A 222,699-nucleotide genomic window follows, 5' to 3' on the forward strand; every position below is an offset into this window, starting at 1 on the left:
CCGCGGCACGCCCCTCTCGCCTTCGCCCCCAGGGTAGAGTGCGCGGGCGGGGGGGGGGGGGGGGGGGGGGGGGGGTGCACCGCGACAGCCGAGCCGGATTGTTTTCTTGACCCAAAGGGCTTGAACCAGCCGCGATGCAGGGGTGCCGTAGCGGCAGTTGGGAGCGTTACCAACCCCCCGATGCGATTTAGTTGTAAAAATCCGACGATTCGACCGTCATATGGGTCAGAATGTTGGTTAACCACCGGCGTGGAGCCTGCCTCCGGCCGATATCGGCGACGAATTCCTGACCTCTAGCAACGCTTTGCAGCAAGCCGCCATGACGCCACCTGTCGAGTCGGTCATGGTAGGACAGTCCGCCGCGCTTCAGCCAGTCGGGCCTGCGCCACAGGCTGGGCGACGCACCAGGGGCGGTCAGCCTCAACTCGTCGCTCGCATTGCGCGCCTGATGTCCACGCCCGGCGTAGATGACGTCGTTGCGTCCGTGCATGCCGATCGCATGTGGGTGATCGTGGGCGAGCAACCTTTCGCGCTCCATATCGTTACAGCTTGCAAGGTCGGTGATATGCTCGATCTCGAGGAAGCCGAAGAAGCGGTGATGCGGATCGCCGCCTCGAGAATCGCGAAACAACCCGAAGAAGAGGAAGACATCGCCCTCGCGCACGCCGCGGTTGGCCAGATGCGTCTGCGCCGCCCCGGTCTGGCCGAACAGGCATGTCCCATCGGGCAGGAACATCGGGTCGTGGTGGCAGAAGTCCTCGCCGGATAGCTTGCCCTTGCTGGCATGCGCGACATGCTCACCGAGCCCCAGATCGTCATAGCGCGTGCGCGAATGGCCGCCGCTCGGGATCGGCAAGGTCAATGGCCTGCCTTCGACGATGGGCGAAGGCCCGCCGCCCGACGCACTGTCGAACCCCTTGCGAGAAAAGATAATCCGCATCGCTCCCCCATGCCCCGTGGGCGAAACAATGACAAACCTTGCGAAAATCGCGCCGCCGACTAGTTACCGGCGCGTGAAAGCTACCGCACTCATCATGGCCGGCAAGCGTTCCGGCGAACTCGATCCCCTCGCAGCCCGCGCGGGCGTTTCGCAGAAAAGCGTCGTCCCGGTCTATGGCAAGCCGATGATCGAACACGTCGTCGAGGCCGTCGCCGCGTGCGATCGCGTCGGCGCGATCCATATCGTCGCGCACGAGCCGGACGAGATCGCCGCGATCCCGATCGTCGCGCAGCTGCAGGCGGAGGGGCGGCTGCATTTCAAGCCGGGCGCGTTCAACCTCGTCGACAGCGTTTTCGCCGGGGCCGAGGGTGCAGACTTCCCGCTGATGATCACGACGTCGGACAACTGCCTCGTCACTGCAGAAGGCTATGCCGAGTTCATCGAGAAGGCGCTCGCCGCCGAAGCCGGTGCAGCAGCAGCCCTCGCGCGCAAGGAAGACGTCATGGCCGCCGATCCGGAAGGCCAGAAGAAGTTCTACGAATTCACCGACGGCGGCTATTCCAACTGCAACACCTACTGGATCGGCAATCGCGACGCGCTGTCCGCTGCCGAAATCCTGCGCAATGGCGGCCAGTTCGTGAAATACCCGAGCCGCATCGCCAAGGCCTTCGGCGTGATGAACCTCATCCGCTTCTATTTCGGCTGGGGCGACAAGGAAAAGCTGTTCGCCAACATCTCGCGCCGCTTCGGCTACAAGCTGGTGCCCATCGTGCTGTCGAACGGCGAGTTCGCCATCGACGTCGACGAAGAACGCTCCTTCGGCGTGACCGAGAAACTGCTCGCGAAGCGGGAGGCGGCGGCGGGCTGAGCCCGGTCCGCCCGAAGGCATGAAGCGCCTCCTGCGCAATATCGCCTGGCTGCTGAGCGGCCGCGCGGTGAATGCGATCCTCAGCCTCGTCTACCTCGCGCTCGCCACGCGCACGCTGGGTATCGAGGCGTTCGGCTATTTCGCATTGATCGTCGCGCTGGGGCAGACCGTCACCGGCCTCGCCAATTTCCAGACCTGGCAATTCGTCGTGCGCTGGGGCGCGAATGGCGAAGGGCCGGGCGAAGCGACCGGCTTCGCCATCGCGCTCGACGGGGTATCGGTAATCCTGGGCGCCCTGCTCGCCGCGGGCCTCGTCTATTCGGCGCAGTTCTGGCTGCCCTTGCCGCACGACCTGCTGTGGGTCGCCTTCGGCTATTGCATCGTATCGCTGATCGCGATCCGTTCCACCCCGACGGGCCTGCTGCGCCTGCGCTTCCACTATGCCGAGGCGACTTTCGCCGAAGCGGTCCAGCCGGTCGTCCGGGCAATCGGGGCGGGGCTGGCCGTCGTGTTCATGCCGACCGTGCTCGGCTTCATCCTTGCCTGGGCTGCGGCGGAGATCGCCGTCGCCATCGCGCTGTGGATCGTCGCTGCGCGCAAGGAGCCGATCGACCTGACGCAGATCAGCCTGACCAAGCTTCCGCGCGACCATCCCGATGCGTGGCGTTTCGTCCTCTCGACCAATGCCACCGGCAGCCTCAATGTCGGCGCGAAGCAGGTGATGATCCTGCTGGTCGGCGCAATCGGCGGAGAGGCTTTCGCCGGCGGCTTCCGCGTCGCCTCGCAGCTCGGCCAGGCGCTGGTGCAGCTTGCCCAGACCATTTCCAAGGCGATCTATCCCGAACTGGTTCATGCCAAGGACGACGCGGTCGAAATCGCGCGGCGTACCGCGAACATGGCGCTCGTCGGCGGGACGCTCGCCGTGCTCGTCGCAATCTTCTTCGGGCGCTGGGGCCTCGAAGCCATCGCCGGGCCGGAATTCGGCGTCGTCTACTGGACGATGGTGATCCTCGCGATTGCCGGCGCGATCGAGCTGGTCGGGGCAAGCCTTGAATCGCTGCTGGTATCCGCCAACCGCGCAGGCACCGCATTTCTCGCCCGCGCCATCCCGATGGTCCTTGCTTTTGCGCTGCTACCGGTGGCGATGGGCTGGCAGGGCCTGAAGGGCGCAGCCTTCACCGTGCTCGGCTCGAGCGCGCTGGCCGTGCTCGCGTTCTGGGCCGCGATCCTGTCGCTTCAGCAGATCAAAATCGTGCTCGAGCCGAAGGACGGCACCCCGCCCGACCCGGCCTGACGGTGTTTGCGATCAGGCGCCCGGTACGCCGAGCGCCTGCGCTTCCTGCGTGAGGCGGGCCTCCTGCCCCGGATTGGCCGCGACCGCATCCTTGTAGGCCTGCGATGCCATGTCCTGCTGGCCGAGCGTCATGCGGCTGCGCATCAGCATGACCCAGCCGTCGGGATTGGCCGGATTGGCGCGCAGCTTGGCATCGAGGCTCGCCACCATCCCTTCGGCCATTTCGCGCTGCTCGCCCGGCGGGATACCGCCTGCCGCCTCGATCTGCTGGCGCGAGGGGCCGGGAATGGCATTGCCTGCCGTCAGCTGCGGAGGTGCAGGACGATCCTTGGTCGCCGCAGCGATCCGGTCCGCCGTCTCGACGCCGTTGATCTTGCCGACCTGCTCGATGGTCTGGCGCAGGTTCGCCTCCCACGGCGCGCCCGCCGGGGTATCCTTCAGCAGCGCGAGCCAATCCTCGATCGCGGCGTTGTAATCGCCAGCAAGGTCCTTCTGCACGGCGAGGAAATAGCGTGCCCGCGGGTCGCTCGGATCGATTTCGAGCGCGCGTGTGAAGGCGACTACCGCTTCGGCCGGCATCGGATCGTCCTCGCTCGCCAGCACACGCGCTTCGCCCAGCGCCGACCACAGCACGGCATTCTCGCCGTCGCCTTCGATCGCCTGGCGATAGGCCCGCGCGGCCTGCGCGAATTCGCCGGTCTCGTAATAGGCATAGGCAAGCTCGGTCCAGGCATCGGAGTTGAGCGGGTCCGCCTCGGCCCTCTCCTTGAGCTCGGCGATGGTCGGCAGGCTGTCGCCATCCTCGACTGCTGCCGGCTCATCCTCGCCCCCGGTCAGCGCCTGGTAGCCCACGATCCCCGCCAGCAGCAGCGCTCCGCCCGCCAGCAAGGCAAGCCCGCCACGCGACACCGTGCCGGTGCCCTCGTTCGAATCCGATTCCCCGTCGTTCATGCAGCGAGGCTATCAACCAAGGGGACTGGGAACAATTGGGTCTGGAGGTTTGGCCCCTTTTCCTTATGATACGGCACATAACTATAAAGTTCGGTCGCGGGATCTACCTCGGGGGGGAGTGATGCCGGATCCATACCAAGTAGCGATTGTCGGGTCCGGCCCAGCCGGACTAAGCGCGGCTGCGCGCGCGGCAGAGCTTGGTATGAGCCACGTCCTGCTCGAAAAGACCGACCACCTCTCCGACACGATCTACAAGTACCAGAAGGGCAAGCACGTGATGGCGACGCCCAGCAACCTGGTGCTGCGGTCGGACTGCGATTTCGAGGCGGGCAAGCGCGAGACGATCCTCGGCCGGTGGGACGAACAGGCCGCCGAATACAAGGTCAACGTCAAGTACAACGCGGAAGCCAAGGCCATCCGCGGCACCGGCTCCGCGATATCCGGCAGCGTCCATACCATCGTGATGCGCGCCCGCGACGGCAGCAAGTCGACCAAGGAAGTGCAGCGCCACGAGCCGCCCTACGAAATCGAATTGTCCAATGGCGAGAAGATCCTCGCCCAGAACATCGTCCTCGCGATCGGTACGCAGGGCAACCCGAACCTCATGCGGTGTCCGGGTGCGGACTTGCCGCATGTGCAATACCAGCTCGACGATCCGACCGAATATCATGACGAACACATCGTCATCGTCGGGACGGGCGATGCCGGGATCGAGAACGCGCGCGGCCTCGCCGAGGATCCGAAGCAGCGCAACACGGTCTCCATCCTCAACCGTGGGACCGAGTTCGCCACGGCCAAGGATGCCAACGTCAAGGCGCTGCAGGCCGACCACGATGCCGGCAAGCTGATGATCCGGCTGGAGAGCGAAACCAAGGAAATCGGCCCCGACACCATCACGCTGACCACGCGCGACGGGGAAATCGAAATTCCCTGCAACCGCGTGATCGCGCGTATCGGTTCCGCGCCGCCGCGCATGTTCGTCGAGGAATGCGGGATCGAGTTCGCGAGCGAGGATCGCAACGCCTTCCCCAAGCTCTCGCCAGTGTTCGAATCCACCACGCCCGGCATCTTCGTGATCGGCGCGCTGGCGGGCTATCCGCTGATCAAGCATTGCATGAACCAGGGCTACGACGTCATCGAGTTCATCAACGGCAATACCGAACTCAAGCCGGCCGACGAACCGATCATGGTCGAGAAGTTCAAGGACCTGCCGGGCAATCGCAGCACCGACGAATGGCTCGAGTTCCTGCGCGAGAACGTGACCATCCTCAACGGCATGAACCCGCTGCAGATGCGCGAATTCATGCTCGAATCCGAAGCGCGTTTCTTCCGCAAGGGCGAAACAATCTTCGAGCGCAACGCGCCGGGCAACTCGCTCTTCGGGATCGCCAGCGGCTCGGTGCTGGTCGAAGTCGATCCGGACAATCCCTCGATCACCATCCCGATCGAGACGGGCTCGATCTTCGGCGAGGTCGGTCTGATCTCCGGCCGCAGGCGCGGGGCGACGATCCGCGCGGCAGAAGACACGGTAGTAGTCGAAATCTCGCGTCTCGCCGCGCTCAAGCTGCAGTCGCAAGTGCCGACTGCGAAGAAGGCGATCGAGCGCATTTCGACCGAGCGCCAGCTGCTGCAGATGTTCGGTTCGGGCCTGACGCCGGACGATATCCGCGAAGTGGTCGACACCTCGGAAATCGTCCGCGTCCCTGCCGGCGAGGCGATCCTGACCGAAGGCGACGAGGGCAACGACATCTACGTCATCCGCGTCGGGTCGATGATCGTGGAGAAGGATATCGGCGGCAAGCCGGTGTTCCTCTCCTACCTCCCCGCCGGTTCCTATGTCGGGGAGATGGCGCTGATCGACGGCGGCAAGCGCACCGCGACGGTCAAGGCGGCGATCAAGTCCGAAGTGATCAAGATCAACGGCGATGCTTTCAAGCAGGTCCTCGACGCGCATCCCGACCTGCTCGAGCGGGCCAAGGCCGACATGAAGAGCCGGCGCGAGGTCAACAGCTTCATCGAGAGCCAGAAGCACAGCTTCGGCGGCGCAGTGGACCTCTATTCCAAGACCGCCCAGTTCCTGGTCGACAACGGCATCGGCGAGGCGACCGACGTGCTCCTGATCGACGAACGGCTGTGCGTCGGCTGCGACAATTGCGAAAAGGCATGCGCCGACAGCCACGAGGGGCTGAGCCGCCTCGACCGCGAGGCCGGGCGCACCTACGCGCATCTCCACGTGCCGACTTCGTGCCGCCACTGCGAGCATCCGCATTGCATGGCCGATTGCCCGCCCAATGCGATCAAGCGCGGCCCCGACGGCGAAGTCTTCATCGACGAGACCTGCATCGGTTGCGGCAACTGCCAGCGCAATTGCCCTTACGGCGTGATCCGCATGGATCCCAAGCCGCCGCCCAAACCCTCTCTCTTTAGCTGGCTGCTGTTCGGGCGCGGCCCCGGGCCGGGTGAAGCATCCTATTCCTGGCGCAAGAAGAAGGCCGAGGAAGCGGGAGTCGAGCAAGCCAAGCTCGCCATCAAGTGTGACATGTGTTCAGGCATCGAAGGCGGCCCGGCCTGCGTGCGCGCCTGCCCGACCGGCGCGGCGATCCGTGTCGGCCCGGAGAAATTCCTCACTTTCACCAAGCTCGTGCAGGAGGACGTCGACTGATGGCCACCTTGCACAAGCGCGGATACGAGACCGACGAGGTCCGGCGCGATACCGACCACGAAAGCTTCCTCGCCCACGCGAAATTCCGCTGGCTGAAAGTCGCGGTCGTCCTCAGCCTCGTCGTCATCGTCAGCTATTTCCTGATCGACGTCGAACCGCGCCACAATGGCGGCAGCTGGTATGGCTACACGCTCGGCACGATCGGCGTGCTGCTGATCCTGTGGCTTTCGCTGCTCGGCATCCGCAAGCGCAAGATGACCGAGAAGTATTTCAGCCTGAAGGCCTGGACGAGCGCGCATGTCTATCTCGGCCTCGCGCTGATCGTGATCGGGACGTGGCACACCGGCTTCCAGCTCGGATGGAACGTCCACACGCTCGCCTGGGCGCTGATGATGCTGGTGATCGTCTCGGGGATCTACGGCATTTCGGTCTATGCCGCCCTGCCCCGCGCCCTGTCGAACAACCGGCAGGAAATGACGCGCGAGCAAATGATCGAGGCACTGGGTGCGCTCGACCGCCAGCTCGAAACCGCGGCCCAGCCGCTCGATCGCGATCTGACCGACAAGGTCATCGACGCGCTCGAGCAGGACGTTTTCAAGGCCGGGTTCATCGCCCGGCTGACCGGCAAGTACCCGCGCTGCGCGACCCGCCGTGCACTCAAGGCGTTCGACGGAACCGGCGGAGACGAACATGCCGACAAGGTGCGCTCGCTGCTCGCGCGGCGCCAGGCGCAACTCGAACAGATCAGGCGGCACATGCGCTACAAGGCGCTGCTCGAGGTCTGGCTGTTCATCCACATCCCTGCAACCATACTGCTGATCGCTGCGCTCGCCGCGCATGTCATCAGCGTGTTCTACTACTGGTGAGGAGCGGAGCATGGCCTACCTGATCCGCACCATCGACTTCACCTCCGCCGGGCGCGAAATCGTCCGCGACCGGGAGGTGGACGGCGACACCCTGACCATCGGCCGCGCGTCGGAAAGCGACATCCACCTGCCCGACCTCGCCGTCGAGCAGAACCATGCACGCATCGAACCGGGCCCCGGCGGCCAGCTGAAGGCCGAGGCGGTCGGCACGCTCGGCTTCACGCATGACGGGCGAAACCGCACTTCGGCGACGTTCAATCCGCGCGAAGGGGCGGAACTCGGCTTCGGCACCTACCGCCTCGCGATCTCGCAGGACGGCGACGAGCCGGTCCTGATCGTCATCACGCAGGTCGAGGAAAAGGCCGAGGATACCGATGTGGTGAAGGGCTTCGCTCTCGCCTCCGCGCTGCCAAGCAAGCGGGCGATGGCATGGATCGGCATGATCGCCGTCCTCGTCGCCTTCCTCGCCATCCCGATCTACACCAACCTCACCCGCGAACGGGTCGAGCCGGATTACGACGCGCAGGGCGCGACCAAGATGGATGCGAGCTGGAGCACCGGTGCATTGAGCCTCGCTCATCACGGGCTCGAGGACAATTGCGAGGCGTGCCACGTCGACGCCTTCGTCTCGGTGCGCGACGAGACCTGCCTCACCTGTCACGAGGAAATCGGCGACCACGCGCCCATCCCGCGCCAGCTGACCGGGCGCGGTCCGATGTCGGCGGGTGACCAGTTCCTGTGGGCCGTGGCGGAGACTTTCGGCAAGGAAGGTCCGGGCAATTGCACCACCTGCCATACCGAGCATGAAGGCGAAGGCCGGATGGAACCGCCCGCGCAGAGATTCTGCGCCGAATGCCATGACGGAATGGACCTGCGCCTGACCGATACCGAGCTCGGCAATGCGGCCGACTTCGGCCTTGACCACCCGCAGTTCAAGGCGGTGTTCTACCCCAATCTGGGCAGCGACGAGACGCAGCGCCTCTCGCTTGACGACAATATCGTCGAACAGCACGGCCTGATCTTCCCGCACGACCTGCACATGGACCCGCGCGGCGGCGTCGCGCGGATGGCCGGCAACATCGGCGCCAAGCGTGGCTATGGCGAGGCGCTGGTCTGCGCCGATTGCCATGAACCGACAGCGGACGAGGTCGGCTTCAAGCCGGTCGAGATGGAGGAGGCTTGCGAAGCCTGCCACAGCCTCGTCTACGACAAGGTCGGCAATACTTTCCGCACGCTGCGCCATGGCGATGTCGACCAGATGCGCGCCGATCTCGCCGCGATGGACCGCGCCCCGCGCCGTCCGATCACCACCGGTCGCAGCAGGCCGGGCGAATATGCGCAGGGGCGCCGCTACTACCAGGATTTCGGGCGGCCGATGCGCAACTACATCGCGATCAACCAGGCGCTCGCTCCCAAGGGCGTGTGCGGGGAATGCCACATCCCGACGAGTACCGGCGGACGAGCGGACGTGATGCCGGTCAACCTGCGCGACAATTATTTCATGCACGGCTGGTTCGACCATGAGGCGCATAAGCAGGAAGACTGCACCTCGTGCCACGCGGCGGACACATCCAGCACTTCGCAGGACCTGCTGCTGCCGAAAATCTCCGGCTGCCGCGACTGCCACGAGGGCGAATATGCGACGAAGGCCGAAGTACCGTCGAGCTGTGCGATGTGCCACGCCTATCACCCCAGGCCTATGGGAGTGCCTCCGGGCGAAAAACCCGCTAGTGACCGACAGGTCGCGCTGATCAGCCGCAGAGCCGAATAGCGCCTTGGGGAAAGGGGACCCATGCTGATTGCGCAGATGACCGATATCCATATCGGCTTCGATCCGGACGCGAAGCCGGAGGAGCTCAATCGCATCCGCTTCCGCAAGACGCTCGACCGGCTGCTCGCACAGCCCAACACGATCGACCTGCTGGTGCTGACCGGCGACCTGACCGATCACGGCGACAAGGACAGCTTCGAAAAGACCGCGGCGCTGCTCGACCGGGTCGACTGCCCGATCCTGCCAATGGTCGGCAACCACGACAGCCGCGAAGGGCTGCTGCACGCCTTCCCCGACACGCCGACCGAGGGCGGTTTCGTGCATTACACCCACGAGCAGGACGGCCTGCTGATCGTGCTGCTCGACACGCTGGAGGACGGCCGCCACGGCGGGGCCTTCTGCAAGGAGCGGCGCGATTGGCTGCGCTCGACGCTCGAGGCGAATGCCGATACGCCGACGCTGATCTTCATGCACCACCCGCCGGTGGTCTCGGGCATCGACTGGATGGATCCGGTCGCAGACGAGGACTGGATCGAGAACTTCGCAGAGGCGATTGCCGGCCACGACCAGATACTCGCAATCCATTGCGGGCACCTGCATCGTCCGCTCCATGCGAGCTTTCGCGGCGTGCCGCTCGGCGTTACGCCCTCGGTCGCGCCACTGGTCTCGCTCGACCTGCGCCCGGTCGACCCCGAACACGCCGACAACCGCGATCTCATCACCACCGAACCGGCGACCTACGCGCTCCACCGCTGGGACGGCAGCGAGCTTGTCACCCACTACGAGAAGACCAACAGCTGGGACGTGCTGGCCTTCTATGGCGAGCACCTCAAACCGATGATGCGCGACATGTTCGCCGAGCGCGAATAGCGCCCTTCACCTGAAATTGTGCAGATTGCGAACGGGCGGGCCGCTTACTGGCCCATGCCTTCCGCCTTGCCGTTGAGGTACGGGCCGCGCCCGCCGACCCATGCGGTCATGTCCGGCTCGTCGGTGACCTTCCACGGAATGCCGCCGCGGGTCAGGAACAGGCGCTCCATCTCCGGCCGGGTGAAGGGGCGCGAGCCGAGGCGACCGAAGACCGCCATCTGCCCGCCCGTCTCGTCGACCCCGCGGTCGCGGTCGAGGCCCTTGCTGAGCGAGATCGCGGGCGACTTGGTCTTCGCCCAGGCGATCATTTCCGGCTTGGGCGCGGGGCTGAAGCCGTAGAAATTGCGCTGGCTGTCCGGGCTGGTCAGCTGCAGCACCTTCATCCCGTTCACCCCGTCCGCGACATAGGCGAACAGCGTCGCATTGGTCGATCCGACGATCACGTCTTCCGCATCGTTGAGCGTGCCGCCGAGCGTCACCTTCTGGTAGATGCGCGGCGCGAGCGGGCGGGTGACGTCGACAATGACGAGGCCTTCCTGCTTCGCCGCGACATAGGCGTAGGTGCGCGCGATATAGATGCGCTTCGCATTGGCGAGCGGGACAGTTCCCTGCGGCATCGGTACCGGGTTGCGCAGATTGGTGACGTCGAACAGCTTGAGCCCCTCGGCATCGGTCACCCACAGGTAGCGGAACTGGATCGCCGATGCGCGCGCGTCCCTCATCTCGCGCACCGCGGCAAGCTGCGGGTTCTCAGGGTCCGCGAGGTCGACCACGACAAGCCCCCGGTCGGAGGTGATATAGGCGATCTCGCCGGCAAGATGGATGTGGCTCGCCCCGGTCAGCACCCCGCCCTCGTTCCACGCATCCGAACCGTCGGCGAACTCGAGGCGGCTGAGCTTGTTGTTGCGGAATTCGCCGTCGGCCATCGTGTTGATGTTGACGAGGATCAGCCCTTCGACCGCGTCGGTCACCACCGCGTAGTTGTAGATCGGCAGGAACGGCTGCTCCTGGTTCGCCTCTCGCATCGCCTGCGTGTTGCGCAGCGGGTTGATCGGCTGGTTGGTCGGCAGCGCCATGCAAGTCGCGTTCTCGGTGTCGACATGGGTGTCGTGCCCCATCGAACTGAACGGCGCGGTGATGATGCGCTCGCTCACGCCCTTGTTGCCGATCGAGGCGACGTCATAGACGCGGAAACCGCCCTTGCCCTCGGCGACGAACATGTACTCGCCGCGCAGCTGGAGGCATCCGACGCGGTCGCTCGTGCCCTCGTGGACATTGGCGAATTCCTCGAATGGCTTGGTCTCGCCCGACAGGTCCTCGTCGAAGGCCTTGCCGCGCACCCAGTCCTTCAGCTCGCGGTCGTTGTCCTCGACGTGCTGGCGGTAGTAATCGGGGTAGGCATATTTGTGCAGGTAGGAGCCGAGCACGGCTTGCGGCTCGTCCCATTCGGTCACGCGGATCGCTTCGAACCCGCCTTCGAGGCCAGTCCAGGCGTTGAGGCCGACGAAGTTCACGAAATTGGTGCCGAGCAGCAGCACCTGCGCCATGATCGCATTGTTGTCGTCCGCTTCGGAGAGGTGGCAGTCGGAACAGGTCTTGGTCTCGGTCAGGCGGACAGTGTGCGGGAAGTGCGGCGCGAAGGCCTGGCTCGAGAACCCGCTCGCCGCGATCGGCGGCTGCTGGATGTAGATGCGCTCGCGATTGATATTGGTCGAGGACAGCACCAGTGCCGAAGTCGAGCGGATCGGCGCGACCTGGTTGCCCTTGGTCGTCTGGTGCTTGCCGAGCTGGAACATCTGGTCGCGCGCAACCTGCGGGTTGTAGGTCGCAAAGTTACGCGTGCTGCCGTTCTCGTAATGGTGGTCCTTGGTCTTCCAGTTTGCCTCGATCGGCAAGTGACAGCCGCCGCAACTCGTCGTCCACGAGAGGTGGCAGGTGAAGCACGCCATCTCCGGGTCCTTGTGCGCGCGGTTTTCGGGCGCAATACCGGTGCCGAATTCGAACGCGCCGGTTTCTGCCCCGTCCTCGCTCATCAGCTTGGCGCGGGCGGACTTGGAATTGAAATAGGGGCTTTGCGGATCGACGCTGTCCTTGGTCAGGCTGACTTTCCATTCGAGGTCCGGGTTGACGATCGAGCGCTGGACGAGCGCGCGCTGGCCGTTCTCGTCCCAGATCCATTCGAACCGGCGCTTGCCGTCCGGGTTGCGCAGCAGCGCGAGGTCGTTGCCCTTGGGCGGCGCGGCAGGCCCACTGGTGCGAAGCGTCGGATAGGCATCGGCCGTGCCGTGGCAGTCCTTGCACCCGATCTCGATCGCATTGGCGACTTCGCCGTAAATCAGGCCGTTGCCGTGGCTGTCCTGCGCGAAGTGGCAGTCGGCACATTGCATGCCCTTCTCGGCATGGATGCTCATAAGGTGGACCGCCTTGCCCGGATTGGTCCCCGGCTCGACGAACTTGCCCTCGCCTTCCTTGCGCCATTTCTCCGGATCGTCCGGATCGACGATATTGCCCTCTGCATCGAGCAGGTTGCCTTCGCGGTCGCGCTTGAAGATCGCGCGGAAGTTCCAGCCGTGGCCGTGATAGTCGGCGAACTGCGTGTCCTTCAGCTGCGGGTTCAAGTCATAGACATTGCGCAGGAAGTCGAGGTCGGCCCAGTTGCCCTTGGGCGCAGCGCCTTCCGGGTTGCGGTCGAGCACGGCGCGCACTTCCTCTGCGGTCGGATACTTCTGCTCCTTCGGCCACATGAAGGGCGCGTCGGATTCGTAATCCCACATGGTGTAGCCGAGGTAGGAATTCAGGAAGATATTCGGCTGGTGCATGTGGCAATTCATGCACTGCGCGGTCGGGATCGAACGCGTGAAGACGTGCTGGAGCGGGTGGCCCTTCTCGCGGTTGCGGGCGATCGCGCTCTTCGGATCGTCGTCGGCGTATTTCTCCGCCTCGGCGATGTCGCCGGGCGCGGCGCAGGTCTGCGTGCCTGCCGGTTGCTTCACCGCACCGTGACCGCCCGATGCAGCGTAGCCGTGATCGTCATCACCTTGGTCCGACTTGCCCTTGCCATAGCCGTCAGCGTGGCTTTCGGTCTTGTTGCAGATCGTCGGGTCGGAGGTGATCGTCTGCCCGTCTCGGCCATATTGCGCGTAGATCGAGGAATGGCGCGGCTCGCGGTCGTTGGCATAGACGACGTGGCACGCCGCACAGCCCGAATGGCGATAATCGCCCGGCTGGTCGTTCGTGCCCATGTACCACATGAAGGGGTCGTTGAGACGCGTCTTGTGGATGTTGAGCACGGGGATTGCGACGCGAAGGCCCGTGCCCATGCCGCGGTTCGACTGCTTGAGATCGGGCCGTCCGGGCTCGTCGAGGCGCTGGATGCTGCCGGTCGGGTTCGGCAGGCCGATTTCCGGGAAGACCGGGTTGATGACGCGCCCGCCGCGTTCGAACACGCGGAAGACATCGCCCGGCGGGGTCACCTGCCAGGTCGGCAGCGGATAGAGCGCCGCCAGCGCGCCGCGCGCCTTCTGGTTTTCGGTCACCGTTCCGGGCGGGTCGCCGGGGCTGAGGATCTTGGCCGGCTTGCCGTCGCGCGTATGCGATTCCCCGACGATGTAGTTTTTGAACGGCAGGATACCGTTGTTGTAGGCCGCACCGCCCCACAGCATCGCGCCGGTCGCCATGATCGAGCGCTCGCCCGCCTCGATGATCGGCATGTGGCACGCTCCGCACGCCTCACGCGCGACGCGGTAGTCGCTCGGGTTGACGAAGCGGATGAACTCGGGCGCTTCCTTGTTCAGCAGGACATAGCTGCGCTTCGGGTTGGCCGAGGACGGGAAGTGCCAGTCGTCTGGATATTTCGGCAGCACATGCGCCGCATCGCGCGCGGCGACATAGGCCGGGTCGTCATGCGCAAGCGAGCTGTCGCCCTGCACCGTCGGATCGCCGCCGTGGCAGTCGATACAGCCAAGCTGGACCGCCGGCGTCATATGCATGGTCGGCGCATCGGTCTTGACGTGGCACGAATAGCACCCGTCCGACTTCGCCATCATCTGCTCGACCGTCTGGCGCGCAGGTGCCGCCTCCGCCCGGACCTTGGAATAGTCACGCTCGACCTTGCGCGACTTGTCCGCCGCCTGGCCCTGCCCGGCGACCAGCAGGGCGGCCCCGAAAACGAGGGCGGCGATCCACAAGGTGAGTTGGCGCAAGGCTGGCATCAGTAGGTCAGGATCACGTTGGCGAGCACCGAGTAGTAATTGCTATCGTTGCCGAGGTTGTCGAACAGGTCCTGGAAACCGTCTCCGGACAGGAGCGCGGCTGCGGACAGGCGGAATACGATGTTCTGCGTCGCCTTCGGACGCCAGATGGCGGAGGCCGAGACGTCCCAGCCGATTTCCTTCGGGATCGAGCCTTCGTTGCGCAGCGCCTCGATCGTGGCGGTATCCTCGAACCACAAATGGTTGGCATTGGCCGAAACACGAAGTTCGGGAGTGAGGTCGAAATCCGCGCCCGCGCCGAGCAGGATGAGGCCCGGATTGTTGAAGTTCGACTGCCCCTGCTCCTTCGAGCTGCGCAGGTTATTGAGGATGCCGTTTCGCCCGTTCACGCTGACCGCGCGGCCACCGCCTGCAAAGGGGATCGTCTGGCGGATCCAGTAGGACGTGTCGGCCCCGGCGAAGATCGGGTTTTCGAAGACCGCGTCGAAGCCGCCTTCCTTGTCGTCATAGGGGTCGCTGTCGCCGCTCTGGTAGAGGCCCGACAGGCGGAAGCGCATCCAGTCCTTGTCGTAGCTGAGCTCGGCTGCGGCGAAATAGGCTTCGATGTCGGCCGGACGGTCGGTGAAGAAGCTGTTCCGGTCCTCGCCGAGCGCGGCATAGGCGCTGGCGGTAATGTTGATACGCCCGACGCGCCCGTCGGCATTGTAGCCGAGGTAATAGACGTCGTAATCGCGCCCGCGCAGGCTGCCGAGCAGCGCGGGGCGAACCGGGAAACCATTGTCGTCGATCTGGATGTCGTCGGCTTCGCGGTTGCGATTGTAGGCGAAGGTCACCTGGCTCGTCAGCGCCGGGATCAGGAAGTCCTGCCGGTAGGCGTTGGCGACGAACAGGAAGTCGTCCCGCGGCGTCTGCAGGATCGCGTTGAGGCCGCTGTTGGTGTCCTTCTCCAGCCGCCAGAATGCCGCGAGGTTGAATTGGAAGCGGTTGTTGTCGCGGTTACCGAACAGGCGGATGCCGAGCTGGTTGTCGTTGAACAGGAAGCCACGGAAATCGGCCTGGAACGGCTGGATGCCGGCGCGCACCGAGATGAAATCGTAGCGCGAATTGTCGTAGCGCCCGATGTGGTAGTCGACGAAGGCTTCCTGCACGCCGAGGAACTGGTCGAGACGGTCGGATCCCTTGCTCGGCTCGACGAACAAGACGCGCCGCTCGGGCACATCGACGTAGTTGATGTTGTAGGCGAGCGTGACACGGTACTCGACCGTCGGCGGCTTGTAGGCCGTGCTGCCCTTCTGCAGCGCCGCACCGACGATGAAGGTCTGCGACAGCACGGTACTGAAATCATTGCCGAAAACGTCGATCCGGTCCGGGTCCTCGGTCGTCTGCACGCCGACGGGGATCGGGAAGGTGCGCGGCTCGTAAACCGTGTCGCTGATGCCGGTCAGGATGAGAAACCAGTCGTCCTCTTTCAGGAAGCCCGGCCGCTTGCCCTTGGGCAGCGGACGGTCGCCCTTGAGCACGTTCTGGCCGTAGGGATCGAGCTTGCCCGTGCAGTTGTACTTGAGCGCGGTGAAAATGCCGTAGGCCGCCGGATCGTTGCGCTGGTCCTTGGGCGGACAGAGCGATTGCAGCAGGCGCCAGCGATCGGGGATCGGGATACCGTCCGCCTCGACGAAAGCCTCCGGCGGCGGCGCGCGGAAGGCCCCCTCGTTATTCTGGTCGATCTTGTCGGGAAGCTGGTCCTGGTAGCCTGGACGGCGACGTTCCTCGAGCTCGTTCTGGGTGTCGACCGCGGGCGGTTCGGACGGCTCGACCTCGAACGGCGGACGCTCCGGCTGCTGCTCCTCGACCGTCGCCTCAACCGCGACATCCTCCTCGCCCGGACGCTGGCGTTCCTGCATCGCGGGCTGCGCCGAAATGCTTGCCACGAGCGGGAGGATGATCGGGTGCACCATCGCTCTACAGGCCCTCGCAGACGTTCTGGTCGGCCGTGTCGAGGAACGGCGCGAAGGGACAGTTGACGTAGCGCAGGCGGACCTGGCGGCTCCCGACGCTCACGAGGATGCGATCGGCGCGAATGTCCTTCGGCGCATTGCCGATGCCGCCGACCCGCAGTCCGGCATTATGCGCACCGAGGAAGCTGACCATGTCGTCCTGATCGATCCCGTCGCCCGAAACGCCGATCCCGCCGACAAGCTGGTTGCCGCGGTATATCGGCACCGAGCCGGGGAAGATCTGGATGCCGTTGGCAACGCGCGGGCGGCCGGCAGGCGATGCCGGAAGGCCGGTGCAGCCGATGGCGGTGTCCGGATTGGCGCCGAGTACGAAGCCGACATGCTGGACGATGTTGTTAAACACGAGATCGGTCTGCAAACCGACTGCGAACGGGCTGAATTGCGAGCTCTGCTCGACCGAGAACGGACCCGGCGGTCGCCCGACCTCGCCATCGGGGAAGTAGGGCCGCGACAGGTTACCGCCCGACCGGTCGGCGAAGGCGAAATTCCCCGTCAGCGCATTCGGATCATTGAGGAAGGTCCGGGCGCGCTGGACGTAGGGCGCTGCTGCCGGTGCAGCGAGCATTTCATTGGCGGCGACCGGGTTGGAGAAGAACGCAGCCGTGCGCGCCTTTTGCAGCGATACATCCGTGCCGAACATCGGCCCGTCGGGCGAGCGTACGATGCCGAGAATCTCGCCATTGGTATCTACCAGGCTGATCGTCGCCTGCATGCGGCTGTCGAGCGGACGGCGGATCTGCGCGCGGGACCGGCTGAGGATGGTGAAGGCTTCTTCGAGCACCGCGCGTGCCTCGGCGGCCGACAGCGGTTGTCCGACGCTCGCGCCATCGGTGCCACCGCGCACCGGATAGCGGCCATTACCCGCGCCGTCGGTCAGCACATAGGCGTCCGGCAGGCTGAATTCCGCCGCCGTCGAGCGGCGTACGCCCGACGCCTCGGTTCCGTAGGCGATCCCCGAGCGGAGCGTGCCGTCGAAGTAACCCGTCACCGCGCGAAGCATGCCGAGCGGACCATTCACCGCGCCGAAGCTCGTCTGCAACGGCGAAAGGTCGCTCACCGTCATGTCGGTGAAGCGCAGCGATGTGCCATCGACGGTGATCCGGTTGGCGGTAATTTCGGGAGGCGGCGCAAATCCCTGGATGCCCGCGAGCGCGATCGCTTCCTCGTCGTCGACATCGACATCGAGGATATTTGTGTCGAGGCCGTAGTCACCGTCGCCGACCACGCCGATGCCGCCCACGACGACACCGTTCTTGTAGAGCGGGAAGCCGCCCGGGTCGGCTGCGAGCCCAAGCGGCGAGCGCTTGGGACCGATGAAGGCACCGTTGCCGACATTGCCGTTGAACCGTGCCGACAGGTCGGAGCACGGCAGCTGGCTGAACTGCACGCCGAACAGCGGCCCGCTTTCAAGACCCACCGTGCTTGGCGCGGGCGGGAAGTGTTCCTGCACGATCTGGCTTGCCGTGCGGCTGGAAAACGCATTGCCGCCGCTCGACAGATATGCGCCGGTGATCGCTTTCGCGATGGCCGCAGTGGTCGAGGGGACGTCGACGCCTTGCAGCCCTTTTTCGCCGCCTTGCGGAGCCTGTCCGCCGATGGTCGTGCGGCTGACCTGCGTCGTCGTCGGAGCGCCGGTCATCTCGAACACGGCGAGCACATTGCCCACCCGGTCGACCACCGCGATGGTCGAGGGCAGGCCGCGCGCATTCGCCTCGCCCGCCGCCTGCGCAACGACCTGCTGCACGTCGGCAACGGACAAGGATTCGAGCGCCGGATCGGCGAACAACCGGCCTTGCGGCGGTGGTGTCGGGCTCGGCGCGGGCGTGCCGCCGGTCGGCGGGGGCGCGCTGCCGCCATCCCCACCGCAACCGGCGAGCGCCAGCGCAATCGCTGCAGTCATGCAGGCGAGAGGTCCCCCACGCCGCATATTATTTCAGTCTCCCGATCGCACCGGCCGCTCGCCCGAGCGAGGCGCGGAACTGCGCCGGACGATAGGTCTCGGGGCTGCGCACGGCGGCATAGGCGGTGTTGATATCCGCCCGGATACCGGCCGCCGCGCCGACCGTGATGCGGCCCTCGCGCACCAGCGAGTTGAGCAGCGTGTCGATCGCCATGACTGCCTGCGCCGAGCCGGTGTAGTCGGTGAAGCGCGGCGAGGTCGCTTCGTTGGCAATCATCTGCACCACCGCGAAAGCATCGTTGTTCGAATAGGAACGCGCCGCCAGTGCGTCAGACAGGGCCGCGGCTTCACCGCGCAGCTTCTGCGCTGCGCGAACCGCTTCGCCGCGACCTTCGCCCATTGCGCGGTGGAATTCCTTGCTCGCGGCATCGAAAGCCGAAGCGCGGCCCGGTGCGAGCGTGCGAGACACGGCGGAGAGCATGATGATGTTCTCGTCGTTGTAGGGCGCCATGCCGAAGGGGATCGGGCGGCCCGGGTTCGTCTCGAACGTGCGGCGCGCCTGCGGCCCGTCGGTGATCGGGCGGTGGCAGCTGTGGCAGTCGTAGAAGTAGTACTGCGGGAAGACGCCCTTCATGCCGAATTGCGGCCGGGCGAAAAGATCGGTCGAGCGCGCGACCGCTTCCGCCTGGCCTACTGCCCAAAGGCGCACGCTGTCGGTGCGCGGCTTGCGCGCGAGGTAGTCGGCGTCCTCGTCGTGATGCTGCTGGAGCGCGGAGAAGAGGTCGAGCTCGAAGGAAACGCGCGGATGCCCGGCGGCCATCATGCCGTGGGTGACGAACTGGCCGGTGTCGGTGCTGCCGAAGTGGCAATCGAGACAGACATTGGCGCGCACCTGCGGGCGCTCCAGCGGGGTCAGGCCGTTAGCGACATTGGAGGCATGGGTCGCCGGTTTCGCATAGTGCAGCGCGAGCCACGTCGCGGCGGGGCCATGGCAGGTCTCGCAGCCGACGCCGTCGGAAATCTGGAAACGCGGGCCCTTGGGAATGCCCGGCTCGTAAGTCGCGTGGCAGCCGAGGCAGGCCGGCGCCTGCGTTGCCGGACCGAGGCCGAGGCTCGCGGCGATCTGCTTGCCGCGCGGGCTGGCGAGCACCGCGTAAGCCCGGCTGTGCGCGCCGCTGGCCGAGGAGGGTTCCTGCCAGGTCGCGATTTCATCCTGCCGGACGACTTCGCCATTGCCTTCCGCACGGCCGTGGCAGGTCGATCCCGCGCAGGTCGCAACCCCTTCGAGGCGCGGCCCGCTAGCCTGCGCATCGGCGCGCGAACCACCGGCGATAATGAGAGCAATGCCAGCTGCGATCGGCAGCGCGGCCGTGACAATGCGTGTTCCCCCGAACCCCATCACAGAACTGTCCCCCCGGCCGCGCAGTCTATGCGACCATGGGTCAGCTTCAAGCCCCTGGGGTCAGATTCTTTGTGCGGAGCAGGCGGGACGGCCTGCATCCCACGGCACCCGGCAAACGCATTCGCGGCATTCACGTCCATCAGCCTCCCCTCCGCCTGCATCCCACACGATGCTGGCGAAAGCCCCCTCGGGCTAGTCCCAGTTGTCCGCCTGCTGCCGCCTTCGTGGCGTGTCTCGCAGGGGTCCGCGACCCGGTTCGGCTAGTGCCTGAAATCAGACACTATCATATCATTTTCTCCGCGAGGAGGTCCAATTGCGCCATGCAGCCTTTCTCGATCAGCTGCTCGGCAAGACCCTCCGGCGTATCGGCCGGTTCGGCCAGCGTCCTGAAAGTGATCGTCTGCGCCTCGCCGGTCGGACCGGTGATGACGTATTCGGCATCTTCGGAGAACGGCATGCGCTCGGCATCCCACCCGGCGAGCGACTGGTCCTTGGCGAAGGTCACATGCAGGTGCTCGGGCGTGGTGGTGCTCGAGATCATATAGGTCGAGGCCTGGTCGCCGCCCGGACGGAACAGCTGGACGTCGGACAGGCTCGGCACGCACATCGTTCCCGATTTCGAAACGTCGACATACCACAGATTGCTGCTCGTCGGGCTGGCGGTTCCAGTCGGAGCGCGCGTCGCCCCGGTGCGCACGCGGCTGCGCGAGCGCTGGCTGGTCAGCCGTGCGAAGGTCGAGCGGCGGCTGGTACCGCGCGCCGCGACACGGTGCGTACCGGGTCCGCGAATGACCCGCGTGCCGCCATCGGCGAGGATCGTCAGCGTGTCGCCCTCTTCCAGCGTAACCGTGCCTGCATCGTCGAGCTTCTTGCCGACGGGGTATTTCGAAGCCGACGGGCCGCTCGACTTGACGACGACGCCTGCCTGCGCGCCGCCTGCCAGCGACAGCGCGAGCGCGCCGCCCGCCAATGCGATCGCCTTGCGAAGTGATTTAGCCGAGAACATAGGCATTTCCCTCACCCAAGTTGCGCATCCGGTGCAGCAGGTTGTGCAAGGCCGTATCGGCCGGATGCCGTGCTGCGACCTGTTCTACCAATGTGACCGCTTCGGTATTGTTCTTTTCCGACAATATCATGGCCTCGGCCAATATCTTGCGGTCCTCCTCCGGGAAATCCGGGGCCGGCTCCATGATATCGACCGGGCGCGCCCGTCCGCGCAGCACTACTCTGCCCATCGGTCGCCACCAGTCGATGCCGGACAGTTCGGCAAACTCTCGGCTCGCCATGACGCTGGATTCGAGCGCCTTGTTGGCCGCTTCGAGCCGAGCCGCGGTATTCATGCTGTCGCCGAGCGCAGTGTACTGGATGCGCGTGTCGCCGCCGAAATTGCCGACGACCGCATCGCCGTAGTGAAGCCCGACGCGGGTCTTGCCGATCTTCGGCAGGTTCGGGTCCATCCTCGCGACCTCGCGCCGGAAAGCCTCGCCCGCCTGCCACAGCGCGTATCCTGCCTTGGCCGCGCGCTCCGCATCGTCCTCGCGCGCGATCGGTGCGCCCCAGAAAGCGACAACCGCATCGCCGACGAACTTGTCGATCACCCCGCCGTGGTCGAGCACGACCTGGCTGAGCATTTCGAGATACCGGTTGAGCAGCTTGGCGACCATCTCCGGCTCGAGCGCGTGGCTCATCTTGGTGAAGCCTTCGAGGTCGGAGAAGAGGACGTAGATCGCTTTCTTCTCCCCGTGCAGCGAGAGCAGCTTGGGATTGTCGATGATCTCCTTCGCCATCTCGCGCGGCAGGTATTTGCCGAGCGCGCCTTGCGCGAAATTGCGCTGCACCGCGCCTGCCGCGCGCGCGGTCGAAGTGATCGCGGTGAAGGCGACGATCCACCCGGCAAGCCAGCCTGCGGCCGGAAGCTCGTAAGTATCGACGCCGCGCGCATGCATCACGAAGGGCACGCCGAGCATCACGGCAAACTGCACTGCGAGGATCACGTAAATGCGCCAGTTACCCCATTCGAGCAGCCCGGTCAGTACCGCCATGGTCACGAACAGGATGGCGAAGGCCCACAGCGTGATCGACAACGGTTTTTCCAGCGCCTCGCCGTCGAGCATCTGGGCGAGCATTTCCGCATGCACCTGCAATCCGGGCGGCTGGATGCCCGTGCCTTCCGTCATGGTCGTCGTCACCCGGTCGACGTCGACGAGATTGCCGCCGATGAGGACGTATTTGCCTTCGAACAACGGTCGCAGCTCATCCTGCACTTCCGGGATCGCGAAGATTTCCTCGTCTGCCAGCGTATCGATCGGGATCATCGGGAAGAGCGTTTCGGACACATTGCCTTGCCCATCGTCGGCAAAGTCGTCCTGCCCGCTGCGCGCAGAGAGGCGATAGCGGATCGCGCCCGCATAGCCGGGTAGCGTCGCATCCCCCTCGCCCGCACCGGCCAGCATGGCGCGGGTCAGGGTCGGGGGCAGGCGCTCGTCGGGCTGCGGGAACAGGCGCGTCACGCCGAGTTCGTTGTCGAGCTGGATGCTAGCCGCGACCGCGTCGCTCCCTTCGAGACGCGACATGAACTCTTCGAGATACTGCTGCTGCTCCCAGACGATATCGCCCTCGTTCGCTTCCTGCAGGACATAGGCGACCGAAACCGGCGTCTCCATCGAGCGCAGGGTTTCGACAAGCTCGTCGTCCTCTGCCTGGGGCTGGTCGAACAGGATATCGATGCCGACCGCCTTTGCGCCCAGCTGGTCGAGATTGCGCAGGGCTGCAGCCAGGATCCCGCGGTCGAGCGGCTGGCGTTTCTGCGCCTGGATCAGCGTCTGTTCGTCATAGACCAGCAGGACGATCCGGTCGTCCGGCTCGACTTCCTTGGCATCGGCAACGAGATAGGCGCGCAGGTCGTAGAAGCCGGCTTCGGCGTCCTGCAGGATCGGTACGAACCAGCTGAAGCGCGCGAGCAGGAGGGCGATACCGACGAGCAGCACGGCAAGGCCTAGGCGGTTCGGCCCCGCCTCGCGCACGTTGCGCCAGCCGCGCTTGATGAAGCTCTCGCGTGTTTCCTCGCTCAAATCCGCCCTCCCCGCGGAATTGCGCGCCCCGTTTTTTGCTTTGCTTATGCGGCGTTGTGGGCAAGCGGGCTTGTCATTGCAAGCCTGCTTGCCCGATCACCGGGCTGTCAGGCCATGTTCGGATCGCTCCACGCGAGCACCGGCTTGCGCGCGGCCTGCGTCTCGTCGAGACGGCGGCGCGGCGCGTAGTAGGGCGCCTGCTTGAGCGCTTCGTCACCGCCCTTCGCGCGTTCCGCAACATTGCGGAAGGCCGCGATGAACTCGTCGAGCGCCGCCTTGCTTTCGGTCTCGGTCGGTTCGACCAGCATTGCGCCGTGGACCACCAGCGGGAAATAGACCGTCATCGGGTGGTAGCCTTCGTCGATCATCCCCTTGGCGAGGTCGAGTGTCGAAAGCCCGTTCTCGAAACCTTTGTCGCCGAACAGCGCCTCGTGCATGCAGGGCCCGCTCGCCGCGTAGGGCGCGTGGAGGATATCCTCGAGACTGCGCAGCACGTAGTTCGCATTGAGCACTGCATCCTCGGCGACCTGCTTGAGGCCGTCCGCGCCGTGGCTGAGGATATAGGTCAGCGCGCGAGTGAACATGCCCATCTGCCCGTGGAACGCGGTCATACGGCCGAAGGCATCGGTATGGCCGAATTCTGCGGCATTCTCTTCCTCGACCAGCTGGACGCTGCCGTCCTTCATCCGCGCAGTGAAAGGCAGCGGGCCGTAGGGACACAGCGCTTCCGACAGCACCACCGGGCCCGAGCCTGGGCCGCCGCCGCCATGCGGGGTCGAGAAGGTCTTGTGCAGGTTGATGTGCATCGCATCGACGCCGAGGTCGCCCGGGCGCACCTTGCCGACGATCGCGTTGAAGTTCGCACCGTCGCAATAGACGAAGCCGCCGGCCTCGTGGACTGCATCGGAAATCGCCTTCATGTCGCGCTCGAACAGCCCGCAGGTGTTCGGATTGGTGATCATCACCGCCGCTACGTCCGGGCCAAGCCGCTCTTTGAGCGCCGCGAGATCGACCCTGCCGTCCTCGGTCGCGGGAATATCCTCGACCTCGTAGCCGGCGAAGGCCGCGGTGGCGGGGTTGGTGCCATGCGCGCTTTCGGGAACGAGCACGACCTTGCGCGCATCGCCGCGCGCTTCGAGCGCTGCACGGATGCACAGGATACCGCACAGCTCGCCATGCGCACCCGCCTTCGGGCTCATCGCGACGCCTTCCATGCCGGTCAGCTCGATCAGCCAGTGCGCGAGTTCGTTGATCACTTCGAGCGCGCCGCGAATGGTCGACTGCGGCTGCAGCGGGTGCACGTCGGCAAAGCCCGGCATGCGCGCGACCTTCTCGTTGAGGCGCGGGTTGTGCTTCATCGTGCAGCTTCCCAGCGGGAAAAGGCCGAGGTCGATGGCGTAGTTCTGGCGCGACAGGCGCGTGTAGTGGCGCACCGTTTCCGGTTCGGTCAGGCCGACGAGGCCGATCGGTTCTGCGCGGTCGAACCCGCCTAGCCGGTTCGGCGCATCGGCGGGAGGTTCGGGCAGGTCGACGCCGGTGGTTTCGGCATGGCCGATCTCGAACAGCAGCGGTTCTTCGAGCATCAGCGCACGGTTGCCGGTGACGGTCGCCGGGCCATTGTGCATGCCGTCTTCCGCCGGGTTCATCTCGGGCTTCCAGCCGGACTTGTTGGGCGCGTTCATGCCAGCTTCTCCTCAAGCGCCGAGGCAAGCGTTTCGATGTCTTCCTCGCTCGTCGTCTCGGTCACCGCGACGAGCAGGCTGTCGGCGAATTCCTCGACCTGCGGATAGAGGCGGCCGAGCGATACGCCTGCGAGCACGCCATTGTCGGCAAGGTCGCGCACGACCTGCCGCGCATCGGTGCCGAGGCGAATGGTGAATTCGTTGAAGAATGTGTCGTTGAGGATCGTCACCCCCGGCACCTTCGCCAGCCGGTCGGCAGTGAGGCAGGCAAGGCGGTGGTTTTCCGCCGCGAGCCTGCGCAGGCCCTTCTCGCCGAGCAGCGTCATGTGGACGTTGAAGGCGAGCGCGCACAGCCCGGAATTGGTACAGATGTTCGACGTCGCCTTCTCGCGGCGGATGTGCTGTTCACGGGTCGAAAGCGTCAGGACGAAACCGCGCTTGCCCTCCGCATCGACCGTCTCGCCGCACAGGCGGCCCGGCATCTGGCGTACGTGCTTTTCGTCGCGCACGGCGAACAGGCCGAGGTGCGGGCCGCCGAACTGGAGACCGACGCCGAGCGCCTGGCCTTCGCCGACGACGATATCCGCGCCCAGCTCGCCCGGCGACTTGATTGCACCGAGGGCTACCGGCTCGGTGTTGACCGCGATCAGCAGCGCGCCCTTCTCATGCGCGGCCTCGGCGATTTCGGCGAGGTCGGGGATGCGCCCGAGGATATCGGGATACTGCACCACAACGCAGCTCGTGTTCTCGTCGATCCGCGCGATCAGCCCGGCATTGTCGGGCTTGGCCTGGATCGCCGGTTTCGCGCTGGCGATTTCGTCGTCGGTGAACTTCGCCATGGTCTTCACGACCTCGGCGTAATGCGGGTGCAGCGCACCGGAGAGGACGACCTTCTTGCGTTTTCCGCGGGCAATGCGGCTCGCCATCGCGACCGCTTCCCAGCACGCGGTGGAGCCGTCGTACATCGACGCATTGGCGACCGCGCAGCCATAGAGCCTTGCGACCTGCGTCTGGAACTCGAACAGCATCTGCAGCGTGCCCTGCGCGATTTCCGGCTGGTAGGGCGTGTAGGCGGTCAGGAACTCGCCGCGCTGGATGATGTGATCGACGCTCGCCGGGACATGATGGCGATAGGCCCCCGCCCCGAGGAAGAATGCCGCGTCCGCCGCCGCGAGGTTCTTTTTCGACAGGCGGCGCATGTGCTTCTCGACCGCCATTTCGCTCGCATGGAGCGGCAGGCCCTCGATCGGCCCTTTGAGCCGCGCTTCTTCGGGAACGTCGACGAACAGGTCGTCTATATTTGCGGCGCCGACCTTGGCCAGCATTTCGCCGCGGTCGGTATCGGTCAGGGGTAGGTAGCGCATGTTCTATCCTCGATGCGCCGAGCGGGATCAGAGCCCGTCGACGAACGCCTTGTAAGCCTTGTCGTCCATCAGCCCTTCGAGCTCGGATTTGTCGGCGATGGTCAGCTTGAAGAACCAGCCGTCTTCCTCGGGCGAGGAATTCACGAGGGCGGGATCTTCTTCGAGCGAGTCGTTCACTTCCATCACCTCGCCGCCGATCGGGGCGTAGACGTCGCTGGCTGCCTTGACGCTCTCCACCACGGCAGCATCCTTGCCCGCTTCGAGCACGGTGCCGACTTCGGGCAGTTCGACGAAGACGATGTCGCCCAGCTGTTCCTGCGCGTAGTCGGTGATGCCGACCGTCGCGAGGTCGCCCTCGACATCGATCCATTCATGTTCGTCGGTGAAGTAACGGGCCATCGATCAACTCCCTCGGTAATAGCGATGCGGGACAAAAGGCATTGGTGCAACGCGCGCAGGCAGGCGTTTGTTGCGAACTTCGATTTCGAGCTCGGTACCCTCGGCCACGTAGTCGCTGCCGACATAGGCCATGGCGATCGGGTGGCCGAGCGTGGGCGAGAAACCGCCGCTGGTGACGCGGCCAACTTCGGTATCGCCGGAGAAGACCAGCGCGCCTTCGCGTGCCGGAAGGCGCCCATCGAGGACGAGGCCGACGCGGCGCGAGGCGCAACCTTCGCTCAGTTTCGCAGCACAGGCCGCGTGGCCCATCCAGCCGCCGGTTTCGCGGCGCTTCTTGGTGAGGGCGAAGGTCAGGTCAGCGCTCACCGGATCGGTCTCGGTATCGAGGTCGTGGCCGTAGAGCGGCAGGCCCGCTTCGAGCCGCAGGCTGTCGCGCGCGCCGAGGCCCGCCGGGCGGATTTCGATTTCCGCCATCAGGCGGTCGGCCAGCGATTGGGCGAATTCGGCAGGGACCGAAATTTCGAACCCGTCCTCGCCGGTATAGCCTGCGCGGGTGATGCGCAGCGGCCATTCGCCGAAATCGTAGGTCATCGACTGCATGAAAACGAGGCTGTCGGGCACGCCGCGCATGACGCGGGCCAGCGCCTGCGCCGCCTTCGGACCCTGCAGCGCGATGAGCGCCTGCTCGTCGAGATGCGTCATGGTGATTTCGTCGGGCAGATGCTCGCGCAAATGGCCGATGTCGTCCCACTTGGTCGCGCCGTTGACGACGAGATAATAGGCCGGCTCGCCCCAGTGGCCTTCGGTCCCGGCCTCTTCGTCGCCTTCGATCCACTCGGTCGCATTGGTGACCATCAGGTCGTCGATCACCCCGCCATCCTCGTTGAGCAGCAGCGTATAACGCACGCGCCCCGGCTTCAGGCTGGAGATCGCGCCCGGCACCAGGGCTTCGAGCGCTTCGGCAGCACCCTCGCCGGTGATCATGAGCTGGCCCATGTGGCTGACGTCGAACAGCGAGGCGGAATTGCGGGTCCACTCGTGCTCGGCTACGATGCCTCCGCCCGCTTCCTTGGCATACTGGATCGGCATCATGTAGCCGGCGAAGGGAACCATCCGCGCACCCTGCGCGCGGTGCCAGTCGCCCAAAGGCAGTTCGCCCGGCGTTTCGTTCTCTACTTCGGAATTATCGATCGCTTCGTCGCTCATGCACGGTCCCTGACAGGTGGCCGCACGCTTCCCGGCGAAGCTGCGTGCCATGCCCCCTCTGTCAGGAAACCTGAGAGCTTGGCCCGCGAATGGGCAGGCTTACCCCTTCGGTGGCCACGACCAGGCGCGGCGCTTTCCAGAGTGTCCAAGGTACGAGCGGTCCCGTGTGCCTGAGAGTTTCCGGGGCGGTTGCTCCTTCGGCGCCGCATCGCTGCCCGCGATTGCGAACTCTCCCGCTCGTCCGCCTGCAGAATCGCTCCTGCAGAAGACGCCTGATGCCCTGCGCGATTGCGTGCGGCCCGTCAATCGCCAAGCAAGCGCTAGCCGCGATTCAGCCACAGGAGATAGAGCGCCGAGAGCATGATCCACGCGCCGCCCGCAGTCTTGAGCTTGCGCGCGCCCAGCCACAGCGCGATCGGGCGGGCGAGGAAGGCCCCCAGCATCGCGCCGGGGGCAGCGAGCAGCACCACTTCCCATTGCACCGTCCCTTGCCCGATATGCCAGGCGAGTCCCGCAATGACGCTCGCGGCCGAGATCACGCAGGCCGTGCCGACGCACAGCACCACCGGATAGTGACGCAGGAACAGGTAGAAGGCGACGAGTTCGCCTATGCCGACCGAGAACAGCGCAGTGAGCGCTCCGCCCGGGATGGCGATGAGCGCGAGCATCGCAAGGTCGACCGGGGCGAGGCGCTCGCGTTCGGGGATCGCGCGATTGAACGTCCAGGTCGCGACGATCAGCGCCAGGCCCAGCAGGATCGAGAAGGTCTTGTATCCAAGCAGTACCGCCTGCCCGTCGAATGGAACCAGCCGCTGCGTCGTAAGGAGCGCCGGAAGCGAGAGTGCCAGCACCAGGGCACACACCAGCCAATAGTCACGCGGGACGGCGCGCGCCTCCAGCCTGCCCGGATCATGCTGGTGATAGAGCCGGTCGGTCCAGCGAAGCGCGCCGAGGCTCATCCCGAAAGACTGGATACCCATCGACACGGCGACCACCTGCAACGGGTCGAGCGACATGACGCCGAGATCGCGCAGCGCGTTGAAGACAGGAACGAACACCACGCCGCCGCCCGTTCCGCTCGCATTGGCGATGATTGCGCCGATCACTCCGACACCGGGCAGGAACCACAAGGCCTCGAGCAGCGATGCATCGGTATCGACCAGCCACCAGCAGGCGGCATAAACAGCCGCGAGCACCACGCCGCCAATGATGCTCAGCCGCGAGCTATGCCGCAGCGTCGGCTGGACGGAGTTCAGTCGAGATTGGGCCTGAGCCATCGCTCCGCCGTAGCAAGATCGACCCCGCAGCGCGCGGCATAATCCTCAAGCTGGTCGCGGCCGATGCGAGCGACGCCGAAATACTGGCTCTCCGGATGGCCGAAATAGAACCCGCTTACCGCCGCGGTCGGCAGCATGGCGAAGTTCTCGGTCAGTTCGAGCCCGGCATTGGCGGGCGCGTCGAGCAGGTCGAACAGGATCGGCTTGAGCGAGTGATCGGGGCATGCCGGATAGCCAGGCGCCGGGCGGATACCGCGATACTGTTCCTTGATCAGCGCCTCGTTGGTCAGCTGTTCGGCCGGGGCATAGCCCCACAAATCGGTGCGGACATGCTGGTGCAGCCGCTCGGCAAAGGCTTCGGCGAAGCGGTCGGCGAGCGATTTGAGGAGGATGTCCGAATAATCGTCCTTATCGGCGAGGAAGCGCTTCGAATGCTCCTCGATCCCGTGGATGCCAACCGCGAAACCGCCGATCCAGTCGCCTGCCGGATCGATGAAATCGGCAAGGCACATGTTCGCCCTGTCGCGCGACTTCTTGATCTGCTGGCGCAGGAAGGGAAGGACGACATGGTCCTCCTTGTCGTCGAGATGGATGGTGACATCGTCGCCGTCGCGCGCGCAGGGCCAGAAGCCTGCAACCCCGCGCGCCGTAAGCCATTTCTCGCCGATGATGCGGTCGAGCATCGCATCGGCATCGTCCTTGAGCGTGCGCGCCGTGTCGCCGACCACCTCGTCGTCGAGGATCGCGGGATAATTGCCGTGCAGTTCCCAGGCGCGGAAGAACGGCGTCCAGTCGATGTATTCGCGCAAGTCGGCAAGCGACCAGTCGTCGAACACGTGGAGGCCGGGCTTGAGCGGGGGCGCGGGCTTGTCGCTCAGATAGGCATCGTAATAGTTCGCACGCGCTTCCTCTAGCGTCAGCAGGACGCTCTGCGCCTTGCCTTCGCGCGCCTCGCGCACCTTCTCGTATTCCGCGGCGGTGGTGGTGACGAACTCGTCCTTCTGCGTATCCGACAGCAGCCTGCTCGCGACGCCGACCGCTCGGCTCGCATCGAGCACGTGGATGACCGGACCCTCGTAAGCAGGATCGATCTTGAGCGCGGTGTGCACCTTGCTCGTGGTCGCCCCGCCGATCAGCAGCGGCAGGTCGAGCCCCGCGCGCTGCATTTCCTCGGCGACCGTGACCATCTCGTCGAGCGAGGGGGTGATCAGGCCAGACAGGCCGATGATGTCGGCGTTCTCGTCCTTGGCTGTCTGCAAGATTGTCGACCACGGCACCATCACGCCGAGGTCGATCACCTCGTAGCCGTTGCACTGCAGGACCACGCCGACGATGTTCTTGCCGATATCGTGCACGTCGCCCTTCACGGTCGCCATGACGATCCGGCCCTTGGCCTTCGCGCCCTCCTCCTTCTCCGCCTCGATGAAGGGGATGAGGTGGGCGACGGCCTTCTTCATGACGCGGGCGGATTTCACCACCTGCGGGAGGAACATCTTGCCGCTGCCGAACAGGTCGCCGACCACGTTCATGCCGTCCATCAGCGGGCCTTCGATCACCTCGATGGGGCGACCTCCGCTGTCGGCAAGCGCCTGGCGCGCCTCCTCGGTGTCCTCGACGACATGCGCGTCGATACCCTTCACCAGCGCGTGCTCGAGCCGCTTGGCGACCGGCCAGCCGCGCCATTCGGCGGCTTCCTTTTCCGCCTTGGGATCGCGGCCCTTGTAGCTCTCGGCAAGCGCGATCAAGCGCTCGGTCGCATCAGCGCGACGCATCAGGATCACGTCCTCGCACGCCTCGCGCAGGGCCGGGTCGATCTGGTCGTAAACGTCGAGCTGGCCCGCGTTGACGATCGCCATGTCGAGCCCGGCGGGGATCGCGTGGTAGAGGAAGACGGAGTGCATCGCGCGGCGCACCGTCTCGATGCCGCGGAAGCTGAAGGACAGGTTCGACAGGCCGCCGCTGGTCTTCGCATGCGGGCAGGCCGCCTTGATCTCGCGCACCGCCTCGATGAAATCGAGACCGTAGCGATCATGCTCCTCGATCCCCGTCGCCACGGCGAAGATGTTGGGGTCGAAGATGATGTCTTCCGGCGGGAAGCCGATGCCGGTCAGCAGATTGTAGGCACGGGTGCAGATTTCGACCTTGCGGTCCTTCGTGTCCGCCTGCCCCGTTTCGTCGAACGCCATCACGACCACGGCAGCGCCATAGTCCATGCATTTGCGCGCCTGTTCGAGGAACGGCTCTTCGCCTTCCTTCATGCTGATCGAATTGACGATCGGCTTGCCCGACACGCATTTGAGCCCCGCCTCGATCACCTCCCACTTAGAACTGTCGATCATCACCGGAACGCGCGCGATGTCCGGCTCGGCAGCGATCAGCTTGAGGAAGGTCGTCATCGCCTTCTCGGCGTCGAGCAGGCCTTCGTCCATGTTGACGTCGATCACCTGCGCGCCGTTCTCGACCTGCTGGCGCGCGACCTCGACGGCGGTGGCATAGTCGTCCGCCATGATGAGCTTCTTGAACCGGGCCGAGCCGGTCACATTGGTTCGCTCGCCGATATTGACGAAACGGGCTGTTGTGAGGTCAGGCATCAGGCTGCAATCGTGAAGGGTTCGAGGCCGGCGAGGCGCATGTTTTCATCGAGCGTCGGGATCTTGCGCGGGGGCAGTCCCTCGACCGCTGTCGCCATGGCGGCGATGTGGTCGGGGGTCGAGCCGCAGCATCCGCCGAGGATGTTGGCGCGCCCATTTTCCGCCCAGACACGCACCAGCGTCGCGGTGGTTTCGGGAAGCTCGTCATATTCGCCGAGCTCGTTCGGCAGACCCGCGTTGGGATAGGCCATCAGCAGAGTGTCGGCGATGTCGGAGAGCAATTGCACATGCGGGCGCAGCTGGTCCGCGCCGAAGCTGCAATTGAGCCCGATCGTCACCGGCTTGGCGTGGCGCACGGTGTACCAGAATGCTTCGACCGTATGGCCCGACAGGTTGCGGCCCGACAGGTCGGTGAGAGTGAGCGAGATCATCAACGGGATGTCCTGCCCCAGCTCGCGCTCGAGCTGCTTGACCGCCATGATCGCCGCCTTGCAATTGAGCGTGTCGAACACCGTCTCGATCAGGATCGTGTCGCAGCCGCCTTCGATCAGCGCTGCGGCCTGTTCGCGGTAAACGTCGACGATCTCGTCGAAGCTGACTTCGCGATAGCCCGGGTCCTCGACATTGGGGCTGAGCGACAGGGTCTTGTTGGTCGGCCCCATCGCGCCGCACACGAAGCGGGGCACGCCGTCCGCGGCCGTAGCCTCGTCGCAGGCTTGGCGTATGACCTTGGCCGCGGCGACGTTCATCGCGCGCACGAGGGCTTCGGCACCGTAATCCGCCTGGCTGATGCGATTGGCATTGAAGGTATTGGTCGCAAGAACGGTGGCGCCGGCCGCGATGTAGCTGTCGCAGATGCGGCGGATGACCTGCGGCTGGGTCAGGTTGACGAGGTCGTTGTTGCCCTTCTGGTCGGCTTCCAGCCCCGTGTCCCCGGCATAGTCCTCCGCCGCGAGTTTCGCGCGCTGGATTTCGGTACCGTAGGGGCCGTCCTTGATCAGGATGCGCCTGGCAGCTTCGGCCTGGAGTTTCTCGCGAACGCTCATGCCGCCTGCTCCTTCGCGCGCATGCCGAGCATGTGGCAGATCGCGTAGCTCAGCTCCGCGCGGTTCAGCGTGTAGAAGTGGAACTGGCGCACCCCGCCTGCATAAAGCCGGCGGCACAGCTCGGCGGCGATGGTCGCGCTTACCAGCTGGCGCGCGGCGGGCCGCTCGTCGAGCCCGTCGAACAGGCCTTCCATCCAGTGCGGGATCGCCGTGCCGCACAGCCCGGCCATGCGCTGGACTGCTGCGAAGCTCATCACCGGCATGATTCCCGGCACGATCTCGCCCTCGATTCCGGCCTTCGCCGCCTTGTCGCGGAACTCGAAGAAGCACTGCGGATCGAAGAAGAACTGCGTGATCGCTCGCGTCGCACCGGCATCGAACTTGCGTTTCAGATTGTCGAGATCGGCCTGCGCATCGGGCGAATCCGGGTGGACTTCGGGATAGGCGGCGACCGAGATTTCGAACGGGGCGACTTCCTTCAGGCCCGCGATCAGCTCGACCGCATTGGCATAACCGCCCGGATGCGGCGTGTAGTGCCCGCCGCCATCGGGCGGATCGCCGCGCAGGGCGACGATGTGGCGGATACCCTCATCCCAGTAATGGCGCGCGACCTCGTTCACCTCTTCCTTCGTCGCGGCGACGCAGGTGAGGTGGGCGGCGGCTGGAATGCCCGCTTCCTGCTGGATGCGCACGACCTGTTCATGGGTGCGCTCGCGGGTCGAACCGCCTGCGCCATAGGTTACCGAAACGAAGCGCGGCCCCAGCGGCGCAAGCGTATCGACGCTTTCCCACAGGGTCTGCGCCATCTTCTCGGTCTTGGGCGGGAAGAATTCGAACGACACGTCGATATCGCCGCGCAGTCCTTCGAACAGCGGACTGTCGAGCGCGGTACGTGCCTCGTGCATCTGGTCGAGCGTCGGGTTCATCCCGCGATTGTCCTTCCTGCCTGATTTTCGACAGCGCCCTTTCGCGTGCCGAGCCAGATCTTCACAACAAGTTCTCCGTCATCGAGGGCAATCGGAGCTTTCGGCTCGTAGCCGGCTTCGCTCAGCAGGGTTTCCATCGCACCATCGGTGAAACCGAGCCGGGCATGGGCGAAACGCTCGCGCAGTTCCTCGCGCTCGTGGGCGGCGAAATCGACGATGGCGATGCGCCCGCCCGGCCGGGTGACACGCGCCGCTTCAGTCAGCGCGACCGAGGGGTCCTGCGCGAAATGCAGCACCTGGTGGAGCAGCACGGTGTCGAAGCTCTGCGCTGCAAAAGGCAGCGAGGCGAAATCGCCCTGCACCAGTTCGACCACGTCGGACGGCAGGTTCTGCAACTTGGCGCGCGCGACGCGCAGCATGTCGAGACTCTTGTCGAGCGCCACGATCCGCTCGGTCCGGTCGGCGAAGAGTTCCGCCATGCGGCCCGTACCGGTGCCGATATCGAGCAATTGACCGAGGTCGGCCTTGCCCAGCGCTTCGGACAAGCGCTCCTCCACCTTGCCATCGGGACTGTGGAGCTTGCGCAGCTCGTCCCAGTCCTCGGCATGGCGGGCGAAATAGGCCTCCGCACTGGTTTCGCGTGCCGCCCGGATGGTCGCGAGATTGCGGCGGTCTTCCTCGCAGGCGGTGGCGAATTCGGGGTCTTCGCGCTCGGCTATGGCAAGCAGGCGCTCGACCGCTTCGCCGACCGGGCTGTCGTCGCCGCGAGCGGTCGCCGCGCGCAGGAAGACCCAGCTACCTTCACGGTGCCGCTCGGCAAGTCCGGCATCGCACAGGATGCCGATGTGGCGGGAAACGCGCGGCTGGCTCTGCCCCAGCACCTGCGCGAGTTCGCCCACCGCCAGTTCCATGGCGGAGAGCAGCCGCATGATCCGCAGCCGCGTCGGGTCGGCGAGCGCCCTCATGGTTGCCTCGATGCGCATGGGCAGGAGACATATAAAGGTATCGTTATATGTGCAAGCGCGAAACGGACTTGCCCGAAGCGACCCCGCGACTATGCGGTAGGCAAGAGAGGAGCCCTACCCATGAAATATGTCCAGTTCGGCCGCACCGGCCTGACCGTCTCGAAACTTTGCCTCGGCTGCATGAGCTTCGGCGATGCATCGAAGGAGGGGCACGACTGGACCATGAGCGAGGATGCCTCGCGTCCCTTTTTCCGTCAGGCGCTCGAAGCCGGGATCAATTTCTTCGACACGGCCAACGCCTATTCCGGCGGCACGAGCGAGGAGATCACCGGCAAGCTGCTGAAGGAGATGGCGCGCCGCGACGAAGTGGTCATCGCGACCAAGGGCTTCTTTCGCTGGCGGCAAGCGCCCAATACCGGCGGGCTGTCCGCCAAGGCGCTGATGCATGCGGTCGACGACAGCCTGAAGCGCCTCGGCACCGATTACATCGACCTCTACCAGATCCACCGGCTCGATCCGAACACGCCGATGGAGGAAATCGTCGAGACGCTCGATGCGATCGTGCGCGCGGGCAAGGTGCGCTATGTCGGCGCATCGTCCATGTATGCCTGGCAGTTCCAGAAGATGCTGCACCTCGCCGAGAGCGCCGGGCTCAAGCAGTTCATCTCGATGCAGAACTACGTCAACCTGCTCTACCGCGAGGAAGAGCGCGAGATGCTGCCGCTATGCGCCGATCGGGGGATAGCGGTCATGCCGTGGAGCCCGCTGGCGCGCGGGAAGCTCACCCGCCCATGGGACGAGACAACCGAGCGCAGCGAGACCGACATGGTCGGCAAGGCGCTCTACGCCCGCACGCAGGAGAACGACCGCCAGATCGTCGAAGCGGTGCAGGCGGTCGCGGAGGAGCGCGGGATCCCGATGGCGCAGGTCGCGCTCGCATGGGTGCTGCAGAAGCCGGAAGTGACCAGTCCGATCGTCGGGGCGACCAAGCAGAAGCATATCGAGGATGCTGTCGCAGCGCTCGACGTCGAATTGACGGCGGAGGAGATCAAGCGGCTCGAGGAGCCTTACCAGCCGCATCCGGTGATGGGCATCTTCGCCATGCCGCAGGCCGACCTTAAGGTGAGCGTCAGATCCTGACGCTTGCGCGGCGCAGCAGGTGCACCGGCACGCGCCGCTCGCCTGCCTGCTCTTCCGTCCCGAGCACCCGGCGCACGAGCATGCTGCCGGCGGTCTCGAAATCGGGCTCGACGCTGGTGAGCGGCGGATTGCTGTAGGTGCCGGCCCGGATACCGTCGAAGCCGACCAGCCCGCACTCTTCCGGCACCTTGATGCCGCGCCGGTTAAGCTCGTCGAGCGCGCCGAGCGCGATGCTGTCGCAGGCGATGAACAGCCCGTCGAAATCGATCCCCGCCTCGATGAGCGAAGCAACCGCCTTGCGACCCTGCGATTCCCGGTCGGCTGTCTCGTCGATCACTTCGAGCTGCGGTTCGAGGCCTGCCTGCTCCATCGCCGCGAGATAGCCTTCGTAGCGCTCGCCGAACTGGCGCTGCGGCGATTGCGTGGTGCCGATGTGGACGATCCTGCGGCAGCCGCTCTCGACCAGCGCATGGGTGGCGATCTGGCCGCCTTCGAAATTGTCCGACCGGACCCACTCGAGACTGTTGTAGGGCGAGCCCCAGAAGGCGAGGTTCGCGCCCGCCTTGTCGAGCTCGCGGAAATATTCCCACGCGGCATTGTTGGTCGTCGTTCCGATGACGATCACGCCATCGGCCTGGCCGCGTTCCTCATACCGGCCGAACAGCTTGTCGGCTTCCGCCTGAAAGGACACGAGCGTTTCGTATCCGGCTTCCGCAGCCGCCGCGCTGACGGCACCGAGCAGCGAGAAGTAGAACGGGTTGATGTCGCTCACCGCCTCGTCCGGGCGGCAGATGACGACCACGGCGATGGTGCCGGTCGTGCCCTTGCGCAGCATGGCCGCGCGCGCATCGACGACATAGCCGAGCTTTTCCGCCGCCGCGACGACCTTGGCGCGCGTTTCCTCGGTGATCGCACTCGACCCGGCTAGCGCGCGCGAGACGGTCGACTGGCTGACGCCCGCCTCGGCAGCGACATCGAAGGATGTGACGCGGTATCGGGTCGCGCTGCGTGTCATGTCCCCTCCCGGAATGCTCGCGCCCACTTCTCCCGCTTCGCTGCCAAAGGCAAGACCCTTAGGCCGCTGCCGGACAGTAGCGGGCGAGGTAGTCGGGGTGCGTCGGCATGTGCTGGACGAGGTAGCGGATCGAGCGCTCGATCTCGTCGAACTCGCGCTTGAGGTTCGGGTCCTTCAGCGTGTCCGCCATCGGGTTGTGCCCGCCCATGTTGATGCGCTGCCCCATCATCACCGCAGCCCAGCTGGTCTCGGTGAACAGCTCGTCCTCCTCGCGGAAGATCTGGCCGTTGGTCTGGAACAGGTCGACCTTCTCGGTCAGGCTTTCCGGCACCTCCATCGTACGGCAGTGGTTCCAGAACGGCGTGTCGTCCCGCTCGGTCGCGTTGTAATGCAGGATCAGGAAGTCGCGGATGCGGGTGTATTCCTTCCCCGTCAGGCGGTTGAACGCATCCTCCTGCGCCTGCGTCACCCCATCGAGCGAGAGCAATGCAATCAGCTTGTTGATGCCCGTGTTCACGAGGTGGATCGAGGTCGATTCCAGCGGCTCCATGAAGCCCGCTGCAAGGCCGAGTGCGACGACGTTCTTGTTCCAGAACTTCTTGCGGCGTCCGGTGACGAAACGCAGGAAGTTCGGGTCGGCGGCAGGCTTGCCGGCGATGTTCTTGACGAGGATCTCGTGCGCTTCCTCGTCCGACATGAACTCGCTGCAATAGACATGGCCGTTGCCGTTGCGGTGCTGCAGCGGGACGGTCCATTGCCAGCCGGCCGAATGCGCGGTTGCGCGGGTGTAGGGCGCAGCCGGGCTGCCATCCTCGCGGTCGCAGGGCAGCGCGACAGCCCGGTCGCACGGCAGGTAATGGCGCCAATCCTCGTAGCCGGTCTTCAGCGCCTGCTCGATCAGCAGTCCGCGGAAGCCCGAGCAGTCGACGAAGAAGTCGCCCGCGATGGTTTCCCCGTCGTCCATCTTGACCGAGGTGACGAATCCGGTCTCGCCGTCGAGGTTCACGTCGTCGATCTTGCCTTCGCGCCGGACGACGCCGCGCTTCTCGGCATAACCGCGCAGGAACTTGGCATAGCGCGTCGCATCGATGTGATAGGCGTAGTTCATCGGCGGCAGGTCGTCGCGCTGGTAGTCCTGCGTGCGGGCGAACTTGCCGAAGTAGGCCGCCATGGTCTCGAGGTTGAAGACCTGGATTGGGCGGTTGTCGCCTTCCTGGCGGAAGCGGTGCCACACGTGGTGGAAGGACACGCCGTCGATTTCGTAGCCGTAATTGCCGAAGGGGTGGATATAGCTGTCGCCCTGCTGGCCCCAGTTGACGAACTGGATCCCCAGCTTGAACGTCCCGCCGACCGAAGCGAGCATCTGCTGCTCGTCGATTTCGAGCAGGCGGTTGAAGTCGACGAAGGGCGGGATGGTCGCCTCGCCGACGCCGACCGTGCCGATCTGCTCGGATTCGATCAGGAGTATCTCGACCTTGTGCCCGGCCTTGAGCCGCGACAGCGCCGCCGCCGCCATCCAGCCCGCCGTGCCGCCACCCACGATTACGATACGTTCGATTGCCATCTTGTCAGTCGACCTGCCTCTCGAAGGGACCGCCGGTCATTGGCGCCGGCCGTTCTCCTGCATTATCTTGCCCAGCAACCGCGTTCGCGCAACCGCTCTGACGGGCGAAAGTGTTGCAGCGATCTAACACCTGCGGGCAAAATTGTGAACGTTCATTTTTCCCTTGTGAACGCTCCCAACAACCGATAGCCACGATGTCATAAAGGTGAAATCTAATACCATGGAGGGGTATGTGTCTCGCAAATTTATGCCTTTAGCGGCCGAATCGACCAAGCGCGGATGGGCGCTCGGTACGGCTTCTACTCTTGCAATGTGTCTTGCCCTGCCTTCGGTCGCGATGGCTCAGGAAGCTCCCGCCGATGCCCCGGCGGTCGAGGAAGACGAAGCCGATGACGTCATCGTCGTCAGCGGTTTCCGCGCCTCGCTCGACGCGGCGCAGGACATCAAACGCAACGCCGACACCGTAGTCGACGTCATCACCGCAGAAGACATCGGCGCGCTGCCCGACCGTTCGGTCGCGGAAGCGCTGCAGCGTGTCCCGGGCGTCAACATCGGCCGTTTCGAGAAGACTTCGGACCCCGACCGTTTCTCGGTCGAAGGTACCGGCGTCATCATTCGCGGCCTGCCCTATGTCCGTTCCGAACTGAACGGCCGCGACATCTTCTCGGCTACCGGCGGTACGGTCCTCTCGTTCAACGACGTCTCGCCCGAGCTTCTCGGCCGCGTCGAAGTCTACAAGAACGCGACTGCCGACATGATCGACGGCGGCATCGCCGGTACGGTCAACCTCGTCACCCGCAAGCCGCTCGACAATCCGGGGCTCAACGTCTCGGGCACGCTCGAGATGAACTGGGGCGACCTGGCTGAAGAATGGTCGCCGGGCGGCTCCGTTCTGATCTCGAACACCTGGGAAACCCCGGGTGGCAGCATGTTCGGCCTCCAGCTGGGCTATGCCCGTTCGGAACTCGTCAGCCGCACCGACGCTTCGGGCCTGCAGGATCCCTGCTACCGCGACGCGGCGCTGGATTCGACCTGTATCCGTGCACGTGACGTGGGCTCGGGCGGCTTCGGCGACGTCAATTTCGACGCGACCGGCTTCCCGCCGGCCAACACCGTGATCGTGCCGAAGGGTGCCGGCGTCCGCACGACCACCCTCGAGCGTGACCGCGAGGCCTTCTCGGTCGTCGGCCAGTTCGAAAGCGGCGACGGTCGCCTGCTCGCAACCTTCGAATGGCTGCGTGCCGACACGCAGTTCTTCACCGACGAGTACTTCATCCAGGCGCTGGTCAACAACGACGCCGGCTTCCCGGTCGAACGTGCCGGTACCAACTGGACCTTCGACGGCAATGGCCTCTTCCAGACCGGCATCCTGACGCAGACCACCGGCGACTCGTTCTTCTCGCCTTGGGGCGGCCTGCCGACCGAGCTGGTCCACTTCCAGCGCGACACGGACGCTTCGACCGAGGACTTCTCGTTCGACGCAACGTTCCAGGCGAACGATCGCCTCGCGTTCAACTTCGAAATCCAGCACATCGGTTCGGAGCTGCGCCAGGACTCGATCATCGGCGCGATGAACACCTTCTCGGACCTCGTGATCGACAACACCGGCAAGACGCCGTCGATCCAGTTCATCACCCCGATCGGTGCGCCGGAAGGCATCTACAACGATCCGGACTACACCTATTACTGGTTCCTGCTCGACAGTAAGGCGCGCAACGAGGGCGACCTCAACAGCGTCCGCCTCGATGCAAGCTACGAAGTGGGTGACGGCTTCCTGCGCAACGTGCGCTTCGGCAGCCGCTGGGCGGAACGTGCGCGCGTCACGCGTGACACGAACTTCAACAACTGGGGTACGCTGGGTGCTCCGTGGACCGGTGCCAACGGGCAGTGGGGCGGCGGCTATGCCCTCCCCAACACTCGCCCCTACGGCCTGTGCTGCGGTAACGGCGGCGCCTATGTCCGCGACTTCCCGGATGCGTCGAACTACGTCACGCCGTTCGCGAACAACTTCCAGCGCGGCAATGCAGCCAACCCGATCCAGAACGGTGGCGGCTTCTTCTTCGGTGGCGACGATTTCATCGGCGACTATCTGAACGGAACCGTGACGCAGCAGGGCCAGGCCATTACTGCCTGGAGCTTCCCCGACTTCGTCGGCGAGCAGTGGACCGTGCTGCCGGACGGCTTCAGCGAAGGCCAGATTTCCGACGTCGAGGAAATCACCGGTGCCTTCTACGCCCGTGCGGACTGGGGCCTCGACTTCGACAACGGCTGGTCGCTCGATGGCAACATCGGCCTCCGCTACGTCCACACGACCGTCAAGAGCGGCGGCCGCATCACGCTGCCGAGCCCGAGCTTCTTCGACGATCCGACGCAGAGTGCCGGCGGCAACGGCGATGGCCGCGTTCAAATCTCGGAAGTCCAGTATGTCTGCGACAACACGCCGAACCCGACCGCCAACCTCGGCTATTGCGCACTGACCGCCGACAGGCTGGCCCAGTTTGCAGCTGCCTACACCGGCGACGTGATCATCGACGATCGTGACATCACGTTCGATCACTGGCTGCCGAGCTTCAACGCGAAGCTCGACTTCGGTGGCGGCCTCCTGCTGCGCGGTGCGGTGTCGAAGGGCATCTCCCGCCCCGACCTCGCGCTCTTCCGCGCTGGCGGCGAAGTGGTCGACAACACGGGTGACCTCCTGGCTGCGGGCCCCGACGCCCTCGCCAATGGCCCGCTGTTCCAGCTCTTCACCGGCAACCGCAACGTGCAGGCGACCGAGTCCTGGAACTACGACCTGTCGATCGAATACTACTTCGACGATGTCGGCTCGATCACCCTGGCCGGCTTCATCAAGGACCTTTCGGGCATCGTCAGCAGCGGCGTGAACATCGTCGACTACCCGACGTCGAACGGCTCGCTGGATGTCGAAGTGAACGGTCCGAGCAACGAGCTCGGCGGCCAGCTCAAGGGTTTCGAGATCGCCTATCAGGACGTCTTCGAATTCCTGCCCGGACCGCTCGACGGTCTCGGCACGCAGCTGACCTACACCTACATCGATGCCGGCGACTTCACGAACCCGGACCTCATCGGCAACCGTGGCACCTTCGCCTCGCAGCAGCCGCTGCAGGGTGTGTCGGAGCACACGATCAACGCGACGGTGTTCTACGAAAAGGGACCGATCTCGGCCCGTGCCGCCTACAACTGGCGCTCGGAGTTCCTGATCACCCCGCGTGACGACATCTTCCCGTTCTCGCCGATCTGGCAGGAAAGCACGGGCCAGCTCGACGCGTCGATCTTCTTCACGGTGAACGACAAACTCAAGCTGGGTGTGCAGGGCGTGAACCTCCTCGACGAGGTGACCCGCACCAGCCAGGTGATCGACTTCGACGGTACGCGTCTCAGCCGTAACGCGTTCCGCAACGACCGTCGCCTCACCTTCCTCGCCCGCTTCGACTTCTGACGGGGGGTCCGGCCTTAGGGACGGACACATATGGGCCCTTGCCGCTTGCGGCAGGGGCCCATTTTGTTTTCCTTGACGAAACAGGCGACAATGATCCTGCAATCAGCTGCCGGATCGCATTGGCGAGAGGATAATCCCATGTCTCCAGCTCTCACTTCCGCGCTGGCGGAGCCGCGCCAACGGAGCATTTGCACGCGGCTGGCTCCCGTTATCGGGCTCGCGATGCTGGCGGCATCGTGCGCGCAGCCAAGCAATGGCAAGCGCGAGATCATCGAGACTGTCACCATGCCCCAGCCGGGCACATCGCGCACGCCGGGCACTGAAAGCGGCTGGACGCTGGTGTGGTCCGACGAGTTCGACGGCGAAGCAATCGACCGCACCAAGTGGTCGTTCGACGTCGATTGCTGGGGCGGCGGCAATGAAGAGCGGCAGTGCTACCGCGACGATCCGTCGAATGCCGCAATCGAGGATGGCAAGCTCGTCATCACCGCGCGGCGCGAAGAGCATACCGGCGCCGCATGGCCGCCGCATCTTCGCGCATCGATGCCCGATCCCGATCGCCAGGCGACCAAGCCCTTCACGTCCGCGCGGCTCGTCACGAAGGGCAACGCCGCCTGGAAATACGGCCGCATCGAGGTTCGCGCCAAGCTGCCGCAAGGCCAGGGCGTCTGGCCGGCGATCTGGATGCTTCCGGAGGACAATACGTACGGCGGCTGGGCCTCTTCGGGCGAAATCGACATTCTCGAGGCGGTGAACCTCGGCGTTCCCTGCGCGAAATGCCCTACGGGACGCGAGGACACGATCCTCGGCACGCTGCACTTCGGCGGCCAATGGCCCGACAACGCGCTTCACAGCAGCGAAGTCCATGCGACCGACGTGCTCGATGGCTTCCATACCTTTGGCATTGTGTGGGACGAAGGTGTGATCGAATGGACCTTCGACGGGCGGGTCTTCGCCCGCAAGACGTCGGACAACTGGTGGTCGGCGGGGTCCGACGCACCCAATGCTCCGTTCGATCAAGCGTTTCACCTGCTTCTCAACCTTGCGATTGGTGGCGGATTGCCCGAAGGTCGCGGCCTGGGGGGCGTATCCGAAGAAGGTTTTCCCAAGAGGATGGAAGTGGATTGGGTCCGGGTGTGGCGATGCGATGCCCGGGCAGGGGAAGATGGCAGCTGTGCTGCCGGACGGGAGGAATAGGAAATGGCACGGCGGCGCCAGGCCGTAACGATCAAGCACGTGGCAGCCGATGCAGGGGTTTCCCTGCAGACGGTCAGCCGCGTCATCAACGACGGGCCCAATGTCCGGCCCGAAATGCGCGAGCGCGTGCAGGCCTCGATCGAGAAGCTGGGCTACGTCCCCTCGATCGCAGCGCAGCGCATGAGCGGCGCGAAATCCTATCTCATCCTCGCGCTGAACGATCGCGAGCGCACGATCGAGGACTGGCGCAAGCGCGAGGGTAGCGACTGGGTCGACCAGATGCTGCTCGGCGGGATGCTGAAATGTGCAGAGCACGGTTATCGCATGATGATCGAACTGGTCGACACGCATAGCGACCATGTCGAGCGCGAACTCGGCGCAGCGCTGACCGCCTTGCAGCCCGACGGCGTGATCCTGACGCCGCCGCACTCGGAAAACCCGCTGATCACCGGCCTGCTCGCCGAACGCCAGATACCCTTCGCCCGGATCGGCACGAGGGTCGAAGGGCCGGGCATGCGCATCACCATGAATGACGAAGGATCGGCCCGGAAGGCGACCGAATTCCTCCTCGGCCTCGGCCATCGCCGGGTCGGCTTCATCTCCGGCTCGCGCGAATATTCGCTGAGCGGGCGTCGCGAAGCAGGCTGGCGCACGGCGATGGCGGATGCAGGGCTCGACGTAGAAGACCTCTATGCGGTCGGCGATTTCAGCTACGAATCGGGCGTGCGTGCATCGGAGAAACTGCTCGGCCAGTCGAACCGCCCGACGGCTATCCTGGCGAGCAACGACCAGATGGCACTCGGCGCGCTCGATGTCGCCAAGCGGATGGGGATCGAAGTGCCCGAGGACTTGTCGCTCATCAGCTTCGACAACACGCCGCTTGCCCGGTTCACGCGGCCGGCCTTGACCGCGATCGACCAGCCGATTGCCGAGACGGCTTCGCGCGCAGTCGAGGCGATCATCGAATCGGACGGCCGCTCGGTCGACAGCGACGAAGTGCTCGTCGTCCCCGGCTCGCTCATCGAGCGGGAATCGACGGCACCGCCGCGCAATGGCTGACGCAGACGCGCGGCAATCGACGCGCTTCCTGCTGCTCTACGGTCTCGCATTCGCCGGGGGCGCGGTGGCCTATGTGCCGTTCCTGACGATCCTCCTGCCGCTGCGGATCAAGGAAATCTCCGGGATCGCCGATGTCGAATGGCTCGCACTCGTGACCTTCGGCGGAGCGGTGGCGGCGAGCCTCGCCAATATCGGCTTCGGCTGGGCGAGCGACCGCACCAGGGACCGCCGTATCTGGGTCTGGGCGGGCATGATCCTGTCCTCGCTCCTGTTGGTCGGCGTATCGCAAGCGCAGTCGCTGGAGCTTCTGATCGGCGCGGTCTTCCTGTGGCAGCTGGCGCTCAACATGATGCTCGCGCCGCTTGCCGCATGGGCGGGCGATTGTGTGCCCGACGAGCAGAAGGGCATGCTCGGCGGGCTGCTGGCCTTCGCCCCGGCATTCGGCGCGATGACCGGTGCGATAATAACCATACCCGGGCTTGCCGGACCCGATGCGCGCCTCGTCATCATCGCCATCGCCGTAGTTGCACTGGTCACTCCTGCGCTCGTCTTCGGACGTCCCAAGCCCATGCCGCACCTGACCGAGCCGACCCTTGCTGATCAAGCTGGCGAGGATTCGAGCGACAAGGTGCAGACGATCCTGCGGATGTGGGTCGCACGCCTGCTCGTACAGATCGCCGAGGCAGCGCTGTTCGCCTATTTGCTGTTCTGGCTGCTCTCGCTCTCGCCGCAGGTGACCGACAACGACACGGCGCGCCTGTTCGGCTTCGTGCTGCTCGCCGCCATTCCGCTCGCCTTCCTCGCCGGTGTCTATGCCGACCGGACGGGCCATCCGATCCGCCCGCTCGCGATTGCATCCTTCGTTGCCGCGACAGGGCTTGGCGTGATGCTGCTCGCACCCGGCATCACCGTCGGCATCGCCGGCTATGTCATCTTCAGCGTCGCGGCGAGCGTCTTCCTCGCCCAGCATTCGAGCCAGGTTTTGCGCGTCCTGCCGAAGCCGCAAAGCAGGGGGCGCGACCTCGGCCTGTTCAACCTTACGAACACGGTGCCATCGCTCATCATGCCGTGGCTCGCGCTCGGGATAATCCCGCGATTCGGCTATTCCGGCCTGTTCGCGGTGCTTGCCGTTTTCGCTCTCATCGCGGGAATCCTGCTCGCAACCGCCCGCCGCCCTGCATAGCCGCTTGATTTAGTCCGCGGCCCGTGCTCTTGTCGGATTGAGAACGTTCCCAAGAGTACGGAGGGGTGTGGGATGTATCGCTCGTTTGCAACTATGGCTGCCTGTGTGGCGCTGGTCGGCTGTGCCGGCTCGCCGACCGTCCAGTCTGCTGCATCGACACAAGGCACCGAGGCCGCTGCCGCAGTCTCGCCTGAAGAGGCGGTCATTGCCGACCTGCTGTCGCGCATGACGCTCGAGCGCAAGATCGCCCAGCTTATCCAGCCGCAGATCAATTCGGTCACGCCCGAGGAAATGCGCAAGTACCGCTGGGGCAGCTACCTCAACGGGGGCAACGGCGGCCCATATGGCGACGAGTTCGCCCCGGCCTCCGAATGGCTGCGCCTCGCCGACGAGATGTGGGACGCAAGCACCGCACCGCTTCCGGGCGACGAGCCTGCCATCCCGACCATGTGGGGCACCGACGCGGTGCACGGCCACACCAACGTCATCCAGGCGACCATCTTCCCGCACAACATCGGCCTCGGCGCGACTGGCGATCCCGACCTGATCCGCCAGATCGGCGCGGCGACCGCGACCGAGATCGAGGTGACCGGTATCGACTGGAACTTCTCGCCGACCGTCGCCGTCGCGCGCGACGACCGTTGGGGGCGGACCTACGAAAGCTATTCCGAAGACCCGCAGATCGTCGCCGAAATGGGCGCGGCGCTGGTCGAAGGACTGCAGGGCAAGAAGGGTGCCGACGATTTCCTCGGCACCGGCCGCGTCATTGCGACAGCCAAGCATTTCTTCGCCGACGGCGGCACCGACCAGGGCGTCGACCAAGGCGATGTGAACGGCGATCTCGAAGCGCTCAAGGCGATCCACGCCGTGCCCTACCCCGCCGCGATCGATGTCGGCGTCGAGGCAATCATGGCGAGCTTCAACTCGATCAACGGGAAGAAGATGCATGGCCGCAAGGACCTGCTGACCGATGTGCTGCGCGGCGAAATGGGCTTCGAAGGCCTCGTTGTCGGCGACTGGAACGCGCACGGCCAGATCGAGGGCTGCACCGTCAGCGACTGTCCGCAATCGCTTCTCGCCGGGCTCGACATCTACATGGTGCCTGACGACGCGGTGGCTCTCTACGAGAACCTCCTCGCACAGGTAAACGACGGGACGATCCCGCTCGAACGCGTGGACGAAGCGGTGACCCGTATCCTGCGCGTCAAATACCGCGCCGGCCTGCTCGGCCCCAACGCGGTGAAGCCTTCGGCGCGCCCGAATGCAGGCGAATACGACAAGCTCGGCATGGCCCCGCACCGCGCCGTAGCGCGCGAAGCGGTCGCCAAGTCGCAGGTCGTGCTCAAGAACGACGGCGTCCTCCCGCTCGCGGGCGGATCGAAGGTCCTTGTGGCAGGCGTCGCGGCGGATTCGATCGCCCAGGCGGCTGGCGGCTGGACGCTCACCTGGCAGGGCGGGCGCGAGCTGACCAACGACTATTTCCCGGGTGCGACCTCGATCTTCGCCGGCATCAAGCAGGCGGCCGAGGAAGCCGGCGGAAGCGCGACGCTGTCGGAGGACGGCAGCTATAGCGCCAAGCCGGACGTCGCCGTGGTGGTCTTCGGCGAGGAGCCCTATGCCGAGTTCGCCGGCGACCGGAAGAACCTCCTCTTCTCCGACGAGGAAGGCCTCGCGCTCCTGAAGAAGTTCGACGCGGAAGGCATTCCCGCCGTCGCGGTTTTCCTTTCCGGGCGTCCGCTGTGGGTCAACCGCGAGCTCAACGCATCCGACGCATTCGTCGCATCCTGGCTGCCCGGCAGCGAAGGCGCGGGCGTTGCCGACATCCTGTTCGGCAAGCGCGCCGCGACCGGCCGCCTGTCCTTCAGCTGGCCCGCAGGCTGCGAAGGCGCGCCGCTCAACGGCCCTGAAGGCGCTCTCTTCGCGCTCGGCTATGGCCGCGACCTGTCCGACACCTCGCCGCTCGGCGAGCTCGATGAAAGCTGCGGCTATATCGACGGCGATGCTCCGTCCGACTGGTATTCGATGGGGCGTCTCGCTGCAGGTGTCACTGCCATGGCCGGCACGATCGACCTGCCGAACCTGCGCGGTGAAGGTGGCGGCATCGTTGCCCGCGGTATCGACCGCAACCGGCAGGAAGACGCGCGGCAGGTCACATTCGGCCCGAACAGCACGCTGACGCTGACCGGCAGCGGTTCGGGGGCATTCCTCGTGACCTACGACCTCGCATCGGCTCCTGCCGGCACCTTCACCATCTCGAGCGGCGGCAACAGCTTCGATGCGACGCGGCAGCTGACGGTGGCCGCAGGCAAGGGCTGGCGCGAAATGGTTTTGACGCCCGATTGCCTCGGCACGCTGGGCGACAGCCTGACGATTTCGACCGACGCGCCGCTCGTTCTCGGTATCGCGGAAGTCTCGCGCCGCGAGCTGCCCGAGGGGACGCGCTGCTCGTTCTGAGTGTGAATTCGAATTCGCGTGGACGGCTTGGAAGTCCGCGCTAGTAAGTGACTGGGATACGACAAGGGCGTGCGCCACGAAGCGCATCGCCCACCGGGAGGGTTAAGACATGAATCTCGAGACGATCGACGTAGTCATCATCGTGCTCTACGCGCTCGCGCTGCTCGGCATAGCCTGGGCCGTTTCGCGCGAACCGAAGGGCCATGACAAGGATACCGAGGACTACTTCCTCGCCGGCCGCGCCCTGCCCTGGTGGGCAATCGGCGCCTCGCTGATCGCCTCGAACATCTCGGCCGAGCAGATCATCGGCCAGTCGGGACAAGGCTATGCCGTCGGCATCGCGATTGCCGCCTACGAATGGCAGGCCGCGATCGTCCTGATCATCGTCGCGAAATACTTCCTGCCGATCTTCCTCAAGCGCAAGATCTACACCATGCCGCAGTTCCTCGACCAGCGGTACGGACACGGCGTGAAGACGCTGATGAGCGTGTTCTGGGTCGCTCTCTACACGGCGGTGAACCTGACCACCGTCCTGTGGCTCGGCGGCCTTGCGGTCACTTCGCTGACGGGCTGGAGCGTCATGGGTGCGATGGCCGCGCTGGCCGGTTTCGCCGCGCTCTATTCGCTCTACGGCGGCCTCAAGGCGGTCGCCCTGACCGACATCATCCAGGTCGTTATCCTGATCCTCGGCGGCCTCGCCATCACCTACATCGCGCTCGACGCGCTTCCGGCTGACGGTGCCCTCGGCGGCTTCGGCATGCTGATGCAGGAGATGCCGGGCCACTTCGAGATGATCCTCGACGAGAGCAATCCGGCCTACAAGGACCTGCCGGGCATCTGGACGCTGCTGGGCGGCCTGTGGGTGCTGCACTTCAGCTACTGGGGCTTCAACCAGTACATTATCCAGCGCGCGCTGGGTGCAGAAAGCCTCGGTGAAGCGCAGAAGGGCCTCGCCTTCGCTGCCTTCCTGAAGATCCTCGTGCCCTTCATCGTCGTGATCCCGGGCATCGCCGCGGTCATCCTTGCGCAGCAGGGCCTGCTCAACGGCGACGCGCTCGCGGAGAAGTCGGACCGCACCTATGGCGAGCTCATGAGCTTCGCACCGGCGGGCCTGCGCGGCCTCGTCTTCGCGGCGCTGATCGCAGCGGTGGTGAGCTCGCTCGCATCGATGATGAACTCGATCTCGACCATCTTCACGATGGACCTCTATCGCAGCTGGAAGCCCGACCAGGGCGAGACCCACTATGTGACCGTCGGCCGCGTCGCGGCTTTCTCGGCCATGGTCATCGCGCTGTTCCTCGCCCAGCCGTTCATCGGCGGCTTCGAAAGCGGCTTCCAGACAGTGCAGGAATACACCGGCTTCATCGCGCCGGGCATCGTGGTCGTCTTCCTGCTCGGCTTCTTCGACAAGAAGATGAACGCAGCCGGCGCCTACACCGCGCTGCTCGGCTCGCTGGCGCTGAACGTCATCATGAAGTTCGCGACGCCCGACCTCGAATTCATCATCCGCATCTGGATCGTGTTCGTCGTCTCGATCGTCGCAGCAGCAATCGTCTCGAGGCTGACGGGCGAGCCGGACGAGGAACAGACGGTCAAGCTGGGCGACATCGCCTTCGCCACGACCATGCTGTTCAACACGCTCGCCATGCTGACCATCGCGGTCCTCATCGGGCTGTATATCTGGCTCTGGTAAGAACCACGCCAAGCGGCATCACCGACTGACGAGGCCGGCAGAAGAATGCGGTCTTGAGGAAGGTGGTGCCGCTTACGTGACTCGAACACGTGACCCCATCATTACGAATGATGTGCTCTACCAACTGAGCTAAAGCGGCACATTCTCATCTGGGTGAGAAGTGGAGGCCCGAGCCGGAATCGAACCGGCGTACAAGGATTTGCAGTCCTCTGCGTCACCACTCCGCCATCGGGCCTCGCCCGCCTTTTTCGCGGGAAGCGGCGCATTAGCGAGTCGCAGCCGCCAGTGCAACGCAAACTGTGCCCCTTACGTAACGGAAATCTGGCCAAGCGCTCACAGCACTGTATGTCAGCCGCATGAGTGCAAGCGAACTTATCGAACCGATCGACGCCAAGCTGGGCGCGATCAGGCTGGCAAATGCGCAGGACTGGATGCAGGGGCGCACGCTTTACGGCGGCGCATCGGCTCTCGTCGCCTATACTGCAGCTATCCGCGCCTTCCCCGACCTGCCGCCCTTCCGCGCTGCGCAGGTAGGCTTCGTCGCCCCGGTGGGAGAGGACGTGGAACTGTCGGCCGAGATCGTGCGGCAGGGGCGCAATGTCGCGCAGGTTCGCAGCGAAATCCGCTCGGGCGGTTCAGTTGCGCTGACGGCCATGTGGCTCTTCGGAACCGACCGCGAGCCCAACGCCGTGCACCCGGCAGCACCGTGCGAGGACTGGCCGGGTCCGCCGCAGGAGGCGGAGACGGTCATGACCGGCAAGGGCCCTTCCTTCATTACCGAGAACTTCGAGCTTCGCCGCGCGCAGGACCATCGCGGTCCCGGAGCGCCGATCGTGCGGCGCTGGCTCCGGCTCAAGGAACCGTCGGGACTGGACCCGGTATCCGAGCTGGTCCTGCTGGGGGACACGCTTCCGCCCGGCTCGATGCGCGCGATGCAGCGCCGCGGGCCGATCAGCTCGATCAACTGGTCGTTCAACCTGCTCGAACCCGTACCGGAGACGAGCGAGCGCTGGTGGCTCGCGGAAACGGCGAGCGAATGGGCCGACCATGGCTACTCGAGCGAGCGGCTGCGGATGTGGAACGCCGAGGGCAAGCAGGTACTCGCCGGACTGCAATCGGTCGCGGTGTTCGGCTAGGCCCCAAGCGGGGCGACAAGCTCAGACGTCGACGAACTTGGCCGCGCGCTTGGCCATGCCGGCCATCACCGCCTCGATCTGGTTGGGCGTGCGCATGATCGCGTGCTGCTCGAGGCTTTCTTCCATCAGCAGTTCGTCGGTCGTGCCGTCGGCCATGTGGTTCGACAGGCGCTTGGCCCCGCGGATCGCGTGCGGATTGCGATTGGCGATCTCGGTCGCGATCGCAGTCGCCTTCGCATGGGGATCGTCGTCGACATGGGTCGCGAGGCCGAATTCCTTCGCTTCCGCCCCGCTGAATTCGCGGTTGGTGTAGACCAGTTCGCGCAGCACGTCGTCGCGCACCAGGCCGCGCCACAGCGCATAGCCGCCCATGTCGGGAACGAGGCCCCATTTGAGCTCCATGATCGCCATGCGCGTATCGGGGTGAGCGACGCGGATGTCCGCCCCGCTCGCAATCTGCAGGCCGCCGCCGAAGCACACGCCGTGCAGCGCCGCGACGACCGGAACGGGCAGCTTGCGCCACTGGGTCGCGACCTGCTGGAACTTGTTCGAATTGCCGAAGGTGCGCTCGGTCAGGGCCGGCTCGTCGTCTTTCGGCTGGCGCCCGAAGCTCGCGGTATCGAGACCGGCGCAGAAGGCCCTGCCCTCGCCAGACAGGACGACGGCACGCAGGCCCTTCATGTCGTGCAGCACTTGGCCCGCCCGGATGATCCAGTCGAACATTTCCGGGTCGAGGGCATTCATCTTGTCGCCGCGCACGAGGCGCACCTGCGCTACGCCGTCCTCGCCCAGTTCGATCGATACGCGGTCGTTTTTCGGAAATTCCATGTCACTCACCCGGTGCTTGATTCAGTTGCCCGCACAGTTGCGCAAGCACGGGCGGCTGTCCAGCCCGCCGAGCGTCTCAGGATTGCGCGAGAAGCGATGGAGGGGCGAGGTAATATGCGCCCAGGTCCATATCGGTCGCGACGAGGTGCGACAGGCCGAACCGGGCGAGCTTGCTGCGGACGCGGGCGACGGTGACTGCAACGCGATTGGTCTCCGGGTCGTGATCGAGCCGCCAGACTTCGCGCAGCAGGTCCATGCGCAACCAGCGCCGGTCCGGCTCGAGCGCCAATTGCCAGAGCAGGGCGAATTCCTTCGGATGCAGTCCGAGCCACCTGCCCGCCACTTCGCCGTCGCGATGAAACAGGTCGAGCCGCAGCGGCCCGATGAGGAGCGCGCGCGGCAGGGTGTCGCTGTCGGCGGTTTGGATCGTCACTGAACCGGTTTCAGGCTGGCTTCTAGATCGGTCGCAGCGACGTCAGGGATCAGAAATGGCCGCCGGCCTGCATCGAGTAGGCGCGGTCGTGGGTCACGATGACATGGTCGTGGAATTCCAGCTCAAGCCGCGAGGCGAGTGCGGCCAGTTCGCGGGTCGACTGGCGGTCTTCCTCGCTCGGACGGCAAATGCCCGACGGATGGTTGTGTGCCAGCAGGAAGCCCTGTGCGCCGATCGCAAGCGCGCGGCGGAAGAGCTTGGCGACGCTCAGCCTGATCGTGTTCTGGCCGCCGATCCCGGCCTCCTCGTCGAGCAGGTAGCTGCGCTCCGGCCCGGTGAAGAAGACCAGCATCCGCTCGTCGGTGCGGTAACCGATCCGGTCGCGGATGAATTGCATGAAGGAGAGGTCGCTGCTGTCGACGCGGGTGCTGACCAGTTCCTCGCGGTCGGCGGTATCGACGAGGCGGCGGGCGGCATGGAGCAGCTCGCAAACCTTTGCGTGCGGGCCGGCCGCTTCGATCAGCTGGTCGTGCGGTGCATTGAGCGCGCGGCGGAGCGAACCGAATTCGCCGCGCAGCCGCTCGGCTAGTTCGTAGGCACGCTCGCCTGCGAAGGGGGCGAGGACGCTCGCCATGACCTGTAGTTGCCGTGGCGGAGAACCCGCTTGCGATGCAGCCAGATCCCCAAAGCCAGCGTGATGATCTGCAAATAGGAGGGGCCGACGTACATGATCACATACGCGATCGGCGAAATCGCATCCGCCATGCCCCTCGCGAAGTGGGCCATCAGTGCGATCAGTTGGAAGCCTGCCATCCATAAACTGTACATCCGGTTTGCTCGGAGGGCGATCGCGACCATGCCCGCCAGAACCAGCATTTCGATGAGAACCAGGCCCGGATCCATGTCGAGGAAGATTTGCGAACCCGGGAAGAGTGCGCGGTAGATCTTGCTCGATACAGACATCCCGAGAAGGATGAGCGCCAGGGCTTTTTCCGGGCCGGCTCCATAACGAAACGCAGCAAAACACAGAACGAGGATCGATCCGAAATAGGCAAGGGCACGATACTCGTTCCAGAACTCGAGAAAGGTCAGCTTACAGCCTCCTCCACGATGCGCGCGCTGCCTGCAGCCTGTTCGTGGCCGAGCGCAGCGGACGGGATGACGGTTTCGACACCCGGGTCGTCGCCGGCGTGTACGCGGGCCACCTTGCTCAGCTCGTCATGGACGCGCAAGAGGCTCGTCGACATTGCCAGTGCATCGCCTTCGGCCTGGTTGAGGCGCATCAGTGCAGCCTGGCCGGTGTGGACCGGAACTTCCGGGTTCTGGCGTGCTGCGATCATCGCCTGCTTGAGGCGCGCGCAAGTGAGGAGGAGTTCGTCCGACAGGCCTTCGGCCTCGCGGATCAGCTTCCTGATGTTGAGGGCATCTGCGTGCTTGCGGTTCGACATTGCGGCAATCCTTCTGCCATGCGGCAGTCCGATCGCTCAGGCAGACTGCTCTATATTTTCCGCGCGGATTTCGGCCTTGCCGTCCATCACCGTACTGAGGCTCAAAGAGGCCGTGACGATCAGGATGACCAGGGCAATGGTGCCAAAGGCAATCCCGATCATCACGGCAAGCCGGTACAGGACGGCATTATCGCCATCGAGCGCCGCGGGGACGACCACCGGCTCCCGGGATCTTGACCAAGGCACGTCGATGAGGACGTGACGCGCATCGGAAAAGACGATCTCGCCGGGGTCGACCCGAGAACCGTGATCATCGTTTTCCGATTCGTTTGGCAGGTGAGAATTTGTGCATGCAGGTTTTCTTAAGGGGTCTTCAGAGATCCCTTCCTGCGCCCTGTAGGTCTGCACCAGCTCAGTTAGGCTGGCGACATTGTACTTGTCTTTCAGGGCTTTGATATGCTGGTTGATGCGGGTTTCGGACACGCCCATGTCCGCGGCAATCGCCTTGATCGGCTGCCGCTTGTCGATCGCCTCGAGCACCGCTCGCTGCTTTTCGGTAAGCTTCGGTGAAGCTCCCGTGGACATCCTACCCTCCTTTGCGCGGGTGCATTTAGATAAACCAGCGCTTCGCGTTAATCAAACGCGCCAAACGCGCGTTGGTTCAGGCTGCACTCGTGTTGATGCCGAGCGATGCGAAATAGCGCTTCACGTTGCGTGCCGCCTGGCGCAGGCGCTGCTCGTTCTCGACCATCGCGATACGCACGAAGCTTTCGCCCTGCTCGCCATATCCGACGCCCGGTGCGACCGCGACTTCGGCATGGGTAAGGAGCTGCTTGGAAAACTCGAGGCTACCCATGTCCTTGAGCGCCGGAGGTAGCGGTGCCCAGGCGAACATGCTCGCCGGCGGCGGCGGGATGTCCCAGCCGGCACGCGAGAATGCCTCGACCATCACGTCGCGGCGACGCTGGTAGCGCTGCCGGTTTTCCTCGACCACGTCCTGCGGCCCGTTGAGCGCAGCGCAGGCAGCGGCCTGGATCGGGGTGAAGGCCCCGTAATCGAGATAGGATTTCACGCGGGTCAAAGCCGCGATCAAATCCTTGTTGCCGACCGCGAAGCCCATGCGCCAGCCGGCCATGGAATAGGTCTTTGACATGGAGGTGAACTCGATCGCGACATCCTTCGCGCCCTTCACCTGCATGATCGAGGGCGTCGGCTTCCCGTCGTAGTAGAGCTCGGAATAGGCGAGGTCGGACAGGATCCAGACCTCGTTCTCGCGCGCCCAGTCGACCAGCCGTTCATAAAAGGCGAGGTCGACCACCTCTGCCGTCGGGTTCGAGGGGTAGTTCACCACCAGCACGCTCGGCCGCGGGGCGGTGAAGGCCATCGCCGCATCGAGGCTCTTCCAGTAATTCTCGTCAGGCGTCGTCGGGACCGAGCGGATGGTCGCCCCGGCAATGGTGAAACCGAAAGTGTGGATCGGATAGGACGGATTGGGTGCGAGGATCACGTCGCCGGGTGCGGTGATCGCGGTGGCAAGGCTGGCGAGCCCTTCCTTCGAGCCCATCGTCACGACCACTTCGCGCTCCGGATCGATATCGACCCCGAAACGGCGACCGTAATAGTTCGCCTGCGCGCGCCGCAGCCCGGGAATGCCCTTCGACTGCGAATAGCCATGCGCATCGGGCTTTGACGCGACTTCGCACAGCTTGTCGATCACATGCTGCGGTGGCGGCTGGTCGGGATTGCCCATGCCGAGATCGATGATGTCCTTGCCCGCCTGGCGCGCCGCGTGCCGCATCGCATTCACTTCTGCGATGACATAAGGCGGCAGGCGCTTCATGCGGTAAAAGTCGGTATTCATCGTTCCTCCAAGCGCAGGCGTCTTTCTCTGCGCATACGAATCCTAGGCGATTCATCCTCGCGGGGGAATGCGCTTTTCGCTATTGCGGAATGAAATCCATGTTGGGGAACAGCGAGATGAGTGACAAGCAGGACCCGTTCGGCACTTTCTTCGACCTTCAGGGCGAGGCGATGCGGGAAATGTTCGCGCAGTTCACCCCCGGTCTCGCGGCGGCCGCGCCGGGTAGCGAGGCCGCGCAATGGGCCGCCACCGCGCAGCAGCTGCAGGGCATGTGGATGCAGTTCCTCAGCGAAAAGGCAAGCCAGCAGGGCAGCGCCAATCCGCTCGATCCGATGCAGTGGATGACGATGACGCAAGGCTGGGCGCCGAAGACGGCTGCCGCCCCGCAGGCGTTCCAGAAGCTGATGCAGGAAAGCATGGACCTGTGGCAGGGCGTCTTCGGGACTATGCTCGGCCAGGCGAGCGGCGAGGCGAAGGAAGCGCCCGAGCTGCCGCGCAAGGACCGCCGCTTCTCCGACCCGGCATGGCAGGAACACCCCGCCTATGCGCTGCTCCACCAGACCTACCTGATGCTCGCCGACTATTTCATGCACGCCGCCAAAGAGGTAGAGGGCGTGCCGGAAGACAAGCGCGCGCAGCTGAAGTTCGCGACGCAGGCGCTGCTCGAGGCGATGAGCCCGGACAATTTCCTCGCGACCAACCCGGTAGTGCTCAAGCGCACGATCGAAACGGGCGGGCAGAACCTCGTGAAGGGGATGCAGCACCTCATCAACGATCTGAAGCGCGGCCAGCTCACCCACACCGATGCGGACGCCTTCACGCTGGGTGAGAACCTCGCCGCGACGCCGGGCAAGGTCGTGCACGAAACGCCGATCTACCAGCTGATCCAGTACAGCCCCTCGACCGAGGAAGTGCTGGAAGTCCCGCTGGTCATCTTCCCGCCGTGGATCAACCGTTTCTACATCCTCGACCTGACGCCGAAGAAGAGCTTCATCAAATGGGCGGTCGACCAGGGTATCACGGTCTTCGTCGTCAGCTGGAAATCCGCCGACGAGAGCATGCGCGACGTCGTGTGGGACGATTATATCCGGGCCCAGATCGACGCGATCGACCATGTGCGCGAGCGGCTCGACGTTCCGTCGGTCCACACCATCGGCTATTGTGTTGCCGGGACGACGCTCGCCGCGACCCTGGCGATCCTCGCCCGGCGCGACGAGGCGGAGAAGGTCAAGTCGGCCACCTTCTTCACCGCGCAGGTCGATTTCGAGCGCGCGGGCGAACTGCTCAATTTCATCGACAACAAGCAGCTCGAGATGATCGGCAAGCTTTCGCCCGACGGCTATCTCGACGGGCGCTATCTCGCCGCCACCTTCAATGCGCTGCGCGGCAAGGACCTGATCTGGAACTACGTCGTCAACAATTACATGCTGGGCGAAGACTATCCGGCCTTCGACCTGCTGCACTGGAACGGCGACGTCACCAACCTGCCCGCCAAGTGGCACGGAGCCTATCTGCGCGACCTCTACCGCGACAACAAGCTGGTGCAGAGCGACGCCCTGTCGGCCGACGGCACGCCGATCGACCTGACACGGGTCGAGACACCGACCTATGTCCAGGCAGGCAAGGAAGACCATATCGCGCCGGCAGAAAGCGTCTGGCGGATTACCGACCACTTCAAGGGTGACGTGACCTTCCTGCTTGCAGGCTCGGGCCATATTGCCGGGGTGGTCAATCCTCCCTCTGCCAACAAGTACCAGTACTGGACCGGGGACAGCGACGCGTCCTCGCTCGGCGAATTCGTCGAAGGCGCGACAGAGCATCCGGGCAGCTGGTGGCCGCATTGGCTCGAATGGCTGCACAAGCAGGACGACGCGAAGGTCCAGGCGAAGGGCAAGCGCAAGCCCGGAGGCAAGGGTGACACGGTCATCGAGGATGCACCCGGGCGCTATGTGAAGACTCGCTAGGCGGATATTTTCCAGCGATAACAACGTGGAAGCATCTTTTTGTGCACTGCACAAAAATCCCTTGACTTCGCGGCCGCAATATCTATTTTGTGCACTGCAACAAGCGGGCATCCCCCGCGCAACGCACAGGATAGAGCATCATGGCTACCAAGCCGGAAAGCAAGATCGACGCAGCAGCGGAAAAGGCATACGCCGAAGCCGCAGCGAAAAAGGCATCTGCCGAAAAGGCCGAGGCGAAGAGCGATGAAGTAAGCATCGCGAAGGTCGCCGAGGCTGTCGAGGCCGACAAGCCGGTCGCCAAGAAGGCAGCACCGAAGAAGGCCGCTGCGAAGAAGGCAGCGCCGAAGAAGGCTGCTCCTGCCAAGAAAAAGACTTCCACCAAGACCGTGGCGAAGAAGGCTGCGCCCAAGCGCAAGCCGGCTGCAAAGAAAGCCGCCACCGCCGCCAAGACTCCCACGAAGGAAACCATCATGACCAAAGCAAAGACCAAGACCGAAGACATGACCGCACAGCTCAAGGCTGGCGTCGCGACCGCTCAGGAACGCGCCAAGGCTGCCTACGACAAGGGTAGCGAACTCGCTGCCGAAATGGGTGAATTCACCAAGGGCAACGCCGAAGCAGTCGTCGAATCGGCCAAGATCTACGCCGCCGGCGTCCAGGAAATCGCCAAGGCCCAGATCGCCGACGCGAAGACCGCTGCCGAAACCGTGACCGCCGACGTCAAGGAAATGGCTGCCGTCAAGTCGCCGACCGAATTCGTCCAGCTGCAGGGCAAGCTCGCCAGCCGCAATTTCGACGCTGCTGTCGCTCAGGTCTCGAAGACCACCGAAGCATGGGTCAAGCTGGCCAACGACAGCTTCGCACCGCTTTCGAGCCGCTTCTCGCTGGCTATGGAAAAGGTTCGCAAGGCCGCCTGAGCCGAGCGAACGGGTTTCTGAGCCGGGTCTCTCCTCTCCCTTTCCCGGCCAGAATTCCACTGGGCTGGACGGTTCGCCGTCCAGCCCATTTTCTTTTCGTGAACCAATTTGCCGCAAAGGCATTGGTGCAAGACGAATGGCGCGCGCATACCCTTGCGCCAGAGCAAAACCATACGATATTGACGCGACCATGCAGCATGTCCCGCCCCATCTGATCCTCGACGACGCCCTGCCGCTCGCGGCCGGCGAAGGCGAGGGTGCGGGCGACGACGAGGGCGAAGGCCAGGTCGGTATCGCGACCAAGACGCGGACCAAGCCCAAGAAGCCGAGCCAGTACAAGGTGCTGATGCTGAACGACGACTACACGCCGATGGAATTCGTCGTGATGGTCCTGAAGCGTTTCTTCCGCATGGATCTCGAGCAGGCGACCCGCGTCATGCTGCACGTCCACCAGAAGGGCGTCGGCGTCTGCGGCATTTTCCCCTACGAAGTTGCCGAGACCAAGGTGAACCAAGTGATGGACTTCGCCCGGCAGAACCAGCACCCGCTGCAGTGCACGCTCGAAAAGGCGTGAGGCGACAGGCTTGATCGGCCATCCCGAACCCGATCCCGTCGGTCCCGGGCAGGAAAGCGTCTGGGACTATCCCCGCCCCGCCATTTGCGAGCCGACCGATCGGCACATCCAGATCATCCATCGCGGCGTGACGCTGGTCGATACGCGCAAGGCATGGCGCACGCTCGAGACGAGTCACCCGCCGACCTATTACATCCCGCCCGAAGATATCGCGGCCGAGCATCTCGAACCCAACGCGCGGCGCAGCCTGTGCGAATGGAAGGGGCAGGCGCGCTACTGGGACGTCGCGATCGGCGACGACCGTATCGAGGCGGCGGCATGGAGCTATCCCGATCCCACGCCCGCATTCCGCCCGATCCGCGATTACCTCGCCTTCTATCCGGAACCGTTCGAGCAGTGCCTCGTCGACGGCGAACAGGTCACGCCGCAGCCCGGCGGCTTCTACGGCGGATGGATTTCCCGCTACGAGGCGGGACCGTTCAAGGGCATCCCCGGCAGCCGCTTCTGGTAGCTTTCCCGTCACGCGACGGCTTAGGGCATGACCCGCGCGGATTTTCGCGCTAGGGGGCCTCAGGCAACCAGAAGAAGCGCAAGGCCCTTGTTCAAGTTTCTCCCAGCGATCGACCGGTACATCCTGCGGCTCGTCATCCTGCCGATGACCGCCGTATTCGCGATTGCCGCCTCGCTGCTGCTGCTCGACAAGATGCTGCGCCTGTTCGATTTCGTGGCCGTAGAAGGCGGACCGATCGGCGTCGTGTTCAAGATGCTCGGTGCGCTGATCCCGGAATATGCGAGCCTCGCCATCCCGCTCGGCTTGCTGCTCGGCATCCTGCTCGCCTTCCGCAAGCTCGCTACCACCAGCGAACTCGACGTGTTTCGCGCGGTCGGCCTCGGATACGGGCGGCTGCTGCGCGTGCCCTACATCATCACCCTCATCCTCATGGCGGTGAATGTCGCGCTGGTGTTCTACATCCAGCCGGTCAGCCGCTACTATTACGAGCAGCTGGAATACGAGCTGCGCTCCGGTGCGCTCGGCGCGTCGATCAAGGTCGGCGAATTCACCACGCTGGCCGACCGCATGGCGCTGCGTATCGAGGAGAGCGAGGACGATGGCCGCCGCCTCAAGGGCATTTTCGCGCGCGTTGCCAATTCCAAGGGACAGGTCCTGTCGATCTCGGCCCGCGAAGGGGCTTTCCTCGCGACGAGCGACAGCCCGGACACGATCATCCTGCGCCTGACCGACGGAACCATCGTGCAAGACACCGGAGGCACGGACGAGACGCCGCGTGTCCTCACCTTCACCCGCCACGACCTGCCGATCGACCTTCCGGCGATCGAGGAATTCCGCGCGCGCGGCGATGCCGAGCGCGAATACATCCTGCCCGAGCTCTTGCGCATCGGCTGGTCGGACAACACGACCGAAGAGAAGCGCGACGCGAGCCAGGCGAGTTTCAACTTCCGCCTCGTCGAAGTGGTGATGATGCTGCTGATGCCGCTCCTGGCAGTTGCCCTAGCCATACCGCCCAAGCGATCTACCAGCGCACTCGGCGTGTTCGTCTCGGTCGTGATGGTCGTCGCCTATCACAAGGTGAACCAGTACGGGGAGGACATCGCCGCGCTCGGCAGGGTCGATCCGATCATTGCCCTGTGGGGGCCGTTCTTCCTCTTCGCCGCGCTGATCCTGTGGATGTACTACCGGGTCGCGTTCGTGCCCGGCGGGCAGGCGATCGGCGCGCTCGAGACGTGGTTCGCCAAGCTATCGAAGAAGATCCGCGCACTGTTCCGCCCAAGGCGGCGCGAGGCAAGGGTGGCTCCGGCTGAATAGGGTTCCATGCAGCTAGACTTTTTCCCCTCCCGCACGCTCACCTTCTACATGGCGAAGATGTTCATTGTGCGCATCGTCGCGATGCTCGCGGTGCTCGTCCTCGTCCTGATGGCGCTCGACCTACTCGGCACGAGCGGCGAGATCCTCGCGGTCGAAGGCAATGGCCAGGGCGAGCTGTGGACCTATGTCGCGCTGCGCATCCCGCAGCTGATATCGCGCTTCCTGCCCTATTCGGTACTGCTCGCGACGCTGATCACGCTGGTGACGCTCAACCAGAACAGCGAAGTCGTCTCGATGAAGGCAGCCGGGCTGTCCGCCCACCAGGTGCTCGCACCTCTGCTGCTGACCGCCGCGGTCGTCTCGGTCATCAGCTTCGCTTTCAACGAGCGCGTCGTGACGCGAGCCACCGCGACCCTCAAGGCATGGGAGGGCAACGAGTTCGGCCCCGTGCCGGAGGATTCCGGCGAGCAGAGCAATGTCTATTTCACCGACGGCGCGAATATCCTCATGGCCCAGCGCCTGATGGGCAGCGGCGAGGCGACGCGCATGGAAGGCGTCACCTTCTATCGCCGCGATCCGCAGGGCATGCTGTCTCAGCAAGTGCGCGCCGAACGCGCGACCTATGCGGCGCCAGGCTGGAAGCTCGAGGGTATCGAGACTTTCGACGTCAATGCCGCGACAAGCGGGACGGCTGAGGACATGGTCGTCGGCGAGACGCTGAGCCTGCAGCAGATCGAGCTCGACAAGGTCGATGCCGATGCGCAGGACTTCTTCGAACTCTCGCGCTCGATCGACGCCTACGAAGCGGTCGGTCGCCGGACGAGCGAGCTACGCGCGAAATGGTGGCACAAGATTTCCGGACCGCTTTCGGCATTCCTCATGCCGCTTCTCGGTTCCATCGCCGCTTTCGGCCTTGCGCGATCGGGCCGGCTGTTCGTGCGCGCGGTGATCGGCATGGCGCTAGGCTTTGCCTATTTCGTGGTCGATAATGCCGCGCTCGCGATGGGGAGCTTCGGCGGCTATCCGCCCTTCCTCGCCGCATGGGCGCCCTTCTTCCTGTTCCTGTTGATCGGCGAGACCGTCCTCATCCGGACCGAGGAATGAGCGGCGACTGGCACATCCGCCTTGCCCGGCCGGGTGATGCCGAAAGTTTCCATGCGGTCGAAGAGGACGCGGCGACGCTCCTGAAAGAAGAACCCTCGCTGGAGGGTGTCCCTGTCCCGCCTTCGGGAACGGCGGATCACTACCGCAAGGTCATCTCCCGCGGACATTGCCTGAGTGCGACGGTCGGCGACGAGGTGGTGGGTTTCGCTGCTGCGGGGCGCGTCGGGCGCGATCTCCACCTGCACGAGTTGAGCGTGATGCGCGCGCACCAGGGCAAGCGGATCGGATCGACCTTGCTCGAGGCGCTGGCCATCGATGCGCGCAACAGCGGGATTTCGGCCATCACGCTGAGCACCTATCGCGACATCGCGTGGAATGCGCCTTTCTACGCGCGCCATGGCTTCGTCGAGGTCGAGAATTTCGAGGGGCGGCCGCATTTGACACAATCGCTCGAAGGCGCGGTTGCGGCGGGCCTGCCGGCAGAGCGCCGCTGTGCGATGATCCGCTTCCTCGATTGACGGGCGGAACATCGCCGGTCCATCACGCGTCTAACGGGCAACCGAAGGAGATTTCCCATGCGCCGTCTAGCAACGCTGGCCCCTGTTTTCGCACTCGCGCTCGCCGCCTGTAGCCAGGAGCAGCCGGAAGCCGATACCGCTTATGAAGAAGAGCTGCCCTCGCCCGTGGCCAACAGCGCCGACGAGGACGTGCCTGCACCGGTGAACACCTCTGCCGAAGGCGGTGCTGACGAGCAGGTCGATGCGATGGCAGCCGACAAGCGGTCCGGGAAAATCCAGCCCGCCAACTAGCGGGCGCCAGGGTGTTCAGCCGCGTTTGGTCATGGTGCTGCGCGCGATGCGTGCAACAAGATGCGCCATGCCCGGGTGGTTCGCCCCGTCATAGGTCGAATTGATGCCGAGTTCGCGCTTGAGGCGGCGATGCGCCTCGGGCAGCGAGTGGTAGGGCATCGATGGCATCAGGTGGTGCAGCGCATGGTAGCGCAGTCCGACCGGCGCCCAGATTTCCGCAGCGATACCCGGCGGCGGGACGTTGACGGAATCGAGGAACTGCGCGGTGACAGTCATTGGCTCGCCTTCGTTCTCCCACAGGTGGGCGACAAGCGTGCGAAGCTGGTTGAGCACCGCGGTCAGCGAGACGATCGACAGCGCGATCAGCAGCGGGCGCCAGCCGAAGGCGAAGACACTCCCGATCAGCAACCACGACCAGACGAAGCCGCCGACTTCCTGCCAGAACACGCGGCGCTTCATTTCGCCTTCCGGCGCGCGGCGGCGGAATTCCGGATTGATCGAGAGGGCAGACGCACGCTCCCACACCAGCTTGCGAATGGGCGGGAATACCGCGCCAAGCGGAAGCAGGATCGCGCAGCGCACGATGAATGCGACCGGCGCGAGCAGCGCGACCAGCACGAAGAGCGGCAGGCTCCACGGCTTCATCAGGGCGAGCGGGAGATACTCCGGATCCTCGACCGTGCCGTATTGCGTGCGCTTGTGGTGGATCGTGTGCACGCCTTCATACATGTAGCTCGGCACCAGCATCGGGATGCCGACGAGGATGTTCCACCACAGGCGGAAACCGGGCAGCGCGTTGCGGTGGATGTGCGTCAGCTCGTGAATGAACATCAGCGCGCGGTAGAGCGCGAGCGCCGACACGATGCCGAGTGCAATGGCGAGCGGGACGCTGTCGACCAGGATCGCGCCTGCCATGGCGGCATAGCCGACGCCTGCCGACAGGAGCATGTCCGGCCAGTAGATACGACCCTTGGCCGTCGCGATGTCCTTCGTCAGGTCGCGCGCGGCGCGCAGCATCGCCTTGTCGTCAGTCGCCAGGAACTGCGCGCGGGTCGCCCGCGGCGCGTTCTCGCGCGATGAGGTGGCAGGTTCGATGGTCTGTTCCATGGCTCCAGGTCCGGTTTTCGGGGGCGCTTTACCGCAAAACGGGCAGTCAGGACAAATCAGTCCTGTTGGCAAGAGTAATCGAGTGGCTTGCTTGACACGGGCGGATAATCACACAGAGGTCGAACCTTTGCTGAACAGGATATCCCGCGTGAACGGCGACCAGATAGTGATTACCCCCGTAAGCGACAAGAAGGGGCGCGCCGCCTTCGTCGATCTCGGAAGGCAATTCGCCGCGCAAACGCCGCATAGCGTGCCGCAGATCCGCAGCGAAATGCTCGAGCTGATCGATCCGGCCAAGAACCCGTTCTTCGGGCATGCGAGGGTCCAGCTGTTCATGGCCCATCGCGGCGGCAAGCCGGTCGGGCGCATTTCGGCCCATATCGACGAACTCGCGCTCGAACTGCCGCGCGAGCAGGGCATGGGCCCGGGCACCGGCATGTTCGGCTATTTCGACGCGGAAGACGAAGCGGTGGGCGCCGCGCTGCTCGCGAAGGCCGAGGGCTGGCTGCGCGAACAGGGCATGACCCGCGTTCTCGGGCCCATTTCGCTTTCGATCTGGGAGGAGCCGGGCCTGCTGGTGCGCGGGCATGACCATTCGCCGATGATCATGATGGGGCACCATCCGGCGAGCTACCAGGCCTGGATCGAGGGACAGGGCTATTCGCTTGCCAAGACGCTGATGACCTACGACCTCGATGTCAGCCACGATTTTCCCAAGCTGATCCAGCGCATCGTTTCGTCGGGCGAGCGCAACGAGCGGATCAGCATTCGACCGGTCGACCTCAAGCGCTGGGACGAGGAGGTGCAGACCGTGCTGCACATCCTCAACGATGCGTGGTCGAACAACTGGGGCTTCGTGCCCTTCACCGAGGCGGAAATCGCCTACGCCGGCAAGAAGCTGAAGCCGATCATCAAGCCGCAGATCAACCGCATTGCCGAACTCGACGGCAAGCCCGTCGCCTTCATGCTGACCTTCCCGGACGTGAACGACGTGCTCAAGCGGATCGACGGCAAGCTCTTCCCCTTCGGCTGGTTCCACCTGCTGCGCTGGCTGCGCAAGCCGACCAGGGCGGGGATGCGCGTGCCTTTGATGGGCGTCCTCAAGGAACTGCACAATTCGCGCCTCGCCAGCCAGCTCGCTTTCATGATGATCAGCGACATCCGCAACCATGCCGCGCGCGAATATGGCAGCGAGCGGGCGGAGATCGGCTGGATCCTCGACGACAACCAGGGAATGATGGCAATCGCCGACGCGATCGAGAGCAAGGTCAATCGCGAATACGCGATCTACGAAAAAGCGCTCTGATCCCTCGCTGGCGAGGAACGCACTCGGCCAACCCGCGTTGCTAGGCAACCACGCCCGTATTCGACGGGCTTCACTCGGGATCCTGGTCCACACATGCCTCGCAACCGCAAAATCGGTTCGGTCCTTATCGTCGAAGACGACACCGTTCTCGCGCTCGATGCGCAGGACGCGCTGACCGGCGCGGGCGCGAAGCAGGTCGATATCGTCACCACGACCGAGGATGCGCTGGTCCACCTGCGTTCGGCCAAGCCCGATGCGATCTTGCTCGACGTTTACCTCGCCGATCGCGACGATGGCTGGGCGATTGCAGAGCTGGTCCACGAAGTCGGCCCGCGGCCGCCCAAGATCGTGTTCTCGACTGGCGCCCCGGCAGATATTCCGCCGGAGATCGCCAAGCTCGGCACCCTGCTCGAAAAGCCCTATTCGCACGAGCAGCTGATCAATGCCGTCTGCGGCAGCGCGCCCAAGGGCCTGCTTGCCTCGCTGAGGCGCTGACTTCCAATTCAGCTGATTTGTATAAGGGGGAACGACGCGGTTCAGCGCGGTTTTTGGCGATTTCCGACCCTAGAAAAAGAAGGCCTCCAACCCTCTTGTGGGGGTTGGAGGCCTTTCGGGATCGTATCACCAGCCGCTTGGACGGGAGGGGGGTCTCGGCGGTGACATGAAAGAAAATGGCCGACCGAACAGTCAGTTCCCACCACCGTGAGAAAATTTTCGCACTACTTCTATATGCTTGAAAAACAGGGATTCTTTTTTCTTGGCTGGCGGCACTCCCCTCCTACCAGCCGTCCTTGCAAGCGTTTGAAAACGCGAAGGACAATTGCCGCCGACAAAATTGCGCCGTCCCGAGGAACTTAACCTGCGCGCAGGCGTTCGACCTGCGCACCAATTGGAAGGGATTCTATGTCGCTTGGGGAACAAGTCGCGGCAAACCTGCCGTATCTTCGCCGATATGCCCGCGCCCTCACGGGGTCGCAATCAACCGGAGACGCATTCGTCCGCGCTACGCTCGAAGCGGCGCTCGCTGACGATGAGCTCAAGCAGTCGCTTTCTGCCGGCCGCGTCCCGCTGTACCGCGCGTTCAACAAGGTCTGGTCTTCGGCCTATCTCGACGTCGAGGCCGAGGAAGCCGGGATGGGACATGAAGTCGCCGTTCAGGACCGCCTCAAGCGCGTGACGCCGCTCAACCGGCAGGCGCTCCTGCTTACCACGCTCGAAGATTTCTCCGCTGCCGAGGCTGCCGACATCATGGAACTGTCCCAGCAGGATGTCGAAGGGATGGTTGCCGAGGCGATCGAGGAGATCGACCGCGAATCCAGCACCAGCGTTCTGATCATCGAGGACGAACCGCTGATTTCGATGCAGCTCGAAGATCTCGTCAAATCGCTCGGCCACGAAGTGTGCGGCACGGCTGCCACGCGTACGCAGGCGCAGGAAGTCGTTGCGGACAAGACGCCGGGCCTCGTGCTCGCCGATATCCAGCTGGCCGACGGTTCCTCGGGCCTCGATGCGGTGGACGACATCCTCGCGATCGACAGTGTGCCGGTGATCTTCATTACAGCCTATCCGGAGCGCCTGCTGACCGGCGACCGGCCCGAGCCGACCTACCTCGTCACCAAGCCTTTCCAGGAAGCCACGGTGCGCACCGCGATCAGCCAGGCACTGTTCTTCGGATCGAGCCGGCCGGTCGGCTGAGCCGCCAAGTTTTCGACAATTCGAGAAACGATCAGTCCGGCCTAGTTGCCGGACTTTTCGTGTTTGCGGGCGCGCAATGCGAATTCGCTCGGGCGCCTGATCGGGACCAGCAGGCGGCAACGCACACCGTCTTCGTTGAAGTCGAGCTGGACCGGGTGACGCAATTCATGGGCGACGATCTTCTCGATGAGATCGGTGCCGAAGCCCCTCGAGCGCTCTGCTTCCGGCGGCACCGGCGGGCCGCCCGCCTCCTGCCAGTCGACACGCGCGGTATCGGTATCGACGAGGCTCCATTTGACCGACACCGTGCCGCCCGGCTTGCTGAGCGAGCCGTATTTGGCGGCATTGGTTGCCAGCTCGTGCAGGGCGAGACCGAAGGACAGCGCATCGTTGGGCGCCAGTTCGACTTCCGGACCTTCGAGCTGCAGCACATTCTCGCCGTCCTGCGCATAGGGAGCGAGTTCGGCGGTAATCACCTGCCTGATCGGCGTCGTGCCCCATTCGGATTGGGTCAGCAGGTCGTGGGTCGCCGAAAGCGCCCTGATGCGCCCGTCGAGGCTGTCGGCAAATTCATCGAGCGAGTTCGCCCGTCGGCGGGTCAGGGCGACGATCGACAAGACATTCGCCAGCGTATTCTTGACGCGGTGATTGAGCTCGCGCGTGAGCGAATTGCGGATCGAGTTCTGCTCGGCCAGCCAGTCGAGCGATGCGCGGTCCTCGCGGGCCTGATGGGTCAGCAGCCGTGCAACGACCATCAGCAGCGTCGCGACGAGCAGGCCGAACAGCAGGGTCAGCATCGACAATGTCGAAAGCGATCCGCCGCGCGTGCTCTCCACTTCTAGGATCATGTTACGCTGCGCGATACGGACAGGCTCGGTCAGCGTATTGCCGGTCTCCTGCGAGGGTGCGACTTCGGCGAGCAACCGGTCGGGCGCGATCATGCTGTCGTAAAGGCGCAGCCCCATGTCCCCGCGCCCTTCGAGCTCGAGCGCGGAAAAGAGGAATTCCTGCGCATTGAACGGGCTGTAGATGAACCCTTTCAGGCGTCGCGGCGTTCGCCCTTCCTGGAAGACCGGCATGTAGATCAGGAATCCCGGATCCGATCCGACGCCCTCCTGCACCAGCACGATCTTGCCGGAAGCCGTCGGGCGCGCGCTGCGCTCCGCATCGTCCATTGCCTCGCGCCGGGTCGGTTCGGAATACATGTCGAAGCCGCCCGCGCGCCGGTTCCGTTCGGTATCGGGTTGCAGGAAGGTGACCGGCACGAGCTGGTCCCTGCCTTCCTCGGCCGTCGGATAGACATTGTAGTCGCCGGGTGTGATCGCCGAGAGACGCGCTTCGAATTCGGGCACCTCGGAAGGGCGCAGGCGGCGCGCCCAGCCGATCCCTTCCGCGCCGCGAAAATCGCTGTCGAGCTGGAGCTGGGTCACGAAGCTCTGGAATACCAGCGGATCGACATCTTCGCCCGCGCTGAGCAAGGCGGAGCCCGCGCGCAGGTAGGCCGACGCGCTGTTACCGCGACGCTCGATGGCAGAGGCGATGGCCTGCGCCCGTTCGCGCATCTGCGCTTCTTCGCGCTCGTGCTCGCCCGTTTCGATCGCGAAAACGCTGAGCGCGGTAATCGCAGATACCAAAAGGAACAGCGCAATCGGCACTGCCCGCGGATATTCAATCAGCAGTCGCCGCGAACGGCGCTCAGGATAAGCTTCGGTTTCCAATCGCTTGGCCTATCAGTTCCCCAGACCCACTCTTCACCAAGGGCACGAACATCGTAAAGCAGGGAACCATATAATAGCGGCATCGTTCCACAATTCGGCACACGCGTCGGATATGAAGGAACCGATGCAGGGGTAAACTGGAAGGATCGTACTGGGCATGGAGCCTGAAAAAGCATCTGGCGGGACCGGCAAGAAGCAGGTCGAAGAGGGAATGAAGGAAGGCGCGGCCAAGCCCGAATGGGCCAACGGGCTGCGCAAATTCTACGATTCCGTCGTCGACGAGCCTCTGCCCGACAGCTTCAAGGATCTCCTGTCGAAGCTGGACGACGACAAGTAATGGCTGCCCAGCAACGGACGGCCTCCGAAAAGGCCGATTTCAAGAGAGAGCTGACCGAGGTCGTGCCGCATCTGCGTGCATTTGCGCGCGGCCTGTGCGGTCGCCCCGACATGGCAGACGACCTCGTGCAGGAAACCATGCTCAAGGCATGGGCCGCGCAGGACCGGTTCGAACCGGGCACCAGCATGCGCGCCTGGACCTTCGTGATCCTGCGCAATGCCTACCTTACCGACATGCGGCGCAACCGTTTTCGCGGCGAGTATGACGAGACGGTTGCCGAGCGCATCCTGACCGCTCCTGCCGACCAGGAAGAGCCGCTGCACCTCTCCGACCTGCACCGCGCGCTGCTCACCCTGCCGCCCGAACGCCGCGAGGCGCTGCTGCTCGTCGGTGCGGGTGGCTTCTCCTACGAGGAGGCGGCGGAAATCTGCGGCTGTGCGATCGGCACCATCAAGAGCCGCGTGGGCCGCGCTCGCGCCGCGCTCAACACGATGCTGTCCGAAGGCGATATCCCGCAACGCTCGCTCGAAGACGAGAGCGCGCATCGCGCAATCCTCGAAGAGCTGGACGAAGTCGCTGCCGGCAATGGCGAAGCGGCAAGAAGCTGAAAAGCTGTCCAATCCGTGGTGGGCCGCTTGCCGTAAGGCACGGCCCGCTGCACAGTAGGCTGCGATGACACCGAGCCAGGACAATCCCAGCCAGCAAAGCGGGAGCGCGCAGCCGCCGCGCACCGGCAGCCGCCGCATGGCCTTCGCCGAGCAGGAGCTGCGCCTCATCTCGGCGCTGGTGGTGCTGATCGGTATCGGGCTGTTCCTTGCCCTGCCCTTCGTCCTGTCGATCGGCTCGGTGGTTTTCCTGCCGCTGACGACGGCCATCGTCCTGACGATCCTGCTTTCGCCCCTGGCCGACAAGCTGAGCGAATGGGGCCTGCCCAATGTCCTCGCCTCGCTGCTCGCCCTGTTGACCTTCCTCATCATCCTGCTTTTCGCCTTCGCGGTCATCCTGCAGCCTGCGGGCACGCTGCTCGACGAGTTGCCGCAAATGGTCGACCGGGTCGGCCAGCGCTTTGCCGAATTGCAGCAGGAGTTCGCCTGGCTTGCGCGGATGAACGAGCGGATGATGGACGTCATGGGCAATCCCGGCGCGAACGAAGTCGTCCTTGCCGGCCCGTCCTTTTTCCAGCGCGTGGCAGTCGCCACTCCGACCGTACTGCTCGAAGTGCTGCTGACCTTCCTCATGGCCTTCTTCATGATCGAGGCCCGCGTGCGCCTGCGCCGTCACCTGCTGTTCGACCGGGCTTCATTCGGCTCGAGCATCAAGGCCGCGCGCGTCATGCGCGAGGTGCAGGACCGGGTCGCGGCCTATATCCTGACCGTTGCGTGGATCAACGCAGGCGTCGGCGTGGTCGTCGCAATCGGCGCATGGCTGCTCGGCGTCGATGCACCGATCATGTGGGGCGGGCTTGCCGCGCTGCTCAACTTCATCCCCTACATCGGGCCGCTGGCGATGACCGCCCTGCTGACTTTGTTCGGCATCGGCACTGCCGACACCGTTGTGCTGGGCCTGATCCCGGCAGCGGCCTACCTCGGCCTGCATACGGTCGAGGCGAATGTGGTGACGCCGTCCATCCTCGGTGCGCGCTTTACGATGAACCCGGTGATGATCCTCATCGCCTTCAGCTATTTCTCGTGGGTCTGGGGCGTATTCGGCGCGCTGCTTTCAGTGCCGATCCTGCTCATGCTGACAGCCTTCTTCGACCATGTCGGAAGACCCAATCTCGTCGGGTTTATCTTCGGCGAACCGCTCTTCGCGACCAATCTCATGGCGCTCGGCGACGGGCGCGAGGGCGAGCAGACCGGGTAAGAAAAAGCCCGCCGCGCTGCAGGAGCGGGCGGGCCGTTTCGTTCAATGTCGTCCAGCTTAGCCGGAGTAGCTCCAGGTCGAGCCGCGCGCGAGGTTCTCCGAAGCGAAGGCCCAGTTGAGCTTCTCTTCGGTCACGGCCTTGAGATAGGCCGGGCGCTTGTTCTGGTGATCGAGATAGTAGGCGTGTTCCCACAGGTCGATCGTCAGCAGCGGGTTGAAGTCGCTGTCGGCGAGCGTGTCGCCGTCATGCGTTTCCTCGATCGAGAGCTTGCCGCCCTTTTCCGCGAGCCAGACCCAGCCGCTTGCGAAGTGGCCGGCGCCGCGATCCTGCAGCTGCGAGATCAGCTCGTCCACCGAGCCGAATGCTTCGTCGATCATCGACTTGAGTTCGTCCGACGGGGCCGTGCTCTCGCCGGCCATCGAGTGCCAGTAGAAGCCGTGGTTCCAGCTCTGCGCGCTGTTGTTGAACAGGCCCTGGTTCGAGCCGCGCGCAGCCGCAATCACTTCCTCGAGCGACTTGTCGGCATGGTCGGTGCCTTCGATCGCCGCATTGGTCTTGTCGATATAGGCCTGGTGGTGCTTGCCATGATGAAAGCTCAGCGTCTCGGCCGAAACGGCCGGTTCGAGCGCGGTATCGTCATAGGGTAGCGGGGTGAGTTCGAAAGCCATGGTTACTCCCTTTGTGATTCGAGTGGTCTTGTTGGCCCAACGCATAGCGCCTGAAAGGGTTGCAGCAAGTTCGCTCTAGTCGGCGGCCGATCTGTCGACCGTCGATGTGACGGCGACGTTCATGGTGACATTGGCCAATGTCCGCATGATGTCGGGCAGCATTTCGACCGCGACCAGCAGGGCGAGCGGCTCGACCGGAACGCCCATCGCGAGCGCGATCGGCCCGATCGAGACGACGAAGCTGATCGAGCCGGGCAGGCTGACCGAGCCGATGCTGATGATGATTGCGACGCCGATCCCTGCCGCGAGCGCGGTCGGGGTGAGCTCGACCCCTGCGAGATGCGCGACATAGATCGCGACCGCCATGTTCATAGCCGGGCTGGTCGCGCGGAAAATCGCCACTGCGAGCGGCAGGACGAAATCCGCCGTCGCATCGCGCAGGCCCAAGCGCTTGGCGCTGTCGAGCATGGCGGGAAGGCTTGCGAGCGAACTCTGCGTCGAAACCGCGACCGCCTGGGCCGGGATCATCGACTTGGCGAACGACACGGGGTTCTTGCGTCCGCCGAATATCGCCAGCAGGTAGGCGCCCACGAGCACCAGCCCGCCCATTGCCGATACGACGAGGATGTAGTGCGCGAGCGTGGTGAAAGCTCCGCCTCCAGCGCGCGCCGCAACGCCCAGTGCGAGCGCGAAAACACCGACAGGCGCGATCCACAGGACCCAGCCGATTATTGTCAGCATCGCATTGGCGAGCGCATGGAAGAAGCCTGTCAGCGTGGCGCGCTGGCCTTCCGGCAGGCGCGCGACCGCTACTGCGAACAGCGCGAAGAAGATCGTGAGCGGTAGCATCGCGGTTTCGGTAGCGGCTGCAACGAGGTTGGGCGCGATGAGCGAAACGACGAAATCGCCGATTTCGGGCACTTGCTGAGCCTCCAGCCCCTCGGCGAGCAGCATTGCAGAGGCAGCTTCAGGGATCGGCGCGGCCCTCAGCAGCAGGGGCATGAAGATCGCGCTGATAAGGCCGCTCACGACGAGCACGCCGAGGATCAGCGCCAGCATCCGCCTTGCCACGGCACCGGCACGCGCGGCCTGCGCCATCTGCGATATGCCGAGCACCAACAGCGCGGCGACCAGCGGGATGATCGTCATCTGCAATGCACGCAGCCACAGCGTGCCGACCGGTGCCGTGAATGTCAGGATATCGGGCAACAGCGGGCTGTCCGACAGGACCAGCCCCGCCAGAAGCCCTGCGATAAGCGCGCCGAACGTCCACCAGACAGGCAGGCGGATGGTCACCAGTTCGACCGGTGCACTGATCGCAGCCGGGCCGTCTTTCGCCCCCTTGTCGGTCAAATCGCCATGCTCCTCTTTTCTTTGCCGCCTAATCGCGCCAGAAGCCCGTGGCAAATCATCCGCCATCCGGCGAGACCAAAAGGGACGAGTTTTCTTTCATGACCCGCAAGTTTTTCGGCACCGACGGCATTCGCGGCGAGACCAACAGGGGCGCCATGACCGCGGCCATGGCCATGCGCGTCGCGCAGGCTGCCGGCACCCACTTCCAGCGCGGCGACCATCGCCACCGCGTCGTGATCGGCAAGGATACGCGCCTTTCCGGCTACATGATGGAGAGCGCGCTGGTCGCCGGCTTCACCAGCGTCGGCGTCGACGTGGTCATGACCGGCCCGCTGCCGACACCCGCCATCGCCATGCTGACCCGCGAGATGCGCGCCGACCTCGGCGTGATGATCTCGGCGAGCCACAATCCCTACAAGGACAACGGCATCAAGCTGTTCGGCCCGGACGGCTTCAAGCTGTCGGACGAGGCGGAACTGGCGATCGAGGCCCTGATCGAGCAGGAGCCGACGCTCGTCCCCTATCACGAGATCGGCCGAGCCCGCCGGATCGAGGATGCGCGAGGGCGCTACATCCACGCCGTGAAGCAGTCGGTCAGCGACCAGACGCGGTTCGACGGGCTCAAGGTCGTGGTCGATTGCGCCAACGGCGCGGCATACCAGGTCGCCCCCAGCGCAATCTGGGAACTGGGCGCGGAAGTCATCACCCTCGGCGTCTCGCCCGATGGCACGAACATCAACGACAAGGTCGGCTCGACCGCGCTCGACGCGGTCAAGGCCAAGGTGATCGAGGAGGGCGCCGACATCGGCATCGCGCTCGACGGCGATGCGGACCGGCTGATCGTCATCGACGAGAAGGGCCAGACGGTCGATGGCGACCAGATCATGGGCCTTATCGCCACCCGCATGGCGGAAAAGGGCGAACTTTCGGGCGGCGGCCTTGTCGCGACGGTCATGTCCAACCTCGGGCTGGAGCGCTACATGGAAAGCCTCGGCCTGACACTGGAACGGACCAAGGTCGGCGACCGCTACGTGCTGGAGCGCATGAAAGAAGGCGGTTTCAACGTCGGCGGCGAGCAGTCGGGTCACATGATCCTGCTCGACCACGGCACGACCGGCGACGGCACGGTTGCAGCCCTGCGCGTGCTCGCGAGCCTCGTGCGTTCCGGCAAGAAGGCGAGCGAACTGCTGCATGTCTTCGACCCGGTTCCGCAGCTGCTCAAGAACGTCGAATACGAAGGCAGCTCCCCGCTCGAAGCCGAGAGCGTGAAGAAGGCGATTGCCGATGCCGAAGCCGAACTCGCAGGCACCGGTCGCCTCGTCATCCGCGCCTCGGGCACCGAGCCGAAGATCCGCGTCATGGCCGAAGGCGACGATGCCGCGCAGGTCGAGCGCGTGGTCGACACGATCTGCGACGCTGTAAGGAGCGCCGCCTGATGCTCGAAATGCGCCCCGATTGCGAACGCTGCGGCACCGACCTTCCGGCAGAAGCGCCGGGCGCCTTCATCTGCAGCTTCGAATGCACCTTCTGCGCCGAATGCGCCGAGGATCTCGACGATCGCTGCCCGAATTGCGGCGGCGAGCTGATGGACCGGCCGACGCGCGCGAAAAAGCTGCACGACAAGTTCCCCCCGTCGAGCGAGCGCAAGTTCAAGGGATGAGCGAACGCAAGCCGCCGCGTATCCTCGCCATTGCCGGGTCGGACAGTTCCGGCGGTGCGGGCATCCAGGCGGACATCAAGACCGTCACCATGCTCGGCGGCTACGCGATGAGCGCCATCACAGCCGTCACCGCGCAGAATACGCTCGGCGTGCAGGAGGTCGAAGCCCTGCCGGCAAAATTCGTCTGGAAGCAGGTCGCGTCGTGCCTCGACGACATCGGTGCGGACGCGGTGAAGATCGGCATGCTCGGCGGCGAAGATATCGCGCGCGGCGTGCTCAAAGCGCTGGACGGCTTCGAGGGGCCGGTGGTGTTCGACCCGGTCATGGTGGCAACGAGCGGCTCCGCCCTCGCCGACGAGGCGACAATCGCGATTTTCGGCGAGCTCATGGCGCGGGCAACCCTCGTCACTCCGAACCTGCCCGAACTCGAAGCGCTGCTCGCCCGGAGCATTGCGGACCGCGATGTCCTGTCACAGGCAGCGCACGACCTGTCGGAGAAGTTCGGCACCGCCGTCCTGGCGAAAGGCGGGCACCTGGAGGGCGAGCGCGTGACCGACATTCTCGTCGATCCTGCCGGGCGCACCGCGAGCTTCGAGGACGCGAAGATCGTATCCGAGCACACCCACGGGACCGGCTGCACCCTTTCGAGCGCCGTCGCGACCCTGCTCGGGCACGGTCAGTCGATGGAACATGCGGTGCGGCTCGCCCGGCAGTTCGTCCGCCGCGCGATCGAGGCCGCTCCGGGCTTCGGAGGTGGTCACGGACCGCTGGGTCACCAGTCGGTCCGTTCGCTCGACTAGGTCAGCAGGAGAGGTCGTAGAAGTCGGCGATCTCGCACCAGGCTTCCTCGGCGGTCTCGCACCAGTGGATGAGGTCGAGGTCGCGGCGGCTGATCGTGCCTTCTTCCGCGATCGCTTCGAAATCGACCACGCGGGTCCAGAAGTCCTTGCCGAACAGGATGATCGGGATCGGCTTCATCTTGCCGGTCTGGATCAGCGTCAACAGCTCGAAGAACTCGTCGAATGTGCCGAAGCCGCCCGGGAAGACCGCGACCGCGCGGGCGCGCAGCAGGAAATGCATCTTGCGCAGCGCGAAGTAGTGGAACTGGAACGAGAGGTGCGGCGTCACATAGGAATTGGGCGCCTGCTCATGCGGCAGCACGATGTTGAGTCCGATCGATTCGACGCCTGCATCGCTTGCGCCGCGGTTGCCCGCTTCCATGATCGAGGGGCCGCCGCCGGTGGTGATGACGAACTGGCGCTTGCCATCCTCGATGATCGCCTTCTGGCTGACCATCTTGGCGAGCTTGTACGCCTCGTCGTAATACTTGGCCTTCGCCGCGAGGTTGGCCGCGACTTTCTGTTCGTATTCGTCCTTGCCCTCGGCAGCCTTCACCAGCGCCTCGGCCTCTTCGGACGAGGGAATGCGGGCGGAGCCGTACATGACGAGGGTCGAGCCGACGCCCGCTTCGTCGAGCAGCATTTCCGGCTTGAGCAGTTCGAGCTGGAAGCGCACCGGGCGCAGCTCGTCGCGCAGCATGAAATCGGTGTCGCGGAAGGCCAGCTTGTATGCCGGGTGCTGTGTCTGCGGCGTTTCTTTCGCGCCGGTGTCGGAAAACTGCGCTTCCTGTTCGGCCCCGTAGAATTTGCGGCCGGTAAGTTCGTGATCTTTCTTGGTCATATGCCGCCCCTAGAAGGCAGCGGGCCGGTCGGCAAGCGCGCTTGGTCGCTGGAATTGCCGGGCCGGCCCGTGAACCTCTCGCCTGTCGTCAGAGCACGAAGGCGAGGAGAACGAAGACCGCGGTGCCGCCAGCGAGCGAGTAGCCGGTCTTCTTGCGATAGCCCGGCGCCATGAAGCCGACGACGAGCCCGCCGATCACCACCAGCAGCAGGCTGAGTGCGGCAAGGATCTGGTAGATGCGGAAGGTCGCGGGGCCGTGACCCTTGTGCAGCTCGATCATGCGGTAGACGAAGTTCGGCTGGTTGTAGGTACCGGTCCATGTCCCATCGTCGCCCTGGCTGAAGGACACGTAGTCGCGGGTCGTGGGACGCGTGGTAATCGATCCGGGCCGCGTGCGCAGCGTTTCGAAATCGATATCGAGCCCGTTGGCCTCGGCGATTGCGCGAATGTCGGCCTCTACCGTCGCAGATTCGGGATCGAGGACCGTGCCGGCAGGAACGTCGATCGGCGTTTCGACCACTTCGCCCTTCTGGCCGAGCAGGTAGGCGCCGCCAGTCGTCGCCACGAGGATGAAGAGCGGCGCGAGCAGCCCAGCGAGCCAGAGGTGGCAAAGGACGAGGAAATTGCGGGTCTTGGCTCGGCTCATGGGTCGGGCGTTCCTTGGGTCTGACGGTGTGCGGGAGGATTTGAAGCTAATGATAATCAGTCGCAGTAAGCGGGCATTAGCCGGTCCTCGCGCGATGTCAAACGCTAAGACGCGATGCTTGTGAGATTCGGGATTGGAGCGGTGGATGGCCGATCAGGAAAGCCGCGCGAAGTTCGCCACACCGGGCGAACGGGGCCGCTCCTTCGTCGCAGGACCTGCTGCCACTCCAGCCAATCCACCGACGATTTCGGCAAGCGCCGAAAGGCGTTTCGGATTGAGATTGTAATAAACGAGCTTCGCTTCCTTGCGCGTGTCGACCAGCCCCGCCTTGCGCAGCACGCCGAGCTGCTGGGATAGCGCAGGCTGGCCGATGCCGGTCGCCTGCTCGATCTCGCCGACATTGCGCTCGCGCCCCTGCAAGGACTGCAGGATCTGCAGCCGCAGCGGATGGGCGAGCGCCTTGAGCGCGTCAATCTGCTCAGCGTCGGTCATCGCCGCTTGCCCTTACCCTTCCCCGTGCCCTCGCGCAGGAACCAGCCGGTTTCCTCCTTCGCACCGAAGACTTCATCGAGATCATGCGTCGGCGGGCTGAGGAGCGCATCGCCCGAATTCCAGTTCGCCGGAGCAAGCCCGTCATTCGCATCGACCGCCTGGAGCGCATCGAGCATGCGCAGCATTTCGGGAATCGATCGGCCGACATTGGCCGGATAGCAGGTCATCGCGCGCACCACGCCTTCGGGGTCGATGAAGAACGTCGTGCGCACGGTCGCACTGTCATTGTCCTGCGGTGCGACCATGCCGAAGGCGCGGCCGATCACCAGCGTCGGATCCTCCACGATGGGGAAGCGGACTTCGACGCCGAACCTGTCGCGGATCATCCGCAGCCAAGCGAAGTGGGAAAACAGGCTGTCGACCGACAGTGCCATGAGCGCGCAGTCTCGCGCCGCAAAGGCATCGGCCTGTTTCGCCAGCTCCACGAACTCCGTCGTGCATACCGGCGTGAAATCCGCCGGATGCGAAAAGAGCACGAGCCAGCGGCCGCGATACTCCGACAGGCGAACATTGCCCACGGTGCTGCGCGCCTCGAAATCGGGCGCATGGTCGCCGATCCGCAGGCCCGAGGCCCTCTTCGTGTCATGATCCTGGGTCATCATCCCGTCCGACATAGCACTTGACACTGCAAAAGCAATACATATACACATTTTATGTAATCGTATTGGAGAAATATCATGTCCGAGTCGGATGCACCCCTCCAGGCAGCCACCGAACAGATCCGCCGCGCGCAGGAGACCAAGGCGCTACGCCCCTCGATCGCGGGCTTTTTCGATGAAGCCACCTACACCGTCAGCTACGTCGTGCACGATCCTGCGACGTGCGAGGCGGCCATTATCGATTCTGTGCTGGACTACGAAGCGGCTTCCGGCCGCACTTCCTATGGTTCGGCCGATCGCATGATCGAATATGTCACTTCTAATAATCTGAAAGTGACTTGGTTGATCGAGACGCATGCTCACGCCGATCATATCTCCGCTGCGCCTTACCTGCAGGAGAAGCTCGGCGGCAAGCTGGCGATCGGCGCGGAGATCATCCGCGTGCAGGACGTCTTCGGCAAGCTGTTCAACGCCGGCACCGATTTCGAGCGCGACGGTTCGCAGTTCGACCACCTGTTCACCGATGGCGAGACCTTCAGCCTCGGCGAGATCGAAGGCATTGCGCTGCACGTGCCCGGCCACACACCGGCCGATATGGCTTTCATCATCGGCGATGCGGCTTTCGTCGGCGATACCATCTTCATGCCCGATTTCGGGACCGCGCGGGCGGATTTCCCGGGCGGCGATGCTCGCCAGCTCTTTCATTCGATCCGCCGATTGCTGTCCCTGCCCGAAGAGACGCGCCTCTTCCTGTGCCACGACTACAAGGCGCCGGGCCGCGACGAATATGCGTGGGAGACCACTGTCGGCCAGCAGCGGCGCGAGAATGTCCACGTGAAGGACGGCGTGAGCGAAGCCGAGTTCGTCGAGATGCGCACTGCGCGTGACAAGACGCTCGCCATGCCGAACCTCATCATGCCGTCGGTCCAGGTCAACATCCGCGGCGGCCGACTGCCCGAGCCGGAAGACAACGGCGTCAGCTACATCAAGATTCCGGTGAACGCGGTATGATGCTCCCCGGCTTTCCCGACGCAGCCCCGCTGGCCGGTCTCGGCGGCGGCATCCTCATCGGCCTTGCCGCGGCGCTCATGCTGCTCGGCGCAGGCCGCATTGCCGGTGTGTCCGGCATCGCGGCGCGTGCAACCGGCATCAGCGACAGCGGCATGTCCCCGTCAAGCGCATGGATGTTCCTCCTCGGCCTCCCGCTCGGCGCGCTGGTCGTGGTGCTCGCCACGGGCGGCCTCGAAGCTCGCTTCGCCAGCCCGCTCGTGCTGGTCGTCGCCGGCTTGCTGGTCGGTATCGGCACGCGCCTCGGCAGCGGGTGCACGAGCGGCCACGGCGTATGCGGCGTCAGCCGTCTCTCGCAGCGATCGATCGTAGCGACGGTGACCTTCATGCTCGCCGGGATCGCGACCGTCGCGGTCATGAACAAACTCGGACTGGAAGTATTGCAATGACGAAGAACATGGGAACGCTCGACCGGGTCCTGCGCATCGCGGTCGCGATCGTCCTCGCGGTGCTGGCTTGGAACGGCACGCTCGAAGGGCCGCTTGCCATCGGCGCCTGGATCGTCGTCGCGATTTTTGTCGTCACGAGCCTCGTCGGTTCGTGCCCCGCCTACCGCCTGATCGGAATGAACACATGCAGCAATCGCTGATCCGCCAGTGGCTCCCGCCGCTCGTTTCGGGCACGCTGTTCGGTGCCGGTCTTGCCCTTGGCGGCATGACCAACCCGGCCCGCGTGCGCGGTTTCCTCGACATCTTCGGTGACTGGGACCCGACCCTCGCCTTCGTGATGGGCGGCGCGGTCATCGTCATGGCGATCGCCTGGCAATTCCCCCATCGCATGAAGCACCCGGTCTTCGCGGAGAAGTTCTCCATCCCGGACCGGACCGACCTGACGCCGAAGCTGATCGGCGGGGCGGCCCTGTTCGGCATCGGCTGGGGCATTGCCGGCCTGTGCCCCGGACCGGGCGTTGCCGCACTGGTGATCGAGCCGGTTTCGGCAGCGATCTTCATCGTCGCAATGCTCGCCGGCATGCTCATCGTGCGCTTCACAGAGAAGGATGCGTGATGGAGATCCGTGACGTCGATAGCGCCTTCGCCGTGGCGCCGCAGCTTGACCCTTCGGACATGGCTACTCTGGCCGAGCGCGGCTTCACCGCGGTCATCTGCAACCGTCCCGACGGAGAGGAAGAGGGCCAGCCGACCGTCCAGTCGATGCGCGAGGCCGCACAGGAGGCAGGGCTTGCCTTCCACCACATCCCGGTGAGCGGCGGTGCCTTCCCGGAAGGCGCCATCGCGGCATTCCGCGCAGTTCGGCGCGGCACCGAGGGCCCGACGCTGGCCTATTGCCGCACCGGAACCCGTTCGATCACGCTCGAGACGCTAGCCAATCCGCTCGATCACAGCGCCGACATGCGCCTGCAGCTCGCGAGGGAGGCCGGTTACGACCTGTCGGCCCTCGCGGATCGCATCGGCGAATAGACAACACCCAGCCAGGAGAGACGCCGATGGCGCACTCGAACAAACATACGGTCGTCATCATCGGCGGCGGCGCTGCGGGCATTGCGACCGCGGCATCCATGCTCAAGCGCCGGGCCGGTCTCGACATCGCGATCATCGAGCCCTCGGACATCCATGCCTACCAGCCGGGCTGGACGATGGTCGGCGGCGGGATTTTCGAACCCGAAGTCACCCGTCGCCCGATGAAGAGCGTGATGCCCAAGGGTGTCACCTGGCTCAAGACGGCGGCGAAGACCTTCCAGCCGGATGACAACGAGGTCACGCTCGAAGACGGCACCACGGTCGGCTACGACGTATTGATCGTCGCGCCGGGCATTCGCCTCGCGTGGGAGAAGATCGAGGGACTGGAAGCGACGCTGGGCAAGAACGGTGTCACCTCCAATTATCGCTACGACCTCGCGCCCTATACATGGCAGCTCGTCCAGGGCCTGAAGCGCGGGCGGGCGATCTTCACCCAGCCGCCGATGCCGATCAAATGCGCTGGTGCGCCGCAGAAGGCAATGTACCTGTCGTGCGATCACTGGCTGCGCAGCGGCGTCCTCGGCGATATCGAGGTCGAGTTCCGCAATGCGGGCGGCGTGCTGTTCGGCGTGCAGGACTACGTTCCGGCGCTGATGGAATATGTCGAGAAATACGACATCGGCCTGAAGCTCGGCAGCAACCTCGTCGCAGTCGACGGGCCGAACCAGTCGGCCACCTTCCAGACGAAAGACGGCGAAGTCACCCGCGAGTTCGACATGCTCCATGTCGTCCCCCCGCAGGTCGCGCCGCAATTCCTCGCCGACAGCCCGCTTGCCTCGGAAAGCGGCTTCACCGATGTCGACCAGCACACGCTGCGGCACAATCGCTATCCCAATGTCTTCGGCCTCGGCGACGGCGGTTCGATGCCCAATGCCAAGACCGCTGCTGCCGCGCGCAAGCAGGCGCCGGTCGTCGCGGTCAACGCGTTGCGCCAGCTCGACGGCAAGGGACCGACTGCCGGCTACGACGGTTACGGCTCGTGCCCGCTGACGGTCGAGCGCGGCAAGATCGTTCTCGCCGAATTCGGCTATGGCGGAAAGCTGATGCCGAGCTTCCCCACATGGCTGATCGACGGCACGAAGCCTGCCCGCCTGTCGTGGATGCTCAAGGCCGACGCCTTGCCTTGGATCTACTGGAACGGGATGCTCAAGGGCCGCGAATGGCTTGCCGGACCCGGCAACATGATCGCGCAATAGGCCGCGCGGAGGACCGACCGAGATGCTTGCACGCTTTTTTCCGATCCTGGAGTGGGGGCGGACCTACAACAGCTCGGTCCTGAGCAACGATCTGATGGCGGCGGTGATCGTTACCATCATGCTGATCCCGCAAAGCCTCGCCTATGCGCTGCTTGCGGGGCTACCGCCGGTCGTCGGCCTCTATGCATCGATCCTGCCGCTGGTCGCCTATGCGATCTTCGGGACGAGCCGCACGCTGGCCGTCGGCCCGGTCGCGGTCATTTCGCTCATGACGGCATCTGCTGCCGGCGCGGTCGCCGCGCAAGGGACGGCCGAATATCTCGAGGCGGCGATCACGCTCGCGGCCTTGTCGGGCATCATGCTCGCCATCCTCGGCTTCCTCAGAGCAGGCTTCCTCGCCAATCTCCTGTCGCACCCGGTCATCAGCGGTTTCATCACGGCGAGCGGCATCCTGATCGCGACCAGCCAGGTGAAGCATATCCTCGGCGTGAAGGCGGGCGGCGACAACTGGCCCGAGATGCTCGGGTCGCTGGCAAGCGCAGTCGGCGACACTAATGCCTGGACGCTCGCCATCGGCATTCCGGCGACGATCTTCCTCTTCTGGGTCCGCAAGGGAGCAAAGCCCGCGCTGCAGGCGATCGGCCTACCCCCGCGCGCCGCGGAGATGACTGCCAAGGCCGGGCCGGTCGTTGCCGTCGCGCTGACCATACTTGCGGTCATCGCGCTCGACCTCGGCACCAAGGGCGTCAATCTCGTCGGCGAAGTCCCGCAGGGCCTGCCGCCCTTCGCCTTCCCGTCGACCGACCTGACGCTGATCGAGAAGCTGTGGGTCCCTGCCCTCCTCATCTCGATCATCGGCTTCGTTGAAAGCGTTTCGGTCGCACAGACCCTTGCGGCCAAGCGCCGCCAGCGGATCGCGCCCGACCAGGAGCTGATCGGCCTTGGCGCGTCCAACATCGCGAGCGCCTTTTCGGGCGGCTACCCGGTCACCGGCGGCTTCGCCCGATCGGTCGTCAATTTCGATGCCGGCGCGGAAACGCCTGCCGCCGGAGCCTACACCGCGGTCGGCATCGCGCTCGCCTCGCTGTTTCTCACCCCGCTGCTGTTCAACCTGCCGATCGCGACCCTCGCCGCGACCATCATCGTCGCCGTGCTGAGCCTCGTCGACCTCAAGACGCCCGGGCAACTGTGGCGTTATTCCAAGGCCGACTTCGCCGCGCATATGGCGACCATCGGTATTACCCTGCTGGCGGGTGTCGAGCTGGGCGTTATCGCCGGTGTCGGGGTCGGCCTGCTGCTCTACCTGTGGCGAGCCAGCCGCCCGCACGCCGCGATCGTCGGCCGCGTTCCGGAGACCGAGCACTTCCGCAATGTCGAGCGGCACCAGGTCTTCACCGTCCCGCACGTCCTCTCGATCCGCATCGACGAGAGCCTGACTTACCTCAACGCCCGCTGGCTCGAGGAATATGTGCTCGAGGAAGTCGCCGACCGGCCCGAAGTGCGCCACGTCATCCTGATGTGCAGCGCGGTGAACGAAATCGACGCCTCCGGGCTCGAAAGCCTCGAGGCGATCAACCACCGCCTGATCGACGGCAATATCGGCCTGCACCTGTCGGAAGTGAAAGGCCCGGTGATGGACCGCCTGCAGCGCACGCAATTCGTCGAGGAGCTGAACGGCAAGGTCTTCCTCAGTCAGGCACGCGCCTTTGCAGAACTGATGCGCGACGACGGCAAGAACGAGCCGTGGCCCGACGACATGGCGCGCGGCATGATCTGACACCTACCGCGCGCACTCCCGAACGTGCGCTCGGGCGAACAACCATCGCGTTCTTTGCGTTATTCCAAGCAAGCAGAGGCACTTAGAAACCAGCCATGTTCGAACAGTTCGATGCACTGTTGCTTGCTCGCATACAGTTCGCCTTCACGGTGAGCTTCCACTTCTTCTTCCCGGCCTTTTCGATCGGGCTCGCGAGCTACCTGATGGTGCTCGAAGGGCTGTGGCTGAAGACCGGCAGGCAGCTCTATCTCGACCTGTTCAAATACTGGGTGAAGATCTTCGCCATCGCTTTTGCCATGGGCGTCGTCTCCGGCATCGTGATGAGCTACCAGTTCGGCACCAACTGGTCGGTTTTCTCGGATGTCGCCGGACCGGTCATCGGGCCGCTGATGGCCTATGAGGTACTGACCGCCTTCTTCCTCGAAGCCGGCTTCCTCGGCGTCATGCTGTTCGGCATGAACAAGGTCGGCAAGAAGCTGCATTTCGCGGCGACCTGCATGGTCGCATTGGGCACTTTCATCTCCGCTTTCTGGATCCTCTCGGTCAACAGCTGGATGCAGACGCCGACCGGCTACGAGCTGGCAGCGAACGGCCAGTACCTGCCGGGAGAAAGCTGGCTCGAGATCATCTTCAACCCCAGCTTCCCCTACCGGCTCGTGCACACCGTCATGGCCGCCTATCTCACCACCGCCTTCGTCGTCGGCGGGGTCGGCGCATGGCACCTCTTGAAGGACCGGACCAACCAGCGCGCACGCAAGATGTTCTCGATGGCGATGTGGATGGCCGCGATCGTCACGCCCGCGCAGATTTTCGCAGGCGACATGCACGGGCTCAATACGCTCGAGCACCAGCCGCAGAAAGTCATGGCGATGGAGGGGCATTACGACAGCCACCCCAATGGCGCGCCGCTGATCCTGTTCGGCATTCCCGACAGCGAGGAGAAGCGCGTCAAATACGCCATCGAGATACCCAAGGTATCCTCGCTCATCCTCAAGCACGATCCCGACGCGCCGCTTGCCGGGCTCGACACCATACCCGACGACGAGGAACCGCCGGTGGGCATGGTCTTCTGGTCGTTCCGCATCATGGTCGGGATCGGGTTTGCCATGCTCGGCATCGGGCTGTGGAGCCTGTGGGCGCGTTTCCGCAAACGCCTCTACGACACGACGTGGCTGCACCGCGCCGCGGTCCTGATGGCACCATCTGGCTTCGTCGCCGTCCTTGCCGGATGGATTACCACCGAGGTCGGCCGCCAGCCCTATGTGATTTACGGCCTGCTGCGCACGTCGGAGGCCGCAAGCCCGCTCGATGCGCCGGCTGTAGGAGCCTCGCTGCTCGCTTTCATCCTCGTCTATTTCGCGGTCTTCGGCGTCGGCGTCTGGTACATCCTGCGCCTGATGAGCCACGCCCCGCATGTCGGCGAAACCGGTGCCAAGCGCGGCGATACGGGTCCGATCAGGACCGCCGGCGTCACGCCCGGGCCGACGCAGAACCCCGGCCATGACGAACCGCTTCCGACGCAAGAGGAGGACGTGTGATGGACCTCACAACCATCTGGGCCTTCATCATCGCCTTCGCGGTTTTCGCCTATGTCGTGATGGACGGCTTCGATCTGGGCATCGGCGTCCTGTTCCCGACCTTCGATGTCGGGCCGGAGCGCGACAAGGCGATGAACTCCATCGCGCCGGTATGGGACGGGAACGAGACCTGGTTGGTGCTCGGCGGCGGCGGTTTGTTCGCCGCTTTTCCGCTCGCCTATGCGGTCATCCTGCCGGCGACCTACCCGCTCATCATCGCGATGCTGCTCGGCCTCGTCTTCCGCGGAGTGGCCTTTGAATATCGCTGGCGCGATCCGGCACACAGGCGCTTCTGGGACGCGGCATTCACCGGCGGCTCGCTGGTTGCCGCCATGGCGCAGGGCATGACGCTCGGCGCGCTGTTGCAGGGTATCGAAGTGGTCGACCGCGCCTACGCCGGCAGCTGGTTCGACTGGCTCACGCCCTACACCCTGCTGACCGGTGTCGGCGTGGTTGCGGGATACGCTCTGCTCGGAAGCACCTGGCTGATCTGGAAGCTGGAAGGCGAGGCACAGGCGCATGCACGCAAGCTCGCCTTCCGCGCGTCGATCGCGACCATCGTGCTGATGGGAGCGGTGAGCCTCTACAACGTGGCTCTCAACGCCGAATATGCCGCGCGCTGGCTGACCGCGCCGGAGATCTATTTCGCCGCCCCGGTCCCGATCGTCACCGCGATCATCGCCGTCTCGCTCGTCCGGTCGATCAGGCGGGAACGCAACAGCAAGCCTTTCTGGCTGTCCATCGCGCTGTTCTTCTTCGGGATGGCCGGGCTCGGCGTGACCATGTGGCCCTACGTCGTACCGCCGGGGCTGACCATCTGGGACGCCGCCGCGCCCGAACGCAGCCAGATATTCATGCTGGTGGGCGTTGCACTCACCATGCCGCTCATCATCGCCTACACCGCCTGGGCGTACTGGATCTTCCGCGGCAAGGTGACCGACGAAGGCTATCACTGATGCCCGGGGACGCGCCCGAAGCGCCGCTATGGAAGCGGCTCGCCTGGATGGCGGCGATCTGGCTGGCGAGCGTCGCGCTGCTGGGCGCGATAGCCTGGCTAATCCGCCTGTGGCTCGCACCGTGACCTGTCGATTTGAGGAAGAGTGGATGCCCCGTGAGGATTCGAACCTCAATTGACGGAGTCAGAGTCCGTAGTCTTACCATTAGACGACGGGGCATCATGTGCCGGATCGCTACGGCGATCGACGGCAGGGGCGCGCAAATAGGTCGCTTGGGCAGCTAGGTCAAGGGCCGAGAGCCGACTGCGCTTGCCGTTCCGCTTTCATCGCTGTAGCATCATTGCCAAGTCCCCGCGAATGGCTCGCGGGAGGATAATGAAAGCTTTGAATATGGCGGATATTTCTCCGCCGGACGGCAACAGGAGGGCTGGCAAGAGAGGGGCTGAAAAGTCCGGCAAGGTAGCCGATTTCCGCTACCGCTCCCCCTCGCAGCCCGATGGAAAGAAGCGCGGCAGGCGGTCCCGCAATCGCGGTGATTCTCGTCGCAAGGCGCCTCCCCCTTCCCAATTCCCGACGAACCAGCGCCAGGCGTACGCCGCGCTCGACCTCGGCACGAACAATTGCCGCCTGCTGATCGCCCGGCCTTCGGGCGAGAATTTCACCGTGATCGATGCCTTCAGCCGCGTCGTCCGGCTTGGCGAAGGCCTCGCGAAATCGGGTCGGCTGAGCGACGATGCGATGGAGCGCACGCTCGGCGCACTGCAGGTGTGTGCGGAGAAGTTGAAGCGCCGCAACGTCCACCTCGCGCGCTCGGTCGCGACCGAGGCCTGCCGCCGTGCTGCCAATGGCGAGGCGTTCATCGAGCGTGTCCGGCGCGAAACCGGCATCGCGCTCGACATTATTTCGGCCGAAGAGGAAGCGCGCCTTGCGGTCCTCGGCTGCCACATCCTGCTCGAGGGCGGTGACGGCCCGGCGGTCATCTTCGATATCGGCGGCGGCTCGACCGAACTGGTACTGATCGAACCGGGCGAACGGGTGCCGCGCATCCTCGACTGGCAGAGCGTGCCATGGGGCGTGGTGTCGCTGACCGACACGGTCGGCCGCTGCGAAGGCACCGAGGACGAACGCGCCGCGCGCTATGCCGAAATGCGCCGGGTCGTGCGCGACAGCTTCGCGCCCTTCGCCGAACGTATTGCTGAGCGGGCCAAGACTTCGCGCGACATCCGCCTGCTCGGCACCAGCGGCACGGTGACGACGCTCGCCAGCCTCCATCTCGAACTGCCGCATTACGACCGGCGGGCAGTCGACGGGCTGATCGTCCCGTCGAGCTCGATGCGCGACATCAGCACCCGACTGTCCGGCATGAGCTTCCAGGAACGCGGCGAGCTGCCCTGCATCGGGCAGGACCGTGCCGACCTGGTCGTCGCGGGCTGTGCGATTCTCGAATCGATCCTCGACATCTGGCCGGCCGACCGGCTGGGCGTGGCCGATCGCGGTATTCGCGAAGGCATTCTGCGCAGCCTGATGGCGGCAGAGGCCGATGCCGAACGCAGTCTCAAGGCACTCAAGAGGTTACGCAATGAGTAGGTCGGGCAAGGATCGCGACACGCGCGTGCGCACGGCGCGCAAACGCACGGCTTCCTCGACACGCTGGCTCGAGCGGCAGCTGAACGATCCCTACGTCAAGCAGGCGAAGGCCGACGGCTATCGCAGCCGGGCGGCCTACAAGCTCATCGAGCTCGACGAGAAATTCGGCCTGCTGCAGGGCGTTCGCCGCGTCGTCGACCTCGGCATTGCACCGGGCGGCTGGGCGCAGGTGGTTCGCAAGAAAGTGCCCAAGGCAGCCATCGTCGGGATCGACCTGCTGGAAACCGAGCCGCTGGAAGGCGTGACGATCCTCCAGATGGATTTCATGGACGATGCCGCCCCGGCAAAGCTCGAGGCTGCGCTCGACGGGCCGCCCGATCTCGTCATGTCGGACATGGCGGCGAACACCGTGGGCCACAAGCAGACCGACCACCTGCGCACCATGGCGCTGGTCGAAGCTGCTGCCTGGTTCGCGGTAGAGACGCTGGAAAAGGGCGGCACCTTTGTCGCCAAGGTGCTGGCAGGCGGGACCGACCGCGAATTGCTCGACCTGCTCAAGAAGCACTTCAAGACGGTCAAGCACGCCAAGCCGCCGGCCAGCCGCAAGGGTTCGTCCGAATGGTACGTCGTCGCCCAGGGCTTCAAGGGCCGCAAGGACGACTGAGCGGCACAAACAAAAACGCCGCCCCGGAACGGAGCGGCGTCATTGCGACGAAATCGTCGTGAATTATTCGCTGGGAACCGGCTGGTCCGCGCCCATCGCACCGGCTGCTTCGACCGGATCGACGTCGGCACCCTCGACCGGGCCCGGGCCTTCGCCCGCACCGTCGACTTCACCCTCGGCCGCTTCTGCTGCTGCAGCTTCCGGATCGTAAGCCGGCTTGCTCGGCGCGCCGCCGAAGGTTTCGAGATAGAGCATCAGGTTCGCGCGATCTTCCGGCTTGGAAAGGCCGGCAAAGCTCATCTTGGTGCCGTTGGCGAAACCACGCGGCGACTTGAGCCACGCATCCATGTTTTCCCACGTCCAGGTACCGCCATTGCTCGAAAGCGCTTCGCTGTAGGCGAAACCGGCAACGTGCTTGCCGATCGACTGGCCCATCACACCGTAGAGATTCGGACCGATGCCGTTGGCGCCGCCCTGCTCGATCGTGTGGCAAGCGGTGCACTTCGCGAAGACGGCTTCGCCCGATGCGGCGCTGCCGGTGGCGAGGAGTTCTGCCAGCGAGGGGCCGGATTCGCCGCCCTCGTCCTCGGCCACTTCGACCGCGTAACCCGGGTTTTCCGGCACTTCGGGGTCACCGGCGTGGAAATACATGCCGCTGACGATGGAAAGGCCGAGAGCCATGATCCCGGAGAACAGGACCCAGCCGGCAATGGTGTTGGTACGATCTTGCATGCGTCGTTTGTCCGCAGAATATTCCGTTTGGTGCGTTCGCGCGCCGCTTTAGGGACAGCTTCGGGATACTGCAATAGTGTGTCTCGCACTCGGTCTTGAGCGAATTGCACCATTGCCCGCGCGCAGCACCCCCGTTAGGCGCGAGATTGTCATGCACAGCTTTCCCGAACCCGCCCGCGAAATGGTCGACACGATGCGCGATGCCGCATCGCGCAATCCCGAGCGCGCAGTCGCCTTCCAGGGCTCGCCCGGATCCAATTCGCACCGCGCTGCCGGGGAAGCGACGCCGGACTACCTGCCGCTGCCCTGCTTCAGCTTCGAGGATGCGCTCGACGCGGTGAAGCATGGCCGCGCCGGCTGCGCGATCATCCCGATCGAGAACAGCCAGCACGGACGAGTCGCCGATATCCACTTCCTGCTTCCCGAAAGCGGGCTGTCGATCGTCGGCGAACATTTCATGCCGATTACCCATGCGCTGATGGCGGTCCCGCACGAGGACGGCTCGCTCGGCCCGTTCGAGGCGGCCTACAGCCATCCGCAGGCGCTCGGCCAATCACGCCTCTACCTGCGCGAGAAAGGCATCGTCCCGCTGAGCCATGCCGACACGGCAGGAGCTGCAGCCTATGTCGCGGAGAAGGGCGATCCGAACGTTGCCGCGATCGCGCCCGAACTCGCGGCCGAACTCTACGGCCTCACCATCGTCGAGCGCGAGGTCGAGGATGCGCATGACAACATGACGCGCTTCGTGATCCTCGCGAAGGAACCGCTCGATCCGGCAAGCCTCGAAGGCGGCCCGCAGATGACGACCTTCATCTTCGAGGTGAAGAACATCCCGGCAGCGCTCTACAAGGCGATGGGCGGCTTCGCGACCAACGGGGTCAACATGACCAAGCTGGAAAGCTACCAGCAGGGCGCGAGCTTCTCTGCGACCATGTTCTATGCCGATATCATCGGTGCCCCCGGCGACCCGGCGGTCGACCGCGCGCTGGAGGAACTGGCGTTCCACAGCAAGGAGCTTCGCGTGCTCGGAAGCTACAGGCAGGCGCGGAAACGGGGGTAGCCCGTTCATGGCGCTTGCGCGCCAGCAGCGCCTCTGTCACGTAGCCAGTCGTGACTACGGGACCGGGTCAGGGCGCAATCGGGGCTAGCGGGACAGGCGAAGACGGCTGGGATGCCGTGCGCGCCGACGATTCGATACAATTCGAACCGATCGAACGGGTCGAGGTCGAGCCCGAAGCGCCCGGTTTTATCGGCCAATTCTTCGAGTGGCTCGGCGAACTACTTGCCCCCATCGGACAAATGTTCGGCGCTGCCTGGCCCATCGTTTACTGGCTACTCATAATCATTGCAGTCGGCATGCTGCTTTTCCTGCTGTACCGCCTGCTCGAACCGGTTCTCGAATTTCGCATCCGTGACGACAAGCCGGAAGTCAGCGAATGGGTGCCCGAACGCGAAGAGGCGCTGGCCCTGCTGAGCGATGCCGACCGCCTCGCGGCGGAGGGACGCTTCGACGAGGCTACGCACCTGCTGCTCAAACGCAGCGTCGGCCAGATTTCCGCCGCGCGGCCCGATTGGGTCGAACCGTCGAGCACCGCGCGCGAACTCGCTTCGCTGACCGCATTGCCCGAACCGGCGCGCGTCGCCTTCGGGATTATTGCCGAACGGGTCGAGCGCAGCCTGTTCGCCCTGCGCTCGCTCGGCCAGGATGACTGGCAGGCAGCGCGCGCGGCCTATGCCGACTTCGCCCTCCAGAAACTGACCGGAGGCTCGGCATGAGCGAGCGCAGCCAGGGCGCATTCAATCCGAAGATCGTCTTCGCGCTGCTGCTGTTCGGCGCGCTCGCATTCTTCGCGACGCTCTATTTCATCGGTAGCGGCCAGACCGGCGGGTCCGACAACGACGGGCAGTCGCATGCCGCGAGCCGCGGGCTGACCGGCTATGCCGCGCTCGCCGAGATCCTCGAAAAGGACGGCCATGAAGTCTCTATCTCGCGCAACCAGGGGACGCTGACCGACTATAACCTGCTGGTGCTCACCCCCACCATGTATGCCGACCCGGCAGAAGTCGCGAAGACCATCGCCGACCGTCGCTACGAAGGGCCGACGATCCTCATACTTCCGAAATGGAACGTGATGTCGGCCCGCTTCGCAACCGACGCGGACGTCGATGAAGGCTGGGTCGCGCTGAACGGTGCATCGGAGCCTCGCTGGGCCGAAGTGCTGCACGAACAGGATGTGGAGGACTTCACCTATTACGGCGGCGGCCCGCCGGAATTCGACCTCGACATCTCCGAAAGCAGCGGAGACTGGTCCGGCCTCGGGCGCACCGGCAAGCTGCCGCGCCCCGATGTAACGCAGGCTATCACCAATGGCGATGTGAGCGCGCTGGTCAGCGGGCTGGGCGGTAATATCCTCGTCGGATTCGCCGATGACGGCGGCATCTACCCCACGCTCGACGAGGCTGCCGGTATCCCGGCCAGGTCCTACAATGACGACGATTACGCCTCGAGCAAATACGCCCTGGTGATCGTCGCCGAACCGGACCTGTTCAACAACTACGGCATGGCCGACGAAGGCCGCGCCGACCTTGCCCATGCGGTGTTCGATGCTGCGATGGATGGTGAGAATCTCGACATCGTGTTCGACGTGACCCTCAACGGTCTCGGGCGCTCGGAAAACCTCCTGACACTCGCCTTCACGCCGCCCTTCCTCGCCGCGACGCTTTGCCTGATCATCGCGATGATCGTGGTGGCATGGCGCGCGTTCCGACGCTTCGGACCACCGGTCGCGGAAGGCCGCGCGATTGCCTTCGGCAAGACGCGGCTCGTGCAGAACAGCGCGGGCTTCATCCAGCGCACCCGCCGCCTGCACCTGCTTTCGCTGCCCTATGCCGAGATGATGCGCGCACGCATCGGCAAGGCGCTGGGTCTCAAAAACCATGACGACGAGGCGATCGAGGCCGCCCTCGCCCGACGCCTTCCCGACGAACCGCCCTTCGGCCAGCGCATGGCCGCGCTGCGCAATGCCCAATCGCGCGCCGACGTCATCCGTGCCGCCGACGCGCTGAAATCAATCGAAAGGAAACTAGCCCGATGAGCATGACTCTCGAGGATGTGAGAACCCTTGCCGGATCGATCCGCAACGAGGTCGCCAAGGCCATCGTCGGGCAGGACGAGATGGTCGAACACCTGCTGGTCGCAATGGTCAGCCAGGGGCATGTGCTGCTCGAAGGCCCTCCGGGGACGGCGAAGACCTTCCTCGCGCAGTGTTTCTCGACCGCTCTCGGCCTTGATTTCGGGCGCATCCAGTTCACGCCCGACCTGCTGCCGGGCGACATCATCGGCTCCAACCTGTTCAACTTCCAGACGAGCCAGTTCACGCTGACGCGCGGGCCGATCTTCTGCGAAATGCTGCTCGCCGACGAGATCAACCGCACGCCTCCCAAGACGCAGGCCGCCCTGCTCGAAGCGATGCAGGAACGCCGCGTCACGCTCGATGGCGAGACCCACCAGCTGCCCGACCGCTTCATGGTCGTTGCAACGCAGAACCCGATCGAGAACCAGGGCGTCTATCCGCTGCCCGAAGCGCAGCTCGACCGCTTCCTGTTCAAGCTGCTGGTTCCCTACCCGAGCGAGGAAGAGGAAGCGCGGATCGTAACTCGCTACGGCCAGCGCCAGGGCCCGCAGCGTCCGGCCGACTTCGGCATCACGGCAGTCACTTCGGCAGAGCAGCTTGCCGCCGCCAGCAAGGCGATCGACAGTGTGACCGTTGCCGACGAGATCACGCAATATGTCGTGCGCCTCGTGCGGGCGACCCGCGAGAATGCCGAGATTTCGAGCGGCGCGAGCCCGCGCGCGGCTGTCCTGCTGGCTAATGCTGCGCGCGCCCGTGCCGCGCTGCAGGGCCGCGACTACGTGATTCCGGACGATGTGAAAGCGCTGTCGACCGCCGTGCTCCGTCACCGACTGGTGCTGAGCCCTGCTGCCGAGATCGAGGGCCGCGAAATCGAAGCGCTGGTCAGCGAACTCGTCGAATCGACCGAGGCGCCGCGCTGAGGCGATGCGCCTGCGCTTCCCCATATTGCCCACGGCCCGCGCGGCCTGGCTCGCCGCGATCGCAGCGCCGATCGCGGTGGTGATCGGGGCCGCCGCGCCCGGATCGTGGGTGCTTGCGCCCGCCGCCGGGGCGGCGTTGCTGGTCGTCGTCCTGCTCGACGGCCTGCTTGCCGGAAGGCTTGCCGACTGGCGCTTCCACGTGCCGGCCGACACCGAAGTCGGCGAACCGATGGACGTGACCGTCATTGCCGAATTCGCCGGCCGCGCCGGTTGGACCCGGCCCGAAGTCGCGCTCGAAGTCGATCCGCGCCTGTCGGAAGATGGCCGGGTCGAGCTCAAGCTCTCGCACGATAGCGGCACGGCGAGCTGGCAGGGCACCAGGCAAGTCGTGCCGAACCGCCGGGGGCCTGCCACCCTGTCGCGGCTGTGGATGCGCTGGGACGGGCCGCTCGGCCTAGGGGCGAGACAGGTCGAGCACGACCTCGATGCGACGGTTCGCGTCTGGCCCGACCTTTCGCCGGTCCGTTCGCCCGAATTGCAGAATTACCTGCGCGATTCGCAGTTCGGCCTGATTGCGCGGCGTATCCGCGGCGAAGGCACGCAGTTCGAAGCGCTGTCGGAATACGAGCCGGGCATGGACCGCCGCCGGATCGACTGGAAGGCAAGCGCGCGCCACACCAAGCTCTACGCCCGCGAAAACGAGAGCGAGCGCAACAACCAAATCGTCTTTGCCTTCGATTGCGGGCAGGCGATGTGCGAGCCGGTCGAGGGCCTGCCGCGTATCGACCGCGCGGTCAGCGCAGCGCTCACCGCCTCCTATGTCGCGCTCAAGGGCGGCGACCGCGTGGCGCTGTTCGGTTTCGCGCAGCGCCCCGAAATGATGACGCCCTTCGTCGGGGATGCGCGCCTGTTCCACCGCCTGCAATCGGCAGCGGCAGAACTCGATTACCATGCGGAGGAGCCGAACTTCACGCTCGGCCTCGCGACGCTAACCGGGCGGCTCCAGCGCCGCTCGCTCATCGTGCTGTTCACCGATTTCACCGATCCGACAGGCGCGGAAATCATGATCGAAAGCGTCGGGCGACTGGTCGAGAAACATGTCGTGCTGTTCGTCACGATGGAGGATGCTGAACTCGCGAGCCTCGCCGACAGCAATCCGCACGATCTCGAAAGCCTCGCGGTGGCGGTGACGGCCGATACGCTCGCCCGCCAGCGCGCGCTGGTGCTCGAGCGGCTGCGCCAGATGGGCGTGGACATCATCGAGGCGCCGTGGGACCAGATCGGCTATCGCCTGATCGATGCCTATCTCGACATCAAGCGATCGGGAGCGATCGGATGAGGGAGGAAACGCGATGAGCGCCGCGACTGCCAGCGCCATTCCCGCCCAGAAGGGCCCCGCGAGCATCGAGCTCGAAACCCCATCGGCGATCGAGGCTGCCGCGCTGCGCTCGGACCGTTTCCGGCTCGAGCGCGAAGACGAGTGGCGGCGGCTGGAGGATATTCTCACCCGCATCGAGAAGGGGCGCGTGCGCTCGGTCTCCGACGAGGATGTTCTCGCCCTGCCCGCGCTGTACCGCATGGCCGCCTCGAGCCTTGCGGTGGCGCGCGAAACTTCGCTCGATGCGGCGACGATCGGCTATCTCGAATCGCTGGTCCAGCGCGCATGGTTCCAGGTCTACGGCCCGCGCGAAGGGTTCTTCCGCTGGTTCCGCAATTTCCTCGGCGGCAATCTCAGCAAGTCGGTGCGCGAGATCTGGCTCGACATCTGCATCGCCGCTGCGGTCATGGTCGCCGGCACGATCGTCGGCTGGCTGCTCGTCGCGCGCGACCGCGAGTGGTTCTACACGCTTGTTCCCGCACAATTCACCGACCAGCGCCAGCCGGGCGCGAGCCGCGAGGTCTTGCTGGATTCGCTGAAGGTGGAGGAAAGCGCGGCAGGCATGTCGGCCTTTGCCGCGCAGCTGTTCACCAACAACACCGGCGTGTGCATCCTGGCCTTCGCGCTGGGCTTCGCCTTCGGTGTGCCCTCGCTCATGCTGCTGGTCCACAACATGGCTGTGCTCGGCGCCATGCTGTGGCTCTACAATTCGCAAGGCCTGACCGGTGAATTCTCCGCCTGGCTTGCAGTGCATGGAACGACCGAATTCTTCGCCATCCTGCTGTCGAGCGCGGCGGGCCTGCACATCGGCCGCAAGATGGCATTCCCGGGGCGGCGCAGCATCATGGCGGCGGTTGCCGAGAGCGGTCAGCGCGGCGCGCAGGTCATGGTCGGCGTGACCATCATGCTGGTCTTCGCAGCCCTGCTCGAAGCCTTCCCGCGCCAGCTCGCGACCTCCGAAACGCGCGCCCTGCTCGGCGGCTTCATGCTGATTTTCTGGCTGACCTATTTCTTCGCCTTCGGGCGCGGGAAGGAGGTCAAGGCAGCATGACCAGCGCAGTCGCCCCGCACCTCGCCTACAAGGTCAAGCGCCAACGCCGCATCGTGACGCCCGAAGGCATCGCGCTGCCGATCACCGTCGGCGCGCGCGGCGCGCGGGCGGGCGCGCTAATCATCGACTACATCATCCTGCTGGTGACCACGGTAGCCGTCACGCTCGGCCTGATCTTCATCGCCAACGGGCTCGGCCTCGACGGCACGATGCGCGACATGAACGGTGCCGAGGAGTTCATGATCATCGTAATCTCGGTCTTCTGGTTCCTCGCCTGGAACGGCTACTTCATGGCATTCGAGCTGGGACCGCGCGGCGCAACGCCGGGCAAGCGCGCAGTCGGCCTGCGCGTCGCCAGCCGCGACGGCGGGCGGCTCACGCCCGAAGCGGTCATCGCGCGCAACCTTTTGCGCGATATCGAGCTGTTTCTGCCGCTGTTCCTGATCTTCCTGGCACCGACAGGCGAAGGCGGAGCGGCAGGCTGGGGCGCGCTCCTGTGGTTCCTCGTCTTCATGCTCTTCCCCTTCTTCAACCGCGACGCGATGCGCGCGGGCGACCTGATCGCAGGCACCTGGGTCGTCGAAGCGCCCAAGGCGAAGCTCGCCGAGGCGCTGTCGACGTCGGGCGCGGCAGCGCAGGGCACCAGCCGCATTACCGGCGCCGAATACAAGTTCGGCGAGGAAGAGCTGTCGGTCTACGGCGAATACGAGCTCCAGACGCTCGAACGCGTGCTGCGCGACGACCGTCAGGAATCGATCGAGGCGGTGGCCGAGACTATCTGCCGCAAGATCGGCTGGAACCCTGGCTCTGGCGACGAGCGCGCTTTCCTCGAAGCTTTCTACTCGCAGCTTCGCGCGCGGCTCGAAGGCGACATGCGCTTCGGCAAGCGCAAGGCGGACAAATACTCGTGAGCAGGCACTACGCCATCCGGCAGGACGATCTGACCGGAGAGGACGTCGTCGCGCTGCTCGCCATGCACCTTGAAGAAATGCATCGCTGGTCGCCCGCCTGCAAGGTCCACGCAATGCCGGTCGAGCGGCTGCGCGAACCGGACGTGACATTCTTCTCGGCGTGGGATGGAGCAACGCTTGCCGCAGTCGGCGCCCTGAAGGAACTCGGCAACAGACGCGGCGAACTCAAGTCGATGCGCGCCGCGCCTGAATATCGCGGCAAGGGCGCGGGAAAGGCGATCCTCTTGGCGCTGCTCGATGAGGCACGGCGCAGGGAATACGACTGGATCGGTCTCGAAACGGGCCGTCCCGAACCCTTCCGCCCGGCTCACGAGCTGTATCGCAAGCACGGGTTTGCCGAATGCGAGCCGTTCGGCGATTATGTCTCCGACGAATTCAGCCTGTGCATGGAGAGGGGGCTATGAAGATCGATCGCCGGGCCTTGCTGGCCGGAGGATTGGCTGCCGGCGTCGGTGCCTGCGTGCCGGTGCGCAGCGACGTGCCGGGGCGCTTCGCCTCGCGCCTGCGGATCGTCGAGGCGACAGCCAACGGCACGCTGGGGGTCGCGATCTACGACACCGGTTCGGGCGCGCTGACCTCATACAATGGCTTCGCCCGCTTCCCGCATTGCTCTTCGTTCAAGCTGTCGCTTGCCGCCTTCGTCCTGAAGCTCGGAACCGACGGCGGCATGGACTTGAGCGAGAAGGTGGATTGGGACGCGGCGGCCTTGCTTGGCCATTCGCCCTTCACCCGCGAGCGACTGGCAACGGGCGCGACCATCCGCGAACTGGCCGAGGCAGCGCAGAAGCAGAGCGACAACACCGCGACCAATATCCTGCTCGAGCGGATCGGCGGCCCGCAGGGAATGACCGCCTTCTGGCGCGCGATCGGCGATCCGACCAGCCGCCTCGACCGCTACGAGCTCGAACTCAACAACGTCCCCGCCGGCGAGATCATGGACACCACCAGCGCCGATGCGATGGCGCTGACGGTCGGCCGGCTCACGCATGGCGACGTCCTTGCCGAGGACGATGCCGCCACTCTGCGCCAGTGGATGGTCGACACCGCTACCGGGCTAGACCGCGTCCGGGCCGGCCTGCCGCCGGAATGGCGCGCGGGCGACAAGACAGGCACGTCGCTGTGGCCGGGAATGCGCAGCGTCTATGTCGACATCGGCTTCGTCGAGCCGCCGGACCGCGCGCCGCTGACTTTCGCGGCCTACTACCGCGCCAATCGCCAGCACCTGAAGGCCGACCCGGCTTCCCTCGCGGTTCTCGCCGACGTCGGGCGCGTCATCACGCAGTTCGCGCGCACTGCCTGATTACGGGATACTGAGCGGCGGGACGACGACGCTGCGTTCCGGCTTCTCCGGAAGCTCCGCTTCGGTCTGCTCGAAAATGCCGATTTCGTTCGTGCCGTCGCTCGATGCGCGGCCGCGGTACATGCCCGGCGTGTTGAAGCTGTAGATCGCATCGCCCCAGGGGGTGACGAAGATGACCCCGCCATCGCCGCCAAGGTCCTTGACCTCGGCCATGACGCGGTCCGCGACAAGCTGCGCCTGGTAGGCGTGGAGCTTGCGTTCTTCGGCCACGCCGCCTGCCATCCAGGCACTCGCATTCGCCATCATGCGCGCCTGCGTGCAGATTTCCTGCGCGACGCCGACGCGGATGAAATACTCGCCCGCACCGGTCGCCGAGACCGCACATGAGCGGTTGTCTGCATAGGTCCCCGCGCCGATCACCGGAGCATCGCCGATGCGGCCCCAGCGCTTGCCCGTCAGCCCCCCGGTCGAGGTGCCTGCGGCGACATTTCCATGCGTATCGAGAGCGACCGCGCCGACCGTGCCGAACTTGTAGTCGACATCGAGCGAGGAAAGCTGCTCAGCCTTCAACCGCTCGAGCGCTTCCTTGCGCCGCTCGGTCCCGAACCAGCTCGGGTCGGTAATCTCGATACCCTTGCCTGCCGCGAACTCTTCCGCGCCCGGTCCGCTGAGGAAGACGTGGCGACCATCTTCCATGACCGCTTCCGCAAGCAGGATCGGGTTCTTGACCGTGCGCACGCCGGTCACTGCACCGGCTTCGCGCGTCCTGCCGTCCATGATCGCGGCGTCGAGTTCGTTCTCGCCGTCCCAGGTGTAGACCGCGCCGCGACCGGCGTTGAAATTGGGATCGTCCTCCATCGGAATGATCGCCGCCTTCACCGCATCCATCGCCGTCCCGCCATTGCGCAGCACTTCGGCCCCGGCATCGAGCGCGGCTTGCAGGGCAGCCTCGTATTCCGCCTGTTTCTCCGCCGTCATGTTTTCGCGCAGGATGATCCCCGCGCCGCCGTGGATCGCGATTGTCCACTTCGCGTCCGTCTCGGGTTTATCGCTCGAATGGTGATCGGCCAGAGCGGGGCTCGCACAGGCGAGCGAGGCGGCAAACAGGGTCAGTGCAAGGCGCAAGGGTTGGTTCTCCTCTCTTGTCGGCAAGCTCATCGCCCGCCCGGCACGCAAATGCAATCGCAGCGCTTTACGTAGGCGTCATTTGGGGCCGCGCCGGGTGTGTGGTAATCCTCTCTCCAATAACAACAAATGGGGGAGTGGACATGAGACTTGGTAATTACCGGTTCGATCCGGAACTGGCGATGGAACTGGCGGAAAAAGCATTCTTCGTCGTCGCTATTCTCGTCATCACCTGGGCACTTGCGAAGGCTGCGAAGTGGGCCTTCGCCAAGCTCGTCGACAACATCTCGTTCCTGCAGCGCGATACCAGCGGCGGCGACACCGTGGGTGAATCGCTCGGCAAGATCGTCTCGATGCTGATCTGGCTGTTCGGCCTCCTTGCAGTGCTGACCGTCCTCGGCCTCGGCGGAGTGATGGAGCCGATCGAGGTGCTGCTCAACAACATCATGGGCTTCATCCCGAACCTGATCGGAGCGGGGCTGATCTTCTTCATCGGCCTGATGGTGGCGCGGATCGTGCGCGACCTCGTCATCACCGCGCTCAAGACGGTCGACTTCGACAAATGGGCCAATCGCGGCGGGGTCGACAATGTCACCGGCAACACCACGATCAGCTCGACCATCGGGACGATCGTCTATGTGCTGATCATCATCCCGGTGGCCATCGCGGCGCTCGAACAGCTCAATATCGAGAGCATTTCGGGCCCGGCGAGCGGCATGCTGTCGATGATCTTCGCAGCCATCCCGAACATCATCGCAGCCGCGATCCTGCTCGGCATCGGCTACCTGATCAGCCGTTTCGTGGTCGATATCCTCAAGGAACTGCTGACCGGCCTCGGCGTCGACCGCTCGCTTTCGGCGACCGGCCTGCTACCTGACGGAACGGCGGCATCGACCATCATCGCGCGCATCGTGCAGGTGGCGATCATCCTGTTCTTCGCCATCGCCGCGACCCGCATCCTCGGTTTCCCGGAACTGACGAACATCCTCAACGAGGTGCTCGAACTGGGTGGTCGCGTGGTCTTCGGTGCCGTGGTGATCGGGGTCGGCTTCCTGATCGCGAACCTGCTCGCAAGGCTGGTCAGCGGCGCGGACGAAGGATCGATGGCAGGCACGATCATCCGCTGGGTGACCATCGTCCTCTTCGTCTTCATGGGCCTCAACTACACCGGCGTCGCCGAGATCATCACCGAGACCGCGTTCAGCGCGATCGTGATCGGCATCGCGGTGGCAGGTGCGCTCGCCTTCGGCCTCGGCGGCCGGGACTGGGCGGCTCGCCAGCTCGACAAGATGGAGAGCAAGGCCGACGCGGCTCCGAAAGACAACGACCCGCTACCGCCGGGCGCGTAAGTCTTTCGCAAATGCCTGAATGAAAGTAGGGGCGCAGGGTCATGATCCTGCGCCCCGCTTCTTTGGACGACGTCCCCGAACTCACCAGGCTTGGCCGCGAGAGCTTCTGCGCGGCCTTCGGGCACCTCTACAAACCGGAAGACCTCGACGCCTTCCTGGGGCAGGTCTTCACCAAGGAAGTCGTTGCACGCGAGGTCGCGGACGACACATATATCCACCAGCTCGCCTGCGATGCCGACGCGCTGATCGGTTATTGCAAGCTCATCGCCAAGAGCGACTATGCGAGCCATTCGGATGCAAAGAACCCGATGATGCTCGCCCAGCTCTATACCGACCCAGACCGCACCGGAGGCGGCATCGGGGCAGCGCTGATGGACTGGGCCATGGCGGAATCGCGCGCTCGCGGATGCGATGCTATCCAGCTTACCGTGTGGAGCGAGAATTTCGGCGCACAGCGCTTCTACGAGCGCTACGGTTTCGCCAAGATCGCGGATGTCGACTTCTACGTCGGCACTCATCGCGACGATGAATTCCTGTTCGAACTGCGACTGGATTGAGGGAGAGAAGGCATGAGCGATTTCGGTTTCGAAAGCACGGCGGACGAGGTTCTCGAAGGCAAGGACCTGTCGGGCCGCACCGCCTTCATCACCGGCGGCTATTCCGGTCTCGGCAAGGAAACGGCGCGCGCGATGGCGGCGAAGGGCGCGCATGTGATCCTGTCCGGACGCGACCAGTCGAAGCTCGACGAAGCGGCGAAGGAAATCGCCGATGAAACCGGCGCCAAGGTCGATACGCTCGCAGCCGACCTCGCCTCGCTCGACAGCGTACGCAAGGCGGGCGCCGAGGCGCGCGACCGCTTCGAGAAGATCGACCTGCTGATCAACAACGCGGGCGTCATGGCCTGCCCCTATTCCGAGACGGCGGACGGCTTCGAAATGCAGTTCGGCACCAACCACCTCGGCCATTTCCAGCTCACCAAGGAGCTGATGCCGCTGGTCGAAAAGGGCGAGCGCCAACGCATCGTCAACTTGTCTAGCCGCGGGCACCATATCGACCGCGTCCACCTCGACGATCCGAATTTCGACAACCGCGATTACGACAAGTGGCAGAGCTACGGGCAGTCGAAGACCGCCAACATCCTCTTCACGGTCGGGCTGGAAGAGCGCTTCGGCGACAAGGGCATCCACTCCTACGCGCTGCATCCGGGCGGCATCATGACCAACCTCGGCCGCCACATGACCGAAGAAGACATGGCCTGGATGCGCAAGCGGATGGAGGAAAACGCGAAGGAAAGCGGCCAGTCGCCGCAGGGCTTCAAGACCATTCCGCAAGGCGCTGCGACGACCTGCTGGGCGGCGACCGCCGACGAGCTGGAAGGCAAGGGCGGCGTCTATTGCGAGGATTGCCACGTCGCACCGCAGGACGACACTGATCCGACCGGCGGCGTGCGCTCCTACGCGCTCGACAAGGACAATGCGAACCGGCTCTGGACGCTGTCCGAACAGCTCGTGGGCGACAGCTTCACCGCCTGATTTCCCGGCTGTCGTTGGTCCGCGCCGCTTGGCCGCTTGTCGGAAGCGGACTTGCCGCGCGCGGGCGCTTGATGCACTCCCCCGCCATCTGTTTCGGGAGAGGACACCATGAAGACTTTTGCCGCCGCCATCGCGCTAGCCGTAGCGCCCGTCGCGCTCGCAGCGCCCGCCTATGCGCAGGACAATGCCGAAGAGGCCGCATCGCAGGACTGGGTCGCGACCAGCAACGCCTACACCCAGAAGGCGATCATGATGCAGGCATCGTTCTTTCCGACCGGTGCGTCCTCGGCCGGCTACGAACAGTATGACGGGCTGGTCAACGACATGTCGCTCGACCGCGACGAGCGCTATGTCGCCGCTTCCAGGGCGCTGATCGGCGAATTCGAGGCCGCGCTCGCGACCGAGACCAATCCCTACGTCAAACAGGACCTCCAGATCCTGATCGATTCCCTCAAGATGGACATCGAGGGGATCGAACTCGGCAACAAGTACATGCTCGAATACAGCGAAGTGCCGCAAAGCATGTTCGGCAGTGTCGGCCAGCTGCTATCCGACCAGACCGCCGAAAGCCGCCGCGGCAAGGCGCTCGAACTGCTGCAACGCTTCACCGGCACCTGGCCCGATACCGAGCCGATGACCGAGCTTGCCAAGCGCCGCTTCGAAGCGAGCAGGGGTGAAGGCAAGATGGGCCCGTACCGGGTCGAGGTCGAGGAATCGATCGAGAAGATCCCGACCTTCGTCGCCGGCATCCGCGAACTCTTCGGCAAGTACGAGATCGAAGGCGCCGACGAAGCGCTCGGCGCTATGGAAGCGCAGCTGACCGAATATGCAGAGTGGACCCGCGAGACGGTGCTGCCGACCACACGCGACAACCCGCGCCTCCCGCCGGAACTCTATGCGCTCAGCCTGCGGCAGGTCGGTATCGACATGGACCCGTATGAATCGATGGCGCAGGCCCGCCGCGGTTTCTACGAAATCCGCGCCCAGATGGAGGCGCTCGCTCCGCAGATCGCAGCGAAGAACGGATGGGAAGAAACCGACTACCCCTCCGTCATGCGCCGCCTCAAGCAGCAGACCATTTCGAACGACGAGATCGAGGAATTCTACCGCGGCGTGAACCGCGAGCTGGAAGGCAAGATCCGCGAGAACGACATCGTCAGCCTGCCCGATTACGAGCTCTCCATGCGCGTCGCCTCGGCCGCCGAGAGCGCCGCCCAGCCCGCGCCGCACATGCGCCCGCCGCGCCTCATCGGCAATACCGGCGAGCAGGGCACTTTCGTCCTCACCGTCGCCAATCCGACTGCCGGCGAAGGCGATGCATACGACGACTTCAACCACCCGGCGGCAAGCTGGACGCTGAGCGCGCACGAAGCGCGTCCGGGACATGAAATGCAGTTCGCCGCGCTAGTCGAACAGGGCGTGAGCCTTGCCCGCCTGCTCTATGCATTCAACAGCGTTAACGTCGAAGGCTGGGCGCTCTATGCCGAAGCCGAGATGCTGCCGCACGAACCGATCGAGGGCCAGTTCATCGCCCAGCAGTTCCGCCTTCTGCGCGCGGCACGCGCCTTCCTCGACCCGATGCTGAACCTCGGCCTGATCGAGCGCGAGGAAGCGGGGCGCATCCTGACCGAGGAAGCGCTGTTCTCGCCGGGCATGGTGAAGCAGGAGCTCGACCGCTACCAGTTCCGCATGCCGGGCCAGGCGGGCAGCTACTATTACGGCTACCGCAAGCTGATCGACCTGCGCGTCGAAGCGGAGATCGCGCTGGGCAACCGGTTCGAGGAAAAGGCGTTCAACGACTTCCTGCTGAGCCAGGGCATCATTCCGCTCGAACTGATGGCCAAGGCCGTGCGCGAGGAATTCATCCCCTCGCAGATGGCAGACTGACCGACGCAACCAGGCCGTCGTGCAGCCAGCGCCCGAACATGGCGCCGGCCTGCGCGGCGGCGTCATCGCCCGCATCCTCGAACAGCACACCGCAGGCCTCGCTGTAGGTCTCGCCGGAGAGGATTGCGCCGAGCAATTCGCCTTCCGCCGCATCGACAAGTCGGAAAACCGGCTCGTAACCCTCTCGCCACACCAGCAGGCAGGCAGGACCGGCGAGCCTCGCAGCATCGCCAGGGTGTTCGCCGCCAGACAGGCCGCGCCATAGCGTTGCAACGTCGAAGGCGACCGGTCGAATGGCGGTCCCGGGAAGCAGTTCGAGCTTCATTGCCGCCCAGTCCCCCTCGCCGAATTCCGCCGTCGCTGCGGCAAACCCGGCAGCGCCAAGCGGTTCGGCATCGGCGGCGACGAATGCGTCGGTCATGGCCGCTTCGAGCCACGCGAGTTCGGCGACGTCCGGGTCGTCGGCAAAAAGATCGGCCAGCGTTTCGGCAAAGCCCTCGCCCGCCGCATCGAGCGTCCAGCTATTCGGTGGGCGCGAGATGACGTGGTGGGCGGCTGCCTGCGAAAAAGCGTCCTCCCCGACATAGCGCTCGGTCCTCTCGTAGGATGACTTCAGCGCCTCCATCAGCGAGGAGCGGTAGTTGTTGCGATAGATATCGAGCCCGGCTGCGTGGCGCGGGGTCCAGCCCGAAGGCAGCGCGCGGTCCTCGTCGAGGACATGCACCAGGAACTCCTTCTGGACGGCAGCAAGGCTCATGCTGCCAGCTCCGTGCGCGCCTCGCTCGCGATGTCGCGGGCAATCGCCAGCTCGTCAAGCAGTTCGCCGAGCGGCGGGATGCCGTCGTCGCGCTCGATCATCGTCGCGACCGGACCGACTAGTTCGATCGCTTCGCGGTAAAGCTCCCACACGCCCTCGCAGACCGGCTGGTCGTGCGTGTCGATCTTGATCGCGCCATCGGTATGCCCGGCAAGGTGGATCTGGCGCACGCGGTCATGCGGAAGGCCGCGAAGATAGGCACGCGCATCGAAGCCGTGGTTGTGCGCGCTGACATGGATGTTGTTGACGTCGAGCAGCAGGTAGCACCCGGTACGCCGCGCCATTTCGGCGATGAATTCCCGCTCGCTCATCTCGTCCTCGGGAAAGGCGAGATAGCTCGACGGGTTCTCGAACAACATCGCGCGGCCCAGCGTTTCCTGCGCAAGATCGATATTGTCGCACACCACCTGAAGCGCCTCGCGCGTATAGGGCATCGGCAGGAGGTCGTGGCTGTTGTGCGCGCTGGTGCGGGTCCAGCACAGATGGTCCGAGACCCAGAGCGGCTCGATCCGGAAGGCCAGCGCCTTCAGCTTTGCGAGATATTCGCGGTCGAGGCCGTGGGCCGACCCGATCGACATGGACACGCCGTGCAGGATGACCGGCAGCTTTTCGCGCACCTGCGTCAGTACGCGCAGCGGATTGCCGCCATCGACCATGAAATTCTCCGAGATGACCTCGACGAAATCGACCGGGACATCGCCTTTGAGAAAATCGGCGTAGTGCGTGCGGCGCAGGCCGAGGCCGAAGCCGTCGAACGGGGCGATTGCAGTCATGGGAACATCCGGATTGGCGGGAAAGGGGAGATGCGGCCCGGCAGTGACGGGGGAGGGGTGTTGGGACGACCGGGCCGCACCGGTTGGTCCGATCAGCCCAGGTCGCCGATCGTACCGCCCTTGGTCAGGCACTCGCCCGCCTTCATCGCCTTGAAGCCGTGACCCTTGCAGGCGTTCTGGCCCTTGCAGGCATTTTCGGTGGTCTTGCAGTCTGCGTTGCCGGCGCAGTCGTGCACGCCGTAGCAATGCACCGTATCGTTCGCGCCGATCGCGCGGCCAGTGCTTCCCGCCGGCGGCTCGGCGGCGAATGCGGCGGCAGAGGTGAGGGCGAAAGCTGCTGCGGCAGCGGCGAAAGCGGTATTTCTGGTCATTGCAAGCACTCCACAAGACTTGTGAGAACGAGAGGGATGTCCGCGAAGGGACATGGGACCATTCGTCCGCGCAGTGCGGCTGGTTACAGTGCCGGATTTTTTCGCAGGCCGCGTAACCGATCGCGGGCCTGCCCCGAACTCCCCGACAGCTTCACCGCCTGGGTGCAGCCCCCTTCAATGGTCCCGTCCACGGAGTTTGGAAGAATGAACACGACCAATATCGCCCGCATCGCCGGCCTCGCCCTTGCGGCAGGCATCACTGCCGGCCTCACCGTGACCCCGGCTGCTGCCCAGAGCGGCGGCAAGGAGAAGTGCTACGGCGTCGCCAAGGCAGGCAAGAACGACTGCGCGGCAGGTCCGGGCACGAGCTGCGCCGGCACTTCCACTCGCGACTACCAGGGCAATGCCTGGAAGCTGGTCGACAAGGGCACTTGCGTGAAGATCAAGACGCCCAAGGGCAACGGCTCGCTGACGCCGATCAAGCGCTGACACGAGGCCGAACCGGAGAGCAGCCATGCAGCGCGCCATATCCCTCTACGACCGGACGACCCGTTTCCTGTCCGGCTCCCTGATCGAGAGCGGCGCGCTGCTACTCACCCGCCTTTCGCTGGCCGGCGTCTTCTGGCGCTCGGGCCGGACCAAGGTGGTCGAAGGCAGCTGGCTGCAGATCGAGGAGACGCAGTACTATTTGTTCGAGGAATTCGGCCTGCCCGTTTCTCCGCAAATCATGGTCCCGATGGCGACCTATGCGGAATTTTTCCTGCCGGTCCTCGTCGCCTTGGGCCTCGCGACGCGTCTGTCCGCCCTCGCCCTTCTTGGCATGACGATGGTCATCCAGTTCCTGGTCTTTCCGGAAGCCTGGTGGGCGACCCACAGCCTGTGGGCGGCGATGGCGCTGGTCCTCGTCAGCCGCGGCGCAGGCCTTTTTTCGCTCGACGCGCTCATTGCCAGGGTGCGAGGGTGATCCCGCTCTCGGGGGAGAGAAACGATGATTGCAGACGAGCCGACCCTCGCCAGTTTGATGGCCCGCTCGCAAAAGGGCGACCAGCAGGCCTATGCCGTGCTGCTTACCGAAGTGCAGCTGTGGCTGGAACGCTATTTCCGCCGCCGCTGCGCCCCGGCCCAGCTCGACGACCTGGTGCAGGAAGTGATGATGGCGGTGCATAACAAGCGCGCCACCTGGGACCCGACCCGCGCATTCCTGCCGTGGCTGGCGGCGATCGCGCGCTATCGCTGGGTCGATCACCTGCGCAAGGTCTATCGCAACGAGGAAGACGCGCTGGAAGATTTCGACGCGCCGGAAGACAGCGAGGAAGAAGCCGTCCTTGCCCGGCTTAGCCTCGAGCGCATGTTCGTCCACATTCCCGAAAAACAGTCCGAAGCGATCGAGCTGGTGAAGATCGAAGGCCTGTCGATCAGGGAAGCCGCCGAGCGGAGCGGGCAAAGCGAATCCGCCGTCAAAGTGAATATCCATCGCGGGCTGAAGAAGCTATCCGCGCTCGTAGAGAAGGCAGAATGACCATGAACCCCGAACGCGGCAGGGTACCCAATCCCCTGATCGACCAGCTCACGCAGGAGCTCGAACCGGTCCGTGCAATCCGCCTGCGCGACGGGCTGGCGCTCGTCGCTCTCGCGATGGTCGGCACGGTCCTCGCCGTCGAGTTCATCGACGGGCTGTGGCGCGGCGCCTTTGCCGGAGAAGCCTCCGCCTTCTTCGTCATCGGTAACGGGTTGCTGCTCGTCCTCGGGCTTGCAGCTGCGACAAGCGCCGTCGGCATGGCCAGCCCGCGCGTCGGCAATCGCCACGAAGGACCCAAATGGGCGATGGCGATGGCCGCCGTCCTCCCCGCAGGCGCGCTCCTCTCGCTGCTGGGCCACGACCATCCCGCGAGCGGTTTCGACGATCCCTATGGCCTCGAATGCATGACCAAGGGGTTGATCGCGTCGCTGCTGGTCACAGGGTCGCTGGTGGTCTGGCTGCGCCGGGGTGCACCGGTTTCGGCCAGTGCCGCTGGCCTGCTGGTAGGCACAGCAGCCGCATCGCTGGGGAGCGTCGCATACGGCCTCGCCTGTCCGATCGACACGGTTGCGCACATCGGCATCTGGCACTTCGCGCCGGTCCCGATCGGTGCGCTTATCGGACGCCTCGCCCTGCCCCCGCTACTTCGCTGGTAGCAGCTAGAGCCACTTCCATTTCCAGAAGAACACCAGCTGCGCGACCAGGATCGCGAGGCACAGCGCAACGACGATCCAGAACGCGTCCCCATCGTTCACCCCCGGTATCCCGCCCACGTTGATGCCGAGCAGGCCGGTGAGGAAGCCGAGCGGCAGGAAGATCGCGGCGACGATGGTCAGGATGTAGTTCGTCCGGTCGGAGCTTGCGACCGCGCGGGCGCGCAGCTCGTCCATCAGCACAACCGCGCTTTCCTTGCTGATGTCGATATCGTCGAGATACCGGCGCAGCCGATCGATGGTCTCGGCCATTTCGCGCCGGTCGTGATCCTCGAACCAGCCGGGAGCATCGCGGCTGATCATCTCGAAGGCGGCGTGCTGCGGACCCATGTGGCGCTTGAGCGCGAGGCAGTTGCGCCGGATCGTGGTGATCTTGTCGAGAGTTTCATCCGCTTCCTCGTCGAGATCGGCCGCCTCGCATTCGTCGATATGCGCGTTCATGTCGACGATCGACTGGTTCATCCGCGCGATCATGTGCTCGGTCAGCGAGGTGATGAGCGCGCCGGCATCGCCCGGGCCGCGCCCCCGGTCGATTTCCGCCAGCGTGTCGCGCGGGGTCTGGAGCGGCTGGCGGCGCAGGGTAATCAGGCGCTTGCCGTCCGACCACAGCTGCATCGAGACCATGTCTTCGGGCTCTGCGCCCGGATTGAAGTTGATCCCCCTCAGCGTTGCGACCAGCGTGTTGCCTTCGCGAAAGGCTCGCGGGCGGGTCTCGTTGCTGGTCAAGAGCTCGGCGGTCGGCTCCGGGATAGCCATCACCTCCTGCAGCCAGTCGTAGACACCCTCCCGGTCGCGGCACAGGTGGAGCCACAGTACCTCGTCGGTATTGGCCGGCTGCCAGTCCTGCACACCTGCCCAGTCGATCGGCCTTCCCCCGCCGGCCCCGTCCAGCACGCGGGCGAAGAGGAGCGGCGTGCCGGCTTCGGTATCGTGTCTTTCCATTCGCTCCTCATGCACGATGGGGTGCGCCCTGTCATTGCCCCTTCACATGCACGCGCGTATAGGCAGCCCCATGTCCGAGATCCGTCCCTGGCGCACCATCGAGCGCCGCAAGAGCCGCCAGATCATGGTCGGCGATACCCCCGTCGGCGGCGATGCCCCCATCACCGTCCAGACGATGACCAATACGCCGACCGAAGATGCGGTTGCGACGATCGACCAGATTCGTCGCTGCGAGGAAGCGGGCGCGGATATCATTCGCGTATCCTGCCCGACCGAAGAATCGACCGCGGCCTTCGCCAAGATCGCGAAGGCGGCCCGCGTGCCGCTCGTGGCCGACATCCACTTCCACTACAAGCGCGCGCTCGAGGCCGCCGATGCCGGGGCAGCCTGCCTGCGGATCAACCCGGGCAACATCGGCTCATCCGAACGCGTTGCCGAAGTCGTTCGTGCCGCAAAGGCGAACGGCTGCGCGATCCGCATCGGCGTGAATGCCGGCAGCCTGGAAAAGGACCTGCTCGAGAAATACGGCGAGCCCTGCCCCGAAGCGCTGGTTGAAAGCGCGCTCGACCATATCAAGCTGCTGCAGGACCACGACTTCCACGAATACAAGGTCGCGGTGAAGGCGTCGGACGTCTTCCTCGCGGTCAGCGCCTACATGGGCCTCGCCGAAGCGGTCGATTGCCCGCTGCATCTCGGCATTACCGAGGCGGGCGGCCTGATCGGCGGCACGGTCAAGAGCTCGATCGGTATCGGCAACTTGCTGTGGGCGGGCATCGGCGATACGATCCGCGTCAGCCTCTCTGCCGAGCCGGAAGACGAGGTGCGCGTCGGCTTCGAAATCCTCAAGGCGCTCGGCTTGCGCACGCGCGGAGTGCGCGTCGTGTCCTGCCCGTCGTGTGCGCGGCAGGGCTTCGACGTGATCCGCACCGTGCAGGCACTCGAAGAACGCCTCCAGCACATCAAGACGCCGCTCTCGCTCTCGGTTCTCGGCTGCGTCGTGAACGGTCCGGGCGAAGCGCGCGAGACCGACATCGGAATTACCGGCGGCGGCAAGGGCAAGCATATGGTATATCTGTCCGGCGTGACTGATCACCATGTCGAGGACGGCGACATGCTCGACCACATCGTCGAGCTGGTCGAGAAAAAGGCCGCCGAAATCGAAGCCGAGGCGGAAGCCAAGGCGATAGCAGCGGAGTAGGCCATGACGAGCGAGACGACGACCGAGAACGTGGAGATCCTTCCCCCGGTCGAAACGTCTCGCAAGCTCGGTGCCGCAGCGGTGGGCGCTACCGCTCTCGGTGCGCTTGCCTTGGGAGCGGTCGCGCTCGGCGCTTTCGCGGTCGGGCGACTGGTGGTTGGCCGGATGACCATGGGCGATGCGCACATCAGGCGCCTGCGGATCGACCGGCTCGAGATCGGCGAAATCGACTGATACTGCCGGCAGCGGCGGAAAATTGCGGGAGGGGTTAAGTGGCCGAACTCGAAACGGATTATCTCGTCATCGGCGCGGGCGCGGTCGGCCTCGCTTTCGTCGACACGCTGCTCGAGGAAGACCCGGACGCGACCTTCCTGTTCGTCGATCGCCACGCCAAGCCGGGCGGCCACTGGAACGACGCCTATTCCTTCGTGACGCTGCACCAGCCCTCCGCGATCTACGGACTTGAATCGACCCCGCTCGGCCAGGACCGGATCGACACCGCCGGGCCGAACAAGGGCTTCTACGAGCTGGCTAGCGGCGCGGAAGTGCTCGCCTATTTCGACAATGCGATGCGCGACCGGCTGCTCCCGAGTGGACGGGTGCAATATTTCCCGAATTGCAATTACCTCGGCAATCACAGCTTCGAGAACCTGTTTTCCGGCGAGCGGCAGACGGTGAAGGTGCGGCGCAAGGTCGTCGATTCCACCTATTTCGAAACCTCGGTCCCCGCGACGCACAAGCGCCAGTTCGATGTTGCCGAGGGCGTGCGCATCGCCATCCCGGGCGACCTGCAGGACCTCTGGAAACAGCCGGAGGAGATTCCCGAAAACTACGTCATCCTCGGCGGCGGCAAGACTGCGATGGATACCGGCGTGTGGCTGCTGCAGGCAGGCGTCCCGGCCGATCGCATCACCTGGGTTCGCCCGCGCGAGAGCTGGTTCCTCAACCGCGCCTTCATCCAGCCGGGCGAGCAGTTCTTCGAGAAGGTAATCGAAGGCCAGACCGCGATCTTCGAAGAGGCCGCCAAGGCGGACAACGTCGACGAGCTGTTCCTCGCGCTGGAAGAGCGCGGCTTCATGCTGCGGCTCGACAAGGACGCGCTGCCGCGCATGTTCCATTATCCGGTCATCTCCACCGGCGAGATCGAGCTGCTGCGCCAGATCGAGAATGTCGTGCGCATGGGCCGCGTGACCTCCATCGAGGCGGATCGCATGGTGCTGAAGGAGGGCGAGGTTCCGGTCGCACCGGACACCATGTTCATCGACTGCACCGCCTCTGCCGTGCGCCCCAAGCCGACCCGCCCGCAGTTCGAGCCGGGGCTCATCACCCTGCAACTCCTTCATGTGCCGCTGGTCACGCTGAACGCAGCAGTCACCGCAGTGATCGAGGCGAATTTCGACACCGACGAGGAGAAGAACGCGCTCGGCATGCCGGTGTCCTTCATCGACACGATCGGCGGCTATGCGATGACGCTGCTCGGCACGGGCATGAACCGCATGGCCTGGGCGAACAATCCGGTCCTCAGCAAGTGGCTCGCCCAATCGCGGCTCGATCCCTCGGCGAGAACCGTTGCGTGGCTGCAGGCCAATGCGCCCGAGAGGCTCGCGGTCGTCGGCAAGATGATGCAGGCCAGCATGGCTGCCGGGCCGAACCTGCAACGCCTCGCGATGCAGGCGCAGCAACAGGACAACGCCGCCGCATGACATCGCCATTCAGGTCGGCCTTCGCGCCGCTTTCCGCGCTTCTATTGCTCTCCGCCTGCGCCGCGACCGGCGGCGGTGCAGCCTATCATCCCGAAGCGACGCCCTATGTCGATGTTGAAGATGCTGCCGCCGATCTTGCGGCGGCAGAGGCGGGAGCAGCGATCGAGGGCAAGCTGCTGCTCGCCGTGTTCGGGGCCAACTGGTGTCACGACAGCCGCGCGCTTGCCGGCTGGCTTGAAAGCGAGCGCTTTCGCCCGTTGGTCGAAGCGCACTTCACCGTGGTCTATATCGATGTCGGCACCCCGCAGAACGGCGAGGGACGCAATCTCGAACTCGCCGCCATGCGCGGGGTCGAGGATATCGAGGGAACGCCCAACCTGCTCGTCATCCGCCCGGGGCAAATGCGCGCACTCAACGCGGATAGCGCGAAGACCTGGCGCAATGCCGCCAGCCGCAGTGCCGAAGAGATTTACGCCGAGCTAGAAAGCTATGTGAGCGCGCAGGAGTAGGCCGGTTCTCCACGTCGTCCACCATGCCGACTACATGGCTCCGCGCCCCGAGCGCGGGACGTTCAAGTTCGACAAGTATTTCCTCGTCATGGAGGAACTGCGCGCCAGCGGCGAAGCGCTGACCGAGCACGCACCCGACCCCTGCCCGCGCGAATGGCTCGAGGCAGTGCATTGCCCCGAATATGTCGAGCAGGTCTTCACCGCCTCGGTCCCGCGCGAGAAGGAACGGCGGATCGGCTTCCCCGTCACGCAGCACATCGCCAGCCGCGTGCGTCACACCAATGGCGGAACGTGGCTCGCCGCACAGCTCGCGATGGAGCACGGCTATGCCGCCAACAGCGCGGCCGGGAGCCACCATGCGCTGCACGATACCGGCGCGGGTTACTGCGTGTTCAACGACCTTGCCGTGTGCGCCAACCGGCTGCTGGCCGAAGGCGATGCGAAGCGCGTGCTGATCGTCGATTGCGACGTGCACCAGGGCGATGGAACCGCAAGCCTCATGGCGGGCCGCGAGGATGTCTTCACCCTCTCGCTCCATGCCGAGAAGAATTTCCCTGTCCGCAAGGCGCGGTCCAGCCGCGATATCGCGCTGCCCGACGGAATTGGCGATGACGATTACCTCGCAGCGCTCGAAGAGGCGTTGCCCGCTATCGTCGAGCAGTTCGCACCCGATATCGTGCTCTATCAGGCGGGGGTCGATCCGCATGAGCAGGACAAGCTCGGCCGGCTTGCCTTGAGCGACGAGGGGCTGGCGCGGCGCGATCGTTTCGTGGTTGCGCAGGCGCGCTCGCGCGGCCTCCCCATCGCGAGCGCGCTTGGCGGAGGATACGGCGAGGACCAGCGCGCGGTAGCGGCGCGCCATGCCCGCTCGATGCTCGAAATGGCGGCCGAAAACCGCCTCTGGGGCTGAATTTCCGGCCTTCGGACTGCATTCGGTCCCACACGGAGCACGGCGAGGCTCGCAAAAGCTAACATTCGTTTGGAGGAGCGCGCTCGAGCGATTATCTTTCCGTTCACACTTCGCGGTCGAAAATATGCTATGGTACGAGCCATGAACCGGAGAGAACTCCTCACCACTTCCCTAGCGGCAGGCGTTGCCGCCACGCTGCCCGTGCGGCTGGCCGCCCAGGTGCGCACCGGCACGGCGCGCGATGCGATCCTCGCCGACATCGCCAAGCGCGAGCAGCAGCGCGCGGGCGACCTGCTGTGGCGCCGGGATGTCGTGGGTATTGCCGATTTCGGCCTGCGCAGCAGCGAGCCGCGCTTCCACTTCGTCGATCTGGAGCGGGGCGTGGTCGATTCCTACCTCGTGAGCCACGGCGACGGTTCCGATCCGGAACATGACGGCTGGCTCAACTGGTATTCGAACGAGCACAATTCGCACTGCACCAGCAAGGGTCTCTACATGACCTACGGCTGGTACACCGGGCGCTACGGCACCTCGATCAGGCTCGAAGGGCTCGACCCGACCAATTCCAATGCGCTCGACCGCGCGATCGTCATGCACCGTGCGCAATATGCCGAGCCCGAGCATGTCGAGAAATGGGGCCGCCTCGGCCGCTCGAACGGCTGCTTCGCGATGGGCGATGCGGATTTCAAGCTGGCGCTACTGAAGCTTGGCGGTGGCCGCGTGCTGTTCGCCGACTCGCTTGGCCTCGCTGCCGATGGCACCCGCGTCGAGCGCCCGTCGCAGGAAGCCGGCGAAATCCGCCTCGTGCGCAATGAACCGCCGCGGGGCGAGGAAATCCTCACCCCCGGCGTTTACTGACACTCAAGCAAAATCAGCTGTCGCGCAGGTCGTCCTCTAGCGGAATGATCTGCTCGCCCGTCACGCGCGCACGGTTAGCCACGCGCGGCTTGTCGAGCGATTCCAGCACCGGTGCATCGCGGCCATAGATGTCGGGGAAGGTGCGAAGCTCGCCCTCGATGTCCTGCCCCATGGTGAAATAGGTGATGTAGACCGGCATGGTCTTCTCGAAGCCGACGCGGGTGTACTTGCCCGAGGTCAGCGTCGATTTCGCCTCGTCCGCCGATAGCCCGCCGCGCAGGATGGCGAGCGTTATCGCCAGTTCGGTCGCGCGTTCGGTGCGGATGCAGCCATGGCTCAGCGCGCGCCGTTCGGTGCCGAACAGGTGGCGCGAGGGCGTGTCGTGCAGGAAGATCGCGTGCTTGTTGGGCATGTCGAGCTTCATCAGGCCGAGCGAATTGCCCGGACCCGGCTGCTGCACGACGCTGACCCAGCCATTCGCGCCCTTGGTCGCGGTATAGCCGTTGCGCTTGGCCCATGCCGGATTGCCGAGCACGCGGGCACCGAGCCCTTCGCCCTTCACGATCGACTGCGGCACGGTCCAGGTCGGATTGAAGATCACGCCCTCGACGCTTTCGGCAAGCTGCGGGGTCGCGGTGCGGCCCGGCTTGCCGACGACGGTGCGATAGGTGCGCACGATCTTGTCCTTGACCGTCAGGCGAAGCTGGTACTCCGGCACATTGGTCATCAGGTACTGGCTGCCGAGATCGCGGGCGAGCCAGCGCCAGCGGTCCATGTTGGCGCGGATCAGCTTGCGCTTCTCGGTGTTGCTGGCCGGCGTTTTCGCCAGCTCGTCGCGCAGGCGGTAATAATCCGGGTGTTCCGGCATGATCGTCTTGAGCGTACCGGCAAGGTCGCCGCTCTCGAGCGCTTGCGCCATCAGCTTGCCGGTCGGGTAGCGATCCTGGTCGGGATCGAGCACGAACCACTGCTTGCGCGAATCCATCGGCGTGCGGCCGTCGCGCAGGTCTTCGACGACCCATGCGAACATCTGGCTCGCCAGCGCATCGAGTTCCTCGCCCTCGCCTGCTGCGATCGCGGCCTTGAGATCCTGCGGACGGTATTCGGTCGGGTTCAGCCCCTCTTCGCCGAGGCCTTCGATGATGCTGACGAGGAAGCGTGCATTGTCGAGCGACCACGGCTGGACGACGGGAAATTCCGGCTGCGCCATTTCGTCGATCGCCTGGACGACCTCTTCCGACACCATGACGGTTTCGTCCGCTTCGACCGGTTCGCTTTCGATTTCGGCCGGTTGCGGGAGGAGGTTTTCCGGCTGCGAACTCTGCGCAGCAATGGCCGCAGGGGCCAGCGCGCACACGGCGGCAGTCAAGGAAAGGCGAAGAAATGCTGGTTTATTCACGTCAGTCCCACCCGAGGATTTGTGCCGGGTTACCTAACCCGGAGATACGGATTTTGCCGCATCTGCGAATTGCTATCAACCATATTGGCTTTCTCGGCGCTGAATTCACGACGAGTGGTGACGGCGGGACACAGCGGGCCTATTCCCTCCCGCGATGAACCGGAATCCGCACCTTCTCCCGCTGCTGGCGGCATTGCTCGGGGTCGGGTTCCTTTCCCTCATGGATGCCTTCATGAAAGCAGCGGCGCTCGCTGCGGGAGCCTACAGCGCCTCGGTCATGCGCTCGGCTTTCGGGACGGCGATGATCGCCCCGGTCTGGCTGCTGCGCGGCGGACGGTGGCCGAAGATGCCGGTCCTGCGCATCCACCTGCTGCGCGGCACCGTCTCCGCTTTCATGGCGCTCAGCTTCTTCTACGCGCTGACCAAGCTGCCGATTGCCGAGGCGATCGCCATATCCTTCGTCGCGCCGCTCATCGCGCTCTATCTCGCCTTCGTGCTGCTGGGCGAGCAGATCAAGCGCAAGGCGGTAATCGCTTCGCTGCTCGGTTTCGCCGGCACGCTGGTGATCATCGGCGGACGCCTCGGCCGGGTGGAAAGCGATATCGAGACGCTGAAAGGTCTTGCCGCGATCCTTTTCTCCGCCACGCTCTATGCATGGAACTTCATCATCATCCGCCAGCAGGCCCAAGTCTCCAGCCCGGAGGAGGCGACCACCTTCCATAGCGGCGTCGCGCTGATCGTGCTGGGCCTCTTCGCACCTTGGTTCTTCGCCATGCCCTCGCCCGGCGCGCTGTTCGATATCGCCATGGGTGCAGCGCTGACCGTGTGCGGGGCAATGGCGATCACCTGGGCCTATGCCCGCGCGGAGGCGCAGGTGCTGGTCCCGATCGAATATTCCGGTTTCCTCTGGGCGAGCCTGTTCGGCTGGCTGTTTTTCTCCGAGATGGTCACCCCCACGACCCTGCTCGGCACCGTCCTCATCGTCGGCGGTTGCTGGATCGCGACCCGCTCCGATCCCGTCCCGCCCATGACACAGCCGGAATAAGGCCGATTCAGGGCCCGAATCGGCCCGACTCCCCTTGACGCAAAGGCCTTTAGCGCGCAGTTGCCGCGGCAGATTTCGGCGCCGGCGAAACCGCCGTCAGCGCCCGCCACTTTAGCAAAGGAAGCCATCGCGCATGACCCAGGTCGGCAAGGACACGCTCGGAACCCGTTCAACCCTCACCGTGAACGGCAAGGATTACGCCTATTACTCCTTCGCCAAGGCGGCAGAGACGATCGGCGATGTTTCCCGGCTCCCCTTCAGCCTGAAAGTCCTGCTCGAGAACATGCTGCGTTTCGAGGACGGCGGCTTCACCGTCTCGACCGATGACGCGCAGGCGATTGCCGACTGGCAGAAGAACCCGTCGACCGGCAAGGAAATCCAGTACCGCCCGGCGCGCGTGCTGCTGCAGGACTTCACCGGCGTTCCCTGCGTGGTCGACCTCGCCGCAATGCGCGATGCGATTTCGAAGCTCGGCGGCGACACCGCCAAGATCAACCCGCAGGTTCCCGTGAACCTCGTGATCGACCACTCGGTCATGGTCGACGAATTCGGTCACCCCAAGGCGTTCGAGAAGAACGTCGAACTCGAATACGCCCGCAATGCCGAGCGTTACGACTTCCTCAAATGGGGCTCGAAAAGCTTCCAGAACTTCTCCGCCGTGCCCCCGGGCACCGGCATCTGCCACCAGGTGAACCTCGAGTATATCGGCAAGGGCGTGTGGTCGACCGAAGACGCGGACGGCAACGCCGTCGCCTACCCCGACACCTGCGTCGGTACCGACAGCCACACGACCATGATCAACGGTCTCGGCGTGCTCGGCTGGGGCGTCGGCGGGATCGAGGCGGAAGCAGCCATGCTCGGCCAGCCGGTTTCCATGCTGATCCCCGAAGTCGTCGGCTTCAAGCTGACCGGCAAGATGGCCGAGGGCGTCACCGCGACCGACCTCGTCCTCACCTGCGTCCAGATGCTGCGCGAAGTCGGCGTCGTCGGCCGCTTCGTCGAGTTCTACGGTGAAGGCGTCGCTCACCTGAGTCTTGCCGACCGCGCGACCATCGCCAACATGGCACCGGAATACGGCGCGACCTGCGGCTTCTTCGGCATCGACGACAAGACGCTCGACTACATGCGCCTGACTGGCCGCAGCGAGGAAACCATCGCGCTGGTCGAAGCCTATTCGAAGGAACAGGGCATGTGGTTCACGCCGGAGAACGAGCCGGTGTTCACCAAGACGCTCGACCTCGACGTTTCCACCGTCGTCCCGAGCCTCGCCGGTCCCAAGCGTCCGCAGGACAAGGTCATCCTCCCCGAGGTGGACGAGCTGTTCAACGGCGACCTCAAGTCGATTTACAAGAAGGACGCGCCGGTTCGCGTCGGAGTCGATGGCAAGGACCACGACATCGGCGACGGCGACGTCGTGATCGCGGCCATCACCAGCTGCACCAACACCTCCAACCCCGACGTGCTGATCGCTGCCGGCCTCGTCGCCAAGAAGGCGAACGAGAAGGGCCTCAAGCCCAAGCCGTGGGTCAAGACCAGCCTCGCACCGGGCTCGCAGGTCGTCACCGACTACCTCGAGAAATCGGGCCTGCAGGACGATCTCGACGCACTCGGCTTCGACCTCGTCGGCTACGGCTGCACCACCTGCATCGGCAACTCGGGCCCGCTCGCCCCGCCAATCAGCAAGGCGATCAACGGCAACGACATCGTCGCGGCCAGCGTCCTTTCGGGCAACCGCAACTTCGAAGGCCGCGTATCGCCCGACGTGCGCGCCAACTTCCTCGCCTCGCCGCCGCTGGTAGTCGCCTATGCGCTCAAGGGCACGGTGACCGAGGACATCACGCAGACCCCAATCGGGCAGGACCAGGACGGCAACGACGTGATGCTGGCCGACATCTGGCCGACCAACGCCGAAATCGCCGAACACCGCGCGGCCAATATCGACCGCGAAATGTTCGAAAGCCGCTATGCCGACGTCTACAAGGGCGACGAGCACTGGCAGGCGATCAAAGTCGAAGCGTCGGACACCTACCAGTGGCGTCCGGGCAGCACTTATGTCGCCAACCCGCCCTATTTCGAGGGCATGGAAATGACCCCGGCACCGGTCACCGACATCACCGATGCGAAGCCGCTCGCGATCCTCGGCGACAGCGTGACGACCGACCACATTTCGCCGGCCGGTTCGATCAAGGAAGACTCGCCTGCCGGTGAATACCTGCTCTCCAATCAGGTCTCGAAGGCGGACTTCAACTCCTACGGCTCGCGCCGCGGCAACCACGAAGTCATGATGCGCGGCACCTTCGCCAACATCCGCATCAAGAACGAAATGGTCCCGGGCGTCGAGGGTGGCTACACCACCTACAATGGCGAGCAGATGGCGATCTACGACGCCGCCATGAAGCACAAGGAAGACGGTACCCCGCTCGTCGTCATCGGCGGCAAGGAATACGGCACCGGCTCCAGCCGCGACTGGGCGGCGAAGGGCACCATCCTGCTTGGCGTGCGCGCCGTCATCGTCGAAAGCTTCGAGCGCATCCACCGCTCGAACCTCGTCGGCATGGGCGTGCTTCCGCTGCAGTTCAAGGAAGGCGACACGCGCGAGACGCTCGGCCTGAAGGGCGACGACAGCTTCTCGATCAAGGGTCTTGCCGACCTCAAGCCGAGCCAGGACGTCGAAGTCGAAGTGACCCGTGCAGACGGTTCGACCTTCAGCTTCACCGCGCTGTGCCGCATCGATACCGCGAACGAGATGGAATATTACCGCAACGGCGGCATCCTCCACTACGTTCTGCGCAACCTGGCCGCCGCCTGATGCGGCTTCGGCCCGCCCTCCTCGCGATCCTCGCCCCGCTGGCGCTTGCCGGCTGCACGGGGAGCGGGGCGGGCGTGCCGACGGATAGCGGCGCAGTTGCGAGCGCACGCGTCGCCACGCTCGATGCAAACCAGCTCGCGACCCTTCTGGCGGCGGGCGAGGTCGTATTGATCGACGTTCGCACGCCCTACGAGTTTGCCGACAGCCGAATCCCGGGCGCGCTCAATGCGCCGCTCACCCATTTCGATCCGGCGGCAATCCCCGTCGATACGGCGCGCGAGGTAATCCTCTACTGCGGTTCCTCGCGCCGTTCGGCCATCGCGGCAGAGCAGCTTGCCGACCATCGCGGCGTGGTCGTGCGCCATCTCGCCGGCGGTATCCGCGCCTGGACCGATGCCGGTTACGAGACGGTCGCAAACGATCCTTCGGACGATCCGCGCTCGCGCTGACGTAACGTCCCGCTCCATGCCACAGGCATGGCAGGCAGCGCCCGGTTCATCGCATCGCAAGCATTGCAGGCCCAGCCTCGCGTGACATCACGGGAGGAAAGACATGCACCGCGCCTTATTTGCCAGGACTCTTGTCATAGCGCCGATCGCGCTCGTCGCTGCTGCCACCATGGCGCAGGACGCGCCGCCCAATCCGCAGATCGACTACGACGGCTTTGCCCAGCTGACGAACTCGCTCGGCGAAGTGCGCCAAACGCGCCTGCTCGATCGAGAAACCTTCCTCGCCCGCGCAGCCGCCGAGGGCGCATTGCTGCTAGACACGCGCTCCGCAGCGGCCTTCGAGGCGGGGCACATCGAAGGTGCGGTAAACCTGCCATTCTCGGACTTCACTTCCACGTCCCTGCGCGAAGTGATCGGGGAGAACCCGGATCGGCCTATCTACATCTATTGCAACAACAATTTCAGCGACAACGCGCCGCCGGTGCTGGCGAAGAAGGCCCCGCTCGCGCTCAATATTCCGACCTTCATCAACCTGCACGGTTATGGCTACACCAATGTCTGGGAGCTGGGCGGCGTGATGGAGACGAGCGAAGTGCCGTGGGTCGCTTCGGGCGGCTGACCGAACCCGCGTTGGCGGATTGTTCAGTTTTTCGCGCTATCGCTCGCCAGCATGGGAGCCGAGGCGCAATCCTTTGAAATCCCCGCGAGCCCGGGGTGCGATCCAGCAAAGCTGGCCGCTTTCGGCCAGGCCGTGCGGACGCGCCTGCAGGCGAATCCGGCCGTAGAGCAGGTCGTCGAAGGCGATGCCGAGGTGTTCCTCGTCGAGAACTTCCTGACCCGCCGCGACTGCAAGGACATCATGCGTTTCATCAACCAGCGCGCGGAGCCTTCGACCCTTTACCGCGGGACCGAGCGCGAAGGGTTCCGGACGAGCTTCACCCACCATTTCGCGATCGACGATCCGCTGACCCGCAGCATCGAGATGTACATCTCCGACCTGCTCGGCATCGACGATTTGCATTCCGAACCGATGCAGGGCCAGCGCTACCAGGTCGGGCAGGAATTCAAGCACCACCACGACTTCTTCCATGTCGGCGAAGGATACTGGCAGGACGAGGCGCATCGCGGCGGCCAGCGCACGTGGACGGCAATGCTCTGCCTGCACGAGGCGAAGGAAGGCGGCGAGACCGATTTTCCTCTGCTCGACCAGCGCTTCAAGCCGCCGACCGGCACCATGCTGGTGTGGAACAACATGCGCCCCGATGGCACGGCCAACATGAAGACGCTGCACGCCGGGATGCCCGTCACCAAGGGGATCAAGCACGTGATCACCAAGTGGTATCGGCAGGACCCCTGGCGGCTGCTCAACTGACAAAGAAAAAGGGCGACCCGAGGGCCGCCCTAGTCTGAAGTTCCGTCGAAGGGCCTCGTCAGGCGCCCTTCTTCGGCTTGAGCTTGCGCCGTCCGAGGATGGCCGCAGATGCCAGCCCGAACAGGATCATCATCGGCGGTGCCGGGACCTGCGTTCCGCTCGTCGTGCCGCCCGAACTCGAAGTCGACGTGCTGCTCGAGGTCGAACTCGACGTGGAACTCGAGGTCGACGAGGACGTCGAGCTCGAAGTCGAACTGCTGGTCGAAGACGACGTGCTCGACGAGGTCGAGGAGCTGGTCGAGCTGGTGATGTTGCCCGAGCTGCTGGTGCTGGTCGACACGTTGCCGGACGAACTCGTGCTGGTCGAGACATTGCCCGAAGTGGACGAACTCGCATTGTTGCCCGAGCTGCTCGAGACATTGCCCGAACTGCTGGAAACATTGCCCGAACTGCTCGACACATTGCCCGACGAACTGCTCACATTGCCGGACGTCGTCGAGGTCGAAATGCTGCCGGTGGAGGTGCTCACGCCGCCCGTGGAGGTCGACACACCGCCGGTCGAGGTCGAGCTCGAAGTGGAGGTCGATACGCCGCCGGTCGAAGTGGACACACCGCCGGTGCTCGTCGTGCTGCCACCGGTCGAGGTCGAAGTCGAGCTGCCGCCGGTCGACGTCGAGGTGGAGGAGCCACCGCTCGAATTGTCGATGTTGATGTTGATGTTGATGCCGCCCGAGCTTTCACCGCCGGTCGACGTGGTCGAAGTCGGCGGGCCGGGAGGCGGGCCCGGAGGAGGTCCGGGAGGGGGCGGCGGAGACGGCGGGGGCGAAGGATCGCCCGAGGTGCCGCCGGAACTGCCGCTGGTGCTGCCACTGGTGCTGGTGGTCGAGCTCACGACGACATTGCCGCCGCTCGAGCCGCCGCCACCGAAGAAGCCGCCGAAAAAGCCGCCGCCGAAACCGCCACCGAAGCCGCCGCTGCCGCCGATCACGGTCACGCCGCCACCGCCGCCGCCCTGGATCGGGGGCATCGGTGCGAGCGGGGCCGGGATGGCAGCCATTGCCATGCGATATGCCGGGGCGCAGCGCGGATCGCCTTCACCTGCAGCCATCGGATAGGGCATCGGGCCTTCGATCATGCCGGGGCCGAGCGGTTCGCATTCGATCGTGCGCTTCACGATACGGCGCTTGCGCTGCACGGTCTTGGGGACCTTGCGCGTCGCGGTGCGGCGTTCCTTGATGTACTTGACCGGCTGGGCCTTGACCGACTTGCTCGACTTGTACTGCGGCGTGTCCGTCACCTGCTTTTCGGCGACATGGACTGCGCCGCCAGCGAGCAGGGCGGTACCTGCTGCGGTCGCGGACAGTTTCGCCAGGGCCAGTTTTACCGACATGGGCACAATCTCTCGTTCTCTGCGGGAAGCGAAGACATGGCGGCTCCATGTCCTGCCACTCCCCTGTGCATGCAGAAAACGCCCCACTCCTTAACGCGGCAATCACGTTAACCACGATTCAGGGGCTCGAACGGCAAAAACTTCGCGAGCGATCGGCGCGATTGCGCGACTTGTCCCACTATGGAACCGAAAGCCGCCAAATCCTTGCGCGTAAATTAACTTTTTCCGTCAAACAGCCCGGTTTGCCGGCCTTGCCCGTTTTGCTCCGGCGGGGTCATTTCGAGGTGATTCCATCCCGCATCGTTGAGCTGCCGCCCACGCGCTGTGCGCGCGACGAGGCCGAGCTGGATTAGGTAGGGTTCGATAACTTCCTCGACCGTATCGCGCGGTTCGGCGAGACCTGCGGCGAGCGTTTCGACGCCCACCGGGCCGCCCTTGTAGGTGGTCGCGATCATGGTGAGGTAGCGCCGGTCCATCGCATCGAGGCCGAGGCGGTCGATCTCCAGCCGGGTGAGCGCCTGGTCGGCCAGTTCGCGCGAAACCGTGCCCTCGCCCGCGACATGGGCGAAGTCGCGCACGCGGCGCAGCAGCCGGCCCGCGACGCGCGGCGTGCCGCGGCTGCGGCGGGCGATCTCGCGTGCGCCCGCGGGATCGATATCCATGCCGAGCAGCTTCGCCCCGCGCGTCACCACGAGGTCGAGTTCCTCATGCGTATAGAAATTGAGGCGCACCGGGATGCCGAAGCGGTCGCGCAGCGGCGTCGTCAGCAGGCCCTGCCTTGTCGTCGCGCCGACCAGCGTGAAGGGCGGCAGGTCGATCCGCACGCTGCGCGCAGCCGGCCCTTCGCCGATGATGATGTCGAGCGCGCGGTCCTCCATCGCAGGATAGAGCACTTCCTCGACCACCGGATTGAGCCGGTGGATCTCGTCGATGAAGAGCACGTCGTGCGGTTCGAGATTGGTCAGCAGCGCGGCAAGGTCGCCGGCCTTGGCGATGACCGGACCGCTGGTGGCGCGGAAGCCCACGCCCAGTTCCCTGGCGACGATCTGCGCGAGCGTCGTCTTGCCGAGACCGGGAGGGCCGAAGAACAGCACATGGTCCATCGCCTCCTCGCGCGACTTCGCGCTTTCGATGAACACGCGAAGGTTATCGCGCGCTGCCTCCTGCCCGATGAACTCGCCGAGCGACTTCGGCCGCAGCGCCGCATCGGGATCGTCCGGCTGCCGATCGGGAGTATGGAGGGGGACGGGTTCGGTCAAAACGGGTTCACCGTGTAGCCGCGCTGTTGCAGCAGGGCGTGGGCGGTCATTGCGCTGAGCGCGGTTTCGACGCCGGGGATGAGGTCTTCCTGGCTGATACCGTAAGCCGCGCCGCTCTGGCCGCACAGGATGAAGCGCACGCCTTCGTCGAGCATCGCGCGGACCATTGCGCCGGAGGGATTTTCGCCTTCCTTGCCCTTCGCGGCCCATGCCTCGTCGGTCAGCAGGTCCATCGATGCCTTGCCGTGCACGACGACCGCGATGCGGATGTTGTCGGGATCCACGCCGGCCGCGGCATGCATGTTGATGAAGCGTGCCGCACTTTCGAAGCCGCGGTTGCGCTTGCCGTCTTCGGCCGGGGTAGCGACGTCGAATGCATGGGCGAATTCGGTATCGGCAGGTACTTCGCCGATACCCTCGACCGGGGCGTGCGGGCCGAAATCCTCGAACACAGGTCCGGTGCGGAAAGCCGACATGTCCTGCGCGGAAGCGGGAACGGCCAGTGCCAGCGCGCCGAGTGCCAATAGGTATCGCATGGGTCTCTCCATCATCCTGCCGCCCGTTTGAGCGCGACGCGGATCAGTTCGCTTTCGCTCGCGCCTTCGCCGAGCTCTCCCTGAGCGGCGGCGACGGCGCGCGCGGCGATTGCGGGCTTGAAACCGAGGTTTTCGAGCGCACTCACCGCATCGGCGCTCGCGCTGCCGGCGGGCGTGATATTCGCCGCCGCGACGCCGCCCGGCGCGGTCGGCAGTGCGCCTGCCTTGTCCTTCAGCTCGTTGACGATCCGCCCGGCGAGCTTCGGACCGACGCCCTGTGCGCGGGCAACCATGGCGGCATCGCCATTGGCACAGGCGCTTTGCACTTCCCCGGTCGACAGCGCGGAGAGGATCGCCAGCGCGACCTTGCTGCCCACGCCCTGCACCTGGTTCAGCAGGCGGAACCAGTCGCGCTCCGCCGCCTCGGCGAAACCGAGCAGGCGCATATCGTTCTCGCTCACCTGCATGTCGGTGTAGACGGTACACGCCTCGCCCACTTCGCCCAGCGCAGCGACCGTCTTGGTCGAGCAATGGACGAGATAGCCAACGCCGGACACGTCGATCACCGCCCAGTCGGTGCCGGTTTCGTCGAGCAGGCCTTTCAGCTTCGCGATCATGTGGCGCGCCTTGCAATCATGGTTTGTTCTTGGGGCACAAGACAAGATTGGTCCAGTCGCAATGGACTTGCGCCCACAATTGTTGGCATGAGGGTTTCATGAGCTGGAACACATTCGGGCGGGTCTTCCGCTTCACCACCTGGGGGGAAAGCCACGGGCCGGCGATCGGCGCGGTGGTCGACGGGTGCCCGCCGGGCATCGAACTGTCGGAAGAGGACATCCAGCCCTTCCTCGACGCACGCCGTCCGGGGCAGAGCAAATATACCACCCAGCGGCAGGAGCCCGACCAGGTCCGTATCCTGTCGGGCGTGTTCGAGGGCAAGACCACCGGCACGCCGATCAGCCTGCTGATCGAGAACGTCGACCAGCGCAGCAAGGATTATTCGGAAGTCGCCAAGGCCTATCGCCCGGGCCATGCCGACTACGCCTATGACGCAAAATACGGATTCCGCGACTACCGCGGCGGCGGCCGTTCGAGCGCGCGTGAAACCGCGATGCGCGTTGCGGCAGGGGCCATCGCGCGCAAGGTGTTGGAGGGCGTGCAGATTTCCGCATGGGTCGAGCAGATCGGCGACAGCGCAATCGATTACGAGCGCTTCGATGCGCACGAAATCGGTAACAACCCCTTCTTCTGTCCCGACCCGCAAGCCGCCGAAGCCTGGGCGAAGCTGGTCGATGAAACGCGCAAGGCCGGCTCCTCCATCGGGGCGAGTGTCGCCTGCAGCGCTCAAGGCGTTCCCGCCGGATGGGGCGCTCCGATCTACGCCAAGCTCGATGCCGACCTTGCCGGTGCGATGATGGGTATCAACGCGGTCAAGGGCGTGGAGATCGGCGACGGTTTCGCAGCAGCCTCCGCAACGGGCGAGGCGAATGCCGATACCATGCGGCCGGGCGAGGACGGCGGGATCGAATTTGGCGCGAACCACGCAGGCGGTATCGCGGGCGGAATCTCGACCGGCCAGCCGGTCACCTGCCGCGTCGCCTTCAAGCCGACCAGTTCGATCCTCACCCCGGTCGAAACCATCACGCGCGACGGCGAGGCGACCGAAATCCGCACGAAGGGCCGCCACGACCCTTGCGTCGGCATTCGCGGCGTCCCGGTCGTCGAAGCGATGATGGCGCTGGTGCTCGCCGACCACATGCTGCTGCAACGCGCCCAGTGCGGTTAGTGAACCGCCAGCGGGCCGGGCCGTGGGACCGGCGCAAGCAATCCCGTCGGCGGGGCGAATGGTGGTACCGGCTGATATCCGGCTGGCTTCTCGCTGCGTTGATCCTGATCGCCCCCGGTTTGTCGGCCTCGACCGACAGCGCCCGAGTAGACAGCTTTATCGAGGCCGAGCTTCCGGCGAGCGCTGCGCCGGGATTGGCCTATGCGCGAGTTCGGGGAAGCGAGGTGATTGCTCGTGGTTTTGGCGAGCGGCTGGAAGCGAGCGGCGACCCCGTCACCGCCGACACGCTTTTCCCGATCGGGTCGGTGACCAAGAGCTTTACCGCGCTCGCCATCATGCAATTGGTCGAAGCGGACCAAATCGGTCTCGACGACCCGGTATCGAAATATTTGCCCGCTTTCGACAGCGGTGCAGGCAGCAAGGTGACCCTGCGCCAGCTGCTCAATCATACCAGCGGGTATTCCACCGTTCAGGGCAATAGCCTGCACGGCAACGCAGAGGTCTCGCAGCTCGGCCTGGCCGACTATGCCGAACAGCTCGCTCTCGCAGGGCCGGCGGGCGCTCCGGGTGCGCATTGGGAATATTCCAACGCGAATTACCAGATTCTCGGCGCGGTGATCGAGCGTGCCAGCGGACAGGAATATGCCGACTACATCGATGCGCATATCTTCACGCCGCTTGGCATGACCGACAGCACGGTGGCGCTCGGGGCGTCACCTGCCAGAGCCGCCACAGGCCATCGCCCATGGTTCGGTGGCGTACGGCCCTTCGATGGAGGTGAAAACTATCGCATCCATGCGCCAGCAGGGGGAATTGTCTCGAGCGCCCGTGACATGGGGCGCTATCTCTCCATGTGGCTCAGCGGCGAAGACGACATCCTGAGCGCTGCGACGAAGGATCTCATGCTGGCACCGTCCAGTCCCTCATCGCCATTCTATGGCCTGGGCTGGTCGATCGACCCTGCCCGGGGAACGACTTACCACACCGGTCTCGTACCCGGGTTTGAAACGCTTGCTGCGTTCGACCCGGCCGAAGGGACGGGCGTCGTGATCATGGTCAATGCAAATGCCGGGCTCGGATTTGCCGACAACTGGTATTTGATCGGCGGAGCCGCGGCGCGGGCAATGGGTCAGCCTCATGACGATGCCGGATCGCGTCTGGGGCCGCAGACAGCCTACCTTTCGATAGCCCTTCTCCCGCCGCTGTTTGTCCTGCTCGCGCTCATCTCATGGAAAGGGCGGGCGAGCTTGCGCAAGAAGAGAGAGAGCCTGGCAGGAAAGCTCGGCATCTGGCTGCCGCTGCCGGCGATGACCGCCTTGGCGGTCTTCCTTCTCGAATATCTGCCACGGCTGTTCGGCGGGTCGATCGCGACGCTCCAGCTCTATCAACCCGACTTTGCCATGTGCTTGATCGCGGCGGCTATTTTGGCTCCGGCTTGGGCGCTATTGCGGGTGATATTGGCCCATTCGCCTGCTCGTGCACCGGCTGAGACTGCCTGAATCACAGCCCCCAACGCGGATAGGCTGTCGAGCAAGTTGCGTTTTTTGCACCCGAAATAGGTAGTCGTTGCGCTTTTCGAAAGTTCCCGTCGATTGAACGAAAATTTCGATGTTCGCAATCGCACAAACTCGCTTTTGTGCGCTGCATCACACCCTATCTAGCCCGTGAGTTTTCACCCCAGAACGATAAGGGAAACAGAAATCATGGGTATCATCGGAAGCACCATCAAGCCGTTCAAGGCGACCGCATTCCAGAAGGGCAAGGACTTCTTCGACGTCACCGACGAAGACGTGAAGGGCAAGTGGAGCGTCTTCTTCTTCTACCCGGCGGACTTCACCTTCGTGTGCCCGACCGAGCTCGAAGACCTCGGCGAGAAGTACGGCCTGCTGCAGGACATGGGCGTCGAAGTCTACGCCGTCAGCACCGACACGCACTTCAGCCACAAGGCCTGGAGCGACACCTCGGAGAAGATCGGCAAGCTCGAATTCCCGTTCCTCGGCGACCAGCTCCACACGCTGTCGAAGAACTTCAACGTCCTGCGTGAAGAAATGGGCCTCGCCGACCGTGCGACCTTCGTCGTCGATCCCGATGGCGTGATCCAGATCATGGAAATCACCTGCGAAGGCGTCGGCCGCAATGCCAACGAACTGGCCCGCAAGATCAAGGCTGCGCAGTACGTCCGCAACAACCCCGGCCAGGTCTGCCCGGCCGCTTGGGAAGAGGGTGAAGAAACCCTCGCCCCGTCGCTGGATCTCGTCGGCAAGATCTAAGCGGGAACCGAACCGAATATCCGCGCATTGGCGTGGGTATAAGCCCGAGCCCTAGAGTTCGGGTCGCTTGAAGGCCCGGGGCAACCCTCCCCCTCCCCCCGCCCCGGGCCTTTTCAACCCACATTTCCGGCAACACTCGATGGAGAGACGCCCCATGGCCATGCTCGACGCAACCATGCAGCAGCAGCTCAAGCAGTATCTCGCCAACCTGCGCGAACCGATCGAACTGGTCGCTTCGCTCGGCGACGATGCGAAATCGCAGCAGACGCGCGATCTCCTGACCGAGATTGCCGAGCTGCACGACATGGTCTCCGCCCAGTTCGACGGGACCGACGAGCGCAAGCCCAGCTTCATCATCCGCCGCGCGTCGGACGCGCAGAAGTGGGTGCGCTTTGCCGGCCTGCCGATGGGGCATGAATTCACTTCGCTCGTCCTCGCCCTGCTGTGGGCGGGCGGCCACCCGCCGAAGGTCGACGCGGAGCAGCTCGAAGCTATCGAGCGTCTCGAAGGCGACTTCGAGTTCGAGATGTATTTCTCTCTCAGCTGCCACAACTGCCCCGACGTGGTGCAGGCACTGACGCTGATGGCGCTGACCAACCCGCGCATCACCGCCACGCTGATCGAAGGCGGCACCTTCAAGGACGAAGTCGACGCGCGCGACATCATGGCCGTGCCTTCGACCTTCCTGAACGGCGAGCTGTTCTACAACGGCAAGATGGACCTCGCCGACATCCTCGCACAGCTCGACAGCGGTGCGAGCGAGCGCGAGGCTGCCAAGCTCAACGAAGCCGAGCCGTTCGAAGTGCTTGTCCTCGGTGGCGGCCCGGCCGGCGTTTCGGCGTCGATCTACACCGCGCGCAAGGGTTTCCGCACCGGCATCGCAGCGGAGCGTTTCGGCGGCCAGCTCAACGATACGCTCGGCATCGAGAACCTCGCCGGTACGCCTTACACCGAAGGTCCGAAGCTGACCGAACAGCTGCGCCAGCAGGTCAATGAGAACGCCATCGAGATGATGGATCGCCTGCAGGCGGAAAAGCTCGTCCCGGCAAGCGAGCCGGGCGGGATGCACGAAGTGCTCTTCACCAATGGCGCGTCGCTCAAGACCCGCAGCCTCATTCTCGCCACCGGCGCCCGCTGGCGCAATCTCGGGGTGCCGGGCGAGCAGGAATATCGCAACAAGGGCGTGGCCTACTGCCCGCACTGCGACGGCCCGCTGTTCAAGGGCAAGCGCATCGCGGTCATCGGCGGCGGCAATTCGGGCGTCGAAGCGGCGATCGACCTTGCCAAGATCGTCGGTCACGTCACGCTGATCGAATTCGACGACCGCCTGCGCGCAGACGAAGTGCTGCAGGCCAAGCTCGCCAGCTTCGACAACGTGCGCATCATCAAGTCCGCGCAGACGACCGAAGTCACCGGCGACGGCAAGCGCGTCAACGGCCTCGTCTACAAGGATCGAAAGACCGGCGAGGAACATACGGTCGAGCTCGAAGGCATCTTCGTCCAGATCGGACTCGTCCCGAATACCGAGTGGCTGAAGGGCAGCGGCATCGCGCTCAGCCAGTACGGCGAGATCGAGACCGACGTCGAAGGCGCGACCAACCTGCCGGGTATCTTCGGCGCAGGCGACTGCACCACCGTGCCCTACAAGCAGATCGTCGTCGCGATGGGTGAAGGCTCGAAGGCCGCGCTGTCCGCCTTCGACTACCTGATCCGCACCCAGCCGGCGGAAGAACGCGTCGCCGCCTAGCGGTTGCGCTTCAGCACGAGATAAAGCGCACCCTCGCCCCCGTGGCGGCGGTGCGCTTTTCGTATGGCGGCAATGTCCGCGCCGTGAGGACCGGCGGCGAGCCAGTCGAGGATCTTCGCCCTGATTGCGCCGCGCCGCGATCCGCGATCGGCGGCATCGACCGGGCGCGGCTTGCCGGTCACGACCAGCACCAGCCGTGCGCCCATCGCTTTGGCCTGGAACAGTCCGCTTTCGAGCCGGTTGTAGGCCGCGTCGAGCGAATGACCGTGCAGGTCGAGCGAGAAGTCGGGTTCCGCCTGACCGCTCTTGAGCTTGCGGTCCCAATGGGAATCGAGCCCGTGCTTGGGCAGGGGTTCCGGCCTGCGGTCAGGCAGCGGGACGGGATCGGGCTTGCGCGCATGACCGCGGTTCGCCCCGATACCACGGTCGAGCAATTCGCGAAAATGCGGTTCACGCTGCGGCATCACCGGCTTGGACGGCTGCGGCACGGGATGGGATGGCTCGCGCACTGGCTTGGCGCGTACCGGCCTGCGGCTTTCGAGCGGGGTCACGCTCGCCGCGAGCCTTTCCCACGCGGCAGCTTCCTCTTCGGTCAGGCCGCGCGGCGCACTCATCGTGTCTTGAGACGGCTGGCTGCGCTCTTGGGAAGGAGGATAACCGCCTGTCCGCGCCCGCTCATGCCGCCGGCAACTTCGCGCGCGCGCTCGCCTGCACCCCAGAACGTATCGAACCGGTTCGCGCCCTTTATCGCGCCGCCGGTGTCCTGCGCGATCCACAACCCGTTGGCTTCCGGCCGGTCGAGGCGGAGCCAGACCGGCGCGCCATAGGGCACGAAATTGGGATCGACCGCGACCGAGCTTTCGCCGCGTACCGGCACGCCCAGCGAGCCGAGCGGGCCGTCGCCGGTCAGCTCGCGGAAGAACACCCAGCTTTCGTTGAGCCGCATGAGGTCGCGGCCCTCTGCCGGGTTCTCCCGGATATATTGCATGATGCCCTGCATCGAACCGGCATATTGGCCAGGCCCGTCGCCGAGCAGTCCGCGTTCGCGCATGACGCCGCCGATACCGGTGTAGGCGTGACCGTTCTGCCCGGCATAGCCGATGCGGATGACCTCGCCCTCGGGCGTCACCAGTCGCCCGCTACCCTGGATCTGGAGGAAGAACAGCTCGACCGGATCGGCGGCCCAGGCGATCTCGAGCCCGCGCCCTTCGAGCGCGCCGTCCTCGATCTCGGCGCGGGTGAAATATTCGACGCAGCGCCCGTCGGGCAGCCTGCGGCTGAGCGGGGCACGCCCTGTGCGTTCGCTTTCGGCGATATCCTCGCGCCAGCAGCGCTCGAGGTCGGACGGCATGCCGTAGACCGGTGCATCGAAGCCGGGACGCCGGGTGCGCGAGCCGCGAATCTCGGGCTCGAAATATCCAGTCGCGAAAGCTTCGCCCGTGCCGACGCGGACCGGCTCGAAATAGGCGGCGAAGAAATTGCGCGGATCGCCGGAGAAGCTGCGCGCCGCGCCGCACACGGCCTGCCAGTCTTCCGGCGTAGTCAGGCCCGAGCGGTCCTCGCGGCTTTCGGCATAGCGGCAGGATTCGCGAAAGGAGGCGAGGCCCGTCTGCGCATCCTCTCGCTCCATGCCGAGCGCATTGATCGAACCCGCGCTCGCCACGCCGAGCAGCAGGGCGGAACTGGCCGCGACCGGCGGGGTCACCGGCGCAGTCGATTTGGGAATGACGGTGCAGGCTGCGAGCACGCTCGCCGCGCCGAGGATCGTCAGGCGCTGCGCGGCACGAAGCATTGCGGGATCAGGCCTGGTCGGTTTCGTCGAGCAGCCAGTTGGGATCGCTGGACTTCACGTCGCGCATGAAGGTCCAGATGTCGCGGCTTTCGATCGCATCGTCGAGCGAGCCGGCGATCATGTTGCCATCCTTGTCGCGCGTGACCGCAGCGATATCGGCGACGAACAGCACCGCCACGCGGGCGATCGAGCCGTCGAGTTCGGCATGGTCGATCTTCGCTTCCTCGATACGGATCAGCTTGTTCTCGAGAACCTCGCCGGCATCTTCGCGCGCGGAAATCGCGGCATCGAAGCTCTGGTAAACGTCATCGTCGCACAGTTCGCGAAGGGTTTCGCGGTCGCCCTTCCAGAAGGCTTCGAGCACCATGGAATAGGCACCCTTGGCCCCTTCGAGGAAACCGGTGATGTCGAAAGTGCGGTCGGCCGCAGCGATCGCGCGCACGCCCTGCTCGACCACCGGCATGGTGCCGGGGAAGGCGTTGGGCTGCGCCTGCGAAGCAGGCTGCGCGGCTTGCGGCGCCTTGGGCATCGGCTTGCTGCCCGTCACGGTCGGATCGAGGCGCGTCGGGATCGATTCCTCTTCATGCTCGGCACGGCGGCCAAGCACGGAATAGAGCCGAAAGCCGAGAAACGCGGCGATCATGGCGAGGATGACGATCTCGTAAATCACGTGGACTAACCTGCTTTCCTTCCAGTCTGGCCACTCACCGCAACCAGCCTTGTTCCTACCTGCCTTAAATAGGAAAGGATTACAAATGAACAACGGGTGGATCGGATGCGAAACATCGCACCTCGATTGCGCCCTGTCGCACAGGTCCTTCGCGCATTGCGAGGCGCGGCGAGCGGTGCTAGGCGCGCCGCGAACGGGCGCTGCGTGGGCGGTGCCGACCTACTCGCATTGAAACGAAAGACGCATTCCATGGCCGACGAAGGCGACATCCTCACCGACCTCAACTCCCAGGGCGCTCCGAACGGCGCGGACAACCAGCCGGTTGCCGGGGTTATCTCGCAGTATATCAAGGACATGTCGGTCGAGAACCCGCACGCGCCCGATTCCTACCAGTGGACGGACAAGCCGCAGGTCGACCTGCAGTTCAACATCGGCGCGAACCAGGTGAACGACGAGATCCACGAGGTCGAACTCAAGATCAACGTCAACGCCAAGGCCGAACAGGGCAGCATCTACCTGATCGAACTGTCCTATTGCGGCCTCGTCGGCATGCGCAACCTGCCGGAAGACCAGGCCCACGCGTTTCTCTACGCCGAAGCGCCGCGCCTGCTGTTCCCCTTCGCGCGCCGCGTCATTGCCGATGCGACTCGCGATGCCGGCTACCAGCCGCTGGTGCTTGATCCGATCGACTTCAACGGCCTTTACGTCCAGCGCCTCCAGGCCCAGCAGGCACAGGCTGCTGCCCAGGGCGCGCCCGCCGGCGACGCCTGAGCACCGGGCCGCTAGCGAGCTCGCGCGCAGCATGAACCGGCTCGCATCATGAGCCTGATCAAGAATGTCGGGACCATCGGCGGGCTGACTGCGGTCAGCCGCGTCTTCGGTTTCGTCCGCGACATCCTCATCGCCCGCGTGCTCGGCGCAACGGCGATGGGCGATGCCTGGCAGCTCGCCTTCATGCTGCCCAATATTTTTCGCCGCCTGTTCGCCGAGGGCGCTTTTGCGAGCGCCTTCGTCCCGCTGTTCAACCGGCGGATGAATGAGGACGGCGACGTCAGCGAGGCACGGCAATTCGCCGAGAGCGTGCTTGCCGTGCTGCTACCGATCCTGATCGTCTTCGGCGCGCTTGCGCTGATCGTCATGCCGTGGGTGGTCGAGTATTTCGCGCCCGAGGGCCTCGCTGAGGATGGCGACGCGCTCGAAGTCGCGATCACCATGGCGCGGATCACCTTCCCCTACCTCCTGTTCATGAGCCTCGCGACATTGATTGCGGCCGTGCTCAATTCCCTGTCGCGCTTCGCGGCAGCGGCCGCGGCACCGATCCTGCTCAACATCTGCCTCATCACCGCGCTGATCTATGGCGCGACGCTCGATCCCGGCATTGCCGCGCGGCGCGAGACGGCGCAGTGGATGGCGGTCGCGCTATCGGTTTCGGGCCTGCTGCAGGTGCTGTGGCTGGGCATCTTCATGCACCGCGCGGGCTTCCGCCTGTCGCTCGGAGCGCCGCGCATCACCAAGGGGGTGAAGGAACTGGGCGTGCTCGTCGTCCCGGCCATCTTCGGCGCGGGCGTCTACCAGATCAGCCGCTTCATCGACCTGTTCTTCCTCTCGACCCTGCCGGTCGGGAGCTACACCTATCTGCAGATGGCCGATCGCTGGAACCAGCTTCCGCTCGGCATCATCGGCATCGCTCTCGGCACCGCGATCCTGCCCGCCCTCTCGCGCTTCCTCGGGCGCGGCGAGGACGAGGAAGCGTCGCGCCTCCAGTCCAATGCGATCGAGCTTGCGATGCTGCTGACCGTCCCCTGCGCCGTGGCGCTGTTCTTCACCGGCACCGCTTTCGTACGCGTCTTCATGGCAGGGCAGGCCTTCACGCAGGAAGACGCCGCGGTCACCGGCATGGTCGTTTCGGGCCTTGTCATCGGCCTTCCCGCCTATGTGCTGGTCAAGGTTCTCACGCCCAACTTCTTCGCCCGCAAGGACACGCGCACGCCGGTCTACACGGCTGCGGCAAGCCTCGTCGTCACGGTCGCGCTCAACATCGTCCTCGTCCCGCGCTTCCAGGTACTCGGCCTCGCGATCGCCGGATCGGTCGGGGCATGGGTCAACATAATGCTGCTCGGTGCGATCCTGCACTGGAAGGGTTTCTTCCGCCTGCCGCCGCGCATCCTTGGCCGCATCGTGCGCATCGTCCTTGCCGCCACGCTGATGGGCGTCGCGCTATGGTGGCTGACAGGACGGATCGACCCGTGGTTCGTCGGCACGGTGGGCGAGAAGGCGCTCGGCCTCGCGATCCTTGTCGGTGCGGGCATCGCGATCTACGGGATTGCCGCCATGGCGCTTGGCGTCCTCGACAAAGCGACCATCCAGCGCCTAATGCGCCGCCAGGGATAAATCACAGGAATACTCATGCGCGTCGTCTCCGGCATCCAGCCAACCGGCAACCTTCATCTCGGCAACTACCTCGGTGCGATCCGCAACTGGGTGAAGATGCAGGACGAGATGGAGGAAGGCAGCGAGTGCCTGTTCTTCCTCGCCGACCTGCACGCGATCTCCATGCCGCACGAGCCGGCCGAGCTGGCGGCGAATACGCTGGAAATGACCGCAGCGCTGGTCGCTTGCGGGATCGATCCCGACCGCTCCATCCTGTTCAACCAGGCACAGGTTCCTGCGCATAGCGAGCTGCAGTGGCTGCTGATGGGCACCGCGCGGATGGGCTGGCTCAACCGCATGACGCAGTGGAAGGACAAGGCAGGCAAGAACCGCGAGGGCCAGTCGGTCGCGCTGTTCTCCTACCCCGTCCTGCAGGCCGCCGACGTGCTGCTCTACCAGGCGACCCACGTGCCGGTGGGCGAGGACCAGAAGCAGCATCTCGAGCTTGCCCGCGACATCGCGCAGAAGTTCAACAACGACTTCGCTTCGGAAGAAGCGCCGGTCTTCACCCTGCCCGAACCCTTCATCCCGCCGGAAGCCGCGCGGATCATGAGCCTGCGCGACGGCAGCGCGAAGATGAGCAAGTCCGACCCGTCGGAAATGAGCCGCATCAACCTCGCCGACGATGCCGACACGATCATGAAGAAGATCAAGAAGGCGAAGACCGATCCCGAACCGCTGCCTTCCGAGGCGAAGGGGCTCGAGGACCGGGCGGAAGCGCTCAACCTCGTCTCGATCTTCGGCGCGATTACCGGTCGCAGCGTCGACGATGTTCTGGGCGAATTCGGCGGCGAAGGTTTCGGCAAGTTCAAGCCGGCACTCGGTGAAGCCCTGGTCGAAACGCTCGCTCCGATTTCGCAGCGTTTCCGCGAGCTGAAGGAAGACCGGGAATCGCTCGACGCGATCCTCGCTCGCGGCGCTGCCAAGGCGCGCGAACTCGGCACCCCGACGCTCGATGCCGCCTACCGCGCTCTCGGGCTGGTCAGAGGTTAAGTTCGTTCGCCTAAATCGCTCACAGGCCTGACATTTATCAGTTTTGTCGTTCAAAGCCGGTTCAGCAGCCGTGCTTTACAACTGCGCGCATCAATGACAGCGTGGTGTTTCGAGGGGAGGCGCATGCTGTGTGTTTCCTTTAGGGAAAGGGCAAACCCGATGACCGATTTCACTCCCCGCAAGTGGGGACGCGCGCTCAAGCTTGCCGCCGTGCCTTTCGTGCTCGCCGGCCTCGCTGCCTGCGCCACTCCGTTCAAGGCCGACGTCTCCCGCTTCCAGAGCGAGCTTCCGGCACCCGCAGGCCAGACTTTTGCCGTCGTGGCCGACGATCCGGCCCTCGCCGGCGGCCTCGAGTTCGCGCAATATGCCGATCTCGTCGAAGCGCAGATGGAGCGTCTCGGCTACACGCAGGCCGTGTCCCCCGAGACCGCGAGCCTGCTCGTTCGTTTCGACTACGGCGTCGACAATGGCCGCGAACGCATTCGTTCGACCGGCTTCCGCGACCCGTTCTACGACAGTTGGTACGGCTATCGCCCAGTCTATTATCGGACCCGTCGCGGCTACCGCATGACCTATGTCCCGACGCGGGCCTGGGGTTACGGCTTTCGCGATCCGTGGTTCAATGACCGCGATGTCACCAGCTACACCGTCTACACGAGCGGCATCGACCTGAAGATCGACAACGCCGACGGCAAGCGCCTGTTCGAAGGCAAGGCGCAGGCCCTCTCGCTTTCGAACCGCCTCGGCTATCTCGTGCCGAACCTGGTCGACGCGATGTTCACCGACTTCCCGGGCAATTCGGGCGAGACGCTGCGCATCTCGATCAAGCCGGAAGAAAAGAAGGTCCGCCGGATCGACTGACCGGATACTCCCCTGGACGGGAACGAAGAGGGCGGCTCCATTACGGGGCCGCCCTTTTTCTTTGACGGACTGTCGAACGAGAGGCATCCCCCTGCAAATGAAGCATCTTTTGGCACTTCTCGCGCTGGTTTCGACGTCGCAGGTCGCAGCCGAAGTCCCGCAAGAGGAGCCTCCCTATGCGCAGGTGGGCGACTGGACGGTCCGGTCGTACGGCTTCGCTTGCCGGCTCGACAGCGCGGCCGATGCCGACGGAAGAGATGTCGCGATCACGCTGTACAAGTCCGGCAGGGCGGAATTCGCAATCCGCTTGGCCGAGGATGACGGCGCCCCGGTAACGAGGTCCGATTTCCGGCTCGCCTTCGATGACGAGGTGGCGGATTTCCTTCCGATGCACGCCAGCAAATACAAGCTTCTCTATACTCTCGGTGATCCACTGGCCGAGCGCTTCCGGCGCGCGCGGGCCATGGAGTTGCGGCTGGAGCAAGAGGCTGTGGCGCGCTTCTCGCTCACGGGAAGCTACGCAGCTCTCGGCAAGTTGAACGACTGTGTTTCGGACCTGAGCCCGACTGCGGCCAATTTCCAGATCCCGAGACCGATGATGCCTCCGCCTCCGTCTCTCCTACTGCAAATTGCAGAGCCGGACCTCGAAGGCCCGTTCGAGCCCAATCGTCCGCTCAAGCCGCTCACGCCGGGTCGGTGGATCGGGCCGGGCGACTACCCGGTGCAAGCCTTGCGCGAAGGCATCGAAGGCCGCGTGCGCGTGAGCCTCGAAGTCGATCCGCGCGGGCGGGTTACCGATTGCAGGATCCTCGAATCGAGTGGCTCGAATGTGCTCGACGAGCGCACCTGCCTGCTCTTGTCGAAAAAGGCCCGCTTCGATCCGCCTACGGACAGCGAGGCGCGACTGGTTGCGGGAAGTTACGCGACGGCTGTCAGGTGGGCCCTGCCCTGAACCCGTCCTAGCCCCGCCGCGAGCGGATCGCGGCGATCCCGACGCCGATCGCGACGGACCCGATCAGGAATGCACTCGGAAAGCGTAGCGGCAGCTCGCCCGATCCGCCCGACACTGCCCGATCGACGAGGTCGAGCAGGTAGTTCCCGAGGTGGATTGCCGCAGTGAGCGAAACGAAGGGAATGAGGATCGTGCGCCAGTCCAGCGCGTCCCAGCCATTGCGATGGCGCAGCCGCGCGATAATCCAGCTCGCAAGCCAGACGAGGATGACGATCCACACCGCCAGCGCGGCGAGCGCCAGCAGTGCGAAACCGGGACCGATGCCGCCGAGGCCGGGCAAGGGCTAGCGCCCCGTCGACCCGAAGCCGCCGCTGCCGCGCGCGGTATCGTCAAGCGTGTCGACTTCGGTCCATGCCGCCTGCGTCACCGGCGCGAGGACCAGCTGGGCCACGCGTTCGCCGCGCTTGATGGGGAACGGCTCTGCCCCGTGGTTGATCATGATGATCTTGAGCTCGCCGCGATAATCGCTGTCGATCGTGCCGGGCGTGTTGGGCACTGTCACCCCATGCTTGAGCGCAAGGCCCGAGCGCGGGCGGACCTGGATTTCATAACCTTCGGGAATCGCCATCGCGAGGCCGGTAGCGACCGCATGGCGCATGCCCGGTTCGAGCACGATGTCCTCGGCCGAGAGCACGTCCATGCCCGCTGCGCCTGCGGTGGCGTAGCGTGGCAGCTCCAACCCCTCCCCGTGCTCAAGCCTCTTGACCTGCACGGGTACGGATTCAGTCGTCATCCTCGATATTCTCCAGCGCTGCTGCCACGCGGTCGATCAGCTCGCGAGCGACCGCCTGCTTGGGCATTTCGTCGAGATGTTCGACGCGTTTCGCGGTGACGATCTTCACCGCGTTGTTCGCGCCGCCCATCACGTCACCCGATACGTCATTCGCGACGATCCAGTCCACACCCTTGCGCTTGAGCTTCGTCTTGGCGTTCTCGACCACATTCTCGGTCTCGGCCGCGAAGCCGATCAGCAGCGGCGGACGCTTGCCGCCGGCTGCCACGGTGGCGAGAATGTCGGGGTTCTCGGTGAGCATGAGTGCGGGCGGGGCAGCGCCGCGCTTCTTCATCTTCTCGCCCTGGTAGTCCTTGGTTCGCCAGTCGGCGACCGCCGCGGCCATGATCGCCACGTCTACCGGGAGCGCCTTCTTCACCTCGTCGGCCATCTCGCGCGCGGATTCGACGTCGATCCGGTCGACGCCCGGCGGGGTCTCGAGATGGACCGGGCCGGAGATAAGCGTCACGCGCGCGCCCTGAGCGGCGGCAGCGGCGGCGATGGCAAAACCCTGCTTGCCGCTCGACCGGTTGGCGAGATAGCGCACCGGGTCGATCGGCTCGTGCGTCGGGCCTGCGGTGACGAGCACGTGCTTGCCGTAAAGCGGGCGGTGCTCGATGTCGGTGTCGAATTCGGGTTGGCCTTCGAGCGGATCGAAATCGTCGTAGCCGACCTGGATCGGCTGGATATCACCCGCGATCGGCTGCGGCGCGGCATCGCCAGCGCCCGTGCTGACCGTGTGGTTGATCGCCTCGGGATCGGTCGGCGGCGCGCTGGCAGCCGAACCCTTGCTCGCGAGCAGGCCGCCTGCCGGTTCGGGCAGCGGCTCTTCGCCGGCATCGGGCATGTCCTCGAGCGCTTCTTCGGCTTCGGTCTCGGGCAGCTCTTCGGGCGCCTCGACCTCTTCCCACTGGGCATCGAGCTCGTCCTGCGAACGCTTGGGCGTCGTGCGTGAAATCAGCGAGGACAGGAGGCCGCCAAGCCCGCCGGTCTTCGCATTCGGCTCGAGAACTTCGCCGGCTTCGGCCTCTTCCTCGATCTCGCCAAGCTCTTCGGATTCGAGCGTTTCGACGAAGGGATTGGCCTCGACCGGTTCGCAGTCGGCAGCGATGCCGAAATGGGCGGCGATTTCCGCCCAGATGATTTCCGGATCGGGCAGGCGGCCGGGGCCGAATTCGCCGCAAGCCATCGGGCCGGTGTCGGGATCGATCACGTGAACGCCCGCCTGCTGTAGCCAGGCGACATTGCGCTGCGTCGCCTCGTGCTGCCACATGCGCACGTTCATTGCAGGCACGGCCATGACCGGCTTGTCGGTCGCGAGGATCAGCGTGGTTGCAAGATCGTCGGCGATCCCGGCGCTCATCTTGGCCATCAGGTCGGCAGTCGCGGGGCAGACGACGACGAGATCGGCTTCGCGGCTGAGCTGGATATGGCCCATCTCCGCCTCGTTCTTGAGGTCCCACAGAGTCGTGTAGACCGGGTTCTCGCTCAGCGCGGCAAGCGCCATCGGCGTGACGAACTGCTGGCCGCCTTCGGTCACCACGCAGGTCACCGAGCCGCCACCCTTGCGGATCAGCCGGACGAGCTCGCACGCCTTATAGGCCGCGATGCCGCCACCCACGACGAGCAGGATACGGGGGGATGCGTTGTCGCTCACGCGCTCACGCCTGTTCCAGCCGGGCCAACCGGCACCCGAAACTCATTGTCGACTAATCCCCTTTTGGGCCCACGCCCTGGTTAACCATGTTGCGCAGCCTAACGCGCACTTGCAATGCCCGCCAGACCTGCCGCGCCTTGGTTACGATTTCTCTGGCGCATCATGCTTACCCGGCTGTAAACCTTTGGCAGAAAACAAAGGGGGAGACGCTAACATGAGACTGGTACTGACCGCGCTGATATTCCTCGGCGGGATATTCTTCCTGGTGACGGGGCTCGGCTTCCTGTTCGATCCGGCCACCAGCGCGGAAGGCTTCGGCATTCACGCGGACAACAGCACGGGCCTCGCCGCGATCCGCGCAGACATGACCGCTTTCTTCGTCGTCTCGGCCGTGTGCATGATGCTGGGCGCCTGGTTCCGCAACGGGACCGTGCTGCTGTTCCCGGCAGCGATGTTCGGCATCGCCCTGCTCGGCCGCTTCATCAGCATCTTCGCCGACGGAACGACCGAAGGCTTCTGGCTCCCGATGGTGGTCGAGGCGCTGACGGTAATCGTGCTGCTGATCGCGAGCCGCGTACTGCCGCACCGCGACGATATGCTAGCCGATCCAGCCTGACATGAGGGCGGCGGCCACTGCGCCACCACCTGCCAGCGCCGCGACCAGATAGCCGAGCAAGCCTCGCCCGCGACGCTCGCGGCGCTGCCACATCAGCTCGACTTCGGGCAGCGGCGGCGGCTCGGGCGCGCCGCCCTTGGGCGGGTAGCGGTCCTCAATGCGGCGGATGAGGTCTGGCAGGCGCAGCAACGTCTGCGTGTCTTCGCGGATCTTCTCCGCAATCGCTGCTTCCGGGCCGAGCTCGTCGCGAATCCAGCTGCGCACATAGGGCGCGGAAACATCCCACATGTTGATCTCGGGATTGAGCTGGGTCGCGATGCCTTCGACCATCACCATGGTCTTTTGCAGCAGCAGGAGGTGCGGCTGGGTCTGCATGTCGAAGTCGCGGGTGATCGCGAACAGCCCGTCAAGCATCTGGCCGACCGACAATTCGCTGACCGGCTTGCCGCGCATCGGCTCGCCTACGGCGCGCAGTGCAGTCGCGAACTCTTCGACCGAGTGGTAGCTAGGCACATATTGCGCTTCGAAATGGATTTCGGCGACGCGGCGATAATTGCCGGTGGTCAGGCCGTAGAGGATTTCCGCCAGCCATTGGCGCGCGCGCCGGTCGATGCGGCCCATGATGCCGAAATCGATCGCGACGATCGTCCCGTCCGCGCGCACGAACAGGTTCCCCTGGTGCATGTCGGCATGGAAGAAGCCCGCACTGATCGCCTGGCGCAGGAAAGCGAGCACCAGCCGCTCGGCAAGCTCGGGCAGGTCGTGCCCGGCCGCGATCAGCGCCTCGCGATTGGAAATCTTGATCCCGTCGACCCACTCGACAGTCATCACCCGGCCATTGGTCCGGTCCCAGTCGATTGCGGGAACTTCGTATCCGTCGACCGCGGTCATCGCCTCGGCAAGCTCGGAAGCCGAGGCCGCCTCGCGCCTCAGGTCGAGCTCGCGATTGGTCCAGCGTTCGAAATTGGCGATGGTCAGGCGCGGACGCAGGCGCTGGGCTTCGCCGCCCATCGCTTCGAGGTGCGCAGCGGCCCAGTGGTAGGTCTGGATATCGCGCGCGAAACGCTCTCGAATGCCGGGGCGCAGGACTTTGACCGCTACCTGCTTGCCCTCGGTGGTCACGGCGCGGTGGACTTGCGCGATCGAGGCCGCGCCCACCGGCTCGGGGTCGAATTCGGAGAACAGGTTTTCGAGCGGCTGGTCGAAGCTCGTCTCGATCGAGGTGCGGATCTTCTCGAAATCGACCGGCGGCAAATTGTCCTGCAGGCTGAGCAGATTGCGCGCCGCTTCCTCGCCGACGAGGTCGGGCCGGGTCGCGAGCGACTGGCCGAGCTTGATCGCAGCCGGGCCGATGTCGCGGAATGCACTCGCATAGTCGGGCGTGCGCGGCTGCATCGTGCCGAAGCGTGCGATCCGCGCGAGGCGCTTGACCGGCCCCGGCGTATTGGCATCGCGCTCGATCCCGCGCAGCGCGCCGTGCCGCGCGAGCGTGCGGCCCCATTTGAGAAGCCGGAAGATATGCGTGGCAGGCTTGGTCACGCGATCAGATCTTCCATCCCGAATGGATCGCGACGGCCCCGCCCAGGATCGGCTCGACCTTGGTCCTGGTGAAACCGGCCTGGCGGATCATCGCCTCGAATTCGTGCATCTTCGGGAAGCGGCGGATCGATTCGGCGAGATAGCGATAGCTGTCCTCGTCCTGCGCGATGATCTTGCCCATCTGCGGCATCAGCTTGTGCGAATAGAGATCGTACACTTCCTTGAAGCCCGGCCAGGTCGTGGTCGAAAACTCGAGGCAGTAGAATCGCCCGCCATGCTTCAAGACGCGGTGCGCCTCGGCCAGCGCCTTGTCGATATGCGTCACGTTCCGGATGCCGAAGGCGATCGTGTAGGCATCGAAGCTGCGCGAGGAGAATGTCAGTTCCTCCGCATTCTGGCGCGACCAGACGAGGCTATCGAGGCCGCGATCCATTGCGCGTTCGATGCCGACGTCGAGCATGTCCTGGTTGATGTCCGATACGGTCACGCGCGCACCGCGCTCGGCCATGCGGAAGGCGATGTCGCCCGTGCCGCCTGCCATGTCGAGGATCGCCTCGCCCGGCTGCGGTTTGACCCGGCGCACGAAGCGGTCCTTCCACAAACGGTGCATGCCGGCCGACATCGCATCGTTCATGATGTCGTATTTTGCGGCAACGCTGGAAAAGACCGCGCCGACGCGCTGGGTCTTCTCGTCCGGGGCGACGTCTTCGTAGCCGAAGGATACCTTGTCGTTCATGGCCTGCGCCTTAGGAGGAATTGCGAGGCGGGCAAAGGGTGTTAAGGGAGCCATCCCATGCCCGAACTACCTGAAGTCGAAACAACGGTCCGCGGTCTCGCCCGGTTCCTCGATGGCGAGACCATCGTGCGTGCGCAGGTCAACCGGCCCGACATGCGTCGCCCTTTCCCGCCCGACCTCGTGCAGATGCTGACAGGGGCGCGGGTCACCGGCCTCGGGCGGCGCGCCAAGTTCGGCCTCATACACACCGACCGCGACCAGACGCTGGTCTTCCACCTCGGCATGAGCGGGCGCTGGCGAATCGATCCGGAGGAGGATGACAAGCACGACCACTTCGTCGTCGAGACGGCAGGCCACCGCTTCGCGCTATGCGATCCGCGACGCTTCGGATGGGTCGACCTGGTCGCAAGCGATTCGCTTTCCGACTGGCCGAGCTTTGCCGGCATGGGCCCCGAACCGCTCGGCACCGAACTGTCGGCCGGCTACCTCAAGGCGGTGCTCAAGGATCGCAGGCAGGCGATCAAGCTGATGCTGCTCGACCAGCGGATCGTCGCCGGGCTCGGCAATATATATGTATGCGAGGCGCTGTGGCGGGCGGGCATCCATCCGCGCAAGGCCGCCGGCAAGGTTTCGAAGCCCGCGCTCGAACGGCTCGTGCCCGCGATCCGCGAAGTGCTCACCCAGTCGATCGAGGATGGCGGCTCGAGCCTGCGCGACTATGCGAGGCCCGATGGCGAGCTCGGCTATTTCGCCACCCGATTCGATGTCTATGGCCGCGAAGGCGAAGCTTGCCACCGCGACGATGGCGGGACTATCCGCCGCATCGTGCAGGGCGGTCGCAGCACCTGGTTCTGCCCGAGGTGCCAGCGATAGGGCGTTTTGCTTGACGATTCGCGCTTGCCACCCTATGTGGCGCGCTTTCCGACGGGTATCCGTCGTTTCCGAGATAGCAGACAGATCATCCGGTCGTGCAAGGACGGCCGAGAAACAAGGACGAACATGGCCAATACGCCGCAAGCCAAGAAGCGCATCCGCCGCAACAACCGCCGCGCCGAGATCAACGGTGCGCGCATGAGCCGCATCCGCAACTTCGTGAAGAAGGTCGAGACCGCGATCGAAGGTGGCGACAAGGCCGCTGCTGCGGAAGCTCTCAAGAACGCCCAGCCGGAAATGGCTCGCGGCGTCGCTCGCGGCGTGCTGCACAAGAACACCGCAGCGCGCAAGATGAGCCGACTCAGCAAGCGAGTCGCTGCTCTCTGATTCGTCTTGCGGGGGGCTTCCTCCGTAACTTTGCATAGCCAAAAGGGCCGGCGGTTTTCCGTCGGCCCTTTTGCTGCGTGCATGCTGCAGCGCGAAGAGTCCCCGAACTGAAACAAAAACTCTAGGAAGTCCCGCGATTCGCAGGCTCGAAACCGCAATTTCGCAGAGTAAACAGCCTGTTAAACGCAAGTCTGCGGGGTTGCGGCGAGTCAATAGAATTATTTCAGATTTTTTGCGCCATCCCCACTTGCGACTCTTCGCCAGTGGTTCATAAAGGCTCTCCAAGCACTGAGCTGGACGGTCGGTGCTCTTACATAATCGCGGACGCACCCCTCCCGGATTCATCGATTCCGGGCAATGGCGAAGCTGTGTCCGCACGGGGGATAATAAGCCGGCGGCGGGTCGGATTGTTGGGGTGAGTTTACATGGCGAACAAGAGTTCGGCGTCGGGACCGGCGCGGCGCAAGGCTGGCAAGGACGAAATGGAAGATATGGAAGCCGTGAACCTGGCAGCCGACTGGGCTGATATCAGCCAGGGCCTGCGCAAGGATCTCGGTCACCAGCTTCACAGCCAGTGGATCAAGCCGATCCAGGTCGGCGGCCTGTGCCGCGAAACCGGCACGCTCGACCTTTACCTGCCGACCGAGTTCAGCGCGAACTGGGTGCAGGACCGATTCGCCGATCGCCTCTCGCTCGCATGGAAGATCGCTCGCAGCGAAGTGCGCACGGTGCGCATCTCGGTTCACCCTGGCCGTCGCAAGCTGAACGACCTCAACCTCGGCAACGGTCCGCGCGCGGCCAACGACGGCGGCGACACTTCGATGATCGCGGTGAGCGCAGCCAATCTCGGCGATGCAGGCTTCACCTCCTCGGTCGGCCTCGACCCGTCGCTGACCTTTGCGGCCTTCGTGACCGGCGAGACCAACATTCTCGGCTGCAATGCCGCACAGCGCATGGCGGCAACCGAACAGCCGCAGTTCTCGCCGCTCTATCTCAAGGCCGCGACCGGCCAGGGCAAGACGCACCTGCTGCACGCGATCGGCCACGCCTATCTCGGCGCCCATCCGCGTGCGCGCATCTTCTACTGCAGCGCCGAGCGCTTCATGGTCGAATTCGTCCAGGCGCTCAAAGCCAACCAGATGATCGAGTTCAAGGCGCGCCTGCGCAGCTTCGACCTGCTGCTGGTGGACGACATCCAGTTCATCATCGGCAAGGCGAGCGCCCAGGAAGAGCTGCTCTACACGATCGATGCGCTGCTCGCAGAGGGCAAGCGACTGGTCTTCGCTGCCGACCGCGCACCGCAGGCTCTCGACGGGGTCGAACCGCGCCTTCTCTCGCGCCTGTCGATGGGCCTCGTCGCCGACATCCAGGCAGCCGATATCGAGCTGCGCCGCAAGATTCTCGAATCGAAGCTGACCAAGTTCGCACCGCTCGAGGTTCCCGAAGACGTCATCGAATTCCTCGCCCGCACCATCACGCGCAACGTCCGCGAGCTGGTCGGCGGCCTCAACAAGCTGATCGCCTATGCCCAGCTGACCGGCCAGGAAGTTAGCCTCGGCCTCGCCGAGGACCAGCTGACCGACATCCTCTCGGCCAATCGCCGCCGCATCACGATCGACGAGATCCAGCGCACCGTGTGCCAGTTCTATCGCATCGATCGCAGCGAGATGTCGTCCAAGCGCCGCGCCCGCGCTGTCGTGCGCCCGCGCCAGGTGGCGATGTATCTCTCCAAGGTCCTGACCCCGCGCAGCTACCCGGAAATCGGGCGCAAGTTCGGCGGAAGGGATCACTCGACGGTCATCCACGCGGTGCGCCTGATCGAGGACCTGCGCCAGCGCGATGCCGATATGGACGGCGATGTGCGCAGCCTGCTGCGTCAGCTCGAAAGCTGACGGCTCTTCGGGATCGCGCCCACTCATAGAGCACAAGCAATGCACTGCTGATCGACAGCCCTGCCCACAGGGCTGTCGACAGTGCGTCTGTGTCCGGACTGCCGCCGGCAGGCCGCAAGGGCGACCGCCCGCCCGCAGCGCCTACCGAGCCGCGAGGATAGCCAAGTGAGCGAATGCGAACGCCGGCGCTTGAGGCGCGACGAAAAAACCGCCAACAGCTGCGAAATGAGCTTGTCTCCCGAGCGTCTCGACCGCTTTGCGCGCCATATCGTGCTGCCGGAAATCGGCGGTGCGGGCCAGGCCGCGCTGGTCGACAGCCACGTCGTGATCGTCGGCCTCGGCGGAATCGGTTCGCCTGTGCTGCAGTATCTCGCAGGCGCCGGCATCGGACGGCTGACGCTGGTCGACAGCGACACGGTCGATGCGAGCAACCTCCAGCGCCAGACGCTCTTTTCCGAACGAGACGTCGACCATGGCAAGGCGGTCGCGGCGCGCCGCTGGGTGCAGAATTTCGACCGCTCGCTGCGGGTGACGATCAGCGACCGGCGCATCACCGCCGATAATGCGGGCGAGTTGATGGGAAGCGCCGACCTCGTGCTCGACGGGACCGACAATTTCGCGACCCGCCTCGCGGTCTCCGATGCCTGCGTGAAGGCTGGCGTCCCGCTGCTTTCCGCTGCGGTCGGCCGCTTCCAGGGGCAGGTCGGCGCCTTTGCGGGCCATCTTGAAGAACAGGCCTGCTACCGGTGCTTCGTCGGCGACGCCTTCGATGCCGAGGACTGCGACACCTGCGCCGAAGACGGCATGCTCGGCGCGATGGCCGGATGGGCCGGCACCTTCGCCGCGATGCAGGCGGTGCGCGTATTGCTCGATGGCAAGGCAGCATTCGGCGATCCGCAATGGGGCCGGCTCCACATCCTCGACGGGATGAAGGCCACCATGCGCACGCTCACGATCCAGAAGGACCCGGACTGCAAGAGCTGCGGCAACCCGTGAGCTACCAGCCGGATGGCACGCCGAAGATCATCTTCGGGGGCATCGCCATCGTGGTCGTCGGCCTGTTCCTGTTCCTCGCGGGCAATGCAGTGCTCCCGTATTTCTACGAGGCATACCAGCGCGACCAGATCGAGGAGTGCGAAGACGATCATCCGGTTGCCACCGATGCGTGGACCACCATTTTCGGCTTCGACATGGGCGGCCGCTACATCGTGGGCGACGGCGCGGAAGATCGCGCGCTGATCGAATGCATCGTGGACAGCCTGAGCGTGCGCTACGTATCCACCCCGCTCTACGGGCAGCAACACGCCGAATACCCCGCGCTATCGATCGTCTTCGGCGCATTCGATAACGGATACGGCCTGACCTATTACTCCGGCAGCGAACCATTCGCCGAAGGGGTGATTCCGCGAAGCTCAACCGCGCCCTAGGATTTCGTCCACCCATGTCGGCACGAGCTCGCCCGCGCGCCCCTGCCGCGATTCGTGGAACCAGTGCGAGCCTTCGCTGCGTTCCAGATTGAGTTCGAGGGTCCGCACACCGAGCTCCCTCGCATCACGCACGAAGCCTGCTGCCGGATAGACCGCGCCCGAGGTGCCGATGCTGACGAACAGGTCCGCGCCGCGCAGCGCGGAATAGATGCGGTCCATCTGGTAGGGCATTTCGCCGAACCAGACGACGTCGGGCCGAAGCGAGGGCGCCTGGCACACCGGGCACGGCGGGCGGTCCGACATGGCCGCATCCCAGGGCGAGCGCATCTCGCATGCGGTGCACAGCGCGCTCTTCAGCTCGCCATGCATATGCAGCACACGGCGAGCACCGGCGCGTTCGTGCAGGTTGTCGACGTTCTGGGTCACGATCAGAAGTTCGCCGGAAAATTCGGCATCGAGCCTCGCCAGTGCCTCATGCGCCGGATTGGGCTGAACCCCGGCTAGCGCCTTGCGCCGCAAGTCGTAGAAGCCCAGCACAAGGTCGGGATCGCGCGCAAAGCCCTCTGGCGTCGCGACATCCTCCACCCTGTGCTGCTCCCACAGCCCGCCTGCGTCCCTGAAGGTATCGATGCCGCTTTCTGCGGATATCCCCGCCCCGGTGAGGATGACGATGCTGGAAATCTCTGCCATGCATGCCATCAAGCACCTGGGAATGGGGAGTGCAATGGCGCGGATCGGCATCATCGGCAGCGAGGGACGCATGGGGCATGCGCTCGCGCGGGCAATCGAGGGTGCGGGACACGAAGTCGCTGGCGGGGTCGACAAGGGCGGCGATGTCGCCCGGCTCGCCGACAAGAGCGATGCGCTGGTCGATTTTTCCGCACCGGCGGCACTCGAAGCCAATCTCCACGCAGCAATCGGCGCAGGTATTCCCATCCTGATCGGCACGACCGGTCTGGAAGAACGCCATTTTCGCGCGATCGACGATGCCGCGCGCTGCGTGCCCATCCTGCAGACCGGCAATACCTCGCTCGGCGTGAACCTGCTTTCGCACCTGGTGCGCGAGGCGGCGAGCAAGCTCGGCGACGACTGGGATATCGAAATCGTCGAGATGCATCACCGGATGAAGGTCGACGCACCCTCGGGCACTGCCAAGCTGCTCGGCGAAGCGGCCGCGGAGGGGCGCGGGATCGACCTTGCCGACAACAGCGAGAGCGGGCGCGACGGCCATACCGGTGCCCGGGCGCGCGGCGCGATCGGCTTTGCGGCGCTGCGCGGCGGGACTGTCGCGGGCGAGCATTCGGTGATCTTCGCGGGCGAGGAAGAGCGCATAACCCTTGCACACAGCGCGGAGAATCGCATGATCTTCGCTCGCGGGGCGATTACCGCCGCCGCATGGCTGATCGGCAAGCCGGGGGGACGTTACGCCATGGCCGACGTTTTGGGCCTTTGACCATCGGTCCTGTCAGACAGGACACTCTTCGCGCGAAGGTCTTCGCCCACATCGATCCGCGCGCGCGCAACATCGAAGGCCTGTCCTTCTTCAACAAGATCATCATCGTCGTGGTCGTCGTCGCTTCGGTCGGCGCGATCCTCCACACCGAACCCGGCCTGGTCGACGATTACGAGCGCGAGTTCTTCTGGTTCGAGGTCTGCGCCGGCGCGATCTTCTTGCTCGAATACGGCCTGCGCCTGTGGACTGCGCCGGAAGCCACACCCAACTTCAGCCCGACGGTCGCGCGGTTGCGGTTCGTATTCTCACCGCTCGGGCTGCTCGATCTCGTCATCATCGCGTCGATCTTCACGCCGCTCCTGTTCGAGAATTCGGCCTTCCTCAGGATGCTGCGCGTAATGCGCATCCTCGCGCTTGCCCGCCTCACCCGCTTCTCGATAGCGCTGCGCTATCTCGTGGGCTCGATCAACGAGCGCCGCTACGACCTGCTCATCACTTTGTGCATGGCAGGTTTCCTGATGCTGTTCGGGGCGAGCGCGCTTTACTGGATCGAGGGCAAGGAACAGCCGGAGGCGTTCGGTTCGATCCCGCGCGCGTTGTGGTGGTCGGTCATAACGCTGACGACGGTCGGCTATGGCGACGTCTCGCCGGTGACGGCGCAAGGCAAGATCGTCGCCTCCTTCGTCGCCCTGTCGGGTGTCGCCCTGGTCGCGCTGCCGACGGGTATCCTCGCCGCGGCATTCAGCGATTCGATGCAGCGCCGCCGCGAGGAGATCAAGGCGCTCAAGGAAGCCGACGAAATCGCCCGGCGCTCCACGCCGATCGAATGACGGCCACCGTGACTGCATCCGCATGCCGCTGGAAATCCGCAGGCGGCGGTGAAGAAGCGGGTGCGGCCTGCCTCGCATTCCTGGAGCAAGTCGGGATCGAGGTCGACTGGCTGGACGGAAAAGGCGACACTCAATTGCTCGATGGCCTCGCAATCATCGAAGGGCGGCTGTTGGTCGATCCCGAAGTCGAAATCTGGCCGGGAGATATCCTGCATGAGGGCGGCCATATCGCCGTCGCCGATCCGGAAATCCGCCCAAGCCTCGGTCCGATTGAACCCGATCCGACCGATGAAATGATGGCGATCGCCTGGTCATTCGCCGCCGCGCGGCAGTGCGGTCTGGAACTCAAGAACCTGTTCCACGAAGGCGGCTATCGCGGCGACTCGAAAAAGCTGCAGACGAGTTTTGCCACCGGCCACTATATCGGCGCGCCGATGCTCGGCTATTACGGCATGACCGCCGATTTGCAGACCGCCCTTGCACAAGGAACGGTCTCCTTTCCCAACATGATCCGCTGGATACGCTGACACTCACCCGATGACCAAGGACCAGATCTTCGAGTTTTTCCGCCGTCTCGCGGAGGACAATCCCGAGCCGGAAACCGAGCTCGAATACGGCAATTGCTACCAGCTGGTGGTCGCTGTCGCTTTGTCGGCGCAGGCGACCGACGTCGGCGTGAACAAGGCGACCCGCAAGCTCTTCGCCGAAGTAAAGACGCCGCAGCAGATGCTCGACCTAGGCCTCGAAGGGCTGACCGAGCACATCAAGACCATCGGCCTGTTCAACTCGAAGGCGAAGAACGTCATCGCGCTGAGCCAGCTGCTAATCGACGAGTATGGCGGCGAGGTCCCGGACACGCGCGACGATCTCGTCCGGCTACCGGGCGTCGGGCGAAAGACGGCGAATGTCGTGCTCAACTGCTGGTTCAAGCAGGAAACCTTCGCGGTCGACACGCACATCCTGCGCGTCGGCAATCGCACCGGCCTCGCCAAGGGCAAGACGCCGGAAGCTGTCGAGGCGAAGCTCGAAAAGCGCGTGCCGCAGCCGTTTCGCCTGCACGCACACCATTGGCTCATCCTGCACGGCCGCTACATCTGCAAGGCGCGCACGCCGGAATGCTGGCGCTGCCCGGTGGTCGACCTGTGCAGCTACCGCAAGAAAGTGCTGGAGAAGCCCAAGGGGCGGTGAAGATCGCTCTGGATCGAAGAGCGATGTTGCGCATTCCCTTGATATGAAAGCATTTCAAGCTGCAGCCATTCTAGGCGCAATGTTTCTCAGCGGATGTATGACGCCGCTGTCCGAGGCGACAAATCCGATTGATCAGTCGTCAATTCTCGGACGGTGGGAGCTTTCACGGATTGATCGAAAAACGATCGACAATGCAATCTCCCTCGATTTCAGGGCGAACGGCGAGGTCAGAGGGGCGATCGAGTGCAATTCTTTCCTGACCGATTACGAAATCAAGGGTCAGACGATTGAGCTCGGAAACGCCATTGTCACTGCCGCAGGATGCCACCCGCGCTTCGATACCGACCCGAAGTTGGTCGAGCGCGCCGAGGCGACAATGTTCGCCGAACCCCCGGCCAGCATTAGCGACGACGGGCAGACACTCGTTCTAAGCGGGGTCAGCGTCCTCGTCTTTAAGCGAATTCGCCAATAATCAGACATCGTCCGCGCTGATCATTTCCTCGCGGTCGATCTCGCCGGTCATCACCGCCACCGTCGTCGCCACCGCAGCGTCGCCGCTGACGTTGGTGGTGGTGCGCATCATGTCCATGATCCGGTCGACACCGGCGACGAAGGCGATCGTCTCGAGCGGCACGCCGACCGCGCCGAAGACCAGCGCCATCATGATGAGCCCTGCGCCCGGGATGCCCGCCGCGCCGACTGCGCCGAGCGTGCCGAGGATCGAGATCAGGAAGTACTGCCCCCAGGTGAGGTCGACGCCGAAGATCTGCGCGCCGAACAGCGTGGCAAGGCCGAGATACATCGCGGTGCCGTTCATGTTGATCGTCGCGCCGAGCGAGATGACGAAGCTCGCGACCGAGTTCGACACGCCGAGGTTGCGCTCCGCACAGCGCAGCGTCACCGGCAGCGTCGCGTTCGAGCTGGCGGTCGAATAGCTGACCGCAATCGCATCGATGATGCCGCGGAAGAAATCGATCACCGGCAGCTTGGCGAGGAATTTGATCATTGCGGCATACATGACGAAGATGATCAGCAGGCAGCCGAGGTAATTGAGCGCCACCAGCTTGGCGAGCGCGCCGAGCGCGTCGAGGCCGAGCGTGCCGGCGACCCAGGCCATCAGCGCGAAGACGCCGAAGGGCGTGAGTTCCATCACGATCATGGTGACCTTCTGCATCACCACCGCGCCGCTATCGAAGATCTTCTGGACCGGTGCGCCCTCGTCCTTGGCCATCAGGATGCCGATGCCGAGCAGCAGCGAGAAGATGATCAGCGGCAGGACGTTGACGTCGGCCATGGTCTGGACCGGGCTCTGCGGGACCATGCCGAGCAGCATTTCGCGCCAGGTCGTATCGTTCGGCGGCGGCGGATCTCCGATTTGCAGCGAGGAGGTATCGACCCCGATGCCCGGCTGGATCACCGTGCCGAGGAACAGGCCGAGCCAGACCGCGATCTGTCCGGTCACGACGAAGAGGAGCAGCGCGCGCCAGCCGACGCTGCCGAGCTTGCGCAGGTCACCGATACTCGCGACGCCTGCAACGAGGCTGAAGAAGATCAGCGGGACGACCAGCATCTTGATGAAGGCGACGAAGATGTCGCCGATGATCTTGATGCTCTCCGCACCCGGACCCCAGAACCAGCCGACCGCGATGCCGAGCACCAGCGCGGCGATCACTCTCTGCCACAGCGGAATTGCAAACCAGGCGCGCATTCAGGCGACCCCCCTCTTGTCAGTCCATTGCCAGCGCCGCTTTTGCGATACGCGTGTAGATGCGGCTTAGCGTATCCAGGTCCGCCAAGGCTACAGCTTCGTCGGTCTTGTGCATGGTTGCGTTGCACAGGCCGAATTCGATCACCGGGCAGACCGCGCGAAGGAAGCGAGCGTCGGAGGTGCCGCCGGAGGTCGAAGCTTCGGGTTCGATCCCGGTTTCCGCCTTCACCGCATCGGCGATGATCTGCGAGAACTCGCCCGGCGGTGTGAGGAACGGCTCGCCCGAAATGATCGGCAGCGCGCTGCCGCCGTGCTTTTCCGCGATCGATCCGACCCGTTCCGACAGGCTCGCACCCGAGTGCAGGTCGTTGAAGCGGATCGAGATGCGCGCCCTCGCCTTCGCGGGAATGACGTTGTGCGCCGGATTGCCGACCTCGATCTCGGTAATCTCGAGATTGGACGGCTGGAACCAGTCCGTGCCGTGGTCGAGATCGAGCGCGTCGAGTTCGGCGAGCATCGCGACCAGCTTGGGAAGCGGATTGTCGGCGAGATGCGGATAGGCGACGTGGCCCTGCGTGCCCTCGACCGTCAGCCAGATATTGACCGAGCCGCGACGGCCGATCTTCATCATGTCCCCCAGCCGGTTGACCGAGGTCGGCTCGCCGACGAGGCACAGGTCCGGCCGGATGCCCTGCTCGTTCATGTAATCGATGAGAGCGCGCGTGCCGTGCAGCGCGGGGCCTTCCTCGTCGCCGGTGATGATGAAGCTGATCGTGCCCGCGTCCTGCGGCACGTGCTTCACCGCTTTGACCATGCAGGCGATCGCGCCCTTCATGTCGACCGCGCCCCGGCCATGGAGCAGTTCTCCGCGAACTTCGGGCGCAAACGGCGCGCTGGTCCAGCCATCGCCCGGCGGGACCACGTCGAGATGGCCCGCGAAGGAGAAGTGCTTGCTGCCTTCGGGACCGCGGCGAATGGCGAAGAGGTTCTCGACCGGAGCTTCCTCGCTGCCGGGATCGCCCTCTCCGCGCGTGAAGCGGTGTATCTCGAACCCGAGCGGGGCGAGCATCGCTTCCATCACGTCGAATACAAGGCCGGTGGCCGGCGTAACGCTCGGCGCTTCGATCAGGCGATTGGCGAGGCTTGCGACTTCGGTCATGATGCAAGCGCCTAGCAGGAGAAATTGCCGATGCCCAAGCTCGATCTCGATGCGATCCCGCAAACCAATGCGACCGGCTATCCTGCCTGCTATGCCGATGTCGTGCAGGAGCGGTGGTACCGGCGGCTCGCCCCGGCGAGCGGGATCGAGGATTTCGGCGCGAGCCACGTCGTCCTCAAGCCCGGTGCGTGGTCGGCCCAGCGCCACTGGCACGAAGGCGAAGATGAGCTGCTCGTCATGATTTCGGGCGAGGCGGTCTTAGTCGACGACAATGGCGACACGCTCATGCTGCCGGGCGATATCGCGGCATTCCCGAAGAACGACGGCAACGGCCATGTCCTGCAGAACCGCAGCGATGCGCCGTGTTCCTATGTCGTGATCGGCAAGCCTGCCGCGACCGATTGCCACTATCCGGATATCGACATGCACCTTTCCGCCGAAATCGGGGAGCAGCGGCGGAAGGACGGTTCGCGCTTCGACGATGCGGGAGCTGCCTGAGCCTTGGACATTGCCGGTTTCGCCCTTGCAGTCCTGCTGATCGAGCTCACGCCCGGCCCGAACATGGCCTGGCTCGCCGCGCTGACCCTGTCGCAGGGGCGGGCTGCAGGCCTGTCGGCAATCGGCGGGGTGGCGCTGGGGCTGATGGCCAATGCCTTGATCGCCGCACTCGGGGCGAGCTTCATCCTGACGAACAGCCCGTGGCTCGCCTCGGTGATGGGCTACGCGGGCGCTGCGATGATGCTCTATCTTGCTTGGGGAGCGTGGCGCGAAAGCGGCGAGACTTCACCCGCCGCAGTGCCGACCAAGCCCAATGGCGGGCATTTCGGCGCGGGCTTTGCGATCAATCTGCTCAATCCGAAAGCCGCGCTGTTCTTCCTGACCGTCGCACCGCAATTCGTGCCCGGACGCGCGCCCACGCCGTTCCAGGCGGTCGTGCTTGCGATCGTTTCGGTCTCGATCGCGACCATGATCCACTTCTCGCTGGTCGCGGGCGCGGCGCGGGTGCGCCCGCTGCTGCTGGCCCCGCAGCGCGCGACGATCCTGCGGCGCGCGATGGCTATACTGATGGTCGGCGTCGCGGCGTGGTTCGTCGCCGGAGCGCTTCGCTAGCGCCTGTCGCGCTCGGGCAGCGGTAGCGGCCCGGGCGCAAAGGCTTCATCGAGCAGCCGCGCCATGCGCAGCCCCGCCTGCTGGATGCGCTCCTGCGAAACGGGGATCGCCGTTGCGATATCGTCCTGGCTCAGCGCGGTCTCTCCCGGCAAATCGCCTGCGCACGGATCGGTATCGAAGGCCGTCGGGTAGAGGAAGTCGCGCCCGATCTGCCAGCTTTCGCGGCCCCAGTCGGTCGCATCGCCGGTCGCGATCGCGGCCTTTTCCGAAGCCGAGTAGCGACGCACCAGCGAGGGGCGTGCCGAGGTGATCGCGCGCTCGGCCAGCGGGCCGTCCCAGATCCAGTGCAGGTTGAGATCGGGCACGATGCCGTAGTCCGTCTCGCGGTCGTTGCCGCCACGGTCGTCCTTGTCGCCCGAGTGGAGCGGCTGGTGAATATCGCCCACGAAATGCACCATGAAAGCCAGCGCCTCGAGCCTGATGTGCGGCGGCAGGCTCTCGTCGGCGAGCAGGCGCTGGCTGCGCTCGATCTGCGCGGTGACGCAGTTACCGCCGCTGCAATTGGCGCGCGGGTTGTACGCCTCGCAGATCGGCGTGGTGCGATAATGCCAGGCGGCGGTGTAGCCCCAGCGCCAGTAGTCGCGGCGCACGCAGTCGGGCCACACACTCGCATCCTCGAGCGTCTTGAGGTCGCAATCCGGCGTGCCGAGCCGCGCTTCGTAGCGCAGCAGGCGCTCGATACCGGCGCGGGTTTCCGGCTTGATATTGGCAAGCGCGATCTGCGCCGTGGTGCGATGGCCATAGCCGCCCCAAGCCGCGGCAGGCGCCGGAAGCAGCGCCGTCAGCGCCAGTGCAACTGCGCCGAGCCAGCCGGCGATCAGTCCTGCGCGATGTTCTCGTATTGCTCGATGACCCATTCTTCGTCCTCTGCGGCAGCGACCCACTGCTGCATCCAGTCATGTTCCCACACGGCTTCCATATAGGCTTCCGCGAAGCCCGGCATACGAAAGCCATAGGTACGGAATCGTGACACCACCGGCGCGTAATAGATGTCAGCCGCGCTGAAAGTGCCGAACAAATACGGCCCGCCTTGCCCGAAGCGCGCCCGCGCCTCGGCCCAGAGCTGGAGGATGCGCACCGTGTCCGCCTTGGTCGCTTCGGAGATGCGCACGCCTTCGATTGTCCGGCGGATATTCATCGGGCATTCGCTGCGCAGCGAGGCGAAGGACGAATGCATTTCCGTCACCATGGATCGCGCCATGCCGCGCGCGGTATCGTCTTTCGGCCAGAACCGGTCGCGCCCGACCTTGTCGGCGAGATATTCGAGGATCGCGAGGCTGTCCCACACGACGGTTTCGCCGTCCCACAGGATCGGCACCTTGCCGTGGCTCGGCATCAGCCCGCCGTCGTCGTGCTTTTGCGCTTCCCATTGCTCGCCGAACATCGGGACGGTGATTTCCTCGAAGGAAAGCCCCGACTGCTTGACCGCGAGCCAGCCGCGCAGCGACCAGCTCGAGTAGTTCTTGTTGCCGATAATCAGCTTCATGGGCGCTCCCACCATTGCGCGATTGGGCCGCGTTAGGCGTTCAGTCTTACGCTGTCGAGACTGAACGAATGTTACACATGTTACGCTGTTCGCTGCTGCCCGCAGCCGGCCTCAGACGCCCGCATCGCGCAGCACGGCGGCGCGCAGTTCCTCGATCCCCATGCCCTTTTCCGCGCTGGTCAGGTGCAGCTCCGGATAGGCCGCCGGGTGCTTCTTCGCTTCCTCGGCCGTTGCGGCCGCGACCTTTTCGAGGTCGCTCGCCTTGATCTTGTCGGTCTTGGTGAGGACGATGCGATAGCCCACGGCCGCCTCGTCGAGCATCTTCATCATTTCGCGGTCGACGTCCTTCAGCCCGTGGCGGCTGTCGACGAGGACCAGCGTGCGATGGAGGACCGGACGCCCGCGAAGATAGGTCTTCACGAGCTTCTTCCACTTGTCGACCACCTTCACCGGGGCCTTGGCAAAGCCGTAACCGGGCATGTCGACGAGGCGGAATAGCGTCGGCTCGCCCACTTCGAAGAAGTTCAGCTCCTGCGTGCGGCCCGGCGTCACCGATGCGCGCGCGATGCCGCGCCGTCCGGTGAGCGCGTTGAGCAGGCTCGACTTGCCGACATTGGAGCGCCCGCAGAAGGCAATCTCCGGCACCGTCGGATCCGGCAGGAACTTCAGCTGCGGGGCGGAGAGCAGGAACTCGACGCGGCCCGAGAACAGCTTGCTCGCCCGGCGGGCCAGCTCCGCGTTCTCGCGCGCTTCGTCGTCGTCCCGCTCGGTCTCGTTCACGCCTTGCCCTTCTTCGCGTCGCGCTCGGCCGCGGCGGCTTTCTCCGCCTTCTCCTTCTCGGCCGCCGCCTTCAACTGCGGATGCTTCGAATAGAGATAGGTCTGCTGGGCGAGGGTAAGCAGGTTGTTGGTTACCCAGTAGAGCAGCAGGCCGGCCGCGAACGGCGCCATGACGAACATCAGCGCCCACGGCATGATCGAGAAGATCTGCGCCTGCACCGGGTCCATCGACGTCGGGTTGAGGCGGAAGGTCGCCCACATGGTCACGCCGAGCAGCACCGCCAGCACGCCGATGCCGAGGAAGCTCGGCGGATCGAACGGCAACAGGCCGAACAGGTTGAGGATCTTCGCCGGATCGGGCGCGGACAAGTCTTCGATCCACAGCACGAAAGGCTGGTGACGCATTTCGATCGCGAGGATCAGCACCTTGTAGAGCGCGAAGAAGATCGGGATCTGGATCAGCAGCGGGAGACAGCCGGCCAGCGGATTGACCTTCTCCTCCTTGTACAGCTTCATGATTTCCTGCTGCTGCTTCTGCTTGTCGTCCTTGAAGCGTTCCTGAATCGCCTTCATCTTCGGCTGGACGGCCTTCATCTGGGCCATCGAGGCGAACTGCTTCTGCGCGATCGGGAAAAGCAGCAGGCGGATCAGCACGGTCATCAGGATGATCGCGAGACCGAAGTTCTTCACCACGTCGAACAGGTTCGTCAGCAGCAACCAGATCGGCTTGGCGATCCAGCCGAACCAGCCCCAGTCGATCGCATTGCCGAAGCCTGCAACGCCGGCCGCTTCGTAACGGTCGAGGATCGCGCTTTCCTTCGCGCCCGCAAAGAGCTGCGTCGTGCGGCTGATCTGGCGACCGGCGGGCACGGTGACCGGCTGGTAGATGACATCGGCGCGGAAAATCTCGTTACCCTGCGAGCGGAAGTCTGCCTCTGCATTGGCGCCGTCTTGCGGGATCAGCGCGGAGAGCCAGTAGATGTCGGTGAAGCCGAGCCACTCGACATTGCCGGTCGGGATGTCGCTGCCGTCTTCAGCAAGGTCGTCGTAGTCCGGGCCGAAGCTCACGCCGTCACCGAAATTGCCGATCGGGCCGGAGTGGACGTTGAACGAATCGCTGCTCGCCGTCGCGCTGGTGCGATTGATGATCGCGAAGGGCCGCGCGACGATCGAACCGGCGCCGGTGTTGGCGACGGTCTGCTTCGCGCTGATCATGTAATGTTCGTCGATCGCCAGTTCGATCGAGAAGAGCTGGCCTTCGCCATTGTTCCACTTGAGCGTGGTCGGGCTGTCCTGCGTCAGCGGGCCACCTTCGACCTGCCACACGGTGTCGAGCGTCGGCAGCGCAATGCCTTCGCCGACCCAGCCGAACTGGGCGAAGTATTGCCCGTCGGTGCCTTGCGGCGCGAACAGGCGGACCGGGCCGCTGTCGTCCTTCACCGTCTGGCGGTGCGTCTTGAGCGAGAGATCGTCGATCTTCGCGCCGACCGGATTGATCGAACCGGTGATTTCCGGCGCATCGATCGCCACGCGCTCGGTGCTCGCAAGCGAAGCCTCGAGCGTCTGCGGAGCCGCGGCGGCATCGCCCTCGGCAATCTCGGCAGTTCCGCCGGCCACTGCAGGTGCGGCGGTTTCGCCTTCGGTCACTTCTTCGGTGATGGTCTCGGGCTGCGGATAGAAATAGCGGATCGCCATGTCCCATCCGATGAGCAACAGGCCGCACAGCACCACGGCGAGCAGGAGATTGCGCTGGTTTTGCAAGATATCGATCCCGGTTACGAAAGTCTGAGCTGTGTTATATAGGTACTACGGCACGGGATCATAGCCGTGCCCGCCCCAGGGGTGGCAGCGCAATATACGCTTCATCGCCATCCATCCACCCTTGATTGCCCCATATTTGCCGAGAGCCTCGATCGCATATTGCGAGCAGGAGGGCTGGTAGCGGCAGGTCGGCGGCAGGATGCGCGAAGGGCCCCACTGCCACGCCTTGGCGATCATGATGAAAAGATACTTCACCGGCGGCTCCCCCCGGACCTGCCGGAGCGGTTACGCGGCCTGCGGCTGCGCGGGCGGCGCGGCGGATCGCCCTTGCCCTCGGCAGCGCGCTTGAGGGCGACTTCGAGCTCCTCGCCCATCGCCGCGAAATCGCGCTCGACCCCGCCGTCGCGCCCGATGAGCACGTGGTCATGATCGGGCAGGCCATGAACGGGGAGCGCGGCGCGCAGCAGCTCGCGGAAACGCCGCTTCATGCGGTTGCGCACCACCGCGTTGCCGATCTTCTTGGTGACGGTGATGCCGTAGCGCATGCCCTCGCCCTGATTCGGGCGGGTGAGCAGCACGAACCCCGGCCGCGCCACGCGCAGCCCCTTGTTGGCCGCAAGAAAATCCGCCCGGCGCGTCAGCACCGCCGGTTTCGCAGGCGTGTCGTGCGATTGAGCTGAAGTCATGTCTCGCTCTTACCGAATCAGCCCGAACGTGAAAACGCAAACGGGCTCCCGAAGGAGCCCGCAAGGCCGACTGGCCGCCCGCAGCGACGCGGCCATCAGGCCGCGTGAGCGAGGATATCGCGCGCCCGGATGGGCGTCGCGCAAATCAAGTTACGCGCAGAGCGTCTTGCGGCCGCGCTTGCGACGGGCGCGCAGGACCTTGCGGCCACCGACAGTCGCCTTGCGGGCGAAGAAGCCGTGGCGACGCTTGCGCACGAGATTGCTGGGCTGGAAAGTCCGCTTCATTTTGACCTCGAATTAGCAAATAAAAAGGGCCGCCTCACGAGGCGACCGCCTGTATGGAGCGGGCCGTTACGGCAGGACCGGCTGCGAGTCAAGATATCCGGTGGCCTGATAGGCGATCTTCGGAGCCTGAGCCAGAGCCACGCGCGCCGGGGCGATCCACTGCCGCATCTCGCCAGCGGTCAGCCAGCGCGCCGAGGCGTGCGGGACCGAATTGGTCATGTCGTAAAAGGCCTGCGCGCGCGTCTCGCTCATGCCCATTTCCCGGTAGTAGTCGATGTAGAGCCGGTTGGCGGCCGAATTGGCGGCATAGTCCGCCGCTTCATAGCCGTAGCTGTCGAGCCAGCTGTGCACCGCGAATTCGGCGCCCTCGTCGATCCGGCGCGTGGCTCCGGCAAGGAAGACTTCGACCGCGCCCGAGCGCACCGATCCGCCGGCGGGCACATGGGTCTCGAGCCCGGCCGCGCGGATCAGGCGGCCTAGCGCCAGGTTGCCGCGATCGTCATCGGTCCCCGGGCAGTCGTGCATCTCGAGCACTTCGATCCCGGGATGATCGCGCAGCATCGCCTGGAAATAGGCCGGCGAATTGCCGTTCGTCACGCCATCTAGGGCAGCACGGCGCTCGTCGAGCACGCGGAACGGGCCGTAGCTGGCGATCGCCTGTTCTGCCTTCGCGCTCGGTGCAAGGCGCGCGGCCTGCAGCCGGTCCGCACCATCCGCAACGCGCACCCACTGGCCGCTCGCCGCATCCCATTCCTCCACCCAGGTCTCGACCGAAAGCACCTGCGCGCTGGCAGGGGCGGCGATCAGCAGGATCGCCGGTGCGAGGACGGTGAGAAGGCGTGCGATAGCAGCAAGCATGCTGCCCTTTTCGCGCGCGAGCCCTTACCGCGCCGACAAGCCATGCGGTTGCCGGGATATTTCAAAGCGTAGTTAACGAAGGCGCGGAAATTCAGTGACCGGAATGATTTGCGCGTGAAGGCATCCGTTTGAACCGTGCCGCCTTGCGAACGACCGGCTCGAGTGCATCCGCCCCTTCGACCACAAGGTAAGCGGCGTCCGGCGCGGCGCCCGTGAAGGTCTGCTCCCTGCCCGAGGCAGGCCAGCGGACGGTGACACGCTCGATCCGCGCCGCATCGCCAAGGCCGATGAGCTGTTCGAGCGGGCTCGACCCGAAGCTGCCGCCGGTGCCGACAACCCGCCAGACCGATCGTTTCCTTCCATCGCTCGCGATCAGGTCGACCCGGATGACTGCGCCGAACGCGCTGCGATTGCTTCGCCGCCCTTCCAGGGAAAGCGATATCCAGCGGTTTTCGTTATCGAGGTTTTCGAACAGGGCATTCATGTAGGTATCGCCCGCCGCCGCACCGCCGAGCTGCGCGAAGATGTCCGCATCCCCGTCGCGGTCGAAGTCGGCGAAAGCGATTCCGTGACCCTTCTGGATATGCCCCAGGCCCGAGGAGGCGGTTATTTCGGTAAAGCTGCCGCCCCCGCGATTCCACATCGCGGTGTTGGGAATGATCGCCTCATAGGCCGAAGCCCCCGTCCCCCAGTACATGTCGAGCCACCCGTCGTTATCGAAGTCGCCGAAACCCGATCCCATGACGTAGCTCGGCGCGGTGAGACCGGCGGCAACGGTGACATCCTCGAAAGTCCCATCGCCCCTGTTGCGGTAAAGCGCCGGGGCGGAAAACTTCGCGTCGAATTCGGCCGCATCGCGCCCGGCAAAGCTGCGCGCCATCGTGCCGGTGATGTCGCCAGAGCCATATCCCGCCACGAAAAGATCCTGCCAGCCGTCGTTGTCGTAATCGAAGAACCAGCTGGCAAAGCTGCGCTTCGGCCCGCCGACACCTGCCGCCTCGGTGACGTCTTCGAACGTCGCCCGACCCGTATTGCGAAACAGGTAATTCGTCTGTCGCAGGCAGGAGACGTGCAAGTCGGCGAAACCGTCGCCATCGTAATCGCCCGCCGCGACCGATTTCGGATTGCAGTCGAAGTCGCCCGGCGTCCATTCGGGCAGGCGCTCGAAGCGCTCGCCGTCGCGGTTCATGAAGATGTCGATCCGCCCCGCGACGCGGCGCATCTTCTTCTCGTTGGCGACCACCAGGTCGAGCCATCCGTCATTGTCGAGGTCGACGAAGGCGGAACTCAGCGTCGGCTCGAATTGCAAAAGGCCGAGTTCGACCGTCGCATCCTCGAAATTACCGTCGCCATCGTTGCGCAGCAGCGAATTCGGCAGGAGCCCGCGGCCATGCCCCCACGCGCCGCGCATCAGGTAGATATCGGCATCCCCGTCGTTGTCGAAATCGCCGTGGACGGCATTGAGTCCTCCGGTCAGCCCGGCGAGCCCGGCCGGCTCCGTCGCATCGACAAACCCCCCTTCGCCATCGCGCAGGTAGAGCAGAACCTCGCCGTTGATGGTCCAGCTGGTCGTGAAAATATCCAACTGTCCGTCGCCGTCGAAATCGTCGACCACCGCCGCCCCGGCGTTGTTCATGCGGTCGACCCCGGCAAGGTCGGATACATTGGCGAACCGGGGGCCGGTATAGTCCCCGATCGTGCCGGGCATCGGCAGCAGGTGTTCGGGAGGGACTTCGCCGGGATAGCCGCCCAGCGTCATATGCGCGATGTTGAGCAGCCACTTCGCTTCGTAATCGTCGGGTCGCTTCGCTAGGATGCGATCTTCCAGAATGGCGATCGCCTTGGTCGAGCCTTCCTCCAGCTGATGCTGCGCGCCGCGATCGATCGGCACGATGCAGGCCCCTGCATGGGGGTTGTTGAAGCAGTTCTGCTGTTCGCCCAGCCGGAGATAGGCGATCGCGAGATTGTCCTCGATCTGCGCGGCCAGTTCGTGCGGAGCGCCGCCTTCCTGCGCCCAGCGATCGGTCTTCTCCAGGATTTCGATGGCATCCACAGTCTCGCCGTCGTTCATGAGCCGGGCCGCGATGCGCAGGTGCCGGACGGCTTCCGGCGCGCCGTCTATGCCACGCCACAAGAAGTATCGGTCCCGCACGGCCCTCGCCGATGTGCGCAGCCAGGAGGCCTCTTCGCGCTTGCGGATATCGGCCAGCATCGCCTTCATGCCCTCGGTTCCGGGCCTGATCTCGAGGCGCTCGATGAAGGCCTCCATCGGCTCGTCGCGCAGGCTGTCCTGCCGCAAGTCCCAGACGGCGAACGCGGCAAGCAGCACGCCGAGGCATGCAGTCACCAGGAATACCCGCCGCCTACCGATCTTGCCTAGCACTGCACCCTCCTTACCCGAAACAAAGGACTATGCGGCTCTGGCTATTTTGACCAGCTTCGTTATTTCCCGTGTTTCCAAGCTGTTGTGTTGAGGACCACAAGCGGCTCGGCGTGAAGTCGAAGGATCGAAACGGGGGTTGCAGTGGTCGCTCTGGTCAGGACGGTGGCCTATCTCGGGCTGGAAGCGCGCGGGGTGGAGGTCCAGTGCTCGGTTGCGCCGGGCTTGCCGAATTTCACCATCGTCGGGCTGGCCGACAAGGCGGTAGGCGAAAGCAAGGAGCGGGTGCGCGCCGCGCTTTCCTCCATGGGCCTCGCGCTTCCGCCCAAGCGGATCACCATCAACCTCTCGCCGGCCGACTTGCCGAAAGAGGGCAGCCATTACGACCTGCCGATTGCACTCGCCCTGCTCGCCGCAATGGGCGTGACCGATGCCGAGCAACTGGGCGACTGGGTCGTGGTGGGCGAGCTCGCGCTCGACGGGCGGATCGGCGCTTCGCCTGGCGTGCTGCTCGCCGCGCTCCATGCCAGCAGCGAGGAAGCCGGCCTGATCTGCCCGGCGAGCCAGGGGGCCGAAGCGCGCTGGGCGAGCGGGGTCGCCGTCTGCGCCGCGCCCGACCTGCTTTCGCTGCTCAACCATTTGAAGGGCGAGGCGCAATTGCCTGCGCCCCAGCCGGGCGAGGTCGAGGCGCAGGCGCCCGGGCCGGATCTCAAGCAGGTAAAGGGTCAGGAAACCGCCAAGCGCGCGCTCGAGATCGCAGCGGCGGGCGGACACAATTTGCTGATGGTTGGGCCGCCCGGTGCGGGAAAGAGCCTGCTCGCTTCCTGCCTGCCGGGGATCCTCCCCGAACTCTCGCCATCCGAAGCGCTCGAGGTCTCGATGGTGCAATCGGTCGCCGGAATGCTCGAAGGCGGGCGCATCAGCCGCGCACGGCCGTTCCGCGCGCCGCACCATTCGGCGAGCATGGCTGCGCTGACCGGCGGCGGGCTCAAGGTGAAGCCGGGCGAGGTGAGCCTTGCGCATCTTGGCGTCCTGTTCCTCGACGAACTTCCCGAATTCCAGCGAGCCGTGCTCGATTCGCTGCGCCAGCCGCTCGAAACCGGGACGGTCGATGTCGCGCGGGCGAATGCGCATGTGACCTTTCCGGCGAACGTCCAGCTGGTCGCGGCGATGAACCCGTGCCGCTGCGGGCACCTGGGCGATGCAGCGCTCGCCTGCAGCCGCGCGCCGCGCTGCGCGGCCGATTACCAGAGCAAGGTGTCCGGCCCGATGCTCGACCGCATCGACCTGCATGTCGAAGTCGATCCGGTCAGCGCCGCCGACCTCGCCATGCCGCCGCCCGCGGAAGGAACCACCGAAGTCGCCGCGCGCGTCGCAGCCGCCCGGCAGGTCCAACTCGCCCGCCGCGAAGCGACCGGCGCGAGGACCAATGCCGAACTGCAGGGCGATGCGCTGGAGGAATTCGCCGGCCCCGACGAGGCGGGCCGCACCCTCTTGATGCAGGCCGCCGAAGCCATGCGCCTGTCGGCCCGCAGCTACACGCGAATGCTGAGGGTAGCGCGCACCATCGCGGACCTCTCAGGTGCCGGACAGGTCGGACGTATTCACGTGGCGGAGGCGCTCAGCTACCGAAGGCAGGCGCCGCGAGCTTAGGTCAGCGTTACTTCTTCACCGGCGGCTGCTTGCGCGAGAAGACGAGCTTGCCGACCTCCGAAGCGGCGGGGTCGTATTTGTAGCCCTCGGCATCGAAGTCCTTCAGCGCTTCGGCCTTGTCGATGCGGTTTTGCATGATCCAGCGAGCCATCAGGCCGCGTGCGAACTTCACGTGGTACATCGGGCGCTTGGGTTCGCCGTCCTTGATGTTGATGAAATCCGCGGTGATCACCGGCGCATCGAGCGCAGCGGTGTCGACCGCGCCGAAATATTCGTTGGAAGCAAGGTTCACGATCGTCCGGTCGCCGTGCCCTTTGAGGTCGCCCTTGAGCGTTTCGGCAAGGCGGCTGCCCCAGAAATCGTAGAGCGATTCCCCGCGCGGGTTGGCCATCTTGGTGCCCATCTCGAGACGGTAGGGCTGGATCGCGTCCATCGGGCGCAGCAGGCCGTAGAGGCCCGAGAGGATCCGCAAGTGGTGTTGCGCATAGGCGAGCGTTTCGTCGTCGAGACTCTTCGCTTCAAGGCCCCAATAGACGTCGCCATCGAAGGTCAGCCCGGCGGGCTTGGTCGATGCCGCCTCGTTGTCGAGATCGAACGCCTTGAAGCGGTCGGCATTGAGCTCGGCGAGATTGTCCGAAATGCGCATCAGGCGCTTGAGGTCGGCCGCCGACTGCTTCTTCGCGACCGTTGCAATCGCGCGCATGTCGTCCGTCAGGCGCGGCTGCGTCGGGGCGAGGTCGGTGGTGGCGGGATCGAAGTTCAGTTTCTTGGCGGGCGAGAGAAGCGTCAGCATCGGATGCGGCGTGTCCTGTCGATTTGCGGATGAATGCAGAAGGCGGATCTGCGTTGCCTTAAGGAAGCAGCTTCGCCCCTGCCATGGCAACCCCGGTGTAACGACTTATCCAGCCGAGGCGTTCCACCAGTCGGCATAGCTCGAGTTCTTCACCAGCTTACGGTTTTCATCCAGAGCATCGTCGTCCCACCAGACCGGGCCGCGCTCGCCCAGTGCTACCTTTGCTGCGTGAACCTTGGCGCGGGCAGACTTGAGAGCGGCTTCGTCGCCCGACGCCTTGGCCGATTTCACCGCGCGGCGGGCGTCCATCAGCGCGTTCACCCAGCGCTGGCGTTCGTCTTCGGGCAAGTTCGGATTACTCGCGCGCCACAGCCTTCCGCGCACGATGATGTAGCGCCCGTCCGGGGTTCGGACAGGGCCGTCGTCGTCGCTTTGGGGCAGCGGATTACTCGGCGGCCTGGCGGCGGTTGAGATCGGCGTAGTCGCCGCGTCCGATAGCGTCGCCCGCTTCGGCACGGCTGCCGTCTTCGCGAATACCGAGTTCCTCCGGACGCGTAAGCCAGAGGTCTTCGGGTCCGAGCACGCGGCCGTCATGCGCGAGGATCGAGACCGGACCGATCGGCAGGCGGTCGCGCTCGTCGGTCAGCACCGGGTTCTCGACCATTTCGGCGCCGTATTTCTGGCCCCATTGGCGCAGGGCGAGCATGGCGGGGAGGAGGTCGAAACCCTTCTCCGTCAGGCGGTATTCGATGCGGCGGCGGTCGTCGGCGCAGGGCTGGCGATCGAGGATTCCATGCTCAACCAGCTTGGCGAGGCGATTGGACAGGATGTTCCGCGCGATGCCGAGTTCGGTCAGGAACTCCTCGAAGTGGTGCAGCCCGTTGAAGCTCGCCCGAAGGATCATGAAGGACCAGCGTTCCCCCATGACTTCAAGCGCTTCGGGCAGACCACAGCTGGTCAGTTCCTTAAGCGGTTCGCGCAGATCACCCATAAATCAGTCCTTCCCGACCCAGTGTGTAACGCGGAAAGCCCAAGTCACAAAACTGAAACTAAGTTTTCGGTTGCAACTTAATATCTATCAAGATAGGTAGTGATTCGCAACGGGTTGCATATTGCAACTCGCTAGCATCCAGACAAGTCCTCTCAGGAGCCGAAAAATGACCCTCTCCCTCTCCCGTGCTCGCGTTCTCCCGGTCGCTGTTCTCGCAGCTGCCTGGACCACCCTCACCTTCGGCGCGCTGACCTCGCCGGTCGAAGCGCGCGGCAACACGCCGTTCTACACCGCCGAGCTCGCCGCTCCGGCCAAGGAAGCCCGCACCGTTGCCGGCGGCGTCGTGTGGCAGTGCGAAGGCACCACCTGCGTTGCGGCCAAGGGCACCTCGCGCCCGGTCGTCATGTGCATGCGCCTCAACCGCGAACTCGGCGACGTCGCCTCCTTCAAGACGAAGGGCAAGGCGCTGGCCGACGAAAAGCTCGCTCGCTGCAACGGCGAGTAAGCCGAACTCACCCCAACCCGTCCTCTCCAACACGGGTTATCCTCAAGGGCTCCCGGCACCCCCGCCGGGGGCCCTTTTTTCATCAGAGCAGCCCGCGTTCCTGTAACTCGCTGCGCAGCCCTTCCGCGCCCCGGAAGTGATGCGCGTGCCAGCCCAGCCCGCGCGCTGCGACGACATTGGGCTCGCTATCGTCGATGAAGAGCATCGCTTGCGGCGCGTGGCCGAAACGCTGCTGCGCCAGCCGATAGATCGCGCTGCCCGGTTTCACGAGCCGCTCGTCGCCCGACACGACGATGTCGCGGAAGCGCCCCAGCACCGGCGTCGTGGGCCGGAACATGGCCCAGAAATCGGTCCCGAAATTGGTGATTGCATAAAGCGGGAGCCCGCGCGCATCGAGCGCTTCGATGATCTCGGCAACACCGGGGACCGGGCCGGGGATCGTTTCCAGCCAGCGGTCGCGATACGCTTCGATCTGCTCGCGATATTCGGGAAAGGCGCAGCTGCGTTCGGCGACCATCTCGTCGATCGGGCGGCCCGCATCGTGCTGGCCGTGCCATGCCTCGGTCACGACATTGCTGCAGAACCACTCGAGCTCGGCCGGATCGTCGAACAGTTTCGCGAACAGGATGCGCATGTCCCACTGCACGATCACGCGGCCGACGTCGAAGACGACTGCCTCGATGGCGGATTCGGAAAATGCGCGGGTGTCAGACATGCAAAAAGCCCCCGCTTTCGCGGAGGCCCTTCGATCTATCGCTGCCGCGACAAGCGCGCGGCACGACGCTGCTTAGCCCTGGCGGGCCTTGAAGCGACGGTTCGTCTTGTTGATGACGTAGGTCCGGCCACGACGGCGGATGACGCGACAATCGCGGTGACGGCCCTTCAGCGACTTGAGGCTGTTACGGATCTTCATGGCTCTACTTCCAAAAATAAGGGCACCGGAGGTAGTCTCCGATGCCGGAAATTCAAGCGGGGCGCATAAGGGGAGAATCGCGCACCGTCAACTCTGCCCGCGTATTTCGGAGAGTTTTCGTTCCCACTGCAGCGCATGGCCGATAATCGTATCGAGATCGGCATGGCGCGGCTGCCAGGGCAGGGTCGCCTTGAGGCGCGAGGGATCGGAAATGAGCGAGCCCGGATCGCCTTCGCGGCGCGGCTCCATCCGCCGCTCGATCGTGCGGTTGGTCACCCGGTCGACCGCATCAAGCACTTCCAGCACCGAGAAGCCGCGCCCGTAGCCGCAGTTCATGGTGAGCGAGGTCTCCGGCGAGGCGACCAGTTCCTCCAGCGCGAGAACATGCGCATTCGCGAGGTCGGAGACGTGGATGTAGTCGCGCACCCCCGTACCGTCGGGCGTGTCGTAATCGGTCCCGAACACCGCGACATGGTCGCGCTTGCCGAGGGCCGCCTCGACCGCGACCTTGATGAGATGCGTCGCCCCGGCCGTCGACTGGCCGGTGCGCCCGTCTGGATCGGCCCCCGCGACATTGAAGTAGCGCAGCGCGCAATAATTCATGTCGTGCGCGGCAGCGGTATCGGCGAGCATCCGCTCGGTCATCAGCTTCGACCAGCCATAGGGGTTGATCGGCGCCTGCGGCGTGTCTTCCGTCACCGCCTCGACATCGGGAATGCCATAGGTCGCGGCGGTCGAACTGAAGATGAAATGCTTCACCCCGCCTTTGACCGCAGCCTCGATCAGCGCGCGGCTCTTCACCGTGTTGTTATGGTAGTATTTGAGCGGGTCGGAGACGCTTTCGGGCACCACGACCGAGCCGGCGAAATGCATGATCGCGCCGGTCCCCTGCTCTTCGAAGATCCGCGCGAGAAGCGCCTGGTCTTCGATATCGCCTTCGTAGAACGGCACGCCTTTTGGCACGGCAAAGCGGAAGCCGGTGACGAGATTGTCGATCACCGCGACCGGCCATCCGGCATCGCGCAGCGCGAGCACCGCATGGCTGCCGATATAGCCGGCCCCGCCGGTCACCAGCACGCTGAAGGGTTTTGCCTGATTCATCCACGAATCCCTAGCATTGCCGCCCATCACAAGGGTTAACGCGGGCAGGTTTTTCCGCCATGAGGCGAAGCGGTGGGGCAACCGGTCCGCCCGCGGACCCGTCACAGGAGCTTGAGCAATGTCGATTTTCCGCCCTGCCGCCAAGGGCCTGCTTGCCGCAATGGGTGCCGCATCGCTTGCCGCCTGCGCCGCCGGCGTTCCGCCGCCCGGCCCGGTTTCCGTCACCCGCTTCATCGAACCGGCGAACCTTGCGCAGTACGATGGCGCGCGTTTCTTCGTCGAGACCGCGCCCGGCCGCGAGGAGCTCGCCAGCGAACTCGCACCGTACAAGGCAGCCGTCGCAGCCGAACTTGCCGAACGCGGCTATGTCGAAAGCGATCGCGAAGGCGCGGATTTCATCGCGCAGGTCCGGCTCGACCAGAGCGTCAGCGGCACGCCGCGCAACCGTCAGTCGCCCGTCAGCGTGGGCGTCGGCGGTTCGACCGGGAGCTATGGTTCGGGTGTTGGCGTCGGTATCGGCATCAATCTCGGCGGCGATCGTCGCCGGGGCGAGGAGCTTACCACCCAGCTCGGCGTGATGCTCCGCGACAAGGAGAGCGCCGCGACATTTTGGGAAGGCCGCGCGCAATTTTCGGTAAGCGTAAATTCACCTTTCGCCAATAGCGAGACCGGCGCTACGGCGGTCGCAGATGCCATGTTCCGGGAGTTTCCCGGCAACAATGGCGAAACAATAGAAGTCAGGGTTTCCGAGTGAGCAATATCCAGATCGATGCCAATTTCGACAGCGGCAATATCGAGGTGCTGTCGGTAGAGGGGGCATCGGCCACCCTCGCGATCCGCAAGGATCACATGTCCGAATTCAAGCAGTGGTTCCACTTCCGCGTCACCGGCGCTGCGGGCCGCGAGATCACCCTGAAGATCACCGGCCTCGAGAAATCCGCCTATCCGGGCGGCTGGCCGGACTACAACTGCCGCGTCTCGGAAGATCGCGAGTACTGGGCGGCCACCGCGTCGAGCTACGACAAGGACGAGGACGGCGGCACGCTCACCGTGCGCTACACGCCCGCCTCCGACATTGCCTGGTTCGCCTATTTCGCGCCCTATTCGATGGAGCGTCACCACGATCTCGTGGCCGAGGCGGCTGCGAGCGAGGGCGTGCGCTACGAGCGCCTCGGCGAAACGCTCGACGGGCAGCCGATCGACTACCTGACCTTCGGCGAGGGCGAGACGGTCGTCTGGCTCTACGCCCGCCAGCATCCCGGCGAGACGCAGGCCGAATGGTGGATGGAAGGCATGCTCGAGCAGATGACCGACCTGTCCGATTCGGTTGCCCGTGCGCTGCGCGAACGCTGCACCTTCCACGTCGTGCCCAACTGCAACCCGGACGGCTCGCGCCGTGGCCATCTCCGCACCAATGCGGTCGGCACCAACCTCAACCGCGAGTGGGACACGCCGACGGCCGAGAAATCGCCCGAAGTCCTCGCGATCCGTAACAAGATGGACGAAACCGGCGTCGACTTCGCAATGGACGTTCATGGCGACGAGGCGATCCCGGCAGTCTTCCTCGCAGGCTATGAAGGCATTCCCGACCTGACCGAGGAACACCTCGCAGGCTTTACCGATTACCGCGCGATCCTCGACCGGCGCACGCCCGACTTCCAGATCGCCAAGGGCTATCCGGTCTCGAAGCCCGGCACCGCCAATATGTCGATGAGCACCACGCAGGTCGCCCACCGCTTCGGCGCGACGGCGATGACGCTGGAAATGCCCTACAAGGACAACGACGATTGTCCCGACCCCGAGCAGAACTGGTCGCCGGAACGCTGCAAGCAGCTCGGCAAGGACTGCATGGGCGCGCTGCTGGAATGGCTCCAGCGCGGCTGAGCTTTCCCGATTTCAATGAAATAGAGAGCGGGCCGGTGGCGATAAGCTGCCGGCCCGTTTTTCTTGTGGCAGCTCAGACGAGGCTGGCGGGTCCGAATGCATCCGGCAGCAGCGCGGAGAGCGTCGTGCGCCGCACCTCGTCCGGGCCGACGCAGAGGATGTCCGGGTCCGTCCCGCCGAGCTGGGCAAGCTCGTTGAGAACCTGGCGGCAGCGGCCGCACGGCGTGATCGGCGCATCGCCCGGGCCGGTCACCGCGACCGCTTCCAGCCCGCCGCGAACGCCTGCATCCATCGCCTTGGCGACGGCGACCGTCTCGGCGCACAGGGCAAGGCCGTAGCTCGCATTCTCGATATTGGTGCCGGTCACGACCGTCCCGTCGGAGAAGAGCAACGCCGAGCCCACGGCAAAGCGCGAATAGGGCGAATAGCTTTGCGCGGCAGCCTCGCGTGCGGCGGCGATCAGGTCTTCGTCGGTCATTCTCGGGCCTTCCTTCACGGCTGCACCACCACCCATTCGATCGGCTCCTCGCTCGCTTCGCTGAGCAGGTCCTCGTTGGCCGACCATAGCAGCCACGGGCGGCCCGCATAGGTCGGCACGAAGCGGGTGCGGTTGACCCACAAGTTACGCTCGATCCTGCGCGCGAGGCCGTATTCGGCCTCGAACTCAGGCTCGACCTTGAGGATCGCGGGCTTGCCCGCATGGGTCTCGATCTGGTTGATCAGCGTCATAAGCTCGCTGTGCACGGCAGCCTCGTTGACCCGCTCCTCGCAAGCCTCGCCGGTGCGCGAAAGCGCGATGACCGGCGGAAGCATGTCCGCGCCGCGCGGGACCGTGGTGACGAAATTCGCCGACTGCCCGTCGGCCATGGTGCAGGGATCGAACCGGTGGACCGCGCCGACCTGCAGCCCTGCCTCGCGCGCGGCGGAGAAATTGCGGCTGAAGCGCGCGTCCTTTGCTCCGGCGCCGATGCTCGCCTCGAGATATACGAAGTTTGCACCCAGCGCCCGCAGCGTGCGGAAATTCACTGCCCCTTCCGCCTCGCCGACCAGCGCGCCCTGGTCGGGATAGGCGTCCTCGCCCGGCGTCCAGTGCTGGACGTCCCACCAGAACCACCCGCCCGCGACCAGCGCGGCGAGCAGCAGCACGCCGAGCGTGCGCGCGATCCAGGGATTGCGTTTCGTCCTGCGACCCACGGTATTCCTAACCCTTGATATGAAGCACGCAGATGAGCGTGAAGAGGCGGCGCGCGGTGGCGAAATCGGTTTCGATCTTGCCTTCCAGCTTCTCCATCAGGAGCTCGGCCGCCTCGTTGTGGATGCCGCGCCGCGCCATGTCGATCGTCTCGATTTCCGCCGGGGTCGCCTTGCGGATCGCTTGGTAATAGCTGTCGCAGATCGCGAAATATTCGCGGATCGGCCGGCGGAAACGTGCAAGGCCGAGAATCAGGGTCTCGACCGCTTCGCCGTCCATCGTGCGGATTTCCATCGCCAGCCGCCCGTCGACCACCGCGAGGCGCAGCTTGTACGGCCCGTCGTATCCCTTGCCCGCCGCGCGCACCGGCTTGAACACGTTTTCCTCGATCAGATCGTAGATCGCGACGCGCCGTTCCTGTTCGATATCCGCATTGCGCCAGAGGATCGTGTCCTCGTCGAGCGCGATATGCGCGATGCGAAATTTTTCTGACGGGTCGGCGCGGGTCATGATTGATGCTGCCTTCGCAGATTGCGGCGGGTCTCGGCAAGCGTTTCCAAACTCATCCCCGCTATCCACAATGAAGTGCAGCAATCGCGCACTTGCCAGCAGCGCCTTCGCTTGCGCAAAAGGGGCCGCGATGGCCGACCAAGATCTCCTGATAAGAAACGACGACATGACCGACACGGGCGCCGGCAACGGCGGCGGGCAGAGCCTGCCGAGCAATATCGAAGCCGAAGCCGCCTTCCTCGGTGCAGTCCTGATCGACAACCGCGTGCTCGAGGAATTGCCGATTGCGATTCGCCCCGAGCATTTCTTCGAACCGCTCCACCAGCGAATTTTCGATCGCATCACCCGGCTGGTCGAACGCGGCGCGGTGGTCACGCCGGTCACGCTCAAGCCCTATTTCGAAGCGGATGAGGCGCTGAAGGAATTGGGGGGGATCACCTATCTCGCCAAGCTGACCGCCGACGGCCAGGGCCTGCTCGCCCCGCGCGAGCTTTGCCAACAGATCTACGACCTCGCCCTGCTGCGTGAACTCGTCAGCGTCGGGCGCAATCTCGTCGAAGGCGCGCTCGACACGAGCGACGAGGTCGCGCCGATGGACCGCATCTCGCAGGCCGAAGCGAGCCTCTTCGCAGTAGCAGAGGGCGCGACCACGGGCAGCGAGGCCTCCAATTTCCGCGACGCCGCGATCACCGCGATCAAGCACGTCGAAGCGGCAATGAATTCGGGCGGCGGCCTGTCGGGCAAGACCTCTGGCCTCGGCTCGATCGACGACAAGACGTCGGGCCTGCACGATTCCGACCTCATCATCCTCGCCGGGCGTCCGGGCATGGGCAAGACCTCGCTCGCGACCAATATCGCCTTCAACTGCGCCGAGAAACATCTCGAATGGCAGCAGGACGGCGGCGAATTCAATTACGGCGCGCCTGTCGCCTTCTTCAGCCTCGAGATGAGCGCCGACCAGCTGGCGACGCGTATCCTCGCCGAGCAGGCAGGCATTTCGAGCGAGGCGCTGCGGTCGGGCAAGATGAGCCGCGACGACTTCCAGAAGCTGAGCTTCGCGAGCCAACGGCTGGCCGAACTGCCGCTCTATATCGACGACACGCCCGCGCTCACCATCGGCGGCCTGCGCACCCGCGCAAGGCGCCTGAAGCGGCGGCACGACATCGGACTGATCGTGGTCGACTATCTGCAGCTGCTGCAGGGTTCGGGCCGCGCGACCGACAATCGCGTGAACGAAATTTCCGAAATCAGCCGCGGCCTGAAGACGCTGGCCAAGGAACTCAGCGTGCCGGTCATTGCGCTTTCCCAGCTCAGCCGTGCGGTCGAGCAGCGCGAGGACAAGCGCCCGATGCTCTCCGACCTGCGCGAATCGGGCTCGATCGAGCAGGACGCGGACATGGTGTGGTTCATCTACCGCGCCGACTACTACCACGAAGCGATCCGCCCCGACCCGCCGAGCGACAGCTCGTCCGAGGCGGAGAAAGAGAAATACCGCATCTGGGAAGACCGCTACCTGGAGCTGAAGAACAAGGCGACGCTGATCGTCGCCAAGCAGCGCCATGGTTCGACCGGCAATGTCCCGCTGCTGTTCCAGAGCGAGATCACCAAGTTCACCTCGCCGAGCAAGAAGGACTACTCGGACTGGGGCTACGAATAGGCTTGTCGCCTATTGGCCGAGGTTGAGCCGGCGGCTCACCGTGTAGTCGATCACGCCGACCAGCAGCCAGCTGAGCCACCAGCGCACGCGGTTCACCACCCCTGCCCGGCTGCGGTGCAGTTCGGGCGTGATGACCTGGCTCGCGCCGGCATGGCTGTCGATGAAGCGGCGCATGCGCTCGGCAAGGTCCGAATCCTCGATCCGCACCATCAGCTCGAGGTTGAGGTAGAGGCTGCGCATGTCGAAATTGGCGCTGCCGATATAGGTCTTGTCGTCGATCACGATCAGCTTGGTGTGCAGCATGCGCGGGCGGAACTCGAAAATCTCCGCGTCGCGCTTGAGCAGGTAGGAATAGAGCGAGCGGGTCGCGCCGATGGTCGCGCCATTGTCCGACTTGGCGGCGAGCACCAGCCGCGCCTCGCCCCGCTTCCCGATCGTCGCGATGCGCTTCAAGAGGCGGTAGGCGGGCGAGAAATAGGCCATCACCATATCGAGCCGCGAGGCATGGATCAGATCGTGCCCGACATGGCGCGCCCAGCTCGACAGGCCGACGGTAGGGCCGCCGATCAGCAGCCGCACTGTGCCCTCGCCCGGCTGCCATTCGCGCACCATCTTGCGGATCGCGCGGAACTGCGCCTTGGGCCGGTGGGCCCATTCCGAAAGCGCATCGAACCACCGCGTGAGGTCTTCGACGACCGCCCCCTCGATCGCGACACCGAGGTCCTGCCAGCCCTCGCCCGCTTTTTCCGCGAAATAGCTGTCCTCGATATTGAACCCGCCGATCATCGCGCGCTTGCCGTCGGCGATGATCAGCTTCTGGTGGTTGCGGATGAGGTAGCGGCGGCTCCATTTCGGGCTGAAGCGGTCGAAAGTGCCGCCTGCCTCGACCAATGGGGCGAAGAAGCTGTCGGGCGCCTCGGCCCCGAAGCCGTCGACCATCAGCTGGACCCTGACCCCGCGCCGGGCCGCCTCGACCAGCGCATCGCGCACTTCGGTGCCCACACGGTCGGCGGAGTAGATGTAGAAGCACAGCCGCAGGCTCTCGCGCGCCGAGGCAATCAGGTCGAGGATTGCAGCGAGCCTGTCGTCGCCGCCGGGCAGGACGCACAGGTGATGCCCCTGCGCGTCGAACTCGAACACGGCGGGATCGTCCCACGCAGGCGTTTTCGACCGCCCCTTCGAGATCTCCTGCCCGACCATCGCAACCGGCCCTAACGCATGGGCCGCAGCCCGCGCAATTCCTTGACTCGCGCCCTCCCCCGCCTTATCTGGCGCACTTTCCCGAAACACCAAGCTTATCGGAGTGCCCAATGGCGCGCGTTACTGTCGAAGATTGTGTCGACAAGGTTCCCAACCGGTTCGATCTCGTCCTGCTTGCCGCACAGCGTGCGCGCGAGATTTCCGGTGGTGCCGAACTGACGATCGATCGCGACCGCGACAAGAACCCGGTCGTCGCCCTGCGCGAAATCGCCGAGCAGACGATCAAGCCGAAGGAACTGCACGAAGCGGTCGTCACCAACCTGCAGAAGATCCTGCCGGACGATGAGGACGAAGCCGATGAAATCGGTTCGCTGAGCCAGTCGGCCGAGGCGCTGCGGATCACCGCATCCGCCCCGACCCGCTCGACTTCGATCGGTGCCGACTACGACGGCTGAGCCGCCGCGCACCGCAAGGGACTGAATAGTCCAGGCAAAAGCCGCTCCGAACCGGGGCGGCTTTTTGCGTTGCAGCACAGCCCCTCTCCGCGATAGGCTCGCCTTTGCGAAGAGAGGGGGTCTCATGAGCGACATCGGCGAAGCATTCGGCTCGGCAGTGCAGGGCGGCCTGTTCGCGCGCGCGATCGAACCCCATTCGGGCGCGAAGTCCGCCCACCCCAACCAGCCCGAGAATTGCGAGAACTGCGGGACGCCGCTGCAAGGCGCCTATTGCCACGCCTGCGGCCAGCGCGGGCACATCCACCGCACCATCGGCGGTTTCATGCATGAGTTGCTCCACGGCGCGCTGCATTTCGAAGGCAAGCTGTGGCGCACATTGCCGATGCTGGTGTTCAAGCCGGGCCAGCTTACCCGCCGCTATATCGACGGGCAGCGCGCACGCTTCGTCTCGCCGATGGCGCTGTTCCTGTTCTCCATCTTCCTCATGTTCGCCATCTTCCAGCTTGCCGGCATCACTGCGCCGACCGAGATCAAGGGCAACCAGGCAGAGCAGCTGCGCGAACTGGCGATCAGCGAAGTCACCCGCTTGGAAGCGAAGCAGGACGAGCTGAACGCGCAGCTGGCCGAGGGCGATCTGGAGCCGGGAGAACGCCAGCAGCTGCAGGTCGAGCTCCAGCAGGTCGAGCGCGAGCTCGAAGGCATCGCCTCGGCGCAGGAGGAGATCCCGTTCCTCGCCGGCGTGACCGAAGCTGCCGACAAGGCCGACGAGCCCGCCGCCGAGGAGCCCACACCCGATAGCGAGGAACGGGACACGGTCATCGACCTGTCGGAAGACAAGACCGCCAAGATGACGGTCGGCTCCTCGGATGTCGCCTTCGTAGAAGCCGCAGTCGACAAATGGCGCAAGAACCCCGGGCTGATGCTCTACAAATTGCAGGCGAATTTCTACAAGTTCAGCTGGCTGCTGATCCCGCTATCGATCCCCTTCGTGTGGCTGCTGTTCGCCTGGAAGCGCCGCTTCAAGGCCTACGACCACGCAATCTTCGTGACCTATTCGCTCAGCTTCATGACGTTGCTGATCATCACCGCGACCTTGCTCGGCGTGGCCGGGGCACCGTCGGTGGCGGTCATCAGCCTGCTGATGACTGTGCCGCCGCTCCATCTCTACAAGCACCTGCGAAAGACTTACGAGATCGGCCGGTTCAGCACGATCTGGCGGCTGCTCGTCCTCAGCAGCTTCATCGTGGTGATCCTGATGATCTTCCTGCAAATCCTGATCCTGCTCGGGGCGTTCTGAGGACGCATACGAAAAAGGGCGCCGCGATTGCTCGCAGCGCCCTTCTCGTTTCGGAACTGTAAGATCAGGCGCCCTGCGGCGCGGTGCCTCCGCCGAATTTCTTGCCCGCCTTGGGAATGGCGGAACCGGTAATCGGCTTCACCTTGCTCGGCCCCTTGGGTTCGTCGGGGCGTTCGAGCTTGCCGTCCTCGAGCAGCTGCTTGATCTCGTCGCCGGTCAGCGTCTCGTATTCGAGCATCGCCTGGGCGAGGAGGTGCAGCTTGTCTTCCTGCTCGGTCAGGATTTCGGTCGCCCGCTTGTGCGCACCTTCGACGAGGTCGCGGATTTCGGCGTCGATCAGCTTGTTCGTCTCTGCCGAACCCATGGTGCGGGCCGACTGGCCCATGCCGAGATAGCCTTCCTGCTGCTCTTCATACTGCAGCGGGCCGAGCTTGTCGGACATGCCCCACTTGGTGACCATGTTGCGCGCGAGGCTGGTCGCATACTGGATGTCGGAGCTTGCGCCGCTCGACACCTTGTCGTGGCCGAAGATGATCTCCTCGGCGACGCGGCCGCCCATGCTGACGGCGAGGTCGGCATGCATCTTGTCGCGGTGGTAGGAGTAGTTGTCGCGTTCCGGCAGGCGCATCACCATGCCCAGCGCACGGCCGCGCGGGATGATCGTCGCCTTGTGGATCGGGTCCGATGCCGGCTCGTTCAGCGAGACGAGCGCATGGCCCGCCTCGTGATAGGCAGTCATCTTCTTCTCGTCCTCGGTCATGACCATCGAGCGGCGCTCGCTGCCCATCATGACCTTGTCCTTCGCGTCCTCGAATTCCTGCATCGCGACGAGGCGCTTGTTGCGGCGTGCAGCCAGCAGCGCAGCCTCGTTGACGAGGTTCGCAAGATCCGCACCCGAGAAGCCCGGAGTGCCGCGCGCAATGGTGCGCGGGTTCACATCGGGTGCGAGCGGAACCTTCTTCATGTGCACTTCGAGGATCTTCTCGCGGCCCTCGATGTCGGGCACGGGCACCACGACCTGGCGGTCGAAACGGCCCGGGCGCAGCAGCGCGGGGTCGAGCACGTCGGGACGGTTCGTCGCCGCGATAATGATGATGCCTTCGTTCGCCTCGAAGCCGTCCATCTCGACCAGCAGCTGGTTCAACGTCTGCTCGCGTTCGTCGTTCGAATTGCCGAGGCCGTGGCCGCGCGAACGGCCGACCGCGTCGATTTCGTCGATGAAGACGATGCACGGCGCGTTCTTCTTCGCCTGTTCGAACATGTCGCGCACACGGCTGGCGCCGACGCCGACGAACATCTCGACGAAGTCCGAACCGGAAATGGTGAAGAAGGGCACGCCCGCCTCGCCTGCGATTGCGCGAGCGAGCAGCGTCTTGCCGGTACCGGGCGAGCCGACCAGCAGCGCACCCTTGGGGATCTGGCCGCCGAGCTTGGAGAAGCGCTGCGGGTCCTTCAGGAACTCGACGATTTCTTCCAGCTCCTCGCGCGCTTCGTCGATGCCTGCGACATCGGCAAAGGTCACGCGGCCCTGCTTTTCGGTCAGCATTTTGGCCTTCGACTTGCCGAAGCCCATAGCGCCGCCAGCGCCTCCGCCCTTTTGCACCTGCCTCAGGGCAAAGAAGGCGATGCCGAGGATCAGGAGGAAAGGCAGCGACTGGAGGAGGATGACCAGCAGCGGGTTCATCGTCTCGCGCGCCGCGCCGGTGTAGCGGACGTTCTTCTCTTCGAGCAGCTTGGTAAGCTCACCATCGCCGGCGACCGGAACGGTGGAGAATGCCTCCCCGTTCTTGAGCTTGCCGGTGATGCGATCCGGCCCGATCTGGACCTCTTCGACTTCACCCTGCTCGACCTGCGCACGGAAACCCGAATAGTCGATTTCGGTGGTCGTGCCCGGGCCCGCATTGCCGAACATCGTCGCAACCAGCAGCAGGGCGAGGAAAATGCCGCCCCAGATCATCAGGCTCTTCACCCAGGGGTTCTGGCCCTGCGGCTCGGGATTGTTGTCGTCGTTCATCGCGATGAAGCGTCCTTTCGTAACCCCGATTATGTAGGATCAGGGGCGTGAATGACAAGTTGACGCGCGCGCGAAAGGCGTTTGCGACTACGCGTTATTCCGATCAGTCTTATCGAGGGCGTAGGCCTGGAGGAAAACCTCGACCGCGCCCGCGATGCGCTGGGCATTGCGTGCATGGTCGTTCCCGGCACCGAAACGGCGCTCCAGATCGCCCAGTCCCTTGCACATCGAGGCGAACTGTTCGGCGGCGAGTTCCGCATCCTCGACCTGCAATTCGCCGCTGTCGCGCATCGCCTCGATCAGCACGGTGAACGCGCGTTTCATCCGGCGCGGGCCGGCATCGAGGAATGCGATGCCTATGGCCGGCTCATGCTCGGTTTCCGCCGCGATCCGCCGTTCGAATTGCACCATCTCGTCGCGCGAGAGGAAGGCGACCATCGCTTCGCCGATCGCCGTGAGCCGTTCCCGCAGGCCGCCGCGCCCGATCGATTCGAGGCTGAAATGCCCGCGGATTTTCTCGCATTCGCGCTCGACCGCGGCAGTGAACAGCCCGCGCTTGTCGCCGAAGTGGTTGTAGACCGTCACCTTCGATACGCCTGCTTCGGCTGCGATCTGCTCGATTGCGGAGGCGGCGTATCCGTCGCGGAAGAACGCATCGGACGCAGCATCGACGATCGCCTCGCGCTTGGCGAGGTCGGTCGGTCGACCAGTCCTTTTCCGCAACTGAGTTGACAAAGTGAACGTCCCCGTTCAATTAAACGATACCGTTCAATAATGCGGTGAGTCGCTCGTACTTGCAACCCCGCCACCAGCACGAGGTTCCCCAGGGTCGATGATCTGGATTGCCATCCGCATGCTGACGGGCGACCGGCAGAAGTTCTACGGGCTGCTGTTCGGCATCGCCTTCTCGACCCTTCTCATCACCCAGCAGCTGACCATTTTCGTCAACCTGCTCGAGCGCGGGGCGAGCGGGGTCTACAATGTTTCCGAAGCGCAGGTCTGGGTAATGGACCCGGTCAGCCGCACGACCGACGTCGCCTATGCCATGCCCTCGACCGCGCTCGACCAGGTGCGCGGCGTCCCCGGTGTCGAATGGGCCGTGCCGCATATTCGCGGACAGGCTACCGTCAGGACCAAGGACGGCGATCTCGAGGGCGTTGCGATCATCGGCGTCGACGATGCGACGCTGATCGGCCTGCCCAAGAACATGGTCGAAGGCAGCACCGATGTGCTCTCCCAGCCGGACTCCGTCATCATCGACGATGTCGGCATGACCCGCATGTTCCCCGGCCAGAGCCCGATCGGCGAAAGGCTGGAGCTGAACGACCAGCGCGCCGTGATCCGCGGAATCGCCGATGCGATCCCCAGCTTCACCAGCACCGTCGTGCTCTACACCAAGTACAGCCAAGCGCTGCGCTACGTGCCCGGCACCCGCAACCGCCTCAGCTTCGTGCTCGTCGGCGTATCGGACGGCTCGACGCCCGCGGAAGTCGCAGAGAGGATCGAGCAGCAGACCGGCCTCAAGGCGCAGACGCGCGACGAATTCGCGAGCGACGGGGTGCAGTTCATCGTCGACAACACCGGCATCCCGTTCAACTTCGGCATCACCGTGCTGCTCGGCTTCATCGTCGGCGTGGCGATCGTCGGCCTGACCTTCAGCCTCTTCATCCGCGACAACATCAAGCAGTTCGGCGCATTGAAGGCGATCGGCGTGACCAATGGCAAGATCGCCCGCATGGTCGCCGCGCAGGCCGCGATGGTCGGCATCATCGGCTATGCGCTCGGCGTGCTCGGCACGGTCGGTTTCATCTTCATGTTTTCCGGCAACCCGACCTTCAAGGGCTTCTACATCCCCTGGCAAATCCCGCTCTTCTCGCTCGTGGCGATGGTGCTCATCATCCTCGTTACCGGCTTCATCGCCCTGCGCGGCGTGATGAAGACCGAACCGGCGGCGGTATTCCGCTGATGGGCACGAAGATGGATACCTCGGCCATCGGCGGCTGCGACCCGACTGCGGCGATTTGCACGCGCGGCGTCACGCGCGATTTCCAGGCCGGACAGCAGACGATCACCGTGCTTCACGGCATCGACCTCGAGGTGAAGGCGGGCGAGCTGACCTACCTCGTCGGGGAGAGCGGATCGGGCAAGACGACGCTCATCTCGATCATGTGCGGCATCCTGTGGCCGACGCTGGGTCATGTGCGCGTATTTGGGACCGACATCTACGGATTGTCCGACACTGACCTCGTCAATTTCCGCCTGCAGAACATCGGCTTCATCTTCCAGCAGTACAATTTGATCCCCGCGATCGATGCCGCCTCCAACGCCGCCGTCCCGCTGATCGCGCAGGGCATGCACCGGCACGAGGCGCGCGAGCGGGCTGTCGCCATGCTCGACAAGCTCAACATCGCGGACCAGGCGAACAAGCTGCCGAGCCAGCTTTCGGGCGGCCAGCAGCAGCGCGTCGCCATCGCCCGCGCGCTGGTCCACGAACCGCGCCTCGTGGTGTGCGACGAACCGACCGCCGCGCTCGATGCGAAGTCCGGCCGGCGCGTGATGGACCTGCTGCGCGAAGTCGCGGTGGCGGAAGACCGCGCCTGCATCATTGTCACCCACGACAACCGCATTTTCGACCTCGCCGACCGTATCCTCGTGCTCGAGGACGGGCGCATCACCCATGACGGCACCGAGATGCCGGACGATCACTAGGACCCGACAAGCCATGGCAATCCTCCCCGAAAACCTGAGCTTCAGCCGCAAGATCCTGCCGGTGATCGCCGTCGTCGGGCTTCTCCTCGCGGTAATTTTCATCTGGCGCGGCCTGCCCGATCGCGAGCTTTCCGAACCGGAGAACGACCCGCCGCGCGCGACCGGCGAACTAGCCAATTCCGCCCGCGTGGCCGGATCGGGCGTGGTCGAACCGTCAAGCGAGGTCATCGCCATCGGCACTGCGCTTTCCGGCCTCGTCACGGACCTGCGCGTTGCGCCGGGCGACCGCGTGACCAAGGGCCAGCCGCTCTTCAACGTCGACGATCGCGCCGCCCGCGCCCGCCTGCGTGAGGCGGAAGCCGCCATCGGCGAAGCGCGTGCCGCGATTGCCGAGGCGCAGACCGCGCGCAGCACGGCCCAGCAGCAGCTCGCGCTCTACCGCAATGTCGACGACCCGGCCGCCGTCAGCCGCGCCGAAGTGATCCGCGCCGAGGGCGAGGCCAATGCCGCCGCCCAGCGCCTCCAGCTCGCCCGCTCGCGTCTTGCTGCAGCCGAGGCCGCTGCCGGTAGTGCGCGGACCGAGCTTGGCCGCCTGACCGTGCGCGCGCCGATTTCGGGCGAGATCCTCGCGGTCAACATCCGCCCGGGCGAATATGTCTCGACCATGGGCGGCGGCAGTTCGCAGGCCTTCATCGAGATGGGACAGACGCAGCCGCTCTACGTGCGCATCGATATCGACGAATCCGAAGCGCCGCGCGTGAAGATGGGCGCGCCCGCATTCGTCGCGCCGCGCGGTGCATCCGATCGGCAGGTCGAGGCCAGCTTCGTGCGCGCCGAGCCGCTCGTCGTGCCCAAGCGATCGCTGACCAACAGCGCGTCCGAACGCGTCGATGTGCGCGTCTTGCAAGTGCTCTACGAGTTGCCCCAAACCGACGGCCTGTTCCGCGTCGGCCAGCAGGTCGATGCCTTCATTCCCGCCGTCGAAAGCGAGGCCGAGTGATGCGCCGCCTGTTCCTGGCTTCTGCGGGGAGCCTGGCGCTTGCGGCCTGCGTCGCGGGCCCGCCGCCGGAGATCGACACTGCGCCACCAGCATTGCCGCAAAGCTTCGCCTACCTGCCCGCCGATGCGGTCGCATCGCAAGTCGATACGCTGCTGCCGACCGGCGATCCCGCTTTTGCCGACCTGTCTGCCGCCGCGCTCGCCGATGCGCCCACGCTTGCCGAAGCTGCCGCGCGGGTCGAAGCGGCGCGGGCTGGCGCGGCTGGGGCCGGCGCGCGCCGCCTCCCCAGCGTTGGGGCTGGCGCATCGGTCACCGGGACACGCACCAACCCGGCCCAGTTCGGAACCAACCTGCCGCAGGGCATCGCCTTCGATACCGAGCGGGTGAGCTATGGCGCGAACCTGTCCGCTTCGTGGGATCCCGACCTGTTCGGGCGGCTACGGGCACAGGAACGCGCGGCCCTCGCCCGCGTCGATGCGGCAAGCGCGGAAGCCGCCGCCGTGCGCCTAGCGCTGCTTTCCGAAATCGCCGCTTCGGTGATCGACTGGCGCACGCTGGCCGCACGCGAGGATGCGCTTAGGCAGGACCTCGAAGCGGCCGAGCGGCTCGCCCAGCTTGCAGGTTCTCGCGAGCGGGCAGGGATCGCGCCGGGCTTCGACCGCGTGCGCGCCGAAAGCGCCGCCGAGGCGAGCCGCAGCCGGATCGCTGCGCTGGCAAGCGAGCGTGCACGGATCGTCGGGCGGCTCATCACGCTGACGGCTCAACCGGCGTCGCAGGTCCGCGCGAGCCTCGATCAACCCGCACCCGACCCTGCCCAGCCGCCGGCTCCGGCGACGCTCCCCTCGCAATTGCTCGCCAACCGACCCGACGTGCAGGCCGCTGCCGCGCGCCTCGCGGCGAGCGATGCCGATCTCTATGCAGCAGCCGCGCGGCGCTTCCCGCAATTCGACCTGTCGGCGACGCTCGGGTTGCTCGCCTTCGACCTCGGCGACCTGTTCGACAGCGATTCGATAGTCGGCTCGCTCACGGCAGGGCTGCTCGCTCCGATCCTCGACTTCGGCCGGATCGAGGCGGAAATTGATGGGGCTGCGGCCAACAAGCGTGGGGCGTTCCAAGGCTATCGCGGGGCGGTGTTCACCGCGCTCGGCGATGCGGAGGCGGGCTACGGGCTCGTCGTTGCAGCCGACAATGAACTTGCCGCCGCACAGCGCGAATTCGCATCGGCAGAGCGGGCCGCGAGCCTCGCCGACACGCGTTATCGCGCCGGCCTGTCCGACTTCCTCACCGTGCTCGAAGCGCGCCGCGCCGCCGATGCGAGCGGCGAGCGGGCAGCGGCCGCGCGTGGCCGTGCAGAGCGGGCGCGCGTGCTCTTGTGGCAGGCCTTGGGCGGCGGCGAGCTCGCTCAGCCGACGACGCGTTCGACCAGCCAGTAAGCGCCGGTGATCCCGATGCCGTAGCTCGCGACCCGGACCGCCGGGGCGAGCGCTCCATGCGCGATGCGGCGAACGGCTTCGAGAAGCAGCAGGACCAGCGCGACCACTAGGAGCTGCCCCGCCTCGACCCCGATATTGAAGGCGAGCAGCGCGGCGACGACCTCACCCTCGGGCAAGCCGATCTCGTTCAGCGCGCCCGCGAAACCGAAGCCATGGACGAGGCCGAACAGGAAGGCGACGACCCACGGCAGGCGCTGCGTCATTCCCTCCTCGCCGCGCTGGGCGCGCAGCACCTCCCACGCGAGGAACACGATGGAGAGTGCAATGATCGCCTCCACGGGCCGTGCGGGCAGCCCGACCAGCCCGAGCGAGGCGCCCGCCAAGGTGATCGAATGCGCCACGGTGAAGGCCGTCGCTGCGGCGACCACGCGCTTCCACCCGCGCACCAGCAGGACCAGCGCGATCACGAAGAGCAAATGGTCCCACCCGGCGAGGATGTGCTCGACGCCGAGGACGAAATAGGTCCGCCAGACATTGCCAGCGGGTGCTTCGACTTCGAGCACGGCGCTCGGCTGCGCGGCCGTGAGGCGCAGCGTGCGAATCTCGCTTTTCAGCGGCGCGATGCGCACCAGCATGTCCGCCTGGCCGAGCATTCCCGCCATGCCGATCGCCTGCCCTTCGATCGGCGCGGTGCAAGTGACTTCCGCGCTCCCGACAAGCGCGCCGACCCCCGCACCGACGGTCGGATCGCCCGCGAACTGGCAGACCTCGGGCAGGACGGGCAGCGGCGGCTCGCCGACCGGGGGCTGGTTGAGCGGCTGCTTCCACGCGAGGCGCCATTCACCCGGCGCGGTTTCGGTCCATTCCATGTAACCGGGCCGCAGATCGTCGGCCACGAGCGGTGTCGCAGCAACCAACGCGATCAGCAGGGCGACGAGCCATTTCACCGCTCGATCTCGACCTCGTATGCTTCGCGCAGGATGCGGTATCCCTCCTCGCGCCGGGCCTTCGCGGTATCGGCCTGCCAGTCGGCAAGGACGCGATCGCGAATTTGATCGAGCGGCGGGACTTCGCCCACTTGCCGTCCCGTGAGTTTCACCAGGTGCCAGCCGAAGCCGGAGGCGACCGGCCCCTGCCAGTCCTCGCCCGGCTCCATCGCTTCGAGCGAGCGGGTGAATGCCTCGCCGAAATGGCCGGCTACACGGCCGCGTTCCTGCATGACGAGCGAGGCTGGGAGCGAGATCGCCTCACCCTTACTCACCCCCGAAGCGAGAGCCGCCTCGGCCTGCGACCGTTCGGCGAAGTAGCGCTGCTCGAAACTGAAGCGCGCGTCCTCGGCGAAACGCGCGGCATGCGTATCGAGCCAGTCCTGCAGCACTTCGTCAGACGGCTGCGCGGTCTCGGCGGCGCTGTTGGCGAGATAGTCCATCTTGGTCGCCATCCGCTTGCGCACCACGGCATCGTCGCGGTCGAGCCCCAGTCGCAGCGCTTCGCGGTAGAGAACCTCCTCGCGCACGAATTGCTCGGTCAGCGCGTCGAGCTCCGCATCGGTCGGCGCGCGGCTCATCGTCTGTTCCCATTGGAGGGCGAGGCGTGCGCGGTCCTCTTTCGTGACGGTGATCGTGCGGCTCGCGGGATCGGCCTCTTCCCCGATCCACGCGAACAGGAGGAACAGCGCCGCACCGGCGGCGAGGAAATGGACCAGCGGTTCGCGCGTCCAGTTCGGCAGCGTCATCCGCGCCAGGGTGCGCGCCACACGCGCCGCGCTGCAGTCTGCGGTTCTGCCGGAGCCTCGCTTGTCGCCGGGCCGAGCCAGATGGGCGAGGTATAGGCACGTTCCTGCGCGACCGCGTCGGCCAGCGCATCCTCGCTCAGCTCGAAACCGAATTTCACCGCATCGAACAGCGGCCAGCGCGGTGTCGGGATCTCGAGCACGCGCACGTAGTAGAACGCCCGCTCGCCCTCGCGGTAGTCGGGATCGGTCCAGACGGCCGACAGCTCGGGCGCGCCGATGGTGTTGGTGTAGGTCGCATTGCTCCGGTCGACCGTGTCGCCGACCGCCGGGACCTTGCCCGCCACGCGGCGACGTTCGTCCATGTCGGACCAGACGACATCGTAGACCCGCTCCTGCGCATTGCCGCTCGCATCGGTCCAGCCCTTGACGATCTGAACCCGGTCGAGATGCGCGCCGTCGGGGTCTTTCAGGGCGGAGACGATGAAGGTCGGTGCCTCGCCCCGGTCGTCCAGCTCGCCGCCCATGGGCACGCCCGTCTCGTAGGCCGTCCTGACCCACTCGCCGCCGAGAGATTCTTCGTCCCAGCCGAAGCCGCCGAAGAAACGCACCACCATGCGCGGGCCGGTGGTCGCGTAGACTTCGCGCCGCATCATCGCATCGAAGATCGCGGCGCGCGTATTCGCCCGCGCCCACACCGCCGCATAGCCCCCGGCGAGGTAGTGCCAGCCATAACGCCCGTCTCGCGTGCCGAGGTTCTGCGCTTCATTGGCGCGGCCTTCCGTCGGCTCGTTACCGGTGTGCTTGCCGAAGAAATTGTCCTCGTCGCCGGTCGCCAGCGAAGTGTGGCTGTCGGTCGAGCCGATCATGCCGAACTTGTAGGGGTTCGCGCCCAGCTGCTGTTCGAGCGACAGGCCGCGCTTCAGCGCCTCGCGGACATATTCGCCGCCCAGCATGCTGTTGTCCTTGCGCGCGGTGAGCGGCAGGTTGCCCAATTCCCAGCCGACATTGCCGAAATTGGCGAACTCGTCGTTCGGCGAAAGAAAGGGGTGCGCTTCGCTGTCGCCCTTGATCTGCGTCACCTCGACCACCGGCTCGCGCTGGGCGCGCTTGCGGGCATAATCGGCGCTCATCGGACCGCCGTCGCTCATGGTGAGCTCGAACATCAGGCCGTTCGAGAGGTTCGAATTGTGCGGGATGGCAAGCACATTGCCGCCGGTCTTCGCCTCGTATCCGTCCATGTAGTCCCACAGCCCTTCCGGCGTGGTCGACAGGCCCGGATAGGGCAGCACCTGGCTGGTGCGGTCATAGCCGTCGCGGAACATGACCACGCGGTGCAGATTGTTGCCGTCGGGCATCAGCGTGTATTCGAAGCCCGCAAACGGCGTGAACTTGCCCGGCTCGTAATATTTGTCGATCGTCGCGAGGTGCGTCGTCCAGATGTCGCGCGTTGTCTCGGCGCTGCGTTCCGGATCGCGCAGGGCTGCGGGCAAAGTGCCGTCGGATGCCGCGGTGATAAGCTCGGCGATTGCGCGCTGCGACTGCTCGGGCGATTCATGCATCATGTCGTGCCAGCGCAGCAGCGTCGGGTCCTGGATCGCGACGCGCGGGGCATCGTAGAGGCGGCGGGTCGCGCCGAGGCCGTCGGAGTGGTCGGCGATGACGAGGAAGTCGAGCGGCCGGCTCAATTGCGCCTCGATCCCGGTCGTGGAAGTGACCTTGTCGCCGCGGGCGAACTTGAGCGCCTCTGCCGGGCCGAGCCGCGTGCCGAAGCCGAAGGCATCGACCGAATTGTCGGTGTGGAGATGGGTATCGCCCCAGAAGACCTGCTCGGGATATTCCGTTAGCTCGATCGCGGCTTCGGCATCGGCCAGTTCGCGCGCCGTCGCTTCCGGATCGTCACGCGTCAGCCAGTAGACGATGCCGCCGGCCAGCAGGATCGCAAGGACCGCGATCGCCCATTTCTTGAGCTTCATGAAAAAGCCCCTCCCTATCTCCCGCGTCCCTGCCGCGCAGTTTGCCTGCGTCGACGGGGCGAAGATGACAGAAGGTGCGCGCCAGTCAAGCGAGGTGCTAGCCGCCTCCGCCGCCGGAAAGGACGGTCGTGAAGACGAGGTAGATCGAGCCGATGCTGAGTGCGCCTGCGATCAGCGTCAGCAGGCCGTCGCGCATCAGGAGGGCAAGCCCGAAGGCGGCGATCGCCATCATCGGTGCAGAGCTGGCGAAGGGGACCACTTCGAGCGGCGGGACCATGGCGCACAGGGCAATGATGATCAGCGCCTGCGCCCGAACCGGCCAGCCGTGAGTGAGCGATTGCAGGCGCTTGTGGAACAGCGAGTCGATCTTTTCCGCCGTGCCCTCCAGCCGTTCGGCGAAGGCGCCGATCTTCTTGCTCTTCACCTTCCGGTTCTGGACGAAAGCGGGCAGCCAGATGTGCTTCTTGCCGAAGAGGATCTGGACCGCGATCAGCGCAATGAGGACGGCAAGGCCGGTCGGAACGCCGGGGATACCGCCGAGCGGGCTGAATTCGAGCAGCGGCAGCAAGACCAGGAACGGGCCATAGCTACGCGAACCGAACTCATCGAGCGCATCGCCGAGAGAGACTTTCTCCTTCTCCTCGGCGAGGTGCTCGACGCCTTCGATCATGTCTTCGAGGTTCTGCGGATCCTTCGACATGCGGCCTCCTTGGGCTCTCAACGCACGAAAAACCGAGTCGGCACCCGCGTCGCTGGCGGGGGTCAGCCCGACTTCTTGAGCAGCGCCGATCGCAGGCAGCGGCAGACGACCTCGTCGCGCTGGTTGATAGCCTCGTGAGTGAAAGTGACGATGCCGGCATCGGGCCGCGATTTCGACGTGCGAAGCTCGGTCACCTCGCTCGTCGCGCGCAGCGTGTCGCCGAGGAAAACGGGCTTCGGCATAACCAGCTTGTCGTAGCCGAGATTGGCGACCAGCGTGCCGAGCGTCGTGTCCCCGACCGACAGGCCGACCATCAGCGAAAACGTAAAAGTGCCGTTGACGAGAATCTGGCCGAATTCCGATGCCTTGGCCGCCTCGACATCGAGGTGCAGCGGCTGCGGATTATGCGTCAGCGTCGTGAAGAAGAGGTTGTCCGCCTCGGTCACTGTGCGCCGGATTTCGTGCTCGATCCGGTCCCCAACCTGCCATTCGTCGAAAAAGCGCCCGGCCACGGCCTGTCTCCCTTGTGATGCGTTCCACATCCCATGGTCACGCTAGGCCTTGAACGCAACCGTGCGCGGGTCCAAGTCGGTCGAAATCGTTACACTCGAAACCAATGAGTCGGAATTGACCAAGCTTGCACCCCTCGACCGTACCGCCATTCGCCTCGCCTATCGCCAGGAGGAGGAGGCCTGCATCGAGGAGCGCCTGCGCCAGGCGGCGCCGGTCGCGAAGCTGCATGACGAGACCCAGCCGCTCGCCGAAGCGCTGATCGAGCGCGCGCGCGAGGACAAGGCGACGGGGATCGACGCGTTCCTCCACCAGTTTGGCCTCGATACCGAGGAAGGCATCGCGCTGATGTGCCTCGCCGAGGCGCTGCTGCGCGTACCCGACAGCCCGACCGCCGACGCGCTGATCCGCGACAAGATCGGCGATATCGACTGGTCGGAACATCTCGGCGAAAGCTCGTCCACCTTCGTCAACGCGGCGACCTTCTCGCTGATGCTGACGGGCGAGGTTCTCGAGCGTCCGGAAGAACACCAGCGCGGCATGGGCCGCACGCTGCGCGGCGCGATGAACCGGCTCGGCGAACCGGTCATCCGCAAGGCGACGCTGCAAGCGATGAAGATCCTCGGCGGGCAGTTCGTCTTCGGCCGCACGATCGACGAAGCGCTCAAGCGCGCCGCCCCGGAACGCAAGCAGGGGCTGACGCACAGTTTCGACATGCTCGGCGAAGCGGCGATGACGATGCGCGATGCGGAACGCTATCGCCTGTCCTACGAGCGCGCGATCGAACGCGTGGCCAGGGCCGCACAGGGCGGGATCGAACGCTCGCCCGGCATCTCGGTCAAGCTGTCCGCGCTCTACCCGAAATACGATTTCTACCACCGCGACGCCGCGGTCGCGCATCTGGTGCGCGTGGTGAAGGAACTTGCCCTCGCCGCGCGCGATGCGGACGTGCACTTCACCATCGATGCCGAGGAAGCCGAGCGGCTCGAAGTCTCGCTCGACGTGATCGAGGCGCTCGCGGCCGACGACGAGCTGTTCCAGGGCGGCTGGGCCGGCTTCGGCCTCGCCATCCAGGCCTATTCCAAGCGCGCCGCTCCGCTGTGCGACTGGACGGTGAAACTCGCCCGCCGCTTCGACCGACGTTTCATGGTCCGCCTCGTCAAGGGCGCCTACTGGGATACCGAAATCAAGCTGAGCCAGGTCGGCGGCTACACCGACTACCCGGTCTTCACGCGCAAGGTCGCGACCGACGTGTCCTACCTCGCCTGCGCGGCGAAGCTGCTCGATGCGCCCGACACCATCTACCCGGCCTTTGCGACGCATAACGCCTATACCGTTGCCGCGATCAAGTCGCTGGTGGCGGAGCGCAATTACGATGCCCCCTTCGAGTTCCAGCGCCTGCACGGCATGGGCGAAGACATCTACGGCGCGCTCGCACAGATGGAGCGTAACGACCGGACGCCGGTGCGCATCTACGCGCCGGTCGGCAACCACAAGGACCTGCTCGCCTATCTCGTGCGCCGCCTGCTCGAGAACGGGGCGAACAGTTCCTTCGTCAACCGCATGGCCGATGCCGACGTGCCTGCCTCCGAACTCGCGACCGATCCGGTGGCCGAGCTCGCCGCGCTCGAACCGCGCCGCAACCCGAATATACCGCTTCCGGCTGACATTTTTCCCAACCGCCGCAACAGCGCGGGGATCGACCTGGCAGACCCGCTGGTGCGCGAGCCGCTGCTGGATCGGCTGGCGGAGCTCGATAGCGTGCACTGGCATGCCGAACCGACCTTCCTCTCCGACGAGGAAGGCGAGACCGCCCCGATCAACAAGCCGCAGGACCTGTCGGACGAGGTCGGCACGCGGCGCGATTCAACCCCGGCGGAAGTCGAATATGCCATCGGCAAGGCGCTCGAAATCCAGCCGGGCTGGAACCGCCTGGGCGGAGAGAGGCGCGCGCTGCTGCTCGAAGAAGCGGCCGACATGTTCGAAGCGCATACCGACGAGTTTCTCTCGTTGTGCCAGCGCGAGGCGGGCAAGACGCTGCTCGACGCAGTGCTCGAACTGCGCGAGGCGGTCGACTTCCTGCGCTATTACGCGGGCGAGGCGCGCCGCCTGTTCAGCGAGCCGCTGATCCTTCCCGGCCCGACGGGCGAGGAGAACCGCATGTCGCTCGCCGGGCGGGGCGTTTTTGCCACGATCAGCCCGTGGAACTTCCCGCTCGCGATCTTCATCGGCCCTGCCGCCGCAGCGCTCGCCGCGGGCAATACCGTTGTCGCCAAGCCGGCTGAGCAGACGCCGCTCATCGCCGCGCTTGCGGTGAAGCTATGCCACGAGGCAGGCATCCCGCAGGAAGTGTTCCAGCTGCTGCCCGGCGCGGGCGATGTCGGCCAGTGGATCACCTCGGACCCGCGCATCGCGGGCGTCGCCTTCACCGGCTCGACCGAAACCGCGCAGGCGATCAACCGCAGCCTCGCCGCACGCGAGGGGCCGATCGCGACCTTCATCGCCGAGACCGGCGGACAGAACGCCATGATCGTCGACAGCTCGGCCCTGCCCGAACAGGTCACGCGCGACGTCGTGGCGAGCGCTTTCCAGAGCGCGGGCCAGCGCTGCAGCGCGCTGCGCATGCTCTACCTGCAGGACGATATCGCCGACGAAATGATCGAGATGATCAAGGGCGCCTTCGAAACGCTCGAGATCGGCGATCCCTCCGTGCTCAAGACGGATGTCGGCCCGGTGATCGACCCCGACGCCAAGGCCGCGCTCGAACGCCACGTCGCGCGCCGCAAGAAGGCCGGGCGCACCGTGTGGCGGCGCAAGCTGCATCGCGGCGCCAATGCAGGCTGCTTCGTCGCGCCGACAATCATCGAGCTCGATTCGATCCTCGATTTGAAGCGCGAGAACTTCGGCCCAGTGCTGCATATCGCGCGCTTCAAGGGAGAGGACCTCGGCAAGGTCGTCGATGACATCAACGCGACCGGCTACGGCCTTACGCTCGGCCTGCACAGCCGCATCGATGCAGTGCGCGCCTATGTGGAATCACGCGCCCGGGTCGGCAATTTCTACGTCAACCGCAACCAGATCGGCGCAGTGGTGGAAAGCCAGCCCTTCGGCGGCGACGGCCTTTCCGGCACCGGTCCGAAGGCGGGCGGCCCGCACTATGTCGCCCGTTTCGCGAGCGAGCGCGTCGTCAGCATCGACACGACCGCGGCGGGCGGCAATGCAAGCCTGCTTGCGAGTTGATAGCCCGATCCGGTAAAGGGGCGGCCGTGCAGAAACTGGTCGCCATCCTTCTCGCCGTCATCTCGCTCGGCTGGTCGATGCCCGCCGCGGCGGACGTCGAGCTCAGCTTTCACAGCTACGGCGGGGGGCTGTTCAGCGGCCGATATCCCCATGCCTTCATCGTCATGCAAGGCACGCTGGAAAAGAGCGGCACGGCGGTGAACGAGAATTACGGCTTCACCGCGAAAGAGGTGACTCCGGCGATCCTGCAGGGTCCGGTCGATCACGACATCATGGTCGAGAAGGCCGACTATATCCGCAAGACCAGGCGGCATTTCACGGTAAAGCTGAGCGATGCCGAATACTGGCGCATCCGCAAGGAGGTCGCCGCGTGGCGCAATTCGCCGGGCAAGGGATACGATCTCGACAAGCGCAATTGCCTCCATTTCGTCGGAGCGATGGCGAATATCGTCGGCCTGAAAGTGAGCTATCCGCAGAGCATGCTGCGCAAGCCGAAGAAGTGGCTCGACCACGTGAAGAGCCTCAACCCGCAGCTTCGCTGACCTGCGACAAGCCATGCACGGGCGGGGACAATCCGCGCGTACCGCTTGCCCTCCATGAGCCCTTCGGGAATCCCTGTCGCATGGCGATTCTTTCCGACAAGTGGATCCGCGACAAGGCGCTCAACGAAGGCATGATCGAGCCTTTCGTCGAGGCGCAGCGCCGCGAGGGGTGCATTTCCTACGGCCTGTCGAGCTACGGCTACGACGCGCGCGTCGCGCCCGAGTTCAAGATTTTCACCAATGTCGACAGCGCAGTCGTCGATCCGAAGGATTTCGCCGCCAACAGCTTCGTCGACCGGGAAACCGACGTATGCGTCATCCCGCCCAACAGCTTCGCGCTTGCCCGCACGGTCGAATATTTCCGCGTGCCCGAAGACGTGCTGGTGATCTGCCTCGGCAAGAGCACCTATGCGCGCTGCGGCATCATCGTGAACGTCACCCCGCTCGAGCCGGGCTGGGAGGGGCACGTGACGCTGGAGTTTTCCAACACCACGCCGCTGCCTGCGAAAATCTACGCCAACGAGGGCGCGTGCCAGTTCCTCTTCCTCAAGGGCAACGAACGCTGCGAGACGAGCTACAAGGACCGCGCGGGCAAATACATGGGCCAGCGCGGCGTCACCCTGCCGAGGCTCTGAGAGAGAGGACGGCGGACGGGGATGAGCGCAGCCAACTATCCTTTCTGGCGCGTCGTCCCGAATGACCGGCCCGGCCAATTCGTCCTCCCCGTCATGCCGCCTGCGACCGCCGGTCCGGACGGTGCGCCGCATGTCATGGGCGGTGTCGCGCTCGCCGCAGCGATCGATGCGATGGAACTCGACAGCGAGTTGCCGCTGCTCTGGGCGAACATCCAGTTCCTCAGCCCGACGACCCATGCGGAAGAAATGCACGTACGGTGTGAACAGCGCGGCGGCGGGCAGTCGGTCGCGCAATATGGGGCAGCAATCGAGCTCAACGGGCGGCAGACGCACCGTGTCTCGGCTGCACTGGGAGCGCGCGAGCCGGCCGAGCAGCACATTTTCGCCGCCATGCCCGACATGCCTTCGCCCGAAGAGAGCACGCCCTATGAAATAGAGGGCCGCGCACCGGGCGGGCTGATCGACCAGATCGAATACCGCGTCGCGCGCGAGGACAACGAGGCTGGGCTCCACGCCATCTGGACCCGTTCGCGCGCAGGCTTCGCGATCGATGTCGGCTGGGTCGCGATCGTCTCCGACTTTTTCCTCGGCGCACATCCGCGCTCGCGCGGCGGTTCGAGCCTCGATGCGACGCTGCGTTTCGTGCAGGGAGCGGATGCCGGATGGATGCTTTCGGTAACGCAGCTCGCTGCTTTCGACCGAGGTGTCGTACACGGCTCGGCGCGGCACTTCTCGCAAGACGGCAAGCTGCTCGCCATATCGAGCCAGACCGGCGTACTGCCGCGCATCCCGCTGATGGAGGGCTGAGATGACCGCACCCCCGTTCGACCAGTGGCGCGCCCGTTCGCCGCATTATGACGAGACGCACGAGGCCGTGTGCCAGAGCGTGCGCGCCTTCGTCGCAAAGGAAATCATGCCGCATGTCGACGAGTGGGAAGCGGCGGGCGAATTGCCGCGCGACCTGCATCGCAAGGCGGCCGAGGCCGGGCTCATCGGCCTCGGCTATCCCGAACGGCTCGGCGGCAGCGGAACGATGGAGGAGCGCGGCTTCGACATATTTCACTCGCTCGTCCAGTCGGAGGAAATGTGCCGCCCCGGCGCGGGCGGTATCCCGGCATCGCTGTTCATCCACGGCATCGGCCTGCCGCCGATCGTCGCGATGGGCAGCGAGGAATTGCAACAGCGCATCGCTCCGCAGGTGCTTAGCGGCGAGAAGATCATCTGCCTCGGCATTACCGAGCCCGGCGGCGGGTCGGACGTCGCGAACCTGAAGACCAAGGCGGAGCGGCGCGGCGACCATTACGTGGTCAACGGCGCGAAGACGCTCATCACTTCCGGAATGCGGGCCGACTACATCACGCTCGCCGTGCGTACCGGAGATGAGGGCATGGGCGGCATCTCGCTGCTGCTGGTCGAGACGGACCGCAAGGGCATCACCCGCACCCCGCTCGCCAAGATGGGCTGGCATGCATCCGACACGGCGACGATCCATTTCGACGATGTCGAAGTGCCGGTCGAGAACTTGGTCGGGCCGGAGAATGCGGGCTTCGGCGGGATCATGCGCAACTTCAATGGCGAGCGGCTCGGCATGGCGCAGCAGGCGGCGGCCTATGCGCGAATCTGCTACGAGGATGCGCTGGACTGGGCGCGGGAGCGCGAGACCTTCGGGCGCCCGCTCGTCACGCGGCAAGCGATCCGCCACAAGCTCGCGCGGATGCTGCAGATGATCGGCGCGACGCAGGCGATGATCGACCACGCCGCCTGGACGGTGAAGAACGACTGCGCCTTCCCCGGCGATTTCGCGCTGCTCAAGGTGCAGGCGACGCAGACCATGGAATATTGCGCGCGCGAGGCGTGCCAGATCCTCGGCGGTGCGAGCTTCGTGCGCGGCGGCCGGGTCGAGCGCATCTACCGCGAGGTTCGCGTCATGGCGATCGGCGGCGGGTCGGAGGAGATCATGTACGATCTCGCCAGCCGCCAGTTCGGCTTCTGAGCACCGCCCCGCCCTTGCCGTAGCGGCTTTGACTCTGCCGCGGCGCACGCGCATGTGTCGGCGCAGAGGAGATCAGACACATGAGCAAGCAGAACCGCGAATTCGACATCGTCGTCTACGGTGCCACCGGCTACACCGGCCGCCTCGTCGCCGAGCATTTCGTGCGCGAATATTCGGGCAAGGAAGGCGCGCCCAAATGGGCCATGGCAGGGCGCAACAAGTCCAAGCTCGAGGACGTGCGCGACCTGATCGGTGCCCCGGCTGACACGCCGCTGATCGTCGCCGATGCGGACGATCCCGACAGCCTGACCAAGATGTGCGAAAGCACCAGGGTCGTGCTCACCACCGTCGGCCCCTACCAGCTCTATGGCGACGAGCTGGTCGAAACCTGCGCGCGCGTCGGGACCGATTATGCCGACCTGTGCGGCGAGCCGGGCTGGATGCGCGAGATGATCGACCGCCACCACGATCTTGCCAAGGCAAGCGGTGCGCGGATCTGCTTCTCCAGCGGGTTCGATTCCATTCCCTTCGACCTCGGCGTCTACATGCTGCAGAAGCATGCGAAGGAGAAGTTCGGCAAGCCGGCGCCGCGCGTCAAAGGCCGTGTGCGCGCCATGCAGGGCACCTTCTCTGGCGGCACGGCGGCCAGCCTGACCGCGACGATGAAGTCGGTCGCCAAGAACCCCAAGCTGATCCCCATCTTGCAGAGCCCCTTCGGCCTCACGCCGGGCTTCGAAGGCCCCTCGCAGCCGATGGGCCTGGTGCCGGAATACGACAAGGAACTCGGCAAGTGGGCCGCGCCCTTCATCATGGCGACGATCAACACCAAGAACGTCCACCGCACCAATTTCCTGCGCGGCTTCCCCTATGGCGAGGATTTCAAATACGACGAGATGATGCTCACCAGCCCGGGCGAAGCGGGCAAGGCTGCCGCCGATGCAGTGGTTGAAATGCTCAAGAACCCGTTCGGTGCGAAGCCGCCCAAGCCGGGTGAAGGCCCGAGCGAGGAGGAGCGCGAGAACGGCTTTTACGACGTGCTCTTCGTCGGCGAAATGCCGGGCGGCGAGACGATCAAGTACGGCGTGAAGGGCAAGTACGATCCGGGCTACGGCTCGACCAGCCGGATGCTGGCCGAAACCGGTATGGCCCTGCTCGAAAGCGATGCCGAAGGCGGCATCGGGACGCCCGGCTCATTCCTCGGCGAGGAACTGGTCGAGCGGCTCGAGGAGCACGCCGAAATCAGCTTCGCGGTCGAGTGATCGCGCAGGCAAGTGGTGCGGGCCGCTAGAAGCTGGCCCGCACGCTGAGCTTGAAATTGCGCCCGGCGAGCGGGACGAAATCCTTCGTGAAGCTCGCGTGGCGGCGACCTTCGGCATCGAAGATATTGTCCGCCTGCAGCAGCACGGTGACATTGTCCTGCCCGACGATCGGCTTCCACGCGATCGACGCATTCACATGCGCGAAGCTGTCGGTCGGCGTTTCGAACGGGGCGACACTGTTCTGGCTGTCGAACCACTGAACCTCGACGCGCCCGTCGATGCGCGAGGTCTGGGCCTCGAGCGCGCCGAGCAGGCTGAGCGGCGGGATGCGCGGGATCGGCGTCCCGTCTGCAAGCTCCGCCTTGATGTAATCGCCGCGCAGGTCCGCCGCGAGCGTCACGTCGCTGCTGTCGAACAGCGTCAGGTAGATCTGCCCCTCGATACCGAAATAGTCGGCATCCGACTGGCGATAGAGGAACACCGGCAGGTCGTCCTCTTCGGCGCCGGTGGCGGTGAGGTAGATGTAGTCGTCGAACCAGTTCTGGTAGATCGCGAAATTGAGGCTCGCCGGGCCAACACGGCCGCGCACGAATGCCTCGAGGCCCCACGCGCTTTCGGTGGAAAGGTTGGGGTCGCCAATCTCGAATGCCTGCGTCGCGATATGCGGGCCGTTCGAGAGTAGCTCTTCCGCGCTCGGTGCACGTTCGGCGCGGCTGCCGTTGAGGCCGAAGCGCAGGCCGTTGTCGGTCTCATGCGCAATGCCGAGCGCGCCGGAGAAGGTGTCGAAGCTCCGCTCGAAGCCGACTACCTGCGATTCCACGTCGGTCGTCTCGTAGCGACCTGCGGCTTCGAGCTGGACGGGACCGAAAAGGAACTCCTGCAGCGCAAAGACCGCGAACTGGTCGGTACGGTTCTTCGGCACATAGGCTTCCGCCCCTGCAGCATCGAAGTCGCGGAAGTAGTACTGCGTGCCGATCGAGCCGATCCAGCCGCCGCGGTCGTTCTGCTCGAGCACCGCGCGGGCCTCGAGGCCCTGCACGTCGAACACCGTGCCGACTTCGTCGCCTTCGAATTCGGTGTGGGTGTAGTCGGAATAGCCGACGCGCGTGTTGAGCGCCTTGAAAAACCCGTCACCGAGCGCGAGGCGGCCACGCATGTCGGCGCGGAACTGCCTGAGGTCGATCGAGACGCGCTCTTCGCCTTCCTCTTCACCGCCAGCTTCTTCGCCGCCTTCTTCCTCGCCGTGATGGTGGCCTGCGCCCGGGCGGCCCGGCACGCCGTAATTGGTGTCGTACCAGCCGATCGAGGCGCCGAGGTTGCTGTCGCCCTCGAAGAAGGCGAAGCCGGTGTTGAAAGTCCAGGTGCGGGTTGCGCTATTGGGCAGGAAGCCGCGCTGGCCGGCAGCTTCGCGAAGCTCGTCGGCTTCCTCGAATTCGCCTTCGGCTTCTTCCTCGGCGGCTTCTTCGAGCAATTCGGCGCGCAGGCTGTCGGAGATGGTGAAACCCGGCACTTCGACATCGTCGGTGTCGCGCCAGCTGCCGTCGAAATGGACGACGAAACGGTCGGCGAAGGGGATGTCGAGCGATGCACCGCCTTCGCGCAGGTCGTAGGCGGTATCGGCCGAAGCGGTCAGGTCGAGATGGAACGGCTCGTTCAGCGGGCGCTGCGGTATGCGCTTGTCGATGATGTTGACCGCGCCGCCGATCGCCTGGCTGCCGAACAGCAGGACGGCGGGGCCGCGCAGCACTTCGATGCGCTCGGCGGTCAGCGGGTCGATAGTCGTCGCATGGTCGACCGAAGTGTTCGACACGTCGATCGCACCGATCCCATCGACCAGCACGCGCACGCGCTCGCCCTGAAAGCCGCGCAGAACCGGGCGCGATGCACCGGGCGAGAAGCTGGTCGCGGAGACGCCGGGCAAATCGACCAGCACTTCGCCGATCTGAGTGTCGAGGCTGCGCTGCAGTTCGACGCCTTCGACCACGCTCGTTCCGGCAAGAACGTCGAGCTGGGTCACACCGATTGCACTGACGACGATCTCGCCGCGCTCGTCGACACGGCGCGAGTGGAAATCGTCTTCGGGCGCATCTTCGCTCGCGACCGGCGCTTCCGGCTGTTCCTGTGCGGCAGCCGGAGCGGCGGCCATGAGAGCGAGCGTGGAAATCGAAGTCAGGGCAAGACTGCGGGAAAAGGTCATCTCTGATCCTGAATGTTACAACATTACGCGGCGAGGTAGCGATACGAGCGCCAATGGCAAGCGATTCATCGACGAACGGCTTGCCCAAGGCGGTAAATGTCCTCGCGCAATCCTAGAGAGGCCGGATGAACCCGGCATGGCCCGCAGGCCGAAAATCCAAGTGGCCCGCAGCACAAGGCTACGGGCCACAGGGGAGGAACCTTGTCCTGTCAGCCAGCCGGAGCGACCAGCAGGCGACCGTTGAGCGGCTGAACCGGGCGCGCATTGTCGCCCATGATCGCGCGCATCGCGTCGAGCTGCTCGGCACTCGCTTCGACGGTGTCCTTGGCGACATGCCAGTTCACGCCTTCGCTGCACGGCGGAGTCGTGAGCGAGCCCTGGAAGCGGTAGACGTCGAGATCGTCGGGCAGCATGCCGTTGGGATCGATCGTCACGCCGCCGACGGTCCGCGGAGCGGTCTTGGTGGCAGGGGCGGCATCGACCAGCTTCTGCAGCTCGCCGTTCGCCGCGCCTTCTTCGAACAAGACGCCGAGAACCGCGAGATTGCCGTCGCTGTCGGCGTGAACGAAATGTGCGACCATCGGGTACTGCTCGCCATGCATCACTTCTTCCGACGGGGTGTGGAAGTGGACCTGGATCAGGTCGAACTGCATCGTGCCGCTGGTCAGCTTGGAACCGGCGGCGAAATTCGCCTGCACGGTGTGACCGTTGTTGAGGATGGTCAGCGGCCCCGGCGCGTAGGCGGTGAAGACCGACACATCGCCGCGCGCATTGGCCTCGGCAAGGTCGATCGGCGACTGCATCAGCCCCTTGCCGCACAGTTCATAGTCGGGCGAGAGGGAGCCCCAGTTGTCCGGGCCGGTCGCACCTTCATACGACCAGTCGGCGGCCATCGCGGTTCCGGCAACGGCGAGCGCGCAGGCTCCGGCAAGCGAGAATTGGGTAAGACGTTTCATGCATTCCTCGAATCTTCTGAGTGGATGCCGCCTTTAACCGCACCCGGGTTTGAAAGTTTCAACGGAATGATATGCGTCTTTCGATAGGTGCTGCCTATCGACTTTGATCAGACGCAAGAAAACCGGCGCCGGATGGCACCGTTCTCGATCGTCGATTTGGGAAAATGGAGCGGGCGAGGCGATTCGAACGCCCGACCCCAACCTTGGCAAGGTTGTGCTCTACCCCTGAGCTACGCCCGCTCACTGGCGCTCTACCGGAAGAATCGTGTTCGTCCCGGTGGGGAGGCGGCCAACTAGCAACGGTTTTGCAGCCCCGCAAGCGGAAAAATCACTTATTGCGCGCCCCCTTCACATTACCCGCGAAAGGCCCACATTGGGCGCGACTGATTCACACCAATTCGATCCAGGGGTATCAAGTTTTGGCCAGTATGGGACTGAACCTCGACGAGCAGAAAGCCGTCGACCGCTTCAAGAAGGATGTCGTCGAACCGTCGATGACGCAGCTCGTCGTGCTCGACTTCTGGGCCGAGTGGTGCGGGCCGTGCAAGGCCCTCACCCCGGTGCTCGAGAAGGTCGCCGCCGACTATGCCGACAAGGGCGTCGTGCTGGTCAAGGTCAATGTCGACGAGGAACAGTTCATCGCGAGCCAGTTCCAGGTCCAGTCGATCCCGACCGTCTATGCGATGTTCCAGGGCCAGCCGGTTGCCGACCTGACCAGCGCGCGGACCGAATCGCAATTGAAGCAGATGCTCGACCAGATCCTCGGCCAGCTGCCGATCCAGCCGGGCGCTGGCGGTGCAGGGGCCGAGCCGAAGCAGGACGTGTCGCAATTCGTCGAAATGGCCGACCAGGTCCTGTCGGAAGGCGACAACGAGCGCGCTGCCGGTATCTATTCGCAGGTCATCGGCATGGCGCCCGATAACGCCGCCGCCCATGCGGGCCTCGTTCGCGCGCTCGTCGGCGCAGGCCATGTCGAGGAAGCCAGGCAGGCGCTTGCCGCCGCCGAGGCTGATCCCGCCCTCGCCTCCGACCCGCACCTCGAACAGGCCCGCAGCGCGATCGAACTTGCCGGAACGCAGGTCGACGACGGCGAGCTTGCCGCGCTGCGCGAGAAAGCCGAAGCCGACCACTCCGACATGGACGCAGGCCTCGCCTATGCCGAAGCCGCCTATGCCGCCGGCCAGCGCGACGAGGCCGCCGACACGCTGCTGCGCATGATCGCCGCCGACCGCGAATGGAACGAGGGTGCCGCGCGCACCAAGCTGCTGCAGATTTTCGAAGCCGTCGGGCTCGAAGACGAATGGGTCGTCACGACGCGCCGCCGCCTCTCGCGAATCCTCTTCGGGTAATCATGGCCGAGCGCTTCGCCATCTTTCCCCTGACCGACGCGATCCTCTTTCCGGGATTGCACCTGCCGCTGCACATCTTCGAGCCGCGGTACCGGGCGATGGTGAGCGACGCGCTGGTCAAGGATCGCCGCATCGGCATGATCCAGCCGCAGCGCCCGACCGAGGGAGCCCCGCTCTTCTCGATCGGCTGCGTCGGCAAGATCAGCAATGTCGAGGCGCTCGACGACGGGCGCTACAACCTCGTGCTCGAAGGCGAGAGCCGCTTCCGCATCCTGCGCGAACTCGACGTGAAGACGGCCTATCGCCAGGTCGAAGCCGAGCTGATCGCCGAACCGGAGGACGAGGTGCTTTCGAGCGTCGAGCGTGCCGGCTTCGAACAGGAAGCGCGCCGCTTTGCCGATGTGCAGGGTTACAGCGTGGATTGGGATTCGGTGCAGCGTCTGGACGACGTCAGCCTGATCGACGGCGTATCGCAGATCGCGCCGTTCGACCCGGCGGCGAAGCAGGCCCTGCTCGAAGCGCCGAACCTGCGCGAGCGGTGCGAGCTGCTCATCCAGCTGATGCAGTTCTTCACCCACCGCGACGACGGCGACGAGATTATCACTTTGCAGTAATTGCGAACCGGCATCCGCCGGTTCGTCCTCGGGGCTGTTCCTTCGCTTTGCTACGGGCCCCTGCGGGCGGCCGCTTGGCCTTTGACTGCCGTGACCAGGAACAAATTCGCAATATGGCGGAGGTTCGGTCGGCGACCCGCCGACCGCAAGGGCGACCGCCCGCCCGCAGCGGGTGCAGCTTGCTGCACATCTAGCGAGGACGAACCCGCGGAGGCGGGTTCGAAACCCTATATCCCAAAGCTGCCTTTGAGGCCGTCGATCACATATTGCGCGGCGAGGGCTGCCAGCAGCACGCCGAGCAGGCGGGTAATCACCGCTTCCACACGGTCGCCGAGCAGGCGGATCAGCGGACCGGCTGCGACCAGCGAGACCATGGTGATCAGCATGACCGCAACGAGAGCACCAAGCACGGCGAGCGTCAGTTCGACCGTGTCCGCCTCGTTCATCAGCAGCATGATCGCCGCGATCGCGCCGGGTCCGGCAAGCATCGGCATCGCCATGGGGAAGACCGACACATCCTCAACCTCTGGGGTCGAGGCGATCTTCTCCGCGCGCTCCTCGCGCCGCTGGGTGCGCTTCTCGAACACCATTTCGAAGGCGATCCAGAACAGCATCAAGCCGCCCGCGATGCGGAAGCTATCGAGCTCGATATGGAGCGCGCCCAGTAGTTCCTCGCCCGCGAAGGCGAAGAACAAGAGGATGGTGAGCGCTATGACAGACGCGCGGATTGCCATGTTGCGCGCCTGCGCATTGCTCGCGCCCTTGGTCAGCCCGGCATAGATCGGCGCGCAGCCCGGCGGGTCGATCACGACGAACAGCGTGATGAAGGCGGAGATGAAAAGTTCGACCATGAAGTCCCGCTAGCAGATTATTCGCCGCCGCCAACCGGCATCGGCCGGTCGAGGAAAGTTCGCCACTCGCCTTCGCTGAAATAGCTCGCGACGACGCGGCGGCTGCCATCGTCGCCATGCTCCCAGCGCCAGCGCAGCGTACCGTCGGGCGACTGCGCTTTGGCATGCTCGGTGTTGTTGGGCACGAGGTCCATCGGCGCTGCGGGAAGAGCCTCGCCCGGCGCGAGGCAATCGGCGACATAGCCCTGGATCACTTCACCGGCCTGGACGAGGATCGCATCGTCCTCGGCCTCGTCCTGCGGTTTCTTCTCGGGCTGCGGATCGTCGGGCGAGCCGATGTCGTAAACCCAGCGGTAGGAGAGATCGTCCTGCCGTTCCCACACGGTGATGAAAGTGCCGACCAGCCCTTCCGGATCGCGGAAGCGGCCCTGGCTCACGGCGATCTTGCCGTCGCAGCTCATCCAGACCGAGCGGGGCGCCCAGTCGACGGCCTTGGCCGGATCGTCGAGCGATGCGAGCCACGGGCGTGCCTGGATCGGGCCATTGCGTCCGTGCAGCACGGCATCGGGGGCGGAAAACTGGGTGAAAGCGGTCCACTGCCCCTCTTCGCGCGCGGCGCGGGCGAAGGCGGTTTCGGTCGCGACGATCTTGCCCGGCTGCGCTTCGCCCGGTGCATTGGCCAGCGCGCGCTCGATGATGCGTTCGGGAATGCGCGGCTGGCGCGGTGCGGCGCAGGCGGTGATGGTGACGGCGAGAAGCGATACGGCAAGGAGCTTGTGCATCGGATGCATCTAGCCGCCCTGCCGGTCCTTGTCGAAGCCCTTAGAGCCCGTCTGGAACCTCGAGGCCGGCATTGCGATGCGCCGCGACCAGCGTGTTGCGCAGCAGGACCGCGATGGTCATCGGACCGACACCGCCCGGCACGGGGGTAATGGCCGCGGCAACGTCGCTCGCTTCGTCGAAGGCGACATCGCCGACCAGCCTGCCCTTCTCCTTGCCCGGTTCGGGCGGGAGGCGGTTGATGCCGACATCGATCACGGTCGCGCCGTCCTTTAGCCAGTCGGCCTTGACCATTTCGGGCCGGCCTACGGCAGCGACGACGATGTCCGCGCGCTTGACCACGGCGGGCAAATCCTTCGTGCGGCTGTGCGCGATGGTGACGGTCGCATTGGCATCGAGCAGCAGCTGCGCCATCGGCTTGCCGACGATGTTGGAGCGGCCGATCACGACCGCCTCGAGACCCGAGAGGTCGCCCAGACGGTCCGCCAGCAGCATCATGCAGCCGAGCGGGGTGCACGGAACGAAGCCGCTCTGTCCGACCGAGAGGCGACCCGCGTTGATGACGTGGAACCCGTCGACGTCCTTGTCCGGGCTGATCGCGGAGATGATCGCCTGCTCGTCGAGATGGTCCGGCAGGGGCAGCTGCACGAGGATGCCGTCCACCGCATCGTCATTGTTGAGCTTATCGACCAGCGCGAGGAGGTCCGCTTCCGACGTGTCGGCCGGCAGGCGATGCTCGAAGCTTTCCATGTTGGCGGCAACGGTCGCCTTGCCCTTGGAGCCGACATAGACCTGGCTCGCCGGGTCCTCTCCCACCAGCACCACTGCGAGGCCAGCCTTGCGACCAGCCTTCTGTTCGAACGTCGCGGCCATTTCGCCGACGCGTTCGCGCAGGCGGGCGGCAAATGCCTTGCCGTCGATGCGGGTGGCACTCATGCGGTCAGAGCCTCGTCAGGACGATGATGACGGCGTTGATCAGCAGGATCAGCACCATGGGAGAAAAGTCGATTGCGCCCGTATCGGGCATGACGCGGCGGATCGGACGCAGCAGCGGCTCGAGCAGCGCGGCGATCGAGCGTTCGACCTGGTAGAAGAAGGCGTTGTCGCGGCCGATCACGTTGAAAGCGAACAGCAGCCCGATGATGAACCAGATGATGACGATCATGCTCAGCGTGTTCGCGAGCATGATCAGGATACCGACAATTGCGTCCATGTGCGTCCTCTAGCAGCAGGGTTGCTGGCTATATGGGGAAGGTGTGTCGCAAGGGCAATACGCCTTCGGCCAGCTGTCAACCGGCGCGGACGAGCGTTCCTGCCCCGCGTTCGGTGAAGAATTCGAGCAGCATCGCATGCGGCACGCGCCCGTCGAGCACGACTGCCGCATCGCAGCCGCTTTCGACCGCTTCGACACAGGTTTCGAGCTTCGGGATCATGCCGCCGCTGATCGTGCCGTTTTCCCGCAGTTCGCCGATGTCCGCCGGGGTCAGCTCGGTCAGCAGTTCGCCCTCCTTGTCGAGCACGCCCGCTACATCGGTCAGCAGGAACAGCCGCGCAGCGCCCAGCGCACCGGCGATCGCGCCGGCCATGGTATCGGCATTGATGTTGTAGGTGTGACCGTCCTCGCCTGCGCCGATGGGTGCGATGATCGGGATCATCCCGGCGGACACGGCGGTGTCGATGATGGTAGTGTCGACCCGGCTCGGCTCGCCCACGAAGCCGAGGTCGATCGCCTGCTCGATATTGCTTTCCGGGTCCTTGACCGTGCGTTCGACCTTGCTCGCTGTGACGAGCCCGCCGTCCTTGCCCGAAATGCCGATCGCCTTGCCGCCTGCATTGGCGATCCAGCCGACCAGTTCCTTGTTGATCGCCCCTGACAGGACCATCTCGGCCACTTCGGCGGTTGCCTTGTCGGTGACGCGCAGGCCGTCGACGAAGGTGCTCTCGACGCCCAGCTTCTTGAGCATCGCGCCGATCTGCGGGCCTCCGCCATGGACCACGACCGGGTTGATGCCGACCGCCTTCAGCAACACGATATCCTCTGCGAATTCGCGCGCCGCCTTGGGATCGCCCATCGCATGGCCGCCGTATTTCACCACGAAGGTGCGCCCGGCATAACGCTGGAAATAGGGCAGCGCCTCGATCAGCACCGATGCCTTGCGCGCGGGATCGACCATTTCGCCCATCATTTCGTCACTCGTCGCAGCCATGAGAAAACGCCTGCCCTCCATCGTCCGGAAGGCAGGCGTCTAACGGGCTGCGGGGCCCGTGGCAAAGATTCGTGCAACGCAGCATGTCCGATCCCGGTCGGGCGGGCGCTAAGGCATTGACCTGACATGCGGCTTCGACAAGATCGCACCCCAGGCAAATGACCAAACCAACTTTCCTCACCGCTCCATTCGCAGCAAGCCTTGCCGGAGCCCGCCAATGGTAAACCGCCCGAAGTTCGATGCGGCCTGGCAAAGGCGCCGCCGCCTTGCGGCAGTCGGGCGCTGGGCGCGCACTTTCGTCCCGCTCGCCGCAATCCTGCTGCTGGGCTGGTGGCTTACGAGCGCACCGGCCGAGCCGGAAGGCGAGTGGGAGGAGATGCAGCTGGGCTTCGGCATTTGCGGCGAAGGCGGTTTCGAAGCCTGCGTGATCGACGGCGACACCATCGCGATCGACAGGCGTCGCATCCGCCTCGCCGGTTTCGACACGCCGGAAATCGACGGGGACTGCATAGAGGAACGGACCCTCGCCCGCGAGGCACGGGCCGAGCTTGCACTCTGGCTCAACAGCGGAGCCTTCCTCGTCGACGGTGGGGCAAGTCCGCCGCGCGACGAATACGGGCGAGAGCTGCGCAAGGTCCGCCGCGTCATCGAGGGCGAGGACCAGTGGCTCGCCGAGTGGATGGAAGAGAAAGGCTATTCCCGGCCGCGCGAATTCGGCGCCGGCAAGACCGACTGGTGCACTGAGGATTAGCGCGGCCGCCCGCCTTGTCCTTTGTTCGCAAAGGCGTATCCTTGCGCACCGGAACAAGAGGGGATCTGGACAATGACCGACAATATCTCGCCGTCGCCGCCACCGCCGCCTCCGGCAAATGGCGGGTTCGACATGAACCACCCGACCATCATCAGCCTGCTCTACCTTGCGAGCTTCTTCACCGGTATCACCGGGCTGGTCGGCGTGATCCTCGCCTATGTCTGGCGCGACGGGGCGGAGGCATGGGAAGCCTCGCACCTCACCTATCACATCCGGACCTTCTGGATCGGCGTGCTCGGCACGGTCATCGGCGTGGTGCTGTCGATCATCCTCATCGGCTTCTTCCTGATCATCGCGGTTGCGGTGTGGATGGCGGTGCGCAGCGTGCTTTCGATGGTGAAAGCCCAGAAGCGCGAGCCGATGCCCGACCCGCAGACCTGGCTGTTCTGATACGATGAAGCTGAAGATCGGCGCGGCGCTGGCTGCCGCTACCCTGCTCGCGTCCTGCGAACGTCCTCCCGAGGCGGCGCAGGACGAGTTCTGGGCGGCGCTGCAATCGCATTGCGGCAATGCCTATGCGGGCAAGCTCGTCAGCAACGATGCGGCCGACGCCGATTTCCAAGGGGCGGAGATGATCGCGCATTTCCGCCGCTGCACGGACCAGAGCATCTCGATCCCGTTCCATGTCCGCACCAAGGACGGCGAATGGGATCGATCCCGCACCTGGATCATCAGCCGCGTGATCGACGATGGCAATGCAGCGCTGAGCCTCGACCACGACCACCGCCACGAGGACGGCTCGAGCGATCCGGTGACCTATTACGGCGGCATCACGCGCACGCCGGGTCAGTCCGACTACCAGGCGTTCGAAGTGAGCGAAGGCAGCATCGCGCTGTTCGAACGCGAGGGGCTGACCGCTTCGGTTACCAACACCTGGGGCTTCCAGGTCGATCCGATGGGCACGCCCGACGCGATCTTCGCCTACGAACTGGTCCGCTCGACCGAGAAGGGCGCGCCGGAAGACCGGCACTTCCGCGTCGAATTCGATGCGACCAAACCGGTCATGCCGCCGCCCGCGCCGTGGGGGTTCGAGAACGACCAGGCGCTCGGCGAAGCGGTGGCGGAGGACTAGTCCTCAGCCGCTGGCCTTGGCGAGCATTCCGGAAATCTGGTCGACCAGCGAGAGGCGCTGCTTCTTGAGCTGCTCGGCATGATCGTCGCTCACCGGCTCGACCTCGGTCTCATGGCGATGGATGTCGCGGTTTACCGCGTGATATTCGTCGGCGAGCTTGCGGAAATGCGCATCCTCGACCTTGAGCTTGTGCAGCAGGTCGGCGTGCTGCGGAAATTCGTCATGCAGCTCGTGCGGCGTGTGCTGGGACATTGTCGGACATTCCTTCCACTCGTTGTTCCTGCGCAAACCCTTACCGAGCGATCAGACCGCCACATTGATCGAGGTCAATTCCCGCTGCGGCCGGCCATGATTCCGAAGCCCGGGACCGCGCGCGTCTCGACGTGGCCGCGGTGGTACATGTCGAGATAGATCTCGCTGCGTTCCGGCTCGCTGCCGGGGCAGGTGACGATATAGACGTCCATGATGTTTCCGTAGCGCGAAATGCCGGCGCTGCCTGCCCGCTCGAACTGCGGCGCCTTGAGGTCCTGGCACCTGAGGGTCGCGAGATAGCGGCGCTGGCCGGGAGGCATTTCGGCGCGCACCGGGTTTTCCGCGCTGCCGAGCGGGTACTTCTCGGCCTCGGCCAGCTCGCGTTCGAGAGCTGCGCCCTGCACTTCGGATTCGCCGGCGAGCATGCGCGAGAGGAGCGCGGCGGTATCGCCGTCGCGTTGCTGCGAAGTGGTGGCGGTTGTCGCGCACCCGCCAAGCATCAGCGCCGCTGCGGCGCTGGCGAAAACATATCTGAACATGGGCAACCCTCCCTTGTGGAACGGGGAGGATGACAGACATTCCAGCGCCCGGCGAGGGCAAAAGCGCGCGAGGCTAAATATGTAGGAATGTTACACTTGTTACGCTGTTCGCGCAGGTGCTTGCGCGCGCGTTTTCAGGGCCGCCGCATCACCGGAGCGGCGAGGCTAGCGCGCTGCATTCGTGTAGGAAAGCCATCTCTGGTAGACTGCGTCCCATGTCGAAGAAGCATCTCGTTCCCTGGGCTGCGACCGCCTATTTCGCGGTGATCTTCGCGCTGGGTTTCGCGCTCGGCACGCTGCGGGTCTTGTGGGGTGCGGAAGCGCTGGGCGAGACGCGTTTCGTGCTCGTCGAGATACCGCTCATGCTGGCCGCGAGCTGGGCCGCCGCGCGCTGGCTGACGCACCGCTATCGCATCCGGCAGGGCGGGCGCGCGCTGGCGATGGGCATGGCGGCGTTCGGCCTGCTGATGGTGGCCGAGATCGCGCTGGCGGCGGCGACGGGCGAAGGCGCGCTTGCATGGCTGGCGAGCCTCGCGCGGCCGCCCGCGCTCTACGGCCTGCTCGGCCAGGTCGGTTTTGCGCTGATGCCCTGGCTGGTCGTTATCAGCAGGGGTCCGGCGGGCCGCTAGGCGAGCGTCGCGGCAAGCTCCGCGTAAGTGGCGTGGCCGGTGACCGGCGCGACACGCTCGGCCCACATCGCGTCGATTTGCTCCCCGATGGAAGCGGGCAGCGGCAGGCGCCGCTCGTTCTCGCCGCGCACCTTGGAGCTGTCGCTGTCGAGCGGCAGGCCGAGGCGGCGGTGAATCATCGTGCGCATCAACAGATCGTCGAAGCGGTCCTTGTGCGCGAGCATGTATTCGCGGCTGGTGCGCGCCTCGACCATGTCGGTCGCATCGCGGGCGATGGCGATCCCCATCAGCTCGGCCACGCGGGCGATCGCGCTGCGCTTGTTGGCGATGATCCAGCGATAATCGAGCACCAGCGTATCGGCCTCATCGCGCCGCGCCCACCAGCTCAGCAGGTGCTTGAAATAGTCGACCCCGCTCGGGCCGCCGCGCGACCAGACTGGCATGAATTCCTCCGGCTGGATCGTGCCGGGTTCGAACAGCCAGCCTTCGAAGAAGTGGTACATCGACATATAGGCCTCCTTCGGATCGCGCAGCGACACGAGGTAGCGCATGCCCGGCGGCAGGCCTTCGTAATGCAAGTGGCTCTTGAAGCCGCGGGGGTTGGCGACCTGCTCTGCATTGATGTCGGTTTCGGGCAGCAGGATGCCCATCTCGATCCACGGGGTGACGCGGCTGATGTCGTCGAAATCCATGTCGCCGCCATCGGCGCTGGTGCGGATCTGGTGGAACATCTGCTGCAGCATGGTGGTGCCGCATTTGCCGAAGGGGGTGATGACGACATCGCTCGGGCGCGGGTCGAGCGGCTTGAACCCCGCGATCTCCTCCGCCGAGGGCGCGAGCTGCGCCATCATGGCCCCGTGTTCCTCGACCGACCGCGGCCGCGCGCGCACTGCTTCACCCATGCAAAGTCCCCTCCCAGAGATTTCCGGTGCGCCCGTTGGAGAGGAGCGTTGCATGAAGGCGGCGGCGGGGCAAGTGGCGCGTCGAGGCGCGCGAGCGCCCTACCCAGCGGGCGAGCGATCGCTTAGGCTCGTCCCCCGTGGCCAAGGCGACATCCTGCGAAGTGCCCGAAGGCAGCCTGCTCCAAGGCTTCGGCGCGCCCGGCGACTACCGCGACTGCTTCGCGCTAGAGGTGCCGGGCGAGGTCTCGCTCGCCGACTATATCGAGCGCTTCTACTGCAGCCCGGCCTTCCTGCCCGAACGCCTGGCGCTGCGCCTGATCGCGGGCCGAGCCTCCCGCTCCGACGCCCGCGCCCTCGCCCGTGGGGAGGCAGGCAGCTTCGCGGTATGGGAAGTGGTGGAGCGCTCAAGCACTGAAATACTGCTGCACTCGAAAGGCACCGGCACGGCAAGCTGGCTCGCGGTCAAACCGCTGGAAGGCAACACCCGCCTGCTGTTCGGCTCATGGGTCGGGGGGCTCGAGAGCTCCGGCTGGCGCTTCATGGAGCGGCCGCACCACTGGTACTCGCGGTGGTTGTTGGGTGGGGTTTGAATGGGTCACACGTTAGTCCTTGATCCCAACACAACGCTTCATCGCCAACCAACCGTAGGGTCAAAATCAAGCGAAAAAATTAGTCAAATAGAGAAGTTAAAAATTCTTGGCCTTTTTCACGACGCTTCCGTTGCGCGATGCGAATTCTATTGATGCTCCTCAAAACTCCCGTGTGATCTCCGACATAAAGAGCGTCAAAGAACTCTCCGCACTCCTCCGGCAGCTCGAAATTGAACACCTTCCCTTCATTGGGACGACTATCGGAATCATCAATATGGCTTGAAAATCCCTCAAGCCCGGCAATCCCATCACTTTCCATATTCTTAAGCGCGCTAACCACCGCCGCTTGCCATTCTTCTACTTCCGGAAGAAGTCGTCCTTTAGGTGACTCAAACATCTTCGGATAGAACCGCCTTAGTATCGCCAAACATCGGCTAAGCTTCGTCTCACTTCTTATCACAACAATGACAGACTTCGACAAAACATCCGCAGACCACCTAGGATAACATGCTCTAAGAAATTTCTCATTCCTGCCCCGAAGATTAGTTGGATACTTTTTAATTATGTCTTCGACAAAATCATAAGCCCACTCTTCTTCAACTCTCTCGGGATTCATTCCGTAAAGCATCGGAAGAACGTCATCATGAATTCGCAGGCTCGCTTCTTCTAAATATTTCTCCACAAATCCACTTGGTGCATTAGAGATGAATAGCGCGCAAAAATATTCTTGAAACGACCTGTGTACAAAGGAAATTTCAAATCCTTCTTCTTGAAGGAGGCAAACAGACTCAATAAGATCGTCAAGTATTTTGGTCGCATCTACCTCTAGATCCTGCTGCTTTATTGCTCTTTTCAGATACTCAATTGCCTCATCTCTATGAAATGCATAAGCTGATTTGGAGTAAGTGAAGACACAGAAACTTGAGAATATTCTCTTAAACTCTTCTGCGGTGCAGCCGGAATGCGTTTCACGCAAGAATTGGCTTTTCATCGCATCATGACGGCGGACCAAAGTATCGAATGCGTTGCGATAGAATTCATGCAAGCTATGAGGAATTTCAGCGTACTCCTCGAAAGTCAGCATGAGCATGATCGCCAGTAGAGGTGTATCGAGAAAACTCTCATGCTTTTCGAAAAACTCTGGCGTCAATCTTCGTAGAAACACTCGTTTCACATCTTCATCATACTTTGCCGTTTCAATTAGCGCGCGAGTTTGATCGTAGCTCATAGGCTTCAGATGCAGCACATGAGCGTGCTCCCAAGAGTGGAAACGATCATCGGAGCGCCCCGAGACAACAAGAGGACACGCCTCAAAGTCGTCGAGTATACTCAGTATCTGCGCCTCGATATGATCTCTGTCAGGGGGCGACACTTCATCGAACCCGTCCAAGATGAGACAAAAATAGCCCTTTTCTAAGGCGCGGAGGAAATCGGCGTAGCTGACACCGCTGTCGCCCCGATACTGTGAATGGAGAAATGGAAGAATCTCTTTCGAGGTGAGCGAATTAATTGATCGCAGTTCCAAAAAGAGTGGTATTTTACCCCGTGGGGCATGATACATCGAAAGCGCCAAGTATCGCATAAGGACGCTTTTGCCGCGCCCGGCGAGAGCCGACACCACGAACGAATCGCCACGCGCTATCCGATCGAGTAGATCTTCGACGGAATAGTCCTGCTCGCGGTCAGTCAACTTAACCGGAATATACGCTTGCAGAAGATCAATTGACTCGGTTGGACGCAAAAACGTCCGAATGGTTGAAACTCTTCGATAAGTTTTTTCTAGAAAGGGGGAATAGGCGTCAGCAAGCGTGTGGTACAGACGCCTAATTGCATCGACAAGCTTATTGTCTACGACTTGAGCTGCAGCACGCTCGGTTGCTTGAACAACAACCTCAGCTGCAAATTTATTTGTATCGAATTCGCTCATGACCTTGCGCTATCAAGGCCACGAAGAAAATCCAAGTATTTGTGTGTGTTTTTACTCCGCCGCGACACCCTCGCCGAACATGTCGGGGCCGTCGTCGAGGGCTTCTTCCTCGTTTGCGGCCTTGGCTTTCTGGCGCTTGTCGAAGCTCGACCAGACGTCCTGCCAGTTGCCCTTGGTCGCGCCCTTGGAATATTCGGTCGCGCGGGTTTCGAAGAAGTTGGCGTGCTCGACACCGTTGAGCAGCGGGGCGAGCCAAGGCAGCGGGTGGTCGTCGACCATGTAGATCGCCGGCAGGCCGAGCTGCGACAGGCGCCAGTCCGCGATGTAGCGGATGTACTTCTTGATTTCCTTCGCCGTCATGCCCGGGACCGGGCCGTCCTCGAACGCGAGGTCGATGAAGGCATCCTCGAGCCGCACGGTCTTCTGGCAGCAGTCGATGATGTCTTCCTTGACCGCCTTGGACAGGCAGTCGCGTTCCTTGGTGAAGGCGTGGAACAGGCGGGTGATGCCTTCGCAGTGGAGGCTCTCGTCGCGGACCGACCAGCTGACGATCTGGCCCATGCCCTTCATCTTGTTGAAGCGCGGGAAGTTCATCAGCATGGCGAAGCTGGCGAAGAGCTGGAGCCCTTCGGTGAAGCCGCCGAACATCGCCAGCGTGCGGGCGATATCCTCGTCGTTGTCGACGCCGAATTCCTGCAGGTAGTCGTGCTTGGCCTTCATCTCCTCGTATTCGAGGAACATGCCGTATTCGCTTTCCGGCATGCCGATCGTGTCGAGCAGGTGCGAATAGGCGGCGATGTGCACCGTCTCCATGTTGGAGAAGGCGGCGAGCATCATCTTGACCTCGGTCGGCTTGAACACGCGGCCGTATTTCTCGTGGTAGCAGTCCTGCACCTCGACATCGGCCTGGGTGAAGAAGCGGAAGATCTGGGTGAGCAAATTGCGCTCGTGATCGGTCAGGTTCTGCGCCCAGTCGCGGCAATCCTCGCCGAGCGGAACTTCCTCCGGCATCCAGTGAATCTGCTGCTGGCGTTTCCAGAAGTCGTAAGCCCACGGGTATTCGAAGGGTTTGTAGGTCTTGCGGGCTTCGAGCAACGACATGTTGTGTCTCCGTGGGTCTGGTTCAGCTTTCCATATAGGGAATCAGAAGGCCGATTCGAAGGCAAGGGAAAAGGATTCGGCGGGGATAATTCGGGACAAAAAATGCTTGCGCCGGCGCGACTCGCGGATGTGCCCCGAGAAGGGAGGCGCGGAACGGTCTGCGCACGTCGCGCGTTGATGGGGAAAGGAAATACGAAGGAGTACCCCCATGAGCCGCTACGAAGGCGAATATGCCCCGAACGACCAGCGCGACGTCACCCTGAAGGCCGGCGAAGGTTCGATCGAACCCGACCGCACCGGCCCCGAGATCGAGGCGATGCGCGACGACGAGAGCTCCGATGGCGCGCAGGTGAGCTACGGCAACAGCCGCACTGCCGACGGCACGATGGAGCAGGACCTCGCGACCGAGAACCTCGGCAACCGGCAGGCTGCAGCCGACCAGGTGATCGTCGGAGAAACCTCCGACCGCCCGGACGTGCGCGCCTATGCCGACGCCAACCCGACGGTCCAGTCGGCCTGATCACCAGCTTACGAAAAGAGGGGTAGTTCGGGCTTGCCCGTTTCCTCCCCTTGGCGGGCCCGGCCCGCACCCCCGCGCCCCGTCTCCCCAGTGGAGGCGGGGCGTTTTTTGCGCCCTACCGCTTCGCTACTTGAGGGCGTTTTTGTCCGCCCTATCGCTTCGCTGCTTGAGGGCGGGATGCCAGCCTATCGGGGTGGTTCAGGCCAGCATCCCGCCGAGGACGAAGGCGAGGGCCAGTGCGCCTGCGCCGACCAGCGCCATGATCGGCGCATTCTTCTTCGCGCGGGCCGCTTTTTCCGGGTCCTTGATGAGCTTGTGCGGGATGACCATCATCAGGATCCCTGCAAGCAGCAGCGCCAGTCCACCGTACGTCAGCATATCGAAACTCCCCTTCCGCTTGCCCCTGTTGGAGCAGGCGCGGAGGCCCGCTGGAATGCCATGGAACTGGCAGTCCGGGACCTGTCGGACACCACAACCAGCGAGCCGTGCATGGGCGTCGACGAAGCGAGGAACGGAAGCGCCCTTCCGCCCGTTATCCTAGTGTAACCAATTCAAACACAAGGGAATTTTATGTTCGAGAAGCTTCGCATCAAGGAACACATGGAAGTCGCAAATTCGGAAGGCGAGCACGTCGGTACGGTCGATGCCGTGCAGGACGACAACATCAAGCTGACCAAGTCGGACAGCGCCGATGACATGCACCACTTCCTCTCGATGAACGATGTCGACCGGATCGACGACAACCGCATCTACCTCAAGTCGGATGCGCATGTTCCGGAAGGCCTCGGCACCAAGGCGACGATGGACGCCTAACCACAAGACACAAGACGCGCGATACGGCGCGCCGGAAATGCCCGGCTCTCCCACGCGGAGGGCCGGGCTTTCTGTTGCCGGTTACAAGCCCAAGGGTTCCTGCAGGCAGGCGGGTCGTCATGGGGAGACGAGTCGCTGGGACCCGCCCGCCCGCAGGGTTCGGCTATGCCGCCCGGGCCAGCGCCAGCAGGGCAAGGACACAGCCGAAAAGCGAAAGGAGCGGCCCAGCGGTGAGCGCGGTGCGCCTGGTATAATCGTCACGCCGGCCGACAGCGAATGCGACCACCCCGAGCCCGGCGCTCAGCAGCATGGCGCCCATATTGAACAACATCGAAATCTCCCCTCGCCGCGTTTCATCACGCTTGCGATGGATAGAGACTGGGGCGCAGCGAGCCTCATGCACAATGGCATGGATATGGCTGCCAGGCTTATGGGACGCGCGAGCGAAGCGCTCTCAACAGGCTGGAATCAGGAGTTTTTCTTCGAGGAGAACCAGCTACCTCCGCCCAGCACGGTGATGCCGAGGAAGAAGCCGAAGTCGTACCAGCCGCCGCGATTGGGAACGGCATAGACCGCGATGTCGGGATCGAAGAGCGAGCCGATAAAGGAAAACGGGAAGATGAATCCGTGCCACAGCCCGAGCCAGAAGCCGGGCGAACCCGCCTCCTTCGCCACGCCCGCGTCGATCTGCGAGGCGCATGCGCTAAGTAAGAGCGCCAGGCCGATAGCCAGCAACATCCTCATGTCAAAAACAGACCCGCAAGGATTACGGCGATGGAGAGACCGATATAGCCAATCTGCACACTCATGATGGACGGAGGACGCATTGCCTCGACGAACTCTTCTTCGACTTCACGCCCACAATGTGCCTTGAGAAAAGAATATGCCGCGAACTGATGTTTGAGGTTCTGCGTAAAGCCACCCCAACATGCGACCATGAAGAGCGCGGAAAGCGAAACGACCATCGTACGGGTGTCGGAGGCAGTGAGTTGAACCAAAGCTGCGAATGTCGCCGCGATGCCTGCAAGATAGAGAGAGGCTAGCGCCAGCGACCCCAGTTTTAAGGTCGTCAGCGTCGCCATGGCATCCGATGGTTTAACAGCAAGCTCCGGAGCGTTGCTCAAGGACACCTCCTACTGGCAGCTCAGGCACTCCTCGTAGTCGGTCTGTTCGCCTGCGTTGAGTTCGAACTTGGTCGCTTCGGAGGTGTTGTCCGCCTCCACGCCGCCGGCGAAACCGGCGCGCTGGACCGACTTGGAGCGCAGGTAATAGAGCGACTTGATGCCCTTCTCCCACGCCTGGAAGTGCAGCATCATGAGGTCCCACTTGTCGACGTCGGCCGGGATGAACAGGTTCAGCGACTGCGCCTGGTCGATATAGGGCGCGCGGTCGGCCGCGAATTCGAGCAGGTAGCGCTGGTCGATTTCGAAGCTGGTCTTGAAGGTCGCCTTTTCCTCGTCGCTCAGGAAGTCGAGGTGCTGGACGCTGCCGCCCTTCTCGAGGATCGAGTTCCACACATTGGTCGAATCCTTCGACTTCTCGCGCAGGAGCTTCTCGAGATAGGGGTTCTTCACCACGAAGCTGCCCGAGAGCGTCTTGTGGGTGTAGATGTTCGCCGGGATCGGCTCGATGCAGGCGCTGGTGCCGCCGCAGATGATCGAGATCGACGCGGTCGGCGCGATCGCCATCTTGCAGCTGAAGCGCTCCATCGCGCCCATTTCTTCCGCGTCCGGGCACGCGCCGCGTTCCTGCGCGAGCAGCATGGAAGCTTCCGATGCCTTGCCCTGAATGTGCTTGAACATCTTCAGGTTCCACACCTTGGCCATGGCGCTTTCCATGGGGATGTTCTTCGACTGCAGGAAGGAGTGGAAGCCCATCACGCCGAGGCCGACGCTGCGCTCGCGCTCTGCGGAATACTTGGCGCGGGCCATCTCGTCCGGCGCGCGGTCGATGTAGTCCTGCAGCACGTTGTCGAGGAAGCGCATGACGTCTTCGATGAAGGCCTTCTCGGTGCTCCACTCGTCCCACTTTTCGAGGTTGAGCGAGCTGAGGCAGCACACTGCCGTACGGTCGTTGCCGAGATGGTCGATGCCGGTCGGCAGGGTGATTTCCGAACACAGGTTCGAGGTCGAGACCTTGAGGCCCAGTTCGCGGTGATGCTTGGGCATCATGCGGTTCACCGTGTCGGAGAACACGATGTAGGGCTCGCCCGTTGCGAGGCGGGTTTCGACCAGCTTCTGGAACAGGCTGCGCGCATCGACATCGCCGCGAACCGTGCCGTCCTTGGGCGACTTGAGTTCGAAGCGCTCGCCCGCGCGCACCGCTTCCATGAACTCGTCGGTCAGCAGCACGCCGTGGTGCAGGTTGAGCGCCTTGCGGTTGAAGTCGCCGCTCGGCTTGCGGATCTCGAGGAACTCCTCGATTTCCGGGTGCGACACGTCGAGGTAGCAGGCGGCCGAACCGCGGCGCAGCGAACCCTGGCTGATTGCCAGCGTCAGCGAATCCATCACGCGCACGAAGGGAATGATGCCGCTGGTCTTGCCGTTGAGGCCGACCGGCTCGCCGATGCCGCGCACGTTACCCCAGTAGGTGCCGATGCCGCCGCCCTTGGACGCGAGCCAAACGTTCTCGTTCCACGTGCCGACGATGCCGTCGAGGCTGTCGGAAACCGAATTGAGATAACACGAGATCGGCAGGCCGCGCGTCGTGCCGCCGTTAGACAGCACCGGGGTTGCCGGCATGAACCACAGCTTCGAGATATAGTCGTAGAGCCGCTGCGCGTGTTCCTGGTCGTCGGCATAGGCATCCGCGACGCGCGCGAAGAGGTCCTGGAACTTCTCGCCCGGCAGCAGGTAGCGGTCGATCAGCGTTTCCTTGCCGAATTCGGTCAGGTTCGCATCGCGCGATTCGTCGATCGTGATCTCGAAGCGGCGATCCATCACCTTCTTCGAATCGTCCTGCGGCGCGGCAGCAGCCTTTGCCGCTTCCATCATCGCGCCCGCGAGCGCTTCGTTCGCCTTTTCCGCGACGAGCTCTTCAGAGCCCTTGTCCGCCTTGTCCATCTTTACCGCAGCCTTCGCCTTCGCGGGGGTTTGCTTGGTCGGCGCGATCGTTTCTTCGGTGTCCTGATCGAGCCCCATCGCCGCATCGTCCCCAGTTCTGAATTCCATGTCTCGCCCCGCTCTTATCGAACATCGCGCCCTGCGCAGATGTTCCTCATCCGTTCGATTCGGCGAAGCTGTCTCCGCCTAGCATTTTTTCGCGTCCCGAAGGGGATTTACTTGTCCCCATCCTGTCCACAGGCGGGCCGACTCTCCCCCGATCGCGCCAGCAGCGCGGCCTGTGTCGATACAAGTTCTAGTGGGTCCCCCCGGGTCACGAACCACTAGATACTGAATCACTCGGGACTCACACGCAATAGGGTAAATCTCGGTTAACCGTGTTTGGTCGGTCCGCAGGCGGGGTGTGTTAGCTTGCTACAACGCAGCGACGCGTGGGAAATCCTTGGGTCGCGCGCTGCGCAAGCCAAAAAATGAATCCGTGAAAAAATTTATATGCGGAAAATGGGGATCGGGGGGCTTTGAATCAATCGAATCGAGCGGCGCAATTTTGCTGCGCCGCCCACCCCCTCGGGAGTCCCTCGGTAGATCCTCAGTTTTGGGCCGATTTGGCGTGCGACGCGATCTCGGCGGCGATGTCGTCGACCAGTTCGAGCGGCAGGTCGTGGCCCCAGCCGGGAATCGTCTTGATGCGCGCACCGGGGATGTGCTCGGCCGTGTCGCGACCGCCTTCGACCGGCACCAGCGGGTCGTCCTCGCCATGCAGCACGAGCGTCGGTGCGGTGATTCCCTTGAGCATCGGACGGCGATCGCCATCGGCGACGATGGCGGACAGGTGCCGCGTCGGCCCTTCGGGATAGAAGCTGCGGCGCAGCGTCGCCGTGACGTTTTCGCGCAGCCGGTCCTCGGGCGCGGGGAAGCCGGGCGAGCCGATCGTGCGCGAAAGCTTCATGCCGTGCTGCACCAGCACTTCCTCATCGGTCGATTCGGGGCGCTTGATCAGCACCTGCATCGCTTCCTTCTTCGCCGGCGGCAGCTTGGGGTTGCCGGTGGTTGAAAAGATCGAGGTGAGCGAGAGCGTCTTGTCCGGATGGCGCGCGGCGACGTGCTGCGCGATCATCCCGCCCATGCTGCCGCCCACGATATGCGCCTGCGGGATGTCGAGCGCATCGAGCAGCCCGGCACCGTCGTCCGCCATGTCGGCCAGCGTGTAAGGCACCTTGGGCGTGAATCCGAGCTTGGAGAGCAGCGTCATCTTGACGATGCCCGGCGCCTTCACCCCGTCGAACTTGTGGCTCAGCCCGATGTCGCGGTTGTCGTAGCGGATGACGCGAAAGCCATGCCCGTTGAGCGCCTCGACCAGCTCCATCGGCCACAGCGTCAACTGCGCGCCGAACCCCATGATGAGCAGCATCGCCGGATCATTGGCATTGCCGTGGTCTTCGTAATGGATAGTGATCCCGTTGGCGGTTGTCTCGGGCATGTGGCGCTGTTCCTCTCTCGTCCGCAATTGGGATGCGGATCGTTCGGTGCGATTAGTTGCACGGCGAAACGTTTAGCTCAAGGCACGAGCACCGTGTCGCGCGCGACGGGGTCGGTTTCGGGATAGTCGAGCGTGAAGTGCAGGCCGCGGCTTTCGTGGCGGGCGAGCGCGCTTTTCACGATCAGTTCGGCGGCCTTGAGCAGGTTGCGCAGTTCGATCAGGTCGGTCGTCACGCGGAAGGAGCCGTAATAGTCCTCCACCTCGTCCTGCAGCAGCTTGATGCGGTTGGCGGCGCGTTCGAGGCGCTTGGTGGTGCGCACGATGCCGACGTAGTTCCACATGAAGCGGCGGATTTCGGTCCAGTTCTGCTTGATGACGACTTCTTCGTCGGAATCGGTCACGCGGCTTTCGTCCCAGTCCTTAATTGCCGGCGGCTCGTCGAGTTCGTCCCAGCAGGTGAGGATGTCCTTTGCCGCAGCTTCGCCGAAGACGAAGCATTCGAGCAGCGAGTTCGACGCCAGGCGGTTCGCGCCGTGCAGCCCGCTCTCGGTGCATTCGCCTGCGGCCCACAGGCCCGGCAGGTCGGTGCGGGCATCGAGCCCGATCAGCACGCCGCCGCAGGTATAATGCTGCGCGGGCACGACCGGGATCGGCTCCTTGGTCATGTCGATCCCGAGGCCCATCAGCTTCTCGTGGATGGTCGGGAAGTGCTGCTTCACGAATTCGGGCGGCTGGTGGCTGATGTCGAGATGGACATAGTCGAGGCCGTAGCGCTTGATCTGGTCGTCGTTCGCACGCGCCACGATGTCGCGCGGGGCAAGCTCCATGCGCTGCGGGTCGTAATCCGCCATGTAGCGATGGCCGGTTTCCGGGTGGAGCAGGTGCCCGCCCTCGCCGCGCACGGCCTCGGTGATGAGGAAGTTCTTGACCTCGAGATTGTAGAGGCAGGTCGGGTGGAACTGCATCATCTCCATGTTGGAGACGCGGCAGCCCGCGCGCCATGCCATCGCGATACCGTCGCCCGTCGCGCCGCGCGGTGCGGTCGAGAAGAGGTACACGCGGCCCGCCCCGCCGGCGGCGAGGATAGTCGCCTTCGCGACGTGTTTCTCGACCCGCCCGGTTTTCTCGTCGAGCGCATAGGCACCCCACACTCGCCCTTCGCCGGAATATTTCTCGCCGTGACGGCCGGTGATGAAATCGATGCAGGTGCGGCCCGGAAGCATGGTGATGTTGGGGTTCGCCTCGGCCGCCTTGAGCAGCGCTTCCTGCACTGCCCAGCCGGTCGCGTCATTGACGTGGACGATCCGCCGGTGGCTGTGCCCGCCCTCGCGGGTGAGGTGCAAGTCCTCGCCCTCGCGGTTGAACGGCACGCCGAGTTCGCACAAGCGGTCGATCGAGGCCGGTGCGTTCTCGATCACGAACTCCACCGTCTCGCGGTCGTTCAGCCCGGCGCCTGCGACCATGGTGTCGCGAATGTGGTTCTCGAACGTATCGCCCGCGTCGAGCACGGCGGCGATCCCGCCCTGCGCCCAGGCGGTCGAGCCGCCGGTGAGCGAGCCCTTGGCGAGGACCAGCACCTTCTTCGTCTCGGCCAGCGCCAGCGCGGCGGTCAGCCCGGCAGCGCCCGAGCCGATGATGAGAACGTCGTGTTGCACGTCTGTCATGCGCGCCTCCATGCCGACAAGCGCGGCCCGGGGCAATGGCGCGCTGGGCTCAGCCGATCTCAGCGGTGACCAGCCGGTAGCCCATGTCGGCGCTATCGCTTGTCAGCAGCCGGGCATTGTCGCGCGCCCATTCGCCGCTTTCGAGATCGGCGCGCAGGCGCTCCACGCCCTCCTCCACGCCGTCGATCAGCCAGAAGCTGGAACTGCCCTTGCGGATGCGCGGGTCGAGATAGGCCTCGGGCCGCCGCCAGTAGGCGTAGAGAAAGCCGTCGGTGCAATCGTGCGGCACCATGACCGGCTCGATTTGCATGGGGCCGAGGTGCTCTTCGAAGAATGCCATCTGTGGCATCGCGCCATCGTCGAGCCCGACCAGGTCGGGCCAGTACTTCGCCTGCCACTGGCCGCGAAAATCGGGATCGTAGGTGAGAAGCATCACGCGGCTGCGCGCCACGCGGCGCATCTCGGCCAGCCCCTTCGCCTTGTCGCTCCAGTGATGGATCGAAAGCACCGCCATCACCGCATCGAAACTGTCGTCCGCGAATGGCAGCGCCTCGGCATGGCCCTGCACCACCGGCGCGGCATCTGCGGGGCGCTGGGCGATCATTTCGGCGGAAGGTTCGAGGGCGGTCACTTCGCGCCCCGCCGGTTCGTAGGAGCCTGTCCCCGCCCCGACGTTCAGCACGCTCTCGGCATCGCCCAAGGCGGCATCGAGCTGCTCGGCGATGCGCGCGTCGGGCTTGCGCAAATTCGCGTAATCGATGCCGATCCGGTCGTAGAGCGCGGCCATCGCGCGCCTAGCCGGAGCCGGTCAGCTGGACGAAGACGTCCTCCAGGTCCGCCTCGCGCGTGGTCACGTCCTCGATCGCGTAACCGTGCTGCTGCACCTTGGCGAGCACCTGCCCGGCGCTCGCCTTGTCGCGGTCGTAGGTGATTTCGAGCACGCGCGGCTCGATCGCTTCGGACTTCACGAAGCCTTCCTCGACAACCGGCCCGGCAAGGTCCTTGTCGACACTCACCCGCACGATCTTCTCGCGCGCCATGCCGATGAGGTCGCGGGTCGGCTTGTGCGCGATCAGTTCGCCGTGGTTGATGATCGCGATCTCGTCGCACAGCTGCTCGGCTTCCTCGAGGTAATGCGTGGTGAGGACAATGGTGACGCCCTGCCGGTTGAGCTCGGTCACCAGCTCCCACAGCTGGCGGCGCAGCTCGACATCGACGCCCGCCGTCGGCTCGTCGAGCACGAGGATCGGCGGCGAATGGACCATGGCTTTTGCAATGAGCAGCCGGCGCTTCATCCCGCCCGACAGCGTGCGCGCATATGCATCGCGCTTGTCGGAAAGGCGGACCGCTTCGAGCAGTTCCTCGCTGCGCCGCTCGGCCCTGGGGATGCCGTAGAAACCCGCCTGGTTCTCCAGCACCTCGTAGGGCGTGAAGAAGGGATCGAAGACGATTTCCTGCGGGACGATGCCGATCGAACGCTTCGCATTGCGGCGCTGCTCGTCGATGTCGAAGCCCCAGATTTCCGCCCTGCCCGAAGTCTTGGTGACGAGGCCCGCGAGCGTGTTGATCAGCGTCGACTTGCCCGCACCGTTCGGACCGAGCAGGCCGAAGACCCCGCCCTGCGGCACGTCGAAGCTGACGCCCTTCAAGGCGAGCTTGCCTTCTTCGCCCTTCTCCCCGGCATAGCGTTTGACGAGATTGTCGATGCGGATGGCGGGCGGGTTGGTCATGGCGCAGCGATGTGCCGATTTCGCGGCCTTCGCGCAACCACAGAAGAGTTGAGGCCGGCGAGAAAACGCACTATCGGCTCAGCCATGAGCATCGCACCGCCAGAAGTCATCAAGGTCACGACCCGCCGCGTCAGCTGTGACGGCGCGAGCGATATCCGCGGAGGGCAGAACTTCCGCCC

The 222,699-nt window shown here is 64.8% G+C and carries 223 protein-coding genes, 4 tRNA genes and 1 riboswitch (1 of these 228 only partly in view); of the genes, 121 read left to right on the forward strand and 106 right to left on the reverse strand.

Features of this window, described 5'->3' with window-relative positions; translation table 11 throughout:
- Positions 1-187 precede the first annotated feature (187 nt).
- Positions 188-940: a hypothetical protein gene (locus EO245_RS00005; protein ID WP_128891006.1), complete on the reverse strand. Its 753-nt coding sequence runs from the start codon at positions 938-940 to the stop codon at positions 188-190.
- 73 nt (positions 941-1,013) lie between these two features.
- On the opposite strand from EO245_RS00005, the gene EO245_RS00010 reads away from it, so the two are divergent.
- Both EO245_RS00010 and EO245_RS00015 read left to right on the forward strand, forming a co-directional pair.
- A complete protein-coding gene (locus tag EO245_RS00010; protein WP_234026905.1) occupies positions 1,014-1,808 on the forward strand; it encodes an NTP transferase domain-containing protein in 795 nt (264 codons plus the stop codon).
- A 19-nt stretch (positions 1,809-1,827) separates the two neighbouring features.
- Complete coding sequence (locus EO245_RS00015) at positions 1,828-3,102, forward strand: lipopolysaccharide biosynthesis protein (protein ID WP_128891008.1); 1,275 nt, start codon at positions 1,828-1,830, stop codon at positions 3,100-3,102.
- A 12-nt stretch (positions 3,103-3,114) separates the two neighbouring features.
- On the opposite strand, the gene EO245_RS00020 is transcribed toward EO245_RS00015, so the two are convergent.
- Entirely contained in the window at positions 3,115-4,053 is a 939-nt protein-coding gene (locus EO245_RS00020) for a tetratricopeptide repeat protein (protein ID WP_128891009.1), read from the reverse strand.
- Positions 4,054-4,174: 121 nt separating this feature from the next.
- On the opposite strand from EO245_RS00020, the gene EO245_RS00025 reads away from it, so the two are divergent.
- The 4 genes from EO245_RS00025 to EO245_RS00040 are packed head-to-tail and all read left to right on the forward strand — an operon-like array spanning position 4,175 to position 10,222.
- On the forward strand, positions 4,175-6,715 hold the full coding sequence (locus tag EO245_RS00025) for a cyclic nucleotide-binding domain-containing protein (protein ID WP_128891010.1): 2,541 nt from the start codon (positions 4,175-4,177) through the stop codon (positions 6,713-6,715).
- Positions 6,715-7,581 (forward strand): hypothetical protein, encoded by an 867-nt coding sequence (locus EO245_RS00030; RefSeq protein ID WP_128891011.1) that lies wholly within the window; start codon positions 6,715-6,717, stop codon positions 7,579-7,581. Before EO245_RS00025 ends, EO245_RS00030 begins: the two co-directional genes overlap by 1 nt.
- Before the next feature lie 10 nt (positions 7,582-7,591).
- Complete coding sequence (locus tag EO245_RS00035) at positions 7,592-9,352, forward strand: cytochrome c3 family protein (RefSeq protein ID WP_128891012.1); 1,761 nt, start codon at positions 7,592-7,594, stop codon at positions 9,350-9,352.
- Between the two features lie 21 nt (positions 9,353-9,373).
- Complete coding sequence (locus tag EO245_RS00040) at positions 9,374-10,222, forward strand: metallophosphoesterase (RefSeq protein ID WP_128891013.1); 849 nt, start codon at positions 9,374-9,376, stop codon at positions 10,220-10,222.
- Between the two features lie 44 nt (positions 10,223-10,266).
- Here the strand turns inward: EO245_RS00040 and EO245_RS00045 are convergent, their stop codons facing one another.
- The 15 genes from EO245_RS00045 to EO245_RS00115 form a co-directional block, all read right to left on the reverse strand.
- Positions 10,267-14,433 (reverse strand): hypothetical protein, encoded by a 4,167-nt coding sequence (locus EO245_RS00045; RefSeq protein WP_128891014.1) that lies wholly within the window; start codon positions 14,431-14,433, stop codon positions 10,267-10,269.
- Positions 14,433-16,388, reverse strand: coding sequence for a hypothetical protein (locus EO245_RS00050; protein ID WP_128891015.1), 1,956 nt, complete (start codon positions 16,386-16,388; stop codon positions 14,433-14,435). Before EO245_RS00050 ends, EO245_RS00045 begins: the two co-directional genes overlap by 1 nt.
- 4 nt (positions 16,389-16,392) lie before the next feature.
- On the reverse strand, positions 16,393-18,348 hold the full coding sequence (locus tag EO245_RS00055) for a heme-binding protein (RefSeq protein WP_234026906.1): 1,956 nt from the start codon (positions 18,346-18,348) through the stop codon (positions 16,393-16,395).
- 28 nt (positions 18,349-18,376) lie between these two features.
- The gene (locus EO245_RS00060) at positions 18,377-19,747 is read right to left on the reverse strand and encodes a multiheme c-type cytochrome (protein ID WP_128891017.1); all 1,371 of its coding nucleotides are present in this window, start codon (positions 19,745-19,747) and stop codon (positions 18,377-18,379) included.
- Positions 19,748-20,033: 286 nt separating this feature from the next.
- Positions 20,034-20,756 (reverse strand): hypothetical protein, encoded by a 723-nt coding sequence (locus EO245_RS00065; RefSeq protein ID WP_128891018.1) that lies wholly within the window; start codon positions 20,754-20,756, stop codon positions 20,034-20,036.
- Positions 20,743-22,821 carry an adenylate/guanylate cyclase domain-containing protein gene (locus EO245_RS00070; protein ID WP_128891019.1) on the reverse strand — a complete coding sequence of 693 codons (2,079 nt, stop codon included), beginning with the start codon at positions 22,819-22,821 and terminating at the stop codon, positions 20,743-20,745. Before EO245_RS00070 ends, EO245_RS00065 begins: the two co-directional genes overlap by 14 nt.
- Before the next feature lie 107 nt (positions 22,822-22,928).
- Complete coding sequence (gene gcvPB / locus EO245_RS00075) at positions 22,929-24,503, reverse strand: aminomethyl-transferring glycine dehydrogenase subunit GcvPB (protein WP_128891020.1); 1,575 nt, start codon at positions 24,501-24,503, stop codon at positions 22,929-22,931.
- Entirely contained in the window at positions 24,500-25,867 is a 1,368-nt protein-coding gene (gcvPA, locus tag EO245_RS00080; protein ID WP_128891021.1) for an aminomethyl-transferring glycine dehydrogenase subunit GcvPA, read from the reverse strand. The genes gcvPB and gcvPA overlap by 4 nt, the downstream gene beginning before the upstream one ends.
- Positions 25,868-25,894: 27 nt before the next feature.
- On the reverse strand, positions 25,895-26,266 hold the full coding sequence (gene gcvH, locus EO245_RS00085; protein ID WP_128891022.1) for a glycine cleavage system protein GcvH: 372 nt from the start codon (positions 26,264-26,266) through the stop codon (positions 25,895-25,897).
- Positions 26,267-26,269: 3 nt separating this feature from the next.
- Entirely contained in the window at positions 26,270-27,472 is a 1,203-nt protein-coding gene (gcvT, locus tag EO245_RS00090) for a glycine cleavage system aminomethyltransferase GcvT (RefSeq protein ID WP_128891023.1), read from the reverse strand.
- 147 nt (positions 27,473-27,619) lie between these two features.
- Positions 27,620-27,718: riboswitch (glycine riboswitch) on the reverse strand.
- 74 nt (positions 27,719-27,792) lie between these two features.
- Positions 27,793-28,749 carry a sulfite exporter TauE/SafE family protein gene (locus EO245_RS00095; RefSeq protein ID WP_128891024.1) on the reverse strand — a complete coding sequence of 319 codons (957 nt, stop codon included), beginning with the start codon at positions 28,747-28,749 and terminating at the stop codon, positions 27,793-27,795.
- Positions 28,725-31,340 carry a methionine synthase gene (gene metH / locus EO245_RS00100; RefSeq protein WP_128891025.1) on the reverse strand — a complete coding sequence of 872 codons (2,616 nt, stop codon included), beginning with the start codon at positions 31,338-31,340 and terminating at the stop codon, positions 28,725-28,727. The genes EO245_RS00095 and metH overlap by 25 nt, the downstream gene beginning before the upstream one ends.
- Positions 31,340-32,386: a homocysteine S-methyltransferase family protein gene (locus EO245_RS00105; RefSeq protein ID WP_128891026.1), complete on the reverse strand. Its 1,047-nt coding sequence runs from the start codon at positions 32,384-32,386 to the stop codon at positions 31,340-31,342. Before EO245_RS00105 ends, metH begins: the two co-directional genes overlap by 1 nt.
- The gene (gene metF, locus EO245_RS00110; RefSeq protein WP_128891027.1) at positions 32,383-33,312 is read right to left on the reverse strand and encodes a methylenetetrahydrofolate reductase; all 930 of its coding nucleotides are present in this window, start codon (positions 33,310-33,312) and stop codon (positions 32,383-32,385) included. The genes EO245_RS00105 and metF overlap by 4 nt, the downstream gene beginning before the upstream one ends.
- The gene (locus tag EO245_RS00115) at positions 33,309-34,295 is read right to left on the reverse strand and encodes a metalloregulator ArsR/SmtB family transcription factor (protein WP_128891028.1); all 987 of its coding nucleotides are present in this window, start codon (positions 34,293-34,295) and stop codon (positions 33,309-33,311) included. The genes metF and EO245_RS00115 overlap by 4 nt, the downstream gene beginning before the upstream one ends.
- Before the next feature lie 102 nt (positions 34,296-34,397).
- Here EO245_RS00115 and EO245_RS00120 point away from each other — a divergent pair, with 102 nt between their 5' ends.
- Entirely contained in the window at positions 34,398-35,417 is a 1,020-nt protein-coding gene (locus tag EO245_RS00120) for an aldo/keto reductase (RefSeq protein ID WP_128891029.1), read from the forward strand.
- On the opposite strand, the gene EO245_RS00125 is transcribed toward EO245_RS00120, so the two are convergent.
- The gene (locus tag EO245_RS00125; protein ID WP_128891030.1) at positions 35,407-36,432 is read right to left on the reverse strand and encodes a LacI family DNA-binding transcriptional regulator; all 1,026 of its coding nucleotides are present in this window, start codon (positions 36,430-36,432) and stop codon (positions 35,407-35,409) included. The two genes, EO245_RS00120 and EO245_RS00125, sit on opposite strands and share 11 nt — an antisense overlap.
- Before the next feature lie 58 nt (positions 36,433-36,490).
- A complete protein-coding gene (locus tag EO245_RS00130) occupies positions 36,491-37,996 on the reverse strand; it encodes a tryptophan halogenase family protein (RefSeq protein ID WP_128891031.1) in 1,506 nt (501 codons plus the stop codon).
- Between the two features lie 337 nt (positions 37,997-38,333).
- Between EO245_RS00130 and EO245_RS00135 the strand changes: the two genes are divergently transcribed.
- From EO245_RS00135 to EO245_RS00160, 6 genes are all read left to right on the forward strand, one after another.
- Positions 38,334-41,453, forward strand: a complete 3,120-nt coding sequence (locus EO245_RS00135; RefSeq protein ID WP_234026907.1) for a TonB-dependent receptor — start codon at positions 38,334-38,336, stop codon at positions 41,451-41,453.
- 138 nt (positions 41,454-41,591) lie between these two features.
- A complete protein-coding gene (locus EO245_RS00140) occupies positions 41,592-42,650 on the forward strand; it encodes a family 16 glycosylhydrolase (protein WP_234026908.1) in 1,059 nt (352 codons plus the stop codon).
- Between the two features lie 3 nt (positions 42,651-42,653).
- Positions 42,654-43,709, forward strand: a complete 1,056-nt coding sequence (locus tag EO245_RS00145; RefSeq protein WP_128891032.1) for a LacI family DNA-binding transcriptional regulator — start codon at positions 42,654-42,656, stop codon at positions 43,707-43,709.
- Positions 43,702-44,892: an MFS transporter gene (locus EO245_RS00150; RefSeq protein ID WP_128891033.1), complete on the forward strand. Its 1,191-nt coding sequence runs from the start codon at positions 43,702-43,704 to the stop codon at positions 44,890-44,892. Before EO245_RS00145 ends, EO245_RS00150 begins: the two co-directional genes overlap by 8 nt.
- 93 nt (positions 44,893-44,985) lie before the next feature.
- Complete coding sequence (locus EO245_RS00155) at positions 44,986-47,346, forward strand: glycoside hydrolase family 3 protein (RefSeq protein WP_128891034.1); 2,361 nt, start codon at positions 44,986-44,988, stop codon at positions 47,344-47,346.
- Between the two features lie 109 nt (positions 47,347-47,455).
- On the forward strand, positions 47,456-49,039 hold the full coding sequence (locus EO245_RS00160) for a sodium/sugar symporter (RefSeq protein WP_128891035.1): 1,584 nt from the start codon (positions 47,456-47,458) through the stop codon (positions 49,037-49,039).
- 63 nt (positions 49,040-49,102) lie between these two features.
- On the opposite strand, the gene EO245_RS00165 is transcribed toward EO245_RS00160, so the two are convergent.
- Both EO245_RS00165 and EO245_RS00170 read right to left on the reverse strand, forming a co-directional pair.
- Positions 49,103-49,178, reverse strand: a tRNA-Thr gene (locus EO245_RS00165).
- Positions 49,179-49,200: 22 nt separating this feature from the next.
- Positions 49,201-49,274: transfer RNA gene (locus EO245_RS00170), tRNA-Cys, on the reverse strand.
- A 121-nt stretch (positions 49,275-49,395) separates the two neighbouring features.
- Between EO245_RS00170 and EO245_RS00175 the strand changes: the two genes are divergently transcribed.
- Entirely contained in the window at positions 49,396-50,175 is a 780-nt protein-coding gene (locus tag EO245_RS00175) for an acyl-CoA thioesterase II (protein ID WP_128891036.1), read from the forward strand.
- Between the two features lie 21 nt (positions 50,176-50,196).
- On the opposite strand, the gene EO245_RS00180 is transcribed toward EO245_RS00175, so the two are convergent.
- From EO245_RS00180 to EO245_RS00205, 7 genes are all read right to left on the reverse strand, one after another.
- Positions 50,197-51,003, reverse strand: coding sequence for a crotonase/enoyl-CoA hydratase family protein (locus tag EO245_RS00180; protein ID WP_128891037.1), 807 nt, complete (start codon positions 51,001-51,003; stop codon positions 50,197-50,199).
- 76 nt (positions 51,004-51,079) lie between these two features.
- Positions 51,080-51,436, reverse strand: a complete 357-nt coding sequence (locus EO245_RS00185) for a winged helix-turn-helix domain-containing protein (protein WP_128891038.1) — start codon at positions 51,434-51,436, stop codon at positions 51,080-51,082.
- Between the two features lie 49 nt (positions 51,437-51,485).
- Positions 51,486-52,070: a JAB domain-containing protein gene (locus EO245_RS00190; RefSeq protein ID WP_164931224.1), complete on the reverse strand. Its 585-nt coding sequence runs from the start codon at positions 52,068-52,070 to the stop codon at positions 51,486-51,488.
- Positions 52,022-52,399 carry a hypothetical protein gene (locus EO245_RS13320; RefSeq protein WP_164931225.1) on the reverse strand — a complete coding sequence of 126 codons (378 nt, stop codon included), beginning with the start codon at positions 52,397-52,399 and terminating at the stop codon, positions 52,022-52,024. The genes EO245_RS00190 and EO245_RS13320 overlap by 49 nt, the downstream gene beginning before the upstream one ends.
- A gap of 125 nt (positions 52,400-52,524) precedes the next feature.
- Positions 52,525-52,884 (reverse strand): hypothetical protein, encoded by a 360-nt coding sequence (locus tag EO245_RS00195; RefSeq protein ID WP_128891040.1) that lies wholly within the window; start codon positions 52,882-52,884, stop codon positions 52,525-52,527.
- 36 nt (positions 52,885-52,920) lie between these two features.
- The gene (locus EO245_RS00200) at positions 52,921-53,469 is read right to left on the reverse strand and encodes a LuxR C-terminal-related transcriptional regulator (protein WP_128891041.1); all 549 of its coding nucleotides are present in this window, start codon (positions 53,467-53,469) and stop codon (positions 52,921-52,923) included.
- 76 nt (positions 53,470-53,545) lie between these two features.
- Entirely contained in the window at positions 53,546-54,745 is a 1,200-nt protein-coding gene (locus EO245_RS00205) for an LL-diaminopimelate aminotransferase (RefSeq protein WP_128891042.1), read from the reverse strand.
- A gap of 116 nt (positions 54,746-54,861) precedes the next feature.
- Between EO245_RS00205 and EO245_RS00210 the strand changes: the two genes are divergently transcribed.
- The 8 genes from EO245_RS00210 to EO245_RS00245 all read left to right on the forward strand — a co-directional run bounded on the left by EO245_RS00210 (position 54,862) and on the right by EO245_RS00245 (position 61,938).
- Positions 54,862-56,709, forward strand: coding sequence for an alpha/beta hydrolase (locus EO245_RS00210; protein ID WP_128891043.1), 1,848 nt, complete (start codon positions 54,862-54,864; stop codon positions 56,707-56,709).
- Positions 56,710-56,849: 140 nt separating this feature from the next.
- A complete protein-coding gene (locus EO245_RS00215) occupies positions 56,850-57,626 on the forward strand; it encodes a phasin family protein (protein WP_128891044.1) in 777 nt (258 codons plus the stop codon).
- A gap of 190 nt (positions 57,627-57,816) precedes the next feature.
- Positions 57,817-58,200 carry an ATP-dependent Clp protease adapter ClpS gene (gene clpS / locus EO245_RS00220; RefSeq protein ID WP_234026909.1) on the forward strand — a complete coding sequence of 128 codons (384 nt, stop codon included), beginning with the start codon at positions 57,817-57,819 and terminating at the stop codon, positions 58,198-58,200.
- 13 nt (positions 58,201-58,213) lie between these two features.
- Positions 58,214-58,711 carry a DUF427 domain-containing protein gene (locus tag EO245_RS00225; protein ID WP_128893387.1) on the forward strand — a complete coding sequence of 166 codons (498 nt, stop codon included), beginning with the start codon at positions 58,214-58,216 and terminating at the stop codon, positions 58,709-58,711.
- A gap of 87 nt (positions 58,712-58,798) precedes the next feature.
- The gene (gene lptF, locus EO245_RS00230; RefSeq protein WP_234026910.1) at positions 58,799-60,025 is read left to right on the forward strand and encodes an LPS export ABC transporter permease LptF; all 1,227 of its coding nucleotides are present in this window, start codon (positions 58,799-58,801) and stop codon (positions 60,023-60,025) included.
- Between the two features lie 6 nt (positions 60,026-60,031).
- Positions 60,032-61,129 carry an LPS export ABC transporter permease LptG gene (gene lptG / locus EO245_RS00235; protein ID WP_128891046.1) on the forward strand — a complete coding sequence of 366 codons (1,098 nt, stop codon included), beginning with the start codon at positions 60,032-60,034 and terminating at the stop codon, positions 61,127-61,129.
- Positions 61,126-61,647, forward strand: coding sequence for a GNAT family N-acetyltransferase (locus EO245_RS00240; protein ID WP_164931226.1), 522 nt, complete (start codon positions 61,126-61,128; stop codon positions 61,645-61,647). Before lptG ends, EO245_RS00240 begins: the two co-directional genes overlap by 4 nt.
- Positions 61,648-61,704: 57 nt before the next feature.
- The gene (locus tag EO245_RS00245) at positions 61,705-61,938 is read left to right on the forward strand and encodes a hypothetical protein (RefSeq protein ID WP_128891048.1); all 234 of its coding nucleotides are present in this window, start codon (positions 61,705-61,707) and stop codon (positions 61,936-61,938) included.
- A gap of 15 nt (positions 61,939-61,953) precedes the next feature.
- Here the strand turns inward: EO245_RS00245 and EO245_RS00250 are convergent, their stop codons facing one another.
- Entirely contained in the window at positions 61,954-63,045 is a 1,092-nt protein-coding gene (locus EO245_RS00250) for a fatty acid desaturase (protein ID WP_128891049.1), read from the reverse strand.
- A gap of 166 nt (positions 63,046-63,211) precedes the next feature.
- On the opposite strand from EO245_RS00250, the gene EO245_RS00255 reads away from it, so the two are divergent.
- The 3 genes from EO245_RS00255 (at position 63,212) to EO245_RS00265 (ending at position 66,046) form a co-directional block, all read left to right on the forward strand.
- Positions 63,212-64,351: an N-acetyltransferase gene (locus EO245_RS00255; RefSeq protein WP_370246162.1), complete on the forward strand. Its 1,140-nt coding sequence runs from the start codon at positions 63,212-63,214 to the stop codon at positions 64,349-64,351.
- A 93-nt stretch (positions 64,352-64,444) separates the two neighbouring features.
- Positions 64,445-64,846, forward strand: a complete 402-nt coding sequence (locus EO245_RS00260) for a response regulator (protein ID WP_128891051.1) — start codon at positions 64,445-64,447, stop codon at positions 64,844-64,846.
- A 408-nt stretch (positions 64,847-65,254) separates the two neighbouring features.
- Positions 65,255-66,046 (forward strand): response regulator, encoded by a 792-nt coding sequence (locus tag EO245_RS00265; protein ID WP_128891052.1) that lies wholly within the window; start codon positions 65,255-65,257, stop codon positions 66,044-66,046.
- 41 nt (positions 66,047-66,087) lie between these two features.
- On the opposite strand, the gene EO245_RS00270 is transcribed toward EO245_RS00265, so the two are convergent.
- Positions 66,088-67,701, reverse strand: a complete 1,614-nt coding sequence (locus EO245_RS00270; RefSeq protein ID WP_128891053.1) for a CHASE domain-containing protein — start codon at positions 67,699-67,701, stop codon at positions 66,088-66,090.
- Positions 67,702-67,921: 220 nt separating this feature from the next.
- On the opposite strand from EO245_RS00270, the gene EO245_RS00275 reads away from it, so the two are divergent.
- The 3 genes from EO245_RS00275 (at position 67,922) to EO245_RS00285 (ending at position 69,964) form a co-directional block, all read left to right on the forward strand.
- Positions 67,922-68,101 carry a NepR family anti-sigma factor gene (locus tag EO245_RS00275; RefSeq protein ID WP_128891054.1) on the forward strand — a complete coding sequence of 60 codons (180 nt, stop codon included), beginning with the start codon at positions 67,922-67,924 and terminating at the stop codon, positions 68,099-68,101.
- Positions 68,101-68,709 (forward strand): sigma-70 family RNA polymerase sigma factor, encoded by a 609-nt coding sequence (locus tag EO245_RS00280; protein ID WP_128891055.1) that lies wholly within the window; start codon positions 68,101-68,103, stop codon positions 68,707-68,709. The genes EO245_RS00275 and EO245_RS00280 overlap by 1 nt, the downstream gene beginning before the upstream one ends.
- Before the next feature lie 64 nt (positions 68,710-68,773).
- On the forward strand, positions 68,774-69,964 hold the full coding sequence (locus EO245_RS00285) for an AI-2E family transporter (RefSeq protein ID WP_128891056.1): 1,191 nt from the start codon (positions 68,774-68,776) through the stop codon (positions 69,962-69,964).
- 57 nt (positions 69,965-70,021) lie between these two features.
- Here EO245_RS00285 and EO245_RS00290 read toward each other — a convergent pair whose 3' ends face one another.
- Entirely contained in the window at positions 70,022-70,633 is a 612-nt protein-coding gene (locus EO245_RS00290; RefSeq protein WP_128891057.1) for a superoxide dismutase, read from the reverse strand.
- 75 nt (positions 70,634-70,708) lie between these two features.
- Positions 70,709-71,986, reverse strand: coding sequence for a dicarboxylate/amino acid:cation symporter (locus tag EO245_RS00295; protein ID WP_234026911.1), 1,278 nt, complete (start codon positions 71,984-71,986; stop codon positions 70,709-70,711).
- Positions 71,987-72,084: 98 nt separating this feature from the next.
- Here EO245_RS00295 and glmM point away from each other — a divergent pair, with 98 nt between their 5' ends.
- The 3 genes from glmM to thiD are packed head-to-tail and all read left to right on the forward strand — an operon-like array spanning position 72,085 to position 74,446.
- Entirely contained in the window at positions 72,085-73,422 is a 1,338-nt protein-coding gene (glmM, locus tag EO245_RS00300; protein WP_128891059.1) for a phosphoglucosamine mutase, read from the forward strand.
- Positions 73,422-73,646 carry a DUF1272 domain-containing protein gene (locus tag EO245_RS00305; protein WP_128891060.1) on the forward strand — a complete coding sequence of 75 codons (225 nt, stop codon included), beginning with the start codon at positions 73,422-73,424 and terminating at the stop codon, positions 73,644-73,646. The genes glmM and EO245_RS00305 overlap by 1 nt, the downstream gene beginning before the upstream one ends.
- The gene (gene thiD / locus EO245_RS00310) at positions 73,643-74,446 is read left to right on the forward strand and encodes a bifunctional hydroxymethylpyrimidine kinase/phosphomethylpyrimidine kinase (protein ID WP_128891061.1); all 804 of its coding nucleotides are present in this window, start codon (positions 73,643-73,645) and stop codon (positions 74,444-74,446) included. The genes EO245_RS00305 and thiD overlap by 4 nt, the downstream gene beginning before the upstream one ends.
- A 1-nt stretch (position 74,447) precedes the next feature.
- Here the strand turns inward: thiD and EO245_RS00315 are convergent, their stop codons facing one another.
- From EO245_RS00315 to EO245_RS00330, 4 genes are all read right to left on the reverse strand, one after another.
- Positions 74,448-75,326: an LOG family protein gene (locus EO245_RS00315; RefSeq protein ID WP_128891062.1), complete on the reverse strand. Its 879-nt coding sequence runs from the start codon at positions 75,324-75,326 to the stop codon at positions 74,448-74,450.
- 88 nt (positions 75,327-75,414) lie between these two features.
- Positions 75,415-75,972 carry a hypothetical protein gene (locus EO245_RS00320; protein WP_128891063.1) on the reverse strand — a complete coding sequence of 186 codons (558 nt, stop codon included), beginning with the start codon at positions 75,970-75,972 and terminating at the stop codon, positions 75,415-75,417.
- A gap of 153 nt (positions 75,973-76,125) precedes the next feature.
- Positions 76,126-76,464, reverse strand: coding sequence for a helix-turn-helix transcriptional regulator (locus tag EO245_RS00325; protein ID WP_128891064.1), 339 nt, complete (start codon positions 76,462-76,464; stop codon positions 76,126-76,128).
- Entirely contained in the window at positions 76,461-77,123 is a 663-nt protein-coding gene (locus EO245_RS00330) for a peroxiredoxin (RefSeq protein ID WP_234026984.1), read from the reverse strand. Before EO245_RS00330 ends, EO245_RS00325 begins: the two co-directional genes overlap by 4 nt.
- 78 nt (positions 77,124-77,201) lie before the next feature.
- Between EO245_RS00330 and EO245_RS00335 the strand changes: the two genes are divergently transcribed.
- The 10 genes from EO245_RS00335 (at position 77,202) to EO245_RS00380 (ending at position 85,300) form a co-directional block, all read left to right on the forward strand.
- Positions 77,202-78,134 (forward strand): MBL fold metallo-hydrolase, encoded by a 933-nt coding sequence (locus tag EO245_RS00335; protein ID WP_128891066.1) that lies wholly within the window; start codon positions 77,202-77,204, stop codon positions 78,132-78,134.
- The gene (locus EO245_RS00340; RefSeq protein ID WP_128891067.1) at positions 78,131-78,580 is read left to right on the forward strand and encodes a YeeE/YedE family protein; all 450 of its coding nucleotides are present in this window, start codon (positions 78,131-78,133) and stop codon (positions 78,578-78,580) included. The genes EO245_RS00335 and EO245_RS00340 overlap by 4 nt, the downstream gene beginning before the upstream one ends.
- A complete protein-coding gene (locus EO245_RS00345; RefSeq protein ID WP_128891068.1) occupies positions 78,577-78,780 on the forward strand; it encodes a DUF2892 domain-containing protein in 204 nt (67 codons plus the stop codon). Before EO245_RS00340 ends, EO245_RS00345 begins: the two co-directional genes overlap by 4 nt.
- Positions 78,765-79,196: a YeeE/YedE family protein gene (locus tag EO245_RS00350; protein ID WP_199798659.1), complete on the forward strand. Its 432-nt coding sequence runs from the start codon at positions 78,765-78,767 to the stop codon at positions 79,194-79,196. Before EO245_RS00345 ends, EO245_RS00350 begins: the two co-directional genes overlap by 16 nt.
- The gene (locus tag EO245_RS13440) at positions 79,196-79,609 is read left to right on the forward strand and encodes a TIGR01244 family sulfur transferase (protein ID WP_128891069.1); all 414 of its coding nucleotides are present in this window, start codon (positions 79,196-79,198) and stop codon (positions 79,607-79,609) included. The genes EO245_RS00350 and EO245_RS13440 overlap by 1 nt, the downstream gene beginning before the upstream one ends.
- Before the next feature lie 26 nt (positions 79,610-79,635).
- On the forward strand, positions 79,636-80,865 hold the full coding sequence (locus tag EO245_RS00360) for an FAD/NAD(P)-binding oxidoreductase (RefSeq protein ID WP_128891070.1): 1,230 nt from the start codon (positions 79,636-79,638) through the stop codon (positions 80,863-80,865).
- Between the two features lie 22 nt (positions 80,866-80,887).
- On the forward strand, positions 80,888-82,642 hold the full coding sequence (locus EO245_RS00365; protein WP_128891071.1) for a SulP family inorganic anion transporter: 1,755 nt from the start codon (positions 80,888-80,890) through the stop codon (positions 82,640-82,642).
- Positions 82,643-82,737: 95 nt separating this feature from the next.
- Positions 82,738-84,180 carry a cytochrome ubiquinol oxidase subunit I gene (locus EO245_RS00370; RefSeq protein ID WP_128891072.1) on the forward strand — a complete coding sequence of 481 codons (1,443 nt, stop codon included), beginning with the start codon at positions 82,738-82,740 and terminating at the stop codon, positions 84,178-84,180.
- Positions 84,180-85,175 (forward strand): cytochrome d ubiquinol oxidase subunit II, encoded by a 996-nt coding sequence (gene cydB, locus EO245_RS00375; RefSeq protein ID WP_128891073.1) that lies wholly within the window; start codon positions 84,180-84,182, stop codon positions 85,173-85,175. The genes EO245_RS00370 and cydB overlap by 1 nt, the downstream gene beginning before the upstream one ends.
- Entirely contained in the window at positions 85,175-85,300 is a 126-nt protein-coding gene (locus EO245_RS00380; RefSeq protein WP_128891074.1) for a DUF2474 domain-containing protein, read from the forward strand. The genes cydB and EO245_RS00380 overlap by 1 nt, the downstream gene beginning before the upstream one ends.
- 20 nt (positions 85,301-85,320) lie before the next feature.
- Here the strand turns inward: EO245_RS00380 and EO245_RS00385 are convergent.
- Positions 85,321-85,394 (reverse strand) — tRNA-Gln (locus EO245_RS00385).
- Positions 85,395-85,565: 171 nt separating this feature from the next.
- On the opposite strand from EO245_RS00385, the gene EO245_RS00390 reads away from it, so the two are divergent.
- Both EO245_RS00390 and EO245_RS00395 read left to right on the forward strand, forming a co-directional pair.
- On the forward strand, positions 85,566-86,762 hold the full coding sequence (locus EO245_RS00390) for a Ppx/GppA phosphatase family protein (RefSeq protein ID WP_128893389.1): 1,197 nt from the start codon (positions 85,566-85,568) through the stop codon (positions 86,760-86,762).
- Positions 86,755-87,426, forward strand: a complete 672-nt coding sequence (locus EO245_RS00395) for an RlmE family RNA methyltransferase (protein ID WP_128891075.1) — start codon at positions 86,755-86,757, stop codon at positions 87,424-87,426. Before EO245_RS00390 ends, EO245_RS00395 begins: the two co-directional genes overlap by 8 nt.
- Before the next feature lie 63 nt (positions 87,427-87,489).
- Here EO245_RS00395 and EO245_RS00400 read toward each other — a convergent pair whose 3' ends face one another.
- Positions 87,490-88,158 carry a cytochrome c family protein gene (locus tag EO245_RS00400; protein ID WP_128891076.1) on the reverse strand — a complete coding sequence of 223 codons (669 nt, stop codon included), beginning with the start codon at positions 88,156-88,158 and terminating at the stop codon, positions 87,490-87,492.
- Between the two features lie 151 nt (positions 88,159-88,309).
- Here EO245_RS00400 and EO245_RS00405 point away from each other — a divergent pair, with 151 nt between their 5' ends.
- From EO245_RS00405 to bla, 9 genes are all read left to right on the forward strand, one after another.
- The gene (locus EO245_RS00405) at positions 88,310-89,218 is read left to right on the forward strand and encodes a prephenate dehydratase (RefSeq protein ID WP_128891077.1); all 909 of its coding nucleotides are present in this window, start codon (positions 88,310-88,312) and stop codon (positions 89,216-89,218) included.
- Positions 89,219-89,268: 50 nt separating this feature from the next.
- Positions 89,269-89,934 carry a hypothetical protein gene (locus EO245_RS00410; protein ID WP_128891078.1) on the forward strand — a complete coding sequence of 222 codons (666 nt, stop codon included), beginning with the start codon at positions 89,269-89,271 and terminating at the stop codon, positions 89,932-89,934.
- Positions 89,931-91,253: a DUF4350 domain-containing protein gene (locus EO245_RS00415; protein ID WP_128891079.1), complete on the forward strand. Its 1,323-nt coding sequence runs from the start codon at positions 89,931-89,933 to the stop codon at positions 91,251-91,253. Before EO245_RS00410 ends, EO245_RS00415 begins: the two co-directional genes overlap by 4 nt.
- Positions 91,254-91,255: 2 nt before the next feature.
- Positions 91,256-92,212, forward strand: coding sequence for a MoxR family ATPase (locus EO245_RS00420; protein WP_128893390.1), 957 nt, complete (start codon positions 91,256-91,258; stop codon positions 92,210-92,212).
- Between the two features lie 4 nt (positions 92,213-92,216).
- Positions 92,217-93,551 carry a DUF58 domain-containing protein gene (locus EO245_RS00425; protein WP_128891080.1) on the forward strand — a complete coding sequence of 445 codons (1,335 nt, stop codon included), beginning with the start codon at positions 92,217-92,219 and terminating at the stop codon, positions 93,549-93,551.
- A 13-nt stretch (positions 93,552-93,564) separates the two neighbouring features.
- Complete coding sequence (locus tag EO245_RS00430) at positions 93,565-94,641, forward strand: stage II sporulation protein M (protein ID WP_128891081.1); 1,077 nt, start codon at positions 93,565-93,567, stop codon at positions 94,639-94,641.
- Positions 94,638-95,552, forward strand: a complete 915-nt coding sequence (locus EO245_RS00435) for an RDD family protein (protein ID WP_128891082.1) — start codon at positions 94,638-94,640, stop codon at positions 95,550-95,552. Before EO245_RS00430 ends, EO245_RS00435 begins: the two co-directional genes overlap by 4 nt.
- Before the next feature lie 62 nt (positions 95,553-95,614).
- Positions 95,615-96,016, forward strand: a complete 402-nt coding sequence (locus EO245_RS00440; protein WP_128893391.1) for a GNAT family N-acetyltransferase — start codon at positions 95,615-95,617, stop codon at positions 96,014-96,016.
- Positions 96,013-96,912, forward strand: a complete 900-nt coding sequence (bla, locus tag EO245_RS00445) for a class A beta-lactamase (protein WP_128891083.1) — start codon at positions 96,013-96,015, stop codon at positions 96,910-96,912. The genes EO245_RS00440 and bla overlap by 4 nt, the downstream gene beginning before the upstream one ends.
- Here bla and EO245_RS00450 read toward each other — a convergent pair whose 3' ends face one another.
- A complete protein-coding gene (locus EO245_RS00450; protein ID WP_370246163.1) occupies positions 96,913-98,037 on the reverse strand; it encodes an isoaspartyl peptidase/L-asparaginase family protein in 1,125 nt (374 codons plus the stop codon). It abuts the gene before it with no gap.
- 143 nt (positions 98,038-98,180) lie between these two features.
- Here EO245_RS00450 and EO245_RS00455 point away from each other — a divergent pair, with 143 nt between their 5' ends.
- The 4 genes from EO245_RS00455 (at position 98,181) to EO245_RS00470 (ending at position 102,805) form a co-directional block, all read left to right on the forward strand.
- A complete protein-coding gene (locus tag EO245_RS00455) occupies positions 98,181-99,386 on the forward strand; it encodes a mechanosensitive ion channel (RefSeq protein ID WP_128891085.1) in 1,206 nt (401 codons plus the stop codon).
- Between the two features lie 41 nt (positions 99,387-99,427).
- Complete coding sequence (locus EO245_RS00460) at positions 99,428-99,943, forward strand: GNAT family N-acetyltransferase (RefSeq protein WP_128891086.1); 516 nt, start codon at positions 99,428-99,430, stop codon at positions 99,941-99,943.
- A gap of 12 nt (positions 99,944-99,955) precedes the next feature.
- Positions 99,956-100,918, forward strand: a complete 963-nt coding sequence (locus tag EO245_RS00465) for an SDR family NAD(P)-dependent oxidoreductase (RefSeq protein ID WP_128891087.1) — start codon at positions 99,956-99,958, stop codon at positions 100,916-100,918.
- Between the two features lie 108 nt (positions 100,919-101,026).
- On the forward strand, positions 101,027-102,805 hold the full coding sequence (locus tag EO245_RS00470; protein WP_128891088.1) for a DUF885 domain-containing protein: 1,779 nt from the start codon (positions 101,027-101,029) through the stop codon (positions 102,803-102,805).
- On the opposite strand, the gene EO245_RS00475 is transcribed toward EO245_RS00470, so the two are convergent.
- From EO245_RS00475 to EO245_RS00485, 3 genes are all read right to left on the reverse strand, one after another.
- Entirely contained in the window at positions 102,780-103,562 is a 783-nt protein-coding gene (locus EO245_RS00475) for a DNA-binding domain-containing protein (protein ID WP_128891089.1), read from the reverse strand. The genes EO245_RS00470 and EO245_RS00475 overlap by 26 nt on opposite strands.
- Positions 103,559-104,395, reverse strand: a complete 837-nt coding sequence (locus tag EO245_RS00480) for a DUF692 domain-containing protein (protein ID WP_128891090.1) — start codon at positions 104,393-104,395, stop codon at positions 103,559-103,561. The genes EO245_RS00475 and EO245_RS00480 overlap by 4 nt, the downstream gene beginning before the upstream one ends.
- Positions 104,396-104,487: 92 nt before the next feature.
- Entirely contained in the window at positions 104,488-104,766 is a 279-nt protein-coding gene (locus tag EO245_RS00485; RefSeq protein ID WP_199798660.1) for a hypothetical protein, read from the reverse strand.
- Between the two features lie 204 nt (positions 104,767-104,970).
- On the opposite strand from EO245_RS00485, the gene EO245_RS00490 reads away from it, so the two are divergent.
- From EO245_RS00490 to EO245_RS00505, 4 genes are read left to right on the forward strand one after another with little or no spacing between them, the layout of a single operon-like run.
- Complete coding sequence (locus EO245_RS00490) at positions 104,971-105,255, forward strand: DUF2282 domain-containing protein (protein ID WP_128891092.1); 285 nt, start codon at positions 104,971-104,973, stop codon at positions 105,253-105,255.
- 25 nt (positions 105,256-105,280) lie between these two features.
- Positions 105,281-105,730, forward strand: coding sequence for a DoxX family protein (locus tag EO245_RS00495; RefSeq protein WP_128891093.1), 450 nt, complete (start codon positions 105,281-105,283; stop codon positions 105,728-105,730).
- Positions 105,731-105,754: 24 nt separating this feature from the next.
- Positions 105,755-106,285, forward strand: coding sequence for a sigma-70 family RNA polymerase sigma factor (locus tag EO245_RS00500; protein ID WP_128891094.1), 531 nt, complete (start codon positions 105,755-105,757; stop codon positions 106,283-106,285).
- A complete protein-coding gene (locus EO245_RS00505) occupies positions 106,282-106,941 on the forward strand; it encodes an NrsF family protein (protein ID WP_234026912.1) in 660 nt (219 codons plus the stop codon). The genes EO245_RS00500 and EO245_RS00505 overlap by 4 nt, the downstream gene beginning before the upstream one ends.
- 3 nt (positions 106,942-106,944) lie before the next feature.
- On the opposite strand, the gene EO245_RS00510 is transcribed toward EO245_RS00505, so the two are convergent.
- Entirely contained in the window at positions 106,945-107,940 is a 996-nt protein-coding gene (locus tag EO245_RS00510) for a zinc transporter ZntB (protein WP_128891095.1), read from the reverse strand.
- 70 nt (positions 107,941-108,010) lie between these two features.
- On the opposite strand from EO245_RS00510, the gene ispG reads away from it, so the two are divergent.
- The 6 genes from ispG to EO245_RS00540 all read left to right on the forward strand — a co-directional run bounded on the left by ispG (position 108,011) and on the right by EO245_RS00540 (position 113,118).
- Positions 108,011-109,138 (forward strand): flavodoxin-dependent (E)-4-hydroxy-3-methylbut-2-enyl-diphosphate synthase, encoded by a 1,128-nt coding sequence (ispG, locus tag EO245_RS00515; RefSeq protein ID WP_128891096.1) that lies wholly within the window; start codon positions 108,011-108,013, stop codon positions 109,136-109,138.
- Positions 109,139-109,141: 3 nt separating this feature from the next.
- Positions 109,142-109,372 (forward strand): hypothetical protein, encoded by a 231-nt coding sequence (locus tag EO245_RS00520; RefSeq protein WP_234026913.1) that lies wholly within the window; start codon positions 109,142-109,144, stop codon positions 109,370-109,372.
- Positions 109,373-109,410: 38 nt separating this feature from the next.
- Positions 109,411-110,841: a hypothetical protein gene (locus tag EO245_RS00525; protein ID WP_128891097.1), complete on the forward strand. Its 1,431-nt coding sequence runs from the start codon at positions 109,411-109,413 to the stop codon at positions 110,839-110,841.
- Positions 110,838-111,350: a thioredoxin family protein gene (locus EO245_RS00530; protein WP_128891098.1), complete on the forward strand. Its 513-nt coding sequence runs from the start codon at positions 110,838-110,840 to the stop codon at positions 111,348-111,350. Before EO245_RS00525 ends, EO245_RS00530 begins: the two co-directional genes overlap by 4 nt.
- 34 nt (positions 111,351-111,384) lie before the next feature.
- Entirely contained in the window at positions 111,385-112,260 is an 876-nt protein-coding gene (locus EO245_RS00535; protein ID WP_128891099.1) for a histone deacetylase, read from the forward strand.
- A 141-nt stretch (positions 112,261-112,401) separates the two neighbouring features.
- Positions 112,402-113,118 (forward strand): murein L,D-transpeptidase catalytic domain-containing protein, encoded by a 717-nt coding sequence (locus tag EO245_RS00540; protein WP_128891100.1) that lies wholly within the window; start codon positions 112,402-112,404, stop codon positions 113,116-113,118.
- Between the two features lie 13 nt (positions 113,119-113,131).
- On the opposite strand, the gene EO245_RS00545 is transcribed toward EO245_RS00540, so the two are convergent.
- Complete coding sequence (locus EO245_RS00545; protein ID WP_128891101.1) at positions 113,132-114,487, reverse strand: L,D-transpeptidase family protein; 1,356 nt, start codon at positions 114,485-114,487, stop codon at positions 113,132-113,134.
- A 184-nt stretch (positions 114,488-114,671) separates the two neighbouring features.
- Between EO245_RS00545 and EO245_RS00550 the strand changes: the two genes are divergently transcribed.
- The 6 genes from EO245_RS00550 to EO245_RS13445 all read left to right on the forward strand — a co-directional run bounded on the left by EO245_RS00550 (position 114,672) and on the right by EO245_RS13445 (position 121,307).
- Positions 114,672-115,562, forward strand: a complete 891-nt coding sequence (locus EO245_RS00550; RefSeq protein WP_128891102.1) for a DMT family transporter — start codon at positions 114,672-114,674, stop codon at positions 115,560-115,562.
- 133 nt (positions 115,563-115,695) lie between these two features.
- Complete coding sequence (gene acnA, locus EO245_RS00555; protein WP_128891103.1) at positions 115,696-118,371, forward strand: aconitate hydratase AcnA; 2,676 nt, start codon at positions 115,696-115,698, stop codon at positions 118,369-118,371.
- Positions 118,371-118,820: a rhodanese-like domain-containing protein gene (locus tag EO245_RS00560; protein WP_128891104.1), complete on the forward strand. Its 450-nt coding sequence runs from the start codon at positions 118,371-118,373 to the stop codon at positions 118,818-118,820. The genes acnA and EO245_RS00560 overlap by 1 nt, the downstream gene beginning before the upstream one ends.
- Before the next feature lie 103 nt (positions 118,821-118,923).
- Entirely contained in the window at positions 118,924-119,439 is a 516-nt protein-coding gene (locus EO245_RS00565; protein WP_128891105.1) for a rhodanese-like domain-containing protein, read from the forward strand.
- 132 nt (positions 119,440-119,571) lie between these two features.
- Positions 119,572-120,192: a 2OG-Fe(II) oxygenase gene (locus tag EO245_RS00570; protein WP_164931229.1), complete on the forward strand. Its 621-nt coding sequence runs from the start codon at positions 119,572-119,574 to the stop codon at positions 120,190-120,192.
- Positions 120,193-120,290: 98 nt separating this feature from the next.
- Positions 120,291-121,307: a hypothetical protein gene (locus EO245_RS13445; RefSeq protein WP_199798661.1), complete on the forward strand. Its 1,017-nt coding sequence runs from the start codon at positions 120,291-120,293 to the stop codon at positions 121,305-121,307.
- 490 nt (positions 121,308-121,797) lie between these two features.
- Here EO245_RS13445 and ruvB read toward each other — a convergent pair whose 3' ends face one another.
- Genes ruvB through ruvA form a run of 3 tightly spaced genes read right to left on the reverse strand, consistent with a single transcriptional unit; the run spans position 121,798 to position 123,994 of the window.
- Complete coding sequence (ruvB, locus tag EO245_RS00580; RefSeq protein ID WP_128891107.1) at positions 121,798-122,841, reverse strand: Holliday junction branch migration DNA helicase RuvB; 1,044 nt, start codon at positions 122,839-122,841, stop codon at positions 121,798-121,800.
- Positions 122,838-123,377 carry a DsrE family protein gene (locus EO245_RS00585; RefSeq protein ID WP_128891108.1) on the reverse strand — a complete coding sequence of 180 codons (540 nt, stop codon included), beginning with the start codon at positions 123,375-123,377 and terminating at the stop codon, positions 122,838-122,840. Before EO245_RS00585 ends, ruvB begins: the two co-directional genes overlap by 4 nt.
- Positions 123,378-123,388: 11 nt before the next feature.
- Positions 123,389-123,994, reverse strand: coding sequence for a Holliday junction branch migration protein RuvA (gene ruvA / locus EO245_RS00590; RefSeq protein WP_128891109.1), 606 nt, complete (start codon positions 123,992-123,994; stop codon positions 123,389-123,391).
- Positions 123,995-124,092: 98 nt separating this feature from the next.
- On the opposite strand from ruvA, the gene aroC reads away from it, so the two are divergent.
- The 4 genes from aroC (at position 124,093) to ahpF (ending at position 129,180) form a co-directional block, all read left to right on the forward strand.
- Positions 124,093-125,163, forward strand: coding sequence for a chorismate synthase (aroC, locus tag EO245_RS00595; protein ID WP_128891110.1), 1,071 nt, complete (start codon positions 124,093-124,095; stop codon positions 125,161-125,163).
- 98 nt (positions 125,164-125,261) lie between these two features.
- On the forward strand, positions 125,262-126,662 hold the full coding sequence (locus EO245_RS00600; RefSeq protein WP_164931230.1) for a serine hydrolase: 1,401 nt from the start codon (positions 125,262-125,264) through the stop codon (positions 126,660-126,662).
- A gap of 204 nt (positions 126,663-126,866) precedes the next feature.
- Entirely contained in the window at positions 126,867-127,433 is a 567-nt protein-coding gene (gene ahpC, locus EO245_RS00605; protein WP_128891112.1) for an alkyl hydroperoxide reductase subunit C, read from the forward strand.
- Positions 127,434-127,593: 160 nt separating this feature from the next.
- Positions 127,594-129,180 (forward strand): alkyl hydroperoxide reductase subunit F, encoded by a 1,587-nt coding sequence (gene ahpF / locus EO245_RS00610; RefSeq protein WP_128893394.1) that lies wholly within the window; start codon positions 127,594-127,596, stop codon positions 129,178-129,180.
- Here ahpF and EO245_RS00615 read toward each other — a convergent pair.
- Genes EO245_RS00615 through EO245_RS00625 form a run of 3 tightly spaced genes read right to left on the reverse strand, consistent with a single transcriptional unit; the run spans position 129,177 to position 131,642 of the window.
- Entirely contained in the window at positions 129,177-129,794 is a 618-nt protein-coding gene (locus tag EO245_RS00615; protein WP_128891113.1) for a Smr/MutS family protein, read from the reverse strand. The two genes, ahpF and EO245_RS00615, sit on opposite strands and share 4 nt — an antisense overlap.
- On the reverse strand, positions 129,791-130,972 hold the full coding sequence (locus EO245_RS00620) for a murein transglycosylase A (protein ID WP_128891114.1): 1,182 nt from the start codon (positions 130,970-130,972) through the stop codon (positions 129,791-129,793). The genes EO245_RS00615 and EO245_RS00620 overlap by 4 nt, the downstream gene beginning before the upstream one ends.
- A gap of 7 nt (positions 130,973-130,979) precedes the next feature.
- Positions 130,980-131,642: a Tim44/TimA family putative adaptor protein gene (locus EO245_RS00625; RefSeq protein WP_199798662.1), complete on the reverse strand. Its 663-nt coding sequence runs from the start codon at positions 131,640-131,642 to the stop codon at positions 130,980-130,982.
- Between the two features lie 249 nt (positions 131,643-131,891).
- Here EO245_RS00625 and secB point away from each other — a divergent pair, with 249 nt between their 5' ends.
- The 5 genes from secB (at position 131,892) to EO245_RS00650 (ending at position 136,878) form a co-directional block, all read left to right on the forward strand.
- A complete protein-coding gene (gene secB / locus EO245_RS00630) occupies positions 131,892-132,413 on the forward strand; it encodes a protein-export chaperone SecB (RefSeq protein WP_128891115.1) in 522 nt (173 codons plus the stop codon).
- A gap of 48 nt (positions 132,414-132,461) precedes the next feature.
- Positions 132,462-134,033, forward strand: a complete 1,572-nt coding sequence (gene murJ / locus EO245_RS00635; protein WP_234026915.1) for a murein biosynthesis integral membrane protein MurJ — start codon at positions 132,462-132,464, stop codon at positions 134,031-134,033.
- Positions 134,034-134,048: 15 nt separating this feature from the next.
- Positions 134,049-135,065 carry a tryptophan--tRNA ligase gene (gene trpS / locus EO245_RS00640; RefSeq protein ID WP_128891117.1) on the forward strand — a complete coding sequence of 339 codons (1,017 nt, stop codon included), beginning with the start codon at positions 134,049-134,051 and terminating at the stop codon, positions 135,063-135,065.
- A gap of 159 nt (positions 135,066-135,224) precedes the next feature.
- Positions 135,225-135,926 (forward strand): DUF4136 domain-containing protein, encoded by a 702-nt coding sequence (locus tag EO245_RS00645; protein WP_128891118.1) that lies wholly within the window; start codon positions 135,225-135,227, stop codon positions 135,924-135,926.
- A gap of 97 nt (positions 135,927-136,023) precedes the next feature.
- Complete coding sequence (locus EO245_RS00650; protein WP_128891119.1) at positions 136,024-136,878, forward strand: energy transducer TonB; 855 nt, start codon at positions 136,024-136,026, stop codon at positions 136,876-136,878.
- A gap of 7 nt (positions 136,879-136,885) precedes the next feature.
- On the opposite strand, the gene EO245_RS00655 is transcribed toward EO245_RS00650, so the two are convergent.
- From EO245_RS00655 to EO245_RS00665, 3 genes are read right to left on the reverse strand one after another with little or no spacing between them, the layout of a single operon-like run.
- A complete protein-coding gene (locus EO245_RS00655) occupies positions 136,886-137,218 on the reverse strand; it encodes a hypothetical protein (RefSeq protein ID WP_128891120.1) in 333 nt (110 codons plus the stop codon).
- A 3-nt stretch (positions 137,219-137,221) separates the two neighbouring features.
- The gene (dut, locus tag EO245_RS00660) at positions 137,222-137,671 is read right to left on the reverse strand and encodes a dUTP diphosphatase (protein WP_128891121.1); all 450 of its coding nucleotides are present in this window, start codon (positions 137,669-137,671) and stop codon (positions 137,222-137,224) included.
- Entirely contained in the window at positions 137,661-139,367 is a 1,707-nt protein-coding gene (locus EO245_RS00665; RefSeq protein ID WP_128891122.1) for a phosphopantothenate--cysteine ligase family flavoprotein, read from the reverse strand. Before EO245_RS00665 ends, dut begins: the two co-directional genes overlap by 11 nt.
- A gap of 214 nt (positions 139,368-139,581) precedes the next feature.
- Here EO245_RS00665 and EO245_RS00670 point away from each other — a divergent pair, with 214 nt between their 5' ends.
- The gene (locus EO245_RS00670) at positions 139,582-139,983 is read left to right on the forward strand and encodes a DUF4345 family protein (protein ID WP_128891123.1); all 402 of its coding nucleotides are present in this window, start codon (positions 139,582-139,584) and stop codon (positions 139,981-139,983) included.
- Here EO245_RS00670 and ubiB read toward each other — a convergent pair.
- A complete protein-coding gene (ubiB, locus tag EO245_RS00675; RefSeq protein WP_128891124.1) occupies positions 139,966-141,522 on the reverse strand; it encodes a 2-polyprenylphenol 6-hydroxylase in 1,557 nt (518 codons plus the stop codon). The two genes, EO245_RS00670 and ubiB, sit on opposite strands and share 18 nt — an antisense overlap.
- A 4-nt stretch (positions 141,523-141,526) precedes the next feature.
- The gene (gene ubiE, locus EO245_RS00680) at positions 141,527-142,258 is read right to left on the reverse strand and encodes a bifunctional demethylmenaquinone methyltransferase/2-methoxy-6-polyprenyl-1,4-benzoquinol methylase UbiE (protein WP_128891125.1); all 732 of its coding nucleotides are present in this window, start codon (positions 142,256-142,258) and stop codon (positions 141,527-141,529) included.
- A gap of 57 nt (positions 142,259-142,315) precedes the next feature.
- Between ubiE and mutM the strand changes: the two genes are divergently transcribed.
- From mutM to EO245_RS00705, 5 genes are all read left to right on the forward strand, one after another.
- Positions 142,316-143,131 carry a bifunctional DNA-formamidopyrimidine glycosylase/DNA-(apurinic or apyrimidinic site) lyase gene (gene mutM / locus EO245_RS00685; protein WP_128891126.1) on the forward strand — a complete coding sequence of 272 codons (816 nt, stop codon included), beginning with the start codon at positions 142,316-142,318 and terminating at the stop codon, positions 143,129-143,131.
- 126 nt (positions 143,132-143,257) lie between these two features.
- Complete coding sequence (gene rpsT, locus EO245_RS00690; RefSeq protein WP_128891127.1) at positions 143,258-143,518, forward strand: 30S ribosomal protein S20; 261 nt, start codon at positions 143,258-143,260, stop codon at positions 143,516-143,518.
- A 425-nt stretch (positions 143,519-143,943) separates the two neighbouring features.
- Entirely contained in the window at positions 143,944-145,410 is a 1,467-nt protein-coding gene (gene dnaA, locus EO245_RS00695) for a chromosomal replication initiator protein DnaA (RefSeq protein ID WP_128891128.1), read from the forward strand.
- Positions 145,411-145,635: 225 nt separating this feature from the next.
- A complete protein-coding gene (locus EO245_RS00700) occupies positions 145,636-146,406 on the forward strand; it encodes a HesA/MoeB/ThiF family protein (protein ID WP_199798663.1) in 771 nt (256 codons plus the stop codon).
- Complete coding sequence (locus tag EO245_RS00705) at positions 146,403-146,837, forward strand: hypothetical protein (protein ID WP_128891129.1); 435 nt, start codon at positions 146,403-146,405, stop codon at positions 146,835-146,837. Before EO245_RS00700 ends, EO245_RS00705 begins: the two co-directional genes overlap by 4 nt.
- Here EO245_RS00705 and EO245_RS00710 read toward each other — a convergent pair.
- The gene (locus EO245_RS00710; protein WP_128891130.1) at positions 146,823-147,527 is read right to left on the reverse strand and encodes an NAD-dependent deacylase; all 705 of its coding nucleotides are present in this window, start codon (positions 147,525-147,527) and stop codon (positions 146,823-146,825) included. The genes EO245_RS00705 and EO245_RS00710 overlap by 15 nt on opposite strands.
- Before the next feature lie 34 nt (positions 147,528-147,561).
- On the opposite strand from EO245_RS00710, the gene dapB reads away from it, so the two are divergent.
- Genes dapB through EO245_RS00735 form a run of 5 tightly spaced genes read left to right on the forward strand, consistent with a single transcriptional unit; the run spans position 147,562 to position 150,780 of the window.
- Positions 147,562-148,290: a 4-hydroxy-tetrahydrodipicolinate reductase gene (gene dapB / locus EO245_RS00715; RefSeq protein WP_128893397.1), complete on the forward strand. Its 729-nt coding sequence runs from the start codon at positions 147,562-147,564 to the stop codon at positions 148,288-148,290.
- Positions 148,287-149,120, forward strand: coding sequence for an ion transporter (locus EO245_RS00720; protein ID WP_164931231.1), 834 nt, complete (start codon positions 148,287-148,289; stop codon positions 149,118-149,120). Before dapB ends, EO245_RS00720 begins: the two co-directional genes overlap by 4 nt.
- Before the next feature lie 8 nt (positions 149,121-149,128).
- Positions 149,129-149,647, forward strand: coding sequence for a hypothetical protein (locus EO245_RS00725; protein WP_128891132.1), 519 nt, complete (start codon positions 149,129-149,131; stop codon positions 149,645-149,647).
- Between the two features lie 10 nt (positions 149,648-149,657).
- A complete protein-coding gene (nth, locus tag EO245_RS00730; RefSeq protein WP_128891133.1) occupies positions 149,658-150,308 on the forward strand; it encodes an endonuclease III in 651 nt (216 codons plus the stop codon).
- A 43-nt stretch (positions 150,309-150,351) separates the two neighbouring features.
- Positions 150,352-150,780: an META domain-containing protein gene (locus EO245_RS00735; RefSeq protein WP_128891134.1), complete on the forward strand. Its 429-nt coding sequence runs from the start codon at positions 150,352-150,354 to the stop codon at positions 150,778-150,780.
- Here EO245_RS00735 and EO245_RS00740 read toward each other — a convergent pair whose 3' ends face one another.
- Positions 150,781-152,016: a dicarboxylate/amino acid:cation symporter gene (locus EO245_RS00740; RefSeq protein ID WP_128891135.1), complete on the reverse strand. Its 1,236-nt coding sequence runs from the start codon at positions 152,014-152,016 to the stop codon at positions 150,781-150,783.
- 19 nt (positions 152,017-152,035) lie between these two features.
- Positions 152,036-153,175, reverse strand: coding sequence for a succinyl-diaminopimelate desuccinylase (gene dapE / locus EO245_RS00745; protein ID WP_128891136.1), 1,140 nt, complete (start codon positions 153,173-153,175; stop codon positions 152,036-152,038).
- 30 nt (positions 153,176-153,205) lie between these two features.
- On the opposite strand from dapE, the gene EO245_RS00750 reads away from it, so the two are divergent.
- Complete coding sequence (locus EO245_RS00750; RefSeq protein WP_128891137.1) at positions 153,206-153,673, forward strand: cupin domain-containing protein; 468 nt, start codon at positions 153,206-153,208, stop codon at positions 153,671-153,673.
- Between the two features lie 3 nt (positions 153,674-153,676).
- Positions 153,677-154,285 (forward strand): LysE family translocator, encoded by a 609-nt coding sequence (locus tag EO245_RS00755; protein WP_128891138.1) that lies wholly within the window; start codon positions 153,677-153,679, stop codon positions 154,283-154,285.
- Here EO245_RS00755 and EO245_RS00760 read toward each other — a convergent pair.
- The 9 genes from EO245_RS00760 to EO245_RS00800 all read right to left on the reverse strand — a co-directional run bounded on the left by EO245_RS00760 (position 154,282) and on the right by EO245_RS00800 (position 162,583).
- Positions 154,282-155,202, reverse strand: coding sequence for a S1/P1 nuclease (locus EO245_RS00760; RefSeq protein WP_128891139.1), 921 nt, complete (start codon positions 155,200-155,202; stop codon positions 154,282-154,284). The two genes, EO245_RS00755 and EO245_RS00760, sit on opposite strands and share 4 nt — an antisense overlap.
- A complete protein-coding gene (locus EO245_RS00765; RefSeq protein ID WP_128891140.1) occupies positions 155,163-155,831 on the reverse strand; it encodes a glutathione S-transferase family protein in 669 nt (222 codons plus the stop codon). Before EO245_RS00765 ends, EO245_RS00760 begins: the two co-directional genes overlap by 40 nt.
- Before the next feature lie 111 nt (positions 155,832-155,942).
- Positions 155,943-156,611 (reverse strand): ribosome biogenesis GTP-binding protein YihA/YsxC, encoded by a 669-nt coding sequence (gene yihA / locus EO245_RS00770; RefSeq protein ID WP_128891141.1) that lies wholly within the window; start codon positions 156,609-156,611, stop codon positions 155,943-155,945.
- Positions 156,608-158,371: a membrane protein insertase YidC gene (gene yidC, locus EO245_RS00775; protein ID WP_128891142.1), complete on the reverse strand. Its 1,764-nt coding sequence runs from the start codon at positions 158,369-158,371 to the stop codon at positions 156,608-156,610. The genes yihA and yidC overlap by 4 nt, the downstream gene beginning before the upstream one ends.
- Before the next feature lie 45 nt (positions 158,372-158,416).
- On the reverse strand, positions 158,417-158,626 hold the full coding sequence (gene yidD, locus EO245_RS00780) for a membrane protein insertion efficiency factor YidD (protein ID WP_128891143.1): 210 nt from the start codon (positions 158,624-158,626) through the stop codon (positions 158,417-158,419).
- Positions 158,623-159,057: a ribonuclease P protein component gene (rnpA, locus tag EO245_RS00785; protein ID WP_128891144.1), complete on the reverse strand. Its 435-nt coding sequence runs from the start codon at positions 159,055-159,057 to the stop codon at positions 158,623-158,625. Before rnpA ends, yidD begins: the two co-directional genes overlap by 4 nt.
- Positions 159,058-159,207: 150 nt before the next feature.
- Positions 159,208-159,342, reverse strand: a complete 135-nt coding sequence (gene rpmH / locus EO245_RS00790) for a 50S ribosomal protein L34 (protein WP_128891145.1) — start codon at positions 159,340-159,342, stop codon at positions 159,208-159,210.
- Between the two features lie 66 nt (positions 159,343-159,408).
- A complete protein-coding gene (locus EO245_RS00795; RefSeq protein ID WP_199798664.1) occupies positions 159,409-160,200 on the reverse strand; it encodes an alpha/beta hydrolase in 792 nt (263 codons plus the stop codon).
- Positions 160,201-160,291: 91 nt separating this feature from the next.
- The gene (locus EO245_RS00800) at positions 160,292-162,583 is read right to left on the reverse strand and encodes an FG-GAP-like repeat-containing protein (protein WP_128891146.1); all 2,292 of its coding nucleotides are present in this window, start codon (positions 162,581-162,583) and stop codon (positions 160,292-160,294) included.
- Between the two features lie 141 nt (positions 162,584-162,724).
- Here EO245_RS00800 and EO245_RS00805 point away from each other — a divergent pair, with 141 nt between their 5' ends.
- A complete protein-coding gene (locus tag EO245_RS00805; RefSeq protein ID WP_128891147.1) occupies positions 162,725-164,233 on the forward strand; it encodes a YifB family Mg chelatase-like AAA ATPase in 1,509 nt (502 codons plus the stop codon).
- Positions 164,234-164,240: 7 nt separating this feature from the next.
- Here EO245_RS00805 and yaaA read toward each other — a convergent pair whose 3' ends face one another.
- The 3 genes from yaaA to EO245_RS00820 form a co-directional block, all read right to left on the reverse strand.
- Entirely contained in the window at positions 164,241-165,026 is a 786-nt protein-coding gene (gene yaaA, locus EO245_RS00810) for a peroxide stress protein YaaA (protein WP_128891148.1), read from the reverse strand.
- A gap of 105 nt (positions 165,027-165,131) precedes the next feature.
- Entirely contained in the window at positions 165,132-165,374 is a 243-nt protein-coding gene (locus tag EO245_RS00815; RefSeq protein WP_370246165.1) for a hypothetical protein, read from the reverse strand.
- Between the two features lie 97 nt (positions 165,375-165,471).
- The gene (locus tag EO245_RS00820; protein ID WP_128891149.1) at positions 165,472-166,017 is read right to left on the reverse strand and encodes a helix-turn-helix domain-containing protein; all 546 of its coding nucleotides are present in this window, start codon (positions 166,015-166,017) and stop codon (positions 165,472-165,474) included.
- 166 nt (positions 166,018-166,183) lie between these two features.
- Between EO245_RS00820 and EO245_RS00825 the strand changes: the two genes are divergently transcribed.
- Complete coding sequence (locus EO245_RS00825) at positions 166,184-166,522, forward strand: hypothetical protein (RefSeq protein WP_128891150.1); 339 nt, start codon at positions 166,184-166,186, stop codon at positions 166,520-166,522.
- A gap of 82 nt (positions 166,523-166,604) precedes the next feature.
- Here EO245_RS00825 and EO245_RS00830 read toward each other — a convergent pair whose 3' ends face one another.
- The 3 genes from EO245_RS00830 to galE all read right to left on the reverse strand — a co-directional run bounded on the left by EO245_RS00830 (position 166,605) and on the right by galE (position 168,536).
- Positions 166,605-167,237 (reverse strand): HAD family phosphatase, encoded by a 633-nt coding sequence (locus EO245_RS00830; RefSeq protein WP_128891151.1) that lies wholly within the window; start codon positions 167,235-167,237, stop codon positions 166,605-166,607.
- A gap of 72 nt (positions 167,238-167,309) precedes the next feature.
- Positions 167,310-167,435, reverse strand: coding sequence for a type B 50S ribosomal protein L36 (ykgO, locus tag EO245_RS00835; protein ID WP_050599643.1), 126 nt, complete (start codon positions 167,433-167,435; stop codon positions 167,310-167,312).
- Positions 167,436-167,522: 87 nt separating this feature from the next.
- A complete protein-coding gene (galE, locus tag EO245_RS00840) occupies positions 167,523-168,536 on the reverse strand; it encodes a UDP-glucose 4-epimerase GalE (protein ID WP_128891152.1) in 1,014 nt (337 codons plus the stop codon).
- Positions 168,537-168,654: 118 nt separating this feature from the next.
- Between galE and EO245_RS00845 the strand changes: the two genes are divergently transcribed.
- Together EO245_RS00845 and EO245_RS00850 are read left to right on the forward strand one after the other, a co-directional pair.
- Positions 168,655-169,290: a DUF4136 domain-containing protein gene (locus tag EO245_RS00845; RefSeq protein ID WP_128891153.1), complete on the forward strand. Its 636-nt coding sequence runs from the start codon at positions 168,655-168,657 to the stop codon at positions 169,288-169,290.
- Positions 169,287-170,420 carry a M14-type cytosolic carboxypeptidase gene (locus EO245_RS00850; protein WP_128891154.1) on the forward strand — a complete coding sequence of 378 codons (1,134 nt, stop codon included), beginning with the start codon at positions 169,287-169,289 and terminating at the stop codon, positions 170,418-170,420. The genes EO245_RS00845 and EO245_RS00850 overlap by 4 nt, the downstream gene beginning before the upstream one ends.
- A gap of 73 nt (positions 170,421-170,493) precedes the next feature.
- Here EO245_RS00850 and EO245_RS00855 read toward each other — a convergent pair whose 3' ends face one another.
- From EO245_RS00855 to EO245_RS00865, 3 genes are read right to left on the reverse strand one after another with little or no spacing between them, the layout of a single operon-like run.
- The gene (locus tag EO245_RS00855; RefSeq protein ID WP_128891155.1) at positions 170,494-170,898 is read right to left on the reverse strand and encodes a cytidine deaminase; all 405 of its coding nucleotides are present in this window, start codon (positions 170,896-170,898) and stop codon (positions 170,494-170,496) included.
- Between the two features lie 14 nt (positions 170,899-170,912).
- The gene (locus EO245_RS00860; protein WP_234026916.1) at positions 170,913-171,614 is read right to left on the reverse strand and encodes a glycoside hydrolase family 25 protein; all 702 of its coding nucleotides are present in this window, start codon (positions 171,612-171,614) and stop codon (positions 170,913-170,915) included.
- A 7-nt stretch (positions 171,615-171,621) separates the two neighbouring features.
- A complete protein-coding gene (locus EO245_RS00865) occupies positions 171,622-172,122 on the reverse strand; it encodes a UPF0262 family protein (protein WP_128891157.1) in 501 nt (166 codons plus the stop codon).
- A 130-nt stretch (positions 172,123-172,252) separates the two neighbouring features.
- Between EO245_RS00865 and EO245_RS00870 the strand changes: the two genes are divergently transcribed.
- Positions 172,253-173,779 (forward strand): replicative DNA helicase, encoded by a 1,527-nt coding sequence (locus tag EO245_RS00870; protein ID WP_128891158.1) that lies wholly within the window; start codon positions 172,253-172,255, stop codon positions 173,777-173,779.
- Between the two features lie 9 nt (positions 173,780-173,788).
- Here EO245_RS00870 and EO245_RS00875 read toward each other — a convergent pair whose 3' ends face one another.
- On the reverse strand, positions 173,789-174,979 hold the full coding sequence (locus EO245_RS00875; RefSeq protein WP_128891159.1) for a phosphatidylserine/phosphatidylglycerophosphate/cardiolipin synthase family protein: 1,191 nt from the start codon (positions 174,977-174,979) through the stop codon (positions 173,789-173,791).
- A 110-nt stretch (positions 174,980-175,089) separates the two neighbouring features.
- Between EO245_RS00875 and rpoZ the strand changes: the two genes are divergently transcribed.
- Positions 175,090-175,434, forward strand: coding sequence for a DNA-directed RNA polymerase subunit omega (gene rpoZ, locus EO245_RS00880; RefSeq protein WP_128891160.1), 345 nt, complete (start codon positions 175,090-175,092; stop codon positions 175,432-175,434).
- 124 nt (positions 175,435-175,558) lie between these two features.
- Positions 175,559-176,731, forward strand: coding sequence for a DUF3667 domain-containing protein (locus EO245_RS00885; protein ID WP_128891161.1), 1,173 nt, complete (start codon positions 175,559-175,561; stop codon positions 176,729-176,731).
- 64 nt (positions 176,732-176,795) lie between these two features.
- Here the strand turns inward: EO245_RS00885 and ftsH are convergent, their stop codons facing one another.
- Both ftsH and EO245_RS00895 read right to left on the reverse strand, forming a co-directional pair.
- The gene (gene ftsH / locus EO245_RS00890; protein WP_128891162.1) at positions 176,796-178,745 is read right to left on the reverse strand and encodes an ATP-dependent zinc metalloprotease FtsH; all 1,950 of its coding nucleotides are present in this window, start codon (positions 178,743-178,745) and stop codon (positions 176,796-176,798) included.
- Between the two features lie 87 nt (positions 178,746-178,832).
- Positions 178,833-179,468: a TetR/AcrR family transcriptional regulator gene (locus EO245_RS00895; protein ID WP_234026917.1), complete on the reverse strand. Its 636-nt coding sequence runs from the start codon at positions 179,466-179,468 to the stop codon at positions 178,833-178,835.
- Positions 179,469-179,577: 109 nt separating this feature from the next.
- Here EO245_RS00895 and EO245_RS00900 point away from each other — a divergent pair, with 109 nt between their 5' ends.
- From EO245_RS00900 to EO245_RS00915, 4 genes are read left to right on the forward strand one after another with little or no spacing between them, the layout of a single operon-like run.
- Positions 179,578-180,711, forward strand: coding sequence for an ABC transporter permease (locus EO245_RS00900; RefSeq protein WP_128891164.1), 1,134 nt, complete (start codon positions 179,578-179,580; stop codon positions 180,709-180,711).
- The gene (locus EO245_RS00905) at positions 180,711-181,454 is read left to right on the forward strand and encodes an ABC transporter ATP-binding protein (RefSeq protein ID WP_234026918.1); all 744 of its coding nucleotides are present in this window, start codon (positions 180,711-180,713) and stop codon (positions 181,452-181,454) included. The genes EO245_RS00900 and EO245_RS00905 overlap by 1 nt, the downstream gene beginning before the upstream one ends.
- 13 nt (positions 181,455-181,467) lie before the next feature.
- Complete coding sequence (locus EO245_RS00910; protein WP_128891165.1) at positions 181,468-182,454, forward strand: efflux RND transporter periplasmic adaptor subunit; 987 nt, start codon at positions 181,468-181,470, stop codon at positions 182,452-182,454.
- Positions 182,454-183,887, forward strand: coding sequence for an efflux transporter outer membrane subunit (locus EO245_RS00915; RefSeq protein ID WP_128891166.1), 1,434 nt, complete (start codon positions 182,454-182,456; stop codon positions 183,885-183,887). The genes EO245_RS00910 and EO245_RS00915 overlap by 1 nt, the downstream gene beginning before the upstream one ends.
- Here EO245_RS00915 and EO245_RS00920 read toward each other — a convergent pair.
- The 5 genes from EO245_RS00920 to EO245_RS00940 all read right to left on the reverse strand — a co-directional run bounded on the left by EO245_RS00920 (position 183,857) and on the right by EO245_RS00940 (position 188,807).
- Entirely contained in the window at positions 183,857-184,834 is a 978-nt protein-coding gene (locus tag EO245_RS00920) for a HupE/UreJ family protein (RefSeq protein WP_234026919.1), read from the reverse strand. The two genes, EO245_RS00915 and EO245_RS00920, sit on opposite strands and share 31 nt — an antisense overlap.
- A complete protein-coding gene (locus EO245_RS00925; protein ID WP_128891167.1) occupies positions 184,831-185,622 on the reverse strand; it encodes a peptidyl-prolyl cis-trans isomerase in 792 nt (263 codons plus the stop codon). Before EO245_RS00925 ends, EO245_RS00920 begins: the two co-directional genes overlap by 4 nt.
- A complete protein-coding gene (locus EO245_RS00930; protein ID WP_128891168.1) occupies positions 185,619-187,595 on the reverse strand; it encodes a DUF3604 domain-containing protein in 1,977 nt (658 codons plus the stop codon). The genes EO245_RS00925 and EO245_RS00930 overlap by 4 nt, the downstream gene beginning before the upstream one ends.
- A gap of 97 nt (positions 187,596-187,692) precedes the next feature.
- Positions 187,693-188,295, reverse strand: coding sequence for an exopolysaccharide biosynthesis protein (locus EO245_RS00935; RefSeq protein ID WP_128891169.1), 603 nt, complete (start codon positions 188,293-188,295; stop codon positions 187,693-187,695).
- Positions 188,296-188,357: 62 nt separating this feature from the next.
- Positions 188,358-188,807 carry a MaoC family dehydratase gene (locus tag EO245_RS00940; RefSeq protein ID WP_128891170.1) on the reverse strand — a complete coding sequence of 150 codons (450 nt, stop codon included), beginning with the start codon at positions 188,805-188,807 and terminating at the stop codon, positions 188,358-188,360.
- A 115-nt stretch (positions 188,808-188,922) separates the two neighbouring features.
- On the opposite strand from EO245_RS00940, the gene putA reads away from it, so the two are divergent.
- From putA to EO245_RS00970, 6 genes are all read left to right on the forward strand, one after another.
- On the forward strand, positions 188,923-192,045 hold the full coding sequence (putA, locus tag EO245_RS00945) for a bifunctional proline dehydrogenase/L-glutamate gamma-semialdehyde dehydrogenase PutA (RefSeq protein WP_199798665.1): 3,123 nt from the start codon (positions 188,923-188,925) through the stop codon (positions 192,043-192,045).
- A gap of 26 nt (positions 192,046-192,071) precedes the next feature.
- Entirely contained in the window at positions 192,072-192,587 is a 516-nt protein-coding gene (locus tag EO245_RS00950) for a hypothetical protein (RefSeq protein WP_128891171.1), read from the forward strand.
- Positions 192,588-192,667: 80 nt separating this feature from the next.
- Positions 192,668-193,222 (forward strand): dCTP deaminase, encoded by a 555-nt coding sequence (gene dcd / locus EO245_RS00955; RefSeq protein WP_128891172.1) that lies wholly within the window; start codon positions 192,668-192,670, stop codon positions 193,220-193,222.
- A 21-nt stretch (positions 193,223-193,243) separates the two neighbouring features.
- Positions 193,244-194,029 carry an acyl-CoA thioesterase domain-containing protein gene (locus EO245_RS00960; RefSeq protein ID WP_128891173.1) on the forward strand — a complete coding sequence of 262 codons (786 nt, stop codon included), beginning with the start codon at positions 193,244-193,246 and terminating at the stop codon, positions 194,027-194,029.
- 1 nt (position 194,030) lies between these two features.
- A complete protein-coding gene (locus tag EO245_RS00965; RefSeq protein ID WP_128891174.1) occupies positions 194,031-195,215 on the forward strand; it encodes an acyl-CoA dehydrogenase family protein in 1,185 nt (394 codons plus the stop codon).
- Between the two features lie 80 nt (positions 195,216-195,295).
- Positions 195,296-196,474, forward strand: coding sequence for a trans-acting enoyl reductase family protein (locus tag EO245_RS00970; protein ID WP_128891175.1), 1,179 nt, complete (start codon positions 195,296-195,298; stop codon positions 196,472-196,474).
- Between the two features lie 25 nt (positions 196,475-196,499).
- Here the strand turns inward: EO245_RS00970 and EO245_RS00975 are convergent, their stop codons facing one another.
- The 3 genes from EO245_RS00975 to EO245_RS00985 form a co-directional block, all read right to left on the reverse strand.
- Positions 196,500-198,671: a TonB-dependent receptor gene (locus tag EO245_RS00975; protein ID WP_128891176.1), complete on the reverse strand. Its 2,172-nt coding sequence runs from the start codon at positions 198,669-198,671 to the stop codon at positions 196,500-196,502.
- Positions 198,672-198,880: 209 nt separating this feature from the next.
- On the reverse strand, positions 198,881-199,627 hold the full coding sequence (locus EO245_RS00980) for a carbonic anhydrase (protein ID WP_128891177.1): 747 nt from the start codon (positions 199,625-199,627) through the stop codon (positions 198,881-198,883).
- A 165-nt stretch (positions 199,628-199,792) separates the two neighbouring features.
- Positions 199,793-199,867 (reverse strand) — tRNA-Gly (locus EO245_RS00985).
- Positions 199,868-200,055: 188 nt separating this feature from the next.
- On the opposite strand from EO245_RS00985, the gene EO245_RS00990 reads away from it, so the two are divergent.
- Positions 200,056-200,976 carry a tetratricopeptide repeat protein gene (locus EO245_RS00990; RefSeq protein ID WP_128893402.1) on the forward strand — a complete coding sequence of 307 codons (921 nt, stop codon included), beginning with the start codon at positions 200,056-200,058 and terminating at the stop codon, positions 200,974-200,976.
- A gap of 2 nt (positions 200,977-200,978) precedes the next feature.
- Entirely contained in the window at positions 200,979-201,590 is a 612-nt protein-coding gene (locus EO245_RS00995; protein WP_128891178.1) for an LON peptidase substrate-binding domain-containing protein, read from the forward strand.
- Positions 201,591-201,817: 227 nt separating this feature from the next.
- Here the strand turns inward: EO245_RS00995 and EO245_RS01000 are convergent, their stop codons facing one another.
- From EO245_RS01000 to argB, 5 genes are all read right to left on the reverse strand, one after another.
- Complete coding sequence (locus EO245_RS01000) at positions 201,818-202,441, reverse strand: MarC family protein (protein WP_128891179.1); 624 nt, start codon at positions 202,439-202,441, stop codon at positions 201,818-201,820.
- Positions 202,442-202,458: 17 nt separating this feature from the next.
- A complete protein-coding gene (locus tag EO245_RS01005) occupies positions 202,459-203,223 on the reverse strand; it encodes a hypothetical protein (RefSeq protein WP_128891180.1) in 765 nt (254 codons plus the stop codon).
- A gap of 40 nt (positions 203,224-203,263) precedes the next feature.
- Entirely contained in the window at positions 203,264-204,157 is an 894-nt protein-coding gene (gene folD, locus EO245_RS01010) for a bifunctional methylenetetrahydrofolate dehydrogenase/methenyltetrahydrofolate cyclohydrolase FolD (protein WP_128891181.1), read from the reverse strand.
- A gap of 4 nt (positions 204,158-204,161) precedes the next feature.
- Positions 204,162-204,434: a YggT family protein gene (locus tag EO245_RS01015; RefSeq protein WP_128891182.1), complete on the reverse strand. Its 273-nt coding sequence runs from the start codon at positions 204,432-204,434 to the stop codon at positions 204,162-204,164.
- A gap of 76 nt (positions 204,435-204,510) precedes the next feature.
- Positions 204,511-205,404: an acetylglutamate kinase gene (gene argB, locus EO245_RS01020; protein ID WP_370246178.1), complete on the reverse strand. Its 894-nt coding sequence runs from the start codon at positions 205,402-205,404 to the stop codon at positions 204,511-204,513.
- A gap of 241 nt (positions 205,405-205,645) precedes the next feature.
- On the opposite strand from argB, the gene EO245_RS01025 reads away from it, so the two are divergent.
- From EO245_RS01025 to EO245_RS01035, 3 genes are all read left to right on the forward strand, one after another.
- Positions 205,646-206,179 carry a thermonuclease family protein gene (locus tag EO245_RS01025; protein WP_128891183.1) on the forward strand — a complete coding sequence of 178 codons (534 nt, stop codon included), beginning with the start codon at positions 205,646-205,648 and terminating at the stop codon, positions 206,177-206,179.
- Positions 206,180-206,251: 72 nt separating this feature from the next.
- A complete protein-coding gene (locus EO245_RS01030; protein ID WP_128891184.1) occupies positions 206,252-206,629 on the forward strand; it encodes a hypothetical protein in 378 nt (125 codons plus the stop codon).
- Positions 206,630-206,633: 4 nt separating this feature from the next.
- Positions 206,634-207,311 (forward strand): hypothetical protein, encoded by a 678-nt coding sequence (locus tag EO245_RS01035; protein WP_128891185.1) that lies wholly within the window; start codon positions 206,634-206,636, stop codon positions 207,309-207,311.
- Positions 207,312-207,314: 3 nt separating this feature from the next.
- Here EO245_RS01035 and EO245_RS01040 read toward each other — a convergent pair whose 3' ends face one another.
- Together EO245_RS01040 and EO245_RS01045 are read right to left on the reverse strand one after the other, a co-directional pair.
- Complete coding sequence (locus EO245_RS01040; RefSeq protein WP_128891186.1) at positions 207,315-207,563, reverse strand: YdcH family protein; 249 nt, start codon at positions 207,561-207,563, stop codon at positions 207,315-207,317.
- A 74-nt stretch (positions 207,564-207,637) separates the two neighbouring features.
- Positions 207,638-208,102: a hypothetical protein gene (locus tag EO245_RS01045; protein ID WP_128891187.1), complete on the reverse strand. Its 465-nt coding sequence runs from the start codon at positions 208,100-208,102 to the stop codon at positions 207,638-207,640.
- A 215-nt stretch (positions 208,103-208,317) separates the two neighbouring features.
- Between EO245_RS01045 and EO245_RS01050 the strand changes: the two genes are divergently transcribed.
- Positions 208,318-208,731 (forward strand): hypothetical protein, encoded by a 414-nt coding sequence (locus tag EO245_RS01050; RefSeq protein ID WP_128891188.1) that lies wholly within the window; start codon positions 208,318-208,320, stop codon positions 208,729-208,731.
- On the opposite strand, the gene EO245_RS01055 is transcribed toward EO245_RS01050, so the two are convergent.
- Complete coding sequence (locus tag EO245_RS01055; RefSeq protein ID WP_128891189.1) at positions 208,728-209,633, reverse strand: sulfotransferase domain-containing protein; 906 nt, start codon at positions 209,631-209,633, stop codon at positions 208,728-208,730. The two genes, EO245_RS01050 and EO245_RS01055, sit on opposite strands and share 4 nt — an antisense overlap.
- Positions 209,634-209,770: 137 nt before the next feature.
- On the opposite strand from EO245_RS01055, the gene EO245_RS01060 reads away from it, so the two are divergent.
- A complete protein-coding gene (locus EO245_RS01060; RefSeq protein ID WP_128891190.1) occupies positions 209,771-210,223 on the forward strand; it encodes a hypothetical protein in 453 nt (150 codons plus the stop codon).
- A 79-nt stretch (positions 210,224-210,302) separates the two neighbouring features.
- On the opposite strand, the gene EO245_RS01065 is transcribed toward EO245_RS01060, so the two are convergent.
- Positions 210,303-212,150, reverse strand: a complete 1,848-nt coding sequence (locus EO245_RS01065) for an NACHT domain-containing NTPase (RefSeq protein ID WP_128891191.1) — start codon at positions 212,148-212,150, stop codon at positions 210,303-210,305.
- 51 nt (positions 212,151-212,201) lie between these two features.
- Positions 212,202-213,251 (reverse strand): ribonucleotide-diphosphate reductase subunit beta, encoded by a 1,050-nt coding sequence (locus EO245_RS01070; RefSeq protein WP_128891192.1) that lies wholly within the window; start codon positions 213,249-213,251, stop codon positions 212,202-212,204.
- Positions 213,252-213,459: 208 nt separating this feature from the next.
- Here EO245_RS01070 and EO245_RS01075 point away from each other — a divergent pair, with 208 nt between their 5' ends.
- The gene (locus tag EO245_RS01075; protein WP_128891193.1) at positions 213,460-213,771 is read left to right on the forward strand and encodes a hypothetical protein; all 312 of its coding nucleotides are present in this window, start codon (positions 213,460-213,462) and stop codon (positions 213,769-213,771) included.
- 198 nt (positions 213,772-213,969) lie between these two features.
- Here EO245_RS01075 and EO245_RS01080 read toward each other — a convergent pair whose 3' ends face one another.
- The gene (locus tag EO245_RS01080) at positions 213,970-214,149 is read right to left on the reverse strand and encodes a hypothetical protein (protein ID WP_128891194.1); all 180 of its coding nucleotides are present in this window, start codon (positions 214,147-214,149) and stop codon (positions 213,970-213,972) included.
- A gap of 192 nt (positions 214,150-214,341) precedes the next feature.
- Between EO245_RS01080 and EO245_RS01085 the strand changes: the two genes are divergently transcribed.
- Positions 214,342-214,584 carry a DUF2171 domain-containing protein gene (locus tag EO245_RS01085; protein WP_128891195.1) on the forward strand — a complete coding sequence of 81 codons (243 nt, stop codon included), beginning with the start codon at positions 214,342-214,344 and terminating at the stop codon, positions 214,582-214,584.
- A gap of 163 nt (positions 214,585-214,747) precedes the next feature.
- Here the strand turns inward: EO245_RS01085 and EO245_RS13325 are convergent, their stop codons facing one another.
- From EO245_RS13325 to EO245_RS01120, 8 genes are all read right to left on the reverse strand, one after another.
- Positions 214,748-214,915, reverse strand: coding sequence for a hypothetical protein (locus EO245_RS13325; protein WP_164931232.1), 168 nt, complete (start codon positions 214,913-214,915; stop codon positions 214,748-214,750).
- A 137-nt stretch (positions 214,916-215,052) separates the two neighbouring features.
- Positions 215,053-215,328: a hypothetical protein gene (locus EO245_RS01090; RefSeq protein WP_128891196.1), complete on the reverse strand. Its 276-nt coding sequence runs from the start codon at positions 215,326-215,328 to the stop codon at positions 215,053-215,055.
- A complete protein-coding gene (locus tag EO245_RS01095; RefSeq protein ID WP_128891197.1) occupies positions 215,325-215,708 on the reverse strand; it encodes a hypothetical protein in 384 nt (127 codons plus the stop codon). Before EO245_RS01095 ends, EO245_RS01090 begins: the two co-directional genes overlap by 4 nt.
- Before the next feature lie 9 nt (positions 215,709-215,717).
- Complete coding sequence (locus tag EO245_RS01100; RefSeq protein WP_128891198.1) at positions 215,718-217,754, reverse strand: ribonucleoside-diphosphate reductase subunit alpha; 2,037 nt, start codon at positions 217,752-217,754, stop codon at positions 215,718-215,720.
- Between the two features lie 481 nt (positions 217,755-218,235).
- Entirely contained in the window at positions 218,236-219,126 is an 891-nt protein-coding gene (locus EO245_RS01105; protein ID WP_128891199.1) for an alpha/beta fold hydrolase, read from the reverse strand.
- Between the two features lie 77 nt (positions 219,127-219,203).
- Positions 219,204-220,790 carry an L-aspartate oxidase gene (gene nadB, locus EO245_RS01110; protein WP_128891200.1) on the reverse strand — a complete coding sequence of 529 codons (1,587 nt, stop codon included), beginning with the start codon at positions 220,788-220,790 and terminating at the stop codon, positions 219,204-219,206.
- A 49-nt stretch (positions 220,791-220,839) separates the two neighbouring features.
- Complete coding sequence (locus tag EO245_RS01115) at positions 220,840-221,577, reverse strand: class I SAM-dependent methyltransferase (protein WP_128891201.1); 738 nt, start codon at positions 221,575-221,577, stop codon at positions 220,840-220,842.
- 7 nt (positions 221,578-221,584) lie between these two features.
- Positions 221,585-222,520 (reverse strand): ABC transporter ATP-binding protein, encoded by a 936-nt coding sequence (locus EO245_RS01120; RefSeq protein WP_128891202.1) that lies wholly within the window; start codon positions 222,518-222,520, stop codon positions 221,585-221,587.
- An 84-nt stretch (positions 222,521-222,604) separates the two neighbouring features.
- Between EO245_RS01120 and EO245_RS01125 the strand changes: the two genes are divergently transcribed.
- Positions 222,605-222,699 carry the start of a zinc-finger domain-containing protein gene (locus EO245_RS01125; RefSeq protein WP_128891203.1) on the forward strand. 166 nt of this gene lie beyond the right edge of the window, so only the first 95 of its 261 coding nucleotides appear in the window; the start codon lies at positions 222,605-222,607; its stop codon lies off the right edge, out of view.

The sequence above is a fragment of the Erythrobacter sp. HKB08 genome (assembly GCF_004114695.1).
Classification (GTDB): domain Bacteria; phylum Pseudomonadota; class Alphaproteobacteria; order Sphingomonadales; family Sphingomonadaceae; genus Parerythrobacter_A.

What these genes read in the sequence shown, in the direction of transcription:
- EO245_RS00005 (WP_128891006.1), bottom strand. Translation starts at nt 940, where the DNA reads ATGCGGATTATCTTTTCTCGCAAGGGGTTCGACAGTGCGTCGGGCGGC.
- EO245_RS00015 (WP_128891008.1), top strand. Translation starts at nt 1,828, where the DNA reads ATGAAGCGCCTCCTGCGCAATATCGCCTGGCTGCTGAGCGGCCGCGCG.
- EO245_RS00020 (WP_128891009.1), bottom strand. Translation starts at nt 4,053, where the DNA reads ATGAACGACGGGGAATCGGATTCGAACGAGGGCACCGGCACGGTGTCG.
- EO245_RS00025 (WP_128891010.1), top strand. Translation starts at nt 4,175, where the DNA reads ATGCCGGATCCATACCAAGTAGCGATTGTCGGGTCCGGCCCAGCCGGA.
- EO245_RS00030 (WP_128891011.1), top strand. Translation starts at nt 6,715, where the DNA reads ATGGCCACCTTGCACAAGCGCGGATACGAGACCGACGAGGTCCGGCGC.
- EO245_RS00035 (WP_128891012.1), top strand. Translation starts at nt 7,592, where the DNA reads ATGGCCTACCTGATCCGCACCATCGACTTCACCTCCGCCGGGCGCGAA.
- EO245_RS00040 (WP_128891013.1), top strand. Translation starts at nt 9,374, where the DNA reads ATGCTGATTGCGCAGATGACCGATATCCATATCGGCTTCGATCCGGAC.
- EO245_RS00045 (WP_128891014.1), bottom strand. Translation starts at nt 14,433, where the DNA reads ATGCCAGCCTTGCGCCAACTCACCTTGTGGATCGCCGCCCTCGTTTTC.
- EO245_RS00050 (WP_128891015.1), bottom strand. Translation starts at nt 16,388, where the DNA reads ATGGTGCACCCGATCATCCTCCCGCTCGTGGCAAGCATTTCGGCGCAG.
- EO245_RS00055 (WP_234026906.1), bottom strand. Translation starts at nt 18,348, where the DNA reads ATGACTGCAGCGATTGCGCTGGCGCTCGCCGGTTGCGGTGGGGATGGC.
- EO245_RS00060 (WP_128891017.1), bottom strand. Translation starts at nt 19,747, where the DNA reads ATGGGGTTCGGGGGAACACGCATTGTCACGGCCGCGCTGCCGATCGCA.
- EO245_RS00065 (WP_128891018.1), bottom strand. Translation starts at nt 20,756, where the DNA reads ATGTTCTCGGCTAAATCACTTCGCAAGGCGATCGCATTGGCGGGCGGC.
- gcvPB (WP_128891020.1), bottom strand. Translation starts at nt 24,503, where the DNA reads ATGAACGCGCCCAACAAGTCCGGCTGGAAGCCCGAGATGAACCCGGCG.
- gcvPA (WP_128891021.1), bottom strand. Translation starts at nt 25,867, where the DNA reads ATGCGCTACCTACCCCTGACCGATACCGACCGCGGCGAAATGCTGGCC.
- gcvH (WP_128891022.1), bottom strand. Translation starts at nt 26,266, where the DNA reads ATGGCCCGTTACTTCACCGACGAACATGAATGGATCGATGTCGAGGGC.
- gcvT (WP_128891023.1), bottom strand. Translation starts at nt 27,472, where the DNA reads ATGAGCGACGAAGCGATCGATAATTCCGAAGTAGAGAACGAAACGCCG.
- EO245_RS00095 (WP_128891024.1), bottom strand. Translation starts at nt 28,749, where the DNA reads ATGGCTCAGGCCCAATCTCGACTGAACTCCGTCCAGCCGACGCTGCGG.
- metH (WP_128891025.1), bottom strand. Translation starts at nt 31,340, where the DNA reads ATGCCTGACCTCACAACAGCCCGTTTCGTCAATATCGGCGAGCGAACC.
- EO245_RS00105 (WP_128891026.1), bottom strand. Translation starts at nt 32,386, where the DNA reads ATGAGCGTTCGCGAGAAACTCCAGGCCGAAGCTGCCAGGCGCATCCTG.
- metF (WP_128891027.1), bottom strand. Translation starts at nt 33,312, where the DNA reads ATGAACCCGACGCTCGACCAGATGCACGAGGCACGTACCGCGCTCGAC.
- EO245_RS00115 (WP_128891028.1), bottom strand. Translation starts at nt 34,295, where the DNA reads ATGCGCATCGAGGCAACCATGAGGGCGCTCGCCGACCCGACGCGGCTG.
- EO245_RS00120 (WP_128891029.1), top strand. Translation starts at nt 34,398, where the DNA reads ATGAAATATGTCCAGTTCGGCCGCACCGGCCTGACCGTCTCGAAACTT.
- EO245_RS00125 (WP_128891030.1), bottom strand. Translation starts at nt 36,432, where the DNA reads ATGACACGCAGCGCGACCCGATACCGCGTCACATCCTTCGATGTCGCT.
- EO245_RS00130 (WP_128891031.1), bottom strand. Translation starts at nt 37,996, where the DNA reads ATGGCAATCGAACGTATCGTAATCGTGGGTGGCGGCACGGCGGGCTGG.
- EO245_RS00135 (WP_234026907.1), top strand. Translation starts at nt 38,334, where the DNA reads ATGGCTCAGGAAGCTCCCGCCGATGCCCCGGCGGTCGAGGAAGACGAA.
- EO245_RS00140 (WP_234026908.1), top strand. Translation starts at nt 41,592, where the DNA reads ATGTCTCCAGCTCTCACTTCCGCGCTGGCGGAGCCGCGCCAACGGAGC.
- EO245_RS00145 (WP_128891032.1), top strand. Translation starts at nt 42,654, where the DNA reads ATGGCACGGCGGCGCCAGGCCGTAACGATCAAGCACGTGGCAGCCGAT.
- EO245_RS00150 (WP_128891033.1), top strand. Translation starts at nt 43,702, where the DNA reads ATGGCTGACGCAGACGCGCGGCAATCGACGCGCTTCCTGCTGCTCTAC.
- EO245_RS00155 (WP_128891034.1), top strand. Translation starts at nt 44,986, where the DNA reads ATGGCTGCCTGTGTGGCGCTGGTCGGCTGTGCCGGCTCGCCGACCGTC.
- EO245_RS00160 (WP_128891035.1), top strand. Translation starts at nt 47,456, where the DNA reads ATGAATCTCGAGACGATCGACGTAGTCATCATCGTGCTCTACGCGCTC.
- EO245_RS00175 (WP_128891036.1), top strand. Translation starts at nt 49,396, where the DNA reads ATGAGTGCAAGCGAACTTATCGAACCGATCGACGCCAAGCTGGGCGCG.
- EO245_RS00180 (WP_128891037.1), bottom strand. Translation starts at nt 51,003, where the DNA reads ATGGAATTTCCGAAAAACGACCGCGTATCGATCGAACTGGGCGAGGAC.
- EO245_RS00190 (WP_164931224.1), bottom strand. Translation starts at nt 52,070, where the DNA reads ATGGCGAGCGTCCTCGCCCCCTTCGCAGGCGAGCGTGCCTACGAACTA.
- EO245_RS13320 (WP_164931225.1), bottom strand. Translation starts at nt 52,399, where the DNA reads ATGTCTGTATCGAGCAAGATCTACCGCGCACTCTTCCCGGGTTCGCAA.
- EO245_RS00195 (WP_128891040.1), bottom strand. Translation starts at nt 52,884, where the DNA reads ATGTCGAACCGCAAGCACGCAGATGCCCTCAACATCAGGAAGCTGATC.
- EO245_RS00200 (WP_128891041.1), bottom strand. Translation starts at nt 53,469, where the DNA reads ATGTCCACGGGAGCTTCACCGAAGCTTACCGAAAAGCAGCGAGCGGTG.
- EO245_RS00205 (WP_128891042.1), bottom strand. Translation starts at nt 54,745, where the DNA reads ATGAATACCGACTTTTACCGCATGAAGCGCCTGCCGCCTTATGTCATC.
- EO245_RS00210 (WP_128891043.1), top strand. Translation starts at nt 54,862, where the DNA reads ATGAGTGACAAGCAGGACCCGTTCGGCACTTTCTTCGACCTTCAGGGC.
- EO245_RS00215 (WP_128891044.1), top strand. Translation starts at nt 56,850, where the DNA reads ATGGCTACCAAGCCGGAAAGCAAGATCGACGCAGCAGCGGAAAAGGCA.
- clpS (WP_234026909.1), top strand. Translation starts at nt 57,817, where the DNA reads ATGCAGCATGTCCCGCCCCATCTGATCCTCGACGACGCCCTGCCGCTC.
- lptG (WP_128891046.1), top strand. Translation starts at nt 60,032, where the DNA reads ATGCAGCTAGACTTTTTCCCCTCCCGCACGCTCACCTTCTACATGGCG.
- EO245_RS00240 (WP_164931226.1), top strand. Translation starts at nt 61,126, where the DNA reads ATGAGCGGCGACTGGCACATCCGCCTTGCCCGGCCGGGTGATGCCGAA.
- EO245_RS00245 (WP_128891048.1), top strand. Translation starts at nt 61,705, where the DNA reads ATGCGCCGTCTAGCAACGCTGGCCCCTGTTTTCGCACTCGCGCTCGCC.
- EO245_RS00250 (WP_128891049.1), bottom strand. Translation starts at nt 63,045, where the DNA reads ATGGAACAGACCATCGAACCTGCCACCTCATCGCGCGAGAACGCGCCG.
- EO245_RS00260 (WP_128891051.1), top strand. Translation starts at nt 64,445, where the DNA reads ATGCCTCGCAACCGCAAAATCGGTTCGGTCCTTATCGTCGAAGACGAC.
- EO245_RS00265 (WP_128891052.1), top strand. Translation starts at nt 65,255, where the DNA reads ATGTCGCTTGGGGAACAAGTCGCGGCAAACCTGCCGTATCTTCGCCGA.
- EO245_RS00275 (WP_128891054.1), top strand. Translation starts at nt 67,922, where the DNA reads ATGGAGCCTGAAAAAGCATCTGGCGGGACCGGCAAGAAGCAGGTCGAA.
- EO245_RS00280 (WP_128891055.1), top strand. Translation starts at nt 68,101, where the DNA reads ATGGCTGCCCAGCAACGGACGGCCTCCGAAAAGGCCGATTTCAAGAGA.
- EO245_RS00285 (WP_128891056.1), top strand. Translation starts at nt 68,774, where the DNA reads ATGACACCGAGCCAGGACAATCCCAGCCAGCAAAGCGGGAGCGCGCAG.
- EO245_RS00290 (WP_128891057.1), bottom strand. Translation starts at nt 70,633, where the DNA reads ATGGCTTTCGAACTCACCCCGCTACCCTATGACGATACCGCGCTCGAA.
- glmM (WP_128891059.1), top strand. Translation starts at nt 72,085, where the DNA reads ATGACCCGCAAGTTTTTCGGCACCGACGGCATTCGCGGCGAGACCAAC.
- EO245_RS00305 (WP_128891060.1), top strand. Translation starts at nt 73,422, where the DNA reads ATGCTCGAAATGCGCCCCGATTGCGAACGCTGCGGCACCGACCTTCCG.
- thiD (WP_128891061.1), top strand. Translation starts at nt 73,643, where the DNA reads ATGAGCGAACGCAAGCCGCCGCGTATCCTCGCCATTGCCGGGTCGGAC.
- EO245_RS00315 (WP_128891062.1), bottom strand. Translation starts at nt 75,326, where the DNA reads ATGACCAAGAAAGATCACGAACTTACCGGCCGCAAATTCTACGGGGCC.
- EO245_RS00320 (WP_128891063.1), bottom strand. Translation starts at nt 75,972, where the DNA reads ATGAGCCGAGCCAAGACCCGCAATTTCCTCGTCCTTTGCCACCTCTGG.
- EO245_RS00325 (WP_128891064.1), bottom strand. Translation starts at nt 76,464, where the DNA reads ATGACCGACGCTGAGCAGATTGACGCGCTCAAGGCGCTCGCCCATCCG.
- EO245_RS00330 (WP_234026984.1), bottom strand. Translation starts at nt 77,123, where the DNA reads ATGACCCAGGATCATGACACGAAGAGGGCCTCGGGCCTGCGGATCGGC.
- EO245_RS00335 (WP_128891066.1), top strand. Translation starts at nt 77,202, where the DNA reads ATGTCCGAGTCGGATGCACCCCTCCAGGCAGCCACCGAACAGATCCGC.
- EO245_RS00340 (WP_128891067.1), top strand. Translation starts at nt 78,131, where the DNA reads ATGATGCTCCCCGGCTTTCCCGACGCAGCCCCGCTGGCCGGTCTCGGC.
- EO245_RS00345 (WP_128891068.1), top strand. Translation starts at nt 78,577, where the DNA reads ATGACGAAGAACATGGGAACGCTCGACCGGGTCCTGCGCATCGCGGTC.
- EO245_RS00350 (WP_199798659.1), top strand. Translation starts at nt 78,765, where the DNA reads ATGCAGCAATCGCTGATCCGCCAGTGGCTCCCGCCGCTCGTTTCGGGC.
- EO245_RS13440 (WP_128891069.1), top strand. Translation starts at nt 79,196, where the DNA reads ATGGAGATCCGTGACGTCGATAGCGCCTTCGCCGTGGCGCCGCAGCTT.
- EO245_RS00360 (WP_128891070.1), top strand. Translation starts at nt 79,636, where the DNA reads ATGGCGCACTCGAACAAACATACGGTCGTCATCATCGGCGGCGGCGCT.
- EO245_RS00365 (WP_128891071.1), top strand. Translation starts at nt 80,888, where the DNA reads ATGCTTGCACGCTTTTTTCCGATCCTGGAGTGGGGGCGGACCTACAAC.
- EO245_RS00370 (WP_128891072.1), top strand. Translation starts at nt 82,738, where the DNA reads ATGTTCGAACAGTTCGATGCACTGTTGCTTGCTCGCATACAGTTCGCC.
- cydB (WP_128891073.1), top strand. Translation starts at nt 84,180, where the DNA reads ATGGACCTCACAACCATCTGGGCCTTCATCATCGCCTTCGCGGTTTTC.
- EO245_RS00380 (WP_128891074.1), top strand. Translation starts at nt 85,175, where the DNA reads ATGCCCGGGGACGCGCCCGAAGCGCCGCTATGGAAGCGGCTCGCCTGG.
- EO245_RS00390 (WP_128893389.1), top strand. Translation starts at nt 85,566, where the DNA reads ATGGCGGATATTTCTCCGCCGGACGGCAACAGGAGGGCTGGCAAGAGA.
- EO245_RS00395 (WP_128891075.1), top strand. Translation starts at nt 86,755, where the DNA reads ATGAGTAGGTCGGGCAAGGATCGCGACACGCGCGTGCGCACGGCGCGC.
- EO245_RS00400 (WP_128891076.1), bottom strand. Translation starts at nt 88,158, where the DNA reads ATGCAAGATCGTACCAACACCATTGCCGGCTGGGTCCTGTTCTCCGGG.
- EO245_RS00405 (WP_128891077.1), top strand. Translation starts at nt 88,310, where the DNA reads ATGCACAGCTTTCCCGAACCCGCCCGCGAAATGGTCGACACGATGCGC.
- EO245_RS00415 (WP_128891079.1), top strand. Translation starts at nt 89,931, where the DNA reads ATGAGCGAGCGCAGCCAGGGCGCATTCAATCCGAAGATCGTCTTCGCG.
- EO245_RS00420 (WP_128893390.1), top strand. Translation starts at nt 91,256, where the DNA reads ATGACTCTCGAGGATGTGAGAACCCTTGCCGGATCGATCCGCAACGAG.
- EO245_RS00425 (WP_128891080.1), top strand. Translation starts at nt 92,217, where the DNA reads ATGCGCCTGCGCTTCCCCATATTGCCCACGGCCCGCGCGGCCTGGCTC.
- EO245_RS00430 (WP_128891081.1), top strand. Translation starts at nt 93,565, where the DNA reads ATGAGCGCCGCGACTGCCAGCGCCATTCCCGCCCAGAAGGGCCCCGCG.
- EO245_RS00435 (WP_128891082.1), top strand. Translation starts at nt 94,638, where the DNA reads ATGACCAGCGCAGTCGCCCCGCACCTCGCCTACAAGGTCAAGCGCCAA.
- EO245_RS00440 (WP_128893391.1), top strand. Translation starts at nt 95,615, where the DNA reads ATGCACCTTGAAGAAATGCATCGCTGGTCGCCCGCCTGCAAGGTCCAC.
- bla (WP_128891083.1), top strand. Translation starts at nt 96,013, where the DNA reads ATGAAGATCGATCGCCGGGCCTTGCTGGCCGGAGGATTGGCTGCCGGC.
- EO245_RS00455 (WP_128891085.1), top strand. Translation starts at nt 98,181, where the DNA reads ATGAGACTTGGTAATTACCGGTTCGATCCGGAACTGGCGATGGAACTG.
- EO245_RS00460 (WP_128891086.1), top strand. Translation starts at nt 99,428, where the DNA reads ATGATCCTGCGCCCCGCTTCTTTGGACGACGTCCCCGAACTCACCAGG.
- EO245_RS00465 (WP_128891087.1), top strand. Translation starts at nt 99,956, where the DNA reads ATGAGCGATTTCGGTTTCGAAAGCACGGCGGACGAGGTTCTCGAAGGC.
- EO245_RS00470 (WP_128891088.1), top strand. Translation starts at nt 101,027, where the DNA reads ATGAAGACTTTTGCCGCCGCCATCGCGCTAGCCGTAGCGCCCGTCGCG.
- EO245_RS00475 (WP_128891089.1), bottom strand. Translation starts at nt 103,562, where the DNA reads ATGAGCCTTGCTGCCGTCCAGAAGGAGTTCCTGGTGCATGTCCTCGAC.
- EO245_RS00480 (WP_128891090.1), bottom strand. Translation starts at nt 104,395, where the DNA reads ATGACTGCAATCGCCCCGTTCGACGGCTTCGGCCTCGGCCTGCGCCGC.
- EO245_RS00485 (WP_199798660.1), bottom strand. Translation starts at nt 104,766, where the DNA reads ATGACCAGAAATACCGCTTTCGCCGCTGCCGCAGCAGCTTTCGCCCTC.
- EO245_RS00490 (WP_128891092.1), top strand. Translation starts at nt 104,971, where the DNA reads ATGAACACGACCAATATCGCCCGCATCGCCGGCCTCGCCCTTGCGGCA.
- EO245_RS00495 (WP_128891093.1), top strand. Translation starts at nt 105,281, where the DNA reads ATGCAGCGCGCCATATCCCTCTACGACCGGACGACCCGTTTCCTGTCC.
- EO245_RS00500 (WP_128891094.1), top strand. Translation starts at nt 105,755, where the DNA reads ATGATTGCAGACGAGCCGACCCTCGCCAGTTTGATGGCCCGCTCGCAA.
- EO245_RS00505 (WP_234026912.1), top strand. Translation starts at nt 106,282, where the DNA reads ATGACCATGAACCCCGAACGCGGCAGGGTACCCAATCCCCTGATCGAC.
- EO245_RS00510 (WP_128891095.1), bottom strand. Translation starts at nt 107,940, where the DNA reads ATGGAAAGACACGATACCGAAGCCGGCACGCCGCTCCTCTTCGCCCGC.
- ispG (WP_128891096.1), top strand. Translation starts at nt 108,011, where the DNA reads ATGTCCGAGATCCGTCCCTGGCGCACCATCGAGCGCCGCAAGAGCCGC.
- EO245_RS00520 (WP_234026913.1), top strand. Translation starts at nt 109,142, where the DNA reads ATGACGAGCGAGACGACGACCGAGAACGTGGAGATCCTTCCCCCGGTC.
- EO245_RS00530 (WP_128891098.1), top strand. Translation starts at nt 110,838, where the DNA reads ATGACATCGCCATTCAGGTCGGCCTTCGCGCCGCTTTCCGCGCTTCTA.
- EO245_RS00535 (WP_128891099.1), top strand. Translation starts at nt 111,385, where the DNA reads ATGGCTCCGCGCCCCGAGCGCGGGACGTTCAAGTTCGACAAGTATTTC.
- EO245_RS00540 (WP_128891100.1), top strand. Translation starts at nt 112,402, where the DNA reads ATGAACCGGAGAGAACTCCTCACCACTTCCCTAGCGGCAGGCGTTGCC.
- EO245_RS00550 (WP_128891102.1), top strand. Translation starts at nt 114,672, where the DNA reads ATGAACCGGAATCCGCACCTTCTCCCGCTGCTGGCGGCATTGCTCGGG.
- acnA (WP_128891103.1), top strand. Translation starts at nt 115,696, where the DNA reads ATGACCCAGGTCGGCAAGGACACGCTCGGAACCCGTTCAACCCTCACC.
- EO245_RS00560 (WP_128891104.1), top strand. Translation starts at nt 118,371, where the DNA reads ATGCGGCTTCGGCCCGCCCTCCTCGCGATCCTCGCCCCGCTGGCGCTT.
- EO245_RS00565 (WP_128891105.1), top strand. Translation starts at nt 118,924, where the DNA reads ATGCACCGCGCCTTATTTGCCAGGACTCTTGTCATAGCGCCGATCGCG.
- EO245_RS13445 (WP_199798661.1), top strand. Translation starts at nt 120,291, where the DNA reads ATGGCCGCAGATGCCAGCCCGAACAGGATCATCATCGGCGGTGCCGGG.
- EO245_RS00585 (WP_128891108.1), bottom strand. Translation starts at nt 123,377, where the DNA reads ATGCGATACCTATTGGCACTCGGCGCGCTGGCACTGGCCGTTCCCGCT.
- ruvA (WP_128891109.1), bottom strand. Translation starts at nt 123,994, where the DNA reads ATGATCGCGAAGCTGAAAGGCCTGCTCGACGAAACCGGCACCGACTGG.
- aroC (WP_128891110.1), top strand. Translation starts at nt 124,093, where the DNA reads ATGAGCTGGAACACATTCGGGCGGGTCTTCCGCTTCACCACCTGGGGG.
- ahpC (WP_128891112.1), top strand. Translation starts at nt 126,867, where the DNA reads ATGGGTATCATCGGAAGCACCATCAAGCCGTTCAAGGCGACCGCATTC.
- ahpF (WP_128893394.1), top strand. Translation starts at nt 127,594, where the DNA reads ATGCTCGACGCAACCATGCAGCAGCAGCTCAAGCAGTATCTCGCCAAC.
- EO245_RS00615 (WP_128891113.1), bottom strand. Translation starts at nt 129,794, where the DNA reads ATGAGTGCGCCGCGCGGCCTGACCGAAGAGGAAGCTGCCGCGTGGGAA.
- EO245_RS00620 (WP_128891114.1), bottom strand. Translation starts at nt 130,972, where the DNA reads ATGCTTCGTGCCGCGCAGCGCCTGACGATCCTCGGCGCGGCGAGCGTG.
- secB (WP_128891115.1), top strand. Translation starts at nt 131,892, where the DNA reads ATGGCCGACGAAGGCGACATCCTCACCGACCTCAACTCCCAGGGCGCT.
- murJ (WP_234026915.1), top strand. Translation starts at nt 132,462, where the DNA reads ATGAGCCTGATCAAGAATGTCGGGACCATCGGCGGGCTGACTGCGGTC.
- trpS (WP_128891117.1), top strand. Translation starts at nt 134,049, where the DNA reads ATGCGCGTCGTCTCCGGCATCCAGCCAACCGGCAACCTTCATCTCGGC.
- EO245_RS00645 (WP_128891118.1), top strand. Translation starts at nt 135,225, where the DNA reads ATGACCGATTTCACTCCCCGCAAGTGGGGACGCGCGCTCAAGCTTGCC.
- EO245_RS00650 (WP_128891119.1), top strand. Translation starts at nt 136,024, where the DNA reads ATGAAGCATCTTTTGGCACTTCTCGCGCTGGTTTCGACGTCGCAGGTC.
- dut (WP_128891121.1), bottom strand. Translation starts at nt 137,671, where the DNA reads ATGACGACTGAATCCGTACCCGTGCAGGTCAAGAGGCTTGAGCACGGG.
- EO245_RS00670 (WP_128891123.1), top strand. Translation starts at nt 139,582, where the DNA reads ATGAGACTGGTACTGACCGCGCTGATATTCCTCGGCGGGATATTCTTC.
- ubiE (WP_128891125.1), bottom strand. Translation starts at nt 142,258, where the DNA reads ATGAACGACAAGGTATCCTTCGGCTACGAAGACGTCGCCCCGGACGAG.
- mutM (WP_128891126.1), top strand. Translation starts at nt 142,316, where the DNA reads ATGCCCGAACTACCTGAAGTCGAAACAACGGTCCGCGGTCTCGCCCGG.
- rpsT (WP_128891127.1), top strand. Translation starts at nt 143,258, where the DNA reads ATGGCCAATACGCCGCAAGCCAAGAAGCGCATCCGCCGCAACAACCGC.
- dnaA (WP_128891128.1), top strand. Translation starts at nt 143,944, where the DNA reads ATGGCGAACAAGAGTTCGGCGTCGGGACCGGCGCGGCGCAAGGCTGGC.
- EO245_RS00700 (WP_199798663.1), top strand. Translation starts at nt 145,636, where the DNA reads ATGAGCTTGTCTCCCGAGCGTCTCGACCGCTTTGCGCGCCATATCGTG.
- EO245_RS00710 (WP_128891130.1), bottom strand. Translation starts at nt 147,527, where the DNA reads ATGGCAGAGATTTCCAGCATCGTCATCCTCACCGGGGCGGGGATATCC.
- dapB (WP_128893397.1), top strand. Translation starts at nt 147,562, where the DNA reads ATGGCGCGGATCGGCATCATCGGCAGCGAGGGACGCATGGGGCATGCG.
- nth (WP_128891133.1), top strand. Translation starts at nt 149,658, where the DNA reads ATGACCAAGGACCAGATCTTCGAGTTTTTCCGCCGTCTCGCGGAGGAC.
- EO245_RS00735 (WP_128891134.1), top strand. Translation starts at nt 150,352, where the DNA reads ATGAAAGCATTTCAAGCTGCAGCCATTCTAGGCGCAATGTTTCTCAGC.
- EO245_RS00740 (WP_128891135.1), bottom strand. Translation starts at nt 152,016, where the DNA reads ATGCGCGCCTGGTTTGCAATTCCGCTGTGGCAGAGAGTGATCGCCGCG.
- dapE (WP_128891136.1), bottom strand. Translation starts at nt 153,175, where the DNA reads ATGACCGAAGTCGCAAGCCTCGCCAATCGCCTGATCGAAGCGCCGAGC.
- EO245_RS00750 (WP_128891137.1), top strand. Translation starts at nt 153,206, where the DNA reads ATGCCCAAGCTCGATCTCGATGCGATCCCGCAAACCAATGCGACCGGC.
- EO245_RS00760 (WP_128891139.1), bottom strand. Translation starts at nt 155,202, where the DNA reads ATGGGTCATCGAGCAATACGAGAACATCGCGCAGGACTGATCGCCGGC.
- EO245_RS00765 (WP_128891140.1), bottom strand. Translation starts at nt 155,831, where the DNA reads ATGAAGCTGATTATCGGCAACAAGAACTACTCGAGCTGGTCGCTGCGC.
- rnpA (WP_128891144.1), bottom strand. Translation starts at nt 159,057, where the DNA reads ATGACTTCAGCTCAATCGCACGACACGCCTGCGAAACCGGCGGTGCTG.
- rpmH (WP_128891145.1), bottom strand. Translation starts at nt 159,342, where the DNA reads ATGAAGCGGACTTTCCAGCCCAGCAATCTCGTGCGCAAGCGTCGCCAC.
- EO245_RS00795 (WP_199798664.1), bottom strand. Translation starts at nt 160,200, where the DNA reads ATGCTTGCTGCTATCGCACGCCTTCTCACCGTCCTCGCACCGGCGATC.
- yaaA (WP_128891148.1), bottom strand. Translation starts at nt 165,026, where the DNA reads ATGCTGACGCTTCTCTCGCCCGCCAAGAAACTGAACTTCGATCCCGCC.
- EO245_RS00820 (WP_128891149.1), bottom strand. Translation starts at nt 166,017, where the DNA reads ATGGGTGATCTGCGCGAACCGCTTAAGGAACTGACCAGCTGTGGTCTG.
- EO245_RS00825 (WP_128891150.1), top strand. Translation starts at nt 166,184, where the DNA reads ATGACCCTCTCCCTCTCCCGTGCTCGCGTTCTCCCGGTCGCTGTTCTC.
- EO245_RS00830 (WP_128891151.1), bottom strand. Translation starts at nt 167,237, where the DNA reads ATGTCTGACACCCGCGCATTTTCCGAATCCGCCATCGAGGCAGTCGTC.
- ykgO (WP_050599643.1), bottom strand. Translation starts at nt 167,435, where the DNA reads ATGAAGATCCGTAACAGCCTCAAGTCGCTGAAGGGCCGTCACCGCGAT.
- galE (WP_128891152.1), bottom strand. Translation starts at nt 168,536, where the DNA reads ATGAATCAGGCAAAACCCTTCAGCGTGCTGGTGACCGGCGGGGCCGGC.
- EO245_RS00845 (WP_128891153.1), top strand. Translation starts at nt 168,655, where the DNA reads ATGTCGATTTTCCGCCCTGCCGCCAAGGGCCTGCTTGCCGCAATGGGT.
- EO245_RS00855 (WP_128891155.1), bottom strand. Translation starts at nt 170,898, where the DNA reads ATGACCGACGAAGACCTGATCGCCGCCGCACGCGAGGCTGCCGCGCAA.
- EO245_RS00865 (WP_128891157.1), bottom strand. Translation starts at nt 172,122, where the DNA reads ATGACCCGCGCCGACCCGTCAGAAAAATTTCGCATCGCGCATATCGCG.
- EO245_RS00870 (WP_128891158.1), top strand. Translation starts at nt 172,253, where the DNA reads ATGGCCGACCAAGATCTCCTGATAAGAAACGACGACATGACCGACACG.
- EO245_RS00875 (WP_128891159.1), bottom strand. Translation starts at nt 174,979, where the DNA reads ATGGTCGGGCAGGAGATCTCGAAGGGGCGGTCGAAAACGCCTGCGTGG.
- rpoZ (WP_128891160.1), top strand. Translation starts at nt 175,090, where the DNA reads ATGGCGCGCGTTACTGTCGAAGATTGTGTCGACAAGGTTCCCAACCGG.
- EO245_RS00885 (WP_128891161.1), top strand. Translation starts at nt 175,559, where the DNA reads ATGAGCGACATCGGCGAAGCATTCGGCTCGGCAGTGCAGGGCGGCCTG.
- ftsH (WP_128891162.1), bottom strand. Translation starts at nt 178,745, where the DNA reads ATGAACGACGACAACAATCCCGAGCCGCAGGGCCAGAACCCCTGGGTG.
- EO245_RS00900 (WP_128891164.1), top strand. Translation starts at nt 179,578, where the DNA reads ATGATCTGGATTGCCATCCGCATGCTGACGGGCGACCGGCAGAAGTTC.
- EO245_RS00905 (WP_234026918.1), top strand. Translation starts at nt 180,711, where the DNA reads ATGGGCACGAAGATGGATACCTCGGCCATCGGCGGCTGCGACCCGACT.
- EO245_RS00910 (WP_128891165.1), top strand. Translation starts at nt 181,468, where the DNA reads ATGGCAATCCTCCCCGAAAACCTGAGCTTCAGCCGCAAGATCCTGCCG.
- EO245_RS00915 (WP_128891166.1), top strand. Translation starts at nt 182,454, where the DNA reads ATGCGCCGCCTGTTCCTGGCTTCTGCGGGGAGCCTGGCGCTTGCGGCC.
- EO245_RS00925 (WP_128891167.1), bottom strand. Translation starts at nt 185,622, where the DNA reads ATGACGCTGCCGAACTGGACGCGCGAACCGCTGGTCCATTTCCTCGCC.
- EO245_RS00930 (WP_128891168.1), bottom strand. Translation starts at nt 187,595, where the DNA reads ATGAAGCTCAAGAAATGGGCGATCGCGGTCCTTGCGATCCTGCTGGCC.
- EO245_RS00935 (WP_128891169.1), bottom strand. Translation starts at nt 188,295, where the DNA reads ATGTCGAAGGATCCGCAGAACCTCGAAGACATGATCGAAGGCGTCGAG.
- dcd (WP_128891172.1), top strand. Translation starts at nt 192,668, where the DNA reads ATGGCGATTCTTTCCGACAAGTGGATCCGCGACAAGGCGCTCAACGAA.
- EO245_RS00960 (WP_128891173.1), top strand. Translation starts at nt 193,244, where the DNA reads ATGAGCGCAGCCAACTATCCTTTCTGGCGCGTCGTCCCGAATGACCGG.
- EO245_RS00965 (WP_128891174.1), top strand. Translation starts at nt 194,031, where the DNA reads ATGACCGCACCCCCGTTCGACCAGTGGCGCGCCCGTTCGCCGCATTAT.
- EO245_RS00970 (WP_128891175.1), top strand. Translation starts at nt 195,296, where the DNA reads ATGAGCAAGCAGAACCGCGAATTCGACATCGTCGTCTACGGTGCCACC.
- EO245_RS00975 (WP_128891176.1), bottom strand. Translation starts at nt 198,671, where the DNA reads ATGACCTTTTCCCGCAGTCTTGCCCTGACTTCGATTTCCACGCTCGCT.
- EO245_RS00980 (WP_128891177.1), bottom strand. Translation starts at nt 199,627, where the DNA reads ATGAAACGTCTTACCCAATTCTCGCTTGCCGGAGCCTGCGCGCTCGCC.
- EO245_RS00990 (WP_128893402.1), top strand. Translation starts at nt 200,056, where the DNA reads ATGGGACTGAACCTCGACGAGCAGAAAGCCGTCGACCGCTTCAAGAAG.
- EO245_RS00995 (WP_128891178.1), top strand. Translation starts at nt 200,979, where the DNA reads ATGGCCGAGCGCTTCGCCATCTTTCCCCTGACCGACGCGATCCTCTTT.
- EO245_RS01000 (WP_128891179.1), bottom strand. Translation starts at nt 202,441, where the DNA reads ATGGTCGAACTTTTCATCTCCGCCTTCATCACGCTGTTCGTCGTGATC.
- EO245_RS01005 (WP_128891180.1), bottom strand. Translation starts at nt 203,223, where the DNA reads ATGCACAAGCTCCTTGCCGTATCGCTTCTCGCCGTCACCATCACCGCC.
- folD (WP_128891181.1), bottom strand. Translation starts at nt 204,157, where the DNA reads ATGAGTGCCACCCGCATCGACGGCAAGGCATTTGCCGCCCGCCTGCGC.
- EO245_RS01015 (WP_128891182.1), bottom strand. Translation starts at nt 204,434, where the DNA reads ATGGACGCAATTGTCGGTATCCTGATCATGCTCGCGAACACGCTGAGC.
- argB (WP_370246178.1), bottom strand. Translation starts at nt 205,404, where the DNA reads ATGGGCGAAATGGTCGATCCCGCGCGCAAGGCATCGGTGCTGATCGAG.
- EO245_RS01025 (WP_128891183.1), top strand. Translation starts at nt 205,646, where the DNA reads ATGGTAAACCGCCCGAAGTTCGATGCGGCCTGGCAAAGGCGCCGCCGC.
- EO245_RS01030 (WP_128891184.1), top strand. Translation starts at nt 206,252, where the DNA reads ATGACCGACAATATCTCGCCGTCGCCGCCACCGCCGCCTCCGGCAAAT.
- EO245_RS01035 (WP_128891185.1), top strand. Translation starts at nt 206,634, where the DNA reads ATGAAGCTGAAGATCGGCGCGGCGCTGGCTGCCGCTACCCTGCTCGCG.
- EO245_RS01040 (WP_128891186.1), bottom strand. Translation starts at nt 207,563, where the DNA reads ATGTCCCAGCACACGCCGCACGAGCTGCATGACGAATTTCCGCAGCAC.
- EO245_RS01045 (WP_128891187.1), bottom strand. Translation starts at nt 208,102, where the DNA reads ATGTTCAGATATGTTTTCGCCAGCGCCGCAGCGGCGCTGATGCTTGGC.
- EO245_RS01050 (WP_128891188.1), top strand. Translation starts at nt 208,318, where the DNA reads ATGTCGAAGAAGCATCTCGTTCCCTGGGCTGCGACCGCCTATTTCGCG.
- EO245_RS01055 (WP_128891189.1), bottom strand. Translation starts at nt 209,633, where the DNA reads ATGGGTGAAGCAGTGCGCGCGCGGCCGCGGTCGGTCGAGGAACACGGG.
- EO245_RS01065 (WP_128891191.1), bottom strand. Translation starts at nt 212,150, where the DNA reads ATGAGCGAATTCGATACAAATAAATTTGCAGCTGAGGTTGTTGTTCAA.
- EO245_RS01070 (WP_128891192.1), bottom strand. Translation starts at nt 213,251, where the DNA reads ATGTCGTTGCTCGAAGCCCGCAAGACCTACAAACCCTTCGAATACCCG.
- EO245_RS01075 (WP_128891193.1), top strand. Translation starts at nt 213,460, where the DNA reads ATGAGCCGCTACGAAGGCGAATATGCCCCGAACGACCAGCGCGACGTC.
- EO245_RS01080 (WP_128891194.1), bottom strand. Translation starts at nt 214,149, where the DNA reads ATGCTGACGTACGGTGGACTGGCGCTGCTGCTTGCAGGGATCCTGATG.
- EO245_RS01085 (WP_128891195.1), top strand. Translation starts at nt 214,342, where the DNA reads ATGTTCGAGAAGCTTCGCATCAAGGAACACATGGAAGTCGCAAATTCG.
- EO245_RS13325 (WP_164931232.1), bottom strand. Translation starts at nt 214,915, where the DNA reads ATGTTGTTCAATATGGGCGCCATGCTGCTGAGCGCCGGGCTCGGGGTG.
- EO245_RS01090 (WP_128891196.1), bottom strand. Translation starts at nt 215,328, where the DNA reads ATGAGGATGTTGCTGGCTATCGGCCTGGCGCTCTTACTTAGCGCATGC.
- EO245_RS01100 (WP_128891198.1), bottom strand. Translation starts at nt 217,754, where the DNA reads ATGGAATTCAGAACTGGGGACGATGCGGCGATGGGGCTCGATCAGGAC.
- EO245_RS01105 (WP_128891199.1), bottom strand. Translation starts at nt 219,126, where the DNA reads ATGCCCGAGACAACCGCCAACGGGATCACTATCCATTACGAAGACCAC.
- nadB (WP_128891200.1), bottom strand. Translation starts at nt 220,790, where the DNA reads ATGACAGACGTGCAACACGACGTTCTCATCATCGGCTCGGGCGCTGCC.
- EO245_RS01115 (WP_128891201.1), bottom strand. Translation starts at nt 221,577, where the DNA reads ATGGCCGCGCTCTACGACCGGATCGGCATCGATTACGCGAATTTGCGC.
- EO245_RS01120 (WP_128891202.1), bottom strand. Translation starts at nt 222,520, where the DNA reads ATGACCAACCCGCCCGCCATCCGCATCGACAATCTCGTCAAACGCTAT.